Genomic DNA, 223569 nt, shown 5'->3' on the forward strand with positions numbered 1-223569 from the left:
CGAACCCGGCTCCGCCGGGTGCCTTCGCCTGCCCACTCACCGACCGATTTTCGAACCAGTGGTAAGGACGGTTAGAACCGTCCTTACCACTCACGAGGCCCAAGGCTCAGGCGAGTGGGTTCGGCAGCAGCAGCTCCGTGTTCTGGTCCTGAGCCGTCCCCACCGCGCCCAACGAAGCGTGGATGTCGTTGTACGAAAACTCCCGGTACAGCGACGCAAGCGCTTGCGTCGAGGTGTCCGAGTACGACGCCTCGTACGGCGCTTCCGCCTCGATCAGGGTCGTGAACAGCGACAACGTGCCGTCGGCGTTGTCGGCGACCTCGATGATCCGCGCGTGCTGCGGGAAGTCGATGTGCGAGGCCGTGTTGATCTCCCAGAAGCCCTGCTTCGCGGTCTTGCCGGCGTGCGGGGTGATCTTGTTGTGGTGCGTGTGCCCGTTGACCCAGGCCAGCACGTTCGGGAACCGGTGCAGCAGCGAGACGAACGTGTCGCCGTTGAGCCGGAGCTCCAGCGGGTGCCGCGCGTCCGGCAGCACGTTGCCCATGGTGTCGCTGGTGTGGTGGCTGAACAGGATGAACAGCTCGTCGGTCACGTTCTGAGTGACCTTGCGCCCGAAGAAGTCGTAGTACGTCGAGCTGTTGCGCTTGAGCGTGTTCTCCACCCAGGTGAACTGCCCGAGCCCGATCGACCCGTCGGCCAGCCCGGCCATGGTCGTTGTGTCGAGGCTGATGCCGACGACGCCCGGCGCGATGCGGAAGGTGTAGTACACGTTCCGCCCGTCGGCGTTGTTCCCGCTGAACCCGTGGCCCACCGGACCGGGGCCGGTGTTGGCGGAGTCGAGGTGGTGCTGGACGAACTCCGCGGTGCTGAACGGCCGCCGTCGCTCGTCCGGGGTGATCTCGCGGATCGTGCCGGAACCGCCGAACAGCTCCGTGATCGGGACGCCGGAGCCGGACCCGATCGCCTTGGCGAGCTTCCGCGACGTCGTTTCGTCCTTGCCGATCACCTTGAAGCGACCGGTGTACCAGGCGTCCATCCCCGGCAGGTCCGGCACCGTGCCGACGATGCTGTCGTCGTGGTTGCCGAAGGTGCAGAACCACGGGACGTCGAGACCGGGCGAGGTGAAGGTGTTCGAAGCCGCGCCGAGCAGGCCGGGCAGCTGCGGGAAGCCCTTCTTCGTGTACGCGTCGTCCAGCGGTTCGCCGGGGTTCCAGTAGTGCGAAGACCCGGACGTCTGGACGCCCTCGTGCACATTCGGGTCGCCCGAGGTCGGGTTCACCGTGCCGCCGTTGAGCACCTTGAGGAACCATTCGAGCTCGATCAGCTCGTGGTTGTCGGTGTTGTCGCCGGTGGTGACCATGAAATCGATCGGCCGCCCGGTGAACGGGCCCGCCTTCAGGCTGTTCACGCGCTCCACCAGTGCCGTCGTCGCGACCGGGCCGAGGGTTTCCTGCGGCCGGTGCGCCGACCCGACGAACGGGTGCAGGTACTCGAACCGCGCCGGGCTTTCGGCGTCGGTGAAGTGCAGGTCGGTGAACTGCGCGAAGGAGGCCATCGCGCGCCGCCGGTCGTCGCGGCCGGACTTCGGCGCGGCGAGATCGCCCCGGACCACGAGCGGCCAGCCGGGACCCGCGGTCAGCCGGGTGTAGCCCGGACCGCTGTTGAGCGGGGCCGCCGCGGCTTCCAGCGTGGTGCCCGCGGTGCGGACCGCGCGGGTCGTGGTGCGCGCCAGCGCCCGGTCGAGCGCGTTGGCGGTCGGCGTGCACAGCAGCAGGCCGACGCCGGCGGCGCCCGCCGCGGTGAAGGTGCGCCTGGAGATGACGGACATGGCGGTGCCCCCAGTCGTCGCGGGTGGATGTCGCGGAAGGACGATGCCGGAAGACGTTAGCCGTGGGGTGAACGCCAGAAAAGGGTAATGCGAAAATTTGTCACGTTTGGCGGAATACCAAAGAAGCCAAGCGGGCTGGTTACGCTGGCCCCTTGACGAGCGAGGAGGTGGCCCGGTGGGTGCTTCGGCCTGGTCCGTCCGCGGCCGGTTCGACGGCGATCCGGAAGTGGCGCTGGACGTGATGAAGGCGCGTGTCTTCGAGGAGGGCGACTACCTCTGGGAAGAGGACGAACTCGGCCGCCCGGATTCGATCGACGAGCTGTACGAGGTGGAGAGCGTCCAGGAGTCCGGGACACATTCCGTGCTCGACGTCCATGAGTTCATCAGCGCCACGGGCGAGGACGACTTCGGCACGATCCGGCCCTTGACCGACGCGGAACTCGTCGCCGCGTTCGGCACCGAGGAGCCGTCCGTCGCCGACTTCGACGAACTCGACAAGGCGGGACGGCTGCCGTACGAACGCCGTCCGCGCTGGAGCGCGAACTGTGCGCTGCTCTACGAGAACGACGTCGCCGTCGAACTGGCGATTTGGGGTGTGTCCGGCGACTAGAGCCGGGCCGCGAGCCCGTCGAGGATCACCTCGACGCCCAGCTCGAACAGGTCTTCGCTGCTCTGCGCCGCGAAAGCCGGGCCCAGCCTGCTCGCATGGGGATAGGCCGCGAGCCGTTCGAGGAACCCTTCGTCCGGCTTCCGGGCGGGCAGCGTTTCGATCGACGCGAGCACGTGCGCGGTGATCAGCCGCGAAATACCCGCGGTGTCCTCTTCGGAGAAGCCCGCCCCCAGCAGAATCCGCGCGGTCGTCTCGATATGGCCCAGCCGGTGCGGGCCGGTCGGTGGCCGCTCGCGGAGCAGCGCGGCCGCGTCCCGATGACGCAGCAGCAGAGCGCGGAACTGGCGAAGCCCGCTCGCGAGCTGTTCGCGCCACGGCAGGTCCCGGTCGATCTCGAAGGCGTCGGCGCAGATCGCTTCGGCGACGAGATCCAGCAGTTCGGCCTTGTCCTTCACGTGCCAGTACAGCGTCGGTGAGCTGACGCCGAGCTTCGCCGCCAGCCGCCGGGTGGTCAGCTCGGCGAGGCCGGCTTCGTCGAGCAGTTCGACGGCGGCCTCGGTGATCTTGGCGGGGTCGAGCGAGCCTTTGCGTGCCACCCGAGGACCCTATCAGTGATAGATTTGTCTCTATCACTGATAGAGAATGGGGGAAGTGATGCTCTGGACACCGAAGATCCGCCTGGCGACGGTGCTGTGCTCGATCGTTTTCGTCCTCGGGACGACGCTGCAGAACTACGTGATCATCGATCTGGACCTGATCGAAGCGAGCATGCGGCTCAAGGGGGCGGACACCGCCGGCACGTCCGCGTACCTCGACACGTTGCGGCTGGTGGGGAACGTCTTCATCGTCGGCAACGCGCTGGGACTGCTGGTGTGGTTCCGCCGGCGCTGGTTGTTCTGGCCGGTGCTCACGGTCAACGTCGGCCAGGCGCTCGGCGTGTACGTCGTGCCGTTCGAAGTGCACCGGGCCGCGATCGCCGAACACGGCTGGCCGGGCGTGCTTCCGTCCCTGGTCACCGATGGCGGCGCGGTGATCCTGTCGATCGTGCTGATCGTCGCTTACGTCCGTTCGCGGCGGCTCACGCGGACAGGCGACCCAATTCGGCTTTGACGGCCTCGACGGCGGCCTTGGTCTCGGCGACCGGGTCGGCGCCGTCGCGGGCGATCCGGCCCAGGGCGTCGACGAGCGCGGTGTTCGCCGTCGGTGTCCACAGTGGACCGGCGGCACGGCCGTTCTCCTTGACCAGCTTCGCGGCGTCGGCCGCCGCGGCGACCTTGTCGAGCACGCTCAGCCGCGCGGGCAGATGGAAACCGAACTTGGTGGCGAACTCCTGCTGGAAGTCGGTGCGTTCCAACCACAGCCACTTGACGAAGTCCTTGGCCGCGTTGGGGTTCAGGCTCTTGGAGTGCACCATCGCGCTCAACCCGCTGACCGGGACGGACGGCGCGCCCGCCGCGTCGAGCCGGGGGAAGGCCAGGACGCCGAAGTCGTCCTTCACGGTGTCCTGGATCTTCGGCAGGTTCCACAGCCAGGTCCACTGCATGGCGGTGAGCCCGTCGATGAACGGGAGCGGGTCCGGCCAGTCCGTCGAAGCGCCCAGCAACAGCGAACCGTTGAGCTCGTGGAGTTTCGCGAACACCGTGGCGGTACGCGGATCGTCGAAGCCGACGGATTTCCCGTCCTTGACGTAGTCGAGTCCCGCCGACCACAGCAACGGCCCGGCGAGCGCCGCGGCGCCCGCGTCGTTGCCGGCGAACAGTCCTTTGACGCCGTCCTTGGACAGTTTCTTCGCCGCGTCGACGAGTTCGTCCAGCGTCTGCGGCGGCTGTACCCCGGCCTCCTGCAGGAAACTCTTGCGGTAGAAGAGGACCTGGGTGTCCAGCGCCTGCGGGATGCCGTAGGTCTTGCCGTCGACCGTCTGCGCCGCCAGTACCGAGGGGTTGAAGTCCCCGCGCACGGGGCCGACGACGTCGTCCAGCGGGACGAGGAGGTTCTGCCGGACGCGGTCGACGGTGACCTGTCCTTCGAAGACGTCCGGGACCGGCCCCGCCTGCAGGGCGGCGTTCAGTTTCGTTTCGTAGTCGTCGGGATTCCACTGCACCGCGACCTTGGACTTCTGATACGCGGCCGCGTAGCGCGTGACGGCTTCCTGGACGCCGGCTTCGGGATACGGGTGGTACCACTGCGCGAGGTCCACCGGTTTCGGTTTCGGCCTGGTCACCCCGGCGGAGTAGGCCGTCGACGGGGGCGGGTTTCCCGTTTGGACGGTGTTGGATCCGCAGGCGGAGAGCACGGCTGTCCCCGCCAGTGCCAGGAACGCTCGCCTGTTTGTCTTGCGCACCAACAAAACCCTTCGCCGAATGCCGTGAAGGCCACCTTCAGGGACCAGCGTCCCTCAAGATGGCCTTCACGGAAGACTAGGCGCGCGGGAGATTAACCCGTTAGAGATGACTGACGTCGAGTTTGCCTTCGGAGTGGAACGCCCGCAGCCGCTTCTTGTCGAATTTGCCGACACTGGTCTTCGGGACTTCGTCCACAAAGGTCCAATTCTCCGGAAGCTGCCACTTCGCGACCTTGTCGGACAAGAACTCGCGCAGGTCTTCGGCCGTGACGCTCTGGCCTTCCTTGAGCACGACGGCGACCAGCGGGCGCTCGTCCCACTTCTCGTCGGGGATGCCGACCACGGCCGCCTCGGCCACCGCAGGATGGGCCATCACCTGGTTCTCCAGATCCACCGAGGAGATCCACTCGCCGCCGGACTTGATGACGTCCTTCGCGCGGTCGGTCAGCGTGAGGTAGCCGTCGGGGCTGATCTTGCCGACGTCGCCGGTGCGCAGCCAGCCATCGTGGAACTTCTCCGGATCGGGCTCGTCACCGGTCGTGCCGCCGTAGTACGACGCCGCGATCCACGGGCCCTGCACTTCGAGTTCGCCGACACTTTCGTTGTCCCACGGCAGTTCCTCGCCGTTGTCGCCGATCAGCCGGGCGCTGACGGACGCCGGGAACCGGCCCTGGGTGTAGCGATATTCCCAGGCCTTCTCGCCGGTCGCGGCGGCGGGCGGACGCGCGACGCTGCCCAGCGGCGACGTCTCGGTCATGCCCCAGGCGTGCAGGATCGGCACGCCGTAGCGGTCCTCGAACGCGTGCATCAGCGACGGCGGCGCCGCCGATCCGCCGACCACGACCTCGCGCAGATGGGAGATGTCCTGCGGGTTCGCGTCGAGGTGGGAGAGCAGACCCTGCCAGATCGTCGGGACGGCGCCGGCGAAGGTCGGCTTCTCGGCGTCGAGCATCTGGGCGATGGGCGCGGGCTGAAGGAAGCGGTCCGGCATCAGCAGCGAGGCGCCCACCATCATCGCCGCGTACGGCATCCCCCAGGCCATCGCGTGGAACATCGGGACGATCGCGAGCGCCTTGTCGTGCTGGGCGAGCCGCATGCTGTCGGACATCGTGACCTGCATCGAGTGCAGCCAGATCGACCGGTGGGAGTACGCGACGCCCTTCGGGTCACCCGTGGTGCCCGAGGTGTAACACATCGCGGCGGCCGAACGCTCGTCCACCTCGGGCCAATCGAAGGTGTCCGGCTGCGCGGCCAGTAGCTCGTCGTAGGAGTGCACCTGGACGCCGTCCGGCGCCGTCAGGGTGGAAGCGTCGCCGTTGGCCACGATCACGTGACGCACGGTCTTCAGCCCGGGCAGCTGCTTGGCCAGCAGCGGGACCAGCGTGCCGTCGACGATGACGACCTGGTCCTCGGCGTGGTCGGCGACGAAGACGAGCTGCTCCGGGAACAGCCGGATGTTCAGCGTGTGCAGTACCGCGCCCATGGCGGGGATGGCCAGGTACGCGGCCATGTGCTCGGCGTTGTTCCACATGAAGGTGCCAACGCGCTGGTCGCCGGTGATGCCGAGGCTCCGGAGGGCGTTGGCCAGGCGAGCGGCGTGCTTGCCGAGTTCGCCGTAGGTCTCGCGGCGGGCTCCTGAACCGGTCCAGGTGATGACTTCGCTCTCGGAGTGCACCGTGGTGCCGTGGCGGAGCAGCCTGCCCAGTGACAGCTGTCCGTCCTGCATCGTGCTCAACATCGCGTACTCCCGTGGTGCTCGTTCTCCGGTGAACTGGGGTTGCGCCGACTCTAATGCGGGCCGGGCGAACCGGGCAGTGCCGACGATGGCAACCGTTCGGTCACAGTGTCGCGCTAACGGGTGTTCGCCGGTTCGGGTCAAGATCATCAATAATTCGTATTTTTCTTACCATGAAACGAAAAATGGCTGACTGTGCGAAGTGATGGCATCGCTCATAAGGGTGATGAACGCAGGCAAATCGCCGCTCGAACGACGTGTTTCCGCAGGCTGGGGCGGGTTGCCCGTGGCGTGATCGAGGGGTAATAAGTGCGTGTCGGTTTCACGGCCGAGGAACGGGTGGCGTTTACTGGAGCCGTGGTACAGAGACGGCTGGCCAGCGCTTGCTCTTGCAAGCATGGTTTAAAGGCCGTCGGCCGCGAAAGCGGAGACCTGAGATGAAAGGACTACTACGTTGGCTCTGCCCACGTTGACTCCGGAGCAGCGCGCCGATGCCCTCGCCAAGGCGGCTGAGGCTCGCAAAGCGCGCTCCGAGCTGCTTGCGTCGATCAAGTCCGGCAAGGAGAGCATCGACAAGGTGCTCAAGCAGGCCAAGGAGAACAAGACCATCGGCAAGACGAAGGTCACGCAGCTGCTGAAGGCCGTTCCCGGCCTGGGCGCGGTCAAGGTCGCCGCCCTGCTGGAGCAGGCCGGGATCGACCCGGACCGGCGTGCCGCCGGCCTGGGCGAGCGGCAGCGCGAGGCCCTTCTCGAGGCGCTGAAGTAACGCTTCCGCCCAGGTCACGGGCTGTCCGGGGGAGGGTGTTGCCCGAGAGGCTGTTGCCCGGGCAACACTTTCCCCTGGTCTCAGCCGGAGCCTGGGACGCTGGTGTGGTGACGACCAGTACCGCACCGGCGACCCCGGCAGACCTGGCCGCCCGCTACGAGCGGGGCGACTTCCTCCTGGCCACGGCGCGGCACGCGCTCCTCGCGAGCGGGGCCGTGGCCACCGCGACCGACACCGAGCCGTCGCGGCTGTCCGGGGCGCTCCCCGGGCTGTTCACCGACTCGGGCGCGTCGATCGCGGTCGGCGTGCTGCCCTTCGACACCAGTGACACCACGTCGACACCGGGCCATCTGGTGCTCCCGCGCGCGGTCCACCGCGCGTCTTCCGACCACGCGGCCGTCCCGCCGCGCACCGCGCTCCTGCGGCCGGTCAAGGTCACTCCCGTGCCGGAGCCGGAGGCGCATCTGGCCGCCGTCCGCGCGGCCGTCTCGGCGCTGAGCGACCGTGAACTGCGCAAAGTCGTCCTGGCCCGCGCGCTCGATCTCGACTTCGCCGAGGCCATCCCGGTCGCCGAGGTGGTCCGGAACCTGGCGAACGGGAACCCCCGGCACACCACCTACGCCGCGCAGTTGCCCGGCGGGCGCACGCTGGTCGGCGCCACCCCCGAACTCCTGCTCTCCCGCACCGGCGGCGCCGTCGTGTCCCGGCCGCATGCCGGGTCGATGCCCCGGTCCGAGGATCCGGCGATCGACAAGGCGAACGGTGAGGCGCTGCTGGCGTCCGAAAAGGACCACGTCGAGCACGCCGTGGTGGTGGAGTCCGTCGTCGAGATCCTGCGGCCGTTCTGCCGCACTCTCGACGTCCGCGGCCCCGAACTCGTCTCGACCCCGGCGATCTGGCACCTCTCGACCGCCGTCACCGGTGAGCTGATCGACCGGGACGTCACCGCGCTGGACCTCGCCGCCGCGCTGCATCCGACCCCCGCGATCTGCGGCACACCGACCGGCGCCGCGCGCTCCCTCGTGCAGGAGCTGGAGCCGTTCGACCGCGCGTACTACGCGGGCGCCGTCGGCTGGGTCGACGCGGCCGGAGACGGCGAATGGGCCGTCGGGATCCGGTGCGCGGAGATCGCCGACACCTCCATGCGGCTGTACGCCGGCGGCGGCATCGTGCCCGCTTCCGATCCCCGGACTGAACTCGACGAGACCTCGGCGAAGTTCCGCACCCTGCTCGCCGCCATGGGCCTGGAGATCTAGGGTCCCCGCAATTCGTCACCTACTTGCGCCCGATCGATGCCCGGCGCCGGTAAGCGCCCACGCAAGTAGGTGACGAATTGCGGGGTCAGAGGGTCGCGAAGTCTTCGGTGACCGAGATGTCGTCAGAGGTCAGCAGCGCGACGGCGGCCCGGTAGCCCTCGGTCGCCTTCAGGTCCGCGAGCCGGGTCCGAGCCGGGTCGAGTGCCTTGTGGCTCGACCGGACCAGCCGCGCCTGCTCGTCGTAACCGGAGAACGTGATGCTCTGCAGCGGGATCTTGAGGCCCTTCCCGGTGGCCTTCATGACGGCTTCCTTGCGCGTCCAGTAGGTGAAGAACGCCGTCGCGCGCTCGTCGTCGGAGAGTCCGGAGATCGCGGCCAGCTCGGCGGGGGTCAGCGCGTACTCCATGAGCGAGTCTTCGGCCCGCCTGGTGGCCGTCTCGACGTCGAGACCGACCGGGGTCCCCGCGGTGGCCGCGACGCCGATGAGGTCGCCGGAATGCGAGATCGACAGCATCAGCGGCGCGCCGGGGACCTTGGGCCGTCCGTGCGGTTTGCCGCAGTCGTCACAGGTCGCGTCGAAGCTCACGTCCTCGACGGCCAGGCCGAGCCGATCGGCGGCGACGGTCTTCGCCAGCACCCGGCCGGTCAGGAACCGGCGTTTGTCGATGTCCTGGCGATAGCTTCCGTACCGGCCTTGCTCCAGCTCGTCGAGCAAGGCCAGGAACCGGGGTTCGGCGGGCAGGGGCGGGGACCAGCGGACCGCACAATCGATCACGTCTCCTTTCTACCCGATCCGTACTGGTTCACTCGAGTGTTCTTTGAGTAGCGTCTTTACCCGATTCCGCACTGGCATCACTCGCGTTTTCGTCGAGCAGCGTCGCCTCGTCGAACGGCGACCGGCCGTTCAGGGTCCGGTCCAGCTGCTCGCGGTCGATTTCGTTGGTCCAAGTGCCGATCAGCACGGTCGCGACGGCGTTGCCCGCGAAGTTCGTCAGCGCGCGGGCCTCGGACATGAACCGGTCGATGCCGACGATGAACCCGACGCCGTCCACCAGCTCCGGCCGGTGCGAGGAGAGCCCGCCCGCCAGCGTCGCGAGCCCCGCGCCGGTGACCCCGGCGGCCCCCTTCGACGCGATGATCATGAACACCAGCAAGGAGATCTGCTCGCCGATGGTCAATGGTTTGTCGAGCGCGTCCGCGATGAAGATGGACGCCATCGTCAGGTAGATCGCGGTGCCGTCGAGGTTGAACGAGTACCCGGTCGGCACGGTGATGCCGACGACCGGTTTGGAGACGCCGGCGTGCTCCATCTTCGCGATCAGCCGCGGCAGCGCCGACTCCGACGACGACGTCGACAGGATCAGCAGGAACTCGCGACCGAGGTAGCGCAGCAGTTTGAAGATGTTGACCCTGGCGAACAGGCCGATGATCAGCCCGAGCACCACGAACACGAACAGCGCGCAGGTGATGTAGAAGCCGAGCATGATCACCGCGAGGCTCTGCAGCGCCTTCCAGCCGGTCTCGCCGACGACGGCGGCGATCGCACCGAACGCGCCGACCGGGGCCGCCCACATGATCATCGCCAGGATCCGGAACACGAGCCGTTGGATGTGCTCGATGCCGCGGCGGATCGGCTCGCCCTTGGTGCCCAGTTTCTGCAGCGCGAACCCGGCGAGCAGCGCGACCAGCAGCGTCTGCAGCACCTCGCCCTCGGTGAACGCCGAGACCAGCGTCTTCGGGATGATCCCGAGCAGGAAGTCGACGGTGCCCTCGCTCTTGGCGATCTGGTCCTGGCCCTTTTCGGCGATCTCGGGGGTCAGGTGCAGTCCGGTGCCGGGCTGGAGGATGTTGCCGACGACCAGGCCGATGACGAGCGCCACGGTCGACATGATCAGGAAGTAGCCGATCGCGAGCCCGCCGACGCGGCCGACCTTCGCGGCCTTCGCCACCGAGCCGACGCCGAGCGCGATCGTGCAGAAGATGATCGGCGAGATCATCATCTTGATCAGGTTCACGAACCCGGTCCCGAGCGGTTTCAGTTCCTTGCCGAGCTGGGGGAACAGGATGCCGACCGCGATGCCGAGCGCCACCGCCGCGATGACGGCGATGTAGAGGTAATGGGTGCGGTCCCGCTTCGCCGCGGGTACTTCCGTGCTCATTGGTGCCCTTCGACGAGACGGGGACAGGTTGCGAAAACTTATGACAACTTCTCGGCGAACGACAGTCGAAGCGGTACGCTTGGCTAAGCGAGCGCTTAGTCACTGTCGAACAGGAGCGGGCTGACCATGGATTTCTCTCTGAGCGTCGAGGAACGCGAGGTGCGGGACTGGGTCCGCACGTTCGTCCAGCGCGACCTCATGCCGCGTGAGCAGGAGGTGCTGCGCCGCGAACGCGCCGGTCAGCCGGGCCTGACCGCCGACGAGCTGCGCGAACTGCAGCTGAAGGCCAAGGAGTCCGGCTTCTGGGGCGTGCAGACGCCGGAGGAGTACGGCGGCATGGGCCTGTCCGCGGTGATGACCGCGCTGCTGGAGGCCGAACTCGGCCGCACGTTCGTGCCGTTCCGCTTCGGCGGCGCCGCGGACAACATCCTGTACTACGCCAACGACGAGCAGAAGGAGCGCTACCTGCTCCCGACGATCTCGGGCGAGCGCAAGTCGTGCTTCGCGATCACCGAACCCGGCGCGGGCTCGGACGCCAAGGCCATCCGGACCTCCGCCCGCAAGGACGGCACCGACTGGGTCATCAACGGTGAGAAGACCTTCATCACCGGCGGCAACGAGGCCGACTTCGTGATGGTCTTCGCGATCACCGACCAGGAGAAGGGCGCGAACGGCGGCGTCACCTGCTTCCTCGTCGACCGCGACGCGGGCTGGAAGTCCGAATACATCGACACCATGGGCGAATGGGGTCCGGCGTCGCTGGTCTTCGAGGACGTCCGCGTGCCGGAAACGCAGATCCTCGGCGAACTCGGCCACGGTTTCGACCTGGCGATGCAGTGGATCGGCGCCGGCCGCTACCTGCTGCCCGCCCGCGCGATCGGCTCCTGCGAGCGGCTGATCTCCATGGCCATCGAGCACGCGAACACTCGGGAGACGTTCGGGCAGAAGATCGCCGAGCGCCAGGCCATCCAGTGGATGATCGCGGACTCCGGCACCGAGCTGGAGGCCCTGCGCTGGCTGGTGCTGCACGCCGCCTGGCAGGTCGACCAGAAGCTGGACTCGCGGCACGCGCAGTCGATGGCGAAGCTGTACGGCGGGGTGAAGGCGAACGAGATCGTCGACCGTGTCCTGCAGATCCACGGCGGGATGGGCTACACGCGGGAACTGCCGGTCGAGCGGTGGTACCGCGAACTGCGGCTGCTGCGGATCTACGAGGGCACCGACGAGATCCAGCGCCGGACCATCGCGCGCAACCTGCTCAAGGGACACGTGAAGGTCGGCGGCACCCTCGGCTAGCGGCCGAACATGCCGTGAAGGCCTCCTTCCCTACGCTCACGGTAGGGAAGGAGGCCTTCACGGACCTGACTAGTCTTCTTCCTTCTGGTTCCGCATCGCGATCGGGACCCCGGCCAGGTCCTCTTCGTTGCAGAGAAGCTTCACGTCGTAGTACGGCGAACCCTTGCGGTCGTCGTAGTCGAGATGGACGGCCAGCACATCGACCGGTTCCCCGAGCCACTCCTGAGCCTGGCGTAGCCATGTCGCGCACCGTTCGAGGGCCGTGGGCAGGTCGTCGTCGCGGAAGCCCACCGGGCGGTAGGGGACGTCCTGCACCTGATCACGGGGGTTCGAAGGCACCGGCAACGCCGGCGAGAGACCCGAGTCGTCCAGTTCGAGTTGGATCGTTTGCTCAGTCACCCTTCGAGCGTCCCCCAGAGAAGCCGTCTGAGCAAGGCGTACAAGGTATGAGTCGCCGCTAAACGGGCACTCGCCACACTCCCGAGACCACTTCACGGCAGTTTTGCAACGCGGTGACGTCCAGATGGCGTTCACAGGCGAGCGCCCGCAGTGCCAGTTCCGCGTAATGCGCGGCCAGCTGATCCAGGGTGAGCGGACCCGCCGGCGAATACCAGCGCGCGACCCCGCTGCACATCTCCACCAGCGCGAGCCGGGTGACCGAAGGCTGCTCGGTGTGGAAGACGCCCGCCGCGACCCCGTCCTCGATGGCGTCCGCCCACAGCCTTTCGTAGGCGTCGCGCAGTCCCACCACTTCGGCCCTGGCGCCGGGAGTGAGCGCGTGGACCTCGTTGTCCACCACACGGGTGTCATCCGGCTGGATGGCGTGCGCGAGCACGTGCAGCGCCACCAGGGAACCGAGCCGGGACACGGGATCGGCGAGCCCGGCGGTCGCCTGCTCGGCCGCGTCGAGCAGACGCCGCAGCGACTCGTTCATGATGGCCACCAGCAGGTCTTCCTTGGTGCCCATGTAGTGGTACAGGCTGGCGGACGACAGCTGCGCCTCCTGCGCCAGATCCCGGATGCCGGTGCCGTGGAACCCCTTGGCGGCGAACAGTTTCACCGCGGCCTGCCGGACGCGTTCGCGGGTGCTCACGACTCGAGGTTCCCCTTCTTGCCGAGAGTCACCGCCCCGCCGAGGGTCCATGTTCAGAGCCATGTCTCGGTGGTCCTGTCCCACGAACCGGCGCGGAGGTCTTCCGCCTTCTTCAGCTCGCCCTTGGCGACCCGTTCCGACGGCGTCATCGGCAGTTCGTCCGCGAAGGCCCAGAACCGGGGAACCTTGAAGTAGGCCAGTTTCGCCGAGCAGAACTCCGCCAGCTCGGCCGGTCCGCACCGGTGTTCCTCGTTCTCGTCGAGGACGAGGTACGCCTTCACCTCCTCGCCGCGGATGTCGTCCGGCACCGCGATGACGGCGGCGAGCTTGACCGCGGGATGCAGTTGCAGCGCCCGTTCGACCTCGTCGGCGGAGATGTTCTCGCCGCTGCGGCGGATCATGTCCTTGGTGCGGCCCACGTAGTACACCCGGCCTTCGCCGTCCATTGTGGCCAGATCACCGGTGTGGAACCAGCCGCCGTCGAACGCGCGCCTGGTCGCTTCGGGATCGTCGTGGTAGCCGTGCATCAGGCCGACCCCGCGGATCAGGAGCTCGCCGGTTTCCCCGCGCGGCAGGGGTTTCCCGTCCGCGTCCGCGATCATCACCTCGCGGGTGGGCGCCGGCCTGCCGAGGCAGCCGGTGCCGACCGTCTCCTCGTGATCCGCCGGGTACATCCGGATGTCGCCGCCGGTCTCGGTCATGCCGAAGGCCTCGTACCACGGGGCGCCCCAGCGTGCTTCGAGCGCGGCGTGCAGGTCACGCGGGATGGCCGACGCGCAGATCGCGCGGACCTGGTGCGCCTTGTCCAGTTCGCTTTCCGGCTGGCGCAGCAGAAGGGTGGGCATCAGGCCGAGGCAGTAGAACCAGGTGACACCGTGTTCGCGGATCTTCTCCCAGAACGTCGACGGGTGGAAGCGGTCGAGCACCACCAGCGTCGCGCCGCCCGTGAGCCCCAGCGCGACGTTCCACTGTGGATCGATGTAGTGGAACGGTTGCGCGGTCAGGATGACGTCGTCCGCGCCGACCGCGGGGAAGTCCGTGGCCAGGCTGATCGCCAATGTCGTCCAGTACCGGTTCGGCAGTACGCAGCCCTTGGGCGCGCCCGTGGTGCCGGAGGTGTACTGGATGTTGACCGGACGTTCGCCTTCACCGGCGAAGACCGGGGCGTCGCCGGAGCCGGTGAGTTCGCCGGGCGTGAGCACGCGTTCCAGCGAGGTCTCCGGCGCGATCTTGTTCAGCAACTCCAGGAATTCCTCGGCGGCGACGGCGAACCTGGCGCCGGAATGCCGGAGCACGTGGGCGCCGTCGAACTCGCGGTACCCGGTGTTGACCGGGACGAGCACCCCGCCGATCTTGGCCAGCGCCAGCCACAGCAACGGGAACTCGGGCTGGTTGCGCAGCATCACCGCGACCCTGTCACCCGGCTCGACGCCGAGGTCCAGCAGCGCGCGGGCGAACTCCGTGCTGCGCGCGTCGACGTCGGCGAAGGTGAAGCTCTCACCGGTGGAGTCGAAGATCCACGCCGTCTTGTCCGGCCAGAGCGCGGCGGCCCTCGTGGTCAGCCCCACGAGGGTGTCGATCCCGGCGAGCGAGGTCATGTCCGGCTCCGGAACGCCTCGGCGGAAGCGGCGACCTCGGCGGAGTGCTCGGTGATCAGCGCGTGGCTGACTTCGAGTTCGAGCGCGGCGTCGAGCGAACTGTCGATGCCGGAATCGAGAGCGCGTTTGGCCATCGTGGCCGCGGCGGCCGGATGCGCGGCGATCTTGGCCGCCCAGGCGAGCGCGCCGTCCATCAGATCGTCGGCGGGCAGGACGGCGTTCACCAGGCCGAGTTCATACGCCTCGGCGCCGCTCACACGTTCGCCCAGCAGCAGGAGTTCCTTGGCCTTCAAAGGACCGACCAGCAGCGGCAGCAATCGCGACGCCGCGCCCGTGACACTCAGTCCCAAGGAGACCTCGGGGAAGGCGAACACCGCGTCTTCGGCGGCGAGGATCAGGTCGCAGCCCATCGCGAACTCGGCGCCCGCGCCGATCGCGTAGCCGTGGACCGCGGCGATGACGGGCTGGCGGAGTCCGCGAAGGCGGCGTGTCACGTCCTGTAGCCGGTCGAGTCGCGGGCGTGAATCACCCTCCGGGGTGGGCTCCTTGAGGTCGTGGCCCGCGCAGAACGCGCGTCCCCGGCCGGCCAGCACGACGGCGCGCGCGTCCGATTTGGCGGCCGCGTCGAGTGCCTCCAGCAGGTCGTCGACCAGTTCGGCGACCACCGCGTTGAGCCGTTCGGGGCGGTTCAGCCAGATCACTGCGATGCCGTCGTCGAGTGCGTAGTCCACGGTGCTCATGACGCCGAGCCTAGACGACCGATCGATCGATCGATAGGGTCGAATCCATGCGGGTCGACACGGTCTACGAGAACGCCCGGTTCCTCACCGGCACAAAGGAATCCGTAGCGCTTGCGGCGCTGAACGGACGGATTGTCGCGTTGGGGCACGACGCGGCCGCGCTTTCCGCGAAACGACGCGTGGACCTCGGCGGCTCGGTGGTGGTGCCCGGCTTCCACGACGCGCACAACCACATGGCCTGGTTCGGCATGGCTCTCGACGACGTCGCCCTCTCGGAGTGCCGCGGCGTCGACGAGGTGTACGACGCCGTCGCGCGGCGCGCCGCCGAAACACCGCCGGGCGGTTGGATCATCGGCAGCGGCTACGACCAGAACAAGCTCGTGGGCGGCCATCCGACGAGGCAGGGACTCGACCGCGCGGCTCCAGGTCACCTCGTGCGGCTCAAGCACACGTCCGGGCACATGACCGTGGTCAACTCCGCGGTACTCGAGCGGCTGGACCTGCGGAACGTGCCGGTGGGCGGCGACGTCGTCCGCGACGAGGACGGTTCGCCGACCGGTCTGCTGCGGGAGCAGGCCCAGCTCATGCTGCGGCCGCTGACCTATCCGACGCCGGTCGAGCGGGTCGTCCGCGGGCTGGACAGGGCGAGCGAGCGGTACCTGGCCGAGGGGATCACGAGTGTCCAGGAGGCCGGGATCGGCGGGGGCCTGGTGGGGGAGACTCCCGCCGAACTCGCCGCGTACCAGCTGGCGCGCGAGCGCGGAGTGCTGCGGGTGCGGAGCACGGTGATGGTCGCGGCGAGCGTGCTCCACGACCTCGACGCCGGTGCGCGCTCCGAGGCACGTTTTCCCGCCGAGGAGCCATCAGCGCTGTACGGCCTGGACCTGGGGATGCGCACCGGATTCGGTGACGAATGGCTGCGGATCGGCGCGATGAAGCTGTTCGCCGACGGTTCGCTGATCGGCCGGACCTGCGCGATGCACGAGCCGTTCGAAGGCGAACCGGACAACGTCGGCTACTTCCAGGTGCCCGAGGACGAGATCGCGCGGACGATCGCCGCCGCGCACAAGGCGGGCTGGCAGATCGCGACGCACGCCATCGGTGATCGCGCGATCACCGTCGTCCTCGACGCCTACGAAGCCGCGCTCAAGGCCGACCCGCGACGCGACCACCGGCACCGCATCGAGCACTGCGCGGTACTGCGGCCCGAGGAGCTGAAGCGGCTGGCGTCACTGGGGCTGATCGCCTCGCCGCAGGGCCGGTTCGTCAACGAGATCGGCGACGGGATGCGGGCCGCGCTCGGCCCCGGACGCGAGCCGTGGTGTTACCGGCTCAAGAGCCTGCTCGACGCGGGATGCGTGCTCCCCGCCAGCTCGGACCGCCCGGTCGTCGAAGGCGCGCCGCTGCTCGCGCTGGCCGACATGGTGCGGCGGAAGACCGCGTCCGGTGTCGTGCTGGGTCCCGATGAGCGGCTCACGCCCGCCGAAGCCTTGCGCGCGTACACCTACGGATCCGCGTACGCCGCTTTCGCCGAGAAGGACCTGGGCACGCTGGAGATCGGCAAGCTCGCGGACTTCGCCGTCCTCTCGGCCGACCCGACCGACGAGTCCACTTTGGATTCGATCCACGTCGTCGCCACCGCCGTCGGCGGCGACATCGTCTACGAACGGAGCTGAGACCCATGCCGGTGCGGGACGCGGTCGCGGACGACATCGAGGAGATCTGCGCGCTCATCGAGGAGCACGCGGTCTACGAGGACAAACACGATCTGAAGCTCGACAGGCAGGAGATGGCCGGGTTCCTCTTCGGGCCCGATCCGAAGGCCTGGGTGCTGCTGGCCACCCCTCCGGGTGAGCCGGGCAAGGTCGCGGGCTTCGCCTTCTGCAGCTGGAACTTCTCCACCTGGGAGGCCCGTCCCGGGATCTGGCTCGACGACCTCTTCGTGCGCCCGGAGCACCGCCGTTTCGGCCTCGGGCGGGAGCTGCTCGACGAGCTGAGCGCCCGGACGCCCGGCCGGGTCGAGTGGGACATGCAGGAAGGCAACGAGAAGGGCGAGGCGTTCTACGCCCAGCTCGGCGCCGACCCCGTCCCCGGCTGGATCCGGTACCGCTGGCGGCCGCACGCTGGGTGAGCCGCACGCGACCGGCTAGCCGTAAACTCGCACGCATGGGTGAAGGGGCGAACCGCAGGTCGTCGTCGGTGGAGGACTACGTCCGGGTGATCTACGGGCTGGTGGAACGCGGTGAGGCCGTCACCAACACGTCGCTGGCCGGACGGCTGGAGGTCAGCCCTTCGTCCGCGTCCGGCATGGTCACCAAACTGTCCCAGCTGGGGCTGGTCGCGCACGTCCCGTACCGGGGGATCGAGCTGACCACCGACGGCAGGCTGCTGGCCCGCTCGGTACTCCGCCGCCACCGGCTGATCGAGACCTACCTGGTGTCCGAACTCGGCTACACCTGGGACGAGGTGCACGCCGAGGCCGACGCGCTCGAACACGCGGTGTCGGACAGGCTCGTCGAACGGATCGCGGCGAAGCTCGGCAACCCGGTGCGCGACCCGCACGGCGACCCCATCCCCGCTCCCGACGGTTCCGTCGAGGAGATGCCGATGCGCATCCTCGACGACCTCCCACCCGGCGCGGTCGGCGAGATCGTCCGCGTCTGGGACACCGATCCGGAACTCTTGCGTTACCTCACCGAACACTCCATCGGCCTCGGCGAGCGGATCGAGGTCGTCGAGCGCCAGCCGTTCGGCGGCCCGATGGTGGTCAAGGTCGGCTCGCCGCCGGACGCGGCGACACACGCCATCGGCAAGGAGATCGCGCAGGCGCTGTCGGTCGCGCTGCGCTGAGCCCGTGTCCACTGTGGACGCGTTTCGGACGGGGCGCGCGGTGGGAATTTTCCCTACGTCCCTGCATAATCCGGCTCACGTGCACGTCACCCACATGCCGCACGGATAACTGATCGAAGACCCTTCCGATCATGTGCCCCCGCGCCTAGGCTGCGTTTTTCCGGGTGGTTAGCGAGCGTGCGAAGGCGATGACGATGACCGGTCAGCGGACACACACCATCGACCGGGGGGTGGCGGAAGGACGTGAACTCAGGCGGCTGCTGGAGACCGGGCCGTTCGCGGACGCCCTCAGAGCGGCGATCAGGGCGAGGGGTCTCGGCCTGGATCGGATCCGGTACCGGCTGAGAGGGCGGGGGTGCTCGGTCAGTCTCGCGACGCTGAGCCACTGGCAGTCCGGCCGCTGCCGTCCCGAACGGCCGGAATCCCTGCTGGTGCTCAAGAATCTCGAGGACATCCTCGGGGTGCCGCCGGAGTCCCTGTCGCGGCTTCTGGGACCGCCGCGCGGGCGGGCGGCCCGGTGTACGGTGCCCGGCGAGGGCCTCGTGATGAAGAGAGGCCGGGACACGGGAACGTAGAGGAGCATCGGTGCGGGCGGTCGTCTTCGAGGAGTTCGGGGTGCTGCCCGAGGTGCGCGAGGTGCCGGATCCGTTCGCGCCGCCGGGCGGGGTGGTGATCGCCGTCAAGGCGACCGGGGTGTGCCGCAGCGACTGGCACTCCTGGCAGGGGCACGACACGTCGGTGAAACTGCCGCACGTCGCCGGGCATGAACTCGCCGGCCGGATCGCGTCGCTCGGCGAGGGCGTCCGCGGCTGGTCGGCGGGCGACAGGGTGACGGTGCCGTTCGTCTGCGCCTGTGGCACCTGCGCCCAGTGCGCGGCCGGTGACCAGCAGATCTGCGACCGCGAGTTCCAGCCGGGAGCGACCCACTGGGGTTCGTTCGCCGAGTACGTCGCCATCGAAAACGCCGAGGTCAACCTCGTGGCGCTGCCGGACTCGCTGGCGTGTGCCGAGGCGGCGGCGCTGGGCTGCCGGTTCGGGACGGCGTTCCGGGCCGTGCTGCGCCAGGGCGGGGTCCGGCCCGGTCAGTGGGTCGCGGTCCACGGCTGTGGCGGTGTCGGCATCTCGGCGATCCTGCTGGCCGTCGCGGCCGGTGCGTCGGTCGTCGCCGTCGACCCGTCGCCGCGGGCCAGGTCGCTGGCGACGCGGATGGGGGCCGTTTCGGCCGTCGATCCGACCGCGTTCGAAGGCCACGAAGCCGTCGCCGCGCACGTGCGGGAGCTGGCGGGCGGCGGCGCGCACGTCTCCCTCGACTGCCTCGGCTCGCCGGTCACCTGCGCCGCCTCGATCGGCAGCCTCCGGAAGCGGGGGCGGCATGTCCAGGCCGGGCTGATGCCACCCGCGCAGGGCATCGCGCCGATCCCGATGCACCGCGTGATCGGCGGGGAACTGGAGATCGTCGGCGTCCACGGGCTGCAGGCGCACGAGTACCCCGAGATGCTGCGGGTCGTGGAGACGGCCGGAATCGACCTCGAAGGCATGATCGGCAAGCGGGTCGGCCTCGACGACGTCCCCGCGGTACTCGCGGAGATGAACGACCCGGTGCCCGCACAGGCCGGGGTGACGGTGGTCGACTTCGCACCGTGACCGGGTGAACGCACTGCGGTCAACCGGCCGATCGGAGTAGTCCGAAAGGTGGCTTCCGCCGGCACTTTGTGGCAGCTTTCTTCGCCGTGACAGTCATGGGCGCTCCGTCTCAGCCGCGTTTCGTCCAGCATGTGCTGCGCTGGTTCGCCGCGGCCGGCGCCATGGTGCGGGGTCACCGGATCATCGGCGCGCGTCCTGGCAAACTCGACACGTGGACGCGCTGATCCCTCGCCCGCGAACCGAAGTCGCGCCCGGTGCGGTGCATGTTCCCGGCTGGCTCGACCTCGACGAGCAACGCCGCTTGGTCGAAGCCTGCCGAGGCTGGCGCGGCTACCGCCGGACGCGGCTGCCGAACGGCGGCGTGATGTCGGTGCGGACGGTCTGCCTCGGCTGGCACTGGCATCCGTACCGGTACTCGAAGGTGACCGGCGACGGCTCGCCGGTGCTCCCCTTCCCCGGCTGGCTGGGCGACCTGGGCCGGCGGGCGGTCTCTTCCGCTTATGGCTCGTCGTCGTATGAGCCGGACATCGCGCTGGTGAACTTCTACGACTCCACCGCGAAAATGGGGCTGCATCAGGACAAGGACGAGGCCTCGCTGGAGCCCGTCGTGTCGCTGAGCCTGGGGGACGCGTGTGTTTTCCGGTTCGGGAACACGTCCGATCGCGGGCGGCCCTATACGGACGTCGATCTGCGATCGGGGGATCTGTTCGTGTTCGGCGGGGAGTCGCGGCTGGCCTTCCACGGGGTGCCGAAGGTGCTGCCGGGGACCGCTGATCCGGAGTTGGGGCTGGTGGGGCGGTTGAACATCACTTTGCGGGTTTCGGGACTTTAGGTGGTCAGGCGGGCGTGCAGGGCGGCCAGTTCGGCATCGGACAGACCGTTGCCGAGAAGGAAGTCCGGCATCGTCAACGATGTGATCGTCGAGGTCAGCGATGCTTCGAAGGTGGTGCCGCGAGCCGCGAGAAGTTCGGTCACCGCGGCCAGCTGGTCACGGAAACCGAGCTCGTCGTACCGCTGCTTCATCCGGTCGTAGGTCAGCAGGTAGTCGGCCACGATCTCCTCCGGCGCCGCTCCGGCGAACGTGAGCAACACCAGGGCCAGCAGCCCGGTCCGGTCCTTGCCGCCGGCGCAGTGGAAGAGCACGCACCCCGGCGCGGCGTTGGCGATCGCCCGCACTGCGGTGATCACCGGCTCGGGGTGCTCCGCCAGCATCGCCGGGAAGTACAGCGGTGAGGCCAAGTGGTCGATCTTCTTCCATCGTTCGTAGAACGGTGTGCCGACCGGGTCCAGCGGGGCGTGAACGGTCGTGACTCCCGCCGGTCTCGGCGCGCGGTCCGGCTCGCGCTCTCCGGAATCGCGCAGATCGACCACAGTGCGGACCCCATACGCCCAAGCGGCTGCCCAACCTGCCTCGTTCAAGCGCGTCGGTGCCTCCATCCGGACCACCGCACGCGGCCTGACCCGCCCCAGTCCGCCGAGGTCCCGGCCATTGACACACCCGTCCCAGGAGAGCTCTCTGTTTCTGGTCACAGTCCACAAGACGGGTGACGTCCCCTCTTGGTTGATCCCGGTCAACCCGTCTTCCGGAGTGTGACGACAGCTGATAGTTCGCATCGCGGTCGTGGTGCGACCTGGTGATCGCCTCGAACGACAGATGATGGTGGCACGAAAAACAGGCGCTAGTTGGCATGCACGAGGCGGTTCCGAGTTCGGTTGGACGCCGAGCAGTGACTGCGGCGTCGCGAGGTCGTGCTTCCTACTGAGTCGCGCGTTGGCGGCGTGATGCCTCGTTAGCGCCTGCGTGGTCGATCGAGCGTAGGGCCTCGTATGGCGTACGGCCTGTTGCCTCGGCGAGAGCCGTGACCGCCGGCGCAGCCAGCGCGGTCAGATTTAACGCTGCCAGCACCGCGTCCTCTTTGATGGCGGAGTCGGTGATGTTGTAGACGTCCGCGTCGTCGTCGGCCAGGTAGGCCGCTACGCCTTCAACCGCGGCGCCGCGCATGGCCGTGTGCATCCTACGTTCGCTGTTCGACACGAAGCCAGCCTCCACCCTGGCGTCCGCTCATGCCGCAGACCGGGGCGTTCGCGCGAAGTTGTGGCTGATCCAGCCGATCATCGGCCAACCGCCACGCTCGACTGGCCGGTGAAGCGATCAGTCACACACAGATGCGGTCGCGCATCGCTGATGTGCCATGTCAACTAGCGCTGGGAGATGCCACCTATCACCTGTCGTCACACGGAGGGCGGTCTAGTCTGAATACGTACTACATGAATGTGTCTAGTACGTATGTTCGACTGTGGGTAGCGTTGTTGGCGTGGCCAGTGAAAACGCATCCCCGAAGACGCCTACCGAGTGGTGGCGCGTCGACACGGCTGTGTTGCATGCCCGCAAACAGGAACTGGAGATATTGAAGCGTCAGCTGGATGCCGAACAGAACGCGATCCTCGCGGAAATCAATACTCGCGGAGTTCGTGGATGTTCTGGTCATTCGACGTTGGCGGCGATGATTTTCGAGGACTTTCTTGTGACGGACAAGGAAGCGAAGGACCGTGCTGATCGGGTGCTGGCCTTGTATCCCGGTCCGTCCATCGGTGGCGACTCCGTCCCGCCTCTCGCCCCATTGACCGCCGAGGCGGCTGCAGAGGGTGCGATCGGTGGTTCGCAGATCGACGCGATCATCCGCACCCTGGCGCGGATCCCGTCCACGGTTCCCGAGGAGAAGGTGCGGGGTGGGGAGAAGATCCTCGTCGATCTCGCCCGTCATGCCGGTCCACGTCAGATCGCCCAGGCTGGTCGGCGCCTGCTGGACAAACTCGATCCCGACGGGAAAGAACCTCGCAACGAGGATCCGAAAGATGCGCGGCCTGAGTTGCGGTTCGTCAAACACCGCGACGGGACGCTGGGTCTCAAGGGCACCCTGGATCTGGAAACGTATGCGCGGTTGAAGTCGGACCTGGACCCGATGGCCAAGCCTCACAAGGCTATCGATGGCGTCCGGGACTCTCGTACTCAGGATGAGCGTTACGGGGATGCTTTCACCGACTACGTCCGGCTCAAGACCACCAGCCGGAACCTGCCTGGGCAGGCGGCTGAAGCCACGCACATCTTGGTGACCATGTCCTACGAGGACCTGATCGACGACCTCGGCGAAGCCCACCTGGATCTGGTGGGACCGATCAGTGCGACCGACGCCCGCATCCTCGCCTGCGACGCCCGCGTGCGGCCCGGAGTCCTCGGCACCGCGGGAGAACCCCTCGACATCGGCCGCTCCAAACGCACCGTGTCGCTAGCGCAGAAGTACGCGTTGACCCTTCGAGATGGCGGCTGCGCGTTCCCCGGCTGTGATATGCCGGTACCCCGCTGTACTGCTCACCACATCGTTTTCTGGCGACATCACGGCGAAACGAAGATCGACAATCTCGTCCTGCTCTGCACGAAGCATCACCGGTTGATCCATCACAGTGAATGGAAAGTCCGGATCGCCCAGGACGGGCTGCCGGAGTTCACCGCACCCGCCTACCTCGACCCCGCCGGGGAACCGAGGCGCAACACCATGCACCTGCGGACATAGGCCGAGCCACGCGAACCCCTCCGGAACCGACTCCTGTCGCCCCTGCAATCAGGCACCTAATCGCGCCAACCAACGCGCCCTCAGGCGAGCCGGAACCGCACCCGCTGCCCCGGCCGCACCTGAGCGGCCAGATCCAGATCCGCTTCCTCCACCACCGCGATCACCGGATAACCCCCGGTCACCGGGTGGTCGGCAAGGAACAGGATCGGCTGCCCCGAAGGGGGGACCTGCAACGCGCCCGGCACGGCGGCCTCGGGCGGCAACTCGCCGCCACGTGCCCGCGACAACACGGGACCCTCCAGCCGCACGCCCACCCGATCGACGTCGGCGGTGGCGGCGTACCCGGAAGAGACCAAAGTGGACAGTGCTCCGGAGGTGAACCAGGAAACCCGCGGACCGGCGGTGATCCGCAAGACCGGTTCGTCCGCGAGGGGTGCGCGAGGCGCCAGGTCGACACCGGGGTGGGCCAGTACCCGCTGCCCCACCGGCAAGGTCATCCCGGCCGAAAGCGCGGGCGGGCCGAGCTTGCCGAGGGTGTCGGTCGCCCGCGCGCCCAGCACCGGCGGGACGTCGATGCCGCCGCGCACGGCGACATAGCACCGCAAACCCCGGGAAGCCATGCCGAGTACGAGTTCATCGCCGGGACCGGCCGAAATCGGGGAATCCGGGCCGACAGCCCGCGCGCCGACGGTGATCGAGCAGGGCGCGCCGGTGACGGCGACGGTCGCCGGAGCCGGGAACCGCAGGACGAGACCGCCCAGGACGCACTCCAAGGCCGCGTGCCCCTCCGGGTTCCCGACCAGCCGGTTCGCCAGCCGCAGTGAACCGCGGTCGGCGGCACCGGACCGGCCGACGCCGATCGCGGCCAGCCCCGGCCGCCCGAGATCCTGCACGGTGGCGAAAACCCCGGGGCGGACCACTTCGATCTTCGCGGTCATGAAGTGAACCGGATCCGGGTACCGGGAGCCAGCAGGTTCGGCGGCTCCCGCTCGACGTCCCACACCGGCAGCGTGGTCCGCCCGATCAGTTGCCAGCCGCCGGGCGAGGCGTTCGGGTACACCGCCGTGTACTCGCCCGCGATCGCGACCGACCCGGCGGGCACCCGGGTGCGCGGGCTCGTCCGGCGCGGGAGGTGCAGCGCGGGATCGAGTCCGGTCAAATACGCGAAACCCGGGGCGAAACCGCAGAACGCCGAGACATAGGTCCCGTCCTCGTGCCGCCGGACGACCGCTTCCGCCGACATGCCGGCGGCGGCCGCGACGTCGGCCAGATCCGGGCCGTCGTAGCGCACCGGCACGACGATCTCGGCGGCCTCGCGCGGTTCTATGTCCACTGTGGACTGATGGAGAACGTCCTCGGCGAGCCGATCGTGGTGTGTCCGGCCAGGGTCGAACCGGATGAGCAGGGTCCGCGCGGCCGGGACCAGTTCGAGGACGCCGTCCGGCGGGTCCTGCTCCAGTGACGCGTGCAACCCGAGCACCTCCGACGGATCGTCGAAGTCGACCATGGCCGCACGCGCCCCGTAGGGCAGCACCCGCATCACGCGGTCCCGAGGAACGATCCGATGTGGACACCGGACGCGCCGAGTCCCGCGCGGATCCGTCGCGCCAGTTCGACGGCGCCGGGCGTATCGCCGTGCACGCACAGCGAATGCGGCTGAAGTGCCAGTTCGGTCCCGTCGTCGGCGACGACCTTGCCGGTGGTCGCCATCGTGACCGCCCGTTCGGCCACCTCGTCGGCGTCGTGGAGCACGGCGCCAGGCAGTTTCCGGGAGACCAGAAGGCCCTCGGCCGTGTACGCGCGGTCCGCGAACGCCTCGGCGTACGCGGGGTACCCGGCTTTTTCGGCTTGCTTGGCCATTTCCGACCCTGGCGGGCACAGCAGCGCGAGCCCGGGATGGAACCGCCGGATCCCTTCGACCACCGCGGCCGCCTGCTCCGGGTCCACCGCGGCCGTGTTGTACAACGCACCGTGCGGTTTGACGTACCGCACCCGTGCCCCCGCCGCGCGGGCGAACGCGTCGAGGGCGCCGATCTGGTAGAGCACGTCATCGGCCAGGTCGGCGGGGGCGACGTCCATCGCCCGCCGCCCGAATCCGGCCAGATCGCGGTAGGCGACGTGGGCGCCGATGACGACGCCCCGCATCGCCGCGCGTTCGCAGACACGCCGCATCACCGACGGGTCGCCGGCGTGAAACCCGCAAGCGACGTTCGCGCTGGTGACGATGTCGAGCATGGCGTCGTCATCGCCCATTTTCCAGGCGCCGAAACTCTCGCCGAGATCACTGTTGAGATCCATCAGGCCACCCTGAACTCACTGTCGAGTTTGTCGGTCACGAACATGTAGCCCGGCGCGTGCGTGATCGCGAACGGTGGCCGCGAGGCCATCAGCGCCGCCTGCGGGGTCACGCCGCACGCCCAGAACACCGGCACGTCACCGGGTTCCGCGTCGACCGGGTCCCCGAAATCCGGCTTGCCGAGATCGGCGATGCCGAGCGCGGCGGGATCGCCGATGTGCACCGGCGCACCGTGCACGGCGGGCATCCCGCGGGTGATGCGCACGGCGTCGTCCACGCGGTCTTCGGGGATCTGCCGCATCGAGACCACCATCGGCCCGTGCAGCCGCCCGGCCGGCACGCATTCGCGGTTCGTCACGTACATCGCCACGTTGCGGCCCTGGTCGACGTGCCGCAGCGGGATGCCTTCGGCGGCCAGCGCCGATTCGAAGGTGAAACTGCAGCCGATCGAGAACGCGACCATGTCGCTGCGCCACAACCCGCTCGCGTCCGTGAGCTCGCCGGACAGCGCGCCGTTCTGCCAGACGCGATAACGCGGCAGGTCGGTGCGCAGATCCGCGCCGACGGCCAGCCGGGTCGACGGGTCGCCGGGGTCGCTGACGTCGAGCACCGGACAGGGCTGCGGGTTCCGCTGGCAGAACAGCAGGACGTCGTAAGCCCAGTCCTCGGGGACGGCGATCAGGTTGGTCTGGGTGAACCCGTTCGACCAGCCCGTTGTCGGCTTGGCCGTGCCCGCGCGGAACAGGGTGCGGGCCTCGCCGGGGGACAACGTCGCCGGTTCGCCGAAGGTGGTCATCGCGGTGCCTCCTCTTCCGATCGTGGTCACAGAAGTTCGCGGCCGCGAGTCTCGGGCAGGCCGAGCAGCGCCAGGACGGCGATGCCGTAGCCGACCGCGCCGAACACCATCGCGCCGCCGGCGCCGAGGAAACCGACCACGGCGGGGAACGTCGCGCCGATGGCCCGGCCGAGGTTGTAGGTGAAGCCCTGCCCGGTCCCGCGCAGCGCCGACGGGTACAGCTCGGCGAGGAAGGCGCCGAACCCGCTGAAGATCGCGGACATCGAGAACCCGAGCGGGAAGCCGAGGAACAGCACGAGCGTGTTCGCGCCGGATGGGATCTGCGTGTAGGCGACGATGAGGCACGCCGACAGCACCGAGAACAGCAGGAACGTCTTCTTGCGGCCCAAGAGATCCGTGAGATAGCCGCCGGTGATGTACCCGATGAAGGCGCCGGAGATCAGGAACGCGAGATAACCGCCGGTGCCGATGACGGTGAGGCCGCGGGTGGTCTTCAGGTAGCTCGGCAGCCAGGTCGCGAGCGTGTAGTAACCGCCCTGGACACCGGTGGCGAGCAGCGCGGCGAAGAACGTCGTGCGCAGCAGGTCCGGCTTGAAGATGCCCGCCAGCGAACCGCGTTCCTTCTTCGTGGCGCGGGCCGCTTCCGCGACGGGCGCGTCCTGGACGTTCCGCCGGACCCACAGCACCAGCAGCGCCGGGATGACCCCGGTCCAGAACATGACGCGCCAGGCGATGTCCGGGCTCCAGATGCTGAAGACCACCGTATAGACGACGACGGACAGCGCCCAGCCGACCGCCCACGCGCTCTGAACGAAGGCGACGGTCCGGCCGCGGTAGCGCGCCTGCGAGTACTCCGCCACCAGCGCGGCGCCGGCGGCCCATTCGCCACCGAAGCCCAGGCCCTGCAGGGCGCGGAAGATCAGGAGCGTCTCGAAGTTCGGCGCGAACCCGCAGAGCACGGTGAAGACCGTGTACATCGCGATGGTGATCTGGAGGGTGCGGACGCGGCCGATGCGGTCGGCCAGGACGCCCGCGCCGATCCCGCCGATCGCCGAGACCACCAGCGTCGTGGTGCCGAGCAGGCCCGCCTCGCCGCCGGAAAGGCCGTAGTAGGCGGTGATGGCGGCCAGGCCCAGCGGCAGGGTCTGGTAGTCGAACGAGTCGAGCCCGTACCCGCCGAACGCGCCGACGAAGGCCCGGCGGCCTCGCGAACCGAGCGTGCGGAACCAGGCGAAGGGGCGTGTGTCTTCGGTAGTGGCTGTCGCGTTCATCGGCACCTCCAGAAGGTGAATCCCATCGTGGCACGGGTCACATGGGAAGCCACTGTAGGTATTGTTCAACAATTCCACAAGAGGATCCTTGGCTGAGCCTCTTGTGGCCAGGTAGGATCGGTCACGTGACGATCGCGGAGGGTGGTTCTGCCTCGGTGCAAGGACTCGAAGCGGATCGCGGCATGATCAGCCGCACCAGCACGGCCGAGAGGGTCGCGGGCGTCCTCCGCACGCGTATCGCGGAGGGGTTCTTCCTGCCCGGCGTCCGGCTGTCGGAGCACGACATCGGCTCGGCGCTCGGCGTCTCCCGCAACACGCTGCGCGAGGCGTTCCGGCTGCTCACGCACGAACGCCTGCTGACCCACGAGCTCAACCGCGGTGTCTTCGTACGGGTGCTGCCCGTCGAGGACGTCGTCGATCTCTACAAGGTGCGCAAGGTCGTCGAGTGCTCGGCGGTGCGGGCGGTGACGGAGAAGCCGCCGACGTTCGCGAAGCTCGCGCGCCTGGTCGAGGACGGCAGGATCGCCGAACGGAGTGAGCGCTGGCAGGACCTCGGCACCGCGAACATCCGGTTCCATTCGGCGATCGCGGAGCTGAGCGGCAGCGAACGGATCGACGAGCTGATGCGCGGCATCCTCGCCGAGCTGCGGCTGGTGTTCCACATGATGGCCGACCCGCGGCGCTTCCACGAGCCGTACCTCAAGCGCAACGCGGAGATCCTCGAGCGCATCGAGGCCGGCGACGGCTTGGGCGCCGAAAAGCTCCTCGCGCAGTACCTCACCGACGCCGAAAACCAGCTCGTCGAGGCCTACGCGGAACGCTCCCAGACGCAACCCGGCACCTGATTGCGATAGTCGGCAAAGCGAACTATCGCAATCAGGTGCCGAATTGCGTGGGGTGGGGAGCGTTTAGGGCGTGGTCCACTTTTGGTTCGCGGCGCCGGTGCAGGTCCAGATCTGCAGGCGGGTGCCGTTGGCCGAGGAGTTCCCGGTGGCGTCCAGGCATTTGTTCGCCTGCGGGTTCACGATGTCCCGCGCTCCGCTGATCGCCCACTTCTGCGCGCCGGATCCGTTGCAGTCCCACAGTTGCACGGCCGTGCCGTCCGCGGTCCCGCCGCCGGAGACGTCCATGCACTTGCCGAGCGCGCGGATCGTGCCGTCGCCGCCGATGGTCCAGTTCTGCGCGGCGTTCCCGTTGCAGTCGGTGATCTGGATCGGGGTGCCGTTGGCGGTGTTCGCGCCCGCGACGTCGACGCATTTGCCGCCGATGCCGGTGATCCGCCCGGTGTTCCCGGCGGTGTCGCTGGAGTTGACGCGCACGTAGTCGACGACCAAGCGCTGCGGGAAGACGGTGCTGGAGTTCGGGTCACCCGGCCAGTAGCCGCCGACGGCGAGGTTCAGGATCAGGTAGAAGGGGTGGTCGAAGACCCACCGGTTGCCGTTGAGGTCGGCGGGGGTGCGGGTCTGGTAGAGGTTCCCGTCCACGTACCACTTGATCTGGTTCGGCGACCAGTCGACGGCGTAGGTGTGGAAGTCGTCGGAGAAGTTCGGGCCGTTGTAGGCCGCGCCGATGCCGCCCGCGCCGGAGTAACCGGGGCCGTGGATGGTGCCGTGCACCGTGTTCGGCTCGAAGCCGACGTTCTCCATGATGTCGATCTCGCCGCTGTTGGGCCAGCCGACGTTGCCGATGTCGGCGCCGAGCATCCAGAACGCGGGCCACATCCCTTGTCCACGCGGCAGTTTCATCCGCGCTTCGAACCGGCCGTAGGTCTGGGTGAACTGGCCCTGCGTGGACAACCGGGCCGAGGTGTACTCGCAGCGCCCATACCAGCAGTTGTAGTTGCCCGGGTTCTCCTTCTTCGCGGTGATGACCAGGTTGCCCTGGCCGTCGAGCGCCGCGTTGTTCGTCCCGGACGTGTACCACTGCCGCTCGTGGTTGTTCACGTTGTCGCCGGTCTCGAAATGCCACTTCGAAGTGTCGATGCCCGCGCCGGCGGGCCCGTTGAAATCGTCGGTGAAGCTCGCGGCCATGACCGCGGCCTCGGAGGCCGGGGCCTGTGCGGTGGCCGGGAGCGAGCCGAGCAGGACGCCGGCGGCGAGGAGTGCCGTCCAGCGGAAGCGGAAGGAGATGGACATCGTTGTCGCCTCTCTGACCGTTGGGGACCCCGCGCGGCAGGACACGCGAGAGAACGGAAAGCGCTGGCAGAACCACTTTGTTGTGCCTGGCAACAAAGTATGCATGGTCTCTACCACTGCGACAAGATGTCCGGTGAGGTATTTTTCGACCTCGAATTAAGGCTCAGGCGGCCGTGCCCCGCTTCGACCCGGCCGTCCGCGGGTCCGCGCCCTGCTCCAGGAGGGCCGCGACCGGGAGGGTGGCGGCTCCTATGGCGACGGCGTCCGGCCCGAGCTGCCCGAGTTCGATCTCGGTCTGGTCGAACACGTGCGCCAGCGCGTGCTCACCCGCCACCCGCCGGATCTCGGGCAGATACCGCTCGCCGAGCGCCAGCCCGGCCCAGCCACCCAGCACGATCCGCTCCGGGTTGAACAAATTGATCAGGTTGCCGATCCCGGCGCCGAGGTAGCCCGCCGTCTCCTCCAGCACCTTGGCCGCGGCCTTGGACTTGCCCGCGGACTCCAGCAGGGCGGTGAACTGCGTCTGTTCGTCCTCGTCCGAGGCCGTCTTTCCGCCGCGTGCCTTGCGATAGCGGGCGAGGACACCTTCCGCGCCGACGTAGGACTCCAGGCAGCCGCGTGCTCCGCAGCGGCATTCCTGCCCGCCGTAGACGATCGTCGTGTGCCCCCATTCGCCCGCGCTGCTGGTGGAGCCCCGGTAGGTGATGCCGTCGGCGACCACGGCCGCGCCGACCCCGGAGCCGATCAGGACGATCACCGCGTGCCGGGCGCCGCGGCCGGCGCCGAACCACATTTCGCCCTGGCCTTGGGTTTTCGCGCCGTTGTCGACGAACAGCGGCAACTCGACGCCCTCCTCGCGCAGGAGGTCGGTGAGCGGGACTTCTTTCCAGCCGATGGTGGGCGCGTGCACGCGGAGTGCCTCGCCCTGTTCGACGGTGCCGGGGACGCCGACGCCGACACCGAGCACGGTCGCTTCGTCGATTCCCGATTCCGTGATCACTTCCCGGAGTCCGGACGCCACCTGGGCGACGGCGGCGGCCGCGTCCGGCCGGGGCGAAGCGAGGGGATGCTCGACGGTGGCGAGCCGGTTCATGGTGAGGTCGAACAGTTCGACCTTCACCCCGGTCTCGCCGATGTCGACGCCCGCGACATGGCCGTACGCCGGGTCGACACGGAGCAGGACGCGCGGCCTGCCGCCGTCGGATTCGACCAGTCCGGCTTCGACGATGAGGCGTTCTTCACCGAGTTCGGCGGTCACGTTGCTGACGGTCGCGGCGCTCAAACCGGTCAGGCCGCTCAATTCGTGGCGGCTGAGCGGGCCGTCGAAGTAGAGTTTCGACAGCAGGAGGGAACGGTTGTGCCGCCGCAGGTCACGGACGGTGGTGCGCTTGGCAGGCATGCGGATACCCATCTTATGGCGGCGGACCTTTCCAGGATGCCCCACGACCTTATCCTCCGCCATGTATCAACTGGTGAAATAAGGCGGGCGCGCCGGGAAGAGGGGGCCATGACGGAGGACGACGAGCTCATCGGCACCTTGCCGCCGGACTTCCGGTGGGGTGTCGGCAGCTCGGCGTACCAGATCGAAGGCGCGGTCGCCGAAGACGGACGAACACCGTCCATTTGGGACACCTACGCCCAGTCCCCGTGGTCCGTCGACAACGGGGACACCGGCGAGGTCGCTTGCGACCACTACCACCGGATGCCCGACGACATCGCGCTGATCAAGGAACTCGGGGTCGACACCTACCGGTTCTCCGTTTCCTGGACCCGCGTGCAGCCGCGCGGGCGCGGCGGCGTCAACCCCGCCGGGATCGCCTTTTACGACCGGCTGGTCGACGAACTGCTCAACAACGGCATCGATCCCTGGCTGACGCTGTACCACTGGGATCTGCCGCAGCACCTCGAAGACGCGGGCGGCTGGCCCGCGCGGGACACCGCTGTCCGGTTCGCCGACTACGCGATGCTCGTGTTCGAGCGGCTGAGCGACCGTGTCCATTACTGGACCACGCTGAGCGAGCCGTGGTGCACGGCCATGCACGGCTACGTCCACGGGGTGATGGCGCCCGGCCGCCGGGACGCGAAGGCGGGGATGGCGGCGGCGCATCACCTGCTGCTCGGCCACGGTCTCGCCGTGCGGCGGATGCGGGAACTCGCGCCGCCCGGTACGAAGTTCGGCATCACGCTCAACCTGAGCACGGCCGACCCGGCCACCCCCAGCGAGGCCGATCGTGCGGCCGCCCGCTTCGAGGATGGGCTCGGGACGAGGTTCTACCTCGACGCGCTCGTGCACGGCCGGTACCCGGAGGACGTCCTCGAGACCCTCGCGCGGCAGGGTATCCGCCTGCCGTCCGAGCCGTGGGATCCGTCGATCATCGCGGCGCCGCTCGATTTCCTCGGCGTCGACTACTACTTCGGAACGCGGTACTCGGGGGTCGAGGAGAACGGGAACGCGGTGGAGCACTTCGGGATACCCACGTTCCGCAAGGTCCCGTTCGGGGCGCCGTCGACGGTGCTGGGCTGGGAGATCCTGCCGCACAAGCTCACCGAACTGCTCGTCCGGATCAGCCGGGACTACCCCGGCCTGCCGCTTTACGTCACCGAGAACGGCGCCGCGTTCGCCGACGTCCCCGACGAGACCGGATTCGTCCGCGACGACGACCGCGCCGCGTACCTGTCCGCGCACATCGCCGCCACCGCCGCCGCGCGGCAGGCGGGCGCGGACGTCCGCGGCTATTTCGCTTGGTCCTTTTTGGACAGTTTCGAATGGGCTTACGGCTACGCGAAGCGGCTCGGCCTGGTCCGGGTCGACCGTGCGACGCAGGCGCGGACGATCAAGCAGAGCGGGCTGGTCTACCGCGACCTCGTCCAGCGGGTGCGAGGCGGCCGGCGGTAGGGCTTGCTCCACCACTGAACCGGCGGCCCGCTCCATTCTTCCCGATGACCTCGCGTCCTAGGTTCGGCAGCGGAAAGTTCTCGCCGGTACCGGAAACGTGGGGGACAGTGATGACCGTCAGGCTCGAACGGCGTGACCAGCCGGAGACAGCGCCACGAAAAACGTGGTGGCGAAGGGCAGGGATGGCGCCGCTGGGGCCGATGGCCGTCATCGTCGTGGTGTTCCTGGCCTTTTCGATGCCGCCGTATCTGTCGTTGGACCCGTCACAGTCGCGGGTGCCGCAGCCGCCGGGGTTCACGTCGCACTACTGGTTCCTCTCGGCGCACGTGCTGTTCGGCTCGATCGCGATGGTCTCCGCGCTGCTCCAGATCTGGCCGTGGTTCCGGGCGAAGTACCCGGCGGTGCACAGGAAGCTCGGCCGGGTGTACGTCTTCGCAGGGGTGCTACCGGCCGGATTGATGGCGCTGACCGTGGGCGCGATGAGCCCGTTCGGCCCGACGACGCGGGTGGCCAATGTCGTCGCCGGGGTGCTGTGGCTGGCGTGCACGTTCGCCGGCTGGCGCGCGGCACGGCAGCGCCGGTTCGGCGACCACCGTCGCTGGATGATCCGCAGTTTCGCCTTGACCATGTCGATCATCGTCAGCAGGGTGGTCGGGCCGATCGCGATGATCACGCTGGAACCTCAGCTGGAGACCACGTTCGGCGGCAGCGAGATCGCCTTCTCGCAATCGGTCGCCGCGATCACGGCCTGGCTGAGCCCGACGCTGGTCATGATCGCCACGCAGTGGTACCTCGATCGCCGTCCGGTCAAGAAGAAGTCAGCGATCGCGCGATGATCGTCCGCTGCACTTCGGAGGCGCCTTCGTAGATCCGCGGCGCCCGGACCTCCCGGTAGAGGTGTTCGAGCAGATGCCCTCGCCGCAGCGCCCGGGCGCCGTGGATCTGCACGGCCGAGTCGACGACGTACTGGGCGGTCTCGGTGGCGAACAGCTTCGCCATCGCGGCCCGGCCCGCGAGATTCCGCTCGCCCGCGTCGTACGCTGCCGCAGCGGCGTAGACGAGCAGACGCGAAGCCTCGGTACGGGTCGCCATTTCGGCCAGGGTGTGGGCCACGGTCTGCTGTTTCAGCAACGGCCCGCCGAACGCCACCCGGGTCTGGGCGTGGGCGACGGCGGTGTCGAGCGCGGCCTGCGCCATCCCGACGGCGAACGCGCCGACACTCGGCCGGAACAGGTCCAGGGTCCGCATGGCGACACCGAAACCGCGGTCCTGCTCGCCGAGCAGTTCGCCCCGTTCCACGCGGACGCCGTCGAACACGAGGGTGCCGATCGGATGCGGGCTGACGAGGTCGAGGTGCTCGCCCGACAGTCCGGCGCGATCGGCGGGGACGACGAACGCGGAGACCCCGCGCGATCCCGCTTCCGGCGTGGTGCGGGCGAAAACGCTGTAGAAATCGGCCTCGGGGGCGTTGGAGATCCACATCTTCTCGCCGGTGAGACGCCAGCCGTCACCGTCGGGTTCGGCGGCGAGTTCCAGCGCCGCCGCGTCCGAGCCCGCGTTCGGTTCGGTGAGCGCGAAAGCGGCGACGGCGTCACCCGCGGCCACGGCGGGAACCCATTTCGCGACCTGCGGGTCCTGACCGGACTGAAGCACCGGATACGTGCCCAAACCCTGCAGTGCCAACGCCGTTTCGGCTTCGGTGCTCTGACTCGCGAGCGATTCCCGCAGGATGCAGAGATCCGTCGCGGCCGCCTCCCGGCTCGGGCTGCCGCCGTCGACACCGGGGAACAGCCGGGAGAGCAGGCCGAGCGCGCCCATTTCCTTGAGCAGCGGCCGGTTGACCGCGCCCTCGGTGCCGGATTCGGCCAGCGGGCGGAGCTTTTCGGCACCCAGCCGCCGGACTTCCTTGGCGAAGGCCTGCTGTTCGGGGCTCAGTGCGAAGGCGGTCATCGGTCGCTCCCAGGTCGCCAGCGGGCGTGCGCGGTACCGGGTTCCCCCGAGCGCAGCAGTTCCAGCCGTGGTTTCGGCCCGTCGGTGCGGCCGCCCTGCGGTTTCCGGCTGCCGGCCGCGAACTGCTTCGGCCACGGCATCGGATAGCCCTGTTCGGCGGCGGCGTGAAGTGTCCACTGTGGATCGTAGAGGTGGGTTCTGCCGAGCGCGCACAGATCCGCGCGGCCAGCGAGGATCAGCGAGTTGACGTCGTCGTAGGAGGAGATCGCGCCGACGGCGATCACCGCGATCCCGTACTCGCGCCCGATCTCGTTGCGGATCCGGTCGGCGTACGGTGTCTGATAACTGCGGCCGTACTCGGGCTTCTCCTCGCTGACGACCTGACCGGTCGACACGTCGATGCCGTCGGCGCCGTGCTCGGCGAACGCGCGGGCGATCTCGACGGCGTCGTCGACGTCGATTCCGCCGTCGTACCAGTCGGTCGCGGAGATGCGGACCGTCATCGGCCGCTCCGCGGGCCAGGCCGCGCGGACGGCGTCGAAGACTTCGAGCGGGAAACGCAGCCTGTTCTCCAGCGAGCCGCCGTATTCGTCGGTGCGCCGGTTGGTCAGCGGGGACAGGAACGACGACAGCAGATAGCCGTGCGCGCAGTGCAGTTCGAGGAGGTCGAACCCGGCGCGCGCGGCGGCACCGGCGGCGTGGGCGAACTGGTCGCGGATCTCGGCCAGTTCGGGTTTCGTGAGTTCGCGTGGGGTCTGATTCGCTTCGCTGTACGGGATCGGGGACGGGCCGCAGATCTCCCAGTTGCCCTTCGGCAGCGGCTGGTCGATGCCGTCCCACATCAGTTTCGTGGAACCCTTGCGTCCCGAATGGCCCAGCTGGACACCGATGCGTGCGGGGGTGTGGCCGTGGACGAAATCGGTGACCCGCGCCCAGGCTCGTTCCTGTTCGCCGGTGTACAGGCCGCCGCAACCCGGGGTGATGCGGCCGGTTTCGGAGACGCAGACCATCTCCGTCATCACCAGCCCGGCGCCGCCGAGCGCCTTGCTTCCCAGGTGTACCAAGTGGAAATCGGTCGGGACACCCTCCTCGGAGGAGTACATGTCCATCGGCGAGACGACGACGCGGTTCGGCAGGTCCAGGTTCCCGATCCGGAACGGCTGGAACATCGGCGGCCGGACATCGGAGTCCAAAGTGGACGCGAACCAGGTGTCCAGTTCTGCGGCGAATTCGGGGTCGCGCAGCCGGAGGTTGTCGTAGGTGACGCGACGGCTGCGGGTGAGGATGTTGAACGCGAACTGCGCCGGATCCTGGTGGGTGTACTGGCCCATGTTCTCGAACCATTCCAGGCTCGCCTGCGCGGCACGCTGGGTCGAAGTGACGACGGGCCGTCGTTCCGCCTCGTAGGCTTTCAGCGCGCTGTCCCTATCGGACTGCTCGTGGAGGCAGGCGGCGAGCGCGAGCGCGTCCTCCATGGCGAGTTTCGTGCCGGAGCCGATGGAGAAATGCGCCGTGTGCGCGGCGTCGCCGAGCAGGACGACGTTCTCGTGCCGCCAGCTCGCGCAGCGCACGGTGGCGAACGCGGTCCACTTCGAGTTGTTGGCGAACACCTGGTGGCCGCCGAGGACGTCCGCGCAGAGTTCGCGGATGACCTCGATCGACTTCTCGTCGCTCTCGCCTGGTGCCAGCGCGGTCGCGGCGATGTCGCCGAAAGCGCGCTGCCAGACGTCCTCGTGCAGTTCGAGGATGAACGTGCTCGCGGTGTCGCTGTACGGGTAGCCGTGGATCTGCATGATCCCGTGCGGGGTCTCCAGGACGTGGAACTTGAAGGCGTCGAAGACGAGGTCCGTGCCGAGCCAGATGTACTTGCAGCGCCTGGTCTGAAGGCTCGGCCGGAAGCTTTCGGCGAGGGCGTCGCGGGTCGGCGAGTTGACGCCGTCCGCCGCGACGACGAGGTCGTACTCGGCGCTCGCTTCGGCCGCGCTCGGTGCCGCGGTGCGGAAACGCACGTCCACACCGAGTTCCGCGCAGCGTTCCTGGAGGATGCCGAGCAGCCGTTTGCGGCTCATCGCGGCGAACCCATGCCCGCCGGAGGTGTGCACCGTGCCGCGGAAGTGGACGTCGATGTCGTCCCAGCGCGCGAACTCCCGGCGCATGGCGGCGTGGATCACCGGATCGGCGTGCTCGATCCCGCCGAGCGTCTCGTCGGAGAACACCACACCGAACCCGAAGGTGTCGTCGGGCGCGTTGCGCTCCCAGACGGTGATCTCGTGATCGGGATGGAGCTGTTTCGCCAGCGTGGCGAAGTAGAGCCCCGCCGGGCCGCCGCCTAACACCGCGATACGCACGTCGCTCAGGGTATGTCGCGGTATGTACGACCGTCAACGATGCGGGATATGCTGACCCGTATGGAGCGCATCAACCCGCCCGGGCTCGGCCGTCCCTCCGGCTTCTCGCACGCCGTCGCGGCGAGTGGCCGGTTCGTCTTCCTCGCCGGTCAGACGGCGCTGGACGAGGAGAACCGCATCGTCGGCGACGGCGTGGTCGAGCAGTTCGAACGCGCGTTGTCCAACCTGCTCACCGCGTTGCGCGCGGCGGGCGGGCAACCGTCGGATCTGTGCAGCGTGACCATCTACATCGTCGACATGGACGACTACCGCGCCCACGCTCGCGAGATCGGCGCGGTGTGGAAGCGGCTGGCCGGGAGCGAGTACCCCGCGATGGCGGGGATCGGCGTCAGCCGGCTCTGGGACGTGGAGGCGCTGGTGGAAGTTCAGGGCTTCGCCGTGGTCGCGTAGTTGACCCAGGTCCGTGAAGGCCTCCTTCACTACCTTCAGGGTAGGCAAGGAGGCCTTCACGGCCGTGCGGGCGGTAGAGGGAGCAGGAGTCCTTCAGCACACGTCGGGCAGTGTCCGCGACACGTGCGCGGCCGCGGCCTCGCCCAGCCGCGAGTGCAGCGTGAAGAACAGGTCCGCGGCCCGGATCCCGGCCCAGCCCGGCGGCAGCAGTTCGGCGGGCAGGCCAGGGTCGAGGTAGGGCAGCCGCCGCCAGTCGGTCAGCACACGGACGTAGTCGGCGAACGCTTCGGCCTCGTCCGTGGTCTTGCGCCGCTGCCACCGCCGGAGAGCGGCCGCGTGCTCGTCGAGGAAGGCGGTGTACAGCGACTCGAGCTGGTCGAGGTCCCACCAGTCTCGGATCTTCTCCCGCACGTCGCCGAACGCGAGGTGCTCGGCGTGGAAGAGGTCGGCGTAACCCTCCAGTTCGAGCCGTCGCAGCATGTCCGAGGTCGCGTCGCGCAGATGCGCCGGCGCGATCCAGACGCCGGACGACGCGGTCCCGAAGCCGAGCCGGGCGAGCTGTGTGCGAAGAACGTGCCTTTTGTGCCGTTCGGCTTCCGGCACGGAGAACACCGCGAGCAGCCAGCCGTCACCGGGGGCGGCGCGTTTGCGGCGGAAGATCCGCTCGTCACCTTCACGCAGGATCGCCAGCGCGGTTTCGGAAAGCTCGTAACCGGCGGCCCCGTTCCGGCGTACCGCGGAAAGGATCCCGCGCCGTTTCAGCCGGGAGATGGACGACCGGACGGCCGGCTCCTCGACGTCCACGCCGGCCAGCAGGTCGATCAGGGAACGGACGGAAAGCCAGCCGCCCTCACCACGCGAGTAGAGGCCGTACACGGTCACGATCAACTGGCGCGGTTGCGCCGTTCGCCCCGCGCCGTCGACTTCGGTTGCCTCCGACACGGCCGTCACCCGGTCACCATAACAACGACGATGAGCCCATGTTTCGGCCGTGACCGAAGCGTTCCGCACTTAGCGTCACGGTATGGAGAATCCGTTGATCGAAGCGCCCGTCCCGCCGGTGCCCCAGGACGTCGAGCCGGGTGGTGTCCGGTGGTTGCGGGCGAACGTCGCCCGGTTCAGCCGTCCGGAGGACCACGCGCGGCGGAGGGCACTGGTGCTCGCCGAGCTGGCGCGGATGGATTCTTTGCGTGACAAGGCTTTCGCGTTCGCCCGTGAATTACGGGACGGACCGGTGGAGCGGACCGTGTGGACGGTTCCGGTCGCCGTGCTGGCCGCCGAACTCGGCCTGCCGGACGTTTCCCGCGACGTCGCGAAGGTTGCCGGCGCCTACCACCCGCACACGGAAATCGGGACCGATGCCGAAGAAGCCATGCGGCGGCTGGTCGAGACCTGTGGTGACGTCGACGAGCGGACGGCCGCGCGGATCGGGCTCCTGGTACAGGCGTGCGACGCGACGGCCAAGCTGCTCGGCAAGGCGCTGGCCGCCCACCGGCCCGATGAGGACGTCGAAAGCCTGCTCGACCGGGTCCTGCGCGAGGATCCGCCGGTCCGGATCACCCGGCGGTGGGTGGGTGGCGAAGTGGTCGAGGTGGACCTGTCGGAACGTCCGTTCGGAGCAGGGCCGAAACAGTGCCCTGGAGAAACGCAGGCGCGACAAGTGGCCGCGGGAATTCTCGACGCCCTCTTGTGCTAAGAATTACCCCGGTCATCTGGAACTGGGGAGTCTTTCGATGCTGTATTTCAATGGTTTCTTCGGCGTTCTCGCGCTCGGTCTGTGGATCTTCTGCATCGTCGACGTGATCACCACGGACGAGGGGTCGTGCCGCAACATGCCCAAGGGGATGTGGCTGCTGCTGGTGCTGATCGTCCCGTTGATCGGCTCGATCGTCTGGCTGGTCGCCGGTCGTCCGCAGCACGCCGTCCGCGCCCCGCGCGGCCGCTACGAACGTGAGACACCGGCGTTCCCGGAGTACGACCGGCCGGGCCGGTTCGCCGCGACGAGCGCCGCGGACGACGAAGAGTTCCTGCGCAAGTGCCGTGAGCGCGCCGAGGAGCAGCGCCGCAAGGCCCGTGAAGGCTGAGTAGCCTCGGTGCCGAGGAGATCGACACTGGAGGAGAACATGTCCGACACGCTCGACTGGAACAAGAACATCATCAAGGAGTTCCGCGAGAACGAGGGGAAGGTGGGCGGACCGTTCGAGGGCGGCTCCCTGCTGCTGCTCACCACTATCGGGGCGAAAAGCGGCGAGCCGCGCACGTCGCCGCTCGCGTACGCGGAGGAGGACGGCAAGTACGTCGTCGCCGCGTCGTACGCCGGGGCGGACAAGAACCCGGCCTGGTATCACAACATCTTGGCGAACCCGAAGGTCACCGTCGAGGTCGGCACGGAGAAGTTCGACGCGATCGCGACGGTCGTGCTCGAAGACCGCGCCGAGCGTGACCGTCTCTACGCGAAGATGGTCAGCACGATGCCGGGCTTCGCCGACTACGAGAAGAAGACCGACCGGGTGATCCCGGTCGTCACGATCTCGCGCTGATCCGCCCGCATTCAGTCCTCTGAATGCGGTACTTGCGCGTGCAACTACCGCATCCAGAGGACGAAACGCGGGAGGTCAGCGCGCGCCGCTGGGGGCTTCGACGGCGTCCGGCCGCTTGAGTTCGGCCTCGGCCGCACGCAGCGCCTTGCGCTCCTGGCGGCGCGCGATCAGCTTCTTGCCGGTGAGGATCATCGGCTGCTCCACCCAGCGGTGGATCAGGTCCGCGATCCCGAGCCCGACCGCGAACACCGTCAGCGCGCTGATCATCCGGTGCTCGCCCAGCGGCGGGATCGCCGCGACCACGGCGAAGTGCACCGGGCCCTGCAGCAGGTACAGGGAGTACGAGCGCTCACCGACGAACCGCATCACCTTCGTGGCCAGCAGCCGGCGCAGCGGACCCGGCGAGACGAGCACGACCAGCAACATCGCCGAGAGCAGGCCGTAGGCGATCAGCAGGCCCAGGTTGCTGCCGGTCTCCCACCACAGGCTTTCCATGTTGACGTGCAGCACGGCGAAGGCGCCGAACACCGGGATCGCCGCGAGCGGATGGGTCAGCGGTTTGATCACCGCGAAAGACCGGCGGTAGTGCATCGCGATCGCCAGCACGCAGCCGATCAGCAGGATCGCGTAGTGCACGGTCGACCGGTAGATCGGCACCTGCGGCCCGTTGAGCACCCAGCCGCTGGTGACGCCCACCAGCCCGGCCATCAGCGCGAACGCGGCGAACGCCAGCGCGAGCTTGCGCCAGGCGGCGGCCAGCCCGACCGCGCCCGCGACCACCAGCAGGAACGGCCAGACCAGGTAGAACTTCTCCTCGATGCCCAGCGTCCACGAGCCGCTGAAGAAGTTGTCCGGGCCGTTCGGCTTGCTGCCGGGCAGGAACTCGTTGAAGAAGGTCAGGTAGTACTTCAGCGCGTGCGGGAGTTCGCGGGTGAAGAACTCCCCGCGCAGCCACACGAACACGACGATCCCGCCGAGGATCACCAGGTACGGCGGCAGGATCCGGAACACCCGGCGCAGGTAGAACGCCGAAAGCGAGATCCGGCCGGTCCGGTCCTGTTCACGCAACAGCAGCGTCGTGATCAGGAAACCGGACAGCACGAAGAAGATGTAGACACCGACCCAGCCGGACAGCCAGCTCCACTTCGGGCCCGCGAAGTGGAAGAGGATCACGATGGTGGCCGCGATCGCGCGCAGCCCGTCGAGCGCGGGGAACCGACGCATGGCGAGGAACTCGTCATGGTCCAAAGTGCGCACAGTGCCCCCTAATGGCGGTATCGGCCCGGAAGTATACGGGTGCCGTTCACTGTGCCTTCGTCCCGGATAGGCGCCCTCTACCAGCGGATTTCGAAGATCACCCAGCGTCACGCGCCGGTTCGACGTTATGTGTCAGCCGGAAGCGGTTCGCCGGGTCGACGGCCGCCTTGATCTCGGCGAGCCGCCGCAGATCGGCCGGGGAGTACACCTTGGCCGCTTCGTCGCCCGCGCCGCTCTCGCCGTAGACGAAGGTCAGCAGTTTGCCGGTCGACCAGGGCTTCAGCGCGTCGAACAGCTTCCCGTGGGCCGCCTTGATCCCGGCCATGCCGTCGTCGTCCACTACGGAAAGTGCCCGGACGGTGAAGCGGGCTTCACGGTCCCAGCCGACCCCGGGGTGCTCGGGCATGTCGGACAGCGCGCCGCCGAGCAGGTCCAGCAGGACGACGGTCGGCACCGGGGCGTCCGGGCCGGCGTGTTCGAGGATCGCGTCGAGCATCGTGTCGTTGAGTTCGGACACGGTGGCGTTGTCGGCGCGGTAACCGTGCGGGAACGGCGGCTCGTTCGCGATCTTGCCCGATTCGGTGAACGGGATCTCGGCGAGCGTGTCACCCAGCACGGGGGCGGCGGCGCGCAAGGGCTCGAGCAGGCGTTCGCCCTCGGCGGCGTCGCCGAGGAAGGCGATCCGGACCTGCGCGACATGCTGCCCGCGCAGCGGCTCGGGCACCATCGGCAGATCCGGCATCGGGACCATGGCGAGCGAAGACGTCATCTCACGCGGCATCTCCGCCGCCCAGTCGCGCCAGGCGTGGAGCGCCGCGGACAGTGATCCGGTGCCGAAGTGCAGGCTGCCGCCGTACAGCCGGGTGACCGGGACGAGCCGGAATTCGAGCGCGGTGACGATCCCGAAGTTGTCGCGGCCGCCGCGCAGTGCCCAGAACAGATCGCGTTCGGTGTCCGGGGTCGCGCGGCGGAGTTCACCGTCGGCGGTCACGACCTCGATCGCGGTCACCTGGTCGGCGGCCGGACCGTACTTGCGGCCGAGCAGGCCGAACCCGCCGCCGAGGGTGTAGCCGACGACGCCGACGCCGGGGAAGGAGCCGCTCAGCGGCGCCAGCCCGTGCTCCGCGGCCGCATCGATGACCGCACCCCAGCGCACGCCCGCTTCGACCCGTGCGATCCCCTCGTCGATCCGGATCCCGGTCATGCGGTGGGTGGTGACGAGGACGCCGCCCTCGAAGGGGACGCCCACACCGTGCCCGGTCGAGTGGACGGCGATCGGGAGGTCGTGCTCGCCGGCGTGACGGACGGCCTCGACGACGTCGGCGGCCGAAGCGGCGGGCACGATGACGTCGGGACGGCGGAGCACCGCGGTCTGGAAACCGGCGAGTTCGTTGTCGTAATCCGGGTCGGCGGAGCGGAGCATCTTGGTCATGACACCAGCGTGATCTCGATTCGGCCAGAAGTCCAAGATCTAGTTTGTCTGCGAACTAGAATCATCGGTTATGGAACTGCGTCAGCTCGAATACTTCGTCGCGGTGGCCGAGGAAGCGAACTTCACCCGGGCCGCCGAGCGGCTGCACGTCGCGCAGCCCGGCGTCAGCGCCCAGATCCGCCGTCTCGAACGCGAACTCGGGCAGCCGTTGCTCGACCGGTCGGCCAGGGCGGTGCGGCTGACCGAGGTCGGTGCCGCCGCGCTCCCGCACGCGCGGGCCGCGCTCGCCGCCGTCGCCGGGGTGCGGCAGGCGGTCGACGACCTCACCGGGCTGGTCCGCGGCCAGGTCGCGATGGGCATGGTGTCCTCGCGTGGCCCGGTCAACCTGCCGGATCTGCTCGCGCGCTTCCACGAGCGTCACCCGGCGGTCGACATCACGCTCGCCGAGGCGACCTCCGACGTCCTGCTCGCGGGTGTCGCCGACGGCCGGTTCGACATCGCGCTGATCGGGCTTTCCGGTGAACCGCCGCCAGGGATCGGGTTCGAGGTCGTCCTCGACGAGCCGCTCGTCGCCATCTCCGGGCCGGACGATCCGCTCATCGGGCAGGCCACGATCACGCTGTCGGAGCTGGAGAGCCGTTCGCTGGTGAGCCTGCCGAAGGGCACCGGCATGCGCGCGATCGTCGACGCGGCGTTCCTCGCCGACAGCGCGCAGCCGCGGGTGACACTGGAGGCGGGCGATCCGAACGTCGTCGCCGAACTGGTCGGGCGCGGGCTCGGCGTCGCCGTGGTGCCGATGTCGCTGGCGACGCATTACACGAGACTGCATGCCATGAAGATCACGCGGCCCGCCGGACTGCGGGCGAAACTGGCGCTGGCCTGGCGGACGGAGGGGCCGGTCAGCCCCGCCGCCCGCGTGTTCATCAGTCAGGCGCGGGCGCTGCTCGGGTTGTGAGCCGCCCCGTTTTCAGTCGCCACAGCGAGGTCACCTCCTTCGCCCGGGCGGCGTGCAACGGATCGCGCGGATCGGCGGCCCGCGGATGCCTCGGCCGGATGTCCTCCCTGCCAAGGACTTCGAGGCCGGACCGCTCGAGCGCGTCGAGGAGTTCTCCGCGCCGGCGCAGGCCCAGCAGTTCGGCGAGGTCGGACAGGATCAGCCACGCCTCCCCGCCGGGTTCGAGGTGCCGCGGCAGCCGGTCGAGGAACGCCTTCAGCATCCGGCTTCCCGGGTCGTAGACGGCGCGTTCGAGCGGGGTGTGCGCGCGGGCGGGCAGCCAGGGCGGATTGCAGACGATCAGCGGTGCGCGGCCTGGTGGGAACACGTCCGCTTCAAGGGTTTCGAGCCCGCTGAAGCCGAGCCGGGCGAAGTTCTCCCGCGCGCAGGCGAGCGCGCGGGGTTCGTTGTCCGTCGCCACCACGCGTTCGACTCCCCGGTGCGCGAGGACCGCGGCGAGCACACCGGTCCCGGTGCCGATGTCGAAGGCGAGTTCCTTGGCGGGCAAAGGAGTTCTCGCCACCAAATCGACGTACTCGCCGCGGACGGGGGAGAAGACCCCGTGGTGCGGGTGGATCCTCGCGCCGAGCGCCGGGATCTCGACGCCCTTCACGCGCCATTCGTGCGCGCCGACGACGCCGAGCAGTTCGCGCAAGGACACCAGCGACGCGGCTTTGGACGGCCCGTAGACCTCGGTGCAGGCCTCGCGCACGTCCGGCCCGCGGCGCAACGGCAGGACGTGGCCCGGGTCCAGCGGGACCAGCAGCCTGCCGAGGATCCGCGCCCGGCGTGACTGCTGGTTCCGCTGCTCCTGAAAGGGTTTCCCGGTCGCCGTGCCGCACCGCCGGGACAACGCGGTGAGCAGGTTCCGCGCGCCGGGGAAGTCGCCGTACCAGGCGAGACCGGTGCCGGACGCGGCGAGCCGGAACGCCTCGCCGGCGGTGATGCGATCGTCGACGGCGACGACGGTCCGGGGCATTCTCGTGCCGACGGTGGTCAGCCAGCGCCGACCACCGTCCTTTATGGACAGGGGGTTCATGTTTTCCGTTCCTGGATCCGCCCGCGGCGAAGAGACCCCGCGGGCGTGGCTCGTCGGGGGACAAGGTCGGGAACGGCGGTTAGTGGACCACCGCGGCATGAACCGGTGTCGACACGAAGCCGAGTTTAGCGGAACGACGCGGCGTGATCGGCCGCCCAGATCTCGAAGTCCAGCCCCGGCCTGCCGGTGACCTCCTGGACGGTCGAGGTGACCACGCCCGGATTCTTCACCAGCTCCCGGAATCCGGCCAGCATCGTGTCGACGATGAAGTCCGGCATCTTGGCGAGCATGGCCGCGCGTGCCTCCTCCGGCGGGATCTCCTCCCAGCGCGCCGGACGGCCCGCGGCCTCGCCGATGATCCGGACCTGCTCGATCTGCGTCATCGGCCGCGTGCCGGTGAGCGCGTACTTCGCCCCCGCGTGCCCGTCGCCGGTCAGCGCTTCGACGGCCACCGCGGCGATGTCCCGCTCGTGGATCATCGTCATGGCCGCCTCGCCGTACGCGCCGCGGACGACGCCGCCCGCGCGGATCGACGGTGCCCATCCGAGTGCGTTCGCCGCGAACGCATGCGGCCGCAGGAAGGTCCACTCCACGCCCGCGGCTTCGATCGCCTCCTCGACGGTGCGATGCCAGGCGCCGATGGCGTTGTCCTGCTCCGTCAGGGAATCGTCGACGGCGCCCGAGGAAAGGAACACGACGCGTTTCACCCGCTCCCCGAGCAGCGACACCGTCGGCACCAGTGCCTCGGCGGATCCGGCGAGCATCAGGAACACCGTGTCCACGCCGTCGAGCGCCGGCGCGATCGTTTCCGGTTTCGCCAGGTCTCCGCGGACCCCGTCCGGTGGTGGGTTCCGGCTCAGCGCCCGGACCGGGACGTCCTTCGCCCGCAACTCGGTGACCACTCGCGAGCCGACGTTGCCCGTCGCGCCGGCGACCAGGATCGGCTTCATGCCGCCACCGCCGAGAAGATCGGGCGGTACCGCTTGACCGACCCGCCCGACATCCCCGGGTAGGTCTGCACCTTCTTCCACACGTCCGTCGTCCCGATGCCGTCGGCGCCGGGCGCCACGAGGGCGGCGAGGTGGGCTTCGGCGCTCGCCCATTCGGCGTAGTTCAGCACCCGGGTCCCGTCGGTGCTCACGTGGAAGAACCCCGAGATCCCGCCTTCCGGCAGCGCGGGTTCCGACGCCATCGCTTCGAAGACGAGGTCGATCCAGTCGCGCTGCCGCCGCTCGTCGGGTCCCTCGAATTCGACCGAGACGATCACGAGGCAGCCGGGCGTCCCCTCGCGGCGCTGTCCGCGGTAGAGCTGGAACACGGGCGCGCCGTCGAGGCCTTGGATGGCGTCTTCGCTGGTCCACTGCTCGTAAGTGAAGGCGCCGTCGTGGTCGATGCCTTCGTACGCGGTGAAGGAAACGAGCCCTTCGTGGCTTTTGAACGCCGCCCGTGCCGCGTCGGCGTCCGGCCATTCCCGCGCCACCGCGACCGTCGCCTCGGCCGGCGTCGGCCAATGTCCTTTGTGGATGGTCATTTCGGAGGTCCCTTGTGCTGTCATGTCTCCAGCATCGAACTTAAACAAGGGTTTAAGTCAAGCTAAGATCGTGGCCATGTCCGAACTCCCGGCCGAACTCACCATCGGGGAGCTGTCCCGGCGCAGCGGTGTCGCCACCTCCGCCCTGCGGTTCTACGAACGCCAGGGCCTCATCAGCAGCAGGCGGACCAGCGGAAATCAGCGCCGTTACCCCCGGAGCGCGCTCCGCCTGGTCGCGTTCATCCGCGCGTCGCATCACCTCGGCATCCCGTTGGAGGTGATCGGCGGCGTGCTCGATTTCCTGCCCGAAGGCGCCGCGCCGGACCACGCGTTCTGGCAGCGCGCTTCCGCTTGCTGGAGTGCCGAGATCGACAAGCGCATCGAGCAGCTGGAGTGCATGCGGGACCGGTTCACCGAATGCATCGGCTGCGGCTGCCTGTCCTTCGAACAGTGCGTGCTGGTGAACCCCGGTGACGTCCTCGCCGCCAAAGGGCCCGGCCCGGCGTGGCTGATCAACGACTGAGCACGGCCAGTTTTCGTTCCAGCAGCCGTCGTTCGGCGCTGTTGCCCGCTCTCCGGATCGCCGTTTCGTACTCCTGCACCGATTCCGCCATGCGGCCGGCGCGGTACAGCAGATCGGCGCGGATGGCGTGGTAGAGGTGGTATTCCTCCAGGTCGAGGCCGTCGATCACGTCGAGTGCGGTCGCCGGGCCGTCGACTTCGGCGACCGCGACGGCGCGGTTGAGCGCGACGACCGGTGTCGGATTCGCCGCCAGCAGCAGGTCGTACAGCCGCACGATCTGCGCCCAGTCCGTGCTCGCCGTGTCGGCGGCGTCGCTGTGGACGGCGTTGATCGCCGCCTGGATCTGGTACGGGCCCGGCTGGTTCCGGCGCAGGCAGGCACGGACCAGCGCCTGCCCTTCGGCGATCAGGTCCCGGTCCCACCGTGACCGGTCCTGCTCCGCCAGCAGCACGACGTCGCCGTCCGCGCCGGTGCGGGCGGCGCGGCGCGACTCGGTGAGCAGCATCAGCGCCAGCAGCCCGGTGGCCTCCGGTTCGTCGGGCATGAGGCCCGCCAGCAGCCTGCCGAGCTGGATCGCCTCGGCGCACAGGTCCTCCCGCACCAGCCGCTCGCCCGAACTGGCCGTGTACCCCTCGTTGAACACGAGATAGATCACGGCGAGCACCGAACGCAGCCGGTCCGGCAGGTCGGCGTCGCCGGGGACGCGGTACGGGATCTTCGCGTCGCGGATCTTGCCCTTCGCCCGGACCAGCCGTTGCGCCATCGTCGTTTCGGGGACGAAGAACGCGTGCGCGATCTCGCCGGTGGTCAACCCGCCCAGGAGTTTCAACGTCAAGGCGACCTGTGCGGGGACGGCCAGCGAGGGATGGCAGCAGGTGAAGATCAGCCGTAACCGTTCGTCGCGCACCGGGCCCTCCTCCGCTGGTTCGCTGTCGGCGTTGAGCAACGCGGCCTGGGCGTGTTTGTCGTCGCGCGCGGCTTCCCGGCGCAATCGGTCGACGGCCTTGTTGCGGGCGGTCGTGATGATCCATCCCGCCGGGCTCGGCGGTGGACCGCTGGACGGCCACCGGTCCACCGCCTCGGCGAAGGCGTCCTGGACCGCGTCTTCGGCGATGTCGATGCTGCCGAAGACGCGGACCAGCACGGATACCGCGCGGCCGTACTCCTGTGCGAAGACACGGCCGATGTCTTCGGTGGTCAGGGCACGCACGAAGGGTCTTCCACACCCTGGAACGGCCGGACCTCGACCGGCAGGTAGGTGATCTCGGCGACCCGGCGGCCCCAATCGAGCGCGGCGTCCAGATCCGGCACCTCGACGATGGTGAAGCCGCCGAGATGTTCCTTCCCCTCGAGGTAGGGGCCGTCCGTCGTCGCGATCTCGCCGTTCTCCGTGGCCCGCAGCACGGTCGCCGTGGTCGGCGGGTGCAGGCCGGCGGCGAACACCCAGACGCCCGCGGTCTTCATCTCGTCGTTGAGCGCCTGGATCTTGCGCATCACCGGTTCGAGGACCTCCGGCGGCGGGATGGGGCCGTCGGGGTGGTAGAGGCTGATCAGGTACTGAGTCATGGCGTCCTCCTCAATCGTGCGGTCTTTCACTCTCTATACGAAGGGCGTCCCGCCGATTCGACAACGACGGGGATCTTTCCGGTTTTTTTCTTTCCGCGCACTTCGCCGCAGGTCAGAACGCCGCCGGAGGCAGCACGCAGCCGGGGCGGGACAGCTCGAGCCGTGACTTCTTGCCCAGGCAGGCGGAGATCCGATGGACCTGCTGGCCGTAGCTGCGGCCCTTCAGCGCGGTCTCGGTCCCGTCCCGGCCGACCTCGCACGGGTTGCCCTCGGTGCAGCGCTCGCCGTCACGGTTGTGGGTGTTGTTGATGCCCATGACCGTGTTCGCGTCGGGGGTCAGAAGTACCGAGCCGGAGTAGCCGGGCCTGCTCGCGCAGGTTTCGCTCGTGGCGTAGCGAACCGCGTCGTCCTGCTGGTATCCGCCCTCTCGCAGGTGCGGCACCACGGCCTCCACCGTGCACCGCGGGCGGCTGCTGGAGTAGGCCATGAGGAGCCGGTCGCCGTCGCGCATCGGGGTGGTGGTCAACCGGAAGACTTTCGCGCCTTCCCTGGCCAGTTGCGCGTAGGTCTTGTTCAGCCGGTACAGCGCGATGTCGGTGCCGGTAATCGTCGCGTACACCAACCGGGTGGCGCGGGCCGTGGTCCGCGGATAGCCGTCCCGGTCGGCGATGGTGACCGGGCGGGGCAGACCGGCGGGCCGGTCGATGAGTGCCCTTCCCGGTGCGGGCCGCTCGCCCGGCACGCAGTGGCCGTTGGTCAGCGCCAGCGCGAGGTCTTCGGGACGCGCGGTGTCGGCGCGCACCACCGCGCCCTTGCAGTCGCCCACGGCGGCCGTGCCCTCCACGTTCGGGACCGGGGAGTCCGGGGGCACGTCGGTACCGGTCACGATGCCGGTGATCCAGGCGGAGTTCTTCGAGACGTCGGTGTACATGTCGGGGAAGTCGGCGCCCCTGATGCCGGGCCCGATGACCGTTCCGGCCAGTGCCCAGTCGTCGCCCGAACGGATCAGCGCGGGGCCTCCGGAGTCCGTCGTCCCCGGTCCGACGGGAGGATCGACGCGGCCGACGCACAACGGCAGGATGTGCCCGTCGTCGTCCCAGCACCGGTCGAGCGGCACGACTTCGGTGTCCGCTTCGCGCAACTTGCGGGGGAAGCACTTCGGGTCCTCGAAGTCGTCGCAGCCGGTCGAAGCCGCGCCCCAGCCGAGGATGCGGACCGGGGTTCCGTCGGCGGGTGTGGCCTCGGCGAGCCGGACGGGCCGGGCTCGCACGGGGTTGCGCAGGTGCAGCACCGCGATGTCCTCGCCGGGAGGGTCGTACGAGTTGTGGCGCCGGTAGAACTTGTCGACGTCGGCGACCTCACCCCCGGTGGTCGTGTCCAGCGAGCCGACGCGGACCTTCCAGCCGCGGGGGACCCCGGCGGTCGAGCCGGTCGGGGTGTTGGCGCAGTGGCCCGCGGTGACCGCCCACTGGGGTGCGATGAGCACCGCCCCGCACCGGTGTCCGTCCGGGCGAGGGGAGTCGTACTGGAGCGAGACCATGAACGAATACGGCCGGGTGGACCCGGTGCCGCCGATGATGGCCGACGCGGGGACCGCGACCGTCATCGTCATGGTCAGCGCGAGCCCGATGAGCAGCGCGAAAGATCGTGAACGGAGAAACATGCGATCCACGGTGGCCGGTCCGTGTCCGCGGAACGCGATCGACAGGTAACAGTTCCGGGACGGCGAGGCCCTGACTGGTACCGCCGGACCCAGGCTGAACAGACCGTGTCATCTTCGGGCGGCGCCCGGTTTCCTGGACTCGGAACACGAGAACGAGTCCACTCAGGAGAAACAGAGATGACAAACTCCCCGGCATCGCACGTGAACAGGGTCGCCGTCGTCACCGGCGCGTCCAGTGGGATCGGTGAGGCGGCCGCTCGGCGGCTCGCCGCCTCCGGCGCGGCTGTCGCGCTCATCGCCCGCCGGGCGGACCGGCTGGAAACGCTGGCCAAGGAGATCGAGCGGGACGGCGGTACCGCGCTCGTGCTCGCGGCCGACGTCGCCGACGCCGAGGCGATGCGGGCCGCGGCGGCCGAGGTCGAAGCGGGACTGGGCCGCGCGGACCTGCTGTTCAACAACGCCGGCGTGATGCTGGCCGCGCCGATCGACGAACTCGCCACCGGCGACTGGCAGCGCATGATCGACGTCAACATGACGGGTCTGATGAACGCCATCGGCGCGTTCGTGCCGCATTTGGTCGCTTCGGCGGCCGAAAAGGGCGTCGCGGACCTGGTGAACACCTCGTCCATCGGCGCACAGGCTGTTTTCCCGTCCTTCGCCGTGTACGTCGCTTCGAAGGCATACGTGACCCACTTGTCGAAGAACCTTCGTGCCGACCTCGGCCCGAAGGGGGTCCGGGTCGCGGCGATCGAGCCGGGTCTGGTCGAGACCGAGCTGCAGGGCCACGTCACCGACGCCGGCGCACTGGAGTGGCTGGACGGCGTGCGCGAGACGCTGACCTGGCTGAAGCCGGAGGACATCGCCGAGACCGTGGCGTTCCTGACCTCGCTCCCGGCGCGGGTGAACCTTCAGCAGGTCACCGTGATGCCCACCGCGCAGGTCTGATTCAGGGGAAGAGGATCCGGGCGATCGCGCGGGCGGCGGTGTCCGGATCCTCGAGATGCTCGGCGCGCAGCGCGCCGGTGAGCCACAGGTTCGCGAAACCGTGCATCAGCGACCACGCGGCGACTCCCGCCATCTCGTCGTCGCTGACCGACGACGCGCCACTGGTCAGCAGGGCCCCCGCGCGGTCACGGGCGGCGGCCAGCGCCGCGTCGTCCTCGCGGTGGAGTTCAGGGCGGAACATCACCTCGAAATGCGCGCGATGCTCGATCGCGAAGCGCACATAGGCCACACCGACCTCGACGAAGTCCCGATCGCCCTCGGCCGCGAGCGCGTCCGCGAGCAGGTCGAATCCCTCGGCGGCCAGTGCGGTGAGGACCCCGGCCTTGTCGCCGAAATGGTGCACCGGCCCGGCGTGCGAGACCCCCGCGCGCCGGGCGAGGTCGCGAAGGCTGATCCCGGCCGGGCCGTGTTCGGTGATGGCCGCGACGGCGGCGTCGAGCACGGCCCGGCGGAGGTCGCCGTGGTGATACGGACTCATGCCAACGAATCTAGTCATTGACAAGATGGCCCGCAACGGCGCATCTTGTCAGTGGAAAGTTTCGCTGCTCGGAAGGCATGGTCATGGACCCCGGTCTCGTACCCGTACTGATGCTGATCGCCGTCACGGCGACGTTGTCCCTGCTGGGAGCCATTGGCGTCCAGCGGCTGAAGCCCTGGCCGGTGGCCGTGCGCGGCGGCGTCGCGGCGCTGTTCGTCACGACCGGGCTCGCGCACTTCATCGGCATGCGCGAGGAACTGATCGCGATGGTGCCGCCCGCGCTGCCCGCACCCGGGCTGCTGGTCACCGTCACCGGCGTCCTCGAACTCGCGGGCGCCGCGGGGGTGCTGTGGTCGCGCACGGCGCCGTGGGCGTCCGCCGGGCTGACCGTCCTGTTGCTGGGGATGTTCCCGGCGAACGTGTACAAGGCGCTGCACGGGCCGGTGACGTCGGTGATGGACGAACTCGTCCCGCGCAGCCTGATGCAGGTGGTCTTCCTGGCCGCGACGGTGTCACTGGTGGTCTATTACGCGCGTACACCGGACAGGCCCTTTGCCCAAAGGAGACCTTAAGTCTTTCCCAAGTTCGGGCCCCGCCCTCGAGAACGGCCCTACCCTCTGAGAATGAAGATCTCATTGTGGATCGGATTCTGTGGGCTGTGCATCCTCGCCGGGCACATGCTTCTCGGTGCTGTCGGTGTCGTACTGCTGATGAGCTGCCTCCCGGCGGGGCGCGAACACGAATCCGGTGACAGAAAAGAGAAAGCGCCCGCTCGGCTGGCCTGAGGAAAACTCAGCCCAGAGTGCTCGCGAAAGCGAGGCCGCCCAGAACCGGAACGGCGATCGCCGCGAGCAACACCGTCCGGCGACTCGGTTTGGGGCTTTCCAGTAATGCCAGGAGACCCGCCGGAACCAACGCGACACAAAGCCCGGCCGTGCCGATGATCGACACGATTTCGGTTCCCTTCAAAACGCCGAGCGGCAGAAGTCCCATCGTCGCCAGTCCGATCGACTGGATGATGCCGAGCGCTTTCGCGCGGTAGGCGGCGAAGGCGAGGACGTACCAGCCGAACATGATGGTGAACGACAGGAAACTGAACAGATGCAGATCCTGGTACGACTCGCTGACCACGCTCTCGGCGAATCCGGCGCCGCGGCGTTCGGCGAGCCCCAGCGCGGCCTGGTCGATCCCGGCGTGGAAGGTCCGCTCGAAGAGTCCAAAGAGGACGAAGAGGCCACCCCAGGCGGCCGGCGCCGGCCTGGTGCGGCCGATCTTCGTGGCGAGCGCGACGATCGCGGGCCACAGCAGGACGTTGCCCGCCAGGAAACACGTGTACGCGGCGGTCATCAGCGCGGGATGGTCGCTCATCGCCCTGAGCTGGCCGGGGAAGACGTAATGGACTCGTGAGTGGTAAGGACGGTTCTAACCGTCCTTACCACTCACGAGTTTCTCGCTAACCCGCCCCCGCGGGCAGGAGGTCGTGGCCGTTCCAGGTGAACCGGGCCGTGGTGACCGCGTCGTCGCCGTCGCCGCCGGTGATGAGCTGGTGGATCCCGACGCCGCCGAGTTCGGCGTAGGTGCACCATTCGTGGTCCGACGTCAGCATCAGGTCGAGGTCCAGCGCGGACAGCAGGCCGAACACCTGCCCCCGGTTGGTGGTGTCGACACCGACGAACACCTCGTCGAGCAGGATCACCCTCGGCGCCTCGGGCGCGGCCTGATAGTGCGCGGCGACGGCGGCGAACAGCGGCAGGTGCAGTGCGATCGCCTTCTCCCCACCGGAAAGCGCGCCGTGCAGCTTCTTGGTCAGCAGCTGCCAGCCCGCCCCGTTCGCGCGGTCCACCTTGACCACGAACCGGTGCCACGACGTGTAGTCGAAGACCTGCGCGAGCTGCTGTTCCCAGCTGGTCGCCGTGTCGTCGGCCTTCGCCTGCTCGACGCGCTCACGGAAGAACCTGTGCAGTGACACGCGATCTTCGCGGGTCAGCTGATCCGGATCCTTCAGCAGCAGATCCCGCGCGGTCTTGGTACCCGGCGGCAGATCCGGGGAGACCTGCCAGACCAGCCGGACGGCGACCCTCGACGCGGTCCGCACGCGCTCCAGCCGCGCGTTCATGCCGTCGACGAGGTCGTTGGCCTGCCGGATGCGGGCCGCGAGATGACGGCGGGTGTCCCCGGTCAGCGTCTTGTCGAACAGGTCGCTCTCGCGGTCGGTGATCTCGTGCCTGCTCTGTTCCGCCTCCGCGTAAAGGATCTTCAGCAGTTCGGTCGCGCCGACCCGCAGCCCGTCGACGACGGCGGTGAAGATCTGGACGTCCTCGTCGGTCTCCAGATCGAGTTCCGCGCGCGAACTGAGCGTGTTCCGGCAGGTGTGCACGGCCTCGGAGAGCCGGTGCAGCGCCTCGCCGAGGTTGCTCGGCGCGTGCGGCACGGACGGCCACGCCGCGGCCACCAGCCGGGCCGCGCCGAGCGCCGACCGCACCCCGTCGGAGGCGGACAGGGTGGCCTGGAACTTCGGCAGGTCCTCGATCCCGCCGTCGGCGGGGAAGATCCCGGTGGCGAGCTTCCGGAACCGGTGCGCGGCGGCGTCCTGCTTCTTGGCCGCTTCCTCACGAGCCCGTGCGTCGGTCGTCCGCCGGACACCGAGCGCGCCCAGCGACACCGCGAGCTCCTTGGCGTCGGCGTTCGCGGCGCGGAGTTCGCCCGAGAGCTCGCGCAATTTCGTGCGCAGGCCGTCGATTTCGGCGAGTACCTCGCGCTGGCCGGTGCCGACGGTCCCGTCGATCGCGTCGAGCATCGCGGTGAGTTTCGTGCGTTCGGCCTCCGCCTCGGAAGCCTCGTCCTCGCGCCGGGCCGCGTTCGCCTCCGACCGGTCCGCCTGTTCGGCGCACAGCTCGGCCCGCTGGGTCGCGGTGAGCAGGTTCCCGTGCTCGAACAACCAGTTCTCGCCCTGGTCGGAGTAGGTGCGCAGGGCCGTTGCGAGCGCGGTCAGCGGAGCGCGTTCGGCCGGCAGCCCGCTCTCCGAAGCCTGGGCGGTCAGCTCGTGCAGCGCGGTCTTGGCCTCGATCTCCAGGGCGGAGACGGCGGTCTCCAGGTGCCGGACGGCGGCGTCGGCGGCGGTCAGCTCCGCCTCGGCCGTGGTCAGTTCTCCCGTCGCGGCGAGGAGATCGTCGTGACCGGGGCGGGCGGCGCGTTCGATCTTGATCAGCTCGCGTCTGCCGCGCAGCGCGGCAAGCTCGCCCTCCAGTTCGGCGATGGTCTTCTCACGGCGGGAAATCTCGTCCCGCAGTTCGGCGATCCGGCGTTCCCTCGCGCGACGGCGGGCGGAACCACCGATGTACGCCGGAGCGTCCTTCGCCCAGCTGCCCGAAAGGCTGCCCATCCGCCAGCCGCCGTCCGCGCCGATCGCGGCGGGCCCGGCGGGAAGCGTGTCGTCGAAGGCGATCACTTCCAGGATCCGGCGGATCTTCGCAGGGGAGAGTTCCGCGTCGGGTTCCGGCACGAGGACGGCGGCGAGCGATCGGCCTGAGGCCACCGGCAGCGTCCCGGTCTCCGCGAGCACGTCGTGTCCTTCTACGACGCCGTGGGAGTTCACCCAGGCGTCCAGCAGCCCGGCGCCTTCGAGCGCGGCCTCGATCCCCGCGTGCGTGCTTTCCGGGACCGAGCCGGCGAAATCGACCAGCCGCCACAGCGGCGCGCCGCTCATCTCGGCCCGGTCCGCCGTGCGGGTGCGCGGCGACTCGGGCGCGAGGACGCCCTCCGTTTCGAGCACGCCCGCCTCGACGAGGAGTTCGTCGTGCTCGGCGCGCGCGGTGGCCAGCGCGGCCCCGGTCGCCGCCTCCCGCCGGATGATGTCTTCGAGCACGGTCTCGGCGACGGCGCCGAGCCTGACCAGCAGCGCGACTTCCGCCTCGGCATCCCGGACGACCGCTTCGACGTCGGGGAATCGCAGCTCGCGGCAGCCGATCGCCCATTCGGCGAGCCGGGTGCGCAGATCGCTCACCGCGAGTTCCCGCGTCGCCGTCGTGAGATCCACTCGCTCCTGCGCGGCCGAGAAGTCCGACCGGGCCCGGTCCAGATCCGCCTCGGCCCGGTGACGCCGTCCGACGGCGCGTTCGTGCTTCTCCAGCGCCCGGCCGAGAGTCTCGACCTGGTCGCGCTTGCCGCGGACGGCGGCCTGCAGCAAGGGGCGAAGCCTGGCCGGCTCGTCCAGCCCGGCGACGAGCTCGTCGTGCACTCCGGCCAGGTTCGCGCGGGTCGCGGCGGCGCGGACCTCGGTCTCCAGCGAGCGCACGAGGTCGGCCTGCCGTTTCGCGACCTGCTTCGCCGCTCGCGAGCGCTCCTCGTCGGCGTCCGCCTCGGCACGGAGCCGATCCGCGTCCGCGCGCAATGCTTCCGCTTTTTCCCGGGTGGACAGGGTCCGTTGCCGCAGCTTGTCGAGTTCCTGGCCCTTGCGGTACGACTCGGAATCGGTCAGCCCGGAGAGGCGGGCTTCGGTCTCTTCAACGGCCTTTTCGAGCTTCGCCGCCCTTTCCTCGGCGGCCTCCTTCTTCGCGGCGACCACGTCGTGCTCCTCGGCCGAACGGCGGGCGGCCGCGGCGAGTTCGTCGAGTTCGGTCGTCGCGGCGATGAGGTTCGCGGCGCCCGCGCGCAGCACACGCTGGGCGTAGGTCTTCTGCCGCGCGGCGAGCGCGCGGGTCGCGTCGACCTCGGTCTGCAGCGAGCCCAGCCGTTCGCGTTGCGCGTCGAGCCGTTCGAAACCCTCGGCGAGATCCGCGATCTCCTGCTGCCCCAACGGGGGAAGCGCGCGGGAGAGCAGGTTGGACAGCAGGCTCGGGTCGAGCCGCTGCGAGAGTTTGGGCATCCGCAGCTGGAGCAGCGCGGTGATCAGCGCGTCGTACCGCTGCTCGCTCAAGGTGGGGAACAGTTTCGCGCGGATCGCCGCGCGGTACTCGGCCGCGCCGTCGTGCACCGTCCCGTGCTCGCCGAGGGCCTCCTCCAGCGCGTTCTTGGTCAGCGGCTGACCCGCTTCGTTGACCAGCGGCAAGCCGTCGCCCACCCGCAGATCGGTGGTGAAGAAGTCGGCGTGCACCGTGCTGGTGTGCGTACTCGCCTGCAACCGCGCGCCGCAGGTGAACCACTTCTCGCCGGCCATGCCGAATTCGAGCCAGACGTACCCGACGCGAGTGGCACCGGAAGCGCCTTCGCCCATCAGGTTCCAGTGCATGCTGCGTTCGCTGGTGCCGAAGGTCGACAGCCGGTTGGCGCGCAGGCTCGCGTCGAACAGGAACGGCAGCAGCAGCTCCAGCGCCTTGGACTTCCCGCTCCCGTTGGGGCCGCGCAGCAGCAGGCGCCCGTCGTGGAACTCGAAGATCTCGTCGTAGTAGCGCCAGATGTTGAGGATGCCCGCACGGGAGGGGATCCACCTCGTCACGGTCACGGCGCCTCCTCGTTGCGGTCGGTGTACCTCGCGGCGGCCGGGAGCGGCCGGACGAGTTCGGCTTCGGTGCGGACCAGGCCGAAGCCGGTCAGCACGGCGAGCGCGTCGACGGTCAGCCGTCGCACGCCGTCCTTGCCCCGGTACGTCTTGGCCCAGCGCGGGAACCGTTTCAGCAGTTTGGCCGTGGCCTTCTGCAGGTAGTCGGTCGTCCTCGGCTTGTCCAGCGCGTCGAGCAGCAGGAGCGCGGCGACCTTGGCGTTGCTGCCGTCGTCCGGGAACCTCTCGTCGGTGGCCAGCCCGTCGACGTCGACGAGCAGTACCCCCTCCGCGCGTTCTTCGAGGACGAAACCGCCCTGCTCCGCGGCTCGCCGCAGCAGCTGGCGCCCTGTCGGCGACCCCAGGTACGCGCGCTCCTCCACGGTCAATTCGGCGAAGTACAGCACCGGGTCGTCGACGAGACGGCGGAAGACCGTGTGCCGGAGCCACAGGTTCCGCTGGACGTCCGACGCGCTCGGCGTGTCCTCGTGGCGGCCCGACGAGAGGCCGTAGCGCTGCTCGTGCGACACCGCCTTCAGCAGTTCCTCGAACCGCAGCGCGACGTCGTCGGCGGGCACGGCCAGCTGCGACGGACCGACCGGCGCGGCGAGCATCCGCAGCAACAGGGTCGCGTCGATCCGGAACAGCACCTTCGCCGTCGTGTCGTCCACAAAGGACTCAGGATCACCGTCGGCCGTTCGGAGGACGCCGTAGGACTCCAGCAGCCTGAGGACGTCCACGAACGCGAGGCGTTCCGCCCGGACAGCGCCGTCGAAGGTGGTGACGAGATCGTCGGCGGCGCTCGCCTGGGCGACGCGGCCGGCGAGCAGGCCGATGGTGGTCACCGGCACGGTCAGGAGTTCGGCCGCCACCACGCACAGCAGGACGTAGCGACGGCGGTCGAACGCCGCGCGCCCGGAGCGCAGCCGTCGCGCCGGCCGGGTGGGGTCGGCGGCCGCGCGGACCTTGACCAGCCGGGCGTAACCGAGCCGCGGTTCGACGGTGAGCGTCCAGCCGCAGTAGTAGTCGAACCACTGCCGGATGGGTTCACGGCGGCGCCGGATGAGGTCGAAGGTCTCGGGGGAGCCGCGTTCGCCGATCAGCGGGGTGGCCAGCAGGGCCCGGATCCCGCGCGCGACCTCTTCGCGTTCCGCGATGACCAGTTGGTTCGTGAGGCTCACGCACCGCCTCCGGCCGCGTTGATCGCGATCTCGTAGTCGGGGCCCCGGAAGACGCCGCTCGTGGTGGTCAGGCGCGCGACCGCGCCGTTCTGTGGCGGCTTCAGGACGATCTCGATCTGGCCGTCGGACGTCGTGCTCCGCCGGGTGCCGCCCGTGCCGGGGCTGCTGCCCAGCGCTTGTCCCAGCAGGTCGAGCAGCCGCTCGAAGACGGTGTGGTCCAGCTTCTCGAAGGCCGAGAGCCGTACGACGCCGCCGGTGTCGAGCATGCTCCACGCCGCTTCGAGTTCGGCGCGTTCCGCGATCGCCTGCTGGACCCGTGCCGCCCTGATCGCGGTGACGTCGCGGACCCGTCCGGTCGTGGTGAACCGCTCGGTGCGGCCCGCGGAGCGGAGCAGTTCCGACACCTCGACCGGCGGCGCGTCGAGCCATGAGGCCGTCGTGCTGACCACCTCCGGGTCCGCGTGGGCGAGATGCGCGTGCCGCGCGGAACTCAGCCCGAACATCGTGGACCACAGGCGATGCAGGTCCTCCTGCGCCGGGACGACGGTGAACCACCGTGCCAGCTCGCGGAAATCGGCGACCGCGCTGCTCGCGCGCCGCCGTGACTCGGTGATCCGGTCAAGGACTTGGAGAAGCGTGATGATCGCCCGCCGCGCGACCTGATGGAGGTCCTCGACCCGAGGTGCCGCCCCGTCCTCGGGCAGGAACCACGCGCGAAGCCCGTCCCAGCGCGCCTTGCGGACGGTCAGCCAGCGCTGATCCGGGTTTTGAAGGGCCGCACCGTTGAGTGCCCGCCGGTGCATCCGCTCGACGCCGTGGTCGTCGATCTCCTTGATGTGGGTGGCGATGGTGTGGGTGTGGTGTTCGAGGTCGTTCAGGAACTCCTGCAGATACGCGACCGTGGCGGCTTTGACCTCGTGGAACGTCGCGAGGTCGGCCTCGGCGTGCAACAGGCGCTGAAGGTCGCCGTTGAAGCGCTTCGTGTTGTCGCGGAACGCTTCGAGGTGGCTCTCGACTTCGGCGAGCGTGCTGAACACGCGCCGGTCAGTCCCGTCTTCGAGCTGCTTCGCCAGCTCGCCGAGCCGCTTACCCAGCGCCTCGAGCGTCGCCGTTTGGAGCGCCCCGGTCGCGTTGAGCACCTCGTTCGCGCGGACCACACCCGCGTACGCCGCTTCGCCCTGCCTGGTCAGCGAATACTGGAGATTGCGGCGCTCGTACTCGGACGCCGTCCGGTAATCGCCCGCGTGGCTCTGGACGACGTCGAGGTGCCCTTGGGTCCTCAGCTGATCCAGCGCCTTGACCAGGTCTTCGTCATCCAGTGTTTCCAGCCAGCCGACTTCTCGCAGCCTCGTGCGGACGTCGTCGATACCGAGCGCCGTCTCGAGCCGCTCGTTCGCCTCGCCGAAGGCGTGCAGGATCGCCAGGGGGAGCCCGGATCTGCTGCCGTCGGTGAAACGGAACATCTCGGGCGGTACACGGATCGGATCCATGTGTCCTCCGGCGGATGGTGCGTGGGAGTACACGTTAGGGGGTCACCCAGGCGAATCTGAACGGCCCATCTTTTTCACGCAGAGTGCTCACGTCGTGAACAGCTCGAGGCGCACCGTGGTCCCGTCGACGGTGACCTTGCGGTACACGCGACGGCCGCCGATGAGCTGGTCGTCCTCCATGACACCGGGAGCGAAGTGTGACGCCTCGAGCAGTTCGGGCACGTCCTCCGCCGGAAGGGCCAGGACGACCACATATCGCGCATCGATGCCCCGGTCGTACCGCGTCTCCAGCACCTTGCCGCTCGACGGCATCGAGATCCCGCCGAACCGGAAGGCGTCTTCCGGGCTTGGGGTATCCGGTGTGGTCGCGCAGCCGGCCAGGAGGAGGGCGAGGACTGCGAGCAGGGTCTTCACCCAGCGTGAGACGCGCGGTGGACGTAAGCGTTCCGTCACACTTGGGCGGGGATGACAGGGACGGTGCGACACGTTGTACTGGGTGTCAACGACCGAAGGAGATTCACAGTGACGGAAAAGGCTGTTCTCGCGGGCGGCTGCTTCTGGGGTATGCAGGACCTGTTCCGCCGGCACCCCGGGGTCGTCTCCACCAGGGTCGGCTACACCGGCGGCGACGTGCCGAACGCGACCTACCGCAACCACGGCTCCCACGCCGAAGGCATCGAGATCGTCTTCGACCCGGCGCAGCTCACGTACCGGCAGATCCTGGAGTTCTTCTTCCAGATCCACGATCCGACGACCCGCAACCGCCAGGGCAACGACATCGGCACGAGCTACCGGTCGGCGATCTTCTACACCGACGACACGCAGAAGCAGGTCGCCGAACAGACGATCGCCGACGTCGACGCCTCCGGCAAGTGGCCGGGCAAGGTCGTCACCGAGGTGACCCAGGCCGGCGACTTCTGGGAAGCCGAGCCCGAGCACCAGGACTACCTGGAGCGCATCCCGAACGGCTACACCTGCCACTACGTGCGGCCGGAATGGCAACTGGGCGAGCGCTGATCGTCGCGCTGGCGTTCTCGTGAGTGGTAAAGACGGTTCTAACCGCCCTTACCACTCACGACCTGGTTGAGGCGCTGGTTGGCTTCGTCGAGGTCGAAGCGTGCGGGGTCGAAATGGCCAGGGTCGTCGAGACCGAGCCAGCCGAGTATGTCCTGGTGTTCCTGGTGGCCGGGATCGCCGAGGATCTGGATCAGCCGCGCGTACCCTCCGGTTCCGCCGACGTCCTCCGGCGGGCAAGCCGCTTCGCCGGCGACGCATCGCGGGTAACGTCCATCGGACGTGGCGACCGCGGCTTCCTCGATGAGGATCTCGTGGTCCCAGCTATCGCCGAAGTCGTAGTTGTACAAGAGGCGGCCGCCGGGCTTCACCAGGTCATCCAGCCGCACCTTCCGTTCGTCGCGGTATTGCAGCTCGGGCTCGGCCTCGCCGTAGTAGGTCTGCCCGTCGAGGAAGTAGTGCAGGTGGTAGTTCTCCCAGCCCATCGCGGCCTGGATGACGACGTGCAACCGGTCGAGGGGAATGGCCGCCGGAACCAGCACCCGCCGCCACACCGGGAGGCCTTCGATTTCCAGCAAGGTGATTTTCACCTGGTAGATCGGATCGCCGGCTTCCGGCTCGCCCAAGATGCGCCGCATGCCGGACCGGCCGAGTTCGGTCAGCTCAGCCGATCCATCCCGGAGGGTCACCACTCCCAAGCGACGCAGCACCTCGAGCGACTGCTTGGTGTCACGGTCATTCGTGCTCCGCAAGACCTCGAGCGGGAGCTCGTCGAGATCGTCCAAGATGTAAGGAGCGCTCACGACATCCCAGACGGTCGCACACAAGCTCTCGATGTTGACGGCGCCGTCCGTGTTGTACAACGAGGTCAATGCCGCACGGCTGCCGGCGGCGAACTCCGGGCGCAGCAGTGACTCGCTGAATCCGCTGTGCAGGAATGCCTGGCCGAGCTGGTCGAATCCGGTGAACAACGCAAGCCATAGCTTCTGCGGGTCATCGAGAAGCGCCTGATTCTTCTTCACCGGCACCAGTCGTTGTCCGGTCTTGCGGACCAGCCGCGCCACCTTGGCGCACTCCACGACGAGCATCAGGTTGAGCAGGCGCTCGCTCGATCTGGTCCGGTACACGTGGTCGCCGATGGTCTGCTCGAGCACGTCACCGGTCTTCAACAACGGCACCAGTGCTTTGGCGTCAGCCAAGGTGATACGACCGGTCTGGGTGAGTTTGCGCCCCGCGCCCACCCATTCTGTGAACGCGCGCACCTGCTCGACCAGCTCGGACTTCACCGCAAAATCCACGCCATACCTTCCAGGAGTCTAGGTTCGCGAATAGCCGGGCAGATTTCTCGCCCAGGCCCGCGAGCCGACGCTGACTCCGACGGTAGCGTCGCCGCCGACGCGGTGCCAGGCTAGTCACCGAGCCGGTACAGGTCACCCAGTCCTGTTTTGATGTGTTCCGCTGTCATGCTTTGCCGCTGGTAGATGTATTGCGCCGCCGCCAAGGGTGCGAGCAGCGCGTCCGCCCGGAAATGCGCGTCGACGTCCGGGTCGATCTCGCTGATCAACGCGACCAGGTGACTGTGGTGCAGCCGGTACGCGCCGGTCACGAACCGCGCCATCGGAGTCTCCGTCTCCGCGACCATCAGCAGTTGCCCGTGCGTCTCGAGCCTGTCGACGTACGCGTCCGTGAACGCCTTCAGTCTTTGGGTCGCGGGAGCCCCCGGCCCGAGTGGCGGCGGCCCGCTGATGAACGCCTCCTGGAACTCGCGCTCGTTCTCGTCGAGCAGCGCCTGCGCCAACGCGCCCTTGTCCGGGAACCGGCGATACACGGTCCCGATCCCGACTCCGGCCTCCGCCGCGACCTCGTCCAACGCGAGCCCGTCGATCCCCTTGGCCGCCACAAGCTTGGCCGCCGCGCGGACGATCTTCTGCCGGTTGCGTGCCGCGTCCGCTCGCTCGACCGGCCCGGACCCTGCGATGGGAAGCACCTTGTGAGCTTAGTCGGTGGACAAGTGGAACTTTCTCCAGTTAACTAAGTGGAGGAACTTCCACTTAAGGAGACGCGGATGTCCGTCGAACACTTCACAAGCGACGACGCTTCGACCTGGTTCCAGCGGCTCGACCAGCGGATCTTCCTGGCCGACGTCGTCTCGCAAGACAGCGGCGCGGCGATGTCCGTCGGCTTCGCCCGATATGGGAAAGGGGAGAAGAACCCCTGGAAGATGACCTACGACGAGGCTCTCGTCATCACTTCCGGCACCTTCACCGTCGAGGGCCCGTCGGGTTCGGTGACGGCTCGGGCAGGCGAGGTGATCTACCTGCGAGTCGGGACCGAGTTGGTCTATGTGGCCGATGAGGACACAGAACTGGTCTACGTCACCTATCCGCATTGGCTGGCCGCCACGGAATCGTCAGCTGAGGCTCGTCGCCTCGACGACTTCCACCAGGCCTAGCGAAGATCCTCCAACAAGGCAGGGAGGACGAGTTCCTCTTCGACGCGCACCCCACGTCGCTCCAGTGCCGGCCGTAGTTCCGGATCCCAGGTCGCGTCCGCCGGCCTTCCCGTCAGCGGACCGCCTGTCGTGGTTGTCGTGATGTACGACGAAGCGTCGAAACGCCAGGGCTCCCAAGAAATCCGGTCTCGCAGGGTGTTCCCGATCCGAACGCCGCCCCAGTCGAAGTCGCCGTGATACCTGAAACCGGCGCCTTCCTCGGCGAGGAGGTCGAGCAGACGCCACACCGCGGCCGACGGCTGGCCGTTCACGCAGACGAGAGGAGGGCAGTCGGGACCCAGCTCATCGGCCGCCGAAGCGAGGACGATCGGGTTCTCGCAGACCGACACGACCCTTGTTCCGACGCCGAGCCGTGCGGTACTCAACTGGCGTAGCGTCAGGACAGACGGTTCACCGGCTTCCTTCGCCAGCGCCAGTATGCGACCGGTCACCGTGTCCGCGCCACCGGGCAAGCCGAGGCACAGCACGGACGAGGACAACTCGTCACGATGTACGCCGACCGCCGCCCAAGAGGTTCGCCGTTCGCCCGCTGTTCCGTCGCCGGATGGCGGGCTGCCACGGAGGACCCTCGCCGCCGAGAGGACGATCGTCGCCAACGGGCGCCCGTCGTCCAGGCCGTGCGCGTCGCCAGTGGTTTCCGCCGCGAGCCGCCCCAGCGCGATGCCCTTCAAGGGCAACTCGGCGAGAACGCGGACAGCCGCGGTGATCAACGCCGACGCGATCTCCGGATCGGAAGCCAACCTCCGGACCAAGCCGGTGGAGTCCAGCCACGCCCGCCACGTCGCCAGCATCGGACGTCGTGCGACCAGTTTGTCCAGCGGACCGAAAGCCGCCGTCCAGGCCGCGGCCTCGGTCGCCCTGACCGGAACGGTTCCGATCAGCAGCCTCGTCACGTCGTCCAGCCCGTCCGGGGCCGAACCGCTGCGACGAAGCACCGCGTCGACTTCGTCGAGAGAAACGCTCAACGAGGCACCAGTACCGGCCCGCCGGCCAAGCAATCGTTCGATGGCCCTGCGCTGGTCAAGCGTTGCCGAGCTGAGAGTGACGACTCCGCTCAACGGCCTGCCGGTGATCATTCGTCGGCGCAAACGGTCGAGCAGCCACGCCGTTTCTTCACCGCCCAGGAGCCTACGGAGGCGATCAAGGTCGGCCATCAGGCGCTCGGGACGTAGGGGAACGGTCGTTGTCGCTGGACACGCTCGCGGCCGTCCCAACGCCAAGGGGTCACGAGTACGGCGTCGATTCCGTCGCGCCGGGTGAGTTGCGCGATGGCCAGCCCCGGCACCTGCGGGTAGCAACCCCATTCGCGCTCGCTGGTCATCACGACGTCGAGGTCGAACGCGGCGAGCAGGCCGAGGCACTTGGCCCGTGAATCGTCGTCGACCCCGGCGAACGCTTCGTCGAGTGCGACAAGACGTGGTGTGTGGGGATTGGCCGAAGACGAGTAGAACGAGGAGGCCGCGGCGAAGAGCGGAACCGACGCGGCAAGTACCCGTTCGCCGCCGGACGCCGGTCCCGTCGCCGACCGCCACTGGCCGTCCTGGTAGCGCTGGATCGCGAATTCGTGCCAAGACCGATAGTCCAGCGCGCGAGTCAGTTGTTCGACCCAGCCACCCGCCGCGTCTTCAGCGTGCTCACGGTTGATCTGCTCCTGCAGGAACCCGCCGACGGCGGTCCGGTCCTCCACGCTCCAAGCATCAGCGGTCTGCCGTAACAACCGGTCCCGCACCCGATCGAGCCCGTCAGGCGCCGTTCGCGAAGTACGCCACTGCAACCGCAGGCGCATTCCGGTCGATGTCGGCCGGGCCTCCAGGTCGGTGTTGATGGACCGAACCTGATCCTCGGCGTTACCGATCAATTCTTGCAGCGTGCCCGCCACTTCGTTGATGAGGTGGTTCTCGAGGATCTCGCGTTCCTTCGCCGAAAGCAGGTTCGCCCGCTGCTCGTTCTCCACCGCCAAAGCGGCCACCAGTGCCGGAATGTCCTGGGCGCGCCCTTGGAACAGCACGTCGACGACGATGATCCCGTCCCGTACGGTCATGCCGACCGAATGGCCGTGCCTGGACAGCGCGTCGGTCAGCAGCTTGTGCTCAGCCGACACCTTCTGCTGAACCAGTTCCCATGGCCGGTCCGCGTCGTCCACGCCCTCCAGCGCGGCGTTGATGGCCCGCGCGAGGGCGACAGCCGGATTGGGAGCCCACTCCTTGTCCGGGTCAGGGAATGCCGATTCGGGAAGGGCTGTCGTCAACAGTCCCGTCGTCGCAAAAGCGCGCAGCTCACTGATGGCCTGGTCACGTTCGGCCACGGCGGTCGAGATCGAATCGCGAAGCGTCTCACGCCGCCCGTTGGCCGTACCCCGCTCTTCGTGCAAGACCCGTTCGTCTTCTCGCACCCGCTTCTCGCGGGCGTCCCGCTCGTCCAGTTCCGCCGCGACCGCGGCCAGCTTCCGGTAGAGCTCATCGACTCCCGCGCCGGCGGTCTCAACCAGTACGCGGTGGCGTTCCGCCACGGCTTCGGCTTCAGCGCGGGCTTCGGCGGCCGACTCTCGTGCTTCGTCGTGGCGTTCGGCGGCGGCCCGCTTCTCGTGTTCGGCCTTGGCCGATTCCGCCTTCGCCCGAGCCAGCGCCCGCGCCGCGGGCCAAAGTCCGGCAAGTGCCACCCGGTAGTCACCAACTGCTTTGTGGACGCGGGCCAACTCCTCGGGATCCGTTGGCAGACCGACGTCACCGGCGAATTCGATGACCTTCCCGCGTGTCCGCTCGGCCTCGTCGGCACACTCCTCGGAATCTGTGACGGCTTCGCCGAGGCGAACGTCGATCCGGCGTTTCGCCTTGTGCTCGCCGGCGAGCACGACATGGGCCTCACGGAGATCGTTGTCTTTCGGCTGAGCTCGGTGTTCCGCGGTGAGGGCGGTCCGCTGAGCGGTCAGGCCGTCCGCGGCGGCCGCCAGATCGGCAAGGCGTCGATCCAGCCGAGCGCTCTCCTCCCGCAGCCGATGAACCCGTTCCCTGCGCGCGGCTTCCCGAGCGCCTTCACCCAGGTAACCTGCTGTGTCCTTGTGCCACGCCCCGTTCAGCACGCCGACGGCGAACCTGCCGTCCACCGCGACCCACGTGTCCGCGCCGGGACCGAGACCGATCGAGCGCAAGATCGCGCCGACGACATCGTCAGTCAGGGCCGCGGCCTGAGGATCGGCCCGATCCACCGCCGGCGCGAGCACAGCGGTGAGGCCGCCTGACGGCGCGGTCTTACCGGGTTTGACGACCACGTCGCCGGTCAGCGTGCTGTGCAGTTCACCTTCCGGGGTCACCCAAGCGTCCAGAATGCCCGCGGCCTCCAACGCCGCTTCGAGTCCGGCTCGGTGCTCCGCGGCGACCCCGGGAACGAAGTCCACGACTTTCCACAGTGGAGCGCCAGGGCGGCCGGTTCGTACATCTTCGGCACGTGTGTAAGGCCTTGGCGGAGCGTCGTGCCCGCCCGCTTCCAGCCGTGCGATCTCGTCGATGATCGCTTGCCGATCGCTTGCCGCTCCTGCTCGTTCGGCGTCGAGGGTGGCTTGCCTGCGACCGAGTTCGGCGGTCGCCCGCAGCACGGCCTCCTCCACGGCCGATGCCGCGGGGTTGGCGCCGACGAGTGACTCGTTCCACGTGCCCAGCGAGTCGAGCAATTCGTCCACATCAGACAGTGTGAACTGCTTTGTGTTCGCCAGATAGGACCGGTAAGAGGCGACGAGGGCCGCACCGTGCCCGGCGATACTCTCCTCGGCAGCGGTGATCCGCTCGGCGGCACTCTGCTGCTCAGCGGTGATCCGGTCCACGCTTTCGCGCGCCGAACGCAACGCGGCTTCGGCCTGCGTCGCGGCATTGATCAACCGTTGCAGCTGATCGACCGCCTTGGTCTGCCGTTCGATGAGCGCCTGACCAGCTCGCTCATCTTCGTCGGCAATGACCGCGGAATGTCCATCGGCCACGTAGGCGGCCTCGGCGGCCTCTTGCGCGATCTCCTTGGCCTGCTCGAAAATCGCCGCATCGGTGCCGGCCGTCCGCTGCGCCGTTTCGGCTTGCTCCACACGGCGTCGCAGGTTGTCGGCGGCCGACAGCAGGTCGCGCTTCCGCAAATCCGCGAACCTGCCGAGTTTGGCGGCCTCTTCCCCCACTTGTTTCAGTGCTTCGGCGTCCCGCATTTCCGGACTGCTCCGCAGCGCGGTAAGTCGTGTCTCCAGCTGGGTCTTCGCGGTCGCCAGTTCATCGAGCAGCCGTTGTGTCTCTTCGAGTGCCAGGGTCGCCTTCTCGTAAGCGGCCTCGGCTTCGCCCAGCTCACGTCCGAGCCTTTCGTACGCGCTGTGGGTATGGCGAACCGGTGCCGCACGTCGTTTGGCCGCGATTCGGGAATAGCGTCTGTAATGTGTGAGGAACTGCTCGGCCGCCGTCTTCGCCTCGGCGAGGGCGCGTAAGGTTTCCCGCTCCTCGTCCAGACCACGGAAAGCCTCCGCGACCGTGGCCACCAGGGCCGGGTCGAGCGGCGGGAGTGCTTCGGTGAGCGCCCGGGACAGCAGTTTCTCGTCCGGCTTCTTCGACAGTTGTGGTTGCCGTAGCTGGATCAGCAGATTGACGAGTGCTTCGTAGCGGTGCGTTCCCAGCCCGAACAGCGCTTCGTCCACCGCGCGCCGGTATTCCGACGCTGTGTCGTATACCTGACCATGCCCCTCGACGGCGTCCTTGAGCTTCTCTCTGGTCAAGGCCACGCGGGTCGGGCTCACCAGGGAGAGGTCGTGTCCGATGCGCTGGTCGGTGACGAAGAACCAGTGCCTGGCGATGCCGCGTCCGGCGACGGCCTTGAGGCCACAGCCGAGTGTGCGGTACTCGGTGCTCCCGTCCGGAAGAGCACGACCGAATTCCAGCCAGGTGTAGCCGAGGCGTTCATTGTGCGGATGTTTCCCGCCGAGCAGCAGGTTCCATTCCATGCGTTTGTTGCGGTCGCCGTCCGGCTCCACCCGGTGTGCCGAGAGTTCGCCGTCGAGCAGGAACGGCAGGGTGAGCGCGAGTACCTTGGATTTGCCGGTTCCGTTGTTGCCGCGTAACAGCAAACGGCCGTCGTGGAAGTGGAACTCTTCGAGGTCGTAGTAGAACAGGTCGACAAGGCCCGCCCGGAGTGGTTGCCAGCGGGCCCTGTCCGGGACGGGCAAGGTCATTTCCCGGTCTTCCTCTCCCGGATGGTGGGCGCGTCGAGCCGGTAACGGCTGATCGCGGGCAGCGCGCGCACCATCGGCGGATCCCCCACGGAATCCTCGACGAGCCGCAGCGCGCGCAGCTTGTGCAACGCGATGGCGAGAAGTTCCTCGTCAGCGCCTTCTTCGGTGACTCCGCGACGCCAGTAGGAGGCGTGGTCACGGGCGATCTTCCTGACGTACGCCAGCACCCGCTCGATCGGCACCGGCCCGTTCCGTGCCGCGAGGTACTCGGCGACGAGCAAGGTGGCGTGACCATCGGTGCGCTGCTCCGGCATGCGTACATCGGTCAGTTCGTCGTCGGGGTCGACCATCGCGATGCCCTCCGCGCGGACTTCGGCGACCAGCCCGGTGGCTTCCTCGATCCGGTGCGTTATCGCATGCCGCTGGCCGGCCAGGTACGCCCGTTCGTCGTCGGCCAGCTCGTCGTAGTAGACCACTGGATCGTCGAGCAGGCGGCGAGTGAGCCGGTGGCGTAAAGCTCGATTACGCAAGTCATCGGTGTCGGCGACGGGTTCGTGGGCAAGCTCTTCGAGCCTGGTTTCGAAATCCGCGGCGTTGATCGTCGAAGGGCCACGGCCACTGGTCAGGAGCGTGGCCAGCACCCGGCGCTGTACGTCGTACAAGACGTCTCCGTTGTCGCTCAGATAGGCGTCTTCCTCGCCGGCGACACGTTCGAGGACACCCCAGGTGAGCAGCAATCTGACCGCGGCGACGAGATCCGAACGTTCGTCGCGCCTGCTCATCGTGAACGACACGCCCGCGTCGACCAGCTCGGGTTCACCCGCGGCGGCGAGCACGCCCTCGGCGAGACGGCCGAGAGTGATCTGCGCGTCGGCTCGTTCCAAGACGGCCAGCGCCAAGCAGAGCAGGACGTACCTGCGACGGCCGAACGGTGGTTTGCCCTTACCGTCCCTCGCCGGATGGGTCTGGTCGGTCAATGTCGGCACGGTTTTGAACAAGCGCGCGGATTCCGCGCCGACGAGAAGCCGCCAGCCCGTCTCCATGGCCAGCCAGTCACGCAGGTCCGCCGCGTGGCGCCGGACCAACCGCAGTACTTCGTCGTCCGTTCCCGCTGTCAACAACGGCTTGGCGAGCAGCGCCCGCAGGGCTTTCCGCTTCTGGGCGACGGCTTCCTCGCCGAGTACGGTCACGCGATCGCCTCCACCCGGCCGTTTCCGATCAGGTCGATGATCTCGATCAGGTGTTCCGGCCCGCGGAGAATTCCGTCCTCGGTGTCGATGCTCACCGTTCCGCCGCCGCGCACGAGGGTCAAGCGAACCTCCATCGTGCCGTCGCTCGTGGTGGTCCGGACTTCGTGATCGCCAGGGGCACGGGCCGAGAGCGCGTCGCCGAGAAGACCAAGGAAAAGCCGGAACGCCCGCGTGTCGAGCTCACCCAGCGCCGATAGTCGCGTCGGCCCCGGCGTCGCCAGCCGCTTACGTGCCGCGGCGACCTGCTCGGCTTCGAGAGCCGCCTGCTCGGCCAGTATCCGCCGCTGCTCCGCGCGGTCCGCGACCCGGTTGGGCTGGCCGCGCCGCTCGTAGGATCCCGTCCTGCGCAACTGCGGGCTGATGTGCACCCCGGCCGCTTCCCGCCACGGGGTGCTCGGCGCGGGTTGCTCTTCCTCCCACGCCGCAACGGTTTCGTTGTCGACCGTGAGGTGCCGAGCCGAACTGAGCCCGAACGCCGTCCGCCACAGGCGATGTGCCGCGTTGTCGTCCGGGGCCTCCGCGAACCACCGCGCCAAAGTGCGGAAATCCGCCGAGCGATCGGAGCGTCCGGAACGACGTTCGTTGAGCGCGGCCACCGTGTCGATGAGCTGGGTGATCGCCGTGACCGCGGCTCCGCGCAGCAGCCGCGCCTGTGACTGACGCCGAGAGTCGGCCGAGACGAACCAGTCGTGCAGCCCACGCCACCGATTTCGCCAAGTGGCGTAGCAGCTTTCGATGGCCGCCGCGTTCTCGTGATCATCAGGTGCGACATCGGCGGCTTCGCGTTTCGCGGCCACCATGAGGAGCTCGCGCACCCCGGCATCTTCGATCTTGCCGAGCAGAGTGGCGATCTCCGCACCCCTGTTCGCGAGGTCGGCGATGAAGCGGTTGACGTAGTCGATCAGCCGCTGTTTGTAGGCGAGGAACGCCTCCACGTCCCCGTCGGCGAAATCGATGACACGGCGTAGCGACGCCATGAACGCCTGCGCGTTGTCGGCCAAGCCGGTGAACCGTTCGGCGAGTGCGAGCAGCAGCAGATGCACCTTCGCCGGGTCGAGCTCCCGTGCCCCCGCCAGCTCCACGAGCGCCCGCAACTGCCCGGCGATGTCCTCCAGCGCCACCGATTGCAGCGACCCCCTGCGGCCCAATGCCTGGTCATAAACCGCTAATGCTTCTTCAGCGGCCTGGCCCGCCGCCGTGAGCTGGTAGAGGTACCGGGCGCGATGGAAGTCGGCGACACTGGTCACCCGGCTCGTATCCGGATCGGCCCGCAAGTTGCCCCAGTCGACGAGCTTGTCCAGCGCGTCCGCGACCTGCTCGATGTCACCCGGCCTGCCCAGATCCGTCGTGACGTCCTCAGGACGCATGTGAACGATGAATCGGTCCCTCGCCCGTGCGAACGTCAACAGGACGTCGCGATAGAGCGCCGCGTTCGGCGCACTGAGGTGCGCGAACGGCTGGGGCTCCTGGTCGGCGGTCACGATCCCATTATGGGGAGGGCACCGACAGTCTTGGCGCAACCCCTCCGAACGCCTGGTCAGCACGCTTGAACCTCCCAAACAGGACAAGTAGCCTCAAGTCGGGGAGGGGTAGATGACGGGGTTCGAAGCTGATCCGAAAGCCCTGCGCGCCGCGGCCGATCAGGCGAAGCGGGCCGCGGGAATTGTTCGCGAGCTGGATCTGGAGCGGATTGCGGCGCTTTCCAGCGCATTGACCGGTACGGAATCCGCAAAGACCGCTGCTGAGCTCGGTCCGCATTGGGAGAGCTCCATCGGCGTCTGGGCGAAGGGGGTGGATTCCTACGCGGCATCGCTGACCACCGCCGCAACTGCGTACCGCGCTCGCGATGACGACGGTGAGCAGGGATTCGACGGGGTGGGTGATAATTGATGGTCACGTGGGCCGATGTCAGCCAGTGGAAGGCTGACGGGATAGGACAGATCGGTGACCACTTGGCCGCGCAGAACCGCCAGGTGCTCGGCTTGCAGGATGAGATCGACGGCGCCAAGCCCGTCGGGTGGGCCGGAGAAGCAGCGGACGCGGCGGCCGAGAATCTCCGTGCCCGATGCCAGGAACTCGAAGATCTCGCGGCGCGATTGTCCGCGGCTGTGAAGATCATTGATAACACTGAGCAGGCAGTGCGCGATTTGGTGCGCAGTGTCGAGACGACCGAGGATTTCGCCGCCAAGAACGGCTTCCGCATCGACAACGGCAAGGTCGTCGAGACCGAGGATGCCACTGGTTTTCTCTCTAGCGTGCTCTTGCAGGTCGAGGTGGAAGCCATCTTGGCCCGCGCCGGCCAGATCGACACCGAACTGAACTCCGTGCTCAAGCGCATCCTGGCCGGCGAGATCGGCGACGCCGGTGCGACGACGTTGGCGGCGGCCGCCATGGCAGGCGAAGACCGTATCGCCGACGAACAGCGACACCGCGATCTCTTGGCGAAGTACCAGGTCAAAACAGACGGTACGACAGTGTGGCCGAGCGGTCTGACCGGCTGGCTCGCGGAACGGGCGGGTTTCTCGAAGGAGAAGATCACCCAGGCCGAGGCCAAGCTGCTCGACGATCTGCAGATGCGCAAGGGTTTGCTCGGACTTAAGGAGTTCGCCGACATCCGGCAGGACGCCTTGCATGTCGCCGAGGGCAAGTTCGAGGGTAAAGGCCTGACCGATGGGCACGCTGACGCATTCCGCCATGCTTACTGGAACGCGATGATGACACAGCGGTATGGAGAGGAATGGGCCCGCGAATTCGCCACGGCGCACGAACGGAACCCGACCAGTCACCACGTCCCGGTGGCCATGGACCTGCACAACAACGAAGTCGGTCGCTCGATCGCTCGAGCTCACCCGGACGCCAGTCCCGAGGAACTGGCGAACCTGGTCGAACAAGCGGTCAAGGACGGCAAAATGGTGGTGATCGACAAGAACGACACACTGGTATCGTCCAACGAATCGCCTCCTGGCGAGACCCGCGAAACCAAGAACAAGCCTTGGCCCACGGACAATCCGGGGCGCAATGACGACCACGACCCCGGCGAACCGTCGGCGACTCCGGACCAATACTGACCATGCGCTTGATAGTGACTCTGCTCGCCCTGCTCGCCCTCGTGGCGGGCTGCGGCACGAGCACCCCAGGAGTGACAGTGGAATTCGACGAAGGTCTCGAGAAAACGATCGGCGACCTCGCCAAGTCAGGCGGCTCGCGTCCGCTCAAGGAACTGGCGCCCGGCGATTGGACGTCGGTGCAGGTCCTCACCGGCCCCGCTTCTGGTGCGCGAATCGAACGCGAACTCGGCAGGCCCGTCACGGTCGAGGGGGATGGCACACACAGTGGAGACTATGTCCAGGACGGCAATCTGCTGGTGTTCGACCGTGACGGTGCCACCACGCGGATGGTCAGCCTCGGCACTCTCGCCGCCCTCGGTGAGGGCAAGTACCGTGCGGACGTGGTTCTGCAGGCACGGGGTGGCGCCATCACGATGACGGACCCGGACGGACGTCCCGCAGGCGGCTGACCGGAGCGTCGTAGGGCTATCCGGTCATCTCCTCCAAGAACGCTTGGGTCTCGGGGTCAGTCGAATAGACGGCGGTGCCACGCATCCCGCGGGTGAGCAGGACCTTGTAGGTGTTCTTGATCAGCGCACCGAAATGCAGTTCGTCGGCCCGTTTCACGGCACTGTCCTCGGAGTTCTGACGCTGAGGAATCCACATGCCGTCGCGCCGAACGAGATCGGAGCCGAAGATGACTCCGGACCAGTCGTACTCGAATCCCTGCGCGGTGTAGATGCAGCCCACTTGCCCGAAGCCGCGTTCGTCAGTGGCCCAGTAGTTGGATTCCGGGACACCGGCCACGGCCTTGTTCCGCTCCGACTTCGCGTTCCAAGGACGTTGCCAACCGCCGATCCTGACGTCGTCGACCAGCGCGCGGCCGTCCGGAGTCATCACCGGATCGCTCCAAGGCCAGCAGAAACCGGCGGCGAGCCGGGGCACTCCGCCGTGTAACTCCTTTTGGTGCAGCACCCATGACTCCAGTGCTTGCGGCGTTGCGGCACTCGACACCGTGATGCCCTCGTCCAGAGGGCCCGCGAGCTTGCTCCATGGGACAGGTGGTTCGACATTCTGCCCCAGGCCCAGCAGTCGGGCGACCCAAGTGTCGTAGGAGACAGAACCACCGCAGCGCAACTGATCGTGCAGCCGGACGACCTCCACCTTGCATCCGAGTGCCTCGGCCGCAGCGGAGATTTCGCGCAGAGAACCCATCTCGCCGGGCCGCACGATCTGATTCTCGTCGAGCAGGAACACCGGCACGGTGGCAACGTTGATCAGTTCGTTGATCTGGCGACCAGCGCGGTCGCGCTGCTCCTTCTTCGTGTACTGCGTGACGCCTTTCTCGCGAATGCGGTGGGCTTCGTCGCAGATGAGGACGTCGAGTTCTCGCGGCTGACAGCCGACGTAAGTGTTGAAGTATTTGAACAGGCCCTGTACGCGTGTACTTCCGCGACCGGCGTATTTCCGCATCGTCTGGGTGAAGGACTTGGAGCCGGTCGCGTGGTGGACGGCGAGGCCGCGGCGAGCCAAATCGCCGAGGAGACTCAACGCGATCACACTTTTGCCTGATCCTGGACCGCCCTCGACGATGACGACGGTACGAGTCTGGGCCGCGCGAGAACGTTCGACAGCCTGCATCACCAGTTCGTAAGCGACCTTTTGTTCGTCGAGCAGGACGAACTGTTCACGATCCCGGATCTCCGCGGCCGCGAGCGCCAGCAACGGTTTGGTCGGGCGATGTTCGAAGCCAAGGAGTTCGTCACCTGCGGCGAGGTTGCTTCCTCGCTCCGCCGCCTTGTCGAGCACAGCGTTGAATGCCTGTCGGAGGTCGGCCTTGTCGTCCATCGTGAACAGCCGCCCGTGTTCGCTGACCTCGTACTGGAGGAGGCCGTCGATATCGGCACGGCGGGCGTTGTGCAGGTACGCGATCCCGCGGACTGCCCGGGGACGCTCGGCGAGCGCCGGGGTGTGGTCCACGAAGTACTGGCAGTACCCGCGCACTTGATCGACCGGATGGAGGTGCAGCCCGGGAAGCCCGGGGATGTTGAGCACCTGGGCAAGGTGGACTTCGGCCTTCGACCATTGCTTGAGCTCGACGAATACGAACGAGCTTTGCCCGGTGCGGGGGTGCGTTCCGCACAGGATGACGTCCACACGTTGTCTACTGTGGGGAAGCTGGTGCTCGAGGAGGACTTCGACGTCTTCGAGTCCCGCGTCGATCAGGTCGCTCAGCAGGACGGGGAGGCTCTTCTGCCAGGAGACGACCTCACCCGTCCCAGCCCTGGTACCGAGCACGTATCCGGACTGCTCGCGCAGCCTCTGATGAAGGCTGCCTGCCCGAGCCTCGACTAGAAGGTCGGCTGCTCGGCCGCGTGCAAGTGCCACCTCGTCCCCTCCCCAGGGCGTGCGTCATCGACGTACGGATGGGGGACAACAACGAGGTGACTCGGTGTCCGTCGGACCGTTCAGACCAGGCTAGTGGATCGCGGTCCCCGATGCGGTTCACCGGGCCGGGGAGCGTTTCGGCTACAGATGGTTCGCGCGATGCGTCAGCGGGCATCTCCACCCCCGGTTCATGGTCAGGTTGTAGCTCACTAGTGTGAGTGCGCACGCTGGGCTCTGAGTAAGAGTGACTACGCGACCTGCTCGGGGACGACGTCTGCAAGGCGGCCACCACACAGGCGTTTGCGCGGGCAAGTGGTGACGATGCTGTAACCGATCAAGACTTGCTACCGACTGACCTCCCGTGACCCTGCGTAGTCCGCGTACCCCACTCGGCCGGGAGTGGCCTGACCATGTGCCAACGCGTCCAGCTACGGCCTCGAGGTCATGGGGGCACGGTCGGTGCTGCGCGCCCTTCTGCACACAAGTCCCCACTAGCATGCTGACCATGGAGAGGGAGGGGGCAGCGCTGGCATGACGAAACCGATCGACAATCCGATCCTCAATTCGCCGTACGAGCAGCCGGACCGGCACTATGCAATCGGACCGCAGGGGCCGACGGGAGAAATCCAGGTCGGTCGCCGACCGAGCGAGTCCTTCGTCCCGATCGCCGCCACCAAGAAGCGCAGGCGTGGGCAAGATGACCCGGCGCAGGTCGAGTTCGACTTCGACGCCACCGGTGAACGGCGTGAGCGCAACAGTCTGATCAACGACATCCGGCGGGATCTCGCCAAGTGGCGCCGGGGTGGCGAGTACGCCGGTGTCAGCCCGATCAGCCGTAAGCTGCTCCAACATTGGGCCGACCCCGCGCGAGAGAACCGAGTTCTCTTCTGCCAGCGCGAAGCTGCCGAGACTGCCATCTTCCTGGCCGAGGTGGCCGGTCGTAGCCACGGGTACGCCGACTGGCGAAAGCGGCTGGAACCCGAGAACGCGGCACACAACGGCGGTCTGCCACGGATGGCTCTGAAGATGGCCACTGGCTCCGGCAAGACCGTCGTGATGGCCATGCTGCTCGCTTGGCAGACCCTCAACAAGGTGCAGTCGCCCCGGGATCAGCGCTTCACTAACCGATTCTTGGTCGTAGCGCCCGGCATTACGATCAAGGATCGTCTCCGCGTGCTGCTGCCGGAAGACCCAGAGAACTACTACGACCAGCGGGAGCTGATCCCGGCTGACCTCAAGGGTGGCCTGGAACACGCCAGGATCGTCATAACCAACTATCACGCCTTCCAGCTCAAAGACGCCAAGGAGATCAAGGGCGTTTCGAGGAACACTCGACTCTTGCTCAAAGGAGATCGGACGGAGGACGCGTTCAAGGAGACGCCGAAGGCCATGGTCAGCCGGGTATTGCGCGATCTCGGCGGAGGAGGTGCCGACAAGCAACAGATCATGGTATTCAACGATGAGGCGCATCACTGCTACCAGGACCGGCCGATCCCGGCGGACGCGAACGCCGGTCAGCTCAGCAAGGACCAGCGAGAGGCCAATGATCAGGCCCGAGTCTGGTTTCGGGGATTGCATGCCATCGCGCGGCACATCGGGATCAAGCAGGTGTTCGACCTGTCGGCGACGCCGTTCTACCTCAATGGATCCGGCTATCACGAGGGTCACCTGTTCCCGTGGACCGTCAGTGACTTCTCCCTGATGGACGCGATTGAGTCGGGCATCGTGAAGGTGCCGAGAACCCCAGTCGATGACGACGCCGACCACGAACTGGTGGTCTATCTCCGCCTCTGGGATTTCGTGGGCAACCAGTTGCCTAAGGGAACGGCGCGGAACAAGGTCAAGGATTGGGCGCCACCTCCGGAACTCGAGGGTGCGTTGCGGAGCCTGCATCGGAGCTACCGGCGGGCCTTCGAACACTGGGAGGCCTCGCTTCAACAGCAAGACGAGACGCCGCCAGTGTTCATTGTCGTCTGCCCTAACACCACTGTGAGCAAGCTCGTCTACGACTGGATCGCGGGCGAACAGGTGTTGGACGCCAATGATACGGTTATCGCGCACAAGGCTGGCAATCTGAGCCTGCTCAGCAACGTAGTCGAGGGTAAGCCGCTGGCCAGACCGCGCACGATCCTCATTGATTCGGCTCAGCTCGAGTCCGGTGAAGGCATGAATCCCGTCTTCAAACGGGACGCCGGCGCCGAGATCGCTGCCTTCAAGGCCGACTATCGCCGCCGCTATCCCGGGGCAGACGTCGAGAAGATCACCGATGAAGAACTTCTTCGCGAGGTGATGAATACCGTCGGCAAGAAGGGCAAACTTGGCGAGCAGGTCCGTTGCGTCGTGAGCGTTTCTATGCTGACCGAAGGCTGGGACGCCAATACAGTCACACATATCCTCGGCGTCCGCGCTTTCCGCAGCCAGCTTCTCTGCGAGCAGGTCGTCGGCCGGGGCCTGCGCCGCAGGTCGTACGCGGTCAACAAAGCAGGCTACTTCGAGCCCGAGTACGCCAACGTTTACGGCATTCCGTTCCAGTTCATTTCGTCGGACAAACCGACAACAGAGCCAGCGCCACCGAGACCGGTCCAGGAGGTCGAAGCCCTCGCGGGCCGCGAGCATCTGCGCATCACCTTCCCTAATCTTCTCGGCTACCGCGTGGAGCTGCCAGACGAGCAGATCTGGCTCGACCTCGAGCAGGCGTCCACGTTCGAGATCGGCCCCAACACAGTTCCCCGCTGGGTCGAGATGAAAGGGGTCGTCGGCAGTGGTGAGCGGGAAGGCGGCGACGAGCGCGAATACCGTCCGCAGGAAGTTGCCTACGCGCTCGCGAAACGCGTTCTCGACGACCAGTTCACGACCGCCGGCAACAGGCGGCCCTGGCTGTTCCCTCGACTTGCCGACATCTGCCGAGAGTGGATCAGCCGGCGGGTCGTCCTGGCCGACGGCTACAACCTCGGCTATTTGATGACCATCACCGAGGCACAGGCCGAGGCCGCGGAGAAGATCTGGGAAGCGATCACTCGGGTGGCGGACCGTCGGGGCCGATTGCGGCCGATGCTGAACCGCTTCACCCCGCGAGGTTCGACCAAGGACGTGTATTTCCACACACGTAAGGCCACGGTGAGAACGGATAAGTCAGAGGTCTCGCACGTAACCCTGGACGGCAGAGACGGCAACACCTGGGAACAGTTGCTGGCGGCCGAAATGGAGCTGAACCCTAACGTCAGGTCGTATGTCAAGAACGACCATCTCGGCTTCGCTATCCCGTACGTCTACAAAGGACGAACGCACACTTATCTGCCGGATTTTCTGGTGCGCCTCCAGCCGCTCGAGGGCGAAGATTTCGATCGCATGCTGATCGTGGAGGTGTCGGGAAGTCGGAAGAGTCCCGGGCCCACGCAGGTCAAGGCGACGACGGCGCGGGAATCGTGGTGCGCTTCGGTGAACAACCATAGAGGCTTCGGCCGCTGGGGTTTCATCGAGATGCGTGACCCTCTGACCTTCAAGGTGCATCTCGCCGAGGCGATACAGGCGTTGTATGGAGATTTGCCGATCATCGGCGATCCAGATCTGCTCGATTTCTCTGAGAGGGATGTGAGGAGCGCTCGTGGCGCGTAAGCAGGCAGCCAAGGGGCCCACCCCCGTCGACGCAATCAAGCACGGCGACAAGCGCACCAACATTCCGACGGCCGACGCACACGAATTCGTCGACCCGACTTTGGAAGAGGTTCGCAAGGTTCGCTACTCTCGGGACGAGACACTCGACCCGCAGCTGGTCTGGCGCGGCAAGTACCCGCCCATCGGCGACGCGGACTCGACCGACAACGATCTCGTCACCGATGCGCCGCCGATCTACATCCAGGAGAAAATCGACCCCCGGGTGTTGATCGAGAACCTCCGGCGCACCTCCGAGCATGAAGCGGAACAGCCGGAACTCGCGCTTTTCGAGTCCTTCGACGGCCTGGACGAAATGGACCAGATCGACTTCTATCGCCACGATGCGAACTGGTCGAACCGGATGATCCTCGGTGATTCACTTCAGGTGATGTCCTCACTCGCCGAGCGGGAGCGGCTACGCGGCAAGGTTCAGATGATCTATCTTGACCCGCCATACGGCATCAAGTTCGGCTCCAACTGGCAGGCTTCGGCCAGGAGTCGAGACGTCAAGGACGGCAAGCTCGAGGACGCCGCCCGCGAGGCCGAACAAATTAAGGCGTTCCGGGATACGTGGGAAGATGGAATTCAATCCTACTTGTCTTACTTGCGTGACCGCCTGTTCGCGGCTCGCGACTTGTTAACCGAGTCAGGGTCCTGCTTCGTCCAGATTGGTGATGAAAACGTCCATCTCGTGAGAAGCCTGATGGATGAGGTGTTCGGCTCTGAGAACTTCATCAGCCAAATTGTCCTCAAGACAACTAGCGGCGCGGGGAGCCCTTCGGGTGGAACTCTTGCGCTTGCAGGTGTCAGCGATCATATAATTTGGTACGGGAAGGATCGTGAACAGCTGAAATATCGGCAGATCCTTACCGGCAAGTCTCGTGGTCAGGGTAGCGATCTATACAAGCGAGTTAGGCTCCCTGACGGGTCCTCGCGGGCCGCAACAAAAGACGAATTGAATGAGCCTTCTCTGCTTCCTGAAGGGGCTAGGTTATTTCGCCCAGACAATCTGACGTCTCAAAGCTCGGGGGCACCGCAGTTCTTTGACGTCAAGATCAACGACACAGTTTACCCAGTGGGCAAGAGCGGATGGAAAACTAGCCGAAGTGGCATGGATCGCCTAGTTGCTGCTGACAGAATTTTTATTACCCGCAACGGCACCTTGCAGTATGTCCGCTTTCTGGACGACTTTCCAGCCATGCCAATCAACAATGTTTGGACCGATGTTGGAACAGGCTCTTTCACAGAAGAAAAGATCTACATAGTTCAAAGTAACACAAAAGTAATACAGCGTTGTATGTTGATGTGCACAGATCCTGGAGATCTCGTGCTCGACCCCACGTGCGGAAGCGGTACGACAGCATTCGTAGCTGAGCAATGGGGCCGCCGGTGGATCACGATCGACACCTCCCGTGTCGCGCTGACCCTCGCGAGGCAGCGAATCATGGGGGCAAAGTATCCATGGTATCTGCTCGCAGACTCAGCTGAAGGGCACGCAAAAGCGCAGTCAATGACGGCGCAGACGCTGCCGCAGCAAGAGTTCACTGACGACATCCGACATGGCTTTGTGTACGAGAGAGTCCAGCACGTCACGCTGAAGTCGATTGCGAACAACCCCGACATCAAAGAAGGCATGAGTCGCTCGGAGATCGATGTCGCGATTAAGCGGCACGCCGACTTCGAACTGCTCTACGACAAACCCTACGAAAACAAAAAAAGGCTCCGAGTTTCCGGGCCGTTCACCGTCGAGTCGCTGAGCCCGCACCGTTCGCTTGCCTTCCCGGGCGGATCTGGCGACACGACCCATGAGTCGGGTGGCGAGACCGAGGCGGCCAAGGACGCGGACGCACCGAACTTCGAACAGTCGATCCTCGACAACCTTGCCAAGGCCGGTATTCAGAATGGCACCCGTTCCGAGCGGATCACTTTCGCGTCTTTCGAGAGCTACGCCGGTGAGTACATTCAGGCGGTCGGTGAGCAAGCAGGTGACGAAGCGACACGGGTGGCCCTCGCGATCGGGCCACAGTACGGCACTGTGAGCCCGTCCTACGTCAAGAAGGCGGCTCGCGAGGCGATCAATGCGGAAGATGTCGACCTGCTGTGCATCTTGGGATTCGCGTTTGACGCTCAGGTCACCGGTCTGACCGACGACGACGGTGTGACCGTGGAAGCCTCTGATGAGGGATTCGCGAACGTGGCGGCCATCCGCAAACTGGGCCGGATCCCGACCCTGATGGTACGGATGAACGCGGACCTGCTGATGGGCGAGGAGCTCAAAAAAACCGGTGCTGGCAACCTCTTCACGGTATTCGGCGAACCAGATATCGAGCTCGATGAGACCGCGGACGGCCTCGTCGTGCATCTGAACGGCGTCGATGTCTACGATCCGACGACCGGCGAAGTGCGCAGCAAGGACACTGGGCAAATTGCCCTTTGGATGATCGATACCGACTACAACGAGGAGTCCTTCTTCGTTCGTCACTGCTATTTCACGGGCGGCAACGACCCGTACAAGGGACTCAAAAGGGCGCTCAAGGCCGACATCGACGCTGACGCATGGGAGTCGCTATACTCCATAACCTCGCAGCCGTTCGCCAAGCCGGAAACCGGTAAGATCGCCGTCAAGGTCATCAACGACTATGGCGACGAAGTCATGAAGGTTTTCGGAGTTGGCGATGGCGCCCGCTAACGGCCCGCTCGACGGCGGATTCGATGGCCTGATCCCGCAAACGGACGACGACGTCCGTGGTGCCATGGTGGGTGGGTTGCTGAGTCTTGACGCCAACGTGCTGCTTAACTTCTACCGCTACAGCCCCAATGCCCAAAGCGCACTGCTGGAGGTACTTCGTGCAGTCGGCGACCGGGTCTGGGTGAGTCATCAGGCGGCTCGAGAGTTCTGGCGCAACCGATGTGCGGCGATCGATGACCGAAACAAGGCGACCGAAGATGTCCGGAGGACACTCCAGGATAACGAGAAGAAAACCCTGCACGGGCTCGACGTCTGGGCCAAGCAGACGGCGGTTCCAGCCGAGATCAAAGATCGTGTTCGAGGCAGATTGAAGGCGGGTTTCTCTGAAGCCCTTGAGTTGATCGATGCCGAGGCTGGCCAGGCCGGCAGGGTCACCTATGGCGCCGCGACCGACTCGGTCGTCATCATGTTGCGCGAGTTACTCCAAGGTAAGGTCGGGCCTCGGCTGCCAAAGGACGAGCACCAGAATGCGGTGGTTGAGGCGCGACGCCGGGTCATAAGCCATATCCCGCCCGGATACAAGGATGCGGAGAAAGAAGGCGGGCCTGGGGAAGACGGCGCCTCGGGGGATTATCTAGTCTGGTATCAATCGGTGCTCGAGGCCAAGCTGCGCGATCTGCCATTGGTCATCGTCACCGGCGATGAAAAAGAGGACTGGTGGTGGAGACATCGAAATATTCTAATGGGGCCGCGATCCGAGTTGATCGATGAGTTCTCGGGTTACAGCGAGCACGGGCTGTTTTTGATTCGACCGGTACAGCTCATCGAGCATGCCGCCGTGCTCGATGTCACGGTCAGCGAGGAGGCTGCGTCCGACGTTGCTCGAGGCAGCATCGCGGCGGAAGAACCCAGGTGGTCGGCGGAAGCGGTCCGCGAACTGTTGCGACGCCTTGACGTCGAGGGTGCGGTCCAAGCCGAAGTCATCCGGTTTGCTGCCAGCCAGGGCGGACTTATCGACAGGGAGAAGGTTTACGAAATCGGGGATTTCCATAAGGACCGAATGCTTCGCGGTTTCACCCGGCCAACCGCGCGAATTACCCGTGACCTGCAAAGCGAGGGGTTGCTAGATGAAGGGGTCGAACCGATGCTGACGCCCGTCTATCAGGACGTTATCGCGATCAGATTCGAGATCCCGCTGGACGTAGTGGAGATACTAGCTGCTGACACCAACGGCTAGCTGGCCCGGATGACCAGCACGCGCGAATGAGGTCGAAGTGGCGCCAGCGCAATGGGCAGAGTTCGCCCTGGCTGGCGTCTATGACCATGGCCCGAGGTTCGGGGGTGTCTCGGCGTCCGAGCTGGGGTTGTGGTCGATCCAGCCCTAGCGGGTAGCGCGGTGGTAGACGCCATCGAGCAGATAGTGGATCTTGCATACCGTGGCGGGGGTGACGGGTCTGCAGTGGTGCGTCGGTCCCGTATAAGCGGAACTGGTCGCGGCAGCGGAAGAGTTCGACGTAGTAATGAGCTAGCAGCTTTGGAGTGCTCGCGGAGAGCCGCGGGTGTTCCAGTAGCGGCTGCACGACGGGTGGCGGCCTCCGCGTCGTCGAGTGCGATGGCCCAGCGGGGTGACCATGTGCGCGGTGATGAGAGGATCGGTGCCGCCATTAAGCCACGCCCGGAGGGACGGCGTTGGGGAGGCGGTTGATGGAGCTGCGGGCACCCGCAGGAGGAGGCAATGTTGCCGCGACTTACCGTCGCGCGGAGATCTCGACATAGTTCTTGGAACTAAACCGTCCAGCGCAACTGCCGGGACGGTGTTTGGCCCAAGTTAGAGGTGCCCCCGGCAGGATTCGAACCTGCGACACCCGCTTTAGGAGAGCGGTGCTCTATCCCCTGAGCTACGAGGGCATGTACTGCCAGGTGCAGCCTACCGTGTAGCTACCCGGAGGAGTCGAGAGGGCGCCGTCACACCCCGGACGGCCCAGTGGTCAGGTCGGTGAAAGCCCGAAATGCCCCGAACGGCGGTTGCGCCGCAAGCGCCACGAGGGCACGTGGCCGAGGAGGGACACTGGCCGCCTAGTGACACTCGACCTGCGGATCAGCCCATGAGCGGCGACACTCAAGGCCGACAAAACAGGGGCTGAATCGACGCCTAGATCGACACAGATGACCCGCGAGGGTCACTCGTACGTGTCTGGTTTCGAAACCCTGAACAACAGTAGGTAATCTTCGTTAACGGGACGCGAGACGCCGCTCCCCCGGCTGCCGGAGGGCTTCGTTGATCAAGCTCATGTTCGCCGACGACGAGGAACTGGTCCGTTCGGGCCTGCGTGCCATGATGTCGGGCGCTGCCGATATCGAGATCGTGGGCGAGGCGAGCGACGGGAGATCAGCGGTCGAGGTCGCCCGGCGGTACCACCCTGACGTCGCGCTGCTCGACATCAAGATGCGGGCGCCTGACGACGGCATTCGCGCGCTCAGGGCCATCCTCGCGTTGCCGGATCCGCCGACCGTGGCCATGTTGACCACGTTCGACATCGACGACTACGTCAGTCTCGCGCTCAGGCTCGGGGCCAACGGCTTCCTGCTGAAGGACATCGACCCGGCGGCGCTGCTGCGCGCGGTCCGTGACCTGGCCCGCGGCGGAGCGGTGCTGGATCCGGGGGTCGCGGCGCGCATGGTCCAGTCGCATCGGGACGAGCAGCGGGCCGCGCAGCCGGCGCGCAAGCTGCTCGCGTCGCTGTCCGAACGAGAGCGTGAGGTCGTCGGGCTGATCGGGCAGGGGCTGTCCAACGCGGAGATCGGCGGGCGTCTTCACCTGTCCGAGGCCACGGTCAAGGGCTACGTCTCGGCCGTCCTGTCCAAGATCGGCGCGGCGAACCGGGTGCAGGCCGCGTTGCTGGCCTACCGCGGTGGCCTGCTCGACCAGTAATGATCCTCACCGCGCTCGAGTTCCTCGGCTTGATCGCGTTCGCGGCTTCGGGGGCGCTCGCGGCGGTGCGGTCCAGGTTGGACGTCTTCGGGGTGGTGGTCGTCGGGTTGACCACCGCGCTCGGCGGCGGGGTCATCCGTGACGTCCTGCTCGGGATCACACCGCCCACGACCCTGCGGACCTGGCCGTATCTCGCGGTCTGCGGCGGGACGGCGCTGGTCGTGTTCGTCTTCCATCCGCAGATCGCGAAGCTGCGACGCGCCGTGTTGTTGGCCGACGCGCTCGGGCTCGGGGTGTTCGCGACGGCGGGGACCACCATCGCGTTGAACGCGGGAGCGACTCCCTACGCGGCGTGCCTGATCGGCATGACGACGGGTATCGGCGGTGGTGCGGTGCGTGATCTTCTGCTCCGGGAAATCCCGCTCGTGCTGCGGAAGGAGATCTACGCGGTCGCGGCGCTCGCGGGGGCCGTGCTCGTGGTGATCGGTCACTCTCTGCGACTGCCGCCGGGGCCGGTGACGGTGGTAGCAGCCGCCGTCGTGGTGGGGGTCCGGATGCTCGCTTTGTGGCGGAGATGGAACGCACCCGTTGCGAAAGGGCCCGAGACCGGCTGAAACGTCTTCTGGACTGCCGGATTTCCTTTGTTGGTTCTGTGTGTGTTCTTAGGCGAGTCTCAGCACTCTGCGTAAGACTGTGGTCATGCGCATCCTCGTAGTGGACGACGACAGGGCCGTCCGTGAATCACTCAGGCGATCCCTTGAGTTCAACGGCTACCAGGTGGAACTGGCCGGGGACGGCGCGCAGGCCCTGGAAGCGATCATCGCCAACAGACCCGACGCGATGGTCCTCGACGTGATGATGCCGCGACTCGACGGCCTGGAGGTCGCCCGACGGCTGCGAAGCACCGGTGATGACCTGCCCATTCTCGTGCTGACGGCGCGGGACACCGTTTCGGACCGTGTTTCCGGCCTCGACGCCGGTGCCGACGATTACCTGCCGAAGCCCTTCGCGCTCGAAGAGCTTCTCGCTCGCCTTCGCGCGCTTCTGCGCCGGGCGATCCCGGATCCGCAGGCGGGACAGAACGCCGAGATCCTCTCGTTCGCGGACCTCACCTTGGACCCGGGGACGCGCGAGGTGCGCCGGGCGGGGCGGGAGATCAGTCTCACGAGGACCGAATTCGCCCTTCTCGAACTGTTCCTCTCCTACCCGAAGCACGTTCTGACCCGCAGCCGGATCCTGGAGGAAGTATGGGGATACGACTTCCCGACGTCGGGCAACGCGCTGGAGGTCTACGTCGGCTACTTGCGCCGAAAGACCGAGGCTGGGAACGAACCGAGGCTGATCCACACGGTGCGGGGAGTGGGCTACGTACTGAGGGAAACCCCGCCGTGACGGAGCCGGCCCCGGTCGTCGACGTGTCCGAAAAGGATCCGCGCGGTGACCGTTGGGGCACGCGGCGCTTCTCGCTCCGCGGCCGGGTGACGCTGCTCGCGGCCGCTTCGGTGGCGGGCGCGGTGGCGCTGGTGTCGCTCGGCGCGTACCTCGTCGTCCGTGACAACCTCTACCAGCAGGTGGACGACAACCTGCTGGCCCGCGCGCAGGCCGCGGTCGACTCGCCGCAGGTGCAGACCGAACTGCAGCAGGTTCCCGGCGCCTTCCTGGCCAGCGCGGACCTGCAGATCGGTCAGCTGACGGTCGGGGAGAAGGTCCGGCTGACCTATCCGCAGTCGGGGAGCCGCCCGCCGTACGGCGATGACGAGATCGCGGTCGCTTCGGGGGACAAGGCGTTCTCCCTGCGCACCGACCCGAAGACCGACAGCCGGGTCGTCGCCCTCCCGCAGGGGGCAGGTCAGGCGATGGTGCTCGCGCAGTCGCTCGGCCCGACCAAACGCACCCTGAACGAGCTCTCGGTGGTCCTGTTCCTGATCGGCGGCGCCGGGATCCTGGTCGCCGCGGCCGCGGGGACGGCCGTCGCGAGAGCGGGACTGAGGCCGGTCGACAGACTGACGTCGGCGGCGGAACGCGTCGCGACCACGGGTGACCTGCGGCCGATCCCGGTCAGCGGCGACGACGAACTCGCCCGCCTCACCCAGAGTTTCAACACGATGCTGGGCACGGTCGCCGAATCGCAGGAACGGCAACGGCAACTCGTCGCCGACGCCGGTCACGAACTCCGGACCCCGCTGACGTCGCTCCGCACGAACCTGGAACTGCTCCTGTCCGCGAGCAGACCGGGCGCGCGGACGCTGTCCGACGAGGACCGAAGCGACATCGAGGCCGACATCCGCGGCCAGCTCGACGAGCTGACCCAGCTGATCGGCGACCTCGTCGAACTTGCGCGCCAGGACGAGCCGCGGATCGAGCACGAGCGAGTCGAGATGGTCGACGTCGTCGAGCGCGCGCTGGACAGGGCGCGCCGCCGCGCGGGCGAGATCGAGTTCGACGTCTCGCTCCAGCCGTGGGTGCTGACCGGCGACACCAGCGCGCTGGAACGCGCGGTGCTGAACCTGCTGGACAACGCGGTGAAGTTCTCGCCGGAGGGGTCGACGGTCGGGGTCCGGCTGTACCCGGTCGGCGACGGCACCGCGGTGCTCGAGGTCGAGGACTCCGGACCTGGCATCGCCGACGAGGACCTGCCGAAGGTGTTCGACCGCTTCTACCGCTCGTCGGAGGCGCGGACGCTGCCCGGTTCGGGGCTCGGTCTCGCCATCGTCCAGCACGCGGCGCAGCGGCACGGCGGTGACGTCTACGCGGGACGCGCTCCCGCCGGCGGTGCGCTGATGACCTTGCGGCTCCCGGGAGCCCCGGCCTGATGGGCGACTACGACAAGGGCCTCGAACTGCTCCGGCTTCTCGGCGGCGTCGAAGACCCCGCCGTGCTGGAGCTGTTCGACGCCGTCGACGCGACGGACTACGGCAGGGAAGCTGTCGCCTTCGTTTACGGCGGCGTCTACCAACGGCCAGGGCTTTCCCTGGCGCAGCGGCAACTGGTGACGGTCGCCGCGCTGGAGGCCTTGGGCTACGCGGAGGCGCAACTCAGGTTCCATGAGACCGCCGTGACGAACGTCGGCGGCGACCTGGATCAGGACGACGAAACGACCCGGCGGCTCAGGCGGATCGCGGTGGGCACGGCGAAGGGCGGTGTGGCGCCGGAGCTGGCCGACGTCCTTCGCGAGGCGCGGGACGCGGGGGAGCTCCGGGAGGCCGTCGAGGCGATCCTGCATCTCGCCGTCTACGTGGGTTTCCCCGCCGCGCTCAACGCGCTCGGCGTCGCCCGTACTCTGACGGGTGATGAGCACCGAGAACGCGACTGAGATGCCGCCCCGCCGTCTGCTGTGGACACTGCTGGTGGCCGCGGTGCTGCTGGCCGCCGACCAGCTGACCAAATGGTGGGCCGTCGACGCCCTCACCGACCACGCGCCGATACCGGTGATCGGCGACTTCATCCGGTTCCGGCTGCTCTACAACCCGGGCGCGGCGTTCTCGCTCGGCGCGAACTCCACCTGGATCTTCGCGATCCTGGCCGGGGTCGCGGTGGTCGCGCTGCTGTGGATCTCCCGCAAGGTCCGTTCGGCGGCCTGGGCGATCTCGCTCGGGCTGCTGCTCGGCGGCGCGACGACACATCTGGGCGACCGCCTGTTCCGCGAGCCCGGTTTCGCGCGCGGTCACGTCGTCGACTTCATCGACTACAACGGCTGGTTCGTCGGGAACGTCGCCGACATCGCGCTGTTCTTCGGCGCTGTGTCGCTTTTCGTGCTGAGTTTCCGGGGCGTCCCGCTCGAGGGCGTCAAGGAGACGGGCGAGGAGTAACGCCTTCGGGATCCGCGAGGACGACCAGGTCCCGTCTCCGCTTCGACCAAAACCGAAGGACCGTCTTCGAGCAGGCGGCTCGGCTCGTCGCGCCCATGTTTGATCGTGTAGGATTTTGTGTGGTTGATGCAGGGAGGCTTCGTGCTCGCGCGGCAACGACAGGCGGTGATCCTCGAGGAGGCGCGACGGACCGGCGCGGTCCGGGTCAGCGATCTCGTCACGAGGCTCGGCGTTTCCGACATGACGGTGCGCCGCGATCTCGACGTGCTCGCGAGCCGGGGTCTGGTCGAGAAGGTCTACGGCGGCGCCACCTCCATCGGCGGCAAGAGCACCGACGAGCCCGGATTCGAGGCGAAATCCGTGCGCCAGCGCGCGCAGAAGGAGGCCATCGCCGCCCTCGCGGCCGGGCTGGTCCGGCCGGGTACCGCGATCGGCATCTCCGCCGGCACCACCACGTGGACCCTGGCCAGGGCACTCGACGAACTCCCCGGCCTGACCATCGTCACGAACTCCATCCAGGTCGCCGACGTGCTGCGCGGCGCGAACCAGCCGGATCGCACGGTGGTCCTCACCGGCGGTGTCCGCACCCCGTCGGACGCGCTCGTCGGGCCGGTCGCCGTGCAGAGCCTGCGGTCGCTGCACCTGGACGTCGTCTTCCTCGGCGTGCACGGGATGGCCGACGGCGCCGGGTTCACCACGCCGAACCTCACCGAATCGGAGACCGACCGCGCGCTGGTGGAAGCGGGCCGCAAGCTGGTCGTGCTGGCCGACCACACCAAATGGGGCATCGTCGGCATCTCCACCATCGCCGGGCTCGAAGAGGCCGACGTCGTCGTCTCGGACGACGGTTTGTCCGACAACGCAAGGGAAACGCTCACCGGGCAGGCGGGTGAGCTGATGATCGCCGAAACGGCGGAGACGGCTGAGGCTGAAGAAGCGTGAAGCGCACGGTTAGGCACCTGGCCGACGGCCGGGAGATCATCTATTTCGACGCACCCGGCGCGCCCGAACGCGCCGCCGAGGACACGCGTGACCTGCCTCAGGTCGCCGCGGCGTCGGAGATCCGGCGCGATCCGCTGACCGGGGAATGGGTGGCGATGGCCGCGCACCGGCAGACGCGGACCTACAAACCGCCCGCCGACCTGTGCCCGCTGTGTCCCACGAAACCCGGGAAGCCCAGCGAGATCCCGGAGCCGGACTACGACGTCGCGGTGTTCGAGAACCGCTTTCCCTCCTTCGCCCGCAACGTCATCGGCGAAGCGTCCACAGTGGATGGTGCGGGACTGGTGCCGGTCGCGCCGGGCGTCGGCCGCTGCGAGGTCGTCTGCTTCACCAGTGACCACGACGGTTCTTTCGCCGGGCTGACGGCGAAGCAGGTCCGCGCGGTCGTCGACGCCTGGGCCGACCGCACCGCCGAACTGTCCGCGATGGACGGTGTCGAGCAGGTCTTCCCGTTCGAGAACCGCGGCGAAGAGATCGGTGTGACCCTGCACCATCCGCACGGCCAGATCTACGGCTACCCGTTCGTGACGCCGAAGACCGAGCGGATGCTGGAGGTCGCCCGCGCCTACGAGGCCGAGCACGGCCGTCCGGTGATGGGGGATGTCCTGGCCGCCGAGCGGGCGTCCGGGGCGAGGGTCGTGGTCGCGGGCGAGCACTGGACGGCGTTCGTGCCGCCCGCCGCGCGCTGGCCGGTGCAGGTCCAGATCGTGCCGCATCGGCAGGTGCCCGACATCCCCGCGCTGTCGGACGCCGAACGCGACGACTTCGCCGACGTCTACCTCGAAGTCCTTCGTCGTTGCGACGGGCTCTACGACCGGCCGTTGCCCTACATCGCGGCCTGGAACCAGGCGCCCGCCAAACGCGATCGCGAACTCGGCTGGCTGTACCTGGAGGTGTTCTCGGTCCTGCGATCCAAGGACAAGCTGAAGTACCTGGCGGGGTCGGAGTCCGGGATGGCCGTGTGGATCAACGACGCCACCCCCGAACAGATCGCGGACAGGCTGCGCGCCACCCGCTGACGGGGCCATACTCATGTGCGATGCACAGCTTTGGCTCAGGAACTTCTCAGGACCATCCCGCAAGGTGAAGACATGACCGAGAACGACCCCAGCGGCCAGGACGCCGAGAAGGCGCGGCCCGCCGGCGCTCAGCCGGACGCGGAACAGAGCGCGAGCTGGGCGGCCCAGTCCGCGCCGCGGCAGCCTGACGCGACCGGCCTCGGCGGCCATGCCACTCCGCACACCGGAGCGCAGCAGGCCTACACCCCGGAACAGCAGTACAACCCGTGGTCGCCCCAGGCACAGACCCAGACCCATCAGACGCAGACCCAGCAGGCGCCAGTCCAGGAGCACCAGACGCAGGGCCAGTTCACGCAGGGACACCAGATCCCGGGCCAGCAGACGCCGTACACCCAGCCGGGCCCGTCGGTCTACGCGGTCCCGCAGCAGCGCCAGTCCTCGAAGTCCACCTCGGGCAAGCTGCTCGCCGGTGTCGCGGCGATCGCGCTGGTCGTCGGTGGTGTCGCGGGAGGCACGGTCGGCTACCTCACCGGCGACGGGTCCGGTGGCGCCTCCGTGAACGCGCTCGACGCGCCGAAGCCCGCTCAGCAGACGGGTAACCTGCCCGCCGGTTCGGTGGAATCCGTGGCGCAGAAGCTGTCGCCGAGCGTGGTCGAGCTGCAGGTGTCCGGGCGGTCGGGTGCGGGCGAGGGCTCCGGTTTCGTGCTCAGCACCGACGGTTACGTGCTGACCAACAACCACGTCGTCGAGGTCGCCGCCGGTGGCGGGCAGATCCAGGCGGTGTTCCAGGACGGCAAGAAGGGCACCGCGACCGTCGTCGGCCGCGACCCCACGACGGACATCGCCGTGGTGAAGGTCAGCGGCGTCAGCGGCCTGACCCCGGTGGAGCTCGGCCGGTCCGACGACCTGCGGGTCGGGCAGCCGGTGGTCGCCATCGGTTCGCCGTTCGAACTGACGGGCACGGTCACCTCGGGCATCGTCAGCGCGCTGAACCGGCCGGTGAGCGCCGGTGGCAACGGCGACCAGACCACGGTGATGTCCGCGGTGCAGACCGACGCGGCGATCAACCCCGGAAACTCCGGCGGCCCGCTCGCGAACATGGCCGGCCAGGTCATCGGCATCAACTCGGCGATCTACAGCCCGAAGTCCGCGCAGGGCCAGGGCGGCGAGAGCGGCGGCAACGTCGGCATCGGCTTCGCGATCCCGATCGACCAGGCGCGCCGCACGGCCGACGACATCATCAACACCGGCCAGGCGACGCAGACCTTCATCGGCGCGCGGGTGCAGACGGCGCCGACGGGCGGAGCGCAGCTCGGTGAGATCTCGCCGGGCAGCCCCGCGGAGAAGGCAGGCCTCAAATCCGGTGACGTCGTGACGAAGCTGGACGACCGGTCGATCCCCAACGCGGACGCGCTCGTCGCCGAGATCCGCACCCGGGCGCCGAACGACAAGGTGAAGTTCACCCTGAGCGGTGACAAGGTGGTCGAGGTGACCCTCGGCGGCCAGCCCGTCACCCCGAACTAGCCCCACAACGCTCGGCCGCAGTGCGCGGCCGAGACCAAACCCCGGCTCGAACCCCCAGCGGGCCGGACCAGAGGCCACGCGCGACCGGCTGCCAATCCCGGTCGCGCGTGGCCCTTTTATCGAGGGGTAAGGCAAACGAGCCCACCACGCCACCTTTGCCCTACCCCTCAATAACGCGCTTTCGGCGGAGGAAAACGGCCACGAGCACGCCGAGCCAGACGACGGCCAGGGTGACGAGCAGGCCGGTGACGGTGTCGGCGTCGTGCAAGCCCGGGTTCCGGGCGCCGCCGAATGGACGCCACAGCAACGGGAACGCGAGCAGCGTCAGGACGCCGCTGAGTACCGCGCCCGTCTTGACCGGGGTATTCCACCGTTCCGGGAGGACCCTGCTCAGGGCGAATCCCACGGCGCCGACGAGCGGCGCGATCAGCAGGTCGTGTACCAGCGGACCGCCGGCGAGCCAGCCGAGTGTCCCGAAGACGTCCGGGCGCAGCGGGAAGGCGTACTCGGCGAACAACGTCGCGCCCCAGGCGAGCGCGCCCAGACCGGGCAGGAACAGCAACAGCCGCAGCGTCTTCACAGTGTCTCCAAGCGGGTGACCCATTTCGTCTGCAGGACGCCGGGCCGGTTCGGCGCGATGATCCGGCACGGGAAGCCGTGGTCGGCGTCGAGCACTTCACCGTTGAGTTCCAGCGCCAGCAGGGTGAGTTCGTCCGCGGTGTGCTCGCCGGGGAGGTCGCTGATCCCGTAGGGCCCGGCCTTCTCCAGCGAGAACACGCGGACCGGCGTGCCCGGCGTGCTTCCGGCGTGCCGCAACAACTCCGGCAGCGAGACTCCGCTCCAGCGCGCGGACTCGCTCCATCCTTCGACGCAAGCGATCGGCAGCTCGGCCGAAGTCCTCGGGAGGGCGCGGAGTTCTTCCAGCGAATAGGTCTTCGTGCCGTTCGGGGTCACGACCGAGAGCCGCCAGTTCGGGTCTTTCGCCGTGTCCAGGACACCGGCCGCGGCGGCGGTCCGGTTCACCGGCAGCCCCTGCGGTCCCTTATCGCTGCGCCACGAAAGACCGGAGACGTTACGCAGCAAAGGAACCGTCGCTCCGGCTGTCGCCACGACGGCGACACCCGCGGCCAGCCAGGTCGTGCGGAGGAAGGCACGCCGCGAGGGTTCGGGCGCCTGGGTGAGCGAGCGGCGGACGATGGGGAGTTTCACCGCGATGTGCACCAGGATCGAGCCGATCGCCACCCACGCGACCGCGTAGTGCAGTTGCGGGAAGTAGAACGTCCACGGGTAGTTCTGCGCGACGTTGAACAGGCCGGTGACGAGTTCGAAGAAGGCGGCCGCGGAAAGCACCAGGATCGACAGGCGTTCGAGCGCGTGTGGCAGCGAACGGATCACCGGGCGCTCGAACAGTTTCGGGTAGACGCTCCAGAGTTTGCCCAGCAGCAAGGGAATCGACGCGATGCCGGAGAGCACGTGCGTGCCCTGCGTGACCCGGTACAGCCAGACCGGACGGCTCGGCCAGCCGGACCACGACGGCGGATGCTGGATGAAATGGCTGATCAGGCCGGTGACGAAGCACAGGGTGAACGTGACGGCGAGAGCCAGCCCGATCCGGGACGTCACGCGCTCCGAAGGTGTGTTCATGCTTTCTCCAGGCAGGCGAACCAACGGCGGCCGTGGCTGGTGGCCCAGGCGACCCGGAACGCGGTGCGGGCGGCGAGATCCGCGATCGCTTCGACGCCGACCCACGCCCAGGTGAACCAGTTGCCGTCGTCGTCCGGTCGCAGGCGGACCCGGCCTTGGCGGACGCCGCGGCCGGGCGGGTCGAGTTCGACGAGCACGGTCCCGCCGTCGGTGATCAGCTCCGCCATCCGCGTCAGCAAGCGGTGCGGATCGCCGCCGATGCCGATGTTCCCGTCTGCCAGGAGGACATGCCGCCAGCGCCCTTCGCCGGGGAGCCGGTCGAAGACGTCGCGGTGGAGCGCGGCGGCGCCCCTGGCGTGGGTGAGCCGCACGGCGGTGGCCGAGATGTCGACGCCGAGCGAGGCGACGCCGCGTTCGGACAGCGCGGCGGTGAGCCTGCCGGGACCGCAGCCGACGTCGAGGGTCGGGCCGTCACAGGCGTCGAGGAGGACGTCATCGCCTTCGCAGGGAATGGCCGTCCAGCGGTCCACCGGCAGGTCGACGCGTTCGCCGGTCGCCAGTTCCAGCCAGCAGCGGTGGCCGAGCAGGCCGCGGTCGAAGGCGGTCACCGGACTTCGGCCACCGCTCGGGCGAACCGGCCGTGCGGTACCGCCGCCGCGACTCGCCGCGCGTCCGCGACAGTGTCCACATCGGACAGTGTGGGCAGGGTGCCGGGTCGCAGGCCGATGTCGGCCAGCGCGCGCAGGGTCTGCCGTCCGGTGTCGTCGCGCGACATCGGGACCCCGGCGAGGGCTTTGGCGTGCAACGGATCCTTGAGTCCCAGCGCCCACCAACCACCGTCCTCGGCCGGTCCGAGGACGGAATCTTCGGGCCGGTTCGCGGCCTCGGTCAGCAAGGCCGGGGTGACCTGTGGCGTGTCCATCCCGATCTGCAGCACTGATTCCCCGGGACGGGGGGCGTCGGCGTGGGCGTTGACGAGCCTGATGTCGAAACCTTCACCGCGTTGGGCGATCACCTCCGTTTTTCGGAGTGCTGTGGCGATTTCCGTGCGGCGGGTGGCTTTGCCGAGATCGCCGGTCAGCGCCACGACCACGCGTGCCTCCGGGGTCAGAAGGGCGGCTTCGAGGGTGTCGAGCAGCGAGGCGGCCGCGATCTCGGCGGCCTGCTCCGGCGTCGCGGGCGGGCACAGCCGCGTCTTCGCGAAACCGGGCACGGGCGCCTTGGCGACGATCAACAGGCAGAAGGTCATCGGCTCAGCACCCGCCCGAAATCCCGCGTGGCGCGTAAGGTTCCCCGCAGCGAGCCGGAGACCTTCGACTTCGTGCCCTTGGCGCGTTCGCCGTATGACACGTCGAACTCGGTGACCCGCCAGCCCGCGCGGCTCGCCTTGATCAGCAGTTCCAGCGGGTAGCCGAAGGCGCGATCGGTGACGTCGAGATCGAGGAGCGCCTGCCGTCGGACGGCTCGCAGCGGCGCGATGTCCCGGACCGGCAATCCCTTGTGCCGCAGAAGCGACGAGATCAGCGCATTGCCCGCTCTCGCGTGCCACGGCCAGACGCCCGGCCCGGTCGGTACTCGCCGCCCGACGGTCAGATCGGCATCGGCGAGTCCGCGCACCAGCGTCGGCAGTTCGGTGAGGTCGAGAGAACCGTCGGCGTCGGCGAAACAGACGACGTCCGCCGTGGCCGCTTTCAGCCCCGTGTGCACCGCGGCGCCGTAGCCGCGCCGGGGTTCGTGGACGACCTTCGCCCCGAGCCCGGCCGCGATCCCGGCGGAACCGTCCGTGGAGCCGTTGTCGACCACGATCGCCCGATACCGCTCGGGCAGCGCCGCCAGTACGCCGGGAAGGGCGCCGGCCTCGTCGAGACAGGGGAGCACGACGTCAACCTGGTCATCGTTCACGCAACGCACGTTAAGTCCGGGATGGACGGACGAAAACCCTTGTGGTGCTTACCGAATCATGACGTCGGTGAAGTTCTTACCGAGTTCTGACGGACTCCGCCTTCAAGCAGCCGGGCGGCGGGAACGCGGTTATGGTGCCGGTGATGTCCACTGTCACCGCCCCTTCCCGTACCGGTCGCCGGGCCGATCTGATCGCCGTGGGGCTGGCGATGCTCGTGGTCGCCGCCGCGATCGCGGTCGGCCTTCACTACAACCGTCCCGGCTCCGGCGTGGTGATCTACGCCTTCGCGCCTCCGCTGTTCGGGTTGTGGCTGCCGCATGTGGGGCCGGGTTCGGTCGCGGCCGTCGTGCTCGCGATCCTGGTCGTCACTCGGGGGCCCGCGCTCGCCGCCCGGCTGAGCTGGCGTCCGCTGCTCGCGCTCGGCTACGTGACCGCGCTGGCGTGGACGTTCTCGCTGGCGATGATCGACGGCTGGGCGCGCGGTTTCACCGGCAGGCTCGCCACGGAACACGAGTACCTGCACGAGGTCCCGGGGATCACCGACATCCCGAAGATGCTGAACGAGTTCTCCTCGCGCATCCTGGATTTCCAGCCGGACTCGTGGACGACGCACGTCTCCGGGCATCCGCCGGGCGCGACACTGGTCTTCGTCTGGCTCGACAGGCTCGGTCTGCAGGGCGGAGCTTGGGCCTCGGCGCTCGTCGTGCTGGTCGGCTGCCTGGCCGTGGTCGCGGTGCCGGTGACGCTCTCCGCGCTGGGCAGGCAGGACGCCGCGAGGGCCGTCCTGCCGTTCGCCGTCCTGACCCCGGGCGCGATCTGGATCGGAGTCTCCGCCGACGGTCTCTTCGCGGGTGTCACGGCGACCGGGATCGCGCTGCTGGCACTCGCCAAGCGACGGCGGATCCTCGCGCTCCCCGGCGGTCTGCTGCTCGGGTTCGGGCTTTTTCTCTCCTACGGTCTCGTGCTGCTGGGGGTGATCGTGCTGGCCGTGGTCGTGCTGACCCGAGAGTGGCGGATCCTGCTCCTCGCCATGGCGGGCGTGGCCGTGGTCGTCGTGGCGTTCGCGCTGACCGGGTTCTGGTGGCTCGACGGGTATCACCTCGTGGTCGAGCGCTACTACCAGGGGATCGCGACGCTGCGCCCGTACTCCTACTGGGTGTGGGCGGACATCGCGGCGGTGCTGATCGCGATCGGCCCGGCCGTGATCGCCGGGACGCGACGCGCCGGCGCGGAGTTCCTCGCCGAGCCGAAACGGTCGTTCCGCGAGCCGGTCACCCTGATCGTGGCGGCCGCGGTGCTGACGATCGCTTTCGCCGACCTGTCCGGCCTGTCGAAGGCGGAGGTCGAACGCATCTGGCTACCGTTCGAGGTGTGGCTGCTGCCCGCGGTGGCGCTGCTGCCGCAGCGGGGACGGCGGTGGTGGCTGGCCGCATCGGCGGCCACGGCGCTGGTGGTGAACCATCTGGTGCTGACGAGCTGGTGAGGTGGGCTGCATGACAGAGCAGGGTCGCGTGCTCGTCGTCGACGACGACGAGACCGTGCGGGATGTCGTCCGGCGGTATCTGGAGGTCGCGGGCTTCGAAGTCGACGTCGCCGGGGACGGAACCGAGGGGCTGCGGCTGTTCTCCACGACCGGACCGGACCTCGTGGTCCTCGACGTCATGATGCCCGGGCTCAACGGGCTCGAGGTGTGCCGGCGCCTGCGGCAGGTGAGCCAGGTGCCGGTCGTGATGCTGACCGCGCTCGGCGAGGAGGAGAACCGGATCGCCGGACTCCAGCTCGGCGCCGACGACTACGTCACGAAACCGTTCAGCCCCAAGGAACTCGCGTTGCGCGTGGCGTCGGTCCTGCGGCGGGCGCGGATGCCGCGGCCCGAACCGGCGGCGCGCGTGATCACCGACGGCGACCTCTCGTTGCAGATGACGGCCAGGCAGGCGGCCCTCGGTGGCGTGGAACTTCCCCTGACGAGCCGGGAATTCGATCTGCTCGCGTTCTTCCTCACCCATCCCGGCGTGGCGTTCTCCCGCGCCGATCTGCTGGAGAAGGTCTGGGGCTGGGACTTCGGCGATCAGTCCACCGTGACCGTCCACGTGAGACGGTTGCGGGAGAAGATCGAGAAGAACCCGGCGAAACCCGTCCGCGTCGCCACCGTGTGGGGTGTCGGCTACCGGTATGACCCGGTGCGGCGATGATCGGCTCCGGAGAGTCCTTCGGCGAGATGCTGGCGCACGCCTGGCACATCCTGCCGTTCGCGCTGATGTTCGCGTTGCCGGTGATGCTGCTCGGCTGGTTTGCGCTGTACCTGCTCCGGCGCGGTTCACTGGCCAGCACGATGACGATCCTCGTGCTGATCCCGGTGCTGGCGACGCTGATCGCGGTGCTCGGGATCAGCGGGTTCATGTTCACCCCCGCGCTGACCACGATGACACTGGTCTGCCTGCTGGTCGCGCTGGTGACCGTGCCGGCGGCACTCGTGCTCGGCCGCGCGATCGCGCGCCGCAGCGTGTGGGAACGGGAGGCGCGGGAACGGGAGCGCGCGGCCGAGGCGTCGCGGCGCGAACTGGTCGCGTGGATCAGCCACGACCTGCGGAGCCCGCTGGCCGGTATCCAGGCGATGGCCGAAGCCGTCGCGGACGGCGTCGTCGCCGATCCGATCGAGGTCACCGGCTACGCGCGGCGGATCAGCGGCGAGACCACCCGGCTGTCCGGCATGGTCGGCGACCTGTTCGAGTTGTCGCGGATCACCGCGGGCGCGCTCCAGCTGACCATGGCCGCCGTGCCACTGCGCGACGTCGTGAGCGACGCCGTCGCCGCGCAGGCCCCGCTGGCCGAACAGAAACGCGTGCGGATGATCGAGTACGCCAACGTGTGGCCGGTCGTCTCCGGCAGCGACCCGGAACTGGCGCGGATCGTGCGCAACCTGGTGTCCAACGCCGTGCGGCACACACCGCCGGACGGGACGGTCGCGGTCCAGATCGGCATCGAAGGCGGCGAGGCGCTGCTCGCGGTTTCCGACGGCTGCGGCGGGATCCCCGACGACGAGATCGGGCGCGTCTTCGACGTCGCGTTCCGCGGGACGACGGCGCGCACACCCGAGCGCGGCGGGCTGGCGAGCGGCGGCGGACTTGGCTTGGCGATCGCGAAAGGCCTCGTCGAAGCCCATCGCGGCCGCATCGGTGTCCGGAACCAAGGTCCCGGCTGCCGGTTCGAGGTCCGGCTTCCGCTCGCCATGCCCTGACTCGTGTCAACGCGGGCGGCGATCGTTGCCGCCATGACGACTTCAGCGAGCGACAGCCAAGAACGACCGCTCTCGGTTCTATTGAGGGGTAAGGCAAACGTGGCGTGGTGTCGGGGCGTGTCGCGAAAGCCACTTTCGCGACATTGGCGGTGGCGGGGCGCTTGGCCGACCACCTGAGTGGCAAATCGTGCTGGGTCTCGTGAGTGGTAAGGACGGTTAGAACCGTCCTTACCACTCACGAGTCCCACCTTTGCCTTGCCCTTCAACAGGTCAGAGCCGCAGGAAACCCATGTCCGGGAAGTGGGCCGGCGCGATGATCGCGCCGGTCTCTTCCGCTTCGGCGAGGAAACGTCGGCGGGTGCGGAGCGCGAGATCGGGGTCGACGTCGCTGAGGAAGCCCACCCGCGTGTCCGTCAGCTGCGCGGGCGTGTGCAGGACGTCGCCGAGCAACAGCAGGCGCTCGTCGTCCGCGGTGATGTCGAGGACGTAGTGGCCGGGCGTGTGCCCGGGGGCGTGCCGCGCCATGATCCCGGGCGCGATCTCGACGGCGTCGCCGCTGATCGCCTCGGTCAGCCCCGCGCCCCGGGCGGTCTCCATGCCGACGCGGCTCCATTCGCCCGTCCCGGCGGGCGCGATCAGGGCGTCCCAGTCGAGTTGGCCGAACACGACCTGAGCGCCGGGGAAGGTCAGGTCGCCTTCGGGGGCGATCCAGCCGATGTGGTCGTTGTGCAGGTGGGTGAGGAAGACGGTGTCGATCTCGTCGACCGGGCATCCGGCCTTGTCCAGCGCGGCCGCGAGGTCGCCGCCCGTGCCCATCGGCGGGGTGGGGTCGCCCTTGGCGGGTGTCATACCCGGGGGGAAGGCGAATTCGCGCGGGCCGAGGCCGGTGTCGACGAGGATCGTGCGGCCGTCGCCGCGGATCAGGTACGCGCCGGTCGGGACGTGCACGGTGCCGTCCTCGTCGAAGACGTCCGGGTGGGCTTCGGGGTCGAGACCGGGGAAGAACGCGAGCGGCAGCCTGATCAGGCCGTCCCCGAGCGCTTCGATCTCGATGTCTCCGACGGTGATGCCCACCAAAACCCCCAAAAAAGTCGATTCCGTTGCCGGGAACGACAACCGGCGGGGGGCCGCGTCTGTTCCCGGTTTCAGGAACCGACCGGTTCCCGCAGCTCAGCGGTGGCGAAATCGGCGATGCCTTCGGCGAAACCGGTTCGCGCGGTGAAGCCGAGCAGCTGCCGGGCGCGTGCGGGGTCCGCGACGACGTGCCGGACGTCGGCAGGCCGCGCGCCGCCGGCGATCTTCGGAGCCGGTCCGTCGCAGGCCTTCGCGAGCTCTTCGGCGAGTTCGCGGACGGAGTGGGGCTGCCCGGAACAGATGTTCAGCGGTGTCAGGTCGCCTTCGGGACCCTCGGTGCGCAGCGCCAGGACGTTCGCCCTCGCCACGTCGTGGACGTGTACGAAGTCGCGCTGCTGTTTGCCGTCCTCCAGCACGATCGGTGCCTCGCCGCGCGAGAGCGAGGACCGGAACAGCGACGCGACGCCCGCGTACGGGGTGTTCTGTGGCATCCGGGGTCCGTAGACGTTGTGGTAGCGCAGGGCCCAGACCGTCCCGCCGGTTTGCCGGGCCCACGCCGCAGCCAGGTGTTCCTGCGCGAGCTTGGTGGCCGCGTAGGTGCTTCGCGGCCGCAGCGGTGCGTCCTCGGGAACCAGTCGCCAGTCGAGTTCGGCGCCGCAAGCCGCGCACGCGGGCTCGAAGCATCCGGCGTCCACATCGGACCGTTTCCGCGGCGACGGCGGGACGATCCCGTGGATGGGGCATTCGTAGCGGCCTTCGCCGTAGACGACCATCGACGAAGCGAGCACCAGTTTCCGGATTCCGGCATGGTGCATCGCCGCGAGCAGGACAGCGGTCCCGTAGTCGTTGTTCAGCGCGTACGACGGCGCGTCGGACGGATCGACGCCGTGTCCGACGACGGCAGCCTGATGGCAGACCGCGTCGACGCCGTCAAGCAGCTCGGCGACCAGCTCCGTGTCGGTGACGTCGCCACGCAGGAACCGGTGGCGGCCGGTGTACCCGGGCGGGCGCGACGAACCGTGCGCGGTGCGCAGGAGGTTGTCGAGGACGACGACCTCGTGACCTTGATCGGACAGCAGATCGGCGATGTGGGAGCCGATGAACCCGGCCCCGCCGGTTACCAGTGTTCGCACCGTCCCGACGCTAGGGCCGATCGTCGACGATGGCCCCGGAAGCCCGGCTCACGTCAGGGAATCGTCACAACTCGCGTGCCGCGGCACCGCGGGAGCGAAGATCGGCCGAAACCGGATACGGTGTGGCTATGGAACGGAGCGCACAACGGCTGGGCCGCGCACTGGTGGTCATCGTGGACGATCGGGTCGCCCACGGCGAACACGAGGACAACACGGGACCGCTGGTCACGGAGCTGCTCGAAGAGGCCGGATTCATCGTCGACGGCGTCGTGGTGGTCGAGGCCGAGACGGCCGCGATCCGCAACGCGCTCAACACCGCGGTGATCGGCGGCGCCGACCTGGTGATCACCGTCGGCGGCACCGGGGTCTCCCCGCGCGACCGCACGCCCGATGCGACGGCCGGTGTGCTCGACCGCCCGATCCCGGGCATCGGTGAGGCACTGCGCGCCTCCGGCCTCGCCGCGGGCGCGGTGGACGCGGGCATCTCCCGCGGGCTCGTCGGCGTCTCCGGCAGCACGCTGGTGGTCAACCTCGCGGGTTCACGAGCGGCCGTCCGCGACGGCATGGCGACGCTCTCGTCGCTGGTGCCGTACGTGATCGACGAGCTGTCCGGCCTCGAAGAGGCTTAGTTCTTCGGGGCGGGTCCGGGTTCTGTCCCGGGCTCGCCCTTTTTGTCCTGGTGCAGCACCCCTTCCACCTTTTCGGTGACCTGGCCGATCTTGTCCTCGAACCGGCCGCCGGTGACCTTGTTCGCCCCGGCCGACGCCGCCGAGACACCCTTGGCCGCGACGTCACCCGCCTTCTCGGCCAGCGGCCCGGCCTTCTCGCGGACTTCGCCCGCGACCTCTTCCGCTTTGTGGATGGCCTGCGCGGCCAGCCCCTTCGCTTTGTCGACGATGCTCATGCGCTGATGGTCCCACCGGTCGGCGGCCCCCGCGACCGGTGCGAAGATGGACGTCATGCCAGGTGAAGACGAGGACAAGCGCCCTTCCTCGGCGGCGAAACGCCGAGTCGACGAGATCTTCGGCGATGTCCTGCCGGACACGACCTCCGACGAGCGAGAGCCGGGGCAGCGCACCCCGGACTCCGACTCGTGGTTCCTGGAGAACCGGCCGCCTCACCACGACCGGTGATCCGGATCAGCCCTGGCGGTTCTGCTGCGCGCGCAGCAGGTCGCGGATCTCGGTGAGCAGTTCGACGTCGGTCGGCTCCGCCGGGCCGGCCTCCTCACCGCGCTTGCGCCGCTCCTGGACGTGCTTGACCGGCAGCACGATCACGAAGTAGACGACGGCCGCGACCAGCACGAAGTTGATCGTCGCGTTGATCACGCCGCCGAAGTCGAGGAACGTGGAGTCGTTGTCGGCGAGGATGTTGAACCCCAGCCCTTTGGCCGCGTCCGACCCGCCGATGGTGTTGATCAGCGGCTTGATCAGGCCGTTCGTGAAGGCCGTGACGATCGCCGTGAACGCGGCGCCGATGACCACCGCGACCGCGAGGTCGACGACGTTCCCGCGCATCAGGAAGTCCTTGAAACCCTTGAGCAAGATGCTCTCCTCTTCACCTGGGACGGTTCGCCGACCGTCCCTTTTTCCGTACCGGGGGGACGCAGGCGCCCGCCGCCACAGGGCAGGCGCGAGCTAGCGGAGGGTAACCGTTATGGACCGTTCCAGCGAGGTGGCCGCGACTCGTGTCGCGGTCGCGGCGGGCAGGGAAAGCAGCACCAAAGGTCCCTTGCTTCCGGCGCCGGAGGCCTTCGGCTCGCGGGTGCCCTGTTCGCCTACAGCCGCCACGACGGCCGTGCTGGCCAGCACAGACGCCTCACGTCCGGCATCGGCGGCAGCGATGACGTCGACCCGTTGGCCCGGCCTGAGCAGTTCCGCGACACCGGCGTCGGCGAGCCGCACCGGGACAGTTGAACTCTCGGGATCACCCGATCCGGGGATGGCCGCGTCCAGCAGGCGGACGTCGGTCAGCGGTTCACCCGCCCGCGCCGCACCGACGAGCATCCGTCCCTCCACCGAGGACGGCAGGCCGGTGGCGCCCTGTGGACGGACGTCGTCCGGGAGGTCGACGAGCTTGAGGTCCCCGGCGCGCAGCAGCGACCCGGCCGGGAGGTCGCGGGCGGAGACCACGGTCGTCGTGCCGGGCGTGCCGCGCGCGGACGCGGGCAGGAAGAGCACGACCAGGCCACTGAGCAGTAAGGACAGCGCGAGCCAGCGGCGGAGCAGACGCGCCGGACGGCCGTGGAGTCTTCGCAGGACGGGCAGATCGTGGAACACGGGATTCCCCTCGTCGATCGGTGATGATCTCGACGTTAGGGGCGGGTGCGCTGCCCTGGAAAGAACGAAAACCCCCGGCTGTGGACAACCGGGGGCCTGTGGACAACTCGGGACGTCAGGAAGCGGCGGCGGCCGTTTTCGTCGTACCCGTGGAAGAGGATGCCGCGCTCTTGGTCTCCGACTTCGACTCGGTCTTCGACTCCGACTTGGTCTCTGTCTTGGCCGTGGCCGCGGTCGTGTTGGCCTTCGAGTCGCGCGAATCGTTGCGGTAGAAACCGCTGCCTTTGAAGACCACGCCGACCGAGCTGAAGACCTTGCGAAGCGAGCCCGAGCACTGCGGGCACACGGTCAAGCTCGCGTCGGAGAACGACTGCACGGCCTCGAAAGCGTGGTCGCATTCCTTGCAGGCGTATTGGTAGGTGGGCACTGCTGCTCCTTCGTGCATTGGCACTCAGCCGACAAGAGTGCTAACGCCACACGGTACCGGCGCATTCCGGCGCAGGTCAAACGAGGTTTCCCAAGGTCACATGACGACCTGGTCACGCCCTCTGTTCCGTACCTGTTCCGCGCCGGATCGAGATTGGCTCCGGTCCAAGGTGCGAGCCTTCATGAGCCGGGCGATCTCCGAGCGTGCCGCCTGACGGTCTCGCCTTCCTGCTCCGTGCTCGCTATGGCGGCCTCTCCTGCTGCCTCGTGTGCCAGTTCGCTCCGCTTCCCCTTCGGTGCAGGATGGCGCGTGATGACCATCGAGGAGGAGCGCGTCCGGACCAGGTTCCACGACGATGAGGGGGCTCCCGCGTGGTTCGCGACGATCGAAAGAGAGCCGTCGGATGACTGAGTTGCGAGATCTGCTGACCGATGTCGCCGCCCGCGTGACCCGCTATCGCGAAAGCGTCGCCGACGCCCCGGTCTTCCCGGACGACACGACGGGCGTCCGGGAAAAGCTCGGTGATCTGCCCGAGAAGCCCGTCCCGCCCGCCGGCGTGATCCGGCGGCTGGCCGACGCCGTCGAGCCGGCGCTGGTGGCGAACACCGGACCGAGGTACTTCGGTTTCGTCACCGGTGGGGCGCTCGACGCCGCGACGGCGGCCGACATGCTGACGACCGGTTGGGACCAGCCCGCGTTCAACAAGATCACCTCACCGGCCGCCGCGATCGTCGAGGAAGTGGCGGGCGAATGGCTCAAGGACGTCCTCGGCCTGCCGTCCGGCGCCTCGTTCGGGTTCGTGACCGGCGGGCAGGGCGCGAACACGGTCGGCCTGGCCGCCGCCCGGCATCACGTGCTGGCGCGGGCTGGATGGGACGTCGAGCGCCGCGGTTTGCACGGGGCGCCGCCGCTGCGGGTGGTCGCCAGTGAGGAGCGGCACGCGACGATCGACCGGTCCCTCCGTTTGCTCGGCTTGGGCACCGACGCCGTCAAACCGGTGCGCGCGGACGGGCAAGGTGCCATCGACCTCGCCGATCTCGAGCGGGCGCTCGACGGGCCCGCAATCGTTTGCCTTCAGGCCGGGAACGTGAACACCGGCGCGTTCGACGACTTCGCCGCCGCGACGGAGATCGCCCACCGGCACGGGGCGTGGGTCCACGTCGACGGCGCGTTCGGGCTCTGGGCGGCCGCCGCCCCCGCGCTCAGGCGGCTGACCGCGGGGCTGGAAACGGCCGACTCCTGGGCGGTCGACGGGCACAAGTGGCTCAACGTCCCCTACGACAGCGGTTACGCCTTCTGCGCCCATCCCGAGTCGCACAGGGCGGCGATGGCGCTCACCGCCGCTTACCTGACCGGCCAGGGAGAGGGTGGTGTGAGGGCACCGAGCGACTTCGTACCGGAGTCCTCCCGCCGGGCACGAGGGTTCGCGACGTGGGCGGCGCTCAGCGAGCTGGGGCGCACTGGGATCGCCGAGATGGTCGAACGATGCTGTGCGCTGGCCAGGAGGTTCGCCGAGAAACTCGAAGCGTGCGAAGGCGTCACCGTCGTGAACGACGTGGTGCTGAACCAGGTGCTCGTCAGCTTCGGCGACGAAACGGACCGAGTCGTCGAAGCCCTCCAGCGTTCCGGCGAGTGCTGGATGGGTGCGACGACTTGGCATGGCCGGCGTCTGATGCGCATCTCCGTGTCCAACTGGAGTACGACCGAGGCGGACGTCGACCGCAGTGTCGCCGCGATCCGGGCGGCAAGGAAGAGTGAGCACCATGGCTGACAAGGCACCGCAGGCGATCGACGTGACGTTCACGGCGAGCATGCTGCCGGTCGGCGGCGGCGTCCACATGATGCCGCTGCGCAAGCCGTTCCGGAAGGAAATCGGCGACCAGGTCACCGTGCGTCTGACCAAGCGGATCTCCTAGCCGGACCGATCAGGAATCGAGAAGCGTCGCGAAGCGGTCTCACCTAGCGTGACCATCATGGACATCAGCATTCACGGGAGCTTCCTCCCGCAGACCGACCCCGAAGCCGCACTGGCGTTCTACCGCGACACTCTCGGCTTCGAGGTGCGCAACGACGTCGGCTACGACGGCATGCGCTGGATCACCGTCGGCCCGCCGGGGCAGCCCGTGTCGATCGTGCTGCACCCGCCCGCCGTCGACCCGGGTATCACCGAGGACGAACGCCGGGTGATCGGCGAGATGATGGCCAAGGGCACCTACGCGAGCATCCTGTTCTCCTCCGACGACCTCGACGGTCTCTTCAAGCACCTGCAGGAGGCGGGCGCCGAGATCATCCAGGAGCCGACCGACCAGCCGTACGGTCTGCGTGATGGCGCCGTCCGTGACCCGTCCGGGAACCTGATCCGTATCCAGCAGCGCGTCTGAGAGCTGGCAGGCGGAGCTGAGGGAGCGTCCTGCCGACGTCGATCGCGGTCGCGGGTTTCGCCGAAAGGCGGTGGGTTGGCTCTCCATGCCGCCAGTCGGCATCCCCTCTGTCAGGTCGCTTTCGAAGTGCAGAGCTTCGGCGCCCACGAGCCAGTGCGGTCCGAACCGGACGAGGCGGGGCCGGCCGCGGTCGCAGCGGGGTGACTTGCGGCCGCCCCGCTGCTCGCGTCCTCTATGGATGGTCGAGCGCGTCCATGATCAGGGCGACGAAGTGCTTCATGTCGGCTTTGAGGCAGGCGGATTGCGCGTGCTTGCCGTGACAGCCTTCCGCCCACGTGCCGCCGTCGCCGTAGTCGATGAACGTATGGGGGATCCCGGCGGCGACGAGGTGGTCACGCGTGACGCGGTTGGTCTCGCGTGCCACGTTCTCGATCGCGGCCTGTACGGGGTTGTCCAGCAGGTCGCCACCGTCGCCGGTGTACATCGCCACCCCCATGCCCCGCAACGACTTCACGTGCTGTGCGGGACTCGCCTCGTTCCACGCCCTGTCCAGTGGCCACACGGGCGGCCCGAAGACGGCGTCCACCGGAACCGTCGGCGTGCCGCTGCCCGGCAGTTGCGTGCTGCCGGCCACCGCCACCCGCTGCAACTGGTTCAGCAGGTCGAGCCCGCCGGAGAAACTTCCGGCGTAACCGAACAGTTCCGGCCTGGTCTCGGCGTAGTGGAACGCGCCGAAGCCACCCATCGAATGTCCGGAGATCGCCCTCCCTTCCCGTTTCGCGATGGTGCGCAGGTTCGCGTCGACGAACGGGATCGCTTGGTCCAGATGGAAGTCCCGCCAGTTCTGCGGACCGAGCCCGGCGGGCGGGGCGACCCAGTTCGTGTACCAGCCGCGACCGGATCCGTTGACCGCGACGGAGATCAGCGGAACGCCGCCCGCCGTGGACTCCTCGAACATCTGCTGGTTCAGGCGCGTATCCGGGCGGTCAGGGTGGCCGTGCAGGTGGTACTGCACCGGATAGCGGGTGTCGCCGGACGACGCGTAGCCCTCCGGCAGCGTCACCATGATCACGTGCTCCCCGGAGACCTGCCCCTCCAGCGTCGAGTATCGCGGGACCTCGGCGGTGCGCACGACCAGCTTGAACGTGCGTCCACCGTCGTCCACCCAGGACGGCCGCCCGACGACGGTCAGTCCATGGCTGTCGGTGAAAACCGGCGGCGCGGCCGCGCTCACCGCCGGGGCGATGCCGGTGCAGGTCAGCATGGCGACCGCGACGAGTACCGCGGACAGGCCGCGTCGCATCACTTCCCCTCACACAGGGCGGCGTTGGCGACGTCGACGCCGCTCGGGTCGGTCGGGAGTTTGTTCGAGTTGGTCACGACCGACGCGAACCGGCCGTCGTCGGTGGTCAGCGTGAGCGACGCGTGCCCGGTCGGCAGGAGACCGTCGTGTCCCCAGCCCACGCCGCCGCAGGACAACTGGATGCTGAACTGCCCGAGCCCGTACCCGGCGGGCGCGTTCGGCGTCCACGGCACGACGGTGCGCATCTCCGCGAGCGCCTTCCGCGAGACGACCTCGCCCGAACCGAGTGCGCGGCCGAACTTCGCGAGGTCCCTCAAGGTGGATTCCATCGCGGCCGACGAACTCCATTGCGACAGCTCGAACGAGGTCGTCGTCTCCACCCAGAAATAGCCGCCACCGAGCTGGAAACCCTGATAGCCGGGCAGGTAAGGATTGGTGAGCGTCCGCTTTCCCGGCGGTGGGAACGAGGTCTCGGTCAGCCCGACCGGTTCGATGATCCGTTCGGTGATCGCGTCGCCGACGTACTTGCCCGTGAGCTTCTCGATCAGCAGACCGAGCACCAGGTAGCCGACGTTGGAATAGTGGTAGGTCCCTGGTGCGGAAACCGGTTTGTCGTCCATCGCGGCGTGCACGAGCGCGGCCAGGTCGAACGTGCCGTCGGGCTTGGTCTTCGCGCCGGCGGGGTCGTGGGGGAACCCCGCGGTGTGGTTGAGCAATCGGCGCACGGTGATGACGGTGCCGTCGAAATTCCCGGTGACGACGCCGGGCAGGTACCTCTCGATGGGGGCGTCGAGGTCGACGATCCCCTCGTCGAACAACTGGAGCACCACGACCGCGGTGAACGTCTTGGTCTGACTGGCGATGCGGAAGTGGTCGTCCGCCGTGATGGGTCGCTGTCCGGGGGTGGTGGCGGAACCGCTCGAAAGGGTCCACGAGCCTTGGCCGTCGCCGGCGTGGACGGCCGCGCCGGGGCCCGCCTTCAGCTGGTAGCGGTCGAGTACGGCCTGCGTGGCGGCGTGTTCGCCGGTCTCGGCCGCCGTCGCGGGCGCGACCGGCACGGCGAGTGCGACGGCCAGTGCGACACCGGCGATCCGCTGGGTCTTGATTCCCATTTCTCTTCTCCCTCAGTTTTCGTCGGAATCCCGCGACGGCTCCGTGCCGGAGTCCGCGGAGGCGCCACCGGCGGCCTCGCCGATCACGGTGAGGCCTTTCTCGACGACGTCGAGCACACCGGCCACACCCTCGAGCAATTTCACGAGGTTCTCGCCGCTGACGAGCAGTTCTCCCAGTTTCGCCGCGATCCGGCCGCCGTGATCGACGGCGATCGCCACGCACTCCGGGATCGCCTCGGCGATACTGGCCCCGAAGGTCGCGGGCGCCGCCGCGATGGCCCTGGTCATGATCGGCACGATTCTTCCGACGGCCTCGGTGATCAGGCGGGTGACGATGTCGACGGCCTGCGCCACCACTTCACCGGCCGCGATGATCGCCTTCGCGTTGGTCGCCGCCGACTCCGCGACCGTTTTGATCCCGTCGGCCAGCTTCGTGGCCGTCGCGGTGTAGTTCTGTTTGGCGCCCCCGGACCATTCGCTCGTCTCGTTCTCCGCCGTGGAGCCGTAGGCGTCGGCGACGGAGTTCGCGCTCCGCGAGACCTTGTCGTGCTCACCGGAGGGAGCCGACACGGATTCCGGTTCACCGCGAAGCTGCCCGAGCGGCTCTTCGAGGAACGAGATCATCGGCGTCAGGAAGTCGCACCCCGCACTGCTCAGCGCGGACAGCGGGCTCGCCGTCGAGCCGAGCATGTCGAGCGAGACAGCGGGCTCGCCGCTGAGCTCCGGCGACAGCCATTCCTTGGCACCGACGGAATCCCGCGCGACGCGAAGGTTTGCGAGCGCGGTGTTGATCTCGACCGCCGTGGTCATCGTGTTCCCCCGTCGAGCGTGCCGCCGGCGTCCAGGCGCGCGGCGTGGTCTTCGTCCGTGCTCTGATAAAGGTCGGCCGCCCGCCGCAAGCCGTCGCCGACCTTGTCCATGGTCGACGCGGTGTGGGCGAACGCGTCCATCGTCCGGCTCATCGCGGCCCCGATGCCCGCGGTGAAGCATCGCGCGAACGGTCCGAGCGCCGTCGGCGGCATTTCGCCGGGCAGCGAGGTGCCTAGTGACGACAACTGATCGGCGTGCGCGGCGAGCCTGCCCGCGTGCCGGCGTAGCTGGTCGGAATCGACGGTGTAGGACGGTTCCGCGGTCATCGCACGACCTCCGGCGAGAGGTGCCGTGTGAGCTGGGTGAGTGCCGGGCCGTCGCCGAGATACCCGGCCATGACGTCGGCCATCCGCTCACCGGCGAGACGCTGGGCCTCGCGTGCGGTGGTCAAGATGAGAGCGGCGAGCGCGTCGACCTCGAGCTTGCGGGCCGCGGGCGTCAACGCGACACCCTTGAGCACGCCTGCCGCGTTGACCGAAACGGTGACCTCGCCCCGAGGTGAGCGTGCCGTCGCACCTGCCTGCTCGAGACTCTCCCGAGCCTGGCGCGCACCGTCCGCCGCGCGTTCGAGCCGGCCTCGGTAGTCGGCGAGCCATTGTGCCGGCTCCATGATGTTCCCCTTTCTCGTTCCACGGTGTCGTCATTGGCGGGCCAGTGCCGCGGCCTCGCGTATTAAGCGGACAAGTTCGTTGTGCCGCAACGGGTTCACGCTCACCCAGCCGCGGTCGTCCTGGTCGATCCGCACTCTCCCGGCAGGACCGTCCAACCAGGACAGTTCAAAGGGCCGCTTCTCGTCGCCCGGCCCGCGCACGACACCGAGCTGGCCGCGTCCCGTCACCGAAGGCAGCACGGCGGCGAGCGCTTCGACGGCCGGATCGTCGCCGACGGCACCAGGAGGAAAGGTGATCGGCAGGGTCGGTGCGGCCGCGATCTCCGGGAGAAGGTTCGCGAGCGTGTCGGCCAGGGCGTCGTATGCGACCGTCATGACGGCGACCGGGCCCGGCGTACCCCCGATCGGCTGGCCGCACAGGACGGCTCGGTCCCCGTGGATCATGGCCGCGAACCCCGTCAAGGTCCCCTGGTGGGCCAGCACCAGATCGACCGAGCTGTGGTGCCCGCGCAGCGCGGCCACCAGATCCGCGGCCATGCCGATGGGTTCTTCCGCCGTGGCGAGGCCACGCTCGGCCAGTGAACCACCCGCGGCACGGAGCAGCACCTCGCGTTCGCTCGCGATCCGGCCGGACGACGGGATCCGCAACGGAAACGGCGGCGGTGTCCCCGCGTAGGTCGCGAGCAGATCCAGCTCCGCGAGCTCGAAGTGGCTGCCGTGTTCATCGAGTGGGGTGGTCGTGATCGTCATGAGGCCCGCCCCGCTTCGCCGCTGGTTTCGACGGCCTTCGTGCCGGCCCTGAGGTCCTCGCCGGACCGCTCGTCGTGCTCTTGGTACTTGCGCTTGGCGGCCGCGAGCATCTGCTGGTATTCCCTGACTTCGCGTTCCGTGGACTCGACCTCGCCCGCGAGACCGGAACCGCCCGCGGCCTCTCGCAAGCGGTTCGCCAAATGCACGGCAGGCGGCGCGGTTCCCAGCATCGGCAGCCGTTCCGCGAGCCTGCTCGCGGTGGCCACCAGGTCGGCGGTGAGATCGCCGAGATCGGCGAGTGTCGTGATACGCGCCTCGAGCAGCTCCAGCTCGACTTCGATTCCGCGCCCTTCGCTCATCGCCACTCCCGCAGGGGAAGGCCGATGACCGCCTCACTGGCGGGTTCCGCGAGCGGGAAGAGCGCGTGGTCGATCGTCGGCAGCTGGTTCGTGTGGTCTTCCTCGGCGGACCGGCCGCGCGTGCCTGAGCCGGGCGGAGCCAGATGGCCCACGGAGCCCGCGCGCGTCGCGGCCGATTCGGCGGCTGCCTGCGCCGCTGTCGCGCCGAGTCCTCCCGGTAGTGCCGCCGCCCCTACCCGCGCACCGTTCGCGAGGGGGCTCACGAAGCCCGCGGGCGAACCGGCCACGGTTCCGGCGGCGACGCCTGCTCCGGTGGACGCCCCGGCCATCGCACCCTGCACGAGACCGCCGGTCCCGGTGAGGCGCCGCCACGACGACCCGCTGGCGGAGGTGCCGTCCGAAGGCGAGGCCGAGCCGTTCGCCGTGGTGTCGCCACCGCCCGGCATGGTCGAGGCGGCCGGGATCGCGCCCTGTGCCTGGCCGATCAACCGGCTCGAGTCCGTCAGGCTCGACTCGTAGGTCCGCATCGCCTGGACGGCACGCTGCTTCTGCAGGTCGCTCGCGTTGGTGTCGGCGTAGAAGCTGAACCCGGCTCCGCCGAAGGTCCAGTTCGCCGACATGTCGGTCATCGGTGCCGCCGGGTCGCCCGGCGGAGCGGGCATCATGGCCCTCGCCCACGCCAGCGCGTCGGCCGCCTGTTCCGCGGCCCGCTCGCCCGCGTACGCCAGGTCCGCGATCTTCTCCACCCGGTCAGCGAGTACGAGGAGGCGCTGTGCCGCCTCCTCCGCACTGCTGCCTCGCCAGCTGTCCAGCAACGCGGCGCGTTGCTCGCGCAACACTTCCGCGTGGTTGACCAACGCCGCCCGGTGCGCGGACCAGTCCGCGGCGATGGTGCTGACATCCGTGATGTCGGCGTCCTGCCACAACATCCGGTGCAGCTCTTCGTGGCTGTAGGCCTCCCAGATCACCTCGCCTTCCGGCGGCGTGGGCCGGCCGAAGTACACGTCCCACACCCCGGAGATGTCAGCCGATGCCGTCTCGGTGCTCACCCCGGTACCCCCTTCCAGCCGGCCGCTTGTCGAGGTGGCCAATGCTGGCGGCGAGCGGGCCGGAGCCGGAAGGTCGCGAAGCGGCCATTTGCGGCCGGTGGCACTGACCAGGGGAAAGGCCCTAGCGCTGGGCGCGGTAGGCCTTGGCGAGGTGCTGCTGCAAGCGCGCGTGCCGGAACTGGTAGACGGCGCCGGACTGGCGCAGCACCCCCCGCCGGTACGCGTCGTCGAGGAACGCGGTGACGGCCCAAGGCAGTTTGCGGAGGAGCGGGAGCCGGAAGCGGGTGAAGATCAGCCACTGCCCCCACGCGGTGAAGGTGATCACGTACGCGAAACCCGTGGCGAGCCCGCCGGTGAGGCCGAGCAGAGCACTGACCCTGAACGACCGCGTCAGGTGAAGCGACGGGCCCGTGATGCCCTCCACCGCGGCCACGGCCGCGAAGCTGCCGAGGCCGATCGCGATCGCGAGCACCGGCGCGAACAAGCCGACGACGCGCAGCACGGTCGAGCGGTTCGCCGCGAGCAGATCGGCGGGGCTGGTGGCGGTGTTCAGGTCGGCGGGTACTTCGAGCAGGGTGAGGAGCGCCAGCAGCCCACCGCAGACCGGGCCGAAGGCAAGCCCGAAGGTGGTGATGTCGGCGAGGATCAGGCGGAGGAGGTGGCCGAGATCGTCGATGATGACGAGATCGGGCGACAGTGCTTTCACGAAGACGCCGACGAAGGTGATGGCGATGGCCGCCAGCACGCCGCCGGCCACACCCGACGCGAACCTGACGGCGATCTTCCTCCTGAGGCGGGGCCGGCGTGCCCGACGGTCGAACAGTCGCACACGTACGCGTGTCGGTTCGAGGGTCCCGGCCTTGCGGACCACCAGTAACGAATACAACAGGCCGAACGGAACGGCGATCACCGCCCCGCTGACCAGTCCGTCGACGAAGACGACGGAAAACCGGAACGGAAGTCCTGAGGTGAGCGAGTTGAGGGGGGACAAGACGAACCAGACGACGAGCGATGTGGCCAGCCACGCGAAAGCCGTCACCAGGAGGACGCGCGACCAGCGGCTCAGCGAACTGCCCAGCCGCCACCATTCGAGGTCGCCGGTGTCCCGCCGGTCGAGGTCGTCCGCGAGGAAGCCGAGCCAGTGGCGGATCTGTTCGAGATCCCAGCGCTCCCGGATGTCGCCGGTCTCTCGCTGCCCGCCGTAGACGGTGGGGATGAACGTGTCGAGCAGATGCTCTTCGAGAGCCTGCGCCGTCGGGAAGCGGCCGGTGTCCAGCAGGCTCACCGGGTCGCGGTCGCGTGAGTCGCTGTAGACCGTACGGGCGAGCCCGACCATGAGCGGGGTTTCCATGACCGTGGCGAGGTTCGCGGCCGGCGCTTCGGCGTCACGCAACGCGTCCAAGACCGGATCCCACGCCGTGGCCGGGCTGCCGGAGGTGACGCGCCGCGCCGTTCGGGGCAGGTAGCCGGCGAGGTCGTCGACGCTGAGGTCGGTCAGTTCGACGACGGCGGCCGACGTCAGCGTCTGGAACGTGGTGACGGCGTTCTCGTATTCGTCGAAGCGACTGGTCAGGAGCAGCGGCCCGGACAGGGAGTTGAGCGCTTCGAGCGCCGGCTGGTGCAGTCCCTCGGCGATCTCGTCGAAGCCGTCGAGCACGGGCAGGATGTAGCCGGTGTCGACCAGCACGGCCGCCAGCGTCGAGCCGCCGGGGGCCCCAGCGGAGAGACCGGGATGGTCGCGCTGAAGTGTCTCGACGAGCCAGGTGCGCAACGGCATCGCGGCCGGATTCCACGAGCCGATGGTGAAGATCACCGGGACGACGCCGCCGCGATTCCGGGCGGCCAGCGCGTCGAGCACGAACCGCAGCGTCAGCACGGTCTTGCCCGCGCCCGCGCGACCCAGCACCACCAGCTTCCGTGACGGGATGCCGCGGTAGACGTCCGCGATGTCGCCGATCTCGCCGGAGAGGTCCAGCGGTGCCGCGGTCATGCCGTGCGGAACGCGGCAGATGTTGTCCCAGTGGTCGGCGAGGTCGTCCGCGTTCCGCCACCGGACGGGGAGAGGGAAGGGGTCGTGTACGCGGCGCAGTTCCTCCTCGCGCCGGAGCCGGGTGGCGATGATCGTGGCCAGATGGTCCGCCGCCTTCGGCACCTCGTCGGGGACGACGACGAGGGAGGGGGCCGGGACCACCGGCGCGTCGCCGGTGTCGCTCGACGGCGCTTCGACGGGCTCTTCCGGTTGCGTGCCGTCCGCGGCGGAGAGGAGCTCGCGGCGCTCGTGCGGGGTGATGCCGAGGGCGTCGGCGAGCAACGTCACGGTGCCGATGCGCGGGTCGGTGCCCCCGCCGGTTTCGAGCCGGCGGATGGTCCGCACGCCGACGCCGGACCGGGCGGCCAGCCCGTCCTGGGTCAGACCGGCCCGTCGGCGGGCATCGCGGAGGAGAACGCCGAACCGACTGGCCACAGGCGACGTCCCTCCAGATGCGCTGTGCGACGGGGGACCATCGTAGTGGGCCGACCGGCCAGGAACGGCAGTCGGTCGGCCTGGTCCGTGACCTGCGGAACCCGTGAGACTGAGCCGAAGACGGGAGGAGCACGATGTCCGCGGAGTTCCGGTACCGATGCGGCGAGTGCCGCTACAGGACGCCATGGCTTGACGAGTCCGAGGGCGCGTGGCAGCTCGCGGAGCACTACCGGAGGCGGCATCCCCGGGTCGGTCCGGGTGGCGAGTTCGAGATCCGGCGCGGATGGCGCGACCTGTTCGGCAGGTTGTTCAGGTGACGTGCCGATCGAAGTCTCGGTGCCACTGCGGTGTGTCGAACTCGATCGCCCCGCGGACTGTCATCCCGTGAGTGGTGCGGTACTGATCCTTCTTGCGACCCCGCCGATCCAAAGAATCGCGGATCGGAGAAGGCTGACGAGCCGCGTGACTTCTTCTGATCGTGGGCGACGCGATGCAGGAAGGCGGGCGTCCGGTACATCACCGTGCATGACGGCCGCCGTTCGTACAAAAGGCCCTTCCCATATCCCTGGGAAGGGCCTTTGATCTGCTGTGGAGCTGAGGGGAATCGAACCCCTGACCTTCTCGATGCGAACGAGACGCGCTACCAACTGCGCTACAGCCCCTGGTAAAGCTTGCCCCTCGTTTGGAGCTCCATGAGCCTATCAGTGGCCCATGGAGCCCCGGATCCGGGGGGTCACTCTCCGGAAGCCCGACGGAAAGGCCTGGTCCCGGGCTCGTCGAGCTCGTGGAAGGCCGGGTCCTCGTCGTCGAGGTCGACGACGACGGCTTGGCGCCGGAGGCGTGACATCGGGGACGGCTTGCGCTCCACGACGGCCGGGCGTTCGGTGGCGACGACCTCGATGTCCTCACGGGACTCGCGGGACTCGTGGGGTTCGTCGTCGGCGATCGCCGGGCGGCGCGGGGCGCGGGTGCTGTTGAAGCGGGCGAGGCGGCGCTGCCGGATCTCGTTCTCGATGCGGACCTGGCGGCGCAGGTACGCCAGGTAGCCGATGAGGACCGCGTCGACGACGCCGTTGGCCCACCAGACCGTCGGGGTCATGAAGCCGGCGACGGCCGCGGTGGTGATCACCAAAACCAGGAGCGCGATGACGATCCGCTGCCGGAACGCGTACTTGGCGCGCGCGGCGATGTCCGCCGCCTCCGGGTCGAATCCGCCCCGGCCGGGCCGGTAACCGGTGCCTTGGCGTTCTCTTTCGGGACGGGCCGTGTGCGAGGGCTGGGGAAGCGGTTCGGCTTCCGGCTCCTCGTCTTCGAGGTCGGCGTCGAGCTCCGCCTCGAGTTCGGCCAGGTCGTCTTCTACCGATGGTTCCGTGTTCTCCGCCATCGCGAACTCCTCCGGTCCCTCGTGGCGTGTGCTCCCGCTCCGCACGACTCGCGCCGCCAAGGCCGAGTCCGTCGTTCGTGCGACCTGCTGGCGCTTGCGGGCGACCATGGGCACGAGAACGACGAGCCATGCCGCTGCGAGCGCGACGATGATCACCGAACTGGGCATCTCCCGTCACCTCCCCCGATCCACTGCTGTAGTCACGCTAGCCACAACAGTCACACACGACGCGCAGACTCGCCGGTTTCGATCACGGAAAATGCATCGCTGAATTAGGTGAATCTCACAGTTTGTGGTAACGCGACCGCGGGAACCGGCCGGTGACGGGGGTCAAACGCGCTCGGCGAGGCCCTTCGAGACGAGCCGCGAGACCAGTCCGTTCCCGGTCTCCTCCTTGGTGATGGCGTAGCAGAAATGGTCACGCCAGCCGCCCGCGACGTCGAGATAACGCTCGAAAAGCCCTTCTTGCCGGTAGCCTGCCTTGCCGAGAACCCGCAGGCTGGGCGTGTTTTCGGGGCGGACGGTCGCCTCGAGCCGGTGCAGCCCGCCGAAGTCGAAGACGTGGTCGGTCACGAGGGCGACGGCGCCGGTCGCGACGCCGCCGCGGACGATGTCCGAGGACACCCAGTAGCCGATCCAGGCGGACCGGAGCGACGCCCGGATGACGTTACCCACAGTGATCTGCCCGGCGAAGCGTCCGTCCACCGTGATGGTGAACGGGAGGCACTGCCCGCGCCGGGCCAGGCCTCGCAGCGCCATCCACTGGGAAGGCCATGACCAGTACGCGTTGCGATCCGGCCACGGCCCGACGCCGGTCGGTTCCCACATTTCGAGGTGTTCGCGGTCCCGCAACCGGACGCGGCTCCACTCGCCGGCGTCCCGCAGCCGGACCGGCCGGACGGCGAGGACCCCGGCGGGCACGCGGAGTGGCCCCAGCTTCGCGGGCCAGCCAGGATGCCTGCTCTCGATCGGATACGCGACGCCGGAAATCGGTGCGCCCATTACGCCCGCTGGGCCAGGAAGGTCACCTTGACCTGCTCGCCCGCGGCGACCTCGGTGAGGTCCTCGTCGATGTTGATCAGGCAGTTCGCCTCGGCCAGCGACGCGAGCAGGTGCGCGCCGGAGGTGCCGAGCGGCTGCACCAGGTACTCGCCGTTGCCCTCGTCGCGCAGGAGTTGCCCGCGCAGGAAGCCTTTGCGGCCCTCGGTCGAGGTGACCGGGGAGAGCAGCCGCGCGCCGACGATGCGGCGGTGCGGGTTGCGGGTGCCGCGCGCGGCGCGGATCAGCGGGCGGACCAGGACCTCGAACACGACCAGCGCGCTCATCGGGTTGCCGGGGATCAGGAACGTCGGCACCGAATCGGGGCCGAGCCTGCCGAAGCCCTGCACGGAACCGGGGTGCATGGCGACACGGGTCATGTCGATGTGACCGAGGTCGGACAGCGCCGCGTGCACCTCGTCGCCCGCGCTCCCGCCGGCGCCGCCCGCGACGACGACGATCTCCGACATCAGCAGGCGGCCTTCGACGACCTCCCGCAGCCGTTTCGGGTCACCGGGGACGATGCCGACGCGGCTCACCTCCGCGCCCGCGTCCCGCGCGGCCGCGGACAGCGCGTAGGAGTTGACGTCGTAGACCTGCCCGACCGACGGGGTGCGGTCGATGTCGACCAGTTCGTCGCCGACGGAAACGATCGAAACCCGGGGCCGCGGATAGACCAGGACCTTCGCCCGGCCGACCGCGGCGAGCAGGCCGACCTGGGCCGAGCCGATGGTGTCGCCCTTGCGCACGGCGACGTCGCCGATCTGCACGTCCTCGCCGGTCCGGCGCACGTAGCCCGCCGACGGCACCGACTTGTGCACGGTGACCTTGGCCTGGTGGCCGTCGGTGTAGGCGGTCGGGACGACGGCGTCGGCGAGCGTGGGCAGCGGCGCGCCGGTGTCGACCCGCACGGCCTGCCCCGGTTGCAGCCGCCGCGGCTGGCGGGAACCGGCGGCGATCTCGCCGACCACCGGCAGCTGCACCGGCTCCTGGCCCGCGGTGCGGACGTCGACGCTTCGTACCGCGTAGCCGTCGACGGCGGCCTGGTCGAAACCTGGCAGCGCGTGTTCGGCGACGACCTCTTCGGCGCACAGGAGGCCTTGGGCCTCGGAAATGGCGACCCGGACCGGACGCGGGCGTACCGCGGCGTCCAGGGTCAGCGAGATCTGATCCTCGACGGAACGGAACTGTCCCGCGTCTTCGGTCTCGGCCGCTTCGGCGATGGGCTCCGTCATGACTGGGGGATCTCGATCCGTTCGTTCGACCAGGCACGCGTTGAAGGCCCGTCGGTGAACTGAAGTTCACCACCGTTACCAGGAGTGATGCGGTCCGAAGCCGTGGAAATCGCCCGATCGGGCAAGCTCCTCGTGGTCCGTGCCGCCGGGGTGGTCGCTGCGCCTGTCATGGACGTGAAGCCTAACCTGACCATGTGGGCGAGCCCGGCAATGAACACCTGAGCAAAGCGGAGTGGCGTTCCAGGCTAACCGCCGAACGACGTTCGCAGGTGTCGGAAGAGCGGGCCCGGGATGCTGTCGCGCTCGCCGCCGCGGCCGCTCGGCTGCCGGGTGAGGTCGTGTGCGCCTACGTCCCTTTCGGTACCGAACCGGGTTCGACGGCGCTGCTCGATCAACTTCTCGGCCAGGGCAAACGGGTACTGCTGCCGATCGTCCCCGACACGCCGGGGCCGCTGGAGTGGGCCGCCTATGAGGGGCCGTCGAGTCTCGGGCCGGGCAGGCTGCGGGGGTTGCTCGAACCGACCGGGCGCCGCCTCGGTCCCGACACACTGGGGACGGCCGATCTGGTGCTGATGCCCGCGCTCGCCGTCGACGACGAAGGGGTCCGGCTCGGCCGCGGCGCCGGGTACTACGACCGGTCGCTCCCCTTCGCCGCGCCCGGCGCGGCGCTGGTCGCCGTCGTCCGGGACGCCGAACTCGTGCGCGAGTTGCCCGCGGAACCGCATGACGTCCGCATGACCGGGGTACTGACCCCGGAGCACGGCCTGGCGCCGCGCCCGGTAATAGACTGACGCCCCGACGCAGTGGTTCAGAAAGGGCACAATGAGCTCTGACGCGCACCTGTCCGATCATTTCGCCGAAACGCTGTCGAAAATGCGTTCCGCGGGCGCCCACGCCATGGAGCTGGCGGCCCTGCGACGGCGTCTCGAGCAGCTGTCCGAACCCGGCGCCGGTGAATTGCCGGGAAACGAACTCGAACCTCTCGATGACATCAGCAGACTCGTCGATCTGCCCGAGCCCGATGCCGAAGAAGCGCGCCGGGTGCTGGACCGTACCGCCGTCCTGAAGCTCAACGGCGGACTGGGCACGAGCATGGGGCTCACCGGCCCGAAATCTCTGCTGCAGATCAAACCGGGGAAGACGTTCCTCGACGTCATCGCCATGCAGGTGCTTTCGACCCGCGAGAAGTACAACGCCCGTCTCCCGTTGATCCTGATGAATTCGGCGGGTACCCGCGAACCCTCGCTGGAGTTGTTGAAGAAGTATCCCGATCTCGCCGACGACGTCATCCCCGCCGACTTCCTTCAGGGCCGAGAACCGAAGATCACCGCCGACGGGCGGCCCGTCGAATGGCCCGCGAACCCGGAACTCGAATGGTGCCCGCCGGGGCACGGCGACATCTACGTCGCGCTCGCGGTGAGCGGGATGCTCGAAACACTGCTGGCGGAGGGCATCCGCTGGTGCTTCGTGTCCAACGCCGACAACCTCGGAGCGCTGCCGGACGCGCGGATCGCCGCGTGGCTGGCGAACGAGGACATCCCGTTCGCGATGGAGACGGTGCTCGGCACCGCGGCCGACCGCAAGGGCGGTCACCTCGCGCGGCGTGCGGGCCGGATCGTCCTGCGTGAATCCGCGCAGGTCCCCGACGGCGACGACTCGTTCGGCGATGTCGCCAAGTGGCGTTTCTTCAACACCAACAACATTTGGTTCGACCTCGAACGGCTGAAGGCCCTGCAGGACGCCGACCCGGCCGCGCCGCAGTTGCCGCTGATCGTGAATAGGAAGACCGTCGACCCGGCCGACGAGGCCAGCACACCGGTGATCCAGCTCGAAACGGCGATGGGCGCGGCGATCGGTTCGGTCGAGGGCGCGCGGGCCATCGAGATCCCGCGGATCAGGTTCGCGCCGGTCAAGACCACCGACGACCTGCTCGTCGTCCGGTCCGACGCGTACGTGCTCGACGACGGCGGGGAGATGATCCCGGAGTTCACCACCACCCCGCCTGTCGTGTCGCTGAGCAAGGAGTTCTACAAGCTCCTGCCGGACTTCGACGCTCGCATCCCTTCCGCGCCTTCGCTCAAGGAGTGCACGAGCCTCGCGGTGGACGGCGACGTCACCTTCGGGAAAAACGTCGTCGTCCGCGGCGACGTGAAGATCACCGGACCGAAAACCGTTCCGGACGGTGAAGTCCTCTAGTCCCGCTGGGCGATGAACACGTACTCGCGTCCTGGACGGTCGGGGGCGTCCCGGACGTCCAGGACGCGAAAACCGTGCTCCGACAGCAAGGATTCGAGGTCTTCGCGTTCGCGGAACCACAGCGTCGAATCCGAGATGACGACCTCGCCGTCGGAGAACCGGTAGCTGTACCGGAACGACACGAACGGGAGGTTCACCTCGGTGACCTCGCGCCATTGCTCGACTTCACCGACGCCGGGGACGTCGATGACGTCGTGCGCGGTGTCGGCGGCCCAGTCCTCCCACACGCGGCGCCCGGGACGCCGGATCTCGAAGACCAGGTGACCACCCGGCACCAGCGCGGTGCGGATGCCTTCGAGGGTCCGGCGCCATTCGTCGTCGGTCAGGAAGACCTGGGCCACGTTCCCGGTCATCACCGCGAGATCGGCCCCGGCGTCACCCACCGCTTTCGCGTCGCCGTGGATCCAGGTGATCTTCCCTTCCGGGTCCTTGGCCTTCGCGATCTCCAGCGACGCCTCCGCGGGATCGACCCCCACGACCTCGATCCCGCGCGCAGCCAGGAGAACGGCCAGGCAGCCGGTGCCACAGCCGACGTCGAGCACTCTCTTCGCCCCGAGTTCGCCGATGATGGCGAGGTAGTGGTCCAGGTCGTCGCGAGCGCCGTCGAAGGCGTCGTAGATCGGTGCGAGCCGGGCGTGGGCGAAGAGCGCGTCAGGCATTCGGCGACGATAGTTCCGGGACGCGGCCGGAGGCCACGGATTTACGGTCGCGCCGCCAGGCCCGCTTTCCCAGCAACGCCAGGAAGGCGGGTAGCAGCACCCCGCGCACCAGCGTGGCGTCGATCAGGACGGCGACCGCCATCCCGACGCCCATCATCTTGTACTCGATCGCGCTCAGCGTGATGAAGACGCTGAACACGCCGACCATGATCACCGCCGCGCCGCTGACCACTCCCGCGCTCGTGCCGGTGCCGCGGACGATCGCGGCGACGGAGCCTTCGGCTCGCCGTTCACGGATCCGGCTGAGGATGAAGATGTGGTAGTCCATGCTCAGCCCTAGCAGCAGGACGAACATGAACATCGGCAGCCAGCCGACGACCCCGCCGTACGGGGTGAATCCCAGCAGGGAAGCGAAATGACCGTCCTGGAAGATCCAGGTGAGCACGCCGTAGGCCGCCCCGATCGACAGCAGGTTCAGCGCGATCGACACCAGTGCCACCGGCACGGACCGGAAAGCCAGCAGCAGCAACACGAACGCCGCCAGCAGGACGAATCCGACGACCAGCGGCATCCGCTCGACGACCCTGTCCGCGAAGTCGCGGGCGTTCGCCGTCCGGCCGGATACCGCGAACTCGACGCCGTCCACCTTGCCGATCGTCTCGGGGAGTACTTCGGTGCGGAGTTTCGCGAGCGCGGCGTCGGATTGCGCGTCGCGTCCGGCGCCGGACAGCGGGACGCGGACGACCACGGCCTCGTCGACGCCTCCGACGGCGATGGGTTTGTTCAGTACGCCGGAGGATTCACCGATCCGCCGTTCGAGATCCGTGATCGCCGACCGCAGCGCCGGGCTGTCGACCGGTCCGCCGTCCCTGGCCGTCAGTACGACCGTGGCGGGATAGGCCACTCCCGGGAAGGCCTCCTGGGTGCGGACGGCGGCGTCGATCGTCGCCATCGAGCGCGGCAGGCTTTCCGCCGGTGTCGGATCCTGCAGGCGCATGCCGAGCGCGGGCAGCGTGAGCAGGATCAGCAGCGCGGTCGCGAGCCCGCCCCACAACGCCGGCCGCCGGGTGACCGCGCGGGCCGTCGCGGACCAGAACCGCGAGTTCTCGGCGGCGGTGCGCCGCTTGCCCAGCCAGGGGATCCGCCCGCGATCGACCTTGTCACCCAGCAGCGAGAGCAGCGACGGCAGCACGGTCACCGCGCCGAGCACGGCAAGGCCGACCACGAACGCCGTGCTGATCGCGAGGCCGGTGAAGTTGTCGAGTCCGGTGAACACCAGCCCGCTCACACACAGGACGACCGTGACACCGGAGACGACCACGACGTGCCCGGACGTCCGTGCCGCGATCCTGGTCGCGGTCTCGACCGAGTGCCCACGCGCGCGTTCTTCTCGTTGCCGCCTGAGGAAGAACAGCGAGTAGTCGACGCCGACCGCCATCCCGATGAGCAGGGTGATCACCGTCGTCGCGCTGTTGATCGGGGTGAAGTCGTCGACGACGGAGAGGAAGCCGAAGGTCGCCGCGACACTCGTGCCCGCCAGCAGCAAGGGGACCGACGCGGCGACCAGCGCCCCGAAGACGATCAGCAGGATCACCAGCGTCAGCGGCAGGGAAAGGAGTTCCGATCGCTTGACGTCCTCCCGGATGCCCTTGTCGACCACGGACGACAGGCTGAGATCCCCGGAGAGACCGAACCGGACCGAGGGATGCCGGGCGGCGACCGCGTCCACCTGCGCTGCCGCGGTCTCGAAGTTCGGGCGGATGTCCTTCTCCCCGCCCGCGATCGAAAAGCCGACGAGTCCGGACGCGCCGTCGGCCGAGATCCGCTCGGCGCCGTCGGCCGCCAGGGGTGAGCGGACGTCGGTGACGGAGCCGGACCGGGTGAGGGTGGTGACCAGGTCTTCGGTCGCCCGCCGGAGTTCTTCGTTCGCGGCGAACGGCGGCGAGCCGGACTCCTTCGCCGTGACGAGGATGTTCTCGCGTAAGGGGTCGAAGGTGTTCTGGGCGTTCAGCGCGGTCTGCGCGCGACCGGACTCGCCGGGATCGGTGCTCCGGCGGCTTTCGCCGTCCAGCAGCATTCCCGACAGCAGGGCGACGACCACGAGGGCGGCCCAGCCGACGAGGGTGACCGCGCGGTGCCGCATGGACCACGCGGCGATCTTTTCGGGCAGCATGAACTACAGTCCTTTACGTGAAGGAGTGAGATGCCTCGGGCGAGGTTTTTGCTTCTTCTTTCCTGGGCCGTCGAGTTGCCGCTCGGCGGCCCAGGGTCTTTCACCGGTGGTCAGTCGACCTCCTTGAGGATCCGCTCGACAGTGCCCACGCTCTTCTTGAGATCCGTGAGGCGTCCGTCGAGTTCGGTGAGTTTGCGTTCGGTCTCTTCCTGCGCCTGGACAGCCTTTTCGGCGAGCCTGCGGTATTCCTGCTCGCGCGCGAGCGCGCCCCTGGCCCGGATGGTCGCGCCGAACTGCCACACGACCACCGTGATCACCACGGTGAGGAACACGAAGATGCCGATCAGCCCGGCGACCTCCTGCCATTGATGCCAGTTCACGATCGTTCCCCCTCTTCCCCCGGTGCCGGTGTGCTCAGCGTCGGCGCCGCGGCGGCGATGGTGTCCGGGCTCAGCTGGACCAGGAACGGTTGCACCTCGTAGAACTTCATCGCCTTCCCGTCCTCCGACAGCTCCAGTGCGGCCGACACGAGCCCGGCCGCCTCCAGTTTGCGCAGGTGGAGCTGCAGCAGCGCCCGGCTGATGCCGAGCTCTCGCGCCAGCTGGCTCACATACGCGCGCTCCGCGCGCAGCGCCGCGACGATCCGCAGCCGGTGCGGATTCGCCAGCGCCCCCAGCAGCCGCAGCAGCTCGTCGCCGGACGGTCCGGTGGCGGTCATGCCGCGCTCCTGCACATGCCAAAGAAATCTAGCAGGTGCTGGCTTCGGCTACCAGGTGTTCGAGCCAGGCGTTCGGTTCCGTGTAGACGCCGACGTCCAGCGTCGAGGAGGCGAGCACCGGCGCGATCCCTCCCAGCACGGCCGTGAGGCCGTCCCGCAGTTCGACGCCGGTCCACGCCTGCCACTGGGCGAAGGTGCCGGTGACCGTCATCGCGAACGGTGCCACTTTCACGAACCGGGCACCGAGTCGTTCATGCGTGCGCAACCACGGATCCTCGGGCAGCCCGTCCGCGCGACGGCGGGCAATGTAGTCCTCAAAGGACAGTCCTGGTTCGTTCTCCTTCCCGGCCGGGCGGACCGGCACGACGAGGTTGCGCATACCTGTTTCCGAGGCGCGCTTTTTCAACGCTTCCAACGCTTTTGTGGCCAGGCCGCCACCACGGCGGCCTGGCGCGACCATCACTTCGAGTGCGATCAGCGTATTCGTCTCACGGGCGCTCATCAGGTCTTCCGCGGCCCAGATCAGGGCGGCGTCCCAGCCGTGGTCCGGCAGTTCCGGACGTTCGGCCGTCGGGAAGCCGACCGGGACGGCGGCGGTTCTCGCCACCGGAACGTCGTCTTCCAGCAGCACGAGGAAGTATTCCGGCCAGCGGGCGGCCAGGTGGGACGACTTCGCCAGCAGGCCCGCGAGGCCGTGCTGGAGGAATTCACCGCCGACACCGCCGAGGGCGAGCGCGGGCTCGCGCAATTCGGGCCGGGTGGCCAGGTCTTCGATCACGATCATGTCCTCAGTAGACCCGAGGACACGCGATTCTCACGAGGTGGTTTTCGGGCACGGCATCGGCCGTGCGAGGTGGGTGCGACCGGCTAGCGCACGGGCAGCGCGCGGCGCCGTCCGGTGATACCGGTGGTGTTGAGGTTGGCGCGCTCGCCGGCGGAGTGCCCGTCGAGGTAGCCACTGCCGGACAACCGCCTCGGCGGCGCCGAGCGCAGGTCACCGTACTGCTCGTCGTACGCCTGCTTGACCATCGCCGTCCGGTCCTGGATCACCAGTTCGGCGGAGCGATGACCGGTGGCGGCCGGATGGGTCCGGGCCGCGGTGTCCTCACTGTTGCGGAGCCGTTCGTAGACCGCGCCGGAGAACCCGTGCAGCCACGTCCGCCGGTACGCGGCCAGTGATTCACCCGCGAACACCCGGTTCTCCGGGCGGACCCGGGTCAGCTGGGTGGTCGCCTGCAGCAGCAGGCTCGTGTACAGCAGTTCCGTGCGTTCCAGATCGGACCGGAAACCGAACACCGTCACCGCGGTGACCGACTGGCCGAGCCGGTGCAGCAGGGCCCGGCAGCGCAGCGGATGCGCGATGTTCGTGAGCAGTCCCGCCTTGTCCCGGCTGTACGGGTTGTCGAGCGGGATCATGATCTGGGTGATCTCGTCGACGGTCGCCCCGGAGGCGGCCAGCAACGCCTGATCGATGCCGTACCGGGCGATCAGTTCGGCGGCCTTGGTGTTGTACGACTCGGCTTCGGCCTCGGTGACCGCCGGGTCCTCCGCCTTCGCGAGGAGTTTCCGGACGCGCGCGAGCAGCGTGTCATGGTCGGGCATGGCCCTCCTTCCTGATTGGGTTGGAACGGATCAATCTAGGAGAGAGGTCCGACAATATTCGGGTGAGATGTTCGGAGCCCGGCGAGGGGGCGGTATGTCGGTCGACGTGTCGGTGGTCGGTTCCGGCCCGAACGGGCTCGCGGCGGCGGTCCTGCTGGTCAGGGCGGGGCTGACGGTCGAAGTGCACGAGGCGGCGGAAGAGATCGGCGGCGGGACACGCACGGCTTCGCTGTTCGACGGCGAAGTCCGTCACGATATTTGCGCGACGGGGCATCCGCTGGCCGCGGCGTCTCCTTTCTTCCGCTGGTTCGGCCTCGCCGCGCACGGTGTCGATCTTCTGCGGTCGGAGATCGCGTACGCACATCCCTTGGACGGTAGCCGGGCAGGGCTCGCTTACGAAGATCTCGACCGGACCTGTGACGCCCTCGGTGCGGACGGTCCCCGGTGGCGCCGTCTGCTGGGCCCGCTGGCCGAGAACAGCCGCGAACTGGCCGATCTCCTGCTCGGGGACCTCCGCCATCCGCCTCGCGATCCTCGTGTCGCCGCCCTTCTTCCCGCCCGGGTGGCGCTGCTCGCGTCCGGTTCGGAGCGCCGCCTGTTCACCGGCCCGGAGGCGCCCGCGCTGCTTTCCGGAGTCTCCGCGCACGTGATGAGCCGTCAGCCCTCGCTTGCCGCGGCCGGCGCGACCCTCCTTCTCGCTCACCTCGCGCACTCGACGGGCTGGCCGATCGCCCGCGGCGGAAGCCAAGCCATCACCGAAGCTCTCGCCGCCGACGTCCGCGCGCACGGCGGGCAAATCCACACCGGCAGCCGGATCACGGATCTGCGGCGACTGGCGAAGTCGCGCACGGTGATCCTCGACCTCGCACCGCGGGGATTCCTCGAAATCGCCCGCGACCTGCTGCCGCCGCGATACCGGAAGGCGCTGGAGTCCTATCGCTACGGACCCAGCGTGGCGAAGGTCGATTTCCTGGTTTCCGAACCGATTCCGTGGGCGGTGCCGGAGGTCGGCAAGGCGGGCACCGTCCATCTCGGAGGCACCCGGGACGAGGTGTACGCCGCCGAAAACGCCATCGTGCGCGGCGGAGATCCGGACGACCGGTTCGTGCTCGTGTCGGATCCGATGACGATCAACCCGTCCCGCGGGCTGCCGGGCAAGCGGCCGGTGTGGGCGTATTGCCATGTGCCGCACGGGGATCCGCGGGACGCCACGGAGCTGGTCCGCCGGCGGATCGAGCGGTTCGCGCCCGGGTTCTCCGACACGATCCTGGCGAGCCGTTGTCTGACCGCGCCGGAACTCGAGGCCTACAACGCGAACTATCCCGGCGGTGACGTGGCCGCGGGCGCGGTGACTCTGCGGCAGGTGCTCGGGCGGCCGGTCGCCCGGTGGAATCCGCACCGGACTCCGCTCGGCGGCGTCTTCCTGTGCTCGGCGGCGACGGCGCCGGGGCCCGGCGTACACGGGATGGGTGGGTGGCATGCCGCGAAATCCTTACTGGGCAAGGACTTCGGCCGCGTGATTCAGGAACCGCGAGGCCGTACGAGGCCCGTTTCGTAGGCCACCACCACCGCTTGGGCCCGGCTGGAGATCCGGAGCTTGGTCATCAGGCGGTTCAGATGCGTTTTCACCGTGGCTTCGCTGACCAGCAGGCTCCGCGCGATGTCGGCGTTCGGCATACCGGTGCCGACGAAGCGCAGCACCTCGAGTTCGCGTTCGGTCAGCCCGGTCAGCGCGGGCGGGGCCGCGGGCTTTTCCGGCGGGCCTTGGGTGAAGGCTTCGACCAGCCGCCGCGTGATGGTCGGCCCGAACAGCATGTCGCCGCGCGCGACGGCGTGGATCCCGGCGATCAGGGTCTCCGGCGGGCTGTCCTTGAGCAGAAACCCCGCCGCGCCCGCGCGCAACGCGGTGTAGACGTACTCGTCGAGGTCGAACACCGTCAGCATGAGCACCTTCGGCTTGTCCGGCCCGGCGTGCGCGAGGATCCGTTCGGTCGCCTCGACCCCGTCGAGTCCGGGCAGCCGGATGTCCATCAGGATCACTTCGGGACGCAGTTCACGAGCCTTTTCGACGGCTTCGAGCCCGTTTCGCGCCTCTCCCGCGACTCGAACGCCGGGGACGGCGTCGAGCAGGGCGACGAAGCCCGCCCGGACGAGATCCTGGTCGTCGACCACCAACACACTGGTCACCGGGCTCGCTCCTGCGGCAGATAGGGAAGGGTCAGTTCGATCGCGAAACCACCGGATCCGGCCGGTCCCATTTCGATCGAACCACCGTACATTCTCGCCCGTTCGCGCATTCCGATGAGGCCTTGCCCGGCCGGATCGGGCGGTGGTGTCCCTTCCGAACCGGAATTGCGGACGCTCAGCACGAGCGCTTCGTCACCGTATTCGAGGACGAGTTCCACAATCGCCTTCTCCGCGTGTTTCAGCACGTTCGTAAGCGCTTCCTGGGCGATTCGGTAGGTGCACAGTTGCTGCCCGGGAGGAAGCCGTCGCGGTTCGCCGACGATTCGCGTCTTCACCACGAGGCCGGCTTCACGCACACGGGTGACCAGTGCGGGAAGGTCGGCGAGGCCGGGTTGAGGACGGTATTCGCGAGTCTCGCGCCGCGGGGGGCGCAGGACCCCGAGCAGGCGCCGTAGTTCGTCGAGCGCTTCGGTCGTGGTCCCGGTGATGGTGTCCAGCGCGGTGCGCGCGGTGTCGGGGGAGGATTCGAAGACGTAGCGCGCGAGGTTCGCCTGCACGGCGATCACCGAAATGTGGTGGGAAACGACGTCGTGCAGCTCGTGGGCGATGCGGATGCGTTCCTCGACGACGGCCTGTTCCGCTTCCAGCCGGATCTCCCGTTCCGCGCGGACGGCGCGTTCCACCAGCTTGTTCGCGCGCAGGTAGCCGAGCCGTCCGACGATGATCGTGCCCGCGCACTGCGCGAGCAGGCGCGTCGTGTCCACCACGAAGGTCGGCACTTCGCCGAGCACGAGCCCCAGTTCGAAAAGGAGGACCCACAGGATGGTCGGCGCCACGGCTTTCGCGGGCGGGTACCGCGCCCACACCGTGTACGCCGCGATGAACGCGGAGGGTTCGCCCAAGGTGGCTCGGTAACCCAACGCGGTGTAGACGGTCATGATCGAAACCGAGGTGAGCAGGACCGCGATCGGATGACGGCGGCGCACGATCAGCGGGAGGGCGATGAGCACCGCGAGGACTACGGCCCCGGCCTCGACCGGATCGCCGAACGCACCGCCGCGGGGTGCCGCGCCCAAGGCGAGAAGGGTGGCCGACGCCGCGGTGATCAGGCAATCGGTGAGCAGCGGCCGTGCGCGGAGGAGCTGAGCGAGGGACGGCACTTCCGCAAGTTACCGCCGGAGCCAGAGGGCGCCCAATTCCTGCAACCAGCGCGGTATTCACCGCGCTATATACCGCCAAGGTTTACCCTGGCTTCCGACTCGCGGTGATTCCGCTCGATGATCGGTCCGGATAACGTCGGCGCAGGATGGATATTCCATTCCCCTAACTCGGCGAAGAGGATGACCCGCTCCGGGTAAGAGGGCCTTCGGGAGGGGATATCCGGGGTGGGCCGCCTCTTCGCCGAGCTTCAGCCAAGATAGGCGTCCAGCGTCACGGCCAGCGCCCTTTCCGGCGACGGTGCGAAGCTCGCGCCCGCCAGCCCGCCCCAGAGCCACAGCTGGGCGAGACCGTGCAGTGACGCCCACAGGGAGGACGCGAGCAGTCGCGGATCGGTCGCGGGATGCCAGCCGCCTTCTTGGACGTCGGCGACCAGCGCGGCGAAGAAGTCGAACACCGCGCTGCTCACCCGCGTGAGTTCTGGATCGTCCGGATCGATGAGGTCTCGGCGGAACATCAGCTCGAACATCGCCGGATTGGCGAGCGCGAAGTCGAGGTAGCCGTGGCAAGCCGCGATGAGCCGTTCGCGTGGTGTCCCATCCGGCAGCGAGGTGCCGCGATCGAGCAGTTCGGTGTGGCCGCGGGTGGCGACCGCCGAGAGCAGGGCCGCGCGGCCGGAGAAATGCCGCAGCGGCGCGCCGTGCGAGACACCGGCGGCCTTCGCGATCCCGCGCAGCGTCACGGCGCCGACGCCTTCTTCCGCCAGCAGGTTCGCCGCGGTGTCGATCAGGCGGGTTCGGGCGCCCACGACCTGGTCTCCTCGAGAACGGGCAGCAGGTCGGGACGTTTCGGCAGGAACCCGTCGCCCGGCTGGCGGCCGATGATCCGGTTGCGGAACCGGCTGACCGCGACCGGGAGGACCTCCCTGGTCAGCCAGCGCAGGTCCGCGCGCAGGCCGGGGCGTCCGGCCGATCCGGGCAGCGGAGCGAGCCAGGCCGGGTCGTGGGTGACGCCGAGCTTGCCGAGCACGTGCCCCGCCAGGCGCCGGTGGCCTTGCTCGGACAGGTGCAGCCGATCCGGGCCGAAGTAGCGGGAATCGTGCGCGGCGTCGTCCGGCCAGAGGTCGACGAGGGTCGCGCCGTAGCTGACGGACGCCTCGCGGACGGCGTCGTTCAGCGCGGTGAGGCGCGGGCGCATGCGGTGGCCCATCGGCATGCGGTGGGAGATGTCGCTGAGGGTGAAGGTGACGACCTGTGGCGCGATCTCGGTGCAGGCGCGGATGGCCGTGTCGACGCGGCGGGCGACCGTGCGCGCGTCCCAGCCGCGGCTCATCACGTCGTTGCCGCCGCCGAACAACGCGATCAGATCCGGCTGGAGCCTGCTCGCCGCCGGGGTCTGCTCGGCGTGGATCTGGTCGAGCCTGCGCCCGCGGACCGCGAGGTTGGCGTAACGGAAACCGGGCTCCTCCTCGGCGAGGCGGGCCGCGACGAAGTCGGCCCAGCCGCGGTAGAAGCCACCCGACGGATGCGGATCGGCCAGCCCTTCGGCGCAGCTGTCGCCGAGCGCGACGAATCGTTGGCAGCCCATCCAGATCTCCGTAACCGCGGGTTCACCTTGTAGACACTGTCTATCAAACTCGTGTAGACGCTGTCTACTCAGTGGTTCAGGCGAGCCCGGTGGGTGAAGGCGACGGCGCGCCGCGGATCGCCGTCCGGGAGCACCCGGCACAGCGAGTCGACGATTTCCAGGTCGTCGGCCCCGCACGGGGTCTCCCAGTACGACCACAGCGCCGCCGCGTCCCCGCTGCCGAGCACGACCCGGCGGACCGACGCGGTGACCGACTCGCGCTCCTCGCGTACGGCGGGCGACTCCGATTCGGCCAGCAGCGGACCGCGGAACGTGTTCGCCGCGCTGGCGACGTCGCCTCGTTTGAGCGCCTCGCGGACCCGCAGGAAGTCGGCGTCCACCTCGGCGGAAAGCCGGTACGGCCGCGTCCGCACGATGTCGGACCCGAGCTGCGTCCGCAGCCGGTGGATCTCCGCGCGCACGGTCACCGGATTGCCGCTCTCGCCGTAGAGCAGCAGGGCCAGCCGCTCCGCCGAAAGACCGCCGGGATGCAGGGCGAGCAGCGTGAGGATCTCCGCGTGCCGCAAGGTGAACGGCACCTCGCGACCGTCCACCGTGGTCGATGGCGGGCCGTCGGTGAGGAACTCGAGCGCGAGCCGTGGACGCCTCGACGGGCCCCGGCTCCGCAGGCGCAGCAGGTAGCCCTCGCTCAACGGCTCCACCGTGCCGAGCCGTCCGTCGGGCAGGGTGACCGCGCCGCCGCCGGGCCGGATGTCCACAGTGGAGGGAAGATCGCCGCAGGATTCGGCCGCCAGCACGCGTCCCTTCGCCGAAAGCAGGGCGCCCGGCGCGCCACGCAACGCTTCCAGGTGAGTCATGTTCGCGGCCCGCAGCCGTTCGTCGCGCATCGCGAGCCGTGCCAGCAACTGGCCTTCGGCGAGCTGCGCGGCCGCCGTGACCAGTGCGAGCATCGCGGGGTGGACCGTGCGCAGCGGACCGCTGACGTCGATCGACCCGAGCAGCGCGCCGGTCTCCGGATCGCGCACGGGCGCCGCCGCGCAGGTCCAGCCGTGATAAGTCCGTACCAGATGCTCGGCGGAGTAGATCTGCACCGGTTTCCCGGTGGCGAGTGTGGTGCCCATCGCGTTCGTCCCGATGACGTCCTCACTCCAGCGTGTGCCTTCGGCGAGCATCACGCCGTCCGCGCACCGGAGTACGCCCGCCGCCCCCTCGCGCCACAGGATGTGCCCGGCCGCGTCGGTCACGATCATCATGTGCTCGGCGTCGTCGGCGATGCTCACCAGCGTCTGCCGCAGGATCGGCAGCACCGGCGCCAGCGGATGCTCGTCCCGGAGCCCGCTCACCTCGCCGGAGTCGTAGACCAGCGGCGCGACGCCCTTGTCCGGGTCGACCCGCGCGGCGAGCGAACGATTCCACGACGCGGACACGACCGACCTGAGGGAACGCGGCGCGGGAACACCGGAGACGACGGCGTCGTGGACGCCCTTCAGCAGCCGCGCGTACGCCTGAGGGTCACGCGGCGACGCTTCACCTCCGGGCAGCTCCGCCACGTTTCCGAGGATAGGTGACCTCGCTCACTTCGTTGCAACGTGCGTGCAACCTCACCCGCCCTAGCTTCGCCGCCATCCGCCACCCCTAGCGATGAGGCAGGAAAGATGGCCAAGTACGCGGCACCGAACACCGAAGGCAGCGTCGTCAGCTACGAGTCGCGCTACGACCACTACATCGGGGGCGAGTACGTACCGCCCGCGAGCGGTCAGTACTTCGAGAACCCGACCCCGGTGACCGGCCAGGTGTTCACCGAGGTCGCCCGCGGCACCGCCGCCGACATCGACCGCGCGCTCGACGCGGCCGAAGGCGCGGCCGGGGCGTGGGGCCGGACGTCGGTGGACGAGCGGTCGAACGTGCTGCTCAAGATCGCCGACCGGATGGAACAGCACCTCGAGGCGATCGCCGTCGCCGAATCGTGGGAGAACGGCAAGCCGGTCCGCGAGACCCTCGCCGCCGACATCCCCCTGGCGATCGACCACTTCCGCTACTTCGCCGGCGCACTGCGCGCCCAGGAGGGCGGAATCTCCCAGATCGACGACAGCACCGTCGCGTACCACTTCCACGAGCCGCTCGGCGTCGTCGGCCAGATCATCCCGTGGAACTTCCCGTTGCTGATGGCGGTCTGGAAGCTCGCGCCCGCACTCGCCGCCGGCAACGCGATCGTGCTCAAACCCGCCGAGCAGACCCCGGCGTCCATTCATCTGCTGCTTTCGCTCATCGGCGACCTGATCCCGCCGGGTGTGCTGAACATCGTCAACGGCTTCGGCGTCGAAGCGGGCAAGCCGCTCGCGTCGAGCAACCGCGTGCGGAAGGTCGCGTTCACCGGCGAGACCACCACCGGACGGCTGATCCTGCAGTACGCCAGCGAGAACATCATCCCGGTCACCGTCGAACTCGGCGGCAAGAGCCCGAACATCTTCTTCGACGACGTCGCCGCGGCCAACGACGCCTTCTACGACAAGGCGCAGGAAGGGTTCGCGCTCTTCGCGCTGAACCAGGGCGAGGTCTGCACGTGCCCGTCGCGGGCGCTGATCCAGTCCGGCATCTACGACCGGTTCCTCGGCGACGCCGTCGAGCGGGTCAAGAAGATCAAGCAGGGTCACCCGCTCGACACCGAGACGCAGATCGGCGCGCAGGCCTCCAACGACCAGCTGGAGAAGATCCTTTCCTACATCGACATCGGCGTGAAGGAAGGGGCGAAGATCCTCACCGGCGGTGAGCGCAGCGACCTCGGCGGCGAACTTTCCGGCGGGTACTACGTGCAGCCGACGGTCTTCGAGGGCGACAACAAGATGCGGATCTTCCAAGAAGAGATCTTCGGCCCGGTCGTCTCGGTGGCGAAGTTCGACGACTACGCCGACGCGCTGAAGATCGCCAACGACACGCTGTACGGCCTCGGCGCCGGTGTCTGGTCGCGCGACGGCAACACCGCCTACCGCGCCGGCCGCGACATCCAGGCGGGCCGGGTGTGGGTCAACAACTACCACGCCTACCCGGCGCACGCGGCCTTCGGCGGCTACAAGGCCTCCGGGATCGGGCGCGAGAACCACAAGATGATGCTGGACCACTACCAGCAGACCAAGAACATGCTGGTGTCCTATTCGGACAGTGCGCTCGGGTTCTTCTGATGGCCGAGCGGGTCGGCTTGACACCGGCCGCCGCGGATCTGCTGCGGCGGCTGGTTTCACTCCACGGGAGGGTGATGTTCCACCAGTCCGGCGGATGCTGCGACGGGAGCGCCCCGATGTGCTACCCGGCGGGCGAATTCCGCACCGGGGCGTCCGATGTCCACCTTGGTGACCTGAGCGTCGAAGGCATCGACGACGTTCCGGTGTGGATGTCGGGGCCCCAGTTCGAGTACTGGAAGCACACGCATCTGACCATCGACGTCGTCCCCGGCCGGGGAAGCGGATTCTCCTTGGAGGCGCCGGAAGGAGTCCGCTTCCTGGTCCGGTCCCGGCTGTTCAGCGACGAGGAATCGGCTGAGCTGAACGGCCCAGCAACGCGATGAGCGCCTCGCCCGGCCCGGCGCCCGGCGGCGCCTCGACAGCGTGGTCGAAGGCGCCGCCGGGGTCGCGCACCGGCATCACATCGGGGTAGCGGCCCGCCACCTTCAACGCGGCCGTCGCGAGTTCGTCGTCCCAGCGGTGTTCACGCCCCAGGGCGGTATCGAGGTCCCAGCCGTGGGTGAGCGTGTCGACGAACAGCACGGCCAAGGCGTTCTTCCCGGGGAGCGGGCCGAAGGTCCCGAAGTCGAAGGTCTTTTCCAGCGCCTGGGCGTCGAAGGCATCGAGGAACTCGGAGGAACTCTCCGCGTAGGACCTGGCGAGGTCGCCGTCCGTCGTCGGCCGGGTCTTCCTGGCGCGGCCGGACGCCTGCGCGGCGCGGTGCTCGTTGTTGTCGATCAGGTGTTTCACGATGTCGCGGACGGTCCACTCGGCACAGGGCGTCGAGCGGTCCCAGTCGTCCGCGCCGATTCCGGCGATCGTGGCTCCGGTGGCGTGATGGGCCCGGGTCGTGAGTGCGATGAGATCCATGGCGGCAATGTATACGAACGATCGTGCTATCTTCTAGGGTGTGAGCACTCTCGAAGTGAACGAAGTCTTCGTAGGACGGCCGTCCGTGCTGGGGACGAAGCGTGACGTCCCGGTGTACAGCGCCATCGCGAAGTCGCGTGTGGAGACACCCTTCCTGAAGCTGGACGAGATCAACCTGGCCGGCGATGACCAGGCGGATCGCACCGTCCACGGCGGTGTCGACAAGGCTGTCTACGTCTACCCGGCGACGCACTACGCCGCCTGGTCGGAGCAGGGATTCCCGGTGGTCGCGGGCGACTTCGGGGAGAACGCCTCGGTGACGGGCGCCGACGAATACGACGTCCGCATCGGCGACGTCTGGGCCTGGGGAGAGGCGCTGGTCCAGGTCTCGCAGCCGCGCACGCCGTGTTTCAAGCTCGCGATGAAGACCGGGCGCAAGGACGTCATCCCGGCGATGATCGATTCCGGTCGCAGTGGCTGGTACCTCCGGGTGCTGCGGACGGGCGAGGTGCCCACTTCGGGGCGCATGACGCTCAAAGAACGCGATCCGGTGAACCCGACGATCGCCGAGGTGTACGTCGCGTCGTTCACCAACGTCGCCCGGCTGGACGACGATCGCCGCGACGCGTACTGGGCGCTGCTGGACCGGGTGCTCGCGGCGCCGTCGCTTTCCCGGCAGTACCGTGACGGCCTGGAAACGGCGAAAAGGCGGCGAGGGGAATGGAATGCCGGTTGACGGCCGGGTGGCCAGGGGCGACGCGACGAGGCGGATCGTGCTGCGGCGCGCGGTCGACATCGCGTCCGTCGAAGGGCTCGACGGGTTGTCCCTCGGCAGGCTCGCCGCCGAACTGGAATTGAGCAAATCCGGGGTGTTCGCGTTGTTCGGTTCCAAGGAGGAACTGCAGCTCGCCGCGGTCGAGACGGCGAGCGCGATCTTCGCGGAGAACGTCGTCGAGCCGGCACTGAAGGTCGAGCGGGGGATCGCGCGGCTGCGCGCGCTGTGCTCGAACTGGCTCGACTACTCGGAACGCAGGGTGTTCCCGGGTGGCTGTTTCTTCTTCAACACCGGCGCCGAGTTCGACGCGCGGACCGGCCGTGTCCACGACGCGGTCGCGAACGCGAGCCGGGCCTTCGCCCAGTTCATCCGGTCCACCGCCGTCGAGGCGAGGAAGGCCGGGCACCTGCGTGAGTCCGTCGACGTGAACCGGCTGGCCTTCGAACTGAACGCGCTCGGCCGGGCCGCGAACGCCGATTCGGTGATGTTCGGCGGCACGGAGCCCTACGCGCTGGCCCGTGCCGCCATCACCGCCCGCCTCGACGCCGCGGCGAGCTGACCGCTACTTCCAGTCGACCTGCGTGGACCGGTAGAAGCCGATCCCCTGCTGAACCCACCGCGGGCTCTGCTTCGCCAGCCGGAGCCGATAGGCGTCCCAGGTCCGGGAATCCTTCGGCGACCAGCCGATCTCGGCGTAACCCGGCAGCCTCGGGAACGCCATGAACTCGATGTCCTCACTGGTCACGAGCGTTTCCGACCACAGCGGCGCCTCGACGCCGATGACGTTCTTCTCCGTCACGCCCTGCAGGTACGTGGCCGGATCCCAGTCGTACCCGGTCTTGACCTCGATCAGCCCGGCCCAGCTCAGCCCGAGCGGCGTCTGCGGGTGGTACTTCATGTCCATGTAGGCCTTGTTGGCGGGCGACATCAGGATCTTGTTGCCCCGGGCCGCGGCCGCGGCGACGTTCGCGTCGGTGCCGGTCGTGCCCCAGAACTGCGGGACGGCCGAAACCGGCGGGTTCGTCTTGGCGATGTCGTGCCAGCCGGTGATCGTCTTGCCGTACTTCGCGACGATCGGCTGCACCTTCGTGGCGAAGGTCTGGTAATCCTCCGGAGTGGTCGCGTGTGCCTCGTCGCCCCCGATGTCGAGGTACTTCCCGGGGGTGATCGCCGCCAGTTCGCGGAGGACGTCGTCGACGAACTTGTAGGTGATGTCCTTGCCGATGCACAGCGAGCTGTAGCCGACCTCGATGTCCGTGCGCGGCGGCACCGCCTTGCCGTCACAGTTCAGTTCGGCGTAGGAGTGCTGGGCCGCGTTGGTGTGTCCCGGCATGTCGATCTCGGGGACGATCGTGATGTGCCGCGAAGCCGCGTAGCGCACCAGGTCCTTGTACTGCTCCTGCGTGTAGTACCCGCCGGGGCCGCCGCCGACGGCCGTCTGCCCGCCCACGGTCGCCAGTTTCGGCCAGCTCTTGATCTCGATCCGCCAGCCCTGGTCGTCGCTCAGGTGCAGGTGGAGTGTGTTGATCTTGTACTGCGCGATCTGGTCGATGTAGAGCTTGACCTGCGCCGGTGTGAAGAAGTGCCGGGCGACGTCGAGCATCGCGCCGCGGTAGCCGAAGCGCGGGTAGTCGAGCACCGTGCCGCCCGAGACCACCCACGAACGCTTCTGGACGGTCTTCGCCTCGATCTCCGAGGGGAGCAGCTGGCGCAGTGTCTGCACGCCGGAGAACAGGCCCTCGTCGGTGTTCGCCCGCAAGGTCACGCCGGACGGCGACACCTTGAGCTGATAGCCCTCGGTGCCGACGCGGTCGCTCGCGTGGCCCGTTTCGAGCGAGATGGCGGGGCCACCGCCGCGGTGGCCGGTGACGACGGGCAGCCGGTAGCCGGTGGCGGGCCGGAGCAGCCCGGCCAGGTACTCGGCGACCTGCTTTCCGTCGCGGTCGGTGCGGATGACGGTCGCGGGGCCGAGGCGGAAGTTCGCGCGGGGGTCGGGTTTCGCGTCGACCGGCGCGGGGATGACGTCGGTGACGGTCCGTTCGGCCTTCGCGTGCTGCGCCGCGCTCGCCGTCGCGGGCAGGCCGAGCGTCACGAGGCTCAGGACGGCCACGCCGAGCACGGTCGTGGACAGGCGTTTACTCATGGAGCACCTCCGGTCGGGGAACTGGAGACTCTCTTCTCTTAGAGGTATAGACCAATAGGGCAAACGCGACAACACCCGATCGGACCAGTACGCCGTTCCGATCACCGGTCACTCGCCGCGCAGAACCGCTTTCAGCGCATCGAGAACACTCGCGTCTTCGATCGTCGAGGGCACCTGCTCGTCGCGGCCGTCGGCGATGCCGCGCATCGTCTTGCGCAGGATCTTCCCGGACCGCGTCTTCGGCAGCGCATCCACAATGGACACGTCGCGGAACGCGGCGACCGGACCGATGTCGCGCCGCACCAGCGCGACCAACTCGGCCTTGAGCGTTTCGGCGTCGACGTCGGCACCCGACTTCAGCACCACGAAACCGCGCGGAAGCTGGCCCTTGAGCTGGTCCCGGACCCCGATCACCGCGCATTCGGCGACGGCGGGATGGGACGCCAGCACGGCCTCCATCGAACCGGTCGAAAGCCGGTGACCCGCGACGTTGATGACGTCGTCGGTGCGGCCCATGACGAACAGGTAGCCGTCTTCGTCGACGTATCCGGAATCACCCGTGAGGTAGTAGCCCTCGTACCGCGAAAGGTACGACTCGCGATACCGCTCGTCGTCCTGCCACAACGTCGGCAGTGATCCCGGAGGGAGCGGCAGCTCGATGGCGATGGCGCCCTCCTGGCCGGCGGGGAGCGGGTCGCCCGCCTGGTCCAGGATCCGCACGGCCCAGCCCGGTACCGGTTTCGTCGCCGAACCGGGTTTGACCGGCATCGGCTCCAGCCCGCGCGGATTCGCCGCGATCGGCCAGCCGGTCTCGGTCTGCCACCAGTGGTCGATCACCGGCACATCGAGCTTCTCGTGCGCCCAGTGATAGGTCTCCGGATCGAGCCGTTCACCCGCCATGAACAACGTCTGAAAGCTACTGAGCTGGTATTTTCCGATTTCACCTCCGTCCGGATCGACCTTCTTGATCGCGCGCAACGCCGTCGGGGCGGTGAACAGCGCCTTGACCCCGTGGTCGGCGATGACACGCCAGAACGCCCCCGCGTCAGGCGTCCCGACCGGCTTGCCCTCGTACACGACACTTGTGGCTCCGATGAGGAGCGGCGCGTAGACGATGTAGGAATGGCCGACGACCCAGCCGACGTCGGACGCCGTCCACCACACGTCACCGGGCTGGATGTCGTAGATCGCGCCCATCGACCAGGCCAGCGCGACCGCGTGCCCGCCGGTGTCGCGCACGACGCCTTTCGGTTTCCCCGTGGTACCGGAGGTGTACAGGATGTACAGCGGGTCGGTGGCCGCGACCGGCACAGGGTCGGCGGCGGAGGCCTTCGCGACCAGCTCGGTCCAGTCGGCGTCACGCTCACCCAGTTCGGCGCGAGCGCGTTCCCGCTGCAGCACCACGACCTTGTCCGGCTGGTGGGCGGTGCCCGCGAGCGCCTCGTCGATGATCGGCTTGTACTCGACGACCCGCGTCGGTTCGATCCCGCACGAGGCGGCGACGATGACCTTGGGTTTCGCGTCCTCGATCCGCGCCGCGAGTTCCTTGGGCGCGAAGCCGCCGAACACCACCGAGTGCACCGCGCCGAGCCGGGCGCAAGCGAGCATCGCGACCGCGGCCTCGGGGACCATCGGCATGTACACGATGACGCGGTCGCCCTTCCCGACGCCGAGAGAGGCGAGCGCGCCCGCGAAACGCGCGACGTCGTCCAGCAGTTCCGCGTAGGTGAACCGGCGTACCGAATCGGTGACAGGGGAATCCCAGATCAGCGCGGTCTGCTCGCCGCGGCCGTCCCGCACGTGCCGGTCGAGCGCGTTGAACGACGTGTTCAGCTCCCCGTCCGGGAACCAGCGGTAGAAGGGAGCGTTCGACGCGTCGAGGGCTCGCGTCGGCGGCCGGGTCCAGTCGATCGCCCGTGCGGCTTCGAGCCAGAAACCTTCGGGGTCTTCAAGGCTCCGCTGGTACGTCTCGGCGTACATCGAATGCTCCTTCGCGCTCGGGTACCGGACCATCATGGACTTCCGGCCGAGCTCATGCCCGGTGGTAACGGCAGGGAGACGGCCGCGACAACCCGGCAACCCCGCGAGGGCATGGAGCGTCCTAAGCTGAACTAGGAAAAAACCGCCGGAAACGGCCTCGACAAGCTAGGGGAGCAGGGTCCATGGGACTAGCGAGCGCGCTGCTGTCGTTCGCGCACAGCCTCTTCGGACCCGGGATCTGGCCCGGGGACTGGGTGTGGGCGACGAGCACCGCGGGAGCGCTGGTCGCGCTGCTGCCCGCGCTGGGAGCGATGGTCGTCGCGATCGTCCGCAAGGGCACCGGCAACCGCTACGACGTGGTGACCCTGTCCATCTTCGGCGGGATCGGCGTCGTCGCGGTCTTCCTGCTGCCGTGGCTGCTGGCAACCGGCGTTTCGCAGACCTATCAGGAAGCCGCCTCGTCGAAGTCGGGCGGTGAATCCGGCTTCTCCGGCAGCGACCTGTCGACCTTCAACACCGACTACAGTCCGCTGATCGGGAAGCAGAGCGAGTACCTCGGCCGCGGCCAGAACGTGTACGAGGTCCTGTTCTATCCGAACGGGATGCAGCTGAGCTACATCTTCTACCTGATCCTGCTGGTCGGCCTGCCCGCGCTGTCGCTGCTGTTCGTCATGCTGCAGGCGCGCACAGCGTTCCGCCGCGGGCCGAAGTGGCCTTCGCGGTTCTTCTGGATCCCGTTCGTGCTGATGGTGCTGGCCAGCGTCGGCATGGGCGCGAACACCGCCGTGCACTTCTGGCTCGGTTTCCTGCCGTTCAGCGTGCTGGGCCTGATCCCGGTCGCGCTGGTCGGCCCGCCGCCGTGGTCGGTGATCAACCGGCCGGACCCGCAGCCCCGGCAGAAGATCGAGCCGTACCGCCCGGAGCCGCCCGCCCCGAAGCCGCAACAGCAGCTGCCGCCCCCGCCCGCCAAGCAGTACCCGGCGACCGCGCTGGCGCAGGCACCCGAACCTCCCGCCCTGGCCGCGGCCCCCGGGCCGATCCCGCCGCCTCCGGGTTCCCGCAACTCCGGCGGCAGCCGCTACAAGCGCGTCCGCAGGCTCGGCCACGGTGGCTTCGGCACCGTCTGGGAAGCGGTCGACACCCAGCTCAACCGCACTGTCGCGCTGAAGATCGCGCACGCGCCGGACCGGGACACCGAAGAGCGGATGCAGCGCGAGGCCAGGGCTCTGGCCGTGGTGAACCACCCCAACTGCGTCCGCGTGTACGACCTCGTCGAGGAACCCGATGGGCTCGCGCTGGTCATGGAGTACCTCGAAGGACGCTCACTGGCCGAGATCGTCGACTCGCAGGGCCCGCTCGACGACATCGCCGCCGGACGGCTCTGGTCGACCATGGCGGGCGCGCTCGCCGCGGCGCACGAGAAGGGTGTGCTGCACCGTGACCTCAAGCCGTCGAACATCATCCTCGACCGCAACGGGCTCGCCCACCTCATCGACTTCGGCATCGCCCGCAGTCAGGGCGACTCGAAGATGACCGCGACCGGGATGATGATCGGCACGCCGGACTTCGTCGCTCCCGAGCAGGCGATGGGCTCCCCGGCCAGCCCGGCGTCGGACGCCTGGCAGCTCGCCGCGACGGTCAGCTACGCCCTCTCGGGCCAGCCACCGCGCGGCACCCGGGAGACCCCGATGGCCGCGCTGATGGCCGCCGCCCGTGCCGAGCCGGTGTCGAAGCTGCCGAACCGCAGCGCGCACGCCCGGATCCTCATCGCGTCGCTCGACCAGGAGCCCCGCCGCCGTCCGACGCTCACCGCCGTGCGACGCGACGTCGAAGGCTGGCTCGCTCGTGCGGGCAAGTCGCCGGACGGTCCGGTGACCCAGATCGTGCCGCGTCACCCCGCGCAGCGGCAATCGCAGCCCCACCAGCAGCCGCAGCCCCAGCGCCACCCGCGCTGACCTGCGAAAAGAGAGCAAGGGACCTTTGCTGTCGTTGGTTAGTGCGCTAACGAACGACAGGAAAGGTCCCTTGCTCTCCCTCAGTCGACGACGACCCAGGTCCCGCCGCGCCAAGCCATGGTGAACGTCTTGGGCTCGGCCGCCATCATCGCGATCTGCGGCGCGATCGAGGCCGGCGGGACGACGACCTTGTCCGGCCCTTTGCTCTGGAGCTTCGCCCGGTCGACGCGGATGGCCTTCAGCTTCTTGAGGTCGTCGTCCGAGAGCATCCCGAACTGCACCGGGGTGAGGTCGCGGCACTCCTTCATCCCGCCGTCGAACGCCGGACCGGTGATCCGGCAGACCGTTTCGAGATCCTTGGCGCCCAGGGCGTGGAAGTACTCCTCCATCACGCTCGCCGCCCCGTCCGGGCTGTGCGCCACCGCGCCGCCGGTGGCGGGCTTGGTGGCCTCGGAGACGGTCGCCACGGTCGCCGAAGGCCGCGAAGCACTGGGTTGTGCCGAGCTGGTGATCGGCGCTTCCGAGGTGCTGGGAACGGCCGAAGTCTGCGGCGACGCGGTTCCAGGCGTCTGCTCCTCGCATCCCGCGATCAAGAACAACGCCGCGGCCGCGCAGGCCGCTCCGAGCGGTCGGATCGTCATGATGCCCCCTGTCGGACTGCTGTTGACCAGGGAAGAGTAACAACTCTCATCCAAGTGTCACACCTGAATCGGGGAAATCAGCCGTCACCGGTGATCAGGTCCACCATCGACACCGCCATGATGAGCTGAGCCGATACGCAGGTCCGCGGCATCGCTTCTGTCTTCTTGCCGACGAAGTCGACCTGCACGATCTGCCCGTTGCCGAGCTGGACACTCAGGGCACAGGCCCCCTTGGTGCTCACGAGACCGAGCGGCTGGAGGTCCGGTTTGATCGACTCCAGCCAGGCGCAGCCCTCTTCGCCCTGTTTCACGGGCAGGGCCAGCGGCTGGTCGAGCACCTGGTCACTGAACCCCGACCCCGTCTGCGGGCGGTTCGTACCGCGGGAACTTCGCATCGCTCGCGCCCGGTGCCGAGCCTTCGCGGAAGGCCTTGCCGTCGGCGGCGCCGGAGCACCCGGTGAGCAGGAGAGCGATGGCCACGAAATACGGCCAACGAGACATGACGACCCCCGCTAGTCCTCAATTCGGACGGGAGTCTAAGCCGCTTTCCGCCGCCTCGCTGGGGGCTTGGGGCAACCGATGGTGGTCACTTCCAGGACGGGAGCCACAACTCGGCGTTCCAGTGCTCGTTGGTGATCGCGTTGCCGTTGAGGATCGGCCACAACCAGGCGAAATTGGCCACGACGAGACCCACGTAGAGGGCGACGACGAGCATGCCGGTGCCCCGTCGTTCGAATCCGCGTTTCGCGCTGCCGAGGATTTGGCCGAGGATCAATGTCAACCCGAGCACCAGGAACGGCGCCAGCGGCGTCGCGTAGAAGTAGTACATCTGGCGGTCGAGGTTGGTGAACCACGGCAGGAACCCGGCCAGGTAGCCGACGAGCACGGCGACGTAGCGCCAGTCCGCGCGGAAGAACGACCGCCACACGCTCCAGCCGAGCATCGGCAGGGCCAGCCACCACATCGCCGGCGTCCCGATCAGCATCGTCGCCCGCACGCAGGTCGACTCGCCGCAGCCGGTCGCGTCCGTGCCGCCCGCGTACGCGTAGAGCATCGGCCGCAGCCCCATCGGCCAGGTCCACGGCTTCGACTCCCACGGATGCGGTTTGTCCTTGGGCGTCACCAGGTTCGCGTGGAAATCGAGGACGTTCATCGAGTAGTCGCCGAGCGACCGCAACGCGGGAGGCATCCAGGCCCAGAAACCGGGATCGATGTCCTTGATCGCCACATAGTTGCGGTCGGTCGCGGTCTCGCTCGCGAACCAGGCCCAGTAACAGGCGAGATACACCAGGATCGGGATGACGACGATCGCCCACAGCGCGGGCAGCACGTCGCGGCGCAGCGTGCCGACCCACGGCCGCCGCACCCCCGCGGCCCGGCGCGCGGCCACGTCGAAGAAAACCGTGAGCAGGCCGAACGCGGCGATGTAGTAGAGCGCCGACCATTTGACGCCGAACGTCAGCCCGATCATCAGGCCGCCGGCGAACCGCCACCACCGGAAACCCAGCTTCGGGCCGAACCGGGACTCGCCGATCCAGCCTTCGCGGACGGCCACGGCGAGCCGCTGCCGCACCTGGTCGCGGTCGCACAGCACACAGGCGAACGCGGCGAGGACGAACAACGCGATGAAGATGTCGAGCATGCCCATGCGTGACTGCAGGTGCAGCACACCGTCGCTGATCACCAGGATCCCGGCGACCGCGCCGAGCAGCGTAGAACGTGTGAGCCTCCGGGCGATCCGGATGGTGAGGAACACGATCAGCGTGCCTGCCAGCGCGGGCATGATCCGCCAGCCCCACGCGTTGTAGCCGAACAGCCATTCGCCGATCGCGATGAGGTGCTTCGCCAGCGGCGGGTGCACGATCAGCTCGTAGCCGTAGTTGTCTTCGTAACCGCCGTTGCGCAGCATCTGCCACGCCTGCGGGACATAGTGCTTCTCGTCGAAGACGGGCGTGCCCTTGTCCGTGGGCGTGCCCAGGTTCTGGATCCGGACGATGCCGCCGATGAGCGTCAGCGCGAGCGTGACGATCCAGCCGCGCAGGCGGTCGGTCGGCATGCCGCGGCCGAGGAGGGTGGCCTCCCGGTCATTCGGTGGCCTGAGCGCGTCGACCGGATCCGGCCGCACGCTCTCGTTGTCACGGGTCAGCAGTGCGGTCACGGGGCATGATCCTACGGGCGGAAGAGTGAACTCGGTGTCCGGATCTGCGAACCGGTTAACCTTCGGGAATGACCGAAGGACGCCTCGTGCTGGCAGCCACCCCGCTCGGAGACGTCCGTGACGCTTCGCCGCGCCTGTCCGAAGCCCTCGCGACGGCCGATGTGATCGCCGCCGAAGACACCCGGCGCCTGCGCTCCCTCACTGCTGCCCTCGCAGTCTCGCCGGTCGGGCGAGTGGTCAGCTTCTACGAGGACGTCGAAACCGCCCGCCTGCCGAAACTGCTCGAATCGCTTCGAGCGGGGGAAACGGTGCTCCTCGTGACCGACGCGGGGATGCCGAGCGTTTCGGACCCCGGATTCCGCCTGGTGGCCGCCTGTGTCGAGGCGGAGGTGCCGGTGACCTGCCTGCCCGGCCCGTCCGCGGTGACCACGGCGCTCGCACTGTCCGGCCTGCCGTGTGACCGTTTCTGTTTCGAAGGTTTCGCTCCGCGCAAGCCCGGTGAACGCGCGAAATGGCTCGGTTCGCTGAAGGACGAGCCCCGCACGGCCGTGTTCTTCGAGTCTCCGCACCGCCTCGCGAGCACGCTCGCAGACGCCGCCGACATACTGGGCCCCGGCCGTCGTGCCGCCGTCTGCCGCGAACTGACCAAAACCTACGAAGAGGTCAAACGCGGCAGCCTGCCGGATTTGGCCGCCTGGGCCGCCGACGGGGTCAAGGGCGAGATCACCGTCGTTCTCGCGGGCGCGCCGCCGCGTTCGGTCAGCGTCGAGGACCTGGTCTCCGAGGTTTCTTCGCGGGTCTCGGCAGGCGAACGCCTCAAGTCCGCCGCCGCCGAGGTCGCCGAAGCCGCGGGGGTGTCGAAGAAGGAGCTCTACGACGCTGTTCTCGCGTCCCGTAAGAGCTAGGACAGCAAGGCCGTCACGGCCGCGTGCGCCTTCGCGGCATCGGGTTCGGCGCCGGTGATGACGTCCGTATAGATGAAGGACTCGCCGATCCGCACCAGCAGGTAGGCCAGGTCCTCGACCGGCAGTGGCGGGGTGAGTCGTCCGGCCTCGACCTCTTCGTCCAGGAATTCGCGCATCCTCGCGATCGCGCGACTCTGCACCACGCTGGCCTTCGTCGTCAGGATCCGCAGCGCCCGCTCGGGCTCGTTGCGCAAGAACTCCCGGAACGGTTTCGAGCCGTTCACGGTCCGGACGAAGGTGCCGACGAGCTCCGCGATCCCTTTCGCGCCGCGGCCGAGTTTGCCGGAAGCCCGCGCTTCGAAGACCTCCACGGTCATCGACCACAGGATCTCGCCGAGCAGCTGATCCCGGCCGCCGACCCAGCGGTGCAGGGTGGCCCGGCTGATCCCCAGTTCGCCCGCGAGTTCACCCATGTCCACCCGGCGCCCCTCCAGGAACCGGGCGCGCGCGATCGCGAACGCGCGCAGGGCGTCCGGGCGCGGCGAGGTCAGCTGTCGTTCGAGTGCGGTTTCGATGCGTGAAACATATCACGTCATGTCTCACAGATGAGACATATGCAAGAATGTCTCATCTCGACGAGGAGGATGCGGATGCGCGCAGTTCAGGTGACCGAGTTCGGCGGACCCGAGGTGCTCAACCTCGTCGACCTGCCCGATCCCGTTCCCGGCCCAGGCCAGCAGCTGGTGGAGGTCGACCGGATCGGCATCAACTACGCCGACACGCACCAGGCCGAGAACTCGTACCTCGCGCCGAGCAAGCTCCCGCTCGTCCCCGGCGGCGAGGTCGTCGGCCGTGCCGCTGACGGTAAGCGTGTCGTCGCGCTGCTCAACGGCGGTGGCGGCTATGCCGAGCGCGCGGTGGCCGACGAGGTCACCAGCTTCGGCGTGCCCGACGGCGTCGACGACCTGACCGCGCTCTCCTTCATCGTCCAGGGCACCACCGCCTCGCTCCTGCTGCGCAAGAGCGCCCACCTCGAACCCGGCGAATCCGTCGTCGTGCACGCGGCCGCGGGCGGGGTCGGCTCCATCGCCGTGCAGCTCGCGAAAGCCTGGGGAGCGAGCCGGGTCATCGCGACCGCCAGCAGCGACGAGAAGCGTGCCCTCGCCCTCGAACTCGGCGCCGACGTCGCCATCGATTCGCGCGCCGAGAACATGACCGACGCGCTTCGCGAGGCGAACGGCGGCAAGCGCGTCGACATCGTGCTCGACATGACCGGCGGTACGGTCACGGACCAGAGCATCGCGGCTCTCGCGCCGTTCGGGCGTCTCGCGTTCTACGGCATGGCCAGCCGAGAGAACCCGAAACCGATCGAAGCCCGCAACCTTCTCGGGCACAGCACCACCGTGTCCGGGATGTGGCTGCCGCACGCCTTCAAGCTTCCCGGAAACGTCTTCGGCCGCACGCTCGACGAGCTTTTCGAGCTGGCCCTCGCCGGCCGGATCCGCGCTGTCGCCGGTGGCGAGTACGCGCTGTCCGACGCGCGCGCCGCCCACGAAGCCCTGCGCTCGCGCGGCACGATGGGCAAGCTGCTGCTGGACCCCGCCAAGTAGCTCAGCCGAGCAGGCGCTCCAGCGGAGCGGACTTGTGCAGGCATTCCTGCCATTCCGCTTCGCTGTCGGAGTCGGCGGTGATCCCGCCGCCGACTCCGAGCGCGATCGTGCCTTCGTGGATTTCGAAGGTTCTGATCGCGACGTTCAATTCCAGCCCGGCGATCGGCGAAGCGAGCCCGATCGCGCCCGTGTAGACGCCGCGCGCGGTGGGCTCCAGCTCGGCGATCAGATCCAACGCGCGGATCTTCGGCGCGCCCGTCACCGAACCCGGCGGGAACGTGGCCGCGAGCAGTGCCGCGTCGTCGATCCCGTCGGCGAGTGATCCCTCCACAGTGGATTCGAGATGCCAGACCCCCGGCGCGGGCCGGACCTCGAGCAGTTCGGGAACACGCACGGTGCCGACGGCGCATACCCGGCCGAGATCATTGCGGACGAGATCGGTGATCATCACGTTCTCGGCGACGTCCTTGGTGGATTCCCGCAGCCGCCGCGCGAGGTGTTCGTCAGAGGCGTTCCTCCGCGGCAGAGTGCCCTTGATCGGCGTCGACCGGACGCGTCGACCATGCCTGGCAAGGAAAAGCTCAGGAGAGAACGACACGATCGAACCCCAGTCGCCGGCGACGAACGCTGCCCGGCGGGCTCCCAGACAACGCGTGCCCTCGGCGAACAACGCGATCGGATCGCCGGTGAACACTCCGCTGAAGCGGGCACAGATGTTCGCCTGGAACAGCTCACCGGCTTCGATCGCGTGCACGCACGCCTTGACAGCGTCGTAGTGCTCAGACGGAAGCGGACGCGACAACGGGCCGGAACTCCAGGTCGTCACCTCGGGGAGCTCGGCGAGCGCGGATTCCACCGCGGACACTTCATCGACCGGATCCGGATCCCCGTCGGGAACCAGAGCTTCGAACCACCACGAACCGTCCGCGTCCAGCCGAAGAACCCGGTCGACCCAGCCCCACGCGGCGGGCGGAAGCGCCCCGGAACGGCCCGAGGGATCGGTCAAGTCGTAACCCAGGTAACCGAACCAGCCGCCCCCCACCGCTCCGGGCAGCGCGTCGCGGACGATAGGCATCCGAGTGGGGATCGCGAACGCTTCGGCCGCATCCCGGACAGGCGTCAGGGCAGCGTTAAGCGCGATGACCGCGCGTGAAGAGAACCACTCTCCGCAAAGTGCGGCGGGCGGCGCGAGCCCGAGCTTCTCGGCGCGTACTCCAAGAATCGCCAGCGCCCGTTCGGGCCCGACGTCCGTCCGCAGCCTCCGGCACATCAACCGCACGCGACATTGTCCCCGCTCGGGTGGCCGGAGACGCAAGCCGCGTCCACCGGAAAGTGAGATCCGCGACCACATGGTGACATCTTGCACACCCGTCGTCACGGAGTGAGCACTACAAGAGCACGTCCGCGAGCTTGAAGGGATAGACCACGGCGTCCTGCGCGATCGGACCGTCCACACCGGGCAACCCAGTGCCGAAACCGTGCTGATGCAATCCCAGCCGCGAGTGGAACCACCCCGGTCTTCCCGGGATTTCGTTGTGCCTGACCAGCCACAACACCACTTCGCTGTCCGCCCACTTGTCCGGCCGCAAGCGGCTCGTCCAGCAGTCGAGTCCCGCGTACACCAGAACGCGTTCGACGCGTGCCGCGTGCCTGACGTGTTTGATCCACGCCTTGATGAACCGGTCGTCGACGCTGGGTGCCTCCACCTCGAGCGCGGGCGCGAGCGAACCGGGAGCGAAGGCGCCGAGAGCGCTCGCCGTCCGCACGAAATGGTCGGCTTGGTCATGGACGGCGCCAGGGCGTGCGTAGTGCCGTGCGCCGGTGTGGATACCCACGTGCTGTGCACCGGTCAGATTGCGTTCCGCCGCGGCGTCCCGCCAGTTGGTGTTTTCGGTGACGGTGATCGACGCGAACCGGATGTCGGCGCCACGCACCGCCGCCCAATCCGACACCGTCTCATGGTGGGACAGGGTGACGCCGTGCTCACCTTCCGGATCGATCAAACTCACCCACCTCGAATTTTCGCCACAGTACGACCGAAAGGTCACCCTACGTCCGCGGAGCGGCCGCAAGGTGGCCTTTCGGTACAGCGTGTCTCAGGCGTTTTCGCGTTGGAACGTCCGTGAGCCCCACCAGACGGCCAGAACGGCCATGACCAGCACCACGACGCTCCCGGTGAACAGCGCGTCCATCGAGAAGTCGCCGCGGAAACTGTTCCGCTCGACATCCACCACGTGCCGGAACGGATTGATGCGGGAAATCGTGTACAGCCAATCCGGCGCCGAGCCCGCGGTGATCGGGATCAGGATTCCGGAAAGCAGCAGCAACGGCATGAGAACCGCGTTGAGCAAAGCCGGGAAGGCGTCTTCGCTCTTGAGGGTCAGTGCCAACGCGTACGAGCACGACGCCAAGGTGATCGACAGAAGAAAGACGATCACCAGGCTGAGCACGACGCCACCGAACGGCGCGTTCAGGTCGAAGACCAGATACGCCAGCGCGATGATGAGCAAGGCCTGGACCACGGTCTGCAGCGCGTTGGCGAGCACCTTGCCCAGCAACAACGCCACCCGGCTCACCGGCGTGACCCGCATCCGCTCGACGACACCCGAGCGGAACTCCGCGAGAAGCCCGAACCCGACGAAAGAGCTGCCGAACAGCGCGAGCTGCGCGATGATCGCCGGGGTGAAGATCATCCAGCCGTCCACATCGGACAGGCCTTGCGCGTTGAGCGCCTTCACCAGAAGCGGTCCGAAGAAGAACAAATAGAGGAGCGGCTGCATGATGCCGATGGCGAGCCACGTCGGGTTGCGCAACGCCGCGAGCATGTCACGGCGGAAGATCAACCAGGTGTCATGCAACATGCGTGGACTCCTTCTCCTCCGCGGCGGCGTCGACCGGCGCGCCCTCTTCGGCGTCTCGCAGGCTCCGGCCCGTCAGGGTCAGGAACACATCGTCGAGCGTCGGCCGGTGCACCTGCATGGACGCCATCGCGATGCCCCGCGCGTCCAGCGTCCGAAGCAGTTCAGGCATCGCGGTGTCCCCGCGCGGCACCCGGAAACGCACAGTGCCGTCGGCGACGGTCATCTCGTGTGCCCCTTCGAGACGGCCCGCGATCTCCGCGGTCTCCGCCGCCGATTCCGGTGAGACCCCGATGACGACACTGTCGCCGGAAACCCTCGCCTTCAACGAGTCCGGCGTGCCTTCGGCGACGATCTTCCCGTCGTCGATGACGATCAGCCGGTCTGAGAGCGCGTCGGCCTCGTCGAGGTAGTGCGTGGTCAAGAAGACCGTCACTCCCTGCTCGTCGCGCAGCCTGCGGATGTGGTCCCACAGATTGGCCCGGCTCTGCGGATCGAGCCCCGTCGACGGTTCGTCGAGGAAGACGAGACCGGGCGAGTGGATCAGCCCGAGCGCGATGTCGAGCCGGCGGCGCTGCCCGCCCGACAGGGTCGCGGTCGCCCGCTGGTCCAGCCCGGCCAAGTCCAGTTGCTCGGCGAGAACGGCCCCGCGTGCGAGCGCGTCCGCCTTGCTCATCCGGTACAGGCGGCCCTGGAACTCGATCTCCTCGACGACCTTGCTCGCCGGCGCGGTGCCGCCGCCCTGGGCGACATAGCCGATCCGCCGGCGCACCCCCAGCGGGTCGGCGAGCAGGTCACAGCCGCCGACCGTCGCCTCACCGGCGGTGGGCTTGAGGAGCGTCGTCAGCATGCGCAGGGTCGTGGTCTTCCCCGCGCCGTTCGGTCCGAGGAAGCCGACCAGTTCTCCGGCCGACACGTCGAGATCGACGCCTTTGACGGCGTGGACCTCGCCCCCATTGCGGCCCTTGCGACGGAAGCGCCGCTCAAGGCCGCGTGCCTTGATCATGTCTGCTCCTTTCGGTGCTCAACTAGTCAAGTTTGACTAGTGGCTGGACGCACTGTGCCCTAGGAGTCGTTCCATAGTCAAATTTGATTACTTGGGCGGTGCGCCGAACACGGCTTCGTCGTCGCCTTCGCCCGCCATCACGTACTCGCCGGCTTCAAGACGGCCGATCAAGTCCCTCATCCAGGTCACGTTCGCTTCCGCGTGCACGCTCCACAGGCGGTACAGCTCACTCACATGGGGCGGTTTACCCAGGTCGACGGCGTGTTCACGAGCGTAATGGGTCGACTGGGCGTGCGCTTCCATATTGGCCAGCTGCTGTTTCAGTAGAGCCAGTACCTGTGCGCGGGGCAGGGTCGGCATGAACGTGACCGCCGCCGACAGCGAGTACCCGGTCGCGTCGTCGCTCGACAACGCCCTGCCGAGTTGTACGAGGAACTCGGTCTCTCCGTCTTCAGTCAGCCTGTATGCGATCCGGTCGGGCCCGCCGCCCGCCTCGACGTCCTCGACCTGCTCCAGAAGGCCTTCGGTGGTCATCTTCTTCAGCGCGTGATAAATCGAACCCGGCTGGACATTGCCCCACTTGTCGGCCGCCCACGAGAGAAGTTCGCGCCGGACCTGGTAGCCGTGTGCCTTCCCGTACATGCGCACGACACCCAGCACCAGCAGACGCGTGGCGGACACCGAGGCCTCCGATCCTCTCCCGGACAACAATGCCTTAGACGACGTCCGTAGGCTAAACAAGCATGAGCACCCCAGTGTTGACTGCGGTGGCCTGGCCCTACGCCAACGGCCCCCGCCACATCGGCCACGTGTCCGGATTCGGCGTCCCGTCCGACGTCTTCTCCCGCTACCAGCGAATGGCCGGCAACCGGGTGCTCATGGTGTCCGGTACCGACGAACACGGCACCCCGATCACCGTCCAGGCCGACAAGGAAGGCATGACCTCCCAGCAGACGGCCGACAAGTACACCCGTCAGATCGGCCAGGACCTGCAGGGGCTCGGCCTCACCTACGACCTGTTCACCCGCACCACCACGGGTAACCACGCCGACGTCACGCAGCAGATCTTCCTCGCGCTGCACCGCAACGGCTACGTCGTCCCCAAGACGACCCGCGGTGCGATCAGCCCTTCGACCGGCCGCACTCTGCCGGACCGGTACATCGAGGGCACGTGTCCGATCTGCGGCTACGACGGCGCGCGCGGCGACCAGTGCGACAACTGCGGTAACCAGCTCGACGCCGCCGAGCTGATCAACCCGAAGTCCCGGATCAACGGTGAAACGCCGAAGTTCGTCGAAACCGAGCACTACTTCCTCGACCTGACGGCGTTCGTCGACACTTTGGGCAATTGGCTGTCCAGCAAGACCGACTGGCGCCCGAACGTCCTCAACTTCACGAAAAACCTCATCGACGACATGCGGCCGCGGCCGATCACCCGTGACCTCGACTGGGGCGTGAAGATCCCGCTGGACGGCTGGCGCGACCAGCCGCTCAAGCGCTTCTACGTCTGGTTCGACGCGGTCATCGGCTACTTCTCGGCGAGCGTCGAGTGGGCGCGCCGGACCGGCAACCCGGACGCCTGGCAGGAGTGGTGGAACAACCCGGACGCCCGCTCCTACTACTTCATGGGCAAGGACAACATCACCTTCCATGCCCAGATCTGGCCGGCTCTGCTCTTCGGCCACAACGGTGAAGGCGATCGAGGCGGCGAGCCCGGTAAGTACGGCAAGCTGCACCTGCCCGACGAGATCGTTTCCAGCGAGTTCCTCACGATGAGCGGCTCGAAATTCTCGACCTCGCGCGGCACGGTCATCTACGTCCATGACTTCCTGCGTGACTTCGGCCCGGACACGTTGCGGTACTTCATCTCGGTAGCCGGCCCCGAGACCCAGGACACCGACTTCACCTGGGACGAGTTCGTCCGCCGGACCAACTTCGAACTGGCCAACGAGTGGGGCAACCTCGTCAACCGGTCCATCTCTATGGCCCACAAGAACGGCGGCGCCATTCCGCGTCCCGACGCCCCCATGGCCGCCGACGAGGAGCTCAAGGAACTCTCCCGCAAGGCGTTCGACACCGCCGGCGCCCACCTGCAGCGGTCTCGGTTCAAGGCGGCGGCGAGCGAGGCCATGCGCGTCGTCACCGCCGCGAACCGGTACCTCTCGGACCAGGAGCCCTGGAAGCTCAAGGACGACCCCGCCCGTCGCGACAGCGTTCTGCATACCGCTCTGCAGGTCGTCTCGGACGCCAACACGCTGCTGACCCCTTTCCTGCCCCACTCGGCGCAAAAGGTGCACGAGGCACTCGGCGGCACCGGCGTCTGGGCGGCCCAGCCCGAGCTTCAGGAAGTCGAGGACCTCGACATCCCCGGCCGGATCAACCCCATCCTCACCGGGGACTACAAGGCCGAGCAGGCGCGCTGGAAGTCCGTGCCGATCGAGGTCGGCAAGCCGCTGGAGAAGCCGACCCCGCTGTTCGCCAAGCTGGACCCCGAGCTCGGCGAGACCGGTCCCGAATGGGCGCCGATCTCGAAATGATCAGCTGATGGGTACGGAGAAGAAGGAACCGCCGCCGATCCCGGACAGGTTGCCGGTTTCGGTGGTGGACGCGCATACCCACCTCGACGCGTGCGGTGCGGTCACCGAGGCTGACGTGACAGCCATGGTCGACCGCGCCGAACGCGCCGGTGTTTCCCGGGTGATCACCGTCGCGGACGATCTCGCGGCCGCTCGCTGGGCCGCGCAAGCGTCCACTTGGGACCTTCGGGTCTGGGCCGCCGTCGCGATCCATCCCACGCGCACCAAGGATTTCGGCGAGGCCGAGAAATCCGAAGTGGAGAGTCTCGCGAAAGAGTCCAGAGTGGTCGCGGTCGGCGAGACCGGCCTCGATTACTACTGGGACTACTCGCCCCACGACGCCCAACAGGACGCTTTCCGGTGGCACATTGATCTCGCCAAGCGGATCGGCAAACCGCTGATGATCCATGATCGAGACGCTCACGACGACGTACTCCGGATCCTCGAGGAGGAGGGAGCACCCGAGCAGGTCGTCTTCCACTGTTTTTCGGGAGACGAGCATGTCGCTCGCCGCTGTGTCGACGCGGGATACGTGCTTTCGTTCGCCGGGACGGTCAGCTTCCGTAACGCCCGCGGACTTCACGAGGCGGCACGGATCGTTCCGGCGGACCAGTACCTCGTCGAAACGGACGCTCCGTTCCTGACCCCGCATCCGTTCCGTGGGCGACCGAACGAGCCCTACTGTGCCGCCTACACGGTTCGCCATCTCGCCTCGCTCAGGGGCGAGGCGGTGCACGAAGTGGCCGAATCGGTGCGAGTGACCGCTGAGCGGGTCTTCGGGTTGCCGACAGTCACAGCCGGTTGAACGGATTGCGACATTGGTGATCAACAATGGTCCACTCTGATGAGTGACCAACGTCACGACACTCCGGGGGGTGTTTGCGCAACCCGGCGAGGTTCGTTACTGTCCCGTGATCGTGCCGGTCGGTGTCCGCTCATGCGGTTTCCGGCTGTTACGCCCACAGTCACGTCAGTGCACGTCGGGGAAGCGGAACCGGGAGAGGTACGGCCTGGAACCGTGACGATGGCGCTGGCTGCGGGTGTCGGACTTCTAGAGGTGTGCCGAAGTGCGCATCGAGACGAAGGACGTAGTGGAGCGGTTGTCGAGCTCCTCGACGTCTTGGGAAAGGGAACGACCCAGTGACTGGTAGCAGTAGGCAGGATGCCTCGCGCCTCGGCGCAGAGACGAACACCTTCGCTTCCTCCGGTTCGGTTGCCGTGCTCGACCGCGACACTCACTACGGCGAGCTGGACTACTCCGACGACCCGCGCATCACGCAGCAGGACGTCCTCGCCGCGCTCGGCCCCGACGCCGACGCCCTGATGGCCGAGATCGATGTCGACGTCGACGAGCTGATCCGCCTCATCAGCGCCGAGACCACCATGCTCCCGCCGATCGTCATCCCGGACGAGATGGCCGAGGACCGCACCGCGGGCGCGCCGATGAAGGCCGCGACCAAGGATGAGGTTATCTCGAGCGCGACCCGCGTCTGGAAGAAGCGCTTCCTCAAGGGAACCGTCATGGCGGTGCTCCTCACCCTCGGCGGTGGCGGCGCGGCCGCGATGGCGATGAACAAGAGCGTCACGCTCGACATCGACGGCAAACAGCAGACCGTCCACAGCTTCGGCGACACGGTCGGCGATGTCCTTGAAGACGCCGGTCTTTCGGTCGGCGCGCACGACTCGCTTTCCCCCTCGCCCCAGGCCGAGGTGGGCGACGGCGGCGTCATCAAGCTGGAGCGCGGCCGTAAGCTGAACCTGATCGTCGACGGCGCGCCGCAGCAGGAGTCCTGGGTCCGTGCGACCAACCTCGGCGAAGCGCTGAACCAGCTCGGTCGTGCCGACCTCGCCAAGGCCGGCACCTGGACCTCGCTCCCGCAGAACGGTGAGCTGCCGCTCGAAGGCGCCACTGTCGAGGTCAAGACCCTCAAGAACGTCACGGTCTTCGACGGCGCGAACGAACCGCGCAAGGTGCAGACCAACTCGGTCACCACCAAGGAATTCCTTGGTGAGCTCCGGATGACCCTCGGCCCGGACGACGAGGCCGTCGGCGGTCTCGACGTCAAGCTGGTCGACGGCGCCGAGGTCCACATCAGCCGGACCGGCGTCACCATGGTCAAGCAGAACGAGGAAATTGCACCGCCCGAGCAGAAGGTCGACGATCCGGAGCTCGAAAAGGGCAAGACCAAGGTCGAAGACCCGGGCACTCCGGGCCAGAAGACCGTGACCTACAAGGTCACCAAGCGCAACGGCAAAGAGGTCGGCCGCGAGAAGGTCTCGGAAGAGGTCATCACCGAGGCCAAGCCCAAGATCGTCAAGGTCGGTACGAAGAAGCCCGCCGATCCGGTCATCGGAGACGCCGGCGCCTGGGACCGCATCGCTCAGTGCGAGTCGACCGGCAACTGGGCCGCCAACACCGGCAACGGCTACTACGGTGGCTTGCAGTTCAACAAGAGCACCTGGGACGCCTACGGTGGCGACCAGTACGCCGCGTACCCGCACCAGGCCAGTAAGGCCCAGCAGATCGCTGTCGCTGAGAAGGTCCGCGACGCTCGTGGTGGCTACAGCGCTTGGCCGCACTGCGGCAAGAAGGCCTGACGCCAGATCGTCCTCCTTCCTGAAGGTCACCGTGTGGGTTCGCCTGCAAGGTGGCCTTCAGGCCGTTAAGGGCTTCTGTGGCTGCGTCGCGTTCCCGGCTCTCGGTCTCGACAGTCTCGCCCACCAGCGCGGAGGCCGTATGTGGGCCACAGTCCGGGATCGTTCGGCCGCATTTGCCTCGAAGACGCCTCCGCCGCGGCGGTGCGGGCTTTGGTGGCTCTGCGATCGGGCCTGGGTGGACTTGGGACGGCTTGCGGGTTTCTCGACCGGCTCCGTGACCTGAGGCTGCTCGGCGACCTGCTCCGAAGTCTCTCGGGACAAGGGGATGTCCGGACTTGTCTCCGCCAGGTCGATGATCTCCGCGAACGCGTCGCCGCGTCTCTCCGCCGGTGCACGGTCGTCGGCTTCCTTGGTGGGAGCCGGATACGCTCGCGGCACCAGGAGCGCGTTCAGGCGGCGCCCGTCTCGGGATCGAGGTTGCCACGCATGTCCCAACGGCCGGTCCGTTTCTGGCGCAACCAGAATTCGCTCCGCTGAAGTTTCGGACTGGGGTCTTCTTTGGGATTTCCGTCCGGGTCGAGTCGCGCGAGCAGCTCTGTGCCCGCCACCGTGACGTCGCGCGGTCTTGCGACGCCGGCGAGCTCGACCAGGCCCTTCTCGGCCTCGAGCCGTGCGTTCGCGGTGACATGCTCGGGCAGCCTCTTCATGACAGTGACGATCCGGTCGATGCCGGCCTCGGCCAGCGCGCCGGTGCCGGCCGCGGTGCCGGTCAAAGGCGCGATGGGGTTGATCGACGTGCCGTCGCGCGCCCGTCTCGCATTGAGCGCGAGCGCTCTACCGGTCACTTTCCGGGCCTCCGCTCGAGGCACCCGAGCCGCATGCTCGTAGAACACGGCGATCGAGTTGTATCCGTAGAGATCTCGGACACCACGGGACTCGATCTCGGCCAGGATCTGGCCGACTTCGGCGAACAGACGTCGCCCTTCGCGTAGCCGCGTCTGCAACTCGTCGAGAAGCAGTTCGGCGTCACCTTCCGGCAGGTTGAGCGGGAAGGCCTTGGGGATGTTTGTGCTGGTCATCCCTCGATTGTCGAGGCAGATTCGAACGAATGCACGGTATCGATCGGGTGGATGATCATCACGCTCCGGCGACGCGAACCTGCGCCGATCACACTGGAGGGGGACGCGTGCCGGATCGGAGACGCCACAAGGATGGTGGGGGCACGATCACGCCTGCCCCCTGCCTCAGTGGTTCATCTGATCCCATTCCTCGCGGAGCGCGCCGTAGACGACGGCGTCGTGGACGCCGCCGGACCAACGTCGAGCGCGCCGGAACCGGCCTTCTTCGACGAAGCCCAGTCGCCGTCCGGGGGTGATCATTCCGGGGTTCCCCGAGTACGTGGCGAAGTCCAGGCGGAGCGCATCGGTGCGGGAGAACAAGTAGGTCGTCCACATGCGCAAGGCCTCGGTGCCGAACCCGCCGCCCCAGTACCGCTCGTCGTAGCTGACCAACCCCATCCGCCGCCAGTCGGTCTCTCTGCTTTCCAGTACCAGCTGACCCGGCCGATCAACCTGCCGTCGCTCAGCGCACGCACAGCGAGGCTGGTGCGGGGATCGGGCGGCTCGGCCTTGGTGGTGGTGAGTTCGCGTGCCGTGGATTCGGCGGCCGCCGCGGCCGGGGTGCCGAAGTAGGGCCCGTTCGTTTCGTGCCAAGGCTGCGCGGGATCGAGTAGGTCGCGTAGCGGGCGGAGGTCGGACGGTCGCCAGTCGCGCAACCGGACTTTCCTGCCATCGAGTACGACGTCGTCCACCGGTCAATCGTGGCCTACCGGGCCTGGTTACGATCGTCGGGTGACTGAACTGCTCGGTCCTGCGGAGATCAGGGCGCTGGCGGCCGAGCTGGACGTACGTCCGACCAAGAAGCTCGGCCAGAACTTCGTGCACGATCCCAACACGGTGCGCCGCATCGTCGACCTTTCGGGGGTCGGCGAAGGTGACGTAGTCCTGGAGGTCGGGCCGGGCCTCGGCTCGCTGACACTCGGACTGCTCGCGACCGGTGCCGAGGTCATCGCGGTCGAAATCGATCCCGTACTGGCGAGGCGACTGCCAGACACCGTGGCCGAACGGGGCGGGGCCGAGAGACTGACTGTCGTCGGGGCGGACGCGTTGCGGGTCACGGCGGACGACCTACCTGCGCGGCCGACGGCACTTGTCGCGAATCTGCCGTACAACGTCGCCGTCCCCGTCGTGCTTCACCTGCTCGCCGAGTTGCCGTCGCTGACCAGCGGTCTCGTAATGGTCCAGACCGAGGTCGCGGACCGAATGGCGGCCGGTCCGGGGAGCCGGACTTATGGCGTGCCCAGCGTCAAGCTCGCGTGGTACGGAAAGGCGCGCAAGGTCGCCGCCGTGCCGCGCGCGGTGTTCTGGCCTGTTCCGAACGTGGACTCCGCGCTGGTCGCCTTCGAGCGGGGTGATGTGGTGTCGTCCGTGGACCGGGAGCGGCTGTTCGCGGTGGTCGACGCCGCCTTCTCGCAGCGGCGGAAGACTCTGCGTGCCGCGTTGGCGTCATGGGCCGGTTCCGCCGAACGCGCGGGGGAACTGCTCGAAAAGGCGGGTATCGACCCCAAGACCCGTGGGGAGCAGTTGGATGTTCAACAGTTCGCTCGGATCGCCGCGGCCGCCGGCTGATCGTCTGCCACAGGTGTGACCGGCACCGCGCGGACAGGATCCGGTCAAGGTCAGCACGAGTGCGTAAACCTTCTCCTCGTTCTGCGTGCGCTCGACCCGTCTTGGCAGGCAGCGCCCCCGTTCTGGTTCAGGGAAATCTGTCGACGTCTCAGAGTATGGACAGCGGATCCTGTATAATGAACGCGACCAGACGTGTGATCTGCGCCTACGCGCTTGCTTTCATCCAGTGGGATCGGTTTTACTCAGTGGGCCATCCCGAGCGACTGAGAGACCTGGCTCGCCGAAGTCGCAGCAACCACCCTCCACAGGGCAGGTGCTACAGCCAGGACCGATGGAGGCTGTGCCTAATGAACAGGGTCACCCACCCGCTCCTGCTGACCAGGCGACGTGTCGTCGATGAAGGTCGCCGCACGGTAAGTGCGTGTCGACGCTCCACCGTTACTGCCTGAGTTCTTTCCCTTACCTCTGAAATCCGTCCATTCCCGGACGGTCACTCGGTGACGGTTGGCGCGCTCGAAAGAAGCAGCGCCCCATTTGCATGGAGCCTTTCGTGATCACTGTCGAAAACCTGTCCAAATCCTTTCCCCTCAACGGAAATCCTGTCGTCGCATTGCGTGATGTGAGCGTGGACATCCAAGCGGGCTCGCTGTTCGGAGTCGTTGGTCCGGCAGGCTCTGGCAAGTCGACCCTCGCTCGTTGCATCAGCCTGCAGGAGCGTCCTGACCGGGGTGTCGTTCGACTCGACGGCCTCAACACCGGGACCCTCGACGGACGCCGGCTGCGCGAAATCCGGCGACAGGTCGGTGTCGTGAGCACCAAACCGGAATTGCTCGCCGAGCGCACTATCGCCGGCAACATCGCTTCGCCGCTCGAACAGCTCGGCCTCGACGGGCCGCAGCGCCGCAATCGGGTCGGCAACCTGCTCGACCTGGTGGGGCTCACCCCCCGGGCGGGGCAGCGGCCGGGTGACCTGTCCGAGGGGCAGCTGCGCCGAGTGGCCATCGCCAAGGCACTGGCTGCCGGGCCGTCCGTGCTCTTGGCCGACGACCCGACCGCGGGTGTGCAGCCCGAAGAGTCCGGCGCGGTCTTGACAGTGCTCGACCGTGCGCGCGCCGAGCTCGGAGTCACCGTGCTGCTCACCACTCCCGACGCCGGCGTGGTTCGCCGTGTCTGCGACGACGTCGCGGTTCTGGAGGCTGGAGCGGTCATCGAACGTGGCACCGTGCTCGACCTGGTCTCCGACCCGAACAGCCGGACCGCGCAGGCCCTGCTTCCCGCGATCGAGACCGGGCGGGCGCAGGCCTCGAAGTACGACCGCGCGGTGGATGTCGTGCTGGTCGGCTTCGCCTCGGTCGGTGCGCTGCTGCCGGAGGCGGCCGGTCGCTTCGACGTCGAACTCGCCACCATCGGAGGCGGTCTGATCCGGATCGGCGACACGCCGGTCGGCCGGTTCCGCCTCGGCGTGCGCGGCGAGCGCGCGGATGCCGCGCTTGCCTGGATCGCCGAGCGTGGCGGCCACGTGACCCATCCGGTCCGCGGACCGCAGGGCGTCGCCGCCTGATTCCTTCGCGAACGGGCCGCTCAGGACGAAAACCGTCCGGGGCGGCCCGTTCGTGTCTGACTCGTCCTGTTGTCTTTTCTCCTGGTGACAACACAAGTGGAGCGGCCACGTAGGCTTGACGTGTGCTCGCCGTCGTACCGCCCCCAGTAACCGTCAGGGTTCCCGCCAAGGTCAACCTGCACCTGTCGGTCGGTGACGTACGCCCGGACGGCTACCACGAGCTGGTGACCGTGTTCCAGGCGCTTTCCCTGACCGACGAGGTGACCGTCGCGGTCACCGAGGACCCCGGAGTCGAGGTCTACGGCGAAGGCGAAGGCTCCGTACCGACAGGGGCCAACAACCTCGCTTGGAAGGCGGCACAGGCACTGGCGGCCCACGTCGGCAAGGCGGACGGCGAGTCCAAGGTCCGGGTGGTACTGCGCAAGGGCATCCCGGTAGCGGGTGGGATGGCCGGAGGCAGCGCCGACGCGGCCGCGACCCTGGTAGGCCTCGCGTCGCTTTGGAAGCTCGACATCTCCCGTGACGAATTGGCGGGTATCGCCGCGAAGCTCGGCAGCGACGTCCCCTTCGCGCTCTACGGCGGGACCGCGTTGGGAACCGGCCGAGGGGAGCAGCTGGTGCCGGTCCTGTCGAGGCACACCTTCCACTGGGTTCTGGCCTTCGATCAGCGTGGACTTTCGACTCCGAGGGTGTTCGGCGAGCTGGACAAGTTGCGTGAAGAGGGCAGCCCGCCGCGGATCGGCTCGCACACTCCGGTGGTCGAGGCGCTGGCGTCCGGTGACCCGCGGCAGCTGGCGCTGCTTCTCGGCAACGACCTGCAGGCGGCCGCTGTCTCCTTGCGTCCGGGACTGCGCCGCACGTTGCGGGCAGGAGTCAACGCGGGTGCGCTCGCCGGCACCGTGTCCGGATCCGGACCGACCTGTGCCTTTCTGTGCGCGGATGCTCAGTCGGCCGTCGAGGTCGCCGCGGAGCTGTCCGGTGCGGGGGTCTGTCGCACGGTGCGCGTCGCACACGGGCCGGTGCCCGGAGCCCGATTGGTGGGCGGGGACGACGCGCCCCGGCCGTCGCCACCTCGGGTGCACGCGTAGTAAGGGTGTCCGGATTGGACATCGACTAATTCGTTGTGGTGCAAGCTTTTTGGAAAGGATCGGCTGAGGCATGGCCAACTTGGTCAACCTGGAGTCGGTGAGCAAGTCCTTCGGGGTGCGCCCGCTGCTCGACGGTGTTTCGCTCGGTGTGGCGGAGGGGCAGCGTATCGGCGTCGTCGGTCTCAACGGGGGAGGGAAGACGACGCTACTGGAGGTCCTCGCGGGGATCAGCGAGCCGGATACGGGACGCGTCAGCCAGGTCCGCGGCTTGCGGATGGCCGTGGTCACCCAGCGGACCGAACTCCCCGACGGCAGCACAGTCGGAGATGTCGTGCTGGAGCGCTACGGCGCGGAGCACGAGTGGGCCGCTGACGCGCGAGTCCGGTCCATTATGGATGGTCTCGGGATCACCGCTCTCGGTGTCGAGAAGGAAACGGCGAACCTGTCCGGTGGTGAACGCCGCCGGGTGGCCTTGGCGGCCGCACTCACCGGTGAACTGGACCTCGTGGTTCTCGACGAGCCGACCAACCATCTCGACGTCGAAGGTGTGCGCTGGCTCGCGGATCATCTGCTCAACCGCAAGATCGCGGTCGTGGTCGTCACCCACGACCGGTGGTTCCTCGACACGGTCGCGAGTTTGACCTGGGAGGTCGCCAACGGCCGCGTCGAGCAGTACGAAGGTGGTTACGCCGACTGGATCTTCGCGCGGGCCGAACGGGCGAGGCTGGCGGCGACTGCCGAAGAGAAGCGGCAGAACCTGGCGCGTAAAGAGCTCGCGTGGCTGCGTCGCGGTCCGCAGGCCAGGACCTCGAAGCCGCGCTACCGCGTCGAGGCGGCGGAGGCTCTGATCTCCGACGTGCCGGAGCCGCGTGATTCGGTCGAACTGCTTGCGTTCGCCCGTCGGCGGTTGGGGAAGACCGTGTTGGAGATCGAGGACGCCACGTTGACCGTCGGCGACCGCACCCTGCTCGATCACGTCACGTGGCGCATCGGCCCCGGCGACCGGATCGGCCTGGTCGGCGTCAACGGGTCGGGCAAGACGACGCTGCTCAAGCTGCTCGGCGGTGATACGGAGCCCGAGACGGGGCGACGCATCCAGGGCAAGACGGTCAGCCTCGCGCACCTACGGCAGGAGCTTGACGACCTGCCGGGTGACCTGCGGGTGCTGCAGGCGATCGAAGAGGTCTCCGGTCGGGTCGTCTTCGGCAAGCAGGAGCTCTCCGCTTCGCAGCTGGCAGAGAAGCTGGGGTTCCCCGCTTCGAGGCAGTGGACGCCGGTCGAAGACCTTTCCGGCGGTGAACGGCGCCGCCTGCAGCTGTGCCGGCTTCTGATGGCCGAGCCCAACGTGCTGCTGCTCGACGAGCCGACGAACGATCTCGATATCGACACCTTGCAGCAGCTCGAAGATCTGCTGGATTCCTGGCCGGGCAGTCTCGTCGTCGTTTCGCACGACCGGTACCTGGTGGAACGCGTTTGCGACACGATCGTGGCCTTGTTCGGGGACGGGCAAGTGACCCATCTGCCGGGCGGGATCGACGAGTACCTGGACCGGCGCGTCAAGAGTCTCGAGAAAGCCGCCGGCGACCGGAAGACGGGCAACGCGCAGGCCTCCGCGCCCAAGAAGAGCGCTGCGGAACAGCGGGCGGCGCAGAAGGAGCTGTCCCGTCTCGAGCGCAAGCTCGACCAGCTGCACGCGAAGGAAGAGAAGCTGCATGCGGCGCTGCTCGCCGCGGCGACCGATCCGACGAAGCTCATCGAGCTGAACACCGAATTGAAAGCCGTCGAAACGGAGAAGGAGGAGGTCGAGGCTCAGTGGCTCGAGACCTCCGAAGCGATCGAATGAGTTCACTCGACGGCGAGCGGGCCTTTCAGCGCGGACAGTAGTGTGACGCGCATGAGTCGGTTCGTGGACACGCTCGTCGCCACCGCGGCGGGGCGAGGTCAGCAGCGGGGAATGGTCACCGGGGAGCCCAAGGAGCCGGTTCGGCGTACGTGGGCCGAGATTCACGAGCAGGCCAAGCGGGTCGCCGGGGGCCTGGTGACGGCTGGGCTGGAGCCCGGCAAAGCGGTCGCGGTCCTGGCGGCGGCGCCGTCGCTGATCGCGCCGACGGTTCAGGCGGTATGGCTTGCCGGCGGCAGCGTGACGATGCTGCATCAGCCCACGCAGCGAACCGACCTCGCCGAATGGGCAGAGGACACCGTTCGTGTGTTGCGGATGATCGGGTCCGGCCTGGTTCTGCTCGGTGAGCCGTTCGACCAGTTGGCGCCGGTGCTCACCGAGCATGGCATCGCCTTCCAGGTCATCACCGAGCTGCTCGAGGCCGAACCGTTGGCGGAGCCCGTGCCGACGGCGGAATCGGACACCGCGCTCCTGCAACTGACCAGCGGGTCGACGGCCGATCCGAAGGCCGTGCGGATCACCTACGGAAACCTGTATGCGAACGTCAAGGCGATGGTCGATCGGGCCGAGTTCGATTTCGACGTCGACGTGATGGTCTCTTGGCTGCCCACCTTCCACGACATGGGGATGGTCGGCTTCCTGACGGTCCCGATGACGTTCGGCGTCGAACTCGTCAAGATCACGCCGCTCGAGTTCCTGTCGGGACCGTTGATCTGGCCGCAGCTGATCAGCAAGTACAACGGCACGACCACGGCCGCGCCGAACTTCGCGTACGCGATCGTGGGCAGGCGGATGGCCCGTGTCGAGGACGACAACGCGTACGACCTCTCGAAGCTGCGGATCGCGCTGAACGGCGCCGAGCCGATCGATGAAACGGCCGTGCGGACATTCGTCGAGGCGGGGGCACGCTTCAAAATGCCTGCCGAATGTGTTTTTCCGGCGTACGGCATGGCGGAGGCCACTCTCGCGGTTTCGTTCGCGCCGTTGTTCACCGGACTGACGCTGGACGTCGTCGAAGCCGATGCGCTCGAGGCGGACAACCGTGCGGTGCCGGTCCCCGAGGACGACCCGCGCCGCGGGACCGATGAAGTCCGGTCCTTCGCGGTGCTCGGGCCGCCGCTCGACGGGCTCGAGGCCGAGATCGTCGACGACAAGGGCACCGTGCTCGGAGAACGCGAGGTCGGGGAGATCCGTCTACGCGGTGAGGCCGTGACGCCGGGATATCTGACCATGGAAGGTCCGCTCGCGACACAGGACGAGGACGGCTGGCTGCTCACCGGCGACCTCGGTTACCTGGTCGACGGCATGATCGTGATCTGCGGCCGTCGCAAGGACGTCATCATCATGGGCGGCCGGAACCTGTACCCGACCGACATCGAGAGGGCGGCGACCTCGGTCGAGGGGGTCCGGGCGGGGAACGCAGTGGCCGTGCGGATCGACGCCGGCAGCCGCCGGGAGCGGTTCGCCGTCGTGGTCGAATCGAAACTCGCCGGGGACCCGGAAACGGAGAAGGCGCTGGCGAAGGAGGTCGCTGCCAAGGTGCGCGGCGCCGTCGACATGCGTCCCTTCGCGGTTGTGGTGCTCCCGGCGGGAAGTCTGCCCAAGACGCCCTCGGGCAAGGTGAAGCGGGCCGCGACCGCTGTCCAGTTCGCGGACAAGATCGCCAAGAACGCGGCGAACAGCTGACACGAAAGGGCCGGGTCCGCGAACATCGCGGCCCGGCCCTTTCGCGGCACCTCCCGTTGGTCAGCGGCGTCGCCAGGGTGGCTTGCGGGTATGGGTGTGTTCCAAGGCAGGCGCTATGTAATAGGCGGCGGACTGGGACAGCCCGGCCAGCGTGCTCTCGACATCCCGCAGGAAAGCGTCGACGGCTGCCGGGTCGTAGCCTCGTTTCGAGAGCGGTGCTTTGGCGAACGCCACGTTGTGGACGTCCGAAACCGACAGGTCGTCGTCGCCGTCGAGGGTCGCCGCGACCCGTTCGAGGAAGGCATCGACCGCGGGTTCGTGATAACCACGGGCGCCGATCGGTGCCCGGTCGAACTGCCGGGTTCTGGCCTCGAACGCGGTGACGGGCACTAGCGCTCCCGCAGGAATTCGACAGGACCGCGGTCTGGAACGGCGCGTTCGGTGGTCGCTTCGTCCTCTTCGCGGGCGCCGGGCACGCCGAGTACGTGCTGGCCGGTCCGGTGGGCGAGTTGCCCTTCGACCTTGTCGAGGAAATCGTCGACTTCGCGTTCGTCGTAGCCGCGCTTCCCGATCAGCGGACGCGAGAACATGACGTGGTGCACCTCGGCGGCCGTCAGGTCGTCCCGGTCCGAGATCGTGTCGGCGATCCGTTCCAGGAACGCGTCGACCTCGTGTTTGGCGTATCCGCGCCGCCCGATCGGGGCGTTCGGGAAAGTGGCGCCGGTGATTTCTTCGGCCGTAAACGACATGAAACTCTCTCCGGTTTCGGTGGGGAATGCGATCTCCGCATTCCGTCCTAACGGGTTTGAGAGTTCCCCGGAAGAGCTCGCGCTATTCCACGACTCGATCAGGGGCGTGGTGAAACGCCTTCGAGTGACGAGATGTAACGCACCGCCATGTGAGCGGGTTCACCCAGCGTGGAAGGTGTTCTGGGCCGCGGCGAGACCGGTGCTGATAAGCGCTTCAACAGCGTCGGCGCAACGATCGATCTCGAAAGCGAGTTCTTTGCGTTCGACCGTCGAGAAGTCTTTCAGCACGAAATCGGCCGGATCCTGTCGTCCCGGAGGGCGGCCGACGCCGAATCGGACACGGTAGTAGTCCTTCGTGCCCAGGGATTTGGTGATCGAGCGGAGACCGTTGTGGCCGTTGTCGCCGCCGCCCAGTTTCATCTTGAGCGCGCCGAAGTCGACGTCCAGCTCGTCGTGGACGACCACGACACCGGCCGGGGGGATCTTGTAGAACCGGGCCGCGCCGACGACCGGGCCACCCGAGAGATTCATGTACGAACGCGGCTTGGCGAGGACCACGCGCTGTCCCGCGAGCCTGCCTTCGAGGATTTCGGCGCCGCTCTTGTGGGCTTTGAACTTGCCTCCGACACGGCCGGCGAGTTCGTCGAGCACCATGAAGCCGACGTTGTGCCTGTTGCCCGCGTATTGGGGGCCGGGATTGCCGAGGCCGACGAGCAGGATCTGCTCGCCGGCCCCGGGAAGTACTGCTTCGGTCACACCGGTGACTTTATTCGGCGTCCTCGGCGGGAGCCTCGGCCGCCTCGGCGGCGCCCTCTTCGCCCTCGAGCGAAGCCTCGGACGGCGCCTCGTTGACGGCGACGACCAGAGCCTCGGCGTCGGTGACCAGGGTGGCGCCCTTCGGCAGGGTGACCTGCGAGGCGAGGATCTGGGTGCCGGCTTCGACGCCCTCGACCGAGACCTCGACCTGCTCGGGGATGTGCAGCGCCTCGACCTCGATCTGGAGGGTGTCGAGGTCGGTGGTGACCAGGGTGCCCGGGCCCGCGGTGCCGGTGACGACGACGGGGACGTCGACGGTGACCTTCTCGCCGCGGCGGACGACCAGCAGGTCGACGTGCTCGATGTAGTTCTTCAGCGGGTGGACGACGATGGTCTTCGTCAGCGCCAGCTCGCTCTTGCCCTCGAGCTCGAGGGTGATGACGGCGTTGCTGCCGTTCTCACGCACGACGCGGGCGAACTCGATGGCGGGCAGGGAGTAGTGGCGCGGGTCCGAGCCGTGCCCGTACAGCACCGCGGGGATCTTGCCGGCGCGACGCGTGCGACGCGCGGCACCCTTGCCGAATTCGGTGCGGGGCTCGACGGACAGGCTTACCTCGGACACGGTGTAGCACTCCTTCAATTCACCAACATGTTCAGCGAAAGCATGCTGAGGTGGGGATGGTTCGGGGCGGTTCTGGTGTTCGGCGGCGAATTCCACAGGCGTGCTCGACCGCGTGTGGCCACTCAAGCCGCCGCGTCGATCACGTCGGGCACCAGGTGCTCACGGAACCCGCCTCGCCGAGACCGGGAAAGTGTAGACCAACCGGTCGTGCGGTGGTCCCGCCGGGTGGCTCGTTCAGGTGACAAGTCGGTGACAGCTGCTTTGGGGACCCGCGAATGTGGTGGTGCGAGACCCCTTTTCTAAGGTGTGATCTCCTCGCACGTGACACAAGGGGGCGGAATGCCGGCACGACGGTCGAGGATCGGCGCGATCGCCGCCTTGTGCTGCCTTGTGGCCGGTTGCGATGTCGCGGTCGACGGGGTGGCCGGGATCTCGCCCGCCGAGCAACAGCGGGTGGACCGGCGTGCCGAGCAACGCGGCGCTGTCGAAAGCGCGCTGAAGGAGCTTGAACAGGCGCCCGCCGTTGTCTACAAGTCGACAATCAAGGACGCTTCGGGCAAACCCGCCGAACTGGAGTTCCGTATCACCCGTAACGGCAGCGCGCACGGCGCGCTGCCGGTCGACGGCCAGGCCATTCAGGTCGTCTCCGCCGACAATCAGCTGTACCTCTCCGCGACGCCGGAGTACTGGAAAGCGCACGGGCTCGGAAACAGCGACCTGTACGGCACCAACTGGGTCCGCACGGACAGTTCGGACCTGCCGGTGAACGCGATCGAGTTGCTCAACCCGCGCAAGGCCGCGTCGACACTCAGGACCGCGGTGTCCGCGATGAACCCGCTGACCGATCCGGCCCGGTCGAAGCTGCCCGACGGAACAGAGGTCTACGACGTCGGGAGCGGACTCGGAACACTGCGGGTAACCACCGCGGTGCCGCACCGCGTCGTCAGTTTCGCGCCTTCTCTCGTCGCCGCGGCGGGCGGCAAGACACTCGGTGCCGAGATGCGGGTCGAGCCGCTCGCCGGGGATGCGCTCAAAAAACTCCAGACCGATCTGGACGGCGCGATCGGTGGGATCGGGCAGCCGTTCGACGCGCTCACACAGGTCAGGGTCAGCGTCGTCAACGACAAGCTGGACTGCACGGACTTCGTCGGAACCTGCAGGGCGACCATCGACGTCGCCAACACCGTCATCGGAGGCGTGCGCGGGACGCCCGTGCGCCTGACGCTGACCGTCGACTTCACCGCGCAGTCCCTCGGCGCGCAGACCTGCACGGCCGGCGCCGACGCGGCGCCGGACACCACGACGAGCATGTCCTGCGAGGTCAAGTTCAAACTTCCGAATCGGAACGCCAGTTATCAGGTGCAGGCGAAGCCGGCGGCGCGCGGTGAGGTCCGGGTGCCGGTCGACGTGAACGGCGTGCGCGAAAAGCTCAAGACCGAGTTCGCCACGCTGGGCGGCTGACCTGCACACTCACCCACAGGTGAGTTACATACGTTGAAGTAGTCGATCTCGCGTTCTTAGCATCGGCGTCGTCGCCGATGAAAAGGGAGAAACGCGATGGCGAAGTTGGTTGTGTTCGGAGGAACCGGGTACGCGGGCGGGAAAATCGCCGCAGAGGCACGCGGCCGCGGTCACGAGGTCCTGGCGGTGTCGAGGAACGCCGAAGGCGAGGGAACCAGGGCGGGCTCGCTCTACGACGAGGCCTTCCTGGTCGACGTCGCCAAGGGCGCCGACGTCCTGGTCATCGCGGTTCACGGGCAGAGCGGTCTGCCCGACGCGGTGCCTTCCATCGCTCAGGTCGCGAAGGACAACGGCGCGCGGATCGGCGTCGTCGGCGGGGCGGGCAGCCTGCACGTGGCCGAGGGCGGCCCGCGGCTGATCGACACCCCCGAGTTCCCGGACGAGTACAAGGGTGAAGCGGGGGCGCACGCCGAGGTGCTGGAAGCGCTCCGGAAGCTTCCCGAGGACATCGACTGGTTCTACCTCAGCCCGGCCGCGGAGTTCGGTGCGTGGGCGGAGGGCGAGCGGACCGGTGAGTTCCGGCTCGGCGGCGACGTGCTCCTGACCGACGAGAACGGTGGATCGAAGATCAGCGGCGCCGACTACGCGATCGCGTTCGTCGACGAGATCGACAAGCCGGAACGCCGCCGTCAGCGTTTCTGCGTGGCCTACTGACCGGACAGGTCCTTCACGACCGGGGCGAACGTTTCCATCATCGGTTCGAACACCGTGATGTAGGAGAAGCCGTACCGTTCGCGACGCTCCTGGAGTTGCCGGGCGATCTCATCGACGGTTCCGAAAAGCAACTGTGGCGTTTCGAGCAGCTTGTCCACATCGAGGCCGTCCGGGTCCTCTTCGTGCCAGGACTCGGCGGCCGCGCGCCGGTCGTCCGTGACGACGACCCGTTGGACGAGCATGTTCAGTTCGGGATCCCGGCCCTTCGTATGCGAGCGGAAGAAGGCGACGCGTTCGTCCATGCGTTCGGCATTGTCGAGCTGGAACGTGCCCGGCGGTTTCCCCGGTGCTTGACGAAGGCCCGCGAAGCCGGCGATGTCGGCTTCGCGGGCGGCGAGGGAGAGCACGCCATCGCTGTTGCCCGCGAGGAGCAGCGGCGGGGGCGTGATCCCTTCGTCGGCGAAGTGTTCTCGCAGGTGGTCAAGGCTCTTGGCGAGATACTCGATACGTTCCTTGGCCGGGATCCACGGCAGGCCGGCACCGTCGAATTCCGATTTCATGTGGCCGGAACCGAGACCGAGGTCCAGCCGGTCGCCCGTCATCTTCACCGTCGTGACGACTTCGCGTGCGAAGAGCGCGAAGTTGTAGAAGGGCACATTGGAGACGAGTGTGCCGACGCGGGGCCGTCGGGTCACCGCGGCGGCCATGGTCAGCGCAGGGAAAGGCGCGTTCCGTCCTGGGCCGAGATGATCGGGCACGGAGATGACGTCGTAGCCGAGGGCCTCGACGCGGCGGCACTTCGCGACCCAGTTTTCACGGTTCTCGGCGCCCCACAGGTTCACGCCGAACTTGAATTTCCCCATGAACGGAAACCTAGCCACGCTGGTTGGCCGGGCGCGCGTCGTTCGCGAGAAGCCGAAAACGAAGCAAAGGTCCCTTGCTTTCGCTGGGATCAGGCGTTGCCGTCGAAGAGGGACGTGACCGACCCGTCCTCGAAGACCTGCTGGATCGNGGGACCTTTGCTTTCGCTGGGATCAGGCGTTGCCGTCGAAGAGGGACGTGACCGACCCGTCCTCGAAGACCTGCTGGATCGCCTGCGCCAACAGCGGCGCGATGGACAGCACGGTCAGCCCGGGGAACCGCTTCTCCTCCGGGATCGGCAGCGTGTTGGTGACGATGACCTCGCGCGCCTTGCAGTTCGACAGCCGCTCGGTGGCGGGGTCGGACAGGATGCCGTGGGTCGAGGCGATGACGACGTCGGACGCGCCTTCGTCGAGCAGGGCCTCGGTGGCCTTCACGATCGTGCCGCCGGTGTCGATCATGTCGTCGATCAGCACGCACAGCTGACCGCGGACCTTGCCGACGACGCGGTTGGCGACGGCCTGGTTCGGCTTGTCCGGGTCGCGGGTCTTGTGGATGAAGGCGATCGGCCGGTCACCCAGCTGCGCCGCCCACTTCTCGGCGAGCCGCACGCGGCCCGAGTCCGGCGAGACGACGGTGATGTTCTCGTCCCGGTAGGTCTTGTTGATGTGCGCGGCCAGCACGTTCTGCGCGAGCAGGTGGTCGACGGGGCCGTCGAAGAAGCCCTGGATCTGCGCGGTGTGCAGGTCGACCGTCATGATCCGGTCGGCGCCCGCGGTCTTGAACAGGTCCGCGATCAGGCGCGCGGAGATCGGCTCGCGGCCCTTGTGCTTCTTGTCCTGCCGCGCGTACGGGTAGAACGGCATGATCACGGTGATCCGCTTGGCGCTCGCCCGCTTGAGGGCGTCCACCATGATCAGCTGCTCCATCACCCACTCGTTGATGGGCGCCGGGTGGCTCTGGATCACGAACGCGTCGGTCCCGCGCACCGATTCGTTGAACCGGACGAAGATCTCCCCGTTGGCGAAGTTGTGCGCGGTCTGCGGGACGACCGACACGTTGAGGTGCTTGGCCACCTCCTCCGCGAGTTCCGGGTGGGCGCGCCCGGAGAAGAGCATCAGGTTCTTCTTCGGTGTTCCGGACTTCGAGCTCATGCTGGCGACTCCCCGTCGTTTCCCTTGTTCGAATCGGACACGGCGGTGGTGTCCTGCTTCGCGGCGGAAGCTGCTTCCGCCGCGGGTGTGCCCGGCCTGCGCCGGGACACCCAGTCTTCGATGTTGCGCTGCGGCCCGGTGGACACGGCGAGCGCGCCCGGGGGCACGTCTTGCCTGATCACGGTGCCTGCCCCACTGTAGGCGCCATCGCCGATGGTCACCGGGGCGACGAACGTGTTGTCCGCGCCGAGCCGCACATGGGAGCCGATCGTGGTGTGGTGCTTGTTCACGCCGTCGTAGTTGACGAAGACGCTGGAACACCCGATGTTGCTGTTCTCGCCGATGGTCGCGTCGCCGACGTAGGTCAGGTGCGGAACCTTCGTCCCGGCGCCGATGTCGGCGTTCTTCGTCTCGACGAACGCGCCGAGTTTGCCCTTGGCCCCCAGCTTGGAGCCGGGGCGCAGGTAGGTGAACGGGCCGACCTTCACACCGTCGCCCAGTTCCGAATCCGAACCGTGCGTCCGCACCACCGACGCGCCCGCGCCGACGGAGACGTTCTCCAGAGTGCTGTCCGGGCCGATCTGTGTGCCCTCGCCGACCGAGGTCGAGCCCTTCAGCTGCACGCCGGGCTCGATGACGACGTCGCGCGACAAGGTCACGCCCGCGTCGATCCAGGTGCTCGCCGGGTCGACGACGGTCACGCCCGCCCGCTGCCAGCCGCGGACGATCCGGCGGTTCAGTTCGGCGCCGAGGACGGAGAGCTGAACGCGGTCGTTGACGCCTTCGGTCACCCACGGGTCGTCGATGACCAGCGCGCCGACGCCCTTGCCGTCGCCGCGGGCGATGCCGAGGACGTCGGTGAGGTAGAGCTCGCCCTGCGCGTTGTCCGTCGAAAGCCGCGAGAGCCCGTCGACCAGGACCGAAGCGTCGAAGGCGTAGACGCCGGAGTTGATTTCGGCGATTTCGTGCTGCTCGGGGGTGGCGTCCTTCTGCTCGACGATCGAGGTGACGACGCCGTTCTCGTCGCGGATGATCCGGCCGTAGCCGGTCGGGTCCTCGACGACCGCGGTCAGCACGGTGACCGCGTTACCGGTGGAGGTGTGCTCGGCGACCAGGGAAGCGAGTGTTTCGGTGTCGAGCAGCGGGACGTCGCCGTAGCTGACGACGACGGTGCCGGTCAGTCCGGCGGGCAGTGCCGAGAGCGCGCACGAGACGGCGTGCCCGGTGCCTTTCTGCTCCTCCTGGACAGCCGTGACGACCTCGCGGCCGAGCGCCTCGCCGACCTTCGCCAGCCGAGCTCCGACCGAGTCACGACCGTGGCCGATGACCACGACCAGGTGCTCCGGGTTCAGCCCCGCGGCTGCCCGCACCGCGTGCTCGACCAGCGGGCGGCCGGCGATCGGGTGCAGCACCTTCGGGGTGGACGAGCGCATGCGGGTGCCCTCACCCGCGGCGAGGATCAACGTGCTCAGCGGGCCGGTCACGGCACTCCCAACATTTCACCAACGGTGGTTGTCGGGCATTGATCCTACGTGGGCTGCTCGGCGTCCCACGCGGGGTCGGTCGGAGCGTCTTCACCGGGCCATCCGGTCACCGGATCGATGGCCATCGAGTTCACCGACGAAACCTGGTTCCCGCCGCCGCGTTTCGCCTGGTACATGGCCGCATCGGCGCGGGCGAGGACCTGTTCGGCCCGTTCCTGCGGGCGAAGCGAGACAAGGCCGACGGAGAGGGTGACGCCGTGCGAAAGATGGTGCGGCAGAGATGCGACGGCATTCACAGAACGGCCCAGCGCCTGCTTCGCCGCGGACGCCGGAGCCCCAGGTAGGAGCACGATGAACTCGTCTCCGCCGTATCGGGCGACGACGTCGTCACCGCGCAGGGCGTCGCGCAGCGTGCTCGCGATGACACGGAGCACGTTGTCACCTTCGGCGTGAGACTGCTTGTCGTTGACGTCCTTGAAGCCGTCGAGGTCGACCAGCGCGACGGCGAGCGGCTGGGCGTCGGCCGACGACGCCAGCGAACGCAGCTTTTCGTCGAGCGCGCGCCGGTTCGGCAGGCCGGTGAGCGGATCCTGGAGGGCCTGCTGGGTGATCGCGCCATGCTCGGCGGACAGGCGTTCGTGCTCCCGGCGCGCGTTGAGCGTGGCGATCTGTGATTCCCGCAGCGACCACATCTCCGTTTCCAGGATGGTCGCGTAGTCGATCAGCGACTGGCTCGCCCCGGAAGCGTAGTCCGGGGTGGTGTCGAGCCTGGCCAGCTCGCGGGCGAGGTTCAACCGCATCGAAGGCAGCGAGCCGTCCTCGTTGTCCTCGCGAACCTCTTTGAGCACCTGCAGTGCGTCCTCGCGGCGGCCGTCGTTGTCCAGGCAGCGGGCCAGTGCGATGGCGATGATCTCGCGTTCGTGCGGGAACACCAGTTCCGGATGCAGCAGCGAGTTCAACCGCTCGATATGCGACGAATCGGGCGACGCCAGCGCGGCCGCCGCGGCGAGCACGCCGACCTGGTCGATCGCGGGCACCCCCGCCTTGCGCGGGAAGAGCGACTCGGTGAACGGGCCTTCGGCGGCCTGGGCCATCGACGCCGCGGTGCGGAACTTGTCCGCTCCCTCGTCGTACCGCTCGATGCGTTCGAGCCGCAGGCCCCAGCCCAGCAGCATCTTGACCCGGTTGATCAGCTGGAGCGCGATCTCGTGCGGGCTCGCGCTGTCACGGATCGCCTGCGCGGCGCGGGCGATGGCCTCCTCGGCCGCCTCGTAGACGCCCAGCTGGTTCAGCACCAGCCAGCAGTCGACCAGGGTCGTGGACAGCATCCGGTCCCAGTTGCGCCTGCCGACCTGGCGGTCCGGGACCGCTGAGTCGTCGAGGATGGCCAGCGCCCTGGCGATCTCCGTGAGGGCGGCGTCCTCCTGTTTGGCGATCACCAGCCGGCGGCCGCGCATGGCGTGCGCGTCGGCCCGCATCAGCGCTAGACCGTGCCGCCTGGTGTGCGCGAGCATCTCGTCGAGCCGGGGTTCGGCTTCGGCGGCGAGGCCGCGGGTGACCAGCCTGGCCATCGCCGAGTAGCGCAGCAGCTGGGCGACCAGCAGGGGTTCGCCGCGGCGCTGCGTCTCGTCGAGGAGTTCGTCGAGGCTGGTGACGATGTCCAGCTGTTCGGCGAAGCTGACGCGCTGGATGGCCGCCCCGAGTTCGCGCGCGCGGCCATAGAGCCAGGCGTCGGACATCTCCGCAAGCGCCGGCCGCCTGCCACTGGTCGTCGCGTCCTCGGTCAGCCGCACACACCCCCACCGTTGAAAACGCCGCTGGTCATCTGTTCGTCTGCTCCGCCGCCAGGATTCGAACCTGAACTGTCAGAACCAAAATCTGAAGTGCTGCCGATTACACTACGGCGGATCGATCCTGGTCAGGATAGCCATGCCGGGGACCTCCGTGTGCGCCCGGGGGTTGTCTCGCCATCGCGGGCACTCCACAGGGGACGAAACCTCCTGTACCGTAACTTACGGCATCGTAGGTAAGGTCACCCTTAGGGAAACCCTAAAGGGTTGCGCGAAGAAAAGAAGTGACTGCATGACGGCTACCCTCGACCGTTCCCAGAAGCCCGCGAAGGGCCCCAAGCCGGTTATCGAAGGACATCGATCGAGCGCCGTGCAGCTCTCGGTCTACCTCGGGGTCATCTTCCCGCTCGCCGCGTTGCTCGCGGCCGTCCCGTTCGCCTGGGGCTGGGGACTGACCTGGGTCGACGTCGGCCTGTTCGTGGTCTTCTACGCGATCAGCGGACTCGGTATCACCGTCTCGTACCACCGTTACTTCACGCACGGCTCGTTCAAGGCCAAGCCGTGGCTGCGCGTCGTGATGGCGATCGCCGGCAGCATGGCCGTCCAGGGGCCCGTGATCACCTGGGTCGCCGACCACCGGCGCCACCACGCCTTCTCCGACCGCGACGGCGACCCGCATTCGCCGTGGCTGTTCGGCACCTCGCCACTCGCCATCGCCAAGGGGTTCTGGCACGCGCACATGGGCTGGCTGTTCGAGCGCGACCAGACCAACGCGGAGCGTTTCGCGCCGGACCTGGTGAAGGATCCGGCCATCAAGAAGGTCGACGACCTGTTCTGGCTGTGGAGTCTGCTCACCCTGGTGCTGCCCGGGATCCTGGGCGGGCTGATCACCTGGTCTTTCTGGGGAGCGGTGACCGCGTTCTTCTGGGCCGGGCTGGTGCGGGTCTGCGTGTTGCACCACGTGACCTGGTCGGTCAACTCGGTCTGCCACATGATCGGCGAGCGCCCGTTCGCCGCCCGCGACAAGTCGGCCAACTTCTGGCCGCTGGCGATCTTCTCCTTCGGCGAGTCGTGGCACAACCTGCACCACGCCGACCCGACCTCGGCGCGGCACGGTGTGCAGCGCGGTCAGATCGACATTTCCGCGCGGCTGATTTGGATCTTCGAGAAGTTCGGCTGGGCCTACGACGTGCGCTGGCCGACCCCGCAGCGCCTCGCGCGCATCGCCACTGAAAGCAAATAGCGAGGTCGCGTTAGTCTTCTGCGATGGCGGGGAGAAGGCGAACCAAACGTGAAGCGGTCACCGGGGCGCGTCCTGTCGCTCCGGTGGCCCGGGTGCGGATGACGGGGAGCGAGCGCAGGCAGCAGCTGCTCAACGTCGCCAGGGCCCTTTTCGCGGAAAAGGGTTTCGAAGGAACGTCCATCGAGGAGATCGCGCACCGTGCGAACGTCTCCAAACCGGTGGTGTACGAGCACTTCGGCGGCAAGGAAGGCATCTACGCCGTCGTCGTCGACCGTGAGACGCAACTGCTGCTCGACCGGATGGTCTCCACCCTCCACGGTGGACACCCGAGGGTGATGCTGGAGCAGGCGGCGATCGCGTTGCTCTCCTATGTCGAAGATTCGCACGACGGCTTCCGCATCCTGGTGCGGGACTCGCCGGTCGCGAGTTCGACAGGCACGTTCTCGACGGTGCTGAACGACATCGCCAGCCAGGTCGAGCACATTCTCGCGCAGCAGTTCGCCGCGCGGGGCTACGACGAAAAGCTGGCCGCGCTGTACGCGCAGGCGCTCGTCGGGATGGTCGCGTTGACCGGGCAATGGTGGCTCGACGCCCGGAAGCCGAAGCGCGACGAGGTCGCCGCGCATCTGGTCAACCTGGCCTGGAACGGTCTGTCCAATTTGGAACACAAACCCAAGCTGCGGCTGTACTGAGACCTGCGTCGCGCGGCCGTAACGTTTCCCCGGCCCCGAGCGCTACGTCCCCCATAGAGAGCATTTGACTGGGGGAACCACCGTGGAGAACTATCCCGCGCCCGCCGTGGAACAGATGGTGCCGCAGAAGAAGACGTGGCTGAAGCCCGTCATCCGGCTGGGCATCTTCGCCGTCATCGCCGTGATCGCGTTCTTCGTCGCGAATCCGTTCACGGCGTCGAGCACCGAGGTCGGCGCCTGCCTCAAGGGCGACGTCGACAACGCGGACAGCGTCGAAAAATCCGAATGCGGAACGCCGGACGCGAGCTTCAAGGTCGTCGGGAAACAGGACGGAAAGTCGGAAATCGGGCTCAAGCTTTCGGGTGGGTCCGAATGCGACGACTATCCGACGACCGACGCGTACTTCTTCCAGGGGAAGAAGGGGGCCAGTGACGGCACCCTGCTCTGCTTGGAAGACCTGAAGAACCCGGGCGAGCGGGCGCCGGTCGTCGGTGATTGCCTTCCCGACGGCGTGGTCGACGCGAAGAAGCTCACGAAGGCGGACTGCGCGACAGCGCGGTACAAGGTCCTCGCCATCGAAAAGAGCACGGCGTTCCTCGTCGACGGGAGCACGGTGTGCACCCAGGTGCCGTCGACCGACGAAAAGATCATGTGGCAGCGGTCGGGTGGCACGCTCCCGCAGTCGCGGGTGCTGTGCCTGGACGACCTCAAGAAGTAGCGGTCGTCAGCGCAGGAGGCCGGTCTCCAGCAGGTGGTCGAAGATGATCTTGTCCACCGCGGAGACCCTGCCTCTGTCCTCGTAGCCGAGCCACGCGACTTCCTCGATTTCGTTGCTGGCCGCGAGCGTTCCGCTGAATTCGGCCGTGTAGCAGGTCATCCGGACCAGGAGTCCCATCGCGTGTCCGTCGGCCTGCGCTTCGAAGATCCCGGCGGGCTCGATGTTCGCTGGATCGATCTCGACGGTCAGTTCCTCGCGGATCTCCCGGATCAGCGTCTCGGTGTCGCTTTCGCCGGGTTCGCGTTTGCCGCCGGGCAGGTAGAACACGGACTTGCCGCGCGACCGGGTGCTCAGGATCCGGCCGTCCCGCAGGTACAGCCAAGCGATCTTGTCGATCATGATTCAGCCCAGTGCCGCGGCGGTCTCGGCGGTCGTGAGCACTTCGCCCAGCCTCGGGAACACCTTCGTGATCGCCGATTCGTGGGAGATCGCGGCGATGCCCGCCATCGCGTCCGAAACGGCGATGGTCTCGTAGGCGTGGTCGATCGCGGCCCGCAGCGTCGATTCGACGCCGTACTCCGTGGCGATCCCGGCGAGCACCAGCGTCTTCACACCGAGTCCGCGCAGGAGTTCGTCGAGTCCGGTGCGGTGGAACGCGCCGATCGTGTTCTTGGTGATCAGATGCTCGCCTTCGCGAGGCGTCAGTTCGGCGACCAGTTCACTGCCGGGCGGCTGCTCGTCGACCCCCGGCCGGTGCGCCCGCACGTGGATGATCGGTGAGCCGGCCGCGCTGAAGGCGTCTCGCAACAGGACGGCGTTCGACACGACTTCGGCGCCTTCGATCGGGACGGTCTCCAGTGCGACGATCCGGGTCTGGAGGTCGATCAGGACGAGCGCCGTCGTCGCCGGGTCGATCTTCGTCATGAGGGAAGCCTAGTGTCCCTATGCTGGAGGCATGGGGCGGAACAGGGAAGTAGTGGTCACCGGCGGCGGAACGGGAATCGGCTACGCCGTCGCGGCGGCGCTCGCCGCGCGAGGTGATCGGGTGACGATCACCGGTCGCCGCGAACAGGTCCTCACCGAGGCGGCCACGTTGCTCGGCGCGAACCCGGTCCCGTTCGACGCGGCCGACCCGGACGCCGTGGAACAGGCGCTGACCGCGTTGCCGGAACACGTCGACGTCCTGGTCAACAACGCCGGCGGGAACACCGATTTCCGGAACGGCCCCGCCGAAGACCTGAAAGTGTTCGCCGCGAACTGGCAGGCCAACCTCGACGCGAACGTGTTCAGTGCCGTCCTGGTCACCCGCGCCTTGCGGAAAAGGTTCGCCGACGGCGCGCGGATCGTCACCATCGGCTCCATCGCCGCGCGCACCGGGGCCGGTTCCTACGGTGCCGCCAAGGCCGCGCTGGAGGCCTGGAACGTCGACATGGCAAGGGAATTCGGGCCGCGCGGGATCACCGCGAACATCGTCGCGCCCGGACTGGTCGGGGACACCGAGTTCTTCAACGGCAAGCTGTCCGACGAGCGCCGGGCGTGGCTGATCGGCAACACACTGACCAAACGCGCCGGCGAGCCCGCGGACGTCGCCGAAGTGGTGGCCTTCCTGGCGAGCCCTGAGGCGCGGCACATCACCGGTCAGGTCGTCCACGTCAACGGCGGCGCGCACCTCGGCCGCTAGCCGCCCGGGGTGACCTTGAGCAGCTTGTCGTCCTGGCCTTCCGAAGTCGTGATGTAGAGGGCGCCGTCCGGGCCGCTACGGACGGCTCGCAGCCTGCCGAACTTGTCGTCGAACTCGGGCGGCAGTGTCACTTCGGTGACCTTGCCCGCGTCGTCGAGGCGGAACAGCAGGAGCTTCTGGCCTTTCAGCGCGGTCACGGCGAGCGAACCTTCGAGCGCTCCCCACTGTGCTCCGGTGAGGAACTCCGCGCCGCAGATCGCCTCGGTGATCTCACCGGTCGTCCACAAAGGACTGACAGCGTCCGGGAAGCGCTGCTTGTCGGTCATCGGGACGCTTTCGTCGTAGTCGGTCTCGGTGCCGCCCTTGGACGGGTCCCAGCCGTAGTTCGCGCCCGCGGTTTCCAGGTTGACTTCGTCGTCGATGGTCGGCCCGTGTTCGGCGGTGAACACCTGCCCGGTGCCCGGGCGGACCGTGACGCCCTGGACGTTGCGGTGCCCGTAGGTGAACACGCGCTGTTCGTTCGGGTTCGCCGACGAGATGAACGGGTTGTCCGGCAACGCGTTCCCGGTCTTCGCGTCGACGCGCAGCACCTTGCCGCCGAGACTCGTCCGGTCCTGCGGGTGCCGCGGGCGGGCGGTGTCGCCGGTGCCGACGAGCAGCGCCCCGTCCGCGCCGAACGCGGGACGGCAGCCGGAGTGCCTGCCGCTGGGGTTCACCGGCAGCCCGGTCAGCAGGTCCTTGACCTTCGTGGCGCTCGCGCCGTCGTCCGAAAGCCGCCAGGTGACCAGCCGGATGTCGACGGCGTTGTCGCCCTCCTTGTGGGCCTGGCAGGTGATGAACTCGCGCGACGTCGCGAAGTCCTTGCTGATCACCATCCCCATCAGGCCGCCTTCGCCGCGTACGTGGACGTCGGAGAAATCGGCGGCGACGTCGCGTTTCGTGCCGCCGTCGATCAGGGCCAGCTTCCCGGGGCGCTGGGTGACGAGGATCTTCCCGTCCGGCAGGAAGCCGACGTCCCAGCCGTGTTCGAGCCCGGTCGTCACCTGCTCGACCTTCAGTTTCGACACGGCGGGCTTCGAAGTGACCGGTGGTGCGCTCTGCACCGTTTCGCTCGACGCGCCGGAACAGGCCGTGACCAGCAAGGACAGGGACACGAACGCGGCGACGGCGGGAGTGCGCATGGCATCAGCATGCCAGCCTCGCCAATCGCCCGGGAGGAACGAACCGGTCATCCGATGAGGATCGCGGCCGTCTCGGCGTCGGCGGGAAGGAACGTCTCCAGTTTCAATTCCGACACCGTCACGTCGGCCGCGGTCGCGAACGTCGTGATGGCCGTGATCAGCCGTAGCTCGCCCGCCGAAGTGGACAGGCGCATCGGCACCGCGAACCCGAGGTGGTCAGGGCCGGGCTGCCCCGGCTCGGGGACGTAACCTTCGAGTTCGGCGAGCAACTCGGCGAGCCGCTCGTCCGGCGCGTGCGCGATCTCCTGTGTCAGCCGTTCCAGGATGTGCCGGGCCCAGTCCGCGAGGTTCCGTACCCGCGGCGCCATCCCCTTCGGATGCAACGCGAGCCGCAGGGTGTTGACCGGCTCCTCCAGCAGTTCCGGCGCCACGTCCTCGAAGAGCAGGTCGAGCGCGTCGTTGCGGGCGACGAGCACGCCATAGCGGTCGACCACGATGGCCGGGTACGGCCGGTGCCCGTCGAGCAGCCGCCGCATGCCGTCGAGGACCGGCTTCAACCCGGGATCGTCCAGTCTCGTTTCGGGAAAACCCGGGGCGAACCCGGCCGCGAGCAGCAGGCCGTTGCGTTCCCGAAGCGGGAGTTCGAGTGATTCGGCGACGCGCAACACCAGGCCGCGGCCGGGGATCGACCGGCCGCCTTCCAGGAAACTCACGTGCCGCTGGGTGGTTCCCGCCCGGAGCGCCAGTTCCAGCTGGGACAGCCGACGCCGCTCACGCCAGCCCCGCAGCGCGGGGCCGAATCCGGAAACCATGGTCGTCATCTTGGCCGAGACGCCGACAGCACCGCCATTCCTTCGAGGGAATTGAGGCCATTCCCCGCCGCGGCGATGCTTCCGGCATGAAATTCGGTCTGGTCGTCCCCACTTATCGGTCCATCCTCGACGCCGGGCGCACCGCGCCGGAAATGGTCGCCATCGCGGTCGAAGCCGAACGCCTCGGCCTCGATTCGGTCTGGGTCGGCGACACCCTCGCGAAGACGCCCATCGATCCCTTGACGTTGCTCGGCGCGTTCGCCGCCAGCACCGAGCGGGTCACCCTCGGCACCGCCGCGTTGCTCCCGGCGTTGCGGGATCCGCTTCTTTCCGCGAACGCGATCCTCTCGCTCGACCTGCTCAGCCGGGGCCGGATCACCCTCGGCGTCGGCGCGGGGTTCGCGGGCCGCAGCGAACCCGAGTTCGCTTTCACCCGCGTTCCGTGGGAACGCCGCCGCGCCCGCCTCGACGACATCGTCGCGCTGTGGCGGCACGTCTGGAGCGGGAAGAGCGGTCCGTTCCACGGTGAGGTGCTGCGGTACGACGCTCTTCCGGAATACCCGGAACCGCACCGTCCCGGCGGTCCGCCGGTGTGGCTGGCCGCGTTCACCCCGGGCGCCCTGGAGCGCGCGGGACGGCTCTACGACGGCTGGCTGCCGTATCCACCCGACGTCGCGGACTACGCCGACGGGCTCGCGAAGATCCGCGAAACGGCCGTACGCCCCGTCACACCCGCGTTGTTCGCGACAGTGCTTATCGAGGATGACCCGATCAGGGCACGCGAGCGGCTGGAGTACTACGCACAGCGCAATTACGGCGTTCCGCTGGACTTCGTCGAGAAGATCCAGATGCAGATCGCGGGCAGCCCGGCGCAGGTCGCCGACAAGTTGCGTGAATACCAGGAGGCGGGCGCCGAACACGTGCTGATCCGCATCGCGACGCAGGAACCGGCCGAGTTCGACGAGCAGCTCCCGAGGGTCGTCGACGCCCTGCCCAGGTAATCGCGCGGCGGACTGTCGGTGCCCCCACGTAGGCTGGGACGGTGACAAACGCTCCATTGTCCGGACTCCTTCATTCCATCCTTCCCGATCCGGCCCTTCGCGGGGTCGTCGAGCGGGCCGGTGCCCCGGTGCTCGAACTCCAGGGCGCGATCGCCACCCGCCAGCTGGTCGCGGGCGCCCTCGCCGCGGACGAGGGCGCCGGCCGCCCCGTGCTCGCGGTGACCGCCACCGGCCGCGAGGCCGACGAGCTGACCGCTTCGCTGAAGTCGTTCCTCGGCGAAGACGCCGTCGCCGACTTCCCGTCCTGGGAGACGCTGCCGCACGAGCGGCTGTCCCCGCGGGCGGACACCGTCGGGCGGCGGCTGGAGGTGCTGCACCGGCTCAAGACGGGCTCGGACGGCCTGCGCGTCGTCGTCGCGACCGTCCGCAGCCTCATCCAGCCGATGGCGCCCGGGCTCGGTTCGCTCGCGCCGATCGACCTGGTGGTCGGCGAGGAGCAGAGTTTCGAAGGGCTGCTGGAGCGGCTGGTCGAGCTCGCCTACACGCGGGTGGACATGGTCGAGAAGCGCGGCGAGTTCGCCGTTCGCGGCGGCATCCTCGACCTGTTCGGCCCGACGGCGCAGCATCCGGTGCGGGTCGAGTTCTGGGGCGACGAGGTCAGCGAGATCCGCGCGTTCGCGGTGTCCGACCAGCGGTCGCTGCCGGGGGAGATCCAGCACGTCAGCGCGCCTCCGTGCCGTGAGCTGCTGCTCACCGAGCCGGTACGCGCGAAGGCCGCCGAGCTGGCGACGACGTACGAGGCGGACGCCCAGCTCACCGAGATGCTCACCAAGCTCTCCGGCGGGGTTCCCGTCGAGGGGATGGAGGCGCTCATCCCCGTGCTGTGCGAGGGCGAGCTGGACCTGCTGACCGACGCGATGCCCCAGGGCACGCACGTGCTGCTGGCCGATCCGGAGAAGATCCGCGCCCGCGCGGCCGACCTGGTCCGCACCGGGCAGGAGTTCCTCGAAGCGTCCTGGACCACGGCCGCCGCGGGCGGTCAGGCGCCGATCGACCTCGGCGCGTCCGCGTACCGGGACCTCTCGGAGATCGCGAAGCACGCTCAAGAGACGAAGCGCCCCTGGTGGACGCTGACGCAGCTGGCCAGCGACGACCCCGACGTCTACCGCGTCTCGATCGAAGCCGCGCCGAACTACCGCGGCGAGGTCGAGCGGGCGACGACGGATCTGCGCGCCCACACGGCCGCGGGCGGGACGGCCGTGCTCGTCGTCGCCGGGCACGGCACCGCGACCCGCGCCGTCGAGCGGCTGTCGGCGGGAGAAGTGCCCGCGTCGCTCGCGGAAGGTCTCACCGGTCCGCTGACGGCCGGCGTCGTGACGGTGACGTGCGGCGGGCTTTCGGACGGCTTCGTCTCGCCGGAGCGCGCCCTCGTCGTGCTGTCCGAATCGGACCTGACCGGGCGCGGCTCGGGCGCCGGGGCGTCCACAAAGGACTTCAGCACCAAGATGCCGTCGCGGCGCCGCAACGCCGTGGACCCGCTCGCCCTCAAGGCGGGCGATTACGTCGTGCACGACCAGCACGGCATCGGCCGGTTCGTCGAGATGGTGCAGCGCACCGTCGCCGGCGCGACCCGCGAGTACCTGCTGCTGGAGTACGCCTCCTCCAAACGCGGCCACCCGGGGGACAGGCTGTTCGTCCCGACCGACCAGCTCGACGAGGTCTCCCGCTACGTCGGCGGTGAGCTGCCGACGCTGAACAAACTCGGCGGATCGGACTGGAAGAACACCAAAGCCAAGGCGAAGAAAGCGGTCAAGGAGATCGCCGCCGAACTCGTGCAGCTCTACGCCGCGCGGCAGGCCGCGCCGGGGCACGCGTTCGGGCAGGACACCCCGTGGCAGGGCGAACTCGAGGACGCTTTCCCGTTCACCGAGACCAACGACCAGCTCGCCGCGATCGACGAGGTCAAGGCGGACATGGAACGCGGCGTCCCGATGGACCGCGTCATCTGCGGCGACGTCGGCTACGGCAAGACCGAGATCGCGGTGCGCGCGGCGTTCAAGGCGGTGCAGGACGGCAAGCAGGTCGCGGTGCTGGTGCCCACGACGCTGCTCGCGCAGCAGCACCTCAACACCTTCACCGAACGGATGAGTTCGTTCCCGGTGAAGATCAAGGGACTCTCACGGTTCACGTCGAAGCCCGAGTCGGACGCGATCCTCGAACAGCTCGCTTCGGGCGACGTCGACATCGTGATCGGCACGCACCGCCTGTTGCAGACCGGGATCCGGTACAAGGACCTCGGCCTGGTGATCGTCGACGAGGAACAGCGGTTCGGCGTCGAGCACAAGGAGCACATCAAGGCGCTGCGGACGCATGTCGACGTGCTGACCATGTCGGCGACGCCGATCCCGCGGACGCTGGAGATGTCGCTCGCCGGGATCCGCGAGATGTCCACGATCCTGACTCCGCCCGAGGACAGGCATCCGATCCTGACCTACGTCGGCGCGTACGACGACAAGCAGGTCGGCGCCGCGATCCGGCGCGAACTGCTGCGCGACGGCCAGGTCTTCTACGTGCACAACAGGGTTTCCTCGATCGAGAAGGCCGCGAAGCGCATTCGCGAACTGGTGCCGGAGGCGCGCGTCGTCACCGCGCACGGGCAGATGAACGAGGAGAAACTCGAGAAGATCATCCAGGGCTTCTGGGAGAACGAGTACGACGTGCTCGTCTGCACCACGATCGTCGAGACCGGGCTCGACATCTCGAACGCCAACACGCTGCTGGTGGAACGCGGTGACCTGCTGGGTCTCGCGCAGCTGCATCAGTTGCGAGGCCGGGTCGGGCGCGGGCGTGAGCGCGGGTACGCGTACTTCCTGTACCCGCCGGAGGCCCCGCTCACCGAGACGGCGCACGACAGGCTCGCGACCATCGCGCAGAACACCGAACTGGGCGCGGGCATGGCCGTCGCGATGAAGGACCTGGAGATCCGCGGCGCGGGCAACATCCTCGGCGCGGAGCAGTCCGGGCACATCGCGGGTGTCGGTTTCGATCTGTACGTACGGCTCGTCGGCGAAGCGGTCGACGCGTTCCGCCGGCACGCGGGCGCGGAGACCTCCGAAGAGGAGGAGCTCGCCGAGGTCCGCGTGGATCTCCCGGTGGACGCGCACATCCCGCACGACTACGTGCCGGGCGAGCGGTTGCGGCTGGAGGCGTACCGCAAGATCGCGGCCGCGCCCGACCAGGCCGGGCTCGACGCGGTCCGCGAGGAACTGATCGACCGTTACGGCCAGCCGCCCGCTCCGGTGCGGAGGCTGCTCGCGGTCGCCGCGTTCCGGCACACCTGCCGCGCGGCGGGGGTCACCGAGGTCGCCGTCCAGGGCACGTCGATCCGGTTCGCGCCGCTGCCGCTGGCGGATTCACAGATGGTGCGGCTGAAGCGCTTGTACCCCAAGGCTCTCTACAAGGCTGTGACGAACACGGTGTCCGTGCCGAAGCCGACGGAGGGCCCGGCGGGCGGGCGTATCGGCGCCCCCGCGTTGCGGGACGAGGAACTGCTGGACTGGTGCGCGAAGCTGCTGACGAATCTGATGAAGGCGCCGGCGCCCGTCGCGTGAGACGCCCGCGCTCACCGCTCCGAAATCCGTGAAGGCCTCTTTGAGGGACTCTGGGTCCCTCAAGGAGGCCTTCACGGACCGGCGTCCGACACGACGCCTTTGACTTTCGGTTCACGAGAACCCGAATCGCGACTTACGACCTGGTTCTCTCGCCGGGGCCGGTATGAGAGGGTAGGCCCTGTGATGCGGATCATGGGGCGCCGTCGCGCGCTGGTCGGGGTTCTTGCCGGTTCTCTCCTTCTCGCCGGATGCAACGCCGGTCCCGGGCAGGTCGGTGCCGCGGTGATCATCGACGGCAAGACCGTTTCGGTGGATCGCGTGCAGCAGCTGATCGACAAGGCCGTCCGTGAGCACCCGTACGGGCAGCAGCTGGCCAGTGAGCACCAGCTCGACCTCGTCGGCCGCGAGATCGTCCGTCAGGAGATCCTGCACGACCTCACCGAGCGTGCCGCTCAGCGGGAGGGCGTCCGGGTCGACGAGTCCCTCGTCGTCAACGCGCTGCAGAACGATCCGTTGGCGAAGCCGATGGAGGCCAACCCGCAGAACGACCCCGCGCTCAGCGTCCAGCAGCTCGTGGCGCGGGTGCGGGATCACCGCGAATCCCTGGTCGACGCCGCGCTGCAGACCCAGCTCGCGATGAAGTACCTGGACAAGCTCACCGTCACGTTCGATTTCAGCTCGGTCTCCTCGACCGACGCCACCGGTTCCGACGCGGACAAGCTGCGCGAGCAGGCGATCGAGAAGGCCCGCCGCTTCGCCGCCTCGCCGAACGCGGCGGCCGAGCTGATCGCGCAGGACGAGCAGACGCCCGGTATTCAGGCGGGGACCGGTCAGAAGCTGCCGGCGATGCAGTCGCCCGCGACCGCGGCCACCGTCCTGTTCGGTCTCGAACCCAACACCGTCGCCGCGTTCCAGCCGACACCGCAGCAGCCGCTTTGGGTCGTCGTCGTGGTGCGTGAGCGGGCCGCGGACAAGCCCGTCGCGTCTGATCAGGCCGCGCAGCCCAGCGCTCAGCAGCTGGCCGGAGTGGGTATCCGGCTCCTCCAGCCGTACCTCGACCAGGTCGACCTCAAGGTGAACCCGCGCTACGGCGTGTGGGATGTTGTGGGCATGGACCTCGCGCCCAACGAAGCTTCGAAGAAGGGCATCGTGCTGCCTGTGCACGGTGCCGCTCCGCGAAACCCGTGACCGCTGCCGTCGTCGTGATCGCCCGCGGGGCGACACTGCCCGCCGCGGCACTCCCGATCTTGCGAAGCGGCGCCGCCGTGTATGCGGCTTCCGATGTCGATCCCGACGTTTTCGGGGTGCCCGCGCTCGGTGACGCACAGGTGCGCGACCTCGTGCTCATCGCAGGGTCGCGAAGGGAACCGAAGGCCGCGGCGCTGATCAGGTCGGGCGCACGGGTGGTCGAAACGCCCCTTGCTCCACTGGTCGAGGCCGCCGAGGTGATGGATCGTCTCCGTTCGCCGGGTGGGTGCCCGTGGGACGCGGTCCAGACGCACGAGTCACTGCGCCAGTACCTGGTCGAGGAGACCTACGAGCTGCTCGACGCGATCGAGGAGGGCGACAGGGCCGCCTTGCGCGAGGAACTCGGCGACGTCCTGCTCCAGGTGCTGTTTCACGCGCGCGTCGCCGTCGAAGACGCGGACGATCCGTTCGGAATCGACGAGGTCGCGTCCGAACTGGTCGCGAAACTCGTCGGACGTCATCCGCACGTCTTCGCCGACGCGCCCCGGGTCGAGACCGTCAGCGACCAGAACCTCAAATGGGAAGAACTGAAGCAGGCCGAGAAGAGCCGCCAGTCCATTGTGGACGGTGTCGCGCTCGGTCAGCCCGCCGTGGCGCTGGCAGGAAAGCTCGGCCAGCGCAGCGGCCGGGCCGGGATCCCGCTCGATCTGTTCCCGGACGGCTCCGAGGCGGCGGCCCAGCTGTTCCGGGTGGCCGCGACCGCACGCCGGGCGGGAATCGATCCCGAAGGTGAGCTCCGCGCCGTCGCGAAGCGGTTCGCGCACGACATCCGGGACGCCGAACAGGCCGCGCGCGACGCCGGTCTCGAACCGACGACGCTGGAGGCCGACGGCTGGCGCAAGTTCTGGCGGAACCAGGGGTGACGTCCCCCGGACCTCATCCCTGGATCGTCAGCACGAGCTTGCCTTGGACGCGTCCGGACTCGCTCAGTTCGTGCGCCTTCGCGGCCTGTTCGAGCGGGAGGACCTCGGCGATCGAGACCCGCAGTGAACCGGCGTCGGCCAAAGCGGCGATTTCCGCCAGATCCGATCCGGACGGCGACACGTAGAACTCGTCGAAACGGAGACCGAGTTCTTCGGCCTTCCGCCGGACCTCCGTCCGGTCCGGACCGTGCCCGACGATGTCGATCAGCGAACCGCCCGGTTTGAGCGTGTCCAGGGATCGAGGACCGTAGTCGCCGGAGATCGGGTCCAGCACCACGTCGACGACCTGCGATTTCGAAAAATCGCTGGTCGTGTAGTCGATCAGTTCGTCCGCGCCGAGATCCCGCAGGAACGCGTGCTTCGCCTCGCGGGCGGTCCCGATGACATACGCGCCCTTGGCCTTCGCGATCTGGACCGCGAGGTGACCGACCCCGCCGGCCGCGGCGTGGACGAGCACCCGGTGACCCGGTCCGACCGGGAAGAGCCGGGTGAACGGCTGCCACGCGGTGAGCGCCGCGATCGGGAGCGCGGCCGCCTCGACGTGATCGAGACTTTCCGGTTTCGCCGCGAGAGCGTCCTCGCTGACCGCGACGTACTCGGCGTACGAGCCGTTCGGCGGGAACGTGACGCCGTAGACCTCGTCTCCGGGCTTGAATCGCGTCCCAGCCGAATCCACCACGCCCGAGAAATCGAGGCCGACGGTCAGCGGCAGGTCGCCGACGACCAGTCCGTTCCGGATCTTCCAATCCGCCGGATTCACCCCGGCGGCGCGGACGCGCACCAGGACCTGGCCCTCGCCTGGAACGGGCTTTTCGGATTCGGCGAGCTGGAGGACGGCGGGTCCGCCGAAGGAGACTTGCTGGATCTTTCGCATGGGAACGAGCATGTCGGGTGTGGTACCTGTTGTGAAGTAGGCACCCTCCTGATATCTAGGTACCTCATGGGTACCTTCGATGAGCGGCGGATATTCGAGGAATGGGTGGCCGTGCACGGCCGTGACTGCCCGTCCAGGACGGTCATCGAAGCGCTCGCGAACAAGTGGGCGCTCTACGTCCTCGGCGCTATCCGGCGTTACGAAAGGCCGATGCGGTTCAGCGAACTTCGCCGTTTGCTCGACGGGATCACGCAGAAGATGCTGACCCAGACGCTCCGCTCCCTGGAGCGGGACGGGCTGATCCGGCGGGACGTCTATCCCACCGTCCCGCCGCGGGTCGAGTACGGGCTCACCCCGCTCGGCGTCGACGTCGGCAGGCTGACGAACGCCGTCGCCGAATGGGCCGTCGAGAACGTCGACCAGATCGTCGCCTCGCGCTCCGCTTTCGACGAGAAGGCAGCCAAGGCCGCGCAGCCGCTGTGATGCGGGACACAATCGGGTGAGAACCGTTTCGGTGATCTCGGCGTCTTGCCGGATGTGAAGGGAACGGAACCGGACGAAGAGCAGCTCGTCCGCCGCACGGCCAAAGGAGACCGGGCGGCGTTCGAGGAGCTCTACCGCCGCACGTCGCCGTGGCTGGCGGTGCGCTTGCGCCGTCGCTGCACCGACGAACAGATCGTCGCCGAGGTGATGCAGGAGACCTACCTCGCGGTCTGGCGCGCGGCCGGCGCGTTCGCCGGTTCGGCCGTCGGCGGGAGCGCCGTCGGCTGGCTGTGGACGATCGCCGCGCGGCGGCTGGTCGACGCCTTCCGCCGCCGGGCGCGGCACGCTCAGCCGCTGCCGGTCGCGGAAACGGCCGTCTCACCCGCCGCCGAGGACGAGGCGCTGGCCGGGGCGGTCGGCGACCACGTCGGCGACGCGTTGCGGCGGCTCGCTCCCGAACTCCGTCAGGTCCTGCAGGCCATGGTGCTCGACGGACTGACCGTCCGGGAGACCGCCGTCCTGCTCGGCCTGCCGGAAGGAACCGTCAAAACCCGTGCCAGGCGGGCTCGGATCGCGATGCGGGAGGCGCTGTCGTGAACAAGGAACACGTGTCCGAACAGCTCCTCGCCGGTTATGTCCGCGGGGACGACGGCTTGGCCGGTGACGAGGTCTGGGCGATCGAAGCCCATCTCGAATCGTGCGCGGAATGCCGGGGAAGGCTGGCCGCGGTCAGCCTGCCGACGGTGTCGGCGCTGGTGGACGACGTCTGGGCCGGACTGGGGCCAAGACTCGCCGAAGCGGGGCCGGGGCCGATGCGCGGACGGTGGGCCGGACGGCTGCACACCTGGGTGACGCCGGTGATGCTGCCGTGGCTGGTGATGATCGTCCTGATCCCGGCACTGGGTGTCCTGCTGGACTCGATCGGGTTCACCAGGAGCGAGGGCTACTCGTTCGTCCAGCTGTTCTCGCCGGTGCTGCCGGTGCTCGGGGTCGCGGTGTCGTGGGCAAGGGGGCTCGATCCCGCGTACGAACTCGTCACGTCGACGCCGAGGGCCGGGCTCTACCTGCTGTTGCGCCGGACGACGGCGGTACTGGCCGCCGTCTTGCCGATCCAAGCCGTCTCGGGCTGGCTCGGCGGCGGCGGATTCGGGCTCGGTCTTCTGCCGAGCCTGGCCTTCACCACCGGAACGCTCGCGCTCGGCGGGCTGATCGGGGTGGTGCGGGCGGCCTACGTCCTTGCCGGGGTCTGGGTGGCGGTGATCTTGGCGCCCGCGGTGGCTTCGCAAGGGCATGCCACCGCGCTCGAACCCCGGCTGCTTCCGGTGTGGGGCGCGATCTTCGCGCTGACCGCGGTCGTGGTGGTGCTCCGGCGGAGCGTCTTCGGCCTGCTCACCGGATCCGAACGATAAGAAGGGGAGAACATGATGCGTGCTGTCGGGGCCGCGGAGGTCGCGCCGACGACCTACGCGTGGCAGATCAAGGCGGAGGGGCTGAAGGTCCGGGTCGGCAAACGCAAGTTCGCCGTGAACGGGCTCGACCTGGAACTGGGCACGGGGGTGCACGGTCTGCTCGGCCCGAACGGGGCGGGGAAGACCACGCTGATCCGGGCACTGGCGACGGTGCTCCGGCCGGCAGAGGGAGGGCTGGCGCTGCTCGGTGAATCCGTCGGGGGGTTCACCGATCAGCGCCGCCTGCGCCGCCGTATCGGCTATCTGCCGCAGAATTTCGGTTTCTACAAGCGATTCACCGTCCGCGAGTTCGTCGAATACATCGCCTGGCTCAAGGAAATGGCAGGAGAGGACATCCCGGCGGCGGTGCAGCGGTCGATCGAACGGGTCGGCCTCGCCGATCGCGCCGACGACCGGATGAAGACACTGTCCGGCGGCATGGTGCGGAGGGTCGGGATCGCGCAGGCGATCGTGAACGATCCGGACATCCTCCTGCTGGACGAGCCGACCGCCGGACTCGATCCGGCGCAACGCGTGCGGTTCCGGGACCTCATGCAGGAACTGGGCCGGGACGCCTGCGTTGTCGTTTCGACGCATCTCGTCGAGGACGTCGCGACGGCCTGCACCGACGTCGTCCTGTTCGAAAACGGGAAGCTCGTTTTCCAGGGCACTCCGGACGAACTGGCCGCGGCCGGGAGCGAAGAGCACGTCGGCGACAGCCCGATCGAGCGTGGCTATTCGGCGCTGCTGGGGCACGAGCCGGGGAAGGGGAACTGGTGAACACGCGCGTCCTGCGGACCGAAGTCCGCCGGTCCATCGCTCCGTGGGCCACGCTCGCGATCCTCGTCGTCGCGTTCGGATTCCTGTACTCGTTCAGCGGTCCGTGGACGAAGGCGCCGCTGGCCTGGGACGAACACTGGACGCACGCCGCGGAGTGGAGCCGGTTCCTGCTGGTGTTCCTGTGGCCGATCGCGATCGGCGCCGGTGTCATCCAAGGCATGCGCGACAGCCGGTCCGGCACGGTCGAACTCATGACCACCATGCCGCGTCCCGGATGGCAGCGGGCCGCGAAACTCGCCGGCGCGCTGGGCGGCCTGCTGGTGCTGGGCTATCTGCTGATCTTCGCCGTCGGTGCCGTCCAGGCCGCCTTCAACGGCGGGTTCTTCACTGTCAGCTGGCTGCCGATCGTCGTGGTCGGTGTGCTCGCGATGCTCGCGGGCGCCTGGATCGGGCTCGGGATCGGCCGGTTGCTGCCGCATCCGCTGACCGCGCCCGCGGTGGCCGTCGCCGCTTTCGTGGCCGTGCTCCTGTTCCAGTTCGCCGGGACGGAGGGCAGCGCGCTGGCCGGGTTCGTGCCGTTCCGGGTCTCCTTGCTCTCTCCCGCGATGGACGTCGTCAGGGATCCGTTCAGCACCACCGCGAGCCGGATGGATCTCGGGCAGGGAGTCTGGCTCGCCGGACTGGCCGCGACCGGATTCCTCCTGCTCGCGGGCCGCTCCAAGCGGGCGAAAGGGCTCGCCGTCGTCCCCGCGCTGGTGGCGGTCGTGATCGCCTTGCCCGTTCTTCCCGGCACCACGGCCGAAGCCGAGGTCGTCGACCCGAACGCGACGGAGATGGTCTGCGACGGCCCGGTCTGCGCCCCCCGCATGCTCGAATCCGAACTCGCCCGTCTCGCCGGGCCCGGCAGGGAAGCGTTGCGGTTGCTGGGAACACTGCCGGACGCTCCGGTCAAGGTCGCGGTACAGGACCGGCGGCTGGGCTACGACGAGGTGCCATCGCGTGCGGCCGACACCGTCCACGTGGACCTGGTGGACTGGTCCGTCCGTTCGCGCACGAATCCGGAGGATGTGACGCGAGCGCTGGTCGCCGGCTCCGGGACGCCGATCTGCTACTCCCTCCGTGGTGTCGGTGGGTCCTATTTGGACGAAATCGCCGCGCGGTCGATCACGGCGAGCTGGTTCCTCGGGGAGTGGAAGATGTCCGAGGGTTCCTGGCTGAGCGACGACAAGAAGAACGAGATCGTAGGGAAGTGGGAGACCTTCCATGCCCTTCCGCCCGGTGTGCAGCGAGAGCGGATCATCGCGCAGCGGCAGGCGGGCCTGACCTGCCAGGGCAACCAGCTCGACATCCTGCTCGGCGGTGCCCGATGAGATGGGCGGTGCTGTACGCCCGCTCCCGTGCCATGCCCGCGTCCTTCGCGGGGCTGGCGGCGAGCATGGCCGTGATCTGGTTCCTGGCACGGGACCGCTGGTCGGAGATCCCGGTTTCCCTGGCGCTTCTGGTGGCGATCGCGGTGACCGCCATCGGCCTCAGCGGGCAGGACACCGATCTCGACCGGACCGCCGCGATCCGCTGGGTGCCTCGCCGCGTCCTGCATCTCCTGCTGATCGGCGGCTTCGGCGCCGGTGCCGCGCTGCTTCCGCGGCTGTGGGAGGCGGAGCGGGTCCCGGTGGAGATCATCGTGCGGAACGCCGGTGGGCTGCTCGGCCTCGCGGGGGTCTCCGCGGTGCTGTTCGGCGGGGCCTTCGGGTGGGCATTGCCGCTGTTCGTGTTCGTCGTCTCGTTCGTGGTCTGGGCCACCACGTCGGGCACGGACTTCGCGCACCTGGTGATCACTTGGCTCTTCCAGCCCGCCGGCGTCGCCGAAGCCACGTGGACCGCGGTGGTGCTCGCCGTGGCGGGCCTCGGGACCTACGCGGTCTTCGGTAACCGCCGCTGAAGTTCCAGGAAAGGGGCGTTCCTGACAAAATTCGTCAGGAACGCCCCTTTCCTGACATCCGAGGGTTCAGACGTTCCGGTTGTGCGGAACGAGATCGAGCGGGTCGTGGTCCGGGTCGTCGACACCGAGGCTGATGATCCGCGACGGGTGGATCCGGATCACCGCGCCGTCGAAATGACCATCGGGCGTGCGGGCGCCGGTCAGCGCCTCGGCCCGGCCGCGGATCTCGAGGCAGCGGATCCTCGGCGGATCCTGCGAAGGCATGTCGTCCACCACGAACGCGGCCTGCCCGTTGGCGGCCACGTTCCGGAACTTCTTGCTCTTCGCCAGTTCGTAACCGGTGATGTCGATCGTCCGGGTCTCGGTGTTGTAGGCGTAGCCGACCGGGCTGACCTGCAGCGTGCCGTCCGGCTGTGCCGTCGCGAGCCGTCCGAGTCCCTGGGTGGCGAGGTAGTCGAGTTCCGCTTCACTGAACATGGGAATCAGTGTGCGACCTCCACTTAACTGGAGGTCAAGAGAACAGGCCTTCGCCCCAGAAACCGCCTTCGCGCACGCCAGGCGGCACGGCGAAATGGGCGGATCCGGTGTGCTGCAGGTACTCCATCATCGCGTCCTTCGACGACAGCACTTGCTGCATCGGCACGAACTGCTTGCGCGTGTCCCGGTTGAAGGCGAGGAAGAACAGTCCTGCTTCGAGATGCCCGACGCCGTCGGAACCGTCGACGAAGTTGTAACCGCGACGCAGGATCCGTGCCCCGTTCAGGTTTTCGTGCGAGGCCAGCCGGACGTGGGAGTCCTCCGGGATCAGCTTCTCGCCGCCGGCGCCGCCGACCTGGAAATCGGGTGTGTCGAATTCGGCGGCCTGGCCCAGCGGCGCGCCCGCGCCCTTCGAGCGGCCGACGATTCCTTCCTGGCCTTTCAGCGATTCCCGGTCCCAGGTCTCGATGTGCATCCGGATCCGCCTGGCGACCAGGTACGACCCGCCCGCCATCCACGGTTGCCCGTCTTCGGCAGCGGCCCACACCTGGTCGCGCAGGATGTCGGTCTCCTCGGCCTTGATGTTGCGCGTCCCGTCCTTGAACCCGAACAGGTTCCGCGGCGTGGACTGCGCCCGCGACGTCGACGAGCTGCGGCCGAACCCGAGTTGCGACCAGCGCACCGCGGTGACGCCGAAGCCCAGCCGCACCAGGTTCCGGATGGCGTGCACCGCCACTTGAGGATCGTCCGCGCACGCTTGGACACAGATGTCGCCACCGCTGCGTGCCGGGTCGAGTTTGTCCTGCGGGAAAAGGGGGAGATCGATCAGCGCGGCCGGCCGTTTCGGGGCGAGCCCGAACCGGTCGTCGAACAGTGAGGGGCCGAAACCGATGGTCAGCGTCAGCGACGACGCCGCCAGGTCGAGCGCCTCTCCGGTGTCGCTCGGCGGAGCGGCGGGGGCACCCCCGACGGCGCCTCCCGCCCCGACCTCCTGGCCCGCGGTCATCCGCCGGGCCGCGTCCGTCCACGTGCGCAGCAGTTTGACCAGCTTTTCGCGATCTTTCGTCGTCACGTCCAGCGCGACGAAATGCAGGTTCTCCTGCACCGGGGTCACGATCCCGGCCTGATGCTCGCCGTGGAATTCGACGACGCTCTGCGCCGCCTGCGCCGGGCTGTCCCCGCCGAGCAGCCGGTTCGCGCCGAATCCGGCCGCGGCGCCGGTCCCGGCGAGGGCGGCACCCGCGCCCGCCAGGCCGAACAGCTTCCGGCGGGTGACCGGGGTGTGCTCGTGTCCGGTCATTGCGCCGCGACCTCGGCGACCTTGCTCAGCGGTTCGCTCAGCGCGTCCACCGCCGACGCGAATTCCTTGACCTGGTCCTGGCTCAGCGCGGTGTACGGCTTGAAGCCGTCGCCTTCACGCTGCTTGTCCAGCAACGTCTGCACATTGCCGAACTCCTTGTCCAAAGTGGACACCAGTGCCGGGTCCTTCGCCTGCAGCAGCGGGCGCAGCGAGGCGATCGCGGCCTTCGAACCGTCGAGGTTGCCCTGGAAGTCCGAGAGGTCGGTGTGCGAGAACGCCTCCTCCTCGCCGGTGATCTTGCCGGTGGCGATCTCGTCGAGCAGTTCCTTGGCGCCGTTGGCCAGGTCGAGCGCGTTCAGTTCGATTGACGCCGATTTGGTGACCAGTTCCTTGACGTCGGCGAGCAGCTGGTCGGCGATCTGGCTCGTGTCCGGCTGAAGGCCGGTCACCCAGAGATCCTTCTCCAGCCGGTGGAACCCGGTGAACTTCTGGCCCGGTTCGAGGTCGGCCTCGCGCGCGTCGATCTTCGGGTCGAGGTCGCCGAACTTCTCGGCCACCGGCTCGACCCGCTCGAAGTAGACGCGCGTCCGGGCGTACGCGGCCTTCGCTTCGTCGACCTTGCCCGCCTTCACCAGCGCGACGAACTTGGTGGTCTCTTCGTCCAGCGCTTTGGTGTTGTTCGCGACGTACTCCGCGTAGCTCTTGACCGCCTGCGCCTTCTGCGAGTTCGGGTCGGCCTGCTTCGCGCCACCGCCGGTGACGGTGAAGTCACCGCGGATGCCGTTGCCGGTCATGCCCGGTTTGCACGCGGTCTGGTACTTGCCCGCTTCGGCGACCTCGACGATGAGCCGCCGGTTCAGGCCCGGCGCGATGTTCTCGACCTCGCCCATGATCCGGTCGCCTTCGGCGTAGAGGTAGAACTCGGTGACCTTGCTGCCCTTGTTGGTGATCTCGAAGGTCACGTTGCCCGCGTTCGCGGTGTTCACCGAGACGGCGCAGGCGGTGTCGGAGGCTTCGACCTTGATCGGGCCGCCTGCCGCGGCCGGCGTTGCCTCGCCACCACCGCAGGCGGTGAGCACCAGGGCGCCGACGCCGGCGAGCGCGACGAGCGGGAATCGACGGGACACGAGGTCACTCCTTAACCGCGGCCGCGACGGGCGCCGCGACCTTCTTCTTGGGCCTGAGGAACAGCGGCAGCACGATCGCCACGTACGCGATCCACGCGACGGCCTGCAGGACCGTCGTCTGCTGCGAATAGTTGAAGATCCCCTTGAGCAGCGCTCCGTACCAGCTGGTCTCCGGCAGGGCGGCCGACGCGTCGAACGCGAGCGTCGTCAACCCGGGCAGGAAGGCGGCCTCCTGCAGGTCGTGCAGGCCGTAGCCGAGTACGCCCGCCGCCACGAACACCAGCAGGACACCGGTGATCGTGAAGAACTTGCCGAGGTCGAACCGGACGGCGCCGCGGTAGATCAGGTACGCCAGCACGATCGCGACGAGAATGCCCGCGGTGAAGCCGATCAACGGCTCGGTCGTGCCGCCCTGCGCGGTCTGCACGGTGGAATAGAAGAACACCGCCGTTTCCAGACCTTCACGGCCGACGGCGAAGAACGACAGGACGAGGACGGCGGCCGGGCCGACGTCGAGCGCTTCGTCGAGTTTCCCGCGCAGCTCCGCTGCGATCGTCCTCGACGCCTTGCGCATCCAGAAGATCATCGCCGTCACGAACCCGACCGCGACGATCGACAGCGTGCCGCCGAGCAGCTCCTGCTGTTCGAAGGTCAGCTGGGCGGTGGAGTAGGTGAGGATCGCGCCGACCCCGACCGACAGCAGGACCGCGACGCCGACACCGAGCCACACCCAGTGCAGCGCGTGCCGCCGTTCGGTCTTGACCAGGAACGCGACGAGGATGCTGACGACGAGGGCAGCTTCCAGACCTTCACGCAGGCCGATGAGCGCGCTCGCGAACCACACGTCGTTCTCCCTGGTCGTCTCGACTGAACCTCCTGTTTTTAGGTAAGGCTTCCCTGAAAGTCCAGGGGGAGTGACGTGGTCTGAAAATGGACGAAACGTTCGAAAGGGTCTTGATCGGACGGTGAGCTCGTAAGCATCCCCAGGTCAGCGCGAACTCTGTAGATCACATAACGAATCGGCCGCCGGGCACCGGTCGCCGACGCGTTTTACCGTCAGTTGGCTTCGTAAGCCGAATGGGGCATCGCCCGGAAGTGTGGCGAAGTAACCTGACCGGGTGGCCGAAACCGCCCAGAGCACCGAAGCCCCGGAGCAGCCTGCCCGCCCTCTGCCGCCGTACGTCCCCAGGCTCGCTTTCGCGGGTGGGCTCGTGCTCACGGGCGTGGTGCTGATCATGACCGTCGGAGTGAACCGGCCGGACGGGGAGGAGCCTCCTCCGCCGCCTCAGCCCCAGCCCGCGCTCGCGGTTCCCGACCAGAAGCCGCGACCGGGGGTGGCGACGCCGCGCGCCGGGCTCGCCGCGCCGCCCGACCGGCCCACCGTTTCCGACGCGGCCGAACTCGAGACCTGGGCGAAACGGGTGGCCTCGAAGACGAAGCTCTCCGTCACCGATCTGTCCGCGTACGGCCGGGCCGAGATGTGGCTCCGGCGGCAGAAGCCGGGCTGTCATCTCTCCTGGGCGACCCTCGCCGGCATTTCCCATGTCGAGACGGCGCAGGGCAGGCCCGGTCCGATCACGCTCGCGCCGGAAGTCTGGGCCAAGCACTCCGCCCGGGCCAGAAGCGACGGCAGGCAGCCGGATCCGAAGGACCTCGACGACGCCGCCTTCGCCACCGCCCGCTACCTGTGCGCCGCCAGCGACGACGTCGCCACCCCTGACGGCTGGTGGAAGTCGATGCGGATGTTCAACCCGGAAGTGCCCTATGTCCAGGAGGTCTTCAGCGCGGCCGACACCTACGCGGAAGCCAGTGTCGCGCCCTGATCCTCGAGCACCAGATCGAAGTTGAGCGCCGACGCCATCCGGTAGGCGTCGCCCGCCGCGACGACCAGCTGCGCCATCGGATCGACGACGTTCCCCGCCGCCCAGACACCGTCAACGCTCGTGCGGCCCTGCGCGTCCACCGCGATCGAGCCGCTTTCGGTGCGCGCGCAGCCGATCTGGGCGAGGAGCCTGTCGTGCGGGACGAACTTCGGGCCAACGAAGACCACATCGCGTTCGACGAATTCGCCGTCGACGAGCCGGACACCGGTCAGCCGGTCGTCTTCGACGGCGAGCTCGGACACCTTCCCGTCGACGATCCGGATGCCCAGCCCGGTCAGCTTCGCCCGGTCGTCGGCCGAGAGCTGCTGAGTATGCGTGAAGAAGGTCAAGTCCTTGCTCCATTGCCAGACGATCAGCGCCTGGTGGACCGACTTGTCGGAGGTGGCGAGCACGCCGAAACGCTGATCGCGCACTTCCCAGCCGTGGCAGTACGGGCAGTGCAGCACGTCGGCGCCGAAGCGTTCCGCGACGCCGGGGACGTCCGGCAGTTCGTCGGCGAGCCCGGTGGTCACCACGATCCGGCGCCCGCTGATCACCCGGCCGCTCGCCAGTTCCACCGCCTTGTCGTGCCGCAGCCGGTGGACGACGTCCTCGACGATCTCGACGCCGTAGCCGCGGACCTCGTCACGGCCTATCGCCAACAGTTCTTCGGGTGGAATGCCGTCCCTGGTCAGGAAGCCGTGCGCGTGCGCGGCGGGCGCGTTGCGCGGGGTGCCGCCGTCGATCACGACGACCTTCCGCCGCGCCCTGCCCAATACCAAGGCCGCGCTGAGACCCGCGACGCCACCACCGATGATCACCACGTCGAATTCGTCGTTCATGGTGCCGAGCATCCGGATCTCTTCGAAGGTTGGCAAAGTTCATTGCCGATTTGGCAAACTGGAGGCATGGAGGACATCGAACGGCGGCTCGCCGAGGTCGGCCCGAAGCTCAAGGCCCTTCGCAAAGAACGCGGCACCACCCTCTCCGCGCTCTCGGAGGCGACGGGGATCTCCGCCAGTACGCTCTCGCGGCTCGAATCGGGCACCCGGAAGGCCACCCTGGAGTTGTTGCTCACGCTGTCGGCCGCGCATCAGGTCCCGCTCGACGAACTGGTCGGCGAGCCCGAACCCGCCGACCCGCGGGTCCGGATGAAGGCGCAGAAATTCGGCAGGTTCACCGCTTGGGCACTGACCGCGCAGCCGGGACAGCCACAGGCGTTCAAACTGCTGATCCCGGTCGAGGACATCGAGCCGGTGCAGCGGACACACGAGGGCTACGAATGGATGTACGTCCTCAGTGGACGGTTGCGGGCGCTGCTCGGTGACCGTGACTTCACGATGGGGCCCGGCGAGGCCGCGGAGTTCGACACGCGGGTGCCGCACTGGTTCGGCAGCGCGGGACCGGGGCCGGTGGAACTGCTGGTGCTGTTCGGCAAGCAGGGCGAGCGGGCCCACCTGCGGGCCAGGTCCAAATGAGAGCAAAGGTCCCTTGCTCCCTCTGGGGCGATCCGATCAGTCGCGCAACGCGATCCGCGCGCTGACCTCGCTGATCGCTTCCAGGTACTCCGGGATCGGGTGCATCGCCGACGCTATCCGCATCTGCGCTAGCGCCTCGGTCAACCGGCCGAGGCGCTGGAGGGTCCGCCCGAGTACGAACCGCGCGTAATGGTCGGTGGGGTCCAGCTCCAGCACCCGGGTGAAGGCGCGTTCCGCCCGCCGCAACTGTGCGGAGTGGAAGTACGCGCGGCCTGCCAGCAACTGAACACTCGGTTTGTCGGTTTCGTCCTCCAGCAAGGGCTCGAGGGCCTTGAGGGCGTCGAGCGGCCGGCGGCTTTCGACCAGCGCCTCCGCCTGTCGGAAGGCGCGGAACCGGGACTCGCCGGACGAGTCCTCACCGGGTTCTGGGGCGGCTTCGGCATCCATCATGGTCCGCTCCACGATACGCCTGGGCAGGGCCGATCTCGACTGCTGAAACGGTCATGGTGAACTGTCCTGCCATGAGCAGTGCCGAAGCGGATAGGCCCGAAAACGAGCCCGGCTACCTCGGGCTCGCGCCGTACCTCTACTACGCCGACGCGACCGAGGCGGTCGCGTGGCTGGTCAGAGTGTTCGGGTTCACCGAGGAAGTGCGCTTCGCCGACGCCTCCGGAGAGGTGTTCCAGGCCACGTTGTGCGCCGGGCAGGCCAAGATCAAGCTGGCCGGGGTCGGCCCCGAGTACTGGCAGGCCAAGGGCGTCGACGGCCCGGTCGGGCAGCTGAACATCGTTTACGTCCCCGACGCCGACGCGCAGTACGAGCGCGTCCGCGCCGCGCTCGGCGACGACGCCGACATCGACGCGCCCCAGGACCAGCCCTACGGTGCCCGCGTGTTCACCGTCTCCGACATCGGGGGCAACAGCTGGACTTTCTGGCAGCAGTTCTCCGACACCGTCGAGCTTCCGTCGGGCTGGCGGGAAGTCCGCGCAGGTGAACCGGTCCCGGAGTAGGTACTGCGGAGCGAAGCTCCCCCCTTGAGGGCGGTGGTGGGGAGGAAGGTCGGAAAGGTACTGGGTCGGCGTGATGTGGCGCGTGCCTCCAACGGGTGAACGGCGCCGACGGCTAGGCTGGGCCCGGTCACCGCAGGCACAACCCACATGAGGAGCATGGCGTGGCGCTCATCGAGCAGGTAGGCGCTCGCGAGATTCTGGACTCGCGAGGCAACCCGACGGTCGAAGTGGAGGTGGCCCTCGACGACGGCACGCTGGCGCGGGCCGCGGTCCCCTCGGGTGCGTCCACCGGCGAACACGAAGCCGTCGAGCTGCGCGACGGCGACACCGGCCGGTACAACGGCAAGGGTGTCGAGCGCGCGGTCGCGGCCGTCCTGGACGAGATCGGTCCGGACCTGGTCGGCACCGACGCCGTCGACCAGCGCATCGTCGACCAGAAGCTGGTCGACCTCGACGGGACGCCGGCGAAGTCCCGCCTCGGCGCGAACGCCATCCTCGGCGTGTCGCTCGCCGTCGCGAAGGCCGCCGCGGAGTCGGCCGAGCTGGAACTGTTCCGCTACCTCGGCGGGCCGAACGCGCACGTGCTGCCGGTGCCGATGCTGAACATCCTCAACGGTGGCGCGCACGCCGACACCGACGTGGACATCCAGGAATTCATGATCGCGCCGATCGGCGCCGAGTCGTTCCGCGAGGCCCTGCGCTGGGGCACCGAGGTCTACCACTCGCTGAAGTCGGTCCTGAAGGGCCGCGGCCTGGCCACCGGCCTCGGCGACGAAGGCGGCTTCGCGCCCAGCCTGAAGAACAACCGCGAGGCGCTCGACCTGATCCTTCAGGCGATCGAGAAGGCCGGTTACGCCCCGGGCCGTGACGTCGCGCTCGCGCTGGACGTCGCCGCGACGGAGTTCTTCTCCGACGGCGCGTACACCTTCGAAGGCGCGAAGAAGAGCGCCGAGCAGATGTCGGCCTACTACGGCGAGCTCGTCCGCGACTACCCGCTCGTGTCCATCGAGGACCCGCTGAGCGAGGACGACTGGGACGGCTGGGTCCAGCTGACCACCGAGATCGGCGAGAAGGTCCAGCTGGTCGGCGACGACCTGTTCGTCACCAACCCGGACCGCCTCGAAGAGGGCATCAGCCGCCGTGCCGCCAACGCGCTGCTGGTGAAGGTCAACCAGATCGGCACCCTGTCGGAGACCCTCGACGCGATCTCGCTGGCCACCTCCTACGGCTACAAGTCGATGATGAGCCACCGGTCCGGCGAGACCGAGGACACCTTCATCGCCGACCTGGCCGTCGCGACCGGTGTCGGCCAGATCAAGACCGGCGCCCCGGCGCGCGGCGAGCGGATCGCCAAGTACAACCAGCTGCTCCGGATCGAGGAGACCCTCGCCGACGCGGCGCGCTACGCCGGCGACCTCGCGTTCCCGCGGTTCAGCGCCGAGGGATAACGAACGATGGCGGACCGGGGGAGGGCGCGGACCCGTCGTAGCGGGCGCGCGGACGGCGGTGGCTCCAGCAGGGGCCGCCGACCCGAGCGTGCCCGTCGCACGACGACGACGGAGGTCCGCGCCCGAACCCGGCTGCGCCGCAGCTTGGCGGCGAAACGGGCATCGGGTGCCGCGAAGGTGCTCGGCATGTCCACCACCCGCCGGGCCGCGGTGGTGGCGATCGTGGTGTGCGCGCTCGCGTTCACCATCGCCGTCCCGCTGCGCACGTACCTCAGTCAGAAGTCCGAGGTGACCGAGCAGCAGCAGTTGCAGTCCGAACTGCAGCGGAGCGTCACCCAGCTGGAGGGCCGCAAGGCCGAGCTGAGCGACCCGGCGCAGATCGAGGCGGAGGCGCGTAAGCGGTTCGGTTTCGTGAAGCCCGGCGAGACGCCGTACATCGTGCAGCTCCCCGAGGACAAGGCGCCCGAGCAGGGACAGCCGCAAGGTCAGCAGCCGGTGCCCTCGGGCTCCTGGTACGAGAAGCTGTGGGATCAGGTCGCGGGTGGCTGAAGCTCTCCCTTTAGCCTTATGGGTGTGAACAGCACGGAAAAGTCTTCATACGAGCCTGTGACCGACGCCGACCGCGAGATCATCGCGGAACAGCTCGGCCGGGCACCCCGTGCGCTGCGCGCCGTCGCCGCGCGCTGTCCGAGCGGCCACCCGTCGGTCGTGCAGACCAGCCCCCGCCTCGACGACGGCACACCGTTCCCCACGCTCTATTACTTGACCTGCCCGAAGCTGACTTCGATGGTCGGCACGCTCGAGGCGTCCGGGCTGATGAAGGAGATGACCGACCGGCTCGCGGAGGACCCCGAGCTGGCGGCCGCCTACCAGCGGACCCACGAGAGTTACCTCGCCGAACGCGACGCCATCGACTCGCTCGGCCACGAGGTCAGCGCGGGCGGGATGCCCGGCCGCGTCAAATGCCTGCACGTCCACCTGGCGCACACGCTCGCCGTCGGCCCCGGCGTCAACCCGTTCGGGGACGAAACCCTCGCGCTGCTCAAGGCGAACGGCTGGCCGTCCGGCGACTGCCAGGGGTAACACCGGCCCACGGTGTACAGATAGTTCCTCCAGGCGGGTTAATTCACCCGATGTCGGCCAACTGGTCTCCCTCATGGGGTGAAACCGGTCACCGTATGCGGCAGGCTGTGCACCAGTCGAGGGTTGTCGGGTTGGGCAGATACCGGGTCGTCGAGTCGTGATCCGCCGGGAGGGTTCTGAGGTATGCGCGTGAGGCACGTGCCAGGCGCGGTGACCGGTCATGTCCGGAGACTCTGTCTCCGGCACCGCACGATCGCCGCCGTGACCGGAGGTGTCCTCGCCATCGTCCCGGCCGGTGCCGCGGTCGTCGGCGCCGGCAGCTGGGCCGCGACGGCGAGCACGGTCCATACCGACAACGTCGCCCTCGTCGGCGGCTACGACCCGAAGAACCCGCTCGTCCAGCAGATCGGTGTCGACGGCAGCCTGCCGGACGCGCCGACGCCGCTTCCCCTCCCCGCGGACGAACTCCCCAACGGACCGCTCGGCATCCCGGTCACCGCGCTCGCCGCGTACCGCAACGCCGCCGACATCCTCATCGCCGAACAGCCCGGCTGCCACATCGACTGGGCGCTGATCGCGAGCATCGGCCGCATCGAGTCCAACCACGCGCGCGGCGGTTACGTCGACGCGAAGGGCAACACTCTGGAGCCGATCCTCGGCCCGCAGCTCAACGGCGCGGGTCCGTTCGCGGCCATCCCGGACACCGACGGCGGCGAATTCGACGGTGACACGGTCTGGGACCGCGCCGTCGGCCCGACACAGTTCATCCCGTCGACCTGGGCCCGCTACGCCTCCGACGGCAACGGCGACGGCGAGTCCAATCCGAACAACATCTTCGACGCGGCGCTCGGCACCGGCCGGTACCTGTGCTCCGGGGGACTCGATCTGTCCAAACCGGACCAGCTGCGCGCGGCCGTGTTCCGCTACAACAACTCCGACACCTATGTGAACACCGTGCTGATCTGGGCCGAGGCCTACCGCACGGGTGTGCTGCCGACGCCGGACAGCAAGGTGCCCATCGGCGCCCCGAACGCCGCCGCCGCTCCGCCGCCCGCGTCGGTGCCGCCGCCTCCGGTGCCGTCGACTCCGCCCGGTTCGGTGACGCCGCCACCGTCGAGTTCGTTGCCGCCGACCAATTCGAGTTCAAGTTCGTCGCCGTCGAAATCGTCGTCGAGCTCGAAGCCGCCGGCCTGCCCGACGGTCACTGTGACGGAGACGCAACCGACTTCGAGCACGAGTCCGACGACCACGACCCAGACTCCACCGACGTCGTCGCCGACCTGCACTTCGCCGACGACGACCACGACGACGACGACGGTGACGTCAGCGGACACCAGCGGTACCAAGACCCCCTGATCGGCATTGACTAGGCTGAACGTATGCCTCGTGTTGCCGCGATCGACTGTGGGACCAACTCCATCCGCCTGCTCGTCGCCGAGCTGACCTCCCGCCACGACGGGACGGTCGACCTGCGCGATCTGCACCGCGAGATGCGGATCGTCCGCCTCGGCCAGGGGGTGGACGCCACCGGCAAGCTGGCCCCCGAGGCGCTCGAACGCACCCGTAAGGCGCTGGCCGACTACGCGATCGCCGCGCGCCGCAAGGGCGTGGAGAAGGTCCGCATGGTCGCGACGTCCGCGACTCGTGACGCGAGCAACCGCGACGAGTTCTTCGCGATGACGCGTGAGGTGCTCGGCACCGAGGCCGAAGTCATCAGCGGGGACGAAGAGGCGCGGCTGTCCTTCACCGGTGCTGTCGGTGAGCAGGATCCCGACGACGGCCCCTTCGTGGTGGTCGACGTCGGCGGCGGCTCGACCGAACTCGTGGTCGGGACCTGGGACGGCCGTCAGGCCGAGGTCATCGCGGCCAAGTCGGTCGACATCGGCTGTGTGCGGATCACCGAACGCGCGTTGAAGTCCGACCCGCCGACCGCGGCCGAGATCGCCGAAGCCCGTGAGCTGGCCGCCAAGGTGCTCACCGAGGCCTTCGATGTCGTTGACGTGTCCACCGCCAAGACGTGGATCGGTGTCGCCGGGACGGTCACGACCCTGACGGCCGTGGCGCAGGGCCTGTCGGAGTACGACTCCGAGCGCACCCACCTCTCGAAGCTCTCCCACGCCGACATCGACCGTGTCGCGCAGTCGCTCCTGACGGCCGACCACGCGACCCGTGCCGCCAACCCGGTGATCCACCCGGGCCGGGTCGACGTGATCGGCGGCGGTTCGGTGATCGTGCAGGTGCTGGCCGAGCAGTTCGCCACGCGCGGTGGTCCCGGCGAGCTGGTGATCTCCGAGCACGACATCCTCGACGGGATCGCCTTGTCCTTGGCGTGACAGCCGGGTTTTCTCTTACGTGAAGCCATTTCTTTAGGTGATCAAGCGGTGACCTCCAGTCCGGATTGGGCCGTTCGGCGCAGCATGGTTCCTACTAACGTTGTGCTCTGACCGGGTGGTCCGGAAGACCGTCACACATTTGCAACACCAACGCACTGTGATCGTCTTCACCTGTCCCATAGCGTCGTCTCACCTTCTGGACGGTGGGGCGCGACCAGCGCTCGCCGGACTATCCGACGACGAGAGTTGGAGTGGACATGCGGGCTTCACGCGGGTTCTGGGGAGCGACGGCGGTGGTGGCCACGGCGGCCCTGCTGCTGACGGCCTGTGGAGGTGGTGGGTCCGGTGAGAACAAGGGATCCGGCGCCGTCGACGCCAACGCGTCGGTTTCGGTCTACGGCACCGAGCCGGAGAACTCGCTGATTCCCGCCAACACCAACGAGCTCGGTGGGTCCAAGGCCCTCAAGCCGGTCTTCTCGGCGCTGGTCGGCTACAAATCCGACACCGCCGAGCCGTACAACCTGATGGCCGAATCGATCACCACGACCGATTCGAAGGTCTTCGACATCAAGATCAAAAAGGGCTGGAAGTTCCACGACGGGACCGAGGTCAAGGCCAAGAACTTCGTCGACGCCTGGAACTACAGCGCGAACGGCAAGAACGGCATGCAGAACGCGTCGTTCTTCGAGCAGATCCAGGGCTACGACGAGATCAGCGCCAAGGAACCCGCCGTCAAGGAGATGTCCGGGCTCAAGGTCGTGAACGACTACGAGTTCCAGGTCACCCTCAAGGGACCGTTCTCCGTGTTCGCCACCAAGATCGGCTACCTCGCCTTCGCGCCGCTGCCGGACAAGTTCTTCGCCGACCCGGAGGCGTTCGCCAAGGCCCCGATCGGAAACGGACCGCTGAAGTTCGTTTCGCGCACACCCAACCAGAACATGAAGCTCACGCGGTTCGACGAGTACCAGGGCGAGGACAAGGTCAAGTTCAAGGACCTGGAAGTCCGCATCTACACCAGCCAGGAGACCGCCTACCAGGACCTGCTGAGCAACCGCCTCGACTTCATGGAGGCGCTGCCGCCGGCGGCGAAGGCCGGTGGCAAGTACAAGACCGACCTCGGTGAGCGTCTGGTCGAAGGAAAGCTGCTCGGCATCAGCGCGCTCGCGCTCCCGTACTACGTCCCGGGTTACAACAACCTGGACCTTCGCAAGGCGATCTCGCTGGCCATCGACCGCGAGCAGATCGTCAAGACCGTCATGAACGACACCTACACACCCGCCGACGGCTACGTGTCGCGCGGTATCGAAGGGTACCGGCCCGGCGTCTGCGAGTTCTGCAAGTTCGACCCGGCGAAGGCCAAGGAGTTCTTCGCGAAGTCCGGCTACACCGGCAAGCTGACGATCGCGTCGAACGCCGACGGTGGCCGCAAGGAGCCGCTGGTCGCGGCGTGCAACAGCATCAAGAACGCGCTCGGCGTCGAATGCGACTTCGTGCCGGCGACCGACTTCGGGCAGTGGCGCAGCATCGTCAACAACCGCCAGCTGACCGGCATGGGCCGCTCCGACTGGTCCGCCGACTACCCGTCGATCGAGAACTACCTGAACCCGCGCTACAAGAGCACCGGTTCGTCGAACGACTCCACGTACAACAACCCGGCCGTCGACGCGCTGCTGACCCAGGCGGACCAGACCGCCGACAAGGCGGCCGCGATCAAGCTGTACCAGCAGGCCGAGGACCTCATCGCGAAGGATCTGCCGCAGATCCCCGTGTGGGAAGAGAAGGGTGTCGGCGGCAAGTCGAACCGGCTCAAGGTCGCGAAGCTCGACTTCGGTCGTCTCGCGGACTACTCGTCCATCGAGGTCGCGGCGAAGTAATCGCGTGGTCGTGCCGGCCGGGAGCGCACCGCTCCCGGCCGGCCGGACCCCCGGCTCCCACCACGCGATCCCCAGGACGGCACGCCCATGCCCCAGTACATCCTCCGACGCCTACTCCAACTCATCCCGGTCTTCTTCGGTACGACGTTCCTCATCTACGCCCTCGTGTGGGCGGTTCCCGGTGACCCGTTCGCCGGCAAATGCGGTCAGGTCGCCTGCCCGCCCGCCTACATCGAGATGATGACGGAGAAGTTCAACCTCGACGATTCGATCTTCGTCCAGTACTTCAAATACCTCGGCAACCTGTTCACCGGCGACTGGGGCGAGACCTTCAACGGTGTCTCGGTCGGCGAGCTGATCGGGAACGCCTATCCGGTGACCGTCCGGCTCGCCCTCATCGCGGTGGCCATCGAAGCGATCATCGGACTGTCCGCCGGCATTCTGACCGGCCTGCGCGGCAAGGGTTTCCTCGACAACCTCGTGCTGATGTCCACCACGTTCCTGATCTCGATCCCGGTGTTCGTCACCGCGATCGTGCTCCAGATCGTCCTCGGTTCGGAACTGGGCATCATCGACGCGAGCGTCTCCGAGGACGCAACAGTCGGCGAATTGATCGTGCCCGGAATCGCGCTCGGCAGTCTTTCCATGGCCTACATCGCCCGGTTGACCAGAACGAGCATCGCCGAGAACCGGCACGCCGACTACGTCCGCACGGCCGTCGCCAAAGGGCAGCCGCGCAGCCGGGTCGTCGGCGTGCACCTGCTCCGGAACTCGGTGATCCCGGTGCTGACCTTCATCGGCACCGACATCGGCGCGCTCATGGGCGGTGCCATCGTCACCGAAGGCGTGTTCAACATCAACGGCATCGGCGGGCTCATCTTCCGCGGTATCCAGAACCGGGAGGGCGCCACCGTCACCGGCGTCGTCGTCCTGCTGGTGATGGTCTACCTGCTGGTGAGTCTCATCGTCGACCTGCTCTACGCCGTTCTCGACCCGAGGATCCGTTATGACTGACCCCAATGTGGCCGGCGGCGTGTCCTCCGTGGACGTCGCGAGCGCCGGCGTCGCCGACGATTCCGCGGAGGCGCACAAGCCGCGCAGCCTCGGCGGCGACGCCTGGCGGATGTTGCGCAAGCGGCCGTCGTTCATCATCTCCGCCGTGATCATCGCGCTCGTCGTGCTCATCGCGATCGCGCCCGACCTGTTCAGTTCCCGGCCCGCCGGGTTCAGCGATCTGCTCCACGCCAACGAAGGACCGTCCGCGGACGCCTGGTTCGGGTATGACAACCAGGGTTACGACGTCTACGCGCGGACCATCCACGGCGCGCGGGCGTCGTTGCTGGTCGGTGTCTTCGCGACGGTGCTGACGATCATCATCGGCTCGGTGGTCGGGATCATCGCCGGGTACTACGGACGCCTCGTCGACAGCCTGTTCTCGCGGGTGGGAGACATCTTCGCGGCGCTGCCGTTCGTGCTCGGCGCGATCGTCATCCTGACCACGTTCAACGCACCCGGCTCGAACCCCGGCGTGGTCACCATCATCGTGCAGGTGGTCGTTTCGATCGCCGCGCTGAGCTGGCCGGTGGCGATGCGCATCATGCGGTCGGCGACGCTGGTGGCCAAACAGCTCGACTACGTCAAGGCCGCGCGCGGCCTCGGTGCGAGCACGCCGCGCATCGTGTTCCGGCATCTGCTGCCCAACACGGTCGCGCCGGTGCTGGTCTACGGGACCATCGCGCTCGGCGCGTTCATCGGCGCGGAAGCGACGCTGGCGTATCTCGGTGTCGGTGTGCGGCCACCGGTCGTCTCGTGGGGCGTGATGATCAGCGACGCGCGGGACTACTTCCGGGTGAACCCGCACATGTTGTTGTTCCCCGCCGGGTTCGTCACCATCACCGTGCTCGCGTTCGTCATGCTCGGCGACGGGATCCGCGACGCACTCGACCCGAAGGCCCGGTGATCGGCCGTGACCGACGAATTGCTGCTCGAGGTGGAAGACCTCCACGTCGAATTCCGCACGTCCGATGGCGTCGCGACCGTGCTCAACGGGGTCGACTACTCCGTGCACGCCGGGGAAACCCTCGCGGTGCTGGGAGAATCGGGTTCCGGCAAGAGCGTGACAGCGCAGACGGTGATGGGCATCCTCGACAGCCCTCCCGCCGTCGTCACCGGCGGTGCCGTCCGCTACCGCGGCGAGGATCTGCTCACCGCCACCGAAGAACGGCGGCGTGAGGTGCGGGGCGGGGAGATCGCGATGATCTTCCAGGACGCGCTCTCCGCGCTGAATCCCGTGTTCACCGTGGGATTCCAGATCGAGGAGCAGCTGCGGGTCCGGCTCGGCATGTCCAAAAAGGACGCGCGCAAGCGGGCGATCGAGCTGCTCGACATCGTGCGCATCCCCGCCGCCGCCCGCCGGGTCCGCGAGTATCCGCACCAGTTCTCGGGCGGGATGCGGCAGCGCGCGATGATCGCCATGTCGCTCGCGCTCGACCCGGATCTGCTGATCGCGGACGAGCCGACGACCGCGCTCGACGTCACCGTGCAGGCGCAGATCATGGACCTGCTGGCGGAGATCCAGGCCGAACGGCGGATGGGGCTGATCCTGATCACCCACGACCTGGCGGTGGTCGCCGAGGTCGCCGACCGGATCGCCGTGATGTACGCGGGCCGGATCGTCGAACAGGCCGACGTCACCGAGTTGTTCCGTTCGCCGGGGCATCCCTACACCGAGGCGCTGATGGCCTCGCTGCCGCGGCTCGACCTCAAAGGACAGACGCTGGAGACCATCAAGGGCCTGCCGCCGAGCCTGCTGAACGTCCCGCCCGGCTGCCCGTTCCACCCGCGCTGCCCACGGGCGGAAAGCCGGTGCGAGACCGAGCGGCCGGCCCTGCACAGCCTCGGCTTCGGCCGGGTCAGCGCCTGCCACTTCGCCGACGAGGTGGTGAGCGGTCGTGTCTGAGCCCATTCTGCGGGTCGAGAACCTGGTGAAGTACTTCCCGGTGCGGGCCGGGATCCTCTTCAAACGCACCATCGGGCACGTGAAGGCCGTCGACGGGGTCTCCTTCGACCTGATGCCGGGGGAAACGCTGGGCGTCGTGGGGGAGTCCGGTTGCGGCAAGTCCACTTTGGCCCAGGTGCTGATGCGGCTGGAGGAACCCACGGGCGGGCTCGCGACCTTCGAAGGCCGCGACATCTTCGCGTTGCGGGGAGCCGAACTGAGGAAGCTGCGGCGCGAGATCCAGATCGTGCTGCAGGATCCGTACACCTCGCTGAACCCGAGGATGACGGTCGGTGACATCATCGGTGAACCCTTCGAAATCCACACCGAGGTGGCGCCGAAGGGATCGCGGGCGGCGAAGGTGCGTGAGCTGCTCGACGTCGTCGGGCTGAATCCCGAGCACATCAACCGCTATCCGCACCAGTTCTCCGGTGGGCAGCGTCAGCGCATCGGGATCGCGCGGGCGCTGGCGTTGCGGCCGAAGGTGATCATCTGCGACGAACCGGTTTCCGCGCTGGACGTTTCGATCCAGGCGCAGGTGATGAACCTGCTCGGCGAACTGCAGAAGGAATTCGGCCTTTCCTACGTTTTCATCGCACATGACCTGTCCGTTGTTCGTCACCTTTCCACACGGGTCGCGGTGATGTATCTGGGCAAGATCGTGGAAATGGGAACGGAAGAGGAGATCTACGAACACCCGTCGCATCCCTACACGCAGGCGCTGCTGTCCGCGGTGCCGGTCGCGGATCCGGCGCTGCGCGGGCAGCGGCAGGTGATCCGGCTGGAAGGTGACGTGCCGAGCCCGCTGGATCCGCCGTCGGGCTGCCGGTTCCGCACCCGGTGCTGGAAGGCCGAGGACATTTGCGCGGATCAGGAACCCGAATTGATCACGCGGGCGGGCGGGCATTTGTCGGCCTGCCATTTCGCGGAGGAGAAAACAGTCGTCCCCTGACTTTCGTAGGGACTTCGTTGATAAGAGGAGATCGCTGACGTAGTTTGCACGAATCGTTTTCTTCAGGAGGCAGGAAGTGAAAAAGCCCAGATCTCTCGTGATCGCGCTCGCGGTACCGCTGTTCGGTGCGATCGTGGCCGCGCCGACGGCTTCCGCGCAGCCGCAGCTCTCGGGTGCCACGACGGAATTCTCCGTCCTGGCCCGTGAAGGTCAAAGTGTCGCTTCGGTGGAAAGGGCGATCCGTGCCGCCGGTGGCACCGTCGTGACGAGCAACGCCGCGGTCGGCCTGATCACCGCGACCGCGCCCGCCGAAGGTTTCGCCGAACGGGTTTCCGCCGATCGGTCGGTTTTCGGCACGGCCAAAGCGAAGCCGATCGGCACCGCGCCGAAGGACGGCAAGGCGACGGCCAAGCCGAACGTCGTCGAGAAGGAGAGCCGGGGCGCCAAGTCGGCCAAGAAACCGGCGTCGTCGCAGTCCGTCGGCATGGACCCGCTCGACGACCAGCTCTGGGGTCTCAAGTCGGTCCGCTCGGACCTCTCGCGCACCAAACAGCCCGGCGACAAGCGGGTGAAGGTCGGCATCATCGACACCGGTGTCGACGCGAGCCACCCGGACATCGCGCCGAACTTCGACCGCGCGGCGTCGCGGAACTTCACGAAGGACATCGTCGCCGACGTCAACGGCGCCGTCGTTGACGGTCCGTGCGAATACCGCGGCTGCGTGGACCCGGTGGACCACGACGACAACGGGCACGGCACGCACGTCGCCGGCACCATCGGCGCCGCCGCGAACGGCTTCGGCGTCTCGGGTGTCGCGCCGAACGTGACCCTGGTGAACATCCGTGCCGGGCAGGACTCGGGCTTCTTCTTCCTGCAGCCGACCGTGGACGCGATCACCTACGCCGGCGACGCCGGTGTGGACGTCGTCAACATGTCCTTCTTCACGGATCCCTGGTTGTACAACTGCGCCGCGAACCCCGCGGACACCCCGGCACAGCAGGCGGAGCAGCGCACCATCATCGAGGCGACGACCCGGGCGTTGAACTACGCGCACCGCAAGGGCGTCACCCAGGTCGTCTCGCTGGGCAACCAGCACAGCGACCTCGCCGCGCCGCAGCCGGACGCGTCGAGCCCGGGCTACCCGTCGAACAGCACGCACCCGAGGCAGATCGACAACAGCTGCCTTTCGCTGCCCATCGAGGGTCCGCACACGATCGGTGTCTCGTCCTTCGGCCCGTCGCAGGCGAAGGCGGACTACTCGAATTACGGCGTCGAGCAGATCTCGGTCTCCGCTCCCGGCGGCTACTTCCGTGACTACTTCGGCACCCCGTGGTACCGCACGGTTGAGAACGAGATCCTCTCGGCGTACCCGCGCAACGTCGGCGTCGCGGAAGGCATGATCGATGAGGCCGGGAACATCACGCCCGACGGTGTCGCCGCCGGTGTCCAGAAGGCGACCGCCGCCGACGGCCGCGTCGGCTACTACCAGTGGCTGCAGGGAACGTCGATGGCGTCGCCGCACGCGACGGGTGTCGCGGCGCTCATCGTTTCGCAGTACGGCAAGGGTTCGCGCGACTTCGGGATGAACCCGGACGCGGTGCAGCGGGTGCTCGAAGGCACGGCTTCGGACATCGCCTGCCCGACGCCGCGGACCGTCGACTACCTGGACGAAGGCCGGGACGCGTCGTTCACCGCGACCTGTACCGGTGACGCTTCGTTCAACGGCTTCTACGGCCATGGGGCCGTCGACGCCTGGTCGGCCGTGACCCACGGTTCGCAGTACCTGCGAGGCTGATCCTCGGGCCTCGGCCGAATCGGCACAGACCGGACGAATCCGCACCACCCCCACGCAGGGTGGTGCGGATTCGTCTTTTTCGCGGCCGCTCTCCGAAACGAGCGGATACCCATCTGTAACGTCACCCGATCGGGTGACGATGCGAAGAGTGATCGGGGTAGCCGTGACGCTCCCGGCCGTGGGCCCAGACTTCTATTGGGGGGTTTCGTGACAGTCGATAACTATGCGGTTTCTGCTCACCTGAGACTCGAGCAGGTCGCTCGGCGAATCGCCGATCGATCCTGCTCCGTGGTCTCGTTCGACATTTTCGATACGATTCTTTGGCGCCGGACTCCGCGTCCGGCGGACGTGTTCGGGCTGGTGGCGGCTCGCCTGCGAGCAGCCGGGAAATGTCCGGAATGGATTTCGGACGCCGCTTTTCGCCGCCTGCGCGTTGCGGCTGAAAGCAATTCGCGAACAGGGCAGGAAGCACTGGGAAGCGAAGTTTCGCTCTTCGGGATTTGGCGGGCCATGCCGCTTTCGTTGTTTCCCGATGCCACCCTCGACGAACTCGTCCAGGCCGAGGTCGACGCGGAACGTGAGCTCACCGAGGTCGACCTCGACATCGCCGAGGTCATCCGGCTGGCGAAGGACAACGACATCCCGATCGTCCTGGTCTCCGACACCTACTTCACCGAAGAGCAGCTAGGACACCTGCTCGACCGGCCCGAGCTGGAGGCGCTCAAGGGCGCCCGGATCTTCCGGTCCCATGAGCACGGCGTGGACAAGGCGTCCGGACTGTGGGACGTCGTCCTGTCGGACCTCGGCCGCAGGCCGGAGCAGGTACTCCACGTCGGCGACAACCCGGTCGCAGACGTGGAGGTGCCGGGTGAACTCGGCATCCGGACGGTGCACTACGAACGAGCCGATGAGGGCCTGGTCAGGTTGCTCGAACGGGAAGGGGAACCGCAGGACCCGTTCGGGCCGTATTCCCCCGATCTCGATCCTGCCCACGGAGACTTCGGGATCACCAGTCTCCGCGCGAAGACCTTGCAGGCGCACACGCCCGGCGGCGCTTCGTCGACCCGCTTCGCCTGGAGGTATGGGGCTTCGGTCACCGGTCCGGTGATGACCGGGTTCGCGGAGTGGGTCGCCCGCAAGGCGCACGAGGCGGGTACACCGGTGGTGTGGTGCCCGATGCGTGAGGGCGAGCTCCTGGCCGAACTGGTCGAGAACGCCGCTCGGGCGCGCGGCTGGGACGTCACGGCGAAGCCGGTGTGGTTGTCCCGGCAGGTCACCTCGATCGCCGCGCTGGACAGCGCCGACCGGCACTCGATCCACGAGTTCGTCCGGAAACGTCATCAGCTGACGGTCCGGCAGCTGCTGGAGATGCTGCACCTGCGGGTCGGTGACGTACCGCATCTCGCGCAGGACCTCGACACGGTCTTGGACAACGATGACATCGTCGGCCGCCTCGCCGTCGCGCTGACCGAAACGCCGCATCTGGTGAACCGGCTCGCTGTCACCGCGACGGCCGCGCGGGAGCGGTTGATCCGGTCGTTGCGTGAGGTGGGCGCCTTGGATCGCCCCGATCTCACCCTCGTGGATCTCGGCTGGGGCGGCACCATCCAGCTCCAGCTCGCCAGGGTGCTGCGGCTGGCCGGGATCGACATCGCCCCCGCTGGTCTCTACCTGGCCACCGACGACAGGTCGGAGAAGGTGCTGCTCGCGGGTCTGCGCGCGGAGGGCTTCCTCGGCCAGGCAGGGCATCCGCAGGAGGTCGTCGGGGCGATCGTGCGGAGCCCGGAGGTCCTCGAGCAATCGGTGAACGCACTGTGCGGTTCGCTCATCGACTTCACGGACGACGGGACACCGGTACTCGGCGTCGCCGCCGGAAGCGACGCGCAGAACGCCGAGCGCTCCGCCATCCAGGACGGCATCCGAGCCTTCCAGAACCAGTGGAACCGCTACGTGGCCGCGTCGGACGGTGCCTGGCCGACCTTGACCGGCATCGGTCGCGACAGGCTGGCGAACATCCTGGTCTCCGCGTTGAAACTGCCGACCGCCGAAGAGGCTTCGGTGTTCGGGAACTGGGAGCACGAAGACAACTTCGGCTCCGACATGGTCACCCGTGTCCTGCCGGAAGACCTCGTCCCGGCAGTGCCGTATTTGTCGCCGAGCGACCTCGACGATCTGGGGATGCGGGACTCGTTCTGGCCCGCGCTCCTCGCGGCGTCCGATCCGCATCTGGGCGCGGCCGCCCGTGCCGTGCGTACCGGTGTCATCGATCCGGCGATGTTCGAACCGGCGGGCGAGCCTTCCGCGACTTCGGTGCGGTTCCGCACCACCGAGGGCGAGTGGTTCGATGGCGCCGACCGCCGTGTGCGAATCAACCACAACGGACTGTCGTTCGCGCGGATGGACGTCCAGGCGGTCGACGTCGAGGAGATCGCGCTGGCGGTGCCTGGCAGGCCCGCGCTCGTGCGCGTCGACTGGATCGAGGCCAGGGTCATCGCGGGCGGACGGCCCCAGTCGCTGGTCTGGACCACGACCGAAGACTTCTCCAGACTGCACTACGAGGACTGCACCTGGCTCGGTGCCAACATGGTCGAGTTCCATTCGCCGCTCGCCGCGATCTGGCTGCCGCTGGCGGCCCGCGCCGGAGCGCCGGTGAGCTCGTTCCAACTGACCGTCGCGTTCGCGATGCTGCCTCGTTCGCGTTCCGGGCTCGGCCACCGCATGCCCGCCGCCGGTCGCACACAGCGGCTGTCGGCGAAGGTGCGCGACGAGTTGCGTGAGCACGGCCCGGCCGGCCTCGCCGTCGGCGCCGCTCGGGTCGCGGTGAGAAAGCTGAGGAATCGGTGACGGACTTCGCCGTCGGGACGAGGGAAGACCCGCACGCACAGACGAGGGAAGCCCGGAACGCGCCGGTGCTGCTGCACTCGATGTCGGTTTTCCGGGAGATCTTCGAGGTCGTCTTCGCCCGGCGTGAAATCCGCACGGTCGTGGAGGTCGGTGTCGAATCCGGGCAGGTCAGCGGAATCTACGCGGAACTCGGCGCGTCGAAGGTCTATTGCGTCGACCCCGCTCCCACCGAACGAGTGCGGGAGACGGTGAAAGCCCATGACGCGCTGCACCTCGTCACCGTGCCTTCGCCGGAGGTGCTGCCACAGTTGCCGGTCGCCGATCTCTACGTGCTCGACGGCGATCACAACTACGCCGTGGTCGAACGGGAACTGGCCTGGATCCTAAAACACGCCCCGGACTCCGTCGTCGCGATGCACGACGTCCTCTGGCCGTGGGGCAGGCGGGATCTGTACTACGAACCGTCCGCGCTGGCCGCGCAAGACCGGCATCCGGCGAGCGAGGACGGGCCGACGGTCTGGCACGACGACCTCACGCCCGCGGGGTTCGTCGGTCTGGGCGCCTTCACCGTCGCCCGGCGCGCCGGCGGTGAGCGGAACGGCGTTTTGACAGCCGTCGAAGACGTGCTGGCCGCGCATCCGGAATGGCGGTTCGAACTCGTGCCCGCCGTCTTCGGGATGGGAATCCTGTACCGGGCGGCGACGGATCCCGACGACGCGCTCCAGCGCGCGCTGCGGCCGTACACGTCGTCGAACTTGTTGGCCGCCATGGAGAATAACCGGATCGCGTTGTACACCCGGGTACTGCAGATGCAGTTCGAGGCGGCGGCGCAGGTGGGTCACCTCGATGAGCTGGCGAGCACTGTCGCCGCGCAGCGGCGTGAGATCGACCGGCTCACCGCGGAATTGCACCGGGCGTGGGCTGTGCTCCGGTCCGGGCACTAGCCGCTGTCGTGAGTGGTAAGGACGGTTCTAACCGTCCTTACCACTCACGAGGACCAGGGATCGGGTTACTTCCCCGAGGCGGCCTTGATGAACTTCGCCAGGTCCTTCGCCTGCCGCACCCGCGACTCCTCGTGCACGTACATCATGTGCCCGGCCGGGTAGTACGCCGTGTCGATGTTCTCCCGCAGCTCCTCGGGAATCTGAAGCCGCGCGAGAACGTGCTCCGAAGCGAAGTACGGCGTCGCGCCATCGTAGTGACCGAAGGCGACGTGCACCCGAAGGTGCGGGTTCGCCCGCATGGCCGAGGCGAGCGAGTCCACGGAGGACACCGAGCGCCCCTCGAAGTCGGAGTACGACCAGGCTTTGAAGACGTCAGTCGACAGGATCTCGTACGGCAGGTCGTTCTCGTAGCCGAGTTCGGCGCGCACGTAGTGGTTGAGCCCGCCCGTGTAGGCGCCGATGATCCGCGAGATCGACGGATCGTCGCTCATGTGCTCGCGGCCGCCGTCGGGTTCCCAGGTGGTGAACCGGCCATCCATCCGGCCGACGACGAGACCCTTGTCCCGCAGCAGCTCGGTGAAGTACCGAACGTGTTCGATCCGCAGGTTGACCCGGTCCACATAGGACTCGCTCAGTCCGGTCAGTGAAGCGAGAGTCGCCACCGCTTCGGTGCGGTCCTGTGTGGACAGACGGGCACCGCGCGCGAGGGCCCAGGGGAGTTCCTTGGCCGCGAAGTCCTCGGCGTCCGCGAGGACGTCGTCGAGCGGACGGTCACCGTGGAGTCCGTGGTAGTGCGCGATGGCCGCGTACGTCGGCACGTAGAGCGAGTACGGCAGGTCGTTGCCTTCGGTGAACCGCAGGGTGCCCAGGTCCAGCACCGAGGAGATCAGCAGGAGCCCGTTCAGGTACATCCCGTGGCGTTCCTGCAGATGCGACGCCAGCCCGGCCGCGCGAAGCGTGCCGTACGACTCGCCGGCGAGGAACTTCGGCGAAAGCCAGCGCTTTTCGCGCGACACCCATAGCCGGATGACCTCGCCGATGGACTCGATGTCGGCGGTGAACCCGTGGTAATCCTTGGCCTTCTCGCCGTCCACCGCGCGCGAGTAGCCGGTCGACACCGGGTCGATGAACACCAGGTCGCTGTGCGCCAGCAGGGTTTCCTGGTTGTCGGTCAGCCCGTAGGGCGGCGCGACCGGGTCGTCGACATCGCCGGACAGCACGCGGCGCGGGCCGAGCAGGCCCATGTGCAGCCAGACGCTCGCCGAGCCGGGACCGCCGTTGAACGCGAAGGTGACCGGGCGCGTGCCGGGTTCCGCGTCGTCGAGCGTGTAGGCGGTCACGAACACCTCGGCCTTGGCCTTGTGGCCTTCGGACTTCCCGTCGGTGACGACCTCCTTCCGCAGCACGATCCGCCCGGTCCGGGCGGTGTAGGCGAGCTTGCGCCGCTTGAGCGTCAGCGTGTGCTTCGTGGTGACCAGGTCGTCGGTCGGCTCGACCTTGGTTTCCACCGACGGGGTGTCCTTCTCGTCGGTGGCCTTCGAATCGGGATTGGTGTCCGGCATGGTCCCAACTTACTGGCAGTCTGTAGGGGTGGACATCGTCACGGCGCATGATCGCCCGAACACGCCCCGCCAGGCGATCGAGATCCAGGAAACCCTGCGTGGCCTGGTCGATCTCGAGGATCGCTGTCCACAAGAGATCGTCACGGTCACCGGGTTGGACGTCGCCTACGACGAGGACAGCGGCCTGATCGCCGCGGCCGCGGTCACGCTCGAAACGGCCGGATTCCGCGTCGTGGAAGAGCGAACCGTCGTCTCTCAGGTGTCGTTCCCGTATGAACCGGGCCTTTTCGCCTTCCGTGAGTTGCCCCCGCTGCTCGACGCCCTCCGCGCGCTCGACCACGTCCCGGATCTCCTGGTCTGCGACGGGCACGGCCTGGCGCATCCGCGCCGGTTCGGGCTCGCGTGTCACGTCGGCGTCGTGACCGGCCTGCCGTCCATCGGGGTCGGCAAGACCAGATTCGTCGGTGAGCACGACGAACCCGGCGCGGAACGTGGCTCACGGGCGCCGCTGCTGGACGACGGCGAGGTCGTCGGCGCCGTCCTGCGTACCCAGGACGGCGTGAAACCCGTTTACGTCTCCGTCGGTCACAAGATCTCGTTGGACAACGCGTGCCGCCAGGTGCTGCGGCTGTGCCCCGCGTTCCGTCAGCCGGAGACGACGCGGCACGCCGACCGTCTCGCCCGCGACGCGCTGAAAGGGGCGTTATGAGGTTCCGCTCCCTCGCCGAACTCGACGCCGAGGTCGTCGGCTGTCGCGCCTGCCCGCGGCTGGTCGCGTGGCGCGAGGAGGTCGCCGTGGTCAAACGCGCGGCCTTCGCCGGTGAGACCTACTGGGCCCGGCCGGTGCCCGGGTTCGGCCCGCCGGACGCGTCGCTGGCGATCGTCGGCTTGGCGCCGTCGGCACATGGCGCGAACCGGACCGGCCGGATGTTCACCGGCGACCCCTCCGGTGACCTCCTGTTCAAGGCACTTCACCGGGTAGGAGTCGCGTCGCAGCCGACGTCGACCCACATCGGCGACGGCCTAGAACTGCGGGGGACCCGGATGGTCGCTCCGGTGAGATGCGCCCCACCCGCCAACAAGCCCACACCTGAGGAACGGGACACCTGCCGATCCTGGCTCGCCGAAGAGCTCATGCTGCTGAGGCCGACGCTGAAGGCGGTCGTGGTGCTCGGCGCGTTCGGCTGGCAGGCACTTCTGCCGGTGCTCGCGGAAGCCGGCTGGCCCGTGCCGACGCCCAGCCCGAAGTTCGGCCACGGAGTCGAAGTGGAACTCGGCGACCTGCGTCTTTTCGGCTGTTACCACGTGTCGCCGCGCAATGTCCAGACCGGTCGCCTGACCCTCGACATGGTGTGCGACGTCCTGGCCTCCGCGACCTCGGTGGCCGGCCTGAACTGAATCGGTGCGGAAACCGTGGCGACGCTGGTCACAGCCGGATGGGGTCTACGAGCGATCTCAGCTCATGGGTGCGACTATAGAAATATGGCTGGTGTTAAGTCGGAACCGACACGGATCCTCGTCCTCGGTGGTGGGTACGTCGGGCTCTACACGGCGTACGGGCTCCAGAAGATGCTCCGGGCCAACGAAGCGTCCGTGACGGTCGTTGATCCGCAGCCGCACATGACCTATGCCCCCTTCCTGCCCGAGGCGGCGGCCGGTGCGATCGAACCGCGGCACGTGGTCGTGCCGCTGAGGCGCGTGCTCAAGCGCTGCCACGTGCTCACCGCGCGCGTGACGAAGATCGAGCACGAGCGCAAAGCCGTGACGGTCGAGGCCGCCGACGGGCACGTCGAGCAGCTGAACTACGACGTCCTCGTGGTGGCGCTCGGCGCCGTCGCGCGCATCCTGCCGATCCCGGGCCTGGTCGAGGAAGGCATCGCCTTCAAGACCATCGGCGAGGCGATCTACCTGCGCAACCACGTCATGACGAAGCTGGACGAGGCCGCCAGCACGCTCGATCCCGAGCAGCGTAAGCGCCTGCTGACGTTCACCGTCGTCGGCGGCGGCTTCGCCGGTATCGAGGCGCTCGCCGAACTCGAGGACATGACCCGGTTCGCGGTGGAGAACTACTACCCGAACCTCAAGGTCGAGGACATCCGCTGGGTGCTCGTCGAGGCGGCGGGGCGGATCCTCCCCGAGGTGCGCGAGACGCTCGGTGTGTACACCGTCGAGCAACTCGAAAAGCGCGGCATCGAAGTCTATTTGTCGACAGCGGCGAAGTCGTTCGAGAACGGCCACGTCGTGCTCTCGGACGGCACCGAGTTCGACACCGACACGATCATCTGGACCGCCGGTGTGAAGGCGAACCCGGTGCTCGCCAGCTCGGACCTGCCGCTGGACAAGCGCGGCCGCGTCGAGGCCACCGCCGCGATGCAGGTCGTCGGGCACCCCGACGTCTGGACCGCCGGTGACAACGCCGCCGTGCCGGACCTCTCGCGCACCGAGCAGGACCCGACCGCGACCTGCCCGCCGAACGCGCAGCACGCCGTTCGCCAGGCGCGTCTGCTGGCGAAGAACATCATCAAGGTGATCCGCGGCGGCAAGCCGAAGGACTACTACCACAAGAACCTGGGTGCGGTGGCCAGCCTCGGCCTGCACAAGGGTGTCGCCGACGCGCTGAACCTGAAGATCAAGGGCTTCCCGGCCTGGCTCTTCCACCGCGCGTACCACCTCAAGGCGATGCCGACGTGGAACCGCAAGATCCGCATCCTGTTCGACTGGATGCTCGGTGGCCTGTTCCGGCGCGAGGTCATCTCGCTCGGCCAGATCAACAACCCGCGCGAGGAATTCGACAGGCTGTCGAAGTCCTGAGTTCGTGGTTCCGTGAAGGCCTCCTTCCCTACGTTGAGCGTAGGGAAGGAGGCCTTCACGGCGTTTAAGGTGTGCCGTTGCGGGCATTCCGGAAGTCCGTACCCGCCGTTCCCCTGCTGTCCGCGACGTCCACCATCATTCTCGGCCCGCAGAACCTCACGGCTGGTCCGGTGTGGCGTTCGCCCTCGTGGCCGTGACGACCGTGGCCGGCGTGGCGTTCCCTTGGGCCCTGATGGAAGAGGTCCAGTTCCGGCCGGATCGGCCTCCGCCGGCTCGAATATCGGCGTACTGACGCGGCGCGCTGAAGGTCATCGCCTAGGCTGTCGGTGCCCCGGTAGCCCAACTGGCAGAGGCAGTCGACTTAAAATCGACCCAGTGCGGGTTCGATCCCCGTCCGGGGCACCATTCATTCAGGTCAGGGCTCCGCCTGGCCTTGCTGGTCCCCGCCGGCCCCGGTTCACCCCCGGAATTGGCCGGACCGTCGTCATCTCACCTGCCTTCCAGGGCGATCGCGTTGGCCCGGAAGACCGTCGTTTTGCCCATGTAGAGGTTCTGGGTGATCGATGGCCGAGCTGATCGTCGTCGCCGATCCCGCGGTGCTCGGCGCGCTCCGGATGATCTGGCGCACCGCCGATCCCGTGTTGAAGACCGCGATGCTCGAAGACGGCACCGAGCAGGACTTCTTCGCCTACCTCAACGCTCTTGAGCCGGACGAGAGCCTCGACGCCGGAACCGAACGTGCCGACGTCGCCACATGGGCAGGATCCCGCGCACTTACCTCAGGCTTACCGAGGACTGGTCGGTGCCTCGCGCGCTGCAGGACCGCTTCAACAAGGAGGCGGCCGCCGTTCTCGCCGGCCTTGCGTAACCCCCGGGTACTCTGCCGCCGGGGGGAGGAGGAGATCCGAGAGCGATGACGGACGCACAGTTCACCAAGGGGCATCTGATCACGTTGCTGATCAGTTCCGCGATCGGCGTGGGATTCGGTGCCGGGTGGTGGTTCTTCGGCGCTTCCTCCGTTTCCGGCGGATCGACGCCGCTGGTCGTAGTAGGTGTCGCCGCGGTGCTGGGATTGGCAGGCTGGCTCATAGTGACCGCCCGCCGCGGTGCCGGGCTGCCCGCAGGCGGTGGCCGGGAGGAAAGCCCGTTCGGCAAGCGGTACGGGATCGCCGTGTTGCTCATGCTGGTGGGGATCTTCGCTGGGGCACGGGTGCTGTCGGCGGTCATAGGAGTTCCCGAAGCCGTGCCCGCATGGGTGCTCTTCGTGGTCGGCTTGCACTTTCTGCCGTTCGCGAAGTTGTTCGGCTCGCGGCGTTTCCTTGTGTTGAGCGCGTTGCTGTGCGCCGTCGCCGTGCTGGCCGCCGTGCTCGCGATCGCGGGCTGGGCGGCGGCCTGGCAGCTCGTGCCGGGCTTCGGTGGCGCCGTGGTCCTCTGGGCGACCGTCGTCGCCGGGTTGCTCGCGACGGATCGTCAGGGAGCGACAAGCCCGGCTTCGTAGGCGAAGATCGTCAGCTGGACCCGGTTGGTCGCGTCGAGTTTCGCGAAGATCCGGGTGATGTGAGTCTTCACCGTCGCTTCGCTCAGGTGCAGTTCCGCGCCGATTTCGGCGTTGGTCCCGCCCTGCGCGACAGCGGTGACGATCTCCCGCTCGCGTTCGGTGAGGGTACTCAGCCCGGCTCGCGCCCGATGACGACGAGGGCTCGTCCTGGTCGCGACGAAGTGCCCGATGAGTTTCCGCGTCGTCCGCGGCGACAACATCGCCTCACCCGCCGCGACCACGCGCACCGCGTCGATGATCTCCTGCGGCGAACCCTCTTTCAGCAGGAACCCGCTGGCGCCGGCGCCGAGCGCGTCGAAGACGTACTCGTCGAGATCGTAAGTGGTCAGCACGAGGACCTTCGGCGGGTTGGGCAGCGCGGTGACGGCGGCGGTCGCGGTGAGGCCGTTCATCCGTCGCATCCTGATGTCCATCAGCACGACGTCGGGCGCGTGCATGGTCACCTTCGGCACGGCCTCGTCCCCGTCACCCGCTTCCGCGACGACCTGGATGTCGCCCGTGCTGGACAGGATCATCGACAAACCGGTTCGCACGAGCGGGTCGTCGTCGACGAGCAGCACTCGCAGTGGGCGCTGGTTCACCCGGACAGGTTAGTGGTGTCCCCACGGTAGCCAAGCCCGGACGGCGAATGTGCGCTCTTCGGTGGGGCCGGTGCTGACGTTCCCGCCGATCAGCGTGACGCGTTCGCCGATCCCGGTCAGCCCGGCGCCCGCGCCCGGTGGCTTTCCCGCCGCGGCCGTCGTGGGCAGCGCATTGACGACCTCGACGGTGAGCCCGTTCCCGGGTCCTCCGCGAACCGAAACCTCGGCCGTCGCACCCGGGGCGTGTTTCAGGACGTTGGTCAACGATTCCTGGACGATCCGATACGCGGTCGTCCCGAGCAACGCCGGCGCGCCGCCCGCGTCGTCGAGCAGGATCGTCACGTTGACCCCCAATCCGGCCCGGCGCGCGTTGGCGACCAGTTCGGGGATGTCCGCCAGTGTCGGCTGGGGTGGTTCCGGAGGGGTTCCGTTCTCGCCGGCTTCGCCGAAACCTTGGCCATCGCGAAGGACCCCGATGACCTGCCTCAGATCTTCGAGCGACTGGCGCGCTGTCGTGCGGACGGTCTTCGCCGCTTCCGTCGTCACTGGTCCTTTGCTGACCTCGAGCGCGCCGGCTTGCAGGGACAGCAAGGAAAGCCGGTGGCCGAGGACGTCGTGCATCTCGCGCGCGATCCGGGTGCGTTCCGCGCGGCGGGTCATTTC

At 68.1% G+C, this 223569-nt stretch carries 222 protein-coding genes, 4 tRNA genes and 1 riboswitch (1 of these 227 only partly in view); of the genes, 109 read left to right on the forward strand and 117 right to left on the reverse strand.

Translation table 11 applies throughout. The features are described 5' to 3' along the window. Positions 1–106: 106 nt before the first annotated feature. Positions 107–1828 carry a TIGR03767 family metallophosphoesterase gene (locus tag H074_RS03415; protein ID WP_007028618.1) on the reverse strand — a complete coding sequence of 574 codons (1722 nt, stop codon included), beginning with the start codon at positions 1826–1828 and terminating at the stop codon, positions 107–109. A 175-nt stretch (positions 1829–2003) separates the two neighbouring features. Here H074_RS03415 and H074_RS03420 point away from each other — a divergent pair, with 175 nt between their 5' ends. Beyond that, positions 2004–2438, forward strand: a complete 435-nt coding sequence (locus H074_RS03420; protein WP_007028619.1) for a hypothetical protein — start codon at positions 2004–2006, stop codon at positions 2436–2438. On the opposite strand, the gene H074_RS03425 is transcribed toward H074_RS03420, so the two are convergent. Continuing rightward, complete coding sequence (locus H074_RS03425) at positions 2435–3034, reverse strand: TetR/AcrR family transcriptional regulator C-terminal domain-containing protein (protein ID WP_007028620.1); 600 nt, start codon at positions 3032–3034, stop codon at positions 2435–2437. The genes H074_RS03420 and H074_RS03425 overlap by 4 nt on opposite strands. Before the next feature lie 58 nt (positions 3035–3092). Between H074_RS03425 and H074_RS03430 the strand changes: the two genes are divergently transcribed. After that, a complete protein-coding gene (locus tag H074_RS03430) occupies positions 3093–3548 on the forward strand; it encodes a hypothetical protein (RefSeq protein WP_007028621.1) in 456 nt (151 codons plus the stop codon). Here the strand turns inward: H074_RS03430 and H074_RS03435 are convergent. Beyond that, positions 3517–4779 carry an ABC transporter substrate-binding protein gene (locus H074_RS03435; RefSeq protein WP_039921415.1) on the reverse strand — a complete coding sequence of 421 codons (1263 nt, stop codon included), beginning with the start codon at positions 4777–4779 and terminating at the stop codon, positions 3517–3519. The genes H074_RS03430 and H074_RS03435 overlap by 32 nt on opposite strands. 100 nt (positions 4780–4879) lie before the next feature. After that, positions 4880–6517: a long-chain fatty acid--CoA ligase gene (locus H074_RS03440; RefSeq protein ID WP_007028623.1), complete on the reverse strand. Its 1638-nt coding sequence runs from the start codon at positions 6515–6517 to the stop codon at positions 4880–4882. A gap of 451 nt (positions 6518–6968) precedes the next feature. Here H074_RS03440 and mihF point away from each other — a divergent pair, with 451 nt between their 5' ends. Continuing rightward, complete coding sequence (gene mihF, locus H074_RS03445; RefSeq protein WP_005155963.1) at positions 6969–7280, forward strand: integration host factor, actinobacterial type; 312 nt, start codon at positions 6969–6971, stop codon at positions 7278–7280. 107 nt (positions 7281–7387) lie between these two features. Next, positions 7388–8536, forward strand: a complete 1149-nt coding sequence (locus H074_RS03450; RefSeq protein WP_039921507.1) for an isochorismate synthase — start codon at positions 7388–7390, stop codon at positions 8534–8536. Positions 8537–8621: 85 nt separating this feature from the next. Here H074_RS03450 and H074_RS03455 read toward each other — a convergent pair whose 3' ends face one another. Further along, positions 8622–9311: a 4'-phosphopantetheinyl transferase family protein gene (locus tag H074_RS03455; RefSeq protein WP_007028625.1), complete on the reverse strand. Its 690-nt coding sequence runs from the start codon at positions 9309–9311 to the stop codon at positions 8622–8624. 28 nt (positions 9312–9339) lie between these two features. Continuing rightward, on the reverse strand, positions 9340–10695 hold the full coding sequence (locus H074_RS03460; RefSeq protein ID WP_007028626.1) for a C4-dicarboxylate transporter DctA: 1356 nt from the start codon (positions 10693–10695) through the stop codon (positions 9340–9342). 126 nt (positions 10696–10821) lie between these two features. Here H074_RS03460 and H074_RS03465 point away from each other — a divergent pair, with 126 nt between their 5' ends. Next, on the forward strand, positions 10822–11991 hold the full coding sequence (locus H074_RS03465) for an acyl-CoA dehydrogenase family protein (protein ID WP_007028627.1): 1170 nt from the start codon (positions 10822–10824) through the stop codon (positions 11989–11991). Between the two features lie 69 nt (positions 11992–12060). On the opposite strand, the gene H074_RS03470 is transcribed toward H074_RS03465, so the two are convergent. From H074_RS03470 to H074_RS03485, 4 genes are read right to left on the reverse strand one after another with little or no spacing between them, the layout of a single operon-like run. After that, on the reverse strand, positions 12061–12390 hold the full coding sequence (locus tag H074_RS03470) for a hypothetical protein (RefSeq protein WP_007028628.1): 330 nt from the start codon (positions 12388–12390) through the stop codon (positions 12061–12063). A 58-nt stretch (positions 12391–12448) separates the two neighbouring features. Next, positions 12449–13084 carry a TetR/AcrR family transcriptional regulator gene (locus H074_RS03475; protein WP_007028629.1) on the reverse strand — a complete coding sequence of 212 codons (636 nt, stop codon included), beginning with the start codon at positions 13082–13084 and terminating at the stop codon, positions 12449–12451. 53 nt (positions 13085–13137) lie between these two features. Continuing rightward, the gene (locus tag H074_RS03480) at positions 13138–14682 is read right to left on the reverse strand and encodes an ATP-dependent acyl-CoA ligase (protein ID WP_007028630.1); all 1545 of its coding nucleotides are present in this window, start codon (positions 14680–14682) and stop codon (positions 13138–13140) included. Continuing rightward, positions 14679–15422 (reverse strand): enoyl-CoA hydratase/isomerase family protein, encoded by a 744-nt coding sequence (locus tag H074_RS03485; RefSeq protein ID WP_007028631.1) that lies wholly within the window; start codon positions 15420–15422, stop codon positions 14679–14681. The genes H074_RS03480 and H074_RS03485 overlap by 4 nt, the downstream gene beginning before the upstream one ends. A gap of 47 nt (positions 15423–15469) precedes the next feature. Here H074_RS03485 and H074_RS03490 point away from each other — a divergent pair, with 47 nt between their 5' ends. From H074_RS03490 to H074_RS03515, 7 genes are all read left to right on the forward strand, one after another. Then, entirely contained in the window at positions 15470–17098 is a 1629-nt protein-coding gene (locus H074_RS03490; protein WP_007028632.1) for an amidohydrolase, read from the forward strand. A gap of 5 nt (positions 17099–17103) precedes the next feature. Continuing rightward, the gene (locus tag H074_RS03495) at positions 17104–17553 is read left to right on the forward strand and encodes a GNAT family N-acetyltransferase (RefSeq protein WP_007028633.1); all 450 of its coding nucleotides are present in this window, start codon (positions 17104–17106) and stop codon (positions 17551–17553) included. A gap of 35 nt (positions 17554–17588) precedes the next feature. Continuing rightward, the gene (locus H074_RS03500) at positions 17589–18272 is read left to right on the forward strand and encodes a metal-dependent transcriptional regulator (protein ID WP_007028634.1); all 684 of its coding nucleotides are present in this window, start codon (positions 17589–17591) and stop codon (positions 18270–18272) included. A gap of 188 nt (positions 18273–18460) precedes the next feature. Beyond that, positions 18461–18847, forward strand: a complete 387-nt coding sequence (locus tag H074_RS03505; RefSeq protein WP_007028635.1) for a hypothetical protein — start codon at positions 18461–18463, stop codon at positions 18845–18847. 10 nt (positions 18848–18857) lie between these two features. Then, a complete protein-coding gene (locus H074_RS03510) occupies positions 18858–19916 on the forward strand; it encodes a zinc-dependent alcohol dehydrogenase family protein (RefSeq protein WP_007028636.1) in 1059 nt (352 codons plus the stop codon). Positions 19917–20011: 95 nt separating this feature from the next. Further along, the gene (locus H074_RS41965; protein ID WP_268744755.1) at positions 20012–20140 is read left to right on the forward strand and encodes a hypothetical protein; all 129 of its coding nucleotides are present in this window, start codon (positions 20012–20014) and stop codon (positions 20138–20140) included. After that, positions 20128–20748: an alpha-ketoglutarate-dependent dioxygenase AlkB family protein gene (locus tag H074_RS03515; protein WP_007028637.1), complete on the forward strand. Its 621-nt coding sequence runs from the start codon at positions 20128–20130 to the stop codon at positions 20746–20748. The genes H074_RS41965 and H074_RS03515 overlap by 13 nt, the downstream gene beginning before the upstream one ends. Here the strand turns inward: H074_RS03515 and H074_RS03520 are convergent. Together H074_RS03520 and H074_RS03525 are read right to left on the reverse strand one after the other, a co-directional pair. Further along, positions 20745–21446, reverse strand: a complete 702-nt coding sequence (locus H074_RS03520; protein ID WP_039921418.1) for a tyrosine-protein phosphatase — start codon at positions 21444–21446, stop codon at positions 20745–20747. The two genes, H074_RS03515 and H074_RS03520, sit on opposite strands and share 4 nt — an antisense overlap. Positions 21447–21672: 226 nt before the next feature. Continuing rightward, positions 21673–21951 (reverse strand): hypothetical protein, encoded by a 279-nt coding sequence (locus H074_RS03525; protein WP_200865747.1) that lies wholly within the window; start codon positions 21949–21951, stop codon positions 21673–21675. Positions 21952–22231: 280 nt separating this feature from the next. Between H074_RS03525 and H074_RS03530 the strand changes: the two genes are divergently transcribed. Next, entirely contained in the window at positions 22232–23488 is a 1257-nt protein-coding gene (locus H074_RS03530; RefSeq protein WP_039921421.1) for an HNH endonuclease signature motif containing protein, read from the forward strand. 80 nt (positions 23489–23568) lie between these two features. Here the strand turns inward: H074_RS03530 and H074_RS03535 are convergent, their stop codons facing one another. Genes H074_RS03535 through H074_RS03555 form a run of 5 tightly spaced genes read right to left on the reverse strand, consistent with a single transcriptional unit; the run spans position 23569 to position 27851 of the window. After that, positions 23569–24426 (reverse strand): 5-oxoprolinase subunit C family protein, encoded by an 858-nt coding sequence (locus tag H074_RS03535; RefSeq protein ID WP_007028641.1) that lies wholly within the window; start codon positions 24424–24426, stop codon positions 23569–23571. Continuing rightward, positions 24423–25028, reverse strand: coding sequence for a 5-oxoprolinase subunit B family protein (locus tag H074_RS03540; RefSeq protein WP_007028642.1), 606 nt, complete (start codon positions 25026–25028; stop codon positions 24423–24425). Before H074_RS03540 ends, H074_RS03535 begins: the two co-directional genes overlap by 4 nt. Then, on the reverse strand, positions 25028–25786 hold the full coding sequence (locus H074_RS03545) for a LamB/YcsF family protein (protein WP_007028643.1): 759 nt from the start codon (positions 25784–25786) through the stop codon (positions 25028–25030). The genes H074_RS03540 and H074_RS03545 overlap by 1 nt, the downstream gene beginning before the upstream one ends. After that, on the reverse strand, positions 25786–26580 hold the full coding sequence (locus H074_RS03550; RefSeq protein ID WP_007028644.1) for a putative hydro-lyase: 795 nt from the start codon (positions 26578–26580) through the stop codon (positions 25786–25788). The genes H074_RS03545 and H074_RS03550 overlap by 1 nt, the downstream gene beginning before the upstream one ends. A 26-nt stretch (positions 26581–26606) precedes the next feature. Beyond that, positions 26607–27851, reverse strand: coding sequence for an MFS transporter (locus H074_RS03555; RefSeq protein WP_007028645.1), 1245 nt, complete (start codon positions 27849–27851; stop codon positions 26607–26609). A 182-nt stretch (positions 27852–28033) separates the two neighbouring features. Here H074_RS03555 and H074_RS03560 point away from each other — a divergent pair, with 182 nt between their 5' ends. Next, positions 28034–28696 (forward strand): GntR family transcriptional regulator, encoded by a 663-nt coding sequence (locus H074_RS03560; protein WP_051071883.1) that lies wholly within the window; start codon positions 28034–28036, stop codon positions 28694–28696. 63 nt (positions 28697–28759) lie between these two features. Here H074_RS03560 and H074_RS03565 read toward each other — a convergent pair whose 3' ends face one another. Continuing rightward, complete coding sequence (locus tag H074_RS03565; RefSeq protein ID WP_007028647.1) at positions 28760–29986, reverse strand: glycoside hydrolase family 16 protein; 1227 nt, start codon at positions 29984–29986, stop codon at positions 28760–28762. A 163-nt stretch (positions 29987–30149) separates the two neighbouring features. Beyond that, positions 30150–31397 carry an ROK family transcriptional regulator gene (locus tag H074_RS03570; protein WP_007028648.1) on the reverse strand — a complete coding sequence of 416 codons (1248 nt, stop codon included), beginning with the start codon at positions 31395–31397 and terminating at the stop codon, positions 30150–30152. A 96-nt stretch (positions 31398–31493) separates the two neighbouring features. Here H074_RS03570 and H074_RS03575 point away from each other — a divergent pair, with 96 nt between their 5' ends. After that, positions 31494–32882 (forward strand): GH1 family beta-glucosidase, encoded by a 1389-nt coding sequence (locus H074_RS03575; RefSeq protein ID WP_007028649.1) that lies wholly within the window; start codon positions 31494–31496, stop codon positions 32880–32882. Between the two features lie 182 nt (positions 32883–33064). Beyond that, positions 33065–33718 carry a DUF2306 domain-containing protein gene (locus tag H074_RS03580; RefSeq protein WP_007028650.1) on the forward strand — a complete coding sequence of 218 codons (654 nt, stop codon included), beginning with the start codon at positions 33065–33067 and terminating at the stop codon, positions 33716–33718. Here the strand turns inward: H074_RS03580 and H074_RS03585 are convergent. Together H074_RS03585 and H074_RS03590 are read right to left on the reverse strand one after the other, a co-directional pair. Next, positions 33690–34832 (reverse strand): acyl-CoA dehydrogenase family protein, encoded by a 1143-nt coding sequence (locus H074_RS03585; protein ID WP_007028651.1) that lies wholly within the window; start codon positions 34830–34832, stop codon positions 33690–33692. The genes H074_RS03580 and H074_RS03585 overlap by 29 nt on opposite strands. Continuing rightward, positions 34829–37180: a bifunctional salicylyl-CoA 5-hydroxylase/oxidoreductase gene (locus tag H074_RS03590; RefSeq protein WP_007028652.1), complete on the reverse strand. Its 2352-nt coding sequence runs from the start codon at positions 37178–37180 to the stop codon at positions 34829–34831. Before H074_RS03590 ends, H074_RS03585 begins: the two co-directional genes overlap by 4 nt. Positions 37181–37228: 48 nt before the next feature. Here H074_RS03590 and H074_RS03595 point away from each other — a divergent pair, with 48 nt between their 5' ends. After that, on the forward strand, positions 37229–37630 hold the full coding sequence (locus H074_RS03595; RefSeq protein ID WP_007028653.1) for a RidA family protein: 402 nt from the start codon (positions 37229–37231) through the stop codon (positions 37628–37630). A 93-nt stretch (positions 37631–37723) separates the two neighbouring features. Here H074_RS03595 and H074_RS03600 read toward each other — a convergent pair whose 3' ends face one another. Continuing rightward, a complete protein-coding gene (locus H074_RS03600; protein ID WP_007028654.1) occupies positions 37724–38581 on the reverse strand; it encodes a PaaX family transcriptional regulator in 858 nt (285 codons plus the stop codon). Between the two features lie 73 nt (positions 38582–38654). Here H074_RS03600 and H074_RS03605 point away from each other — a divergent pair, with 73 nt between their 5' ends. Genes H074_RS03605 through H074_RS03615 form a run of 3 tightly spaced genes read left to right on the forward strand, consistent with a single transcriptional unit; the run spans position 38655 to position 40170 of the window. Then, positions 38655–39326, forward strand: coding sequence for a cytochrome P450 family protein (locus tag H074_RS03605; protein WP_051071879.1), 672 nt, complete (start codon positions 38655–38657; stop codon positions 39324–39326). 37 nt (positions 39327–39363) lie between these two features. Next, positions 39364–39714, forward strand: coding sequence for a PLDc N-terminal domain-containing protein (locus tag H074_RS03610; protein ID WP_007028656.1), 351 nt, complete (start codon positions 39364–39366; stop codon positions 39712–39714). Positions 39715–39753: 39 nt separating this feature from the next. Continuing rightward, positions 39754–40170: a nitroreductase family deazaflavin-dependent oxidoreductase gene (locus H074_RS03615; RefSeq protein WP_007028657.1), complete on the forward strand. Its 417-nt coding sequence runs from the start codon at positions 39754–39756 to the stop codon at positions 40168–40170. Positions 40171–40245: 75 nt separating this feature from the next. Here H074_RS03615 and H074_RS03620 read toward each other — a convergent pair whose 3' ends face one another. Both H074_RS03620 and H074_RS03625 read right to left on the reverse strand, forming a co-directional pair. Further along, complete coding sequence (locus tag H074_RS03620; RefSeq protein WP_039921424.1) at positions 40246–41427, reverse strand: acyltransferase family protein; 1182 nt, start codon at positions 41425–41427, stop codon at positions 40246–40248. Positions 41428–41524: 97 nt separating this feature from the next. Beyond that, complete coding sequence (locus H074_RS03625) at positions 41525–42859, reverse strand: FAD-binding oxidoreductase (protein ID WP_007028659.1); 1335 nt, start codon at positions 42857–42859, stop codon at positions 41525–41527. A gap of 70 nt (positions 42860–42929) precedes the next feature. On the opposite strand from H074_RS03625, the gene H074_RS03630 reads away from it, so the two are divergent. Then, entirely contained in the window at positions 42930–43814 is an 885-nt protein-coding gene (locus H074_RS03630; protein WP_007028660.1) for a LysR family transcriptional regulator, read from the forward strand. Here H074_RS03630 and H074_RS03635 read toward each other — a convergent pair. The 3 genes from H074_RS03635 to H074_RS03645 all read right to left on the reverse strand — a co-directional run bounded on the left by H074_RS03635 (position 43783) and on the right by H074_RS03645 (position 46423). Continuing rightward, a complete protein-coding gene (locus H074_RS03635) occupies positions 43783–44892 on the reverse strand; it encodes a methyltransferase (protein ID WP_007028661.1) in 1110 nt (369 codons plus the stop codon). The genes H074_RS03630 and H074_RS03635 overlap by 32 nt on opposite strands. A gap of 125 nt (positions 44893–45017) precedes the next feature. Then, the gene (locus H074_RS03640) at positions 45018–45842 is read right to left on the reverse strand and encodes an NAD(P)H-binding protein (protein ID WP_007028662.1); all 825 of its coding nucleotides are present in this window, start codon (positions 45840–45842) and stop codon (positions 45018–45020) included. After that, a complete protein-coding gene (locus H074_RS03645) occupies positions 45839–46423 on the reverse strand; it encodes an antibiotic biosynthesis monooxygenase (protein WP_007028663.1) in 585 nt (194 codons plus the stop codon). The genes H074_RS03640 and H074_RS03645 overlap by 4 nt, the downstream gene beginning before the upstream one ends. A gap of 76 nt (positions 46424–46499) precedes the next feature. On the opposite strand from H074_RS03645, the gene soxR reads away from it, so the two are divergent. Beyond that, on the forward strand, positions 46500–46946 hold the full coding sequence (gene soxR / locus H074_RS03650) for a redox-sensitive transcriptional activator SoxR (protein WP_007028664.1): 447 nt from the start codon (positions 46500–46502) through the stop codon (positions 46944–46946). On the opposite strand, the gene H074_RS03655 is transcribed toward soxR, so the two are convergent. The 3 genes from H074_RS03655 to H074_RS03665 all read right to left on the reverse strand — a co-directional run bounded on the left by H074_RS03655 (position 46936) and on the right by H074_RS03665 (position 50175). Further along, on the reverse strand, positions 46936–48156 hold the full coding sequence (locus tag H074_RS03655; RefSeq protein ID WP_007028665.1) for an RNA polymerase sigma factor: 1221 nt from the start codon (positions 48154–48156) through the stop codon (positions 46936–46938). The two genes, soxR and H074_RS03655, sit on opposite strands and share 11 nt — an antisense overlap. Further along, positions 48144–48512, reverse strand: coding sequence for a YciI family protein (locus H074_RS03660; protein ID WP_007028666.1), 369 nt, complete (start codon positions 48510–48512; stop codon positions 48144–48146). Before H074_RS03660 ends, H074_RS03655 begins: the two co-directional genes overlap by 13 nt. A 112-nt stretch (positions 48513–48624) precedes the next feature. After that, positions 48625–50175 (reverse strand): S1 family peptidase, encoded by a 1551-nt coding sequence (locus H074_RS03665; RefSeq protein WP_007028667.1) that lies wholly within the window; start codon positions 50173–50175, stop codon positions 48625–48627. 177 nt (positions 50176–50352) lie between these two features. Between H074_RS03665 and H074_RS03670 the strand changes: the two genes are divergently transcribed. After that, positions 50353–51120 carry an SDR family oxidoreductase gene (locus tag H074_RS03670; RefSeq protein WP_007028668.1) on the forward strand — a complete coding sequence of 256 codons (768 nt, stop codon included), beginning with the start codon at positions 50353–50355 and terminating at the stop codon, positions 51118–51120. Position 51121: 1 nt separating this feature from the next. On the opposite strand, the gene H074_RS03675 is transcribed toward H074_RS03670, so the two are convergent. Further along, a complete protein-coding gene (locus tag H074_RS03675; protein WP_007028669.1) occupies positions 51122–51658 on the reverse strand; it encodes a TetR/AcrR family transcriptional regulator in 537 nt (178 codons plus the stop codon). 77 nt (positions 51659–51735) lie between these two features. Between H074_RS03675 and H074_RS03680 the strand changes: the two genes are divergently transcribed. Both H074_RS03680 and H074_RS40640 read left to right on the forward strand, forming a co-directional pair. Further along, positions 51736–52230, forward strand: a complete 495-nt coding sequence (locus tag H074_RS03680; RefSeq protein WP_007028670.1) for a DoxX family protein — start codon at positions 51736–51738, stop codon at positions 52228–52230. Between the two features lie 51 nt (positions 52231–52281). Continuing rightward, positions 52282–52443: a hypothetical protein gene (locus H074_RS40640; protein ID WP_161630666.1), complete on the forward strand. Its 162-nt coding sequence runs from the start codon at positions 52282–52284 to the stop codon at positions 52441–52443. A gap of 7 nt (positions 52444–52450) precedes the next feature. Here the strand turns inward: H074_RS40640 and H074_RS03685 are convergent, their stop codons facing one another. The 5 genes from H074_RS03685 to H074_RS03705 all read right to left on the reverse strand — a co-directional run bounded on the left by H074_RS03685 (position 52451) and on the right by H074_RS03705 (position 60219). Further along, positions 52451–53026, reverse strand: a complete 576-nt coding sequence (locus H074_RS03685; RefSeq protein ID WP_235096649.1) for a hypothetical protein — start codon at positions 53024–53026, stop codon at positions 52451–52453. An 85-nt stretch (positions 53027–53111) separates the two neighbouring features. Continuing rightward, positions 53112–57098, reverse strand: a complete 3987-nt coding sequence (locus H074_RS03690; RefSeq protein ID WP_007028672.1) for a TIGR02680 family protein — start codon at positions 57096–57098, stop codon at positions 53112–53114. Then, positions 57095–58315: a TIGR02678 family protein gene (locus tag H074_RS03695; RefSeq protein ID WP_007028673.1), complete on the reverse strand. Its 1221-nt coding sequence runs from the start codon at positions 58313–58315 to the stop codon at positions 57095–57097. Before H074_RS03695 ends, H074_RS03690 begins: the two co-directional genes overlap by 4 nt. Beyond that, positions 58312–59805 carry a TIGR02677 family protein gene (locus tag H074_RS03700; protein WP_007028674.1) on the reverse strand — a complete coding sequence of 498 codons (1494 nt, stop codon included), beginning with the start codon at positions 59803–59805 and terminating at the stop codon, positions 58312–58314. The genes H074_RS03695 and H074_RS03700 overlap by 4 nt, the downstream gene beginning before the upstream one ends. An 87-nt stretch (positions 59806–59892) precedes the next feature. Then, positions 59893–60219 carry a hypothetical protein gene (locus H074_RS03705; RefSeq protein WP_007028675.1) on the reverse strand — a complete coding sequence of 109 codons (327 nt, stop codon included), beginning with the start codon at positions 60217–60219 and terminating at the stop codon, positions 59893–59895. Between the two features lie 108 nt (positions 60220–60327). On the opposite strand from H074_RS03705, the gene msrA reads away from it, so the two are divergent. After that, entirely contained in the window at positions 60328–60822 is a 495-nt protein-coding gene (msrA, locus tag H074_RS03710; RefSeq protein ID WP_007028676.1) for a peptide-methionine (S)-S-oxide reductase MsrA, read from the forward strand. A 38-nt stretch (positions 60823–60860) separates the two neighbouring features. Here the strand turns inward: msrA and H074_RS39915 are convergent, their stop codons facing one another. Continuing rightward, positions 60861–62105 carry a plasmid pRiA4b ORF-3 family protein gene (locus tag H074_RS39915; RefSeq protein WP_007028677.1) on the reverse strand — a complete coding sequence of 415 codons (1245 nt, stop codon included), beginning with the start codon at positions 62103–62105 and terminating at the stop codon, positions 60861–60863. Between the two features lie 122 nt (positions 62106–62227). Further along, positions 62228–62806 (reverse strand): TetR/AcrR family transcriptional regulator, encoded by a 579-nt coding sequence (locus H074_RS03720; protein WP_007028678.1) that lies wholly within the window; start codon positions 62804–62806, stop codon positions 62228–62230. A gap of 78 nt (positions 62807–62884) precedes the next feature. On the opposite strand from H074_RS03720, the gene H074_RS03725 reads away from it, so the two are divergent. Further along, the gene (locus tag H074_RS03725; RefSeq protein WP_007028679.1) at positions 62885–63271 is read left to right on the forward strand and encodes a cupin domain-containing protein; all 387 of its coding nucleotides are present in this window, start codon (positions 62885–62887) and stop codon (positions 63269–63271) included. On the opposite strand, the gene H074_RS03730 is transcribed toward H074_RS03725, so the two are convergent. From H074_RS03730 to H074_RS03745, 4 genes are read right to left on the reverse strand one after another with little or no spacing between them, the layout of a single operon-like run. Next, positions 63268–64485, reverse strand: a complete 1218-nt coding sequence (locus tag H074_RS03730; protein WP_039921426.1) for a TIGR02679 family protein — start codon at positions 64483–64485, stop codon at positions 63268–63270. The genes H074_RS03725 and H074_RS03730 overlap by 4 nt on opposite strands. Continuing rightward, a complete protein-coding gene (locus tag H074_RS03735; protein ID WP_007028681.1) occupies positions 64485–68522 on the reverse strand; it encodes a TIGR02680 family protein in 4038 nt (1345 codons plus the stop codon). The genes H074_RS03730 and H074_RS03735 overlap by 1 nt, the downstream gene beginning before the upstream one ends. After that, the gene (locus tag H074_RS03740; protein ID WP_007028682.1) at positions 68519–69712 is read right to left on the reverse strand and encodes a TIGR02678 family protein; all 1194 of its coding nucleotides are present in this window, start codon (positions 69710–69712) and stop codon (positions 68519–68521) included. Before H074_RS03740 ends, H074_RS03735 begins: the two co-directional genes overlap by 4 nt. Further along, the gene (locus H074_RS03745; protein ID WP_007028683.1) at positions 69709–71253 is read right to left on the reverse strand and encodes a TIGR02677 family protein; all 1545 of its coding nucleotides are present in this window, start codon (positions 71251–71253) and stop codon (positions 69709–69711) included. The genes H074_RS03740 and H074_RS03745 overlap by 4 nt, the downstream gene beginning before the upstream one ends. 112 nt (positions 71254–71365) lie before the next feature. On the opposite strand from H074_RS03745, the gene H074_RS03750 reads away from it, so the two are divergent. From H074_RS03750 to H074_RS03760, 3 genes are read left to right on the forward strand one after another with little or no spacing between them, the layout of a single operon-like run. After that, positions 71366–71662 carry a hypothetical protein gene (locus H074_RS03750; RefSeq protein ID WP_007028684.1) on the forward strand — a complete coding sequence of 99 codons (297 nt, stop codon included), beginning with the start codon at positions 71366–71368 and terminating at the stop codon, positions 71660–71662. Continuing rightward, positions 71662–72840, forward strand: a complete 1179-nt coding sequence (locus tag H074_RS03755; RefSeq protein ID WP_007028685.1) for a DUF6973 domain-containing protein — start codon at positions 71662–71664, stop codon at positions 72838–72840. Before H074_RS03750 ends, H074_RS03755 begins: the two co-directional genes overlap by 1 nt. 2 nt (positions 72841–72842) lie before the next feature. After that, on the forward strand, positions 72843–73289 hold the full coding sequence (locus tag H074_RS03760) for a hypothetical protein (protein WP_235096651.1): 447 nt from the start codon (positions 72843–72845) through the stop codon (positions 73287–73289). 16 nt (positions 73290–73305) lie between these two features. On the opposite strand, the gene H074_RS03765 is transcribed toward H074_RS03760, so the two are convergent. Then, complete coding sequence (locus H074_RS03765) at positions 73306–74667, reverse strand: DNA/RNA helicase domain-containing protein (RefSeq protein ID WP_338022352.1); 1362 nt, start codon at positions 74665–74667, stop codon at positions 73306–73308. A 15-nt stretch (positions 74668–74682) separates the two neighbouring features. Here H074_RS03765 and H074_RS42205 point away from each other — a divergent pair, with 15 nt between their 5' ends. From H074_RS42205 to H074_RS03780, 4 genes are all read left to right on the forward strand, one after another. Next, complete coding sequence (locus H074_RS42205; RefSeq protein ID WP_338022353.1) at positions 74683–75174, forward strand: hypothetical protein; 492 nt, start codon at positions 74683–74685, stop codon at positions 75172–75174. A 564-nt stretch (positions 75175–75738) separates the two neighbouring features. Next, entirely contained in the window at positions 75739–78822 is a 3084-nt protein-coding gene (locus H074_RS03770; protein ID WP_007028689.1) for a BPTD_3080 family restriction endonuclease, read from the forward strand. Continuing rightward, on the forward strand, positions 78812–81550 hold the full coding sequence (locus tag H074_RS03775; RefSeq protein WP_007028690.1) for a site-specific DNA-methyltransferase: 2739 nt from the start codon (positions 78812–78814) through the stop codon (positions 81548–81550). The genes H074_RS03770 and H074_RS03775 overlap by 11 nt, the downstream gene beginning before the upstream one ends. After that, positions 81537–82787 carry a PIN-like domain-containing protein gene (locus H074_RS03780; RefSeq protein ID WP_007028691.1) on the forward strand — a complete coding sequence of 417 codons (1251 nt, stop codon included), beginning with the start codon at positions 81537–81539 and terminating at the stop codon, positions 82785–82787. The genes H074_RS03775 and H074_RS03780 overlap by 14 nt, the downstream gene beginning before the upstream one ends. Before the next feature lie 598 nt (positions 82788–83385). Here H074_RS03780 and H074_RS03785 read toward each other — a convergent pair. Beyond that, positions 83386–83458 (reverse strand) — tRNA-Arg (locus tag H074_RS03785). Between the two features lie 370 nt (positions 83459–83828). Between H074_RS03785 and H074_RS03790 the strand changes: the two genes are divergently transcribed. The 9 genes from H074_RS03790 to H074_RS03830 all read left to right on the forward strand — a co-directional run bounded on the left by H074_RS03790 (position 83829) and on the right by H074_RS03830 (position 91836). Further along, positions 83829–84482 (forward strand): response regulator, encoded by a 654-nt coding sequence (locus H074_RS03790; protein ID WP_005155565.1) that lies wholly within the window; start codon positions 83829–83831, stop codon positions 84480–84482. Further along, complete coding sequence (locus H074_RS03795; protein ID WP_007028692.1) at positions 84482–85096, forward strand: trimeric intracellular cation channel family protein; 615 nt, start codon at positions 84482–84484, stop codon at positions 85094–85096. Before H074_RS03790 ends, H074_RS03795 begins: the two co-directional genes overlap by 1 nt. 85 nt (positions 85097–85181) lie before the next feature. After that, a complete protein-coding gene (locus tag H074_RS03800; protein ID WP_020631674.1) occupies positions 85182–85874 on the forward strand; it encodes a response regulator transcription factor in 693 nt (230 codons plus the stop codon). After that, the gene (locus H074_RS03805; RefSeq protein WP_007028694.1) at positions 85871–87295 is read left to right on the forward strand and encodes a HAMP domain-containing sensor histidine kinase; all 1425 of its coding nucleotides are present in this window, start codon (positions 85871–85873) and stop codon (positions 87293–87295) included. Before H074_RS03800 ends, H074_RS03805 begins: the two co-directional genes overlap by 4 nt. Continuing rightward, positions 87295–87795 carry a carboxymuconolactone decarboxylase family protein gene (locus H074_RS03810; RefSeq protein ID WP_007028695.1) on the forward strand — a complete coding sequence of 167 codons (501 nt, stop codon included), beginning with the start codon at positions 87295–87297 and terminating at the stop codon, positions 87793–87795. Before H074_RS03805 ends, H074_RS03810 begins: the two co-directional genes overlap by 1 nt. Beyond that, the gene (lspA, locus tag H074_RS03815; protein ID WP_007028696.1) at positions 87773–88291 is read left to right on the forward strand and encodes a signal peptidase II; all 519 of its coding nucleotides are present in this window, start codon (positions 87773–87775) and stop codon (positions 88289–88291) included. The genes H074_RS03810 and lspA overlap by 23 nt, the downstream gene beginning before the upstream one ends. 126 nt (positions 88292–88417) lie before the next feature. Continuing rightward, a complete protein-coding gene (locus H074_RS03820) occupies positions 88418–89233 on the forward strand; it encodes a DeoR/GlpR family DNA-binding transcription regulator (RefSeq protein ID WP_007028697.1) in 816 nt (271 codons plus the stop codon). Further along, on the forward strand, positions 89230–90312 hold the full coding sequence (galT, locus tag H074_RS03825; RefSeq protein WP_007028698.1) for a galactose-1-phosphate uridylyltransferase: 1083 nt from the start codon (positions 89230–89232) through the stop codon (positions 90310–90312). The genes H074_RS03820 and galT overlap by 4 nt, the downstream gene beginning before the upstream one ends. A gap of 72 nt (positions 90313–90384) precedes the next feature. Continuing rightward, positions 90385–91836: a S1C family serine protease gene (locus H074_RS03830; protein ID WP_007028699.1), complete on the forward strand. Its 1452-nt coding sequence runs from the start codon at positions 90385–90387 to the stop codon at positions 91834–91836. A 160-nt stretch (positions 91837–91996) separates the two neighbouring features. Here H074_RS03830 and H074_RS03835 read toward each other — a convergent pair whose 3' ends face one another. From H074_RS03835 to H074_RS03855, 5 genes are read right to left on the reverse strand one after another with little or no spacing between them, the layout of a single operon-like run. Further along, positions 91997–92416 (reverse strand): hypothetical protein, encoded by a 420-nt coding sequence (locus H074_RS03835; RefSeq protein ID WP_007028700.1) that lies wholly within the window; start codon positions 92414–92416, stop codon positions 91997–91999. Then, positions 92413–93480: a molybdopterin-dependent oxidoreductase gene (locus H074_RS03840; RefSeq protein WP_007028701.1), complete on the reverse strand. Its 1068-nt coding sequence runs from the start codon at positions 93478–93480 to the stop codon at positions 92413–92415. Before H074_RS03840 ends, H074_RS03835 begins: the two co-directional genes overlap by 4 nt. Continuing rightward, on the reverse strand, positions 93477–94088 hold the full coding sequence (locus H074_RS03845; RefSeq protein ID WP_007028702.1) for a methyltransferase domain-containing protein: 612 nt from the start codon (positions 94086–94088) through the stop codon (positions 93477–93479). Before H074_RS03845 ends, H074_RS03840 begins: the two co-directional genes overlap by 4 nt. After that, complete coding sequence (locus H074_RS03850; protein ID WP_007028703.1) at positions 94085–94729, reverse strand: TIGR04282 family arsenosugar biosynthesis glycosyltransferase; 645 nt, start codon at positions 94727–94729, stop codon at positions 94085–94087. Before H074_RS03850 ends, H074_RS03845 begins: the two co-directional genes overlap by 4 nt. Beyond that, complete coding sequence (locus tag H074_RS03855) at positions 94726–95382, reverse strand: glycosyltransferase family 2 protein (RefSeq protein ID WP_007028704.1); 657 nt, start codon at positions 95380–95382, stop codon at positions 94726–94728. Before H074_RS03855 ends, H074_RS03850 begins: the two co-directional genes overlap by 4 nt. 131 nt (positions 95383–95513) lie before the next feature. Between H074_RS03855 and H074_RS03860 the strand changes: the two genes are divergently transcribed. From H074_RS03860 to H074_RS03870, 3 genes are read left to right on the forward strand one after another with little or no spacing between them, the layout of a single operon-like run. Further along, a complete protein-coding gene (locus tag H074_RS03860; protein ID WP_007028705.1) occupies positions 95514–96866 on the forward strand; it encodes a hypothetical protein in 1353 nt (450 codons plus the stop codon). A gap of 10 nt (positions 96867–96876) precedes the next feature. Beyond that, a complete protein-coding gene (locus tag H074_RS03865; RefSeq protein WP_039921523.1) occupies positions 96877–97575 on the forward strand; it encodes a response regulator transcription factor in 699 nt (232 codons plus the stop codon). Continuing rightward, positions 97572–98621 carry a sensor histidine kinase gene (locus tag H074_RS03870; protein ID WP_007028707.1) on the forward strand — a complete coding sequence of 350 codons (1050 nt, stop codon included), beginning with the start codon at positions 97572–97574 and terminating at the stop codon, positions 98619–98621. The genes H074_RS03865 and H074_RS03870 overlap by 4 nt, the downstream gene beginning before the upstream one ends. A gap of 270 nt (positions 98622–98891) precedes the next feature. Here the strand turns inward: H074_RS03870 and H074_RS03875 are convergent, their stop codons facing one another. Both H074_RS03875 and H074_RS03880 read right to left on the reverse strand, forming a co-directional pair. Then, positions 98892–99695 (reverse strand): MBL fold metallo-hydrolase, encoded by an 804-nt coding sequence (locus tag H074_RS03875; protein ID WP_007028708.1) that lies wholly within the window; start codon positions 99693–99695, stop codon positions 98892–98894. Between the two features lie 71 nt (positions 99696–99766). Next, positions 99767–100828 carry an NAD-dependent epimerase/dehydratase family protein gene (locus H074_RS03880; protein WP_007028709.1) on the reverse strand — a complete coding sequence of 354 codons (1062 nt, stop codon included), beginning with the start codon at positions 100826–100828 and terminating at the stop codon, positions 99767–99769. A 128-nt stretch (positions 100829–100956) separates the two neighbouring features. Here H074_RS03880 and H074_RS03885 point away from each other — a divergent pair, with 128 nt between their 5' ends. Continuing rightward, the gene (locus H074_RS03885; protein ID WP_005155592.1) at positions 100957–101457 is read left to right on the forward strand and encodes a MogA/MoaB family molybdenum cofactor biosynthesis protein; all 501 of its coding nucleotides are present in this window, start codon (positions 100957–100959) and stop codon (positions 101455–101457) included. On the opposite strand, the gene H074_RS03890 is transcribed toward H074_RS03885, so the two are convergent. Continuing rightward, the gene (locus H074_RS03890) at positions 101454–101732 is read right to left on the reverse strand and encodes an Rv0909 family putative TA system antitoxin (RefSeq protein ID WP_039921525.1); all 279 of its coding nucleotides are present in this window, start codon (positions 101730–101732) and stop codon (positions 101454–101456) included. The genes H074_RS03885 and H074_RS03890 overlap by 4 nt on opposite strands. Before the next feature lie 55 nt (positions 101733–101787). Here H074_RS03890 and H074_RS39070 point away from each other — a divergent pair, with 55 nt between their 5' ends. After that, positions 101788–101961, forward strand: a complete 174-nt coding sequence (locus tag H074_RS39070) for a hypothetical protein (RefSeq protein ID WP_007028711.1) — start codon at positions 101788–101790, stop codon at positions 101959–101961. Between the two features lie 6 nt (positions 101962–101967). Here H074_RS39070 and mscL read toward each other — a convergent pair whose 3' ends face one another. From mscL to H074_RS03905, 3 genes are all read right to left on the reverse strand, one after another. Further along, a complete protein-coding gene (mscL, locus tag H074_RS03895; protein WP_007028712.1) occupies positions 101968–102372 on the reverse strand; it encodes a large-conductance mechanosensitive channel protein MscL in 405 nt (134 codons plus the stop codon). A gap of 93 nt (positions 102373–102465) precedes the next feature. Then, positions 102466–103107: an SAF domain-containing protein gene (locus H074_RS03900; protein ID WP_007028713.1), complete on the reverse strand. Its 642-nt coding sequence runs from the start codon at positions 103105–103107 to the stop codon at positions 102466–102468. Positions 103108–103222: 115 nt separating this feature from the next. Beyond that, complete coding sequence (locus tag H074_RS03905) at positions 103223–103534, reverse strand: FmdB family zinc ribbon protein (RefSeq protein WP_007028714.1); 312 nt, start codon at positions 103532–103534, stop codon at positions 103223–103225. Positions 103535–103937: 403 nt separating this feature from the next. Between H074_RS03905 and H074_RS03910 the strand changes: the two genes are divergently transcribed. The 3 genes from H074_RS03910 to H074_RS03915 are packed head-to-tail and all read left to right on the forward strand — an operon-like array spanning position 103938 to position 105915. Then, positions 103938–105305 carry a pyridoxal phosphate-dependent decarboxylase family protein gene (locus H074_RS03910; protein ID WP_007028715.1) on the forward strand — a complete coding sequence of 456 codons (1368 nt, stop codon included), beginning with the start codon at positions 103938–103940 and terminating at the stop codon, positions 105303–105305. Beyond that, positions 105298–105450, forward strand: a complete 153-nt coding sequence (locus H074_RS40910; RefSeq protein WP_007028716.1) for a DUF1905 domain-containing protein — start codon at positions 105298–105300, stop codon at positions 105448–105450. The genes H074_RS03910 and H074_RS40910 overlap by 8 nt, the downstream gene beginning before the upstream one ends. Before the next feature lie 57 nt (positions 105451–105507). After that, positions 105508–105915: a VOC family protein gene (locus tag H074_RS03915; RefSeq protein WP_007028717.1), complete on the forward strand. Its 408-nt coding sequence runs from the start codon at positions 105508–105510 to the stop codon at positions 105913–105915. Positions 105916–106147: 232 nt separating this feature from the next. On the opposite strand, the gene H074_RS03920 is transcribed toward H074_RS03915, so the two are convergent. From H074_RS03920 to H074_RS03960, 9 genes are all read right to left on the reverse strand, one after another. Further along, positions 106148–107218 carry an alpha/beta hydrolase gene (locus H074_RS03920; protein ID WP_007028718.1) on the reverse strand — a complete coding sequence of 357 codons (1071 nt, stop codon included), beginning with the start codon at positions 107216–107218 and terminating at the stop codon, positions 106148–106150. Continuing rightward, a complete protein-coding gene (locus H074_RS03925; RefSeq protein ID WP_007028719.1) occupies positions 107218–108330 on the reverse strand; it encodes a serine hydrolase domain-containing protein in 1113 nt (370 codons plus the stop codon). Before H074_RS03925 ends, H074_RS03920 begins: the two co-directional genes overlap by 1 nt. Positions 108331–108342: 12 nt before the next feature. Beyond that, entirely contained in the window at positions 108343–109140 is a 798-nt protein-coding gene (locus H074_RS03930) for a hypothetical protein (RefSeq protein WP_007028720.1), read from the reverse strand. After that, positions 109137–109466 (reverse strand): WXG100 family type VII secretion target, encoded by a 330-nt coding sequence (locus H074_RS03935; protein ID WP_007028721.1) that lies wholly within the window; start codon positions 109464–109466, stop codon positions 109137–109139. Before H074_RS03935 ends, H074_RS03930 begins: the two co-directional genes overlap by 4 nt. Continuing rightward, a complete protein-coding gene (locus tag H074_RS03940) occupies positions 109463–109810 on the reverse strand; it encodes a YbaB/EbfC family nucleoid-associated protein (protein ID WP_007028722.1) in 348 nt (115 codons plus the stop codon). Before H074_RS03940 ends, H074_RS03935 begins: the two co-directional genes overlap by 4 nt. A 30-nt stretch (positions 109811–109840) precedes the next feature. Then, on the reverse strand, positions 109841–110560 hold the full coding sequence (locus H074_RS03945; RefSeq protein WP_007028723.1) for an ESX secretion-associated protein EspG: 720 nt from the start codon (positions 110558–110560) through the stop codon (positions 109841–109843). Beyond that, positions 110557–110919, reverse strand: a complete 363-nt coding sequence (locus tag H074_RS03950; protein WP_007028724.1) for a hypothetical protein — start codon at positions 110917–110919, stop codon at positions 110557–110559. Before H074_RS03950 ends, H074_RS03945 begins: the two co-directional genes overlap by 4 nt. Continuing rightward, positions 110916–111968: a hypothetical protein gene (locus tag H074_RS03955; RefSeq protein WP_007028725.1), complete on the reverse strand. Its 1053-nt coding sequence runs from the start codon at positions 111966–111968 to the stop codon at positions 110916–110918. Before H074_RS03955 ends, H074_RS03950 begins: the two co-directional genes overlap by 4 nt. Positions 111969–112089: 121 nt before the next feature. Beyond that, positions 112090–114432, reverse strand: a complete 2343-nt coding sequence (locus H074_RS03960; RefSeq protein ID WP_007028726.1) for a helix-turn-helix domain-containing protein — start codon at positions 114430–114432, stop codon at positions 112090–112092. A gap of 134 nt (positions 114433–114566) precedes the next feature. Here H074_RS03960 and H074_RS03965 point away from each other — a divergent pair, with 134 nt between their 5' ends. Beyond that, a complete protein-coding gene (locus H074_RS03965) occupies positions 114567–114749 on the forward strand; it encodes a hypothetical protein (protein WP_007028727.1) in 183 nt (60 codons plus the stop codon). Between the two features lie 272 nt (positions 114750–115021). Here the strand turns inward: H074_RS03965 and H074_RS03970 are convergent. The 4 genes from H074_RS03970 to glp all read right to left on the reverse strand — a co-directional run bounded on the left by H074_RS03970 (position 115022) and on the right by glp (position 118089). Then, a tRNA-Ala gene (locus H074_RS03970) sits at positions 115022–115094 on the reverse strand. A 71-nt stretch (positions 115095–115165) separates the two neighbouring features. Next, the gene (gene sepX, locus H074_RS03975; protein WP_007028728.1) at positions 115166–115984 is read right to left on the reverse strand and encodes a divisome protein SepX/GlpR; all 819 of its coding nucleotides are present in this window, start codon (positions 115982–115984) and stop codon (positions 115166–115168) included. A gap of 162 nt (positions 115985–116146) precedes the next feature. Further along, the gene (locus tag H074_RS03980) at positions 116147–116818 is read right to left on the reverse strand and encodes a GNAT family N-acetyltransferase (protein ID WP_007028729.1); all 672 of its coding nucleotides are present in this window, start codon (positions 116816–116818) and stop codon (positions 116147–116149) included. Continuing rightward, entirely contained in the window at positions 116818–118089 is a 1272-nt protein-coding gene (gene glp, locus H074_RS03985; RefSeq protein WP_007028730.1) for a molybdotransferase-like divisome protein Glp, read from the reverse strand. The genes H074_RS03980 and glp overlap by 1 nt, the downstream gene beginning before the upstream one ends. 218 nt (positions 118090–118307) lie before the next feature. Here glp and H074_RS03990 point away from each other — a divergent pair, with 218 nt between their 5' ends. After that, positions 118308–118880, forward strand: coding sequence for a 5-formyltetrahydrofolate cyclo-ligase (locus H074_RS03990; protein WP_051071885.1), 573 nt, complete (start codon positions 118308–118310; stop codon positions 118878–118880). Between the two features lie 31 nt (positions 118881–118911). Beyond that, positions 118912–120285: a UTP--glucose-1-phosphate uridylyltransferase gene (locus H074_RS03995; RefSeq protein WP_007028732.1), complete on the forward strand. Its 1374-nt coding sequence runs from the start codon at positions 118912–118914 to the stop codon at positions 120283–120285. Here H074_RS03995 and H074_RS04000 read toward each other — a convergent pair. From H074_RS04000 to H074_RS04025, 6 genes are all read right to left on the reverse strand, one after another. Next, positions 120282–121004 (reverse strand): class I SAM-dependent methyltransferase, encoded by a 723-nt coding sequence (locus H074_RS04000; protein WP_007028733.1) that lies wholly within the window; start codon positions 121002–121004, stop codon positions 120282–120284. The genes H074_RS03995 and H074_RS04000 overlap by 4 nt on opposite strands. After that, the gene (locus H074_RS04005) at positions 120997–123177 is read right to left on the reverse strand and encodes an MMPL family transporter (protein ID WP_007028734.1); all 2181 of its coding nucleotides are present in this window, start codon (positions 123175–123177) and stop codon (positions 120997–120999) included. The genes H074_RS04000 and H074_RS04005 overlap by 8 nt, the downstream gene beginning before the upstream one ends. Before the next feature lie 110 nt (positions 123178–123287). After that, positions 123288–123557, reverse strand: coding sequence for a hypothetical protein (locus H074_RS04010; protein WP_007028735.1), 270 nt, complete (start codon positions 123555–123557; stop codon positions 123288–123290). Then, positions 123554–123895 carry an ArsR/SmtB family transcription factor gene (locus H074_RS04015; RefSeq protein ID WP_007028736.1) on the reverse strand — a complete coding sequence of 114 codons (342 nt, stop codon included), beginning with the start codon at positions 123893–123895 and terminating at the stop codon, positions 123554–123556. The genes H074_RS04010 and H074_RS04015 overlap by 4 nt, the downstream gene beginning before the upstream one ends. Before the next feature lie 28 nt (positions 123896–123923). After that, complete coding sequence (locus H074_RS04020; protein WP_007028737.1) at positions 123924–124679, reverse strand: GNAT family N-acetyltransferase; 756 nt, start codon at positions 124677–124679, stop codon at positions 123924–123926. Positions 124680–124762: 83 nt separating this feature from the next. Further along, positions 124763–125497: a DUF2786 domain-containing protein gene (locus H074_RS04025; RefSeq protein ID WP_007028738.1), complete on the reverse strand. Its 735-nt coding sequence runs from the start codon at positions 125495–125497 to the stop codon at positions 124763–124765. Between the two features lie 94 nt (positions 125498–125591). Between H074_RS04025 and H074_RS04030 the strand changes: the two genes are divergently transcribed. After that, on the forward strand, positions 125592–127055 hold the full coding sequence (locus H074_RS04030) for a phytoene desaturase family protein (RefSeq protein ID WP_007028739.1): 1464 nt from the start codon (positions 125592–125594) through the stop codon (positions 127053–127055). On the opposite strand, the gene H074_RS04035 is transcribed toward H074_RS04030, so the two are convergent. From H074_RS04035 to H074_RS04055, 5 genes are all read right to left on the reverse strand, one after another. Continuing rightward, the gene (locus tag H074_RS04035) at positions 127019–127684 is read right to left on the reverse strand and encodes a response regulator (RefSeq protein WP_007028740.1); all 666 of its coding nucleotides are present in this window, start codon (positions 127682–127684) and stop codon (positions 127019–127021) included. The two genes, H074_RS04030 and H074_RS04035, sit on opposite strands and share 37 nt — an antisense overlap. Next, positions 127681–128844 (reverse strand): sensor histidine kinase, encoded by a 1164-nt coding sequence (locus H074_RS04040; protein WP_007028741.1) that lies wholly within the window; start codon positions 128842–128844, stop codon positions 127681–127683. Before H074_RS04040 ends, H074_RS04035 begins: the two co-directional genes overlap by 4 nt. 248 nt (positions 128845–129092) lie before the next feature. Beyond that, positions 129093–129650: a TetR/AcrR family transcriptional regulator gene (locus tag H074_RS04045; protein WP_007028742.1), complete on the reverse strand. Its 558-nt coding sequence runs from the start codon at positions 129648–129650 to the stop codon at positions 129093–129095. After that, positions 129629–130429 (reverse strand): SGNH/GDSL hydrolase family protein, encoded by an 801-nt coding sequence (locus H074_RS04050; protein ID WP_007028743.1) that lies wholly within the window; start codon positions 130427–130429, stop codon positions 129629–129631. The genes H074_RS04045 and H074_RS04050 overlap by 22 nt, the downstream gene beginning before the upstream one ends. 68 nt (positions 130430–130497) lie before the next feature. After that, entirely contained in the window at positions 130498–131979 is a 1482-nt protein-coding gene (locus H074_RS04055; RefSeq protein ID WP_007028744.1) for a helix-turn-helix domain-containing protein, read from the reverse strand. A gap of 105 nt (positions 131980–132084) precedes the next feature. Between H074_RS04055 and exaC the strand changes: the two genes are divergently transcribed. Together exaC and H074_RS04065 are read left to right on the forward strand one after the other, a co-directional pair. After that, on the forward strand, positions 132085–133608 hold the full coding sequence (gene exaC, locus H074_RS04060) for an acetaldehyde dehydrogenase ExaC (RefSeq protein ID WP_007028745.1): 1524 nt from the start codon (positions 132085–132087) through the stop codon (positions 133606–133608). Beyond that, a complete protein-coding gene (locus H074_RS04065; protein ID WP_007028746.1) occupies positions 133608–133991 on the forward strand; it encodes a DUF779 domain-containing protein in 384 nt (127 codons plus the stop codon). Before exaC ends, H074_RS04065 begins: the two co-directional genes overlap by 1 nt. Here the strand turns inward: H074_RS04065 and H074_RS04070 are convergent. Further along, complete coding sequence (locus H074_RS04070) at positions 133945–134517, reverse strand: TIGR03086 family metal-binding protein (RefSeq protein ID WP_007028747.1); 573 nt, start codon at positions 134515–134517, stop codon at positions 133945–133947. The two genes, H074_RS04065 and H074_RS04070, sit on opposite strands and share 47 nt — an antisense overlap. 40 nt (positions 134518–134557) lie before the next feature. Between H074_RS04070 and H074_RS04075 the strand changes: the two genes are divergently transcribed. Further along, positions 134558–135253: an MOSC domain-containing protein gene (locus H074_RS04075; RefSeq protein ID WP_007028748.1), complete on the forward strand. Its 696-nt coding sequence runs from the start codon at positions 134558–134560 to the stop codon at positions 135251–135253. Then, complete coding sequence (locus H074_RS04080) at positions 135243–135851, forward strand: TetR/AcrR family transcriptional regulator (RefSeq protein WP_007028749.1); 609 nt, start codon at positions 135243–135245, stop codon at positions 135849–135851. The genes H074_RS04075 and H074_RS04080 overlap by 11 nt, the downstream gene beginning before the upstream one ends. 3 nt (positions 135852–135854) lie before the next feature. Here H074_RS04080 and H074_RS04085 read toward each other — a convergent pair whose 3' ends face one another. After that, positions 135855–137435, reverse strand: a complete 1581-nt coding sequence (locus tag H074_RS04085) for a beta-N-acetylhexosaminidase (protein ID WP_007028750.1) — start codon at positions 137433–137435, stop codon at positions 135855–135857. Between the two features lie 108 nt (positions 137436–137543). Next, positions 137544–139451, reverse strand: a complete 1908-nt coding sequence (locus H074_RS04090; RefSeq protein WP_039921436.1) for a propionyl-CoA synthetase — start codon at positions 139449–139451, stop codon at positions 137544–137546. 146 nt (positions 139452–139597) lie between these two features. On the opposite strand from H074_RS04090, the gene H074_RS04095 reads away from it, so the two are divergent. Further along, the gene (locus H074_RS04095) at positions 139598–141370 is read left to right on the forward strand and encodes a serine/threonine-protein kinase (RefSeq protein WP_007028752.1); all 1773 of its coding nucleotides are present in this window, start codon (positions 139598–139600) and stop codon (positions 141368–141370) included. An 80-nt stretch (positions 141371–141450) separates the two neighbouring features. Here the strand turns inward: H074_RS04095 and H074_RS04100 are convergent, their stop codons facing one another. Further along, positions 141451–141837: a hypothetical protein gene (locus H074_RS04100; protein ID WP_007028753.1), complete on the reverse strand. Its 387-nt coding sequence runs from the start codon at positions 141835–141837 to the stop codon at positions 141451–141453. Here H074_RS04100 and H074_RS04105 point away from each other — a divergent pair. After that, positions 141815–142051, forward strand: a complete 237-nt coding sequence (locus H074_RS04105) for a hypothetical protein (protein ID WP_007028754.1) — start codon at positions 141815–141817, stop codon at positions 142049–142051. The genes H074_RS04100 and H074_RS04105 overlap by 23 nt on opposite strands. Before the next feature lie 37 nt (positions 142052–142088). Here the strand turns inward: H074_RS04105 and H074_RS04110 are convergent, their stop codons facing one another. The 3 genes from H074_RS04110 to H074_RS04115 all read right to left on the reverse strand — a co-directional run bounded on the left by H074_RS04110 (position 142089) and on the right by H074_RS04115 (position 144169). Further along, on the reverse strand, positions 142089–142349 hold the full coding sequence (locus H074_RS04110) for a hypothetical protein (RefSeq protein ID WP_007028755.1): 261 nt from the start codon (positions 142347–142349) through the stop codon (positions 142089–142091). A 4-nt stretch (positions 142350–142353) separates the two neighbouring features. Next, positions 142354–142512 carry a hypothetical protein gene (locus H074_RS40645; RefSeq protein WP_161630667.1) on the reverse strand — a complete coding sequence of 53 codons (159 nt, stop codon included), beginning with the start codon at positions 142510–142512 and terminating at the stop codon, positions 142354–142356. 85 nt (positions 142513–142597) lie between these two features. Next, a complete protein-coding gene (locus H074_RS04115; RefSeq protein WP_007028756.1) occupies positions 142598–144169 on the reverse strand; it encodes a dolichyl-phosphate-mannose--protein mannosyltransferase in 1572 nt (523 codons plus the stop codon). 68 nt (positions 144170–144237) lie between these two features. Between H074_RS04115 and rsmI the strand changes: the two genes are divergently transcribed. After that, entirely contained in the window at positions 144238–145074 is an 837-nt protein-coding gene (gene rsmI, locus H074_RS04120) for a 16S rRNA (cytidine(1402)-2'-O)-methyltransferase (RefSeq protein ID WP_007028757.1), read from the forward strand. Here rsmI and H074_RS04125 read toward each other — a convergent pair. Next, a complete protein-coding gene (locus H074_RS04125; protein ID WP_007028758.1) occupies positions 145071–145547 on the reverse strand; it encodes a QsdR family transcriptional regulator in 477 nt (158 codons plus the stop codon). The two genes, rsmI and H074_RS04125, sit on opposite strands and share 4 nt — an antisense overlap. Positions 145548–145724: 177 nt before the next feature. Here H074_RS04125 and H074_RS04130 point away from each other — a divergent pair, with 177 nt between their 5' ends. After that, on the forward strand, positions 145725–146684 hold the full coding sequence (locus H074_RS04130; protein ID WP_007028759.1) for a quinone oxidoreductase family protein: 960 nt from the start codon (positions 145725–145727) through the stop codon (positions 146682–146684). A gap of 1 nt (position 146685) precedes the next feature. Here H074_RS04130 and H074_RS04135 read toward each other — a convergent pair whose 3' ends face one another. From H074_RS04135 to H074_RS04155, 5 genes are all read right to left on the reverse strand, one after another. Continuing rightward, complete coding sequence (locus tag H074_RS04135) at positions 146686–147963, reverse strand: aminodeoxychorismate synthase component I (RefSeq protein WP_039921439.1); 1278 nt, start codon at positions 147961–147963, stop codon at positions 146686–146688. Positions 147964–148072: 109 nt separating this feature from the next. Beyond that, positions 148073–148687 carry a glycoside hydrolase family 25 protein gene (locus H074_RS04140; RefSeq protein ID WP_007028761.1) on the reverse strand — a complete coding sequence of 205 codons (615 nt, stop codon included), beginning with the start codon at positions 148685–148687 and terminating at the stop codon, positions 148073–148075. 93 nt (positions 148688–148780) lie between these two features. Further along, positions 148781–149545 (reverse strand): ABC transporter permease, encoded by a 765-nt coding sequence (locus H074_RS04145; protein WP_007028762.1) that lies wholly within the window; start codon positions 149543–149545, stop codon positions 148781–148783. Further along, a complete protein-coding gene (locus H074_RS04150; RefSeq protein ID WP_007028763.1) occupies positions 149535–150548 on the reverse strand; it encodes an ATP-binding cassette domain-containing protein in 1014 nt (337 codons plus the stop codon). The genes H074_RS04145 and H074_RS04150 overlap by 11 nt, the downstream gene beginning before the upstream one ends. 87 nt (positions 150549–150635) lie before the next feature. After that, positions 150636–151229, reverse strand: a complete 594-nt coding sequence (locus H074_RS04155) for a PadR family transcriptional regulator (RefSeq protein ID WP_007028764.1) — start codon at positions 151227–151229, stop codon at positions 150636–150638. Between the two features lie 62 nt (positions 151230–151291). On the opposite strand from H074_RS04155, the gene metG reads away from it, so the two are divergent. From metG to H074_RS04170, 3 genes are all read left to right on the forward strand, one after another. Then, complete coding sequence (metG, locus tag H074_RS04160; RefSeq protein WP_007028765.1) at positions 151292–153085, forward strand: methionine--tRNA ligase; 1794 nt, start codon at positions 151292–151294, stop codon at positions 153083–153085. Between the two features lie 7 nt (positions 153086–153092). Further along, the gene (locus H074_RS04165) at positions 153093–153929 is read left to right on the forward strand and encodes a TatD family hydrolase (protein ID WP_007028766.1); all 837 of its coding nucleotides are present in this window, start codon (positions 153093–153095) and stop codon (positions 153927–153929) included. 413 nt (positions 153930–154342) lie between these two features. Continuing rightward, positions 154343–155722: a resuscitation-promoting factor gene (locus H074_RS04170; protein ID WP_007028767.1), complete on the forward strand. Its 1380-nt coding sequence runs from the start codon at positions 154343–154345 to the stop codon at positions 155720–155722. Between the two features lie 449 nt (positions 155723–156171). Here the strand turns inward: H074_RS04170 and H074_RS04175 are convergent, their stop codons facing one another. After that, a complete protein-coding gene (locus H074_RS04175) occupies positions 156172–156801 on the reverse strand; it encodes a DUF222 domain-containing protein (protein WP_007028768.1) in 630 nt (209 codons plus the stop codon). Positions 156802–156966: 165 nt separating this feature from the next. Next, positions 156967–157239 (reverse strand): GNAT family N-acetyltransferase, encoded by a 273-nt coding sequence (locus H074_RS42210; protein WP_007028769.1) that lies wholly within the window; start codon positions 157237–157239, stop codon positions 156967–156969. Between the two features lie 333 nt (positions 157240–157572). Here H074_RS42210 and rsmA point away from each other — a divergent pair, with 333 nt between their 5' ends. The 5 genes from rsmA (at position 157573) to H074_RS04205 (ending at position 164644) form a co-directional block, all read left to right on the forward strand. Beyond that, complete coding sequence (rsmA, locus tag H074_RS04185) at positions 157573–158409, forward strand: 16S rRNA (adenine(1518)-N(6)/adenine(1519)-N(6))-dimethyltransferase RsmA (RefSeq protein ID WP_007028770.1); 837 nt, start codon at positions 157573–157575, stop codon at positions 158407–158409. A gap of 247 nt (positions 158410–158656) precedes the next feature. Next, a riboswitch (SAM riboswitch) is annotated at positions 158657–158747 on the forward strand. Between the two features lie 212 nt (positions 158748–158959). After that, the gene (locus H074_RS04190; protein ID WP_039921533.1) at positions 158960–159970 is read left to right on the forward strand and encodes a methionine ABC transporter ATP-binding protein; all 1011 of its coding nucleotides are present in this window, start codon (positions 158960–158962) and stop codon (positions 159968–159970) included. A gap of 122 nt (positions 159971–160092) precedes the next feature. Next, complete coding sequence (locus tag H074_RS04195; protein WP_007028772.1) at positions 160093–161058, forward strand: 4-(cytidine 5'-diphospho)-2-C-methyl-D-erythritol kinase; 966 nt, start codon at positions 160093–160095, stop codon at positions 161056–161058. A 70-nt stretch (positions 161059–161128) separates the two neighbouring features. After that, on the forward strand, positions 161129–162901 hold the full coding sequence (locus H074_RS04200) for an ABC-F family ATP-binding cassette domain-containing protein (protein WP_007028773.1): 1773 nt from the start codon (positions 161129–161131) through the stop codon (positions 162899–162901). A gap of 51 nt (positions 162902–162952) precedes the next feature. Continuing rightward, the gene (locus H074_RS04205) at positions 162953–164644 is read left to right on the forward strand and encodes a fatty acyl-AMP ligase (protein ID WP_007028774.1); all 1692 of its coding nucleotides are present in this window, start codon (positions 162953–162955) and stop codon (positions 164642–164644) included. 60 nt (positions 164645–164704) lie between these two features. On the opposite strand, the gene H074_RS04210 is transcribed toward H074_RS04205, so the two are convergent. From H074_RS04210 to H074_RS04225, 4 genes are all read right to left on the reverse strand, one after another. After that, positions 164705–165034 carry a DivIVA domain-containing protein gene (locus tag H074_RS04210; protein WP_007028775.1) on the reverse strand — a complete coding sequence of 110 codons (330 nt, stop codon included), beginning with the start codon at positions 165032–165034 and terminating at the stop codon, positions 164705–164707. Then, entirely contained in the window at positions 165034–165393 is a 360-nt protein-coding gene (locus H074_RS04215; protein ID WP_007028776.1) for a DivIVA domain-containing protein, read from the reverse strand. Before H074_RS04215 ends, H074_RS04210 begins: the two co-directional genes overlap by 1 nt. Positions 165394–165552: 159 nt before the next feature. Then, the gene (gene pth, locus H074_RS04220) at positions 165553–166149 is read right to left on the reverse strand and encodes an aminoacyl-tRNA hydrolase (protein ID WP_007028777.1); all 597 of its coding nucleotides are present in this window, start codon (positions 166147–166149) and stop codon (positions 165553–165555) included. Positions 166150–166159: 10 nt separating this feature from the next. Beyond that, positions 166160–166771, reverse strand: a complete 612-nt coding sequence (locus H074_RS04225) for a 50S ribosomal protein L25/general stress protein Ctc (RefSeq protein WP_007028778.1) — start codon at positions 166769–166771, stop codon at positions 166160–166162. 339 nt (positions 166772–167110) lie between these two features. Between H074_RS04225 and H074_RS04230 the strand changes: the two genes are divergently transcribed. Beyond that, the gene (locus tag H074_RS04230; RefSeq protein WP_007028779.1) at positions 167111–168232 is read left to right on the forward strand and encodes a hypothetical protein; all 1122 of its coding nucleotides are present in this window, start codon (positions 167111–167113) and stop codon (positions 168230–168232) included. 96 nt (positions 168233–168328) lie between these two features. After that, a complete protein-coding gene (locus H074_RS04235; protein ID WP_007028780.1) occupies positions 168329–168946 on the forward strand; it encodes an NAD(P)-dependent oxidoreductase in 618 nt (205 codons plus the stop codon). On the opposite strand, the gene H074_RS04240 is transcribed toward H074_RS04235, so the two are convergent. The 5 genes from H074_RS04240 to H074_RS04260 form a co-directional block, all read right to left on the reverse strand. Then, positions 168940–169809 carry a TIGR03621 family F420-dependent LLM class oxidoreductase gene (locus tag H074_RS04240; RefSeq protein ID WP_007028781.1) on the reverse strand — a complete coding sequence of 290 codons (870 nt, stop codon included), beginning with the start codon at positions 169807–169809 and terminating at the stop codon, positions 168940–168942. The two genes, H074_RS04235 and H074_RS04240, sit on opposite strands and share 7 nt — an antisense overlap. 171 nt (positions 169810–169980) lie before the next feature. Further along, positions 169981–170961 (reverse strand): ribose-phosphate diphosphokinase, encoded by a 981-nt coding sequence (locus H074_RS04245; protein WP_007028782.1) that lies wholly within the window; start codon positions 170959–170961, stop codon positions 169981–169983. Next, positions 170958–172445 (reverse strand): bifunctional UDP-N-acetylglucosamine diphosphorylase/glucosamine-1-phosphate N-acetyltransferase GlmU, encoded by a 1488-nt coding sequence (glmU, locus tag H074_RS04250; protein WP_007028783.1) that lies wholly within the window; start codon positions 172443–172445, stop codon positions 170958–170960. Before glmU ends, H074_RS04245 begins: the two co-directional genes overlap by 4 nt. 44 nt (positions 172446–172489) lie before the next feature. Beyond that, entirely contained in the window at positions 172490–174238 is a 1749-nt protein-coding gene (locus H074_RS04255) for a GGDEF domain-containing protein (RefSeq protein WP_007028784.1), read from the reverse strand. Positions 174239–174281: 43 nt separating this feature from the next. Further along, positions 174282–174353, reverse strand: a tRNA-Gln gene (locus H074_RS04260). Between the two features lie 174 nt (positions 174354–174527). On the opposite strand from H074_RS04260, the gene H074_RS04265 reads away from it, so the two are divergent. From H074_RS04265 to H074_RS04275, 3 genes are all read left to right on the forward strand, one after another. Beyond that, positions 174528–175478 carry an acyl-CoA desaturase gene (locus tag H074_RS04265; RefSeq protein WP_007028785.1) on the forward strand — a complete coding sequence of 317 codons (951 nt, stop codon included), beginning with the start codon at positions 174528–174530 and terminating at the stop codon, positions 175476–175478. 98 nt (positions 175479–175576) lie between these two features. Beyond that, positions 175577–176170, forward strand: coding sequence for a TetR/AcrR family transcriptional regulator (locus tag H074_RS04270; protein WP_007028786.1), 594 nt, complete (start codon positions 175577–175579; stop codon positions 176168–176170). Between the two features lie 82 nt (positions 176171–176252). After that, positions 176253–176888: an LppU/SCO3897 family protein gene (locus H074_RS04275; RefSeq protein WP_007028787.1), complete on the forward strand. Its 636-nt coding sequence runs from the start codon at positions 176253–176255 to the stop codon at positions 176886–176888. 6 nt (positions 176889–176894) lie between these two features. Here the strand turns inward: H074_RS04275 and H074_RS04280 are convergent, their stop codons facing one another. Both H074_RS04280 and H074_RS04285 read right to left on the reverse strand, forming a co-directional pair. Continuing rightward, entirely contained in the window at positions 176895–177287 is a 393-nt protein-coding gene (locus H074_RS04280) for an NUDIX hydrolase (protein WP_007028788.1), read from the reverse strand. 3 nt (positions 177288–177290) lie between these two features. Then, on the reverse strand, positions 177291–177812 hold the full coding sequence (locus tag H074_RS04285) for an isochorismatase family protein (protein WP_007028789.1): 522 nt from the start codon (positions 177810–177812) through the stop codon (positions 177291–177293). A 31-nt stretch (positions 177813–177843) separates the two neighbouring features. Between H074_RS04285 and H074_RS04290 the strand changes: the two genes are divergently transcribed. Then, positions 177844–178569: an SDR family NAD(P)-dependent oxidoreductase gene (locus H074_RS04290; RefSeq protein WP_039921443.1), complete on the forward strand. Its 726-nt coding sequence runs from the start codon at positions 177844–177846 to the stop codon at positions 178567–178569. Here the strand turns inward: H074_RS04290 and H074_RS04295 are convergent. Both H074_RS04295 and H074_RS04300 read right to left on the reverse strand, forming a co-directional pair. After that, the gene (locus tag H074_RS04295) at positions 178566–179750 is read right to left on the reverse strand and encodes a PQQ-dependent sugar dehydrogenase (RefSeq protein WP_007028791.1); all 1185 of its coding nucleotides are present in this window, start codon (positions 179748–179750) and stop codon (positions 178566–178568) included. The genes H074_RS04290 and H074_RS04295 overlap by 4 nt on opposite strands. Before the next feature lie 47 nt (positions 179751–179797). After that, positions 179798–180562 (reverse strand): helix-turn-helix transcriptional regulator, encoded by a 765-nt coding sequence (locus H074_RS04300; RefSeq protein ID WP_007028792.1) that lies wholly within the window; start codon positions 180560–180562, stop codon positions 179798–179800. Positions 180563–180648: 86 nt separating this feature from the next. Here H074_RS04300 and H074_RS04305 point away from each other — a divergent pair, with 86 nt between their 5' ends. From H074_RS04305 to H074_RS04320, 4 genes are all read left to right on the forward strand, one after another. Continuing rightward, on the forward strand, positions 180649–181563 hold the full coding sequence (locus H074_RS04305) for an LLM class flavin-dependent oxidoreductase (protein WP_007028793.1): 915 nt from the start codon (positions 180649–180651) through the stop codon (positions 181561–181563). A gap of 56 nt (positions 181564–181619) precedes the next feature. Next, positions 181620–185174 (forward strand): transcription-repair coupling factor, encoded by a 3555-nt coding sequence (gene mfd, locus H074_RS04310; RefSeq protein ID WP_007028794.1) that lies wholly within the window; start codon positions 181620–181622, stop codon positions 185172–185174. 183 nt (positions 185175–185357) lie between these two features. Next, on the forward strand, positions 185358–186362 hold the full coding sequence (locus tag H074_RS04315) for a hypothetical protein (RefSeq protein WP_007028795.1): 1005 nt from the start codon (positions 185358–185360) through the stop codon (positions 186360–186362). Continuing rightward, a complete protein-coding gene (locus tag H074_RS04320) occupies positions 186359–187285 on the forward strand; it encodes a nucleoside triphosphate pyrophosphohydrolase (RefSeq protein WP_007028796.1) in 927 nt (308 codons plus the stop codon). Before H074_RS04315 ends, H074_RS04320 begins: the two co-directional genes overlap by 4 nt. A 13-nt stretch (positions 187286–187298) precedes the next feature. On the opposite strand, the gene H074_RS04325 is transcribed toward H074_RS04320, so the two are convergent. Further along, a complete protein-coding gene (locus H074_RS04325; RefSeq protein WP_235096653.1) occupies positions 187299–188219 on the reverse strand; it encodes an NADP-dependent oxidoreductase in 921 nt (306 codons plus the stop codon). 66 nt (positions 188220–188285) lie between these two features. Here H074_RS04325 and H074_RS04330 point away from each other — a divergent pair, with 66 nt between their 5' ends. Genes H074_RS04330 through H074_RS04355 form a run of 6 tightly spaced genes read left to right on the forward strand, consistent with a single transcriptional unit; the run spans position 188286 to position 192869 of the window. Beyond that, positions 188286–188702, forward strand: coding sequence for a winged helix-turn-helix transcriptional regulator (locus tag H074_RS04330; RefSeq protein WP_007028798.1), 417 nt, complete (start codon positions 188286–188288; stop codon positions 188700–188702). Between the two features lie 54 nt (positions 188703–188756). Further along, positions 188757–189299 (forward strand): RNA polymerase sigma factor, encoded by a 543-nt coding sequence (locus tag H074_RS04335; RefSeq protein WP_007028799.1) that lies wholly within the window; start codon positions 188757–188759, stop codon positions 189297–189299. Continuing rightward, a complete protein-coding gene (locus tag H074_RS04340) occupies positions 189296–190111 on the forward strand; it encodes a zf-HC2 domain-containing protein (protein WP_007028800.1) in 816 nt (271 codons plus the stop codon). The genes H074_RS04335 and H074_RS04340 overlap by 4 nt, the downstream gene beginning before the upstream one ends. Before the next feature lie 15 nt (positions 190112–190126). Then, a complete protein-coding gene (locus H074_RS04345) occupies positions 190127–190930 on the forward strand; it encodes an ABC transporter ATP-binding protein (protein ID WP_039921538.1) in 804 nt (267 codons plus the stop codon). Further along, the gene (locus tag H074_RS04350) at positions 190927–192300 is read left to right on the forward strand and encodes a hypothetical protein (protein ID WP_007028802.1); all 1374 of its coding nucleotides are present in this window, start codon (positions 190927–190929) and stop codon (positions 192298–192300) included. Before H074_RS04345 ends, H074_RS04350 begins: the two co-directional genes overlap by 4 nt. Then, a complete protein-coding gene (locus H074_RS04355) occupies positions 192297–192869 on the forward strand; it encodes a hypothetical protein (RefSeq protein WP_039921445.1) in 573 nt (190 codons plus the stop codon). The genes H074_RS04350 and H074_RS04355 overlap by 4 nt, the downstream gene beginning before the upstream one ends. 66 nt (positions 192870–192935) lie before the next feature. Here H074_RS04355 and H074_RS04360 read toward each other — a convergent pair whose 3' ends face one another. The 4 genes from H074_RS04360 to efeU are packed head-to-tail and all read right to left on the reverse strand — an operon-like array spanning position 192936 to position 196617. Then, positions 192936–193346, reverse strand: coding sequence for a PPOX class F420-dependent oxidoreductase (locus H074_RS04360; RefSeq protein WP_007028804.1), 411 nt, complete (start codon positions 193344–193346; stop codon positions 192936–192938). 34 nt (positions 193347–193380) lie between these two features. Next, positions 193381–194646 carry an iron uptake transporter deferrochelatase/peroxidase subunit gene (gene efeB, locus H074_RS04365; RefSeq protein WP_007028805.1) on the reverse strand — a complete coding sequence of 422 codons (1266 nt, stop codon included), beginning with the start codon at positions 194644–194646 and terminating at the stop codon, positions 193381–193383. Beyond that, on the reverse strand, positions 194643–195773 hold the full coding sequence (gene efeO, locus H074_RS04370; RefSeq protein ID WP_007028806.1) for an iron uptake system protein EfeO: 1131 nt from the start codon (positions 195771–195773) through the stop codon (positions 194643–194645). Before efeO ends, efeB begins: the two co-directional genes overlap by 4 nt. A 4-nt stretch (positions 195774–195777) precedes the next feature. Further along, positions 195778–196617 carry an iron uptake transporter permease EfeU gene (efeU, locus tag H074_RS04375; RefSeq protein WP_007028807.1) on the reverse strand — a complete coding sequence of 280 codons (840 nt, stop codon included), beginning with the start codon at positions 196615–196617 and terminating at the stop codon, positions 195778–195780. Positions 196618–196891: 274 nt separating this feature from the next. Between efeU and H074_RS04380 the strand changes: the two genes are divergently transcribed. Further along, positions 196892–197596, forward strand: a complete 705-nt coding sequence (locus tag H074_RS04380) for a lysozyme family protein (protein ID WP_007028808.1) — start codon at positions 196892–196894, stop codon at positions 197594–197596. Here H074_RS04380 and H074_RS04385 read toward each other — a convergent pair. After that, a complete protein-coding gene (locus H074_RS04385; RefSeq protein ID WP_007028809.1) occupies positions 197569–198489 on the reverse strand; it encodes an NAD(P)/FAD-dependent oxidoreductase in 921 nt (306 codons plus the stop codon). The genes H074_RS04380 and H074_RS04385 overlap by 28 nt on opposite strands. Before the next feature lie 54 nt (positions 198490–198543). Here H074_RS04385 and H074_RS04390 point away from each other — a divergent pair, with 54 nt between their 5' ends. After that, on the forward strand, positions 198544–199113 hold the full coding sequence (locus tag H074_RS04390) for a helix-turn-helix domain-containing protein (protein ID WP_007028810.1): 570 nt from the start codon (positions 198544–198546) through the stop codon (positions 199111–199113). Positions 199114–199149: 36 nt separating this feature from the next. On the opposite strand, the gene H074_RS04395 is transcribed toward H074_RS04390, so the two are convergent. Beyond that, on the reverse strand, positions 199150–199563 hold the full coding sequence (locus tag H074_RS04395) for a tetratricopeptide repeat protein (protein WP_007028811.1): 414 nt from the start codon (positions 199561–199563) through the stop codon (positions 199150–199152). Between the two features lie 71 nt (positions 199564–199634). On the opposite strand from H074_RS04395, the gene H074_RS04400 reads away from it, so the two are divergent. The 14 genes from H074_RS04400 (at position 199635) to H074_RS04465 (ending at position 216394) form a co-directional block, all read left to right on the forward strand. Beyond that, positions 199635–200123: a VOC family protein gene (locus H074_RS04400; protein WP_007028812.1), complete on the forward strand. Its 489-nt coding sequence runs from the start codon at positions 199635–199637 to the stop codon at positions 200121–200123. 161 nt (positions 200124–200284) lie between these two features. Beyond that, positions 200285–201571: a phosphopyruvate hydratase gene (gene eno, locus H074_RS04405; protein WP_007028813.1), complete on the forward strand. Its 1287-nt coding sequence runs from the start codon at positions 200285–200287 to the stop codon at positions 201569–201571. Positions 201572–201757: 186 nt separating this feature from the next. Beyond that, positions 201758–202120: an FtsB family cell division protein gene (locus tag H074_RS04410; RefSeq protein WP_007028814.1), complete on the forward strand. Its 363-nt coding sequence runs from the start codon at positions 201758–201760 to the stop codon at positions 202118–202120. A gap of 18 nt (positions 202121–202138) precedes the next feature. Beyond that, positions 202139–202654 carry a DUF501 domain-containing protein gene (locus H074_RS04415; protein ID WP_340687037.1) on the forward strand — a complete coding sequence of 172 codons (516 nt, stop codon included), beginning with the start codon at positions 202139–202141 and terminating at the stop codon, positions 202652–202654. Between the two features lie 183 nt (positions 202655–202837). Next, complete coding sequence (locus H074_RS04420) at positions 202838–204010, forward strand: lytic transglycosylase domain-containing protein (RefSeq protein ID WP_007028816.1); 1173 nt, start codon at positions 202838–202840, stop codon at positions 204008–204010. A gap of 23 nt (positions 204011–204033) precedes the next feature. Continuing rightward, positions 204034–204987: a Ppx/GppA phosphatase family protein gene (locus H074_RS04425; RefSeq protein WP_007028817.1), complete on the forward strand. Its 954-nt coding sequence runs from the start codon at positions 204034–204036 to the stop codon at positions 204985–204987. Between the two features lie 257 nt (positions 204988–205244). Beyond that, positions 205245–206861 (forward strand): peptide ABC transporter substrate-binding protein, encoded by a 1617-nt coding sequence (locus tag H074_RS04430; protein WP_039921543.1) that lies wholly within the window; start codon positions 205245–205247, stop codon positions 206859–206861. An 87-nt stretch (positions 206862–206948) separates the two neighbouring features. Then, positions 206949–207875 (forward strand): ABC transporter permease, encoded by a 927-nt coding sequence (locus H074_RS04435; protein ID WP_007028819.1) that lies wholly within the window; start codon positions 206949–206951, stop codon positions 207873–207875. Next, positions 207868–208821 (forward strand): ABC transporter permease, encoded by a 954-nt coding sequence (locus H074_RS04440; protein ID WP_039921447.1) that lies wholly within the window; start codon positions 207868–207870, stop codon positions 208819–208821. Before H074_RS04435 ends, H074_RS04440 begins: the two co-directional genes overlap by 8 nt. 6 nt (positions 208822–208827) lie before the next feature. Continuing rightward, positions 208828–209820: an ABC transporter ATP-binding protein gene (locus H074_RS04445; RefSeq protein ID WP_038508287.1), complete on the forward strand. Its 993-nt coding sequence runs from the start codon at positions 208828–208830 to the stop codon at positions 209818–209820. Further along, the gene (locus H074_RS04450; RefSeq protein WP_007028822.1) at positions 209813–210811 is read left to right on the forward strand and encodes an ABC transporter ATP-binding protein; all 999 of its coding nucleotides are present in this window, start codon (positions 209813–209815) and stop codon (positions 210809–210811) included. The genes H074_RS04445 and H074_RS04450 overlap by 8 nt, the downstream gene beginning before the upstream one ends. 76 nt (positions 210812–210887) lie before the next feature. After that, positions 210888–212606: a S8 family peptidase gene (locus H074_RS04455; protein WP_039921449.1), complete on the forward strand. Its 1719-nt coding sequence runs from the start codon at positions 210888–210890 to the stop codon at positions 212604–212606. A 510-nt stretch (positions 212607–213116) separates the two neighbouring features. Further along, positions 213117–215450: a hypothetical protein gene (locus H074_RS04460; protein ID WP_007028824.1), complete on the forward strand. Its 2334-nt coding sequence runs from the start codon at positions 213117–213119 to the stop codon at positions 215448–215450. Beyond that, on the forward strand, positions 215447–216394 hold the full coding sequence (locus H074_RS04465) for a class I SAM-dependent methyltransferase (RefSeq protein WP_007028825.1): 948 nt from the start codon (positions 215447–215449) through the stop codon (positions 216392–216394). Before H074_RS04460 ends, H074_RS04465 begins: the two co-directional genes overlap by 4 nt. Before the next feature lie 65 nt (positions 216395–216459). Here H074_RS04465 and H074_RS04470 read toward each other — a convergent pair whose 3' ends face one another. Continuing rightward, the gene (locus tag H074_RS04470) at positions 216460–217956 is read right to left on the reverse strand and encodes a S10 family peptidase (RefSeq protein WP_007028826.1); all 1497 of its coding nucleotides are present in this window, start codon (positions 217954–217956) and stop codon (positions 216460–216462) included. 28 nt (positions 217957–217984) lie between these two features. Here H074_RS04470 and nfi point away from each other — a divergent pair, with 28 nt between their 5' ends. The 6 genes from nfi (at position 217985) to H074_RS04500 (ending at position 222265) form a co-directional block, all read left to right on the forward strand. Further along, a complete protein-coding gene (gene nfi / locus H074_RS04475) occupies positions 217985–218665 on the forward strand; it encodes a deoxyribonuclease V (protein WP_007028827.1) in 681 nt (226 codons plus the stop codon). Beyond that, on the forward strand, positions 218662–219354 hold the full coding sequence (locus tag H074_RS04480) for a uracil-DNA glycosylase (protein WP_007028828.1): 693 nt from the start codon (positions 218662–218664) through the stop codon (positions 219352–219354). Before nfi ends, H074_RS04480 begins: the two co-directional genes overlap by 4 nt. Before the next feature lie 84 nt (positions 219355–219438). Then, on the forward strand, positions 219439–220767 hold the full coding sequence (locus tag H074_RS04485; protein ID WP_007028829.1) for an NAD(P)/FAD-dependent oxidoreductase: 1329 nt from the start codon (positions 219439–219441) through the stop codon (positions 220765–220767). A 328-nt stretch (positions 220768–221095) separates the two neighbouring features. Beyond that, positions 221096–221172: transfer RNA gene (locus H074_RS04490), tRNA-Leu, on the forward strand. A 158-nt stretch (positions 221173–221330) separates the two neighbouring features. After that, positions 221331–221684, forward strand: a complete 354-nt coding sequence (locus tag H074_RS04495; RefSeq protein WP_007028830.1) for a hypothetical protein — start codon at positions 221331–221333, stop codon at positions 221682–221684. Then, complete coding sequence (locus H074_RS04500; RefSeq protein ID WP_007028831.1) at positions 221681–222265, forward strand: hypothetical protein; 585 nt, start codon at positions 221681–221683, stop codon at positions 222263–222265. The genes H074_RS04495 and H074_RS04500 overlap by 4 nt, the downstream gene beginning before the upstream one ends. Here H074_RS04500 and H074_RS04505 read toward each other — a convergent pair. Both H074_RS04505 and H074_RS04510 read right to left on the reverse strand, forming a co-directional pair. Further along, on the reverse strand, positions 222238–222885 hold the full coding sequence (locus tag H074_RS04505; RefSeq protein ID WP_007028832.1) for a response regulator transcription factor: 648 nt from the start codon (positions 222883–222885) through the stop codon (positions 222238–222240). The two genes, H074_RS04500 and H074_RS04505, sit on opposite strands and share 28 nt — an antisense overlap. Positions 222886–222915: 30 nt before the next feature. Beyond that, positions 222916–223569 carry the 3' portion of a sensor histidine kinase gene (locus H074_RS04510; protein ID WP_200865749.1) on the reverse strand. The gene runs 546 nt beyond the window's last position, so the window shows 654 of its 1200 coding nt (coding positions 547–1200); the start codon falls outside the window, past its right edge — the gene reads right to left on this strand; the stop codon is at positions 222916–222918.

The organism is Amycolatopsis decaplanina DSM 44594 (assembly GCF_000342005.1).
GTDB classification, from domain to species: Bacteria; Actinomycetota; Actinomycetes; order Mycobacteriales; family Pseudonocardiaceae; genus Amycolatopsis; species Amycolatopsis decaplanina.

What these genes read in the sequence shown, in the direction of transcription:
- H074_RS03430 (WP_007028621.1), top strand. Translation starts at nt 3,093, where the DNA reads ATGCTCTGGACACCGAAGATCCGCCTGGCGACGGTGCTGTGCTCGATC.
- sepX (WP_007028728.1), bottom strand. Translation starts at nt 115,984, where the DNA reads ATGCCCAGTTCGGTGATCATCGTCGCGCTCGCAGCGGCATGGCTCGTC.
- H074_RS04390 (WP_007028810.1), top strand. Translation starts at nt 198,544, where the DNA reads ATGGAGGACATCGAACGGCGGCTCGCCGAGGTCGGCCCGAAGCTCAAG.
- H074_RS03995 (WP_007028732.1), top strand. Translation starts at nt 118,912, where the DNA reads ATGAGCTCTGACGCGCACCTGTCCGATCATTTCGCCGAAACGCTGTCG.
- H074_RS04095 (WP_007028752.1), top strand. Translation starts at nt 139,598, where the DNA reads ATGGGACTAGCGAGCGCGCTGCTGTCGTTCGCGCACAGCCTCTTCGGA.
- H074_RS03890 (WP_039921525.1), bottom strand. Translation starts at nt 101,732, where the DNA reads ATGAGCATCGTCGACAAAGCGAAGGGGCTGGCCGCGCAGGCCATCCAC.
- H074_RS03795 (WP_007028692.1), top strand. Translation starts at nt 84,482, where the DNA reads ATGATCCTCACCGCGCTCGAGTTCCTCGGCTTGATCGCGTTCGCGGCT.
- H074_RS03700 (WP_007028674.1), bottom strand. Translation starts at nt 59,805, where the DNA reads ATGGATCCGATCCGTGTACCGCCCGAGATGTTCCGTTTCACCGACGGC.
- H074_RS03730 (WP_039921426.1), bottom strand. Translation starts at nt 64,485, where the DNA reads ATGGCCGACCTTGATCGCCTCCGTAGGCTCCTGGGCGGTGAAGAAACG.
- H074_RS04015 (WP_007028736.1), bottom strand. Translation starts at nt 123,895, where the DNA reads ATGACCGCCACCGGACCGTCCGGCGACGAGCTGCTGCGGCTGCTGGGG.
- H074_RS04330 (WP_007028798.1), top strand. Translation starts at nt 188,286, where the DNA reads ATGGGTACCTTCGATGAGCGGCGGATATTCGAGGAATGGGTGGCCGTG.
- H074_RS04400 (WP_007028812.1), top strand. Translation starts at nt 199,635, where the DNA reads ATGAGCAGTGCCGAAGCGGATAGGCCCGAAAACGAGCCCGGCTACCTC.
- H074_RS04460 (WP_007028824.1), top strand. Translation starts at nt 213,117, where the DNA reads ATGCCGCTTTCGTTGTTTCCCGATGCCACCCTCGACGAACTCGTCCAG.
- H074_RS03765 (WP_338022352.1), bottom strand. Translation starts at nt 74,667, where the DNA reads ATGGACGACAAGGCCGACCTCCGACAGGCATTCAACGCTGTGCTCGAC.
- H074_RS03485 (WP_007028631.1), bottom strand. Translation starts at nt 15,422, where the DNA reads ATGAGCACCGTGGACTACGCACTCGACGACGGCATCGCAGTGATCTGG.
- H074_RS04425 (WP_007028817.1), top strand. Translation starts at nt 204,034, where the DNA reads ATGCCTCGTGTTGCCGCGATCGACTGTGGGACCAACTCCATCCGCCTG.
- H074_RS04065 (WP_007028746.1), top strand. Translation starts at nt 133,608, where the DNA reads ATGGCCGAGCGGGTCGGCTTGACACCGGCCGCCGCGGATCTGCTGCGG.
- H074_RS42210 (WP_007028769.1), bottom strand. Translation starts at nt 157,239, where the DNA reads ATGGGGTTGGTCAGCTACGACGAGCGGTACTGGGGCGGCGGGTTCGGC.
- H074_RS04410 (WP_007028814.1), top strand. Translation starts at nt 201,758, where the DNA reads ATGTCCACCACCCGCCGGGCCGCGGTGGTGGCGATCGTGGTGTGCGCG.
- H074_RS03610 (WP_007028656.1), top strand. Translation starts at nt 39,364, where the DNA reads ATGCTGTATTTCAATGGTTTCTTCGGCGTTCTCGCGCTCGGTCTGTGG.
- H074_RS03865 (WP_039921523.1), top strand. Translation starts at nt 96,877, where the DNA reads ATGACAGAGCAGGGTCGCGTGCTCGTCGTCGACGACGACGAGACCGTG.
- H074_RS04150 (WP_007028763.1), bottom strand. Translation starts at nt 150,548, where the DNA reads ATGATCAAGGCACGCGGCCTTGAGCGGCGCTTCCGTCGCAAGGGCCGC.
- H074_RS04270 (WP_007028786.1), top strand. Translation starts at nt 175,577, where the DNA reads ATGACGGGGAGCGAGCGCAGGCAGCAGCTGCTCAACGTCGCCAGGGCC.
- H074_RS04495 (WP_007028830.1), top strand. Translation starts at nt 221,331, where the DNA reads ATGGCCGAGCTGATCGTCGTCGCCGATCCCGCGGTGCTCGGCGCGCTC.
- H074_RS03965 (WP_007028727.1), top strand. Translation starts at nt 114,567, where the DNA reads ATGTCCGCGGAGTTCCGGTACCGATGCGGCGAGTGCCGCTACAGGACG.
- H074_RS03460 (WP_007028626.1), bottom strand. Translation starts at nt 10,695, where the DNA reads ATGAGCACGGAAGTACCCGCGGCGAAGCGGGACCGCACCCATTACCTC.
- lspA (WP_007028696.1), top strand. Translation starts at nt 87,773, where the DNA reads ATGAGCACCGAGAACGCGACTGAGATGCCGCCCCGCCGTCTGCTGTGG.
- H074_RS04385 (WP_007028809.1), bottom strand. Translation starts at nt 198,489, where the DNA reads ATGCTCGGCACCATGAACGACGAATTCGACGTGGTGATCATCGGTGGT.
- H074_RS03780 (WP_007028691.1), top strand. Translation starts at nt 81,537, where the DNA reads ATGGCGCCCGCTAACGGCCCGCTCGACGGCGGATTCGATGGCCTGATC.
- H074_RS03630 (WP_007028660.1), top strand. Translation starts at nt 42,930, where the DNA reads ATGGAACTGCGTCAGCTCGAATACTTCGTCGCGGTGGCCGAGGAAGCG.
- H074_RS03625 (WP_007028659.1), bottom strand. Translation starts at nt 42,859, where the DNA reads ATGACCAAGATGCTCCGCTCCGCCGACCCGGATTACGACAACGAACTC.
- H074_RS41965 (WP_268744755.1), top strand. Translation starts at nt 20,012, where the DNA reads ATGGGCGCTCCGTCTCAGCCGCGTTTCGTCCAGCATGTGCTGCGCTGG.
- H074_RS04300 (WP_007028792.1), bottom strand. Translation starts at nt 180,562, where the DNA reads ATGGTTTCCGGATTCGGCCCCGCGCTGCGGGGCTGGCGTGAGCGGCGT.
- H074_RS04395 (WP_007028811.1), bottom strand. Translation starts at nt 199,563, where the DNA reads ATGATGGATGCCGAAGCCGCCCCAGAACCCGGTGAGGACTCGTCCGGC.
- H074_RS03555 (WP_007028645.1), bottom strand. Translation starts at nt 27,851, where the DNA reads ATGAACGCGACAGCCACTACCGAAGACACACGCCCCTTCGCCTGGTTC.
- H074_RS04085 (WP_007028750.1), bottom strand. Translation starts at nt 137,435, where the DNA reads ATGAGTAAACGCCTGTCCACGACCGTGCTCGGCGTGGCCGTCCTGAGC.
- H074_RS03915 (WP_007028717.1), top strand. Translation starts at nt 105,508, where the DNA reads ATGGACATCAGCATTCACGGGAGCTTCCTCCCGCAGACCGACCCCGAA.
- H074_RS04215 (WP_007028776.1), bottom strand. Translation starts at nt 165,393, where the DNA reads ATGTCGTTTACGGCCGAAGAAATCACCGGCGCCACTTTCCCGAACGCC.
- H074_RS03735 (WP_007028681.1), bottom strand. Translation starts at nt 68,522, where the DNA reads ATGACCTTGCCCGTCCCGGACAGGGCCCGCTGGCAACCACTCCGGGCG.
- H074_RS03580 (WP_007028650.1), top strand. Translation starts at nt 33,065, where the DNA reads ATGGCGCCGCTGGGGCCGATGGCCGTCATCGTCGTGGTGTTCCTGGCC.
- H074_RS03885 (WP_005155592.1), top strand. Translation starts at nt 100,957, where the DNA reads ATGGAACGGAGCGCACAACGGCTGGGCCGCGCACTGGTGGTCATCGTG.
- H074_RS04420 (WP_007028816.1), top strand. Translation starts at nt 202,838, where the DNA reads ATGCGCGTGAGGCACGTGCCAGGCGCGGTGACCGGTCATGTCCGGAGA.
- H074_RS04360 (WP_007028804.1), bottom strand. Translation starts at nt 193,346, where the DNA reads ATGTTCAGTGAAGCGGAACTCGACTACCTCGCCACCCAGGGACTCGGA.
- H074_RS03640 (WP_007028662.1), bottom strand. Translation starts at nt 45,842, where the DNA reads ATGAAGCCGATCCTGGTCGCCGGCGCGACGGGCAACGTCGGCTCGCGA.
- H074_RS03660 (WP_007028666.1), bottom strand. Translation starts at nt 48,512, where the DNA reads ATGACTCAGTACCTGATCAGCCTCTACCACCCCGACGGCCCCATCCCG.
- H074_RS04280 (WP_007028788.1), bottom strand. Translation starts at nt 177,287, where the DNA reads ATGATCGACAAGATCGCTTGGCTGTACCTGCGGGACGGCCGGATCCTG.
- H074_RS03750 (WP_007028684.1), top strand. Translation starts at nt 71,366, where the DNA reads ATGACGGGGTTCGAAGCTGATCCGAAAGCCCTGCGCGCCGCGGCCGAT.
- H074_RS04005 (WP_007028734.1), bottom strand. Translation starts at nt 123,177, where the DNA reads ATGCTGCCCGAAAAGATCGCCGCGTGGTCCATGCGGCACCGCGCGGTC.
- H074_RS03585 (WP_007028651.1), bottom strand. Translation starts at nt 34,832, where the DNA reads ATGACCGCCTTCGCACTGAGCCCCGAACAGCAGGCCTTCGCCAAGGAA.
- H074_RS04030 (WP_007028739.1), top strand. Translation starts at nt 125,592, where the DNA reads ATGTCGGTCGACGTGTCGGTGGTCGGTTCCGGCCCGAACGGGCTCGCG.
- H074_RS04285 (WP_007028789.1), bottom strand. Translation starts at nt 177,812, where the DNA reads ATGACGAAGATCGACCCGGCGACGACGGCGCTCGTCCTGATCGACCTC.
- H074_RS03810 (WP_007028695.1), top strand. Translation starts at nt 87,295, where the DNA reads ATGGGCGACTACGACAAGGGCCTCGAACTGCTCCGGCTTCTCGGCGGC.
- H074_RS39070 (WP_007028711.1), top strand. Translation starts at nt 101,788, where the DNA reads ATGCCAGGTGAAGACGAGGACAAGCGCCCTTCCTCGGCGGCGAAACGC.
- H074_RS04295 (WP_007028791.1), bottom strand. Translation starts at nt 179,750, where the DNA reads ATGCGCACTCCCGCCGTCGCCGCGTTCGTGTCCCTGTCCTTGCTGGTC.
- H074_RS03910 (WP_007028715.1), top strand. Translation starts at nt 103,938, where the DNA reads ATGACTGAGTTGCGAGATCTGCTGACCGATGTCGCCGCCCGCGTGACC.
- H074_RS03980 (WP_007028729.1), bottom strand. Translation starts at nt 116,818, where the DNA reads ATGGGCGCACCGATTTCCGGCGTCGCGTATCCGATCGAGAGCAGGCAT.
- H074_RS04130 (WP_007028759.1), top strand. Translation starts at nt 145,725, where the DNA reads ATGCGCGCAGTTCAGGTGACCGAGTTCGGCGGACCCGAGGTGCTCAAC.
- glp (WP_007028730.1), bottom strand. Translation starts at nt 118,089, where the DNA reads ATGACGGAGCCCATCGCCGAAGCGGCCGAGACCGAAGACGCGGGACAG.
- H074_RS03535 (WP_007028641.1), bottom strand. Translation starts at nt 24,426, where the DNA reads ATGACCGCGAAGATCGAAGTGGTCCGCCCCGGGGTTTTCGCCACCGTG.
- H074_RS03560 (WP_051071883.1), top strand. Translation starts at nt 28,034, where the DNA reads ATGATCAGCCGCACCAGCACGGCCGAGAGGGTCGCGGGCGTCCTCCGC.
- H074_RS04200 (WP_007028773.1), top strand. Translation starts at nt 161,129, where the DNA reads ATGGCCAACTTGGTCAACCTGGAGTCGGTGAGCAAGTCCTTCGGGGTG.
- H074_RS03635 (WP_007028661.1), bottom strand. Translation starts at nt 44,892, where the DNA reads ATGAACCCCCTGTCCATAAAGGACGGTGGTCGGCGCTGGCTGACCACC.
- H074_RS03870 (WP_007028707.1), top strand. Translation starts at nt 97,572, where the DNA reads ATGATCGGCTCCGGAGAGTCCTTCGGCGAGATGCTGGCGCACGCCTGG.
- H074_RS04205 (WP_007028774.1), top strand. Translation starts at nt 162,953, where the DNA reads ATGAGTCGGTTCGTGGACACGCTCGTCGCCACCGCGGCGGGGCGAGGT.
- H074_RS03725 (WP_007028679.1), top strand. Translation starts at nt 62,885, where the DNA reads ATGTCCGTCGAACACTTCACAAGCGACGACGCTTCGACCTGGTTCCAG.
- H074_RS04440 (WP_039921447.1), top strand. Translation starts at nt 207,868, where the DNA reads ATGACTGACCCCAATGTGGCCGGCGGCGTGTCCTCCGTGGACGTCGCG.
- H074_RS04355 (WP_039921445.1), top strand. Translation starts at nt 192,297, where the DNA reads ATGAGATGGGCGGTGCTGTACGCCCGCTCCCGTGCCATGCCCGCGTCC.
- H074_RS03490 (WP_007028632.1), top strand. Translation starts at nt 15,470, where the DNA reads ATGCGGGTCGACACGGTCTACGAGAACGCCCGGTTCCTCACCGGCACA.
- H074_RS03565 (WP_007028647.1), bottom strand. Translation starts at nt 29,986, where the DNA reads ATGTCCATCTCCTTCCGCTTCCGCTGGACGGCACTCCTCGCCGCCGGC.
- H074_RS03550 (WP_007028644.1), bottom strand. Translation starts at nt 26,580, where the DNA reads ATGACCACCTTCGGCGAACCGGCGACGTTGTCCCCCGGCGAGGCCCGC.
- H074_RS04235 (WP_007028780.1), top strand. Translation starts at nt 168,329, where the DNA reads ATGGCGAAGTTGGTTGTGTTCGGAGGAACCGGGTACGCGGGCGGGAAA.
- H074_RS03440 (WP_007028623.1), bottom strand. Translation starts at nt 6,517, where the DNA reads ATGTTGAGCACGATGCAGGACGGACAGCTGTCACTGGGCAGGCTGCTC.
- H074_RS03500 (WP_007028634.1), top strand. Translation starts at nt 17,589, where the DNA reads ATGGGTGAAGGGGCGAACCGCAGGTCGTCGTCGGTGGAGGACTACGTC.
- H074_RS03545 (WP_007028643.1), bottom strand. Translation starts at nt 25,786, where the DNA reads ATGGATCTCAACAGTGATCTCGGCGAGAGTTTCGGCGCCTGGAAAATG.
- H074_RS03505 (WP_007028635.1), top strand. Translation starts at nt 18,461, where the DNA reads ATGACGATGACCGGTCAGCGGACACACACCATCGACCGGGGGGTGGCG.
- H074_RS03540 (WP_007028642.1), bottom strand. Translation starts at nt 25,028, where the DNA reads ATGCGGGTGCTGCCCTACGGGGCGCGTGCGGCCATGGTCGACTTCGAC.
- H074_RS04080 (WP_007028749.1), top strand. Translation starts at nt 135,243, where the DNA reads ATGCCGGTTGACGGCCGGGTGGCCAGGGGCGACGCGACGAGGCGGATC.
- H074_RS03675 (WP_007028669.1), bottom strand. Translation starts at nt 51,658, where the DNA reads ATGAGTCCGTATCACCACGGCGACCTCCGCCGGGCCGTGCTCGACGCC.
- H074_RS03830 (WP_007028699.1), top strand. Translation starts at nt 90,385, where the DNA reads ATGACCGAGAACGACCCCAGCGGCCAGGACGCCGAGAAGGCGCGGCCC.
- H074_RS04020 (WP_007028737.1), bottom strand. Translation starts at nt 124,679, where the DNA reads ATGATCGTGATCGAAGACCTGGCCACCCGGCCCGAATTGCGCGAGCCC.
- H074_RS04290 (WP_039921443.1), top strand. Translation starts at nt 177,844, where the DNA reads ATGGGGCGGAACAGGGAAGTAGTGGTCACCGGCGGCGGAACGGGAATC.
- H074_RS04070 (WP_007028747.1), bottom strand. Translation starts at nt 134,517, where the DNA reads ATGGATCTCATCGCACTCACGACCCGGGCCCATCACGCCACCGGAGCC.
- H074_RS03850 (WP_007028703.1), bottom strand. Translation starts at nt 94,729, where the DNA reads ATGACCTTCTGCCTGTTGATCGTCGCCAAGGCGCCCGTGCCCGGTTTC.
- H074_RS03820 (WP_007028697.1), top strand. Translation starts at nt 88,418, where the DNA reads ATGCAGGGAGGCTTCGTGCTCGCGCGGCAACGACAGGCGGTGATCCTC.
- H074_RS03760 (WP_235096651.1), top strand. Translation starts at nt 72,843, where the DNA reads ATGCGCTTGATAGTGACTCTGCTCGCCCTGCTCGCCCTCGTGGCGGGC.
- H074_RS03755 (WP_007028685.1), top strand. Translation starts at nt 71,662, where the DNA reads ATGGTCACGTGGGCCGATGTCAGCCAGTGGAAGGCTGACGGGATAGGA.
- H074_RS04325 (WP_235096653.1), bottom strand. Translation starts at nt 188,219, where the DNA reads ATGCGAAAGATCCAGCAAGTCTCCTTCGGCGGACCCGCCGTCCTCCAG.
- H074_RS03670 (WP_007028668.1), top strand. Translation starts at nt 50,353, where the DNA reads ATGACAAACTCCCCGGCATCGCACGTGAACAGGGTCGCCGTCGTCACC.
- H074_RS04000 (WP_007028733.1), bottom strand. Translation starts at nt 121,004, where the DNA reads ATGCCTGACGCGCTCTTCGCCCACGCCCGGCTCGCACCGATCTACGAC.
- H074_RS03665 (WP_007028667.1), bottom strand. Translation starts at nt 50,175, where the DNA reads ATGTTTCTCCGTTCACGATCTTTCGCGCTGCTCATCGGGCTCGCGCTG.
- H074_RS03605 (WP_051071879.1), top strand. Translation starts at nt 38,655, where the DNA reads ATGGAGAATCCGTTGATCGAAGCGCCCGTCCCGCCGGTGCCCCAGGAC.
- H074_RS03595 (WP_007028653.1), top strand. Translation starts at nt 37,229, where the DNA reads ATGCTGACCCGTATGGAGCGCATCAACCCGCCCGGGCTCGGCCGTCCC.
- H074_RS03930 (WP_007028720.1), bottom strand. Translation starts at nt 109,140, where the DNA reads ATGACCACGGCGGTCGAGATCAACACCGCGCTCGCAAACCTTCGCGTC.
- H074_RS04345 (WP_039921538.1), top strand. Translation starts at nt 190,127, where the DNA reads ATGCGTGCTGTCGGGGCCGCGGAGGTCGCGCCGACGACCTACGCGTGG.
- H074_RS03940 (WP_007028722.1), bottom strand. Translation starts at nt 109,810, where the DNA reads ATGGAGCCGGCACAATGGCTCGCCGACTACCGAGGCCGGCTCGAACGC.
- H074_RS04145 (WP_007028762.1), bottom strand. Translation starts at nt 149,545, where the DNA reads ATGTTGCATGACACCTGGTTGATCTTCCGCCGTGACATGCTCGCGGCG.
- H074_RS03575 (WP_007028649.1), top strand. Translation starts at nt 31,494, where the DNA reads ATGACGGAGGACGACGAGCTCATCGGCACCTTGCCGCCGGACTTCCGG.
- H074_RS04245 (WP_007028782.1), bottom strand. Translation starts at nt 170,961, where the DNA reads ATGAGCTCGAAGTCCGGAACACCGAAGAAGAACCTGATGCTCTTCTCC.
- H074_RS40645 (WP_161630667.1), bottom strand. Translation starts at nt 142,512, where the DNA reads ATGTCTCGTTGGCCGTATTTCGTGGCCATCGCTCTCCTGCTCACCGGG.
- H074_RS03680 (WP_007028670.1), top strand. Translation starts at nt 51,736, where the DNA reads ATGGTCATGGACCCCGGTCTCGTACCCGTACTGATGCTGATCGCCGTC.
- H074_RS03935 (WP_007028721.1), bottom strand. Translation starts at nt 109,466, where the DNA reads ATGACCGCGGAACCGTCCTACACCGTCGATTCCGACCAGCTACGCCGG.
- H074_RS04165 (WP_007028766.1), top strand. Translation starts at nt 153,093, where the DNA reads ATGGGTACGGAGAAGAAGGAACCGCCGCCGATCCCGGACAGGTTGCCG.
- H074_RS04305 (WP_007028793.1), top strand. Translation starts at nt 180,649, where the DNA reads ATGAAATTCGGTCTGGTCGTCCCCACTTATCGGTCCATCCTCGACGCC.
- rsmI (WP_007028757.1), top strand. Translation starts at nt 144,238, where the DNA reads ATGACCGAAGGACGCCTCGTGCTGGCAGCCACCCCGCTCGGAGACGTC.
- H074_RS04500 (WP_007028831.1), top strand. Translation starts at nt 221,681, where the DNA reads ATGACGGACGCACAGTTCACCAAGGGGCATCTGATCACGTTGCTGATC.
- H074_RS04430 (WP_039921543.1), top strand. Translation starts at nt 205,245, where the DNA reads ATGCGGGCTTCACGCGGGTTCTGGGGAGCGACGGCGGTGGTGGCCACG.
- H074_RS04480 (WP_007028828.1), top strand. Translation starts at nt 218,662, where the DNA reads ATGAGGTTCCGCTCCCTCGCCGAACTCGACGCCGAGGTCGTCGGCTGT.
- H074_RS03465 (WP_007028627.1), top strand. Translation starts at nt 10,822, where the DNA reads ATGGATTTCTCTCTGAGCGTCGAGGAACGCGAGGTGCGGGACTGGGTC.
- metG (WP_007028765.1), top strand. Translation starts at nt 151,292, where the DNA reads ATGAGCACCCCAGTGTTGACTGCGGTGGCCTGGCCCTACGCCAACGGC.
- H074_RS03685 (WP_235096649.1), bottom strand. Translation starts at nt 53,026, where the DNA reads ATGAGCGACCATCCCGCGCTGATGACCGCCGCGTACACGTGTTTCCTG.
- H074_RS04265 (WP_007028785.1), top strand. Translation starts at nt 174,528, where the DNA reads ATGACGGCTACCCTCGACCGTTCCCAGAAGCCCGCGAAGGGCCCCAAG.
- H074_RS04175 (WP_007028768.1), bottom strand. Translation starts at nt 156,801, where the DNA reads ATGACCAGCACAAACATCCCCAAGGCCTTCCCGCTCAACCTGCCGGAA.
- H074_RS03770 (WP_007028689.1), top strand. Translation starts at nt 75,739, where the DNA reads ATGACGAAACCGATCGACAATCCGATCCTCAATTCGCCGTACGAGCAG.
- H074_RS03495 (WP_007028633.1), top strand. Translation starts at nt 17,104, where the DNA reads ATGCCGGTGCGGGACGCGGTCGCGGACGACATCGAGGAGATCTGCGCG.
- H074_RS40640 (WP_161630666.1), top strand. Translation starts at nt 52,282, where the DNA reads ATGAAGATCTCATTGTGGATCGGATTCTGTGGGCTGTGCATCCTCGCC.
- H074_RS03840 (WP_007028701.1), bottom strand. Translation starts at nt 93,480, where the DNA reads ATGAACACACCTTCGGAGCGCGTGACGTCCCGGATCGGGCTGGCTCTC.
- H074_RS04230 (WP_007028779.1), top strand. Translation starts at nt 167,111, where the DNA reads ATGCCGGCACGACGGTCGAGGATCGGCGCGATCGCCGCCTTGTGCTGC.
- H074_RS03645 (WP_007028663.1), bottom strand. Translation starts at nt 46,423, where the DNA reads ATGACCATCCACAAAGGACATTGGCCGACGCCGGCCGAGGCGACGGTC.
- exaC (WP_007028745.1), top strand. Translation starts at nt 132,085, where the DNA reads ATGGCCAAGTACGCGGCACCGAACACCGAAGGCAGCGTCGTCAGCTAC.
- H074_RS40910 (WP_007028716.1), top strand. Translation starts at nt 105,298, where the DNA reads ATGGCTGACAAGGCACCGCAGGCGATCGACGTGACGTTCACGGCGAGC.
- H074_RS03570 (WP_007028648.1), bottom strand. Translation starts at nt 31,397, where the DNA reads ATGGGTATCCGCATGCCTGCCAAGCGCACCACCGTCCGTGACCTGCGG.
- H074_RS04090 (WP_039921436.1), bottom strand. Translation starts at nt 139,451, where the DNA reads ATGATGGTCCGGTACCCGAGCGCGAAGGAGCATTCGATGTACGCCGAG.
- H074_RS04415 (WP_340687037.1), top strand. Translation starts at nt 202,139, where the DNA reads ATGGGTGTGAACAGCACGGAAAAGTCTTCATACGAGCCTGTGACCGAC.
- H074_RS04240 (WP_007028781.1), bottom strand. Translation starts at nt 169,809, where the DNA reads ATGGGGAAATTCAAGTTCGGCGTGAACCTGTGGGGCGCCGAGAACCGT.
- H074_RS03925 (WP_007028719.1), bottom strand. Translation starts at nt 108,330, where the DNA reads ATGGGAATCAAGACCCAGCGGATCGCCGGTGTCGCACTGGCCGTCGCA.
- H074_RS04435 (WP_007028819.1), top strand. Translation starts at nt 206,949, where the DNA reads ATGCCCCAGTACATCCTCCGACGCCTACTCCAACTCATCCCGGTCTTC.
- H074_RS03800 (WP_020631674.1), top strand. Translation starts at nt 85,182, where the DNA reads ATGCGCATCCTCGTAGTGGACGACGACAGGGCCGTCCGTGAATCACTC.
- H074_RS03480 (WP_007028630.1), bottom strand. Translation starts at nt 14,682, where the DNA reads ATGACCTCGCTCGCCGGGATCGACACCCTCGTGGGGCTGACCACGAGG.
- H074_RS04025 (WP_007028738.1), bottom strand. Translation starts at nt 125,497, where the DNA reads ATGCCCGACCATGACACGCTGCTCGCGCGCGTCCGGAAACTCCTCGCG.
- H074_RS03920 (WP_007028718.1), bottom strand. Translation starts at nt 107,218, where the DNA reads ATGCGACGCGGCCTGTCCGCGGTACTCGTCGCGGTCGCCATGCTGACC.
- H074_RS03950 (WP_007028724.1), bottom strand. Translation starts at nt 110,919, where the DNA reads ATGAGCGAAGGGCGCGGAATCGAAGTCGAGCTGGAGCTGCTCGAGGCG.
- H074_RS04485 (WP_007028829.1), top strand. Translation starts at nt 219,439, where the DNA reads ATGGCTGGTGTTAAGTCGGAACCGACACGGATCCTCGTCCTCGGTGGT.
- H074_RS03415 (WP_007028618.1), bottom strand. Translation starts at nt 1,828, where the DNA reads ATGTCCGTCATCTCCAGGCGCACCTTCACCGCGGCGGGCGCCGCCGGC.
- H074_RS03860 (WP_007028705.1), top strand. Translation starts at nt 95,514, where the DNA reads ATGGTGCCGGTGATGTCCACTGTCACCGCCCCTTCCCGTACCGGTCGC.
- H074_RS03615 (WP_007028657.1), top strand. Translation starts at nt 39,754, where the DNA reads ATGTCCGACACGCTCGACTGGAACAAGAACATCATCAAGGAGTTCCGC.
- H074_RS03945 (WP_007028723.1), bottom strand. Translation starts at nt 110,560, where the DNA reads ATGACGATCACGACCACCCCACTCGATGAACACGGCAGCCACTTCGAG.
- soxR (WP_007028664.1), top strand. Translation starts at nt 46,500, where the DNA reads ATGTCCGAACTCCCGGCCGAACTCACCATCGGGGAGCTGTCCCGGCGC.
- H074_RS04050 (WP_007028743.1), bottom strand. Translation starts at nt 130,429, where the DNA reads ATGGGCTGCCAACGATTCGTCGCGCTCGGCGACAGCTGCGCCGAAGGG.
- H074_RS04125 (WP_007028758.1), bottom strand. Translation starts at nt 145,547, where the DNA reads ATGGGTGAACTCGCGGGCGAACTGGGGATCAGCCGGGCCACCCTGCAC.
- H074_RS04470 (WP_007028826.1), bottom strand. Translation starts at nt 217,956, where the DNA reads ATGCCGGACACCAATCCCGATTCGAAGGCCACCGACGAGAAGGACACC.
- H074_RS04315 (WP_007028795.1), top strand. Translation starts at nt 185,358, where the DNA reads ATGCGGATCATGGGGCGCCGTCGCGCGCTGGTCGGGGTTCTTGCCGGT.
- efeB (WP_007028805.1), bottom strand. Translation starts at nt 194,646, where the DNA reads ATGACCGGACACGAGCACACCCCGGTCACCCGCCGGAAGCTGTTCGGC.